216 protein-coding genes, 3 tRNA genes, 1 rRNA gene, 1 pseudogene and 3 riboswitches (1 of these 224 only partly in view) are annotated in these 228879 nt (G+C 76.2%); of the genes and pseudogenes, 110 read left to right on the plus strand and 111 right to left on the minus strand.

Annotation, left to right across the window (positions count from 1 at the left end; all coding sequences use genetic code 11):
- The 3 genes from CHC04_RS17815 to CHC04_RS17825 all read right to left on the minus strand — a co-directional run.
- Positions 1-256, minus strand: a 16S ribosomal RNA gene (locus tag CHC04_RS17815); the annotation flags it as partial.
- A 424-nt stretch (positions 257-680) separates the two neighbouring features.
- Complete coding sequence (locus CHC04_RS17820) at positions 681-1310, minus strand: alpha-ketoglutarate-dependent dioxygenase AlkB (RefSeq protein WP_089405309.1); 630 nt, start codon at positions 1308-1310, stop codon at positions 681-683.
- A gap of 40 nt (positions 1311-1350) precedes the next feature.
- A complete protein-coding gene (locus CHC04_RS17825) occupies positions 1351-3576 on the minus strand; it encodes a RecQ family ATP-dependent DNA helicase (RefSeq protein WP_089405310.1) in 2226 nt (741 codons plus the stop codon).
- Between the two features lie 78 nt (positions 3577-3654).
- Between CHC04_RS17825 and CHC04_RS17830 the strand changes: the two genes are divergently transcribed.
- A complete protein-coding gene (locus CHC04_RS17830; protein WP_089405504.1) occupies positions 3655-4473 on the plus strand; it encodes a PHP domain-containing protein in 819 nt (272 codons plus the stop codon).
- 38 nt (positions 4474-4511) lie between these two features.
- Here CHC04_RS17830 and CHC04_RS17835 read toward each other — a convergent pair whose 3' ends face one another.
- Positions 4512-4952, minus strand: coding sequence for an SRPBCC family protein (locus tag CHC04_RS17835; protein ID WP_141233848.1), 441 nt, complete (start codon positions 4950-4952; stop codon positions 4512-4514).
- Positions 4953-5073: 121 nt separating this feature from the next.
- Between CHC04_RS17835 and CHC04_RS17840 the strand changes: the two genes are divergently transcribed.
- The 3 genes from CHC04_RS17840 to CHC04_RS17850 all read left to right on the plus strand — a co-directional run bounded on the left by CHC04_RS17840 (position 5074) and on the right by CHC04_RS17850 (position 8426).
- The gene (locus tag CHC04_RS17840; RefSeq protein WP_217897435.1) at positions 5074-6027 is read left to right on the plus strand and encodes a carbamate kinase; all 954 of its coding nucleotides are present in this window, start codon (positions 5074-5076) and stop codon (positions 6025-6027) included.
- Positions 6028-6105: 78 nt separating this feature from the next.
- The gene (bar, locus tag CHC04_RS17845) at positions 6106-7209 is read left to right on the plus strand and encodes a barbiturase (protein ID WP_089405312.1); all 1104 of its coding nucleotides are present in this window, start codon (positions 6106-6108) and stop codon (positions 7207-7209) included.
- Between the two features lie 143 nt (positions 7210-7352).
- Positions 7353-8426 carry a PP2C family protein-serine/threonine phosphatase gene (locus CHC04_RS17850; protein ID WP_245817411.1) on the plus strand — a complete coding sequence of 358 codons (1074 nt, stop codon included), beginning with the start codon at positions 7353-7355 and terminating at the stop codon, positions 8424-8426.
- On the opposite strand, the gene CHC04_RS17855 is transcribed toward CHC04_RS17850, so the two are convergent.
- The gene (locus CHC04_RS17855; protein WP_089405506.1) at positions 8423-8983 is read right to left on the minus strand and encodes an RNA 2'-phosphotransferase; all 561 of its coding nucleotides are present in this window, start codon (positions 8981-8983) and stop codon (positions 8423-8425) included. The two genes, CHC04_RS17850 and CHC04_RS17855, sit on opposite strands and share 4 nt — an antisense overlap.
- Positions 8984-9057: 74 nt before the next feature.
- Between CHC04_RS17855 and CHC04_RS17860 the strand changes: the two genes are divergently transcribed.
- Entirely contained in the window at positions 9058-9726 is a 669-nt protein-coding gene (locus CHC04_RS17860) for a 3-oxoacid CoA-transferase subunit A (RefSeq protein WP_089405313.1), read from the plus strand.
- Positions 9723-10406, plus strand: coding sequence for a 3-oxoacid CoA-transferase subunit B (locus tag CHC04_RS17865; RefSeq protein ID WP_089405314.1), 684 nt, complete (start codon positions 9723-9725; stop codon positions 10404-10406). Before CHC04_RS17860 ends, CHC04_RS17865 begins: the two co-directional genes overlap by 4 nt.
- Positions 10407-10480: 74 nt before the next feature.
- Here CHC04_RS17865 and CHC04_RS24305 read toward each other — a convergent pair whose 3' ends face one another.
- The 3 genes from CHC04_RS24305 to CHC04_RS17880 all read right to left on the minus strand — a co-directional run bounded on the left by CHC04_RS24305 (position 10481) and on the right by CHC04_RS17880 (position 14111).
- Positions 10481-10639, minus strand: coding sequence for a hypothetical protein (locus CHC04_RS24305; RefSeq protein WP_176450080.1), 159 nt, complete (start codon positions 10637-10639; stop codon positions 10481-10483).
- Between the two features lie 560 nt (positions 10640-11199).
- A complete protein-coding gene (locus tag CHC04_RS17875) occupies positions 11200-12615 on the minus strand; it encodes a YlbE family protein (protein ID WP_089405316.1) in 1416 nt (471 codons plus the stop codon).
- Positions 12612-14111: an AllF/FdrA family protein gene (locus tag CHC04_RS17880; protein WP_217897436.1), complete on the minus strand. Its 1500-nt coding sequence runs from the start codon at positions 14109-14111 to the stop codon at positions 12612-12614. Before CHC04_RS17880 ends, CHC04_RS17875 begins: the two co-directional genes overlap by 4 nt.
- 181 nt (positions 14112-14292) lie before the next feature.
- Here CHC04_RS17880 and CHC04_RS17885 point away from each other — a divergent pair, with 181 nt between their 5' ends.
- The 5 genes from CHC04_RS17885 to CHC04_RS17905 are packed head-to-tail and all read left to right on the plus strand — an operon-like array spanning position 14293 to position 20344.
- Positions 14293-15798, plus strand: a complete 1506-nt coding sequence (locus tag CHC04_RS17885) for a uracil-xanthine permease family protein (RefSeq protein WP_089405317.1) — start codon at positions 14293-14295, stop codon at positions 15796-15798.
- Positions 15795-16682, plus strand: a complete 888-nt coding sequence (locus tag CHC04_RS17890; RefSeq protein ID WP_089405318.1) for an FAD binding domain-containing protein — start codon at positions 15795-15797, stop codon at positions 16680-16682. Before CHC04_RS17885 ends, CHC04_RS17890 begins: the two co-directional genes overlap by 4 nt.
- Positions 16679-17200 (plus strand): (2Fe-2S)-binding protein, encoded by a 522-nt coding sequence (locus CHC04_RS17895; RefSeq protein ID WP_089405319.1) that lies wholly within the window; start codon positions 16679-16681, stop codon positions 17198-17200. Before CHC04_RS17890 ends, CHC04_RS17895 begins: the two co-directional genes overlap by 4 nt.
- 40 nt (positions 17201-17240) lie before the next feature.
- Positions 17241-19664: an aerobic carbon-monoxide dehydrogenase large subunit gene (cutA, locus tag CHC04_RS17900; RefSeq protein WP_089405320.1), complete on the plus strand. Its 2424-nt coding sequence runs from the start codon at positions 17241-17243 to the stop codon at positions 19662-19664.
- Complete coding sequence (locus CHC04_RS17905) at positions 19661-20344, plus strand: SRPBCC family protein (protein ID WP_089405321.1); 684 nt, start codon at positions 19661-19663, stop codon at positions 20342-20344. The genes cutA and CHC04_RS17905 overlap by 4 nt, the downstream gene beginning before the upstream one ends.
- Positions 20345-20458: 114 nt before the next feature.
- Here the strand turns inward: CHC04_RS17905 and CHC04_RS17910 are convergent, their stop codons facing one another.
- On the minus strand, positions 20459-21814 hold the full coding sequence (locus CHC04_RS17910; protein WP_141233849.1) for a right-handed parallel beta-helix repeat-containing protein: 1356 nt from the start codon (positions 21812-21814) through the stop codon (positions 20459-20461).
- 309 nt (positions 21815-22123) lie between these two features.
- Between CHC04_RS17910 and CHC04_RS17915 the strand changes: the two genes are divergently transcribed.
- Positions 22124-23152 (plus strand): ABC transporter ATP-binding protein, encoded by a 1029-nt coding sequence (locus CHC04_RS17915; protein WP_089405323.1) that lies wholly within the window; start codon positions 22124-22126, stop codon positions 23150-23152.
- Positions 23149-24039 carry an ABC transporter permease gene (locus CHC04_RS17920; protein WP_245817413.1) on the plus strand — a complete coding sequence of 297 codons (891 nt, stop codon included), beginning with the start codon at positions 23149-23151 and terminating at the stop codon, positions 24037-24039. The genes CHC04_RS17915 and CHC04_RS17920 overlap by 4 nt, the downstream gene beginning before the upstream one ends.
- A 45-nt stretch (positions 24040-24084) precedes the next feature.
- On the opposite strand, the gene CHC04_RS17925 is transcribed toward CHC04_RS17920, so the two are convergent.
- Entirely contained in the window at positions 24085-24732 is a 648-nt protein-coding gene (locus CHC04_RS17925) for a response regulator transcription factor (RefSeq protein ID WP_245817415.1), read from the minus strand.
- Between the two features lie 383 nt (positions 24733-25115).
- Positions 25116-25772 carry a LuxR C-terminal-related transcriptional regulator gene (locus tag CHC04_RS17930; RefSeq protein WP_245817418.1) on the minus strand — a complete coding sequence of 219 codons (657 nt, stop codon included), beginning with the start codon at positions 25770-25772 and terminating at the stop codon, positions 25116-25118.
- 438 nt (positions 25773-26210) lie between these two features.
- Between CHC04_RS17930 and CHC04_RS17935 the strand changes: the two genes are divergently transcribed.
- The 12 genes from CHC04_RS17935 to CHC04_RS24310 all read left to right on the plus strand — a co-directional run bounded on the left by CHC04_RS17935 (position 26211) and on the right by CHC04_RS24310 (position 39978).
- Complete coding sequence (locus CHC04_RS17935) at positions 26211-26534, plus strand: TcmI family type II polyketide cyclase (protein WP_089405510.1); 324 nt, start codon at positions 26211-26213, stop codon at positions 26532-26534.
- Positions 26531-28288: an acetyl-CoA carboxylase carboxyl transferase subunit alpha gene (gene accA, locus CHC04_RS17940; protein ID WP_089405511.1), complete on the plus strand. Its 1758-nt coding sequence runs from the start codon at positions 26531-26533 to the stop codon at positions 28286-28288. The genes CHC04_RS17935 and accA overlap by 4 nt, the downstream gene beginning before the upstream one ends.
- Positions 28275-28826, plus strand: coding sequence for an acetyl-CoA carboxylase biotin carboxyl carrier protein (gene accB / locus CHC04_RS17945; protein ID WP_089405326.1), 552 nt, complete (start codon positions 28275-28277; stop codon positions 28824-28826). Before accA ends, accB begins: the two co-directional genes overlap by 14 nt.
- Complete coding sequence (locus CHC04_RS17950) at positions 28823-30562, plus strand: acetyl-CoA carboxylase biotin carboxylase subunit (protein ID WP_089405327.1); 1740 nt, start codon at positions 28823-28825, stop codon at positions 30560-30562. Before accB ends, CHC04_RS17950 begins: the two co-directional genes overlap by 4 nt.
- Before the next feature lie 45 nt (positions 30563-30607).
- Positions 30608-31099 (plus strand): SRPBCC family protein, encoded by a 492-nt coding sequence (locus CHC04_RS17955; RefSeq protein ID WP_089405328.1) that lies wholly within the window; start codon positions 30608-30610, stop codon positions 31097-31099.
- Between the two features lies 1 nt (position 31100).
- Positions 31101-32057, plus strand: coding sequence for an ACP S-malonyltransferase (locus CHC04_RS17960; protein WP_245817420.1), 957 nt, complete (start codon positions 31101-31103; stop codon positions 32055-32057).
- Between the two features lie 40 nt (positions 32058-32097).
- A complete protein-coding gene (locus tag CHC04_RS17965) occupies positions 32098-32523 on the plus strand; it encodes a cupin domain-containing protein (RefSeq protein ID WP_089405329.1) in 426 nt (141 codons plus the stop codon).
- On the plus strand, positions 32523-33815 hold the full coding sequence (locus CHC04_RS17970) for a beta-ketoacyl-[acyl-carrier-protein] synthase family protein (RefSeq protein ID WP_089405513.1): 1293 nt from the start codon (positions 32523-32525) through the stop codon (positions 33813-33815). The genes CHC04_RS17965 and CHC04_RS17970 overlap by 1 nt, the downstream gene beginning before the upstream one ends.
- Positions 33812-35050 carry a beta-ketoacyl synthase N-terminal-like domain-containing protein gene (locus CHC04_RS17975; protein WP_089405330.1) on the plus strand — a complete coding sequence of 413 codons (1239 nt, stop codon included), beginning with the start codon at positions 33812-33814 and terminating at the stop codon, positions 35048-35050. The genes CHC04_RS17970 and CHC04_RS17975 overlap by 4 nt, the downstream gene beginning before the upstream one ends.
- The gene (locus tag CHC04_RS17980; RefSeq protein WP_176450081.1) at positions 35047-37518 is read left to right on the plus strand and encodes an FAD-dependent oxidoreductase; all 2472 of its coding nucleotides are present in this window, start codon (positions 35047-35049) and stop codon (positions 37516-37518) included. The genes CHC04_RS17975 and CHC04_RS17980 overlap by 4 nt, the downstream gene beginning before the upstream one ends.
- Before the next feature lie 497 nt (positions 37519-38015).
- The gene (locus tag CHC04_RS17985) at positions 38016-38741 is read left to right on the plus strand and encodes a TcmI family type II polyketide cyclase (protein WP_245817422.1); all 726 of its coding nucleotides are present in this window, start codon (positions 38016-38018) and stop codon (positions 38739-38741) included.
- A gap of 219 nt (positions 38742-38960) precedes the next feature.
- Positions 38961-39115: riboswitch (cyclic di-AMP (ydaO/yuaA leader) on the plus strand.
- Between the two features lie 245 nt (positions 39116-39360).
- Positions 39361-39978, plus strand: a complete 618-nt coding sequence (locus CHC04_RS24310; RefSeq protein ID WP_176450082.1) for an aggregation-promoting factor C-terminal-like domain-containing protein — start codon at positions 39361-39363, stop codon at positions 39976-39978.
- A gap of 63 nt (positions 39979-40041) precedes the next feature.
- On the opposite strand, the gene CHC04_RS17995 is transcribed toward CHC04_RS24310, so the two are convergent.
- Complete coding sequence (locus tag CHC04_RS17995; RefSeq protein WP_089405332.1) at positions 40042-41118, minus strand: alkene reductase; 1077 nt, start codon at positions 41116-41118, stop codon at positions 40042-40044.
- 72 nt (positions 41119-41190) lie between these two features.
- Between CHC04_RS17995 and CHC04_RS18000 the strand changes: the two genes are divergently transcribed.
- The 3 genes from CHC04_RS18000 (at position 41191) to CHC04_RS18010 (ending at position 44770) form a co-directional block, all read left to right on the plus strand.
- Complete coding sequence (locus CHC04_RS18000; RefSeq protein WP_089405333.1) at positions 41191-42051, plus strand: HTD2 family dehydratase; 861 nt, start codon at positions 41191-41193, stop codon at positions 42049-42051.
- The gene (locus CHC04_RS18005; RefSeq protein WP_089405334.1) at positions 42048-43208 is read left to right on the plus strand and encodes an acyl-CoA dehydrogenase family protein; all 1161 of its coding nucleotides are present in this window, start codon (positions 42048-42050) and stop codon (positions 43206-43208) included. The genes CHC04_RS18000 and CHC04_RS18005 overlap by 4 nt, the downstream gene beginning before the upstream one ends.
- Positions 43209-43330: 122 nt before the next feature.
- The gene (locus CHC04_RS18010) at positions 43331-44770 is read left to right on the plus strand and encodes an HNH endonuclease signature motif containing protein (protein WP_089405335.1); all 1440 of its coding nucleotides are present in this window, start codon (positions 43331-43333) and stop codon (positions 44768-44770) included.
- Positions 44771-44892: 122 nt separating this feature from the next.
- Here CHC04_RS18010 and CHC04_RS18015 read toward each other — a convergent pair whose 3' ends face one another.
- Together CHC04_RS18015 and CHC04_RS18020 are read right to left on the minus strand one after the other, a co-directional pair.
- On the minus strand, positions 44893-45675 hold the full coding sequence (locus CHC04_RS18015; RefSeq protein ID WP_089405336.1) for a hypothetical protein: 783 nt from the start codon (positions 45673-45675) through the stop codon (positions 44893-44895).
- Positions 45676-45711: 36 nt separating this feature from the next.
- Positions 45712-46587: an ABC transporter ATP-binding protein gene (locus CHC04_RS18020; protein WP_089405337.1), complete on the minus strand. Its 876-nt coding sequence runs from the start codon at positions 46585-46587 to the stop codon at positions 45712-45714.
- A 193-nt stretch (positions 46588-46780) separates the two neighbouring features.
- On the opposite strand from CHC04_RS18020, the gene CHC04_RS18025 reads away from it, so the two are divergent.
- On the plus strand, positions 46781-47920 hold the full coding sequence (locus CHC04_RS18025; RefSeq protein ID WP_176450083.1) for a sensor histidine kinase: 1140 nt from the start codon (positions 46781-46783) through the stop codon (positions 47918-47920).
- Complete coding sequence (locus CHC04_RS18030; protein ID WP_217897437.1) at positions 47917-48597, plus strand: response regulator transcription factor; 681 nt, start codon at positions 47917-47919, stop codon at positions 48595-48597. Before CHC04_RS18025 ends, CHC04_RS18030 begins: the two co-directional genes overlap by 4 nt.
- Positions 48598-48606: 9 nt before the next feature.
- Here CHC04_RS18030 and CHC04_RS18035 read toward each other — a convergent pair whose 3' ends face one another.
- Both CHC04_RS18035 and CHC04_RS18040 read right to left on the minus strand, forming a co-directional pair.
- A complete protein-coding gene (locus tag CHC04_RS18035) occupies positions 48607-49317 on the minus strand; it encodes a thioesterase family protein (RefSeq protein WP_176450084.1) in 711 nt (236 codons plus the stop codon).
- Positions 49318-49450: 133 nt separating this feature from the next.
- Positions 49451-50074 carry a dihydrofolate reductase family protein gene (locus CHC04_RS18040; RefSeq protein WP_089405516.1) on the minus strand — a complete coding sequence of 208 codons (624 nt, stop codon included), beginning with the start codon at positions 50072-50074 and terminating at the stop codon, positions 49451-49453.
- A 153-nt stretch (positions 50075-50227) separates the two neighbouring features.
- Between CHC04_RS18040 and CHC04_RS18045 the strand changes: the two genes are divergently transcribed.
- The 3 genes from CHC04_RS18045 to CHC04_RS18055 all read left to right on the plus strand — a co-directional run bounded on the left by CHC04_RS18045 (position 50228) and on the right by CHC04_RS18055 (position 53085).
- Entirely contained in the window at positions 50228-51430 is a 1203-nt protein-coding gene (locus CHC04_RS18045; protein WP_089405340.1) for an EAL domain-containing protein, read from the plus strand.
- 40 nt (positions 51431-51470) lie between these two features.
- On the plus strand, positions 51471-52583 hold the full coding sequence (locus CHC04_RS18050) for a winged helix DNA-binding domain-containing protein (protein WP_089405341.1): 1113 nt from the start codon (positions 51471-51473) through the stop codon (positions 52581-52583).
- A gap of 73 nt (positions 52584-52656) precedes the next feature.
- Entirely contained in the window at positions 52657-53085 is a 429-nt protein-coding gene (locus CHC04_RS18055) for a DUF1707 SHOCT-like domain-containing protein (protein WP_176450085.1), read from the plus strand.
- Between the two features lie 70 nt (positions 53086-53155).
- Here the strand turns inward: CHC04_RS18055 and CHC04_RS18060 are convergent, their stop codons facing one another.
- Positions 53156-54016 carry a GGDEF domain-containing protein gene (locus CHC04_RS18060; RefSeq protein WP_089405343.1) on the minus strand — a complete coding sequence of 287 codons (861 nt, stop codon included), beginning with the start codon at positions 54014-54016 and terminating at the stop codon, positions 53156-53158.
- Positions 54017-54244: 228 nt separating this feature from the next.
- On the opposite strand from CHC04_RS18060, the gene CHC04_RS18065 reads away from it, so the two are divergent.
- A complete protein-coding gene (locus CHC04_RS18065) occupies positions 54245-56326 on the plus strand; it encodes a hydantoinase/oxoprolinase family protein (RefSeq protein WP_089405344.1) in 2082 nt (693 codons plus the stop codon).
- Entirely contained in the window at positions 56326-58206 is a 1881-nt protein-coding gene (locus tag CHC04_RS18070) for a hydantoinase B/oxoprolinase family protein (RefSeq protein ID WP_089405345.1), read from the plus strand. Before CHC04_RS18065 ends, CHC04_RS18070 begins: the two co-directional genes overlap by 1 nt.
- Positions 58207-58272: 66 nt before the next feature.
- On the opposite strand, the gene CHC04_RS18075 is transcribed toward CHC04_RS18070, so the two are convergent.
- Both CHC04_RS18075 and CHC04_RS18080 read right to left on the minus strand, forming a co-directional pair.
- Positions 58273-58470, minus strand: coding sequence for a hypothetical protein (locus CHC04_RS18075; RefSeq protein WP_089405346.1), 198 nt, complete (start codon positions 58468-58470; stop codon positions 58273-58275).
- 40 nt (positions 58471-58510) lie between these two features.
- The gene (locus CHC04_RS18080) at positions 58511-59323 is read right to left on the minus strand and encodes a helix-turn-helix domain-containing protein (RefSeq protein ID WP_089405347.1); all 813 of its coding nucleotides are present in this window, start codon (positions 59321-59323) and stop codon (positions 58511-58513) included.
- 87 nt (positions 59324-59410) lie between these two features.
- On the opposite strand from CHC04_RS18080, the gene CHC04_RS24315 reads away from it, so the two are divergent.
- Positions 59411-59848, plus strand: a complete 438-nt coding sequence (locus CHC04_RS24315; protein ID WP_089405348.1) for a hypothetical protein — start codon at positions 59411-59413, stop codon at positions 59846-59848.
- A gap of 15 nt (positions 59849-59863) precedes the next feature.
- The gene (locus CHC04_RS18090; RefSeq protein WP_089405349.1) at positions 59864-60232 is read left to right on the plus strand and encodes a nuclear transport factor 2 family protein; all 369 of its coding nucleotides are present in this window, start codon (positions 59864-59866) and stop codon (positions 60230-60232) included.
- Here CHC04_RS18090 and CHC04_RS18095 read toward each other — a convergent pair.
- Positions 60165-60719 carry a DnaJ family domain-containing protein gene (locus tag CHC04_RS18095; protein WP_217897438.1) on the minus strand — a complete coding sequence of 185 codons (555 nt, stop codon included), beginning with the start codon at positions 60717-60719 and terminating at the stop codon, positions 60165-60167. The genes CHC04_RS18090 and CHC04_RS18095 overlap by 68 nt on opposite strands.
- A 47-nt stretch (positions 60720-60766) precedes the next feature.
- On the opposite strand from CHC04_RS18095, the gene CHC04_RS18100 reads away from it, so the two are divergent.
- Positions 60767-61297: an NUDIX domain-containing protein gene (locus tag CHC04_RS18100; RefSeq protein WP_089405351.1), complete on the plus strand. Its 531-nt coding sequence runs from the start codon at positions 60767-60769 to the stop codon at positions 61295-61297.
- Positions 61298-61434: 137 nt separating this feature from the next.
- Here CHC04_RS18100 and CHC04_RS18105 read toward each other — a convergent pair whose 3' ends face one another.
- Positions 61435-62007, minus strand: a complete 573-nt coding sequence (locus CHC04_RS18105) for an NADPH-dependent FMN reductase (protein ID WP_089405352.1) — start codon at positions 62005-62007, stop codon at positions 61435-61437.
- 238 nt (positions 62008-62245) lie between these two features.
- Here CHC04_RS18105 and CHC04_RS18110 point away from each other — a divergent pair, with 238 nt between their 5' ends.
- Positions 62246-63259 carry an ATP-dependent DNA ligase gene (locus CHC04_RS18110; protein WP_089405353.1) on the plus strand — a complete coding sequence of 338 codons (1014 nt, stop codon included), beginning with the start codon at positions 62246-62248 and terminating at the stop codon, positions 63257-63259.
- Here CHC04_RS18110 and CHC04_RS18115 read toward each other — a convergent pair.
- From CHC04_RS18115 to aceB, 5 genes are all read right to left on the minus strand, one after another.
- Positions 63256-63747 (minus strand): MarR family winged helix-turn-helix transcriptional regulator, encoded by a 492-nt coding sequence (locus CHC04_RS18115; protein ID WP_245817424.1) that lies wholly within the window; start codon positions 63745-63747, stop codon positions 63256-63258. The two genes, CHC04_RS18110 and CHC04_RS18115, sit on opposite strands and share 4 nt — an antisense overlap.
- 44 nt (positions 63748-63791) lie before the next feature.
- The gene (locus CHC04_RS18120; RefSeq protein WP_176450086.1) at positions 63792-64775 is read right to left on the minus strand and encodes an anti-sigma factor RsbA family regulatory protein; all 984 of its coding nucleotides are present in this window, start codon (positions 64773-64775) and stop codon (positions 63792-63794) included.
- Between the two features lie 204 nt (positions 64776-64979).
- Positions 64980-70046, minus strand: a complete 5067-nt coding sequence (locus tag CHC04_RS18125; RefSeq protein ID WP_089405356.1) for a SpoIIE family protein phosphatase — start codon at positions 70044-70046, stop codon at positions 64980-64982.
- A gap of 20 nt (positions 70047-70066) precedes the next feature.
- On the minus strand, positions 70067-71311 hold the full coding sequence (locus tag CHC04_RS18130; protein ID WP_089405357.1) for a DUF6986 family protein: 1245 nt from the start codon (positions 71309-71311) through the stop codon (positions 70067-70069).
- Positions 71311-72867, minus strand: coding sequence for a malate synthase A (gene aceB, locus CHC04_RS18135; protein ID WP_245817426.1), 1557 nt, complete (start codon positions 72865-72867; stop codon positions 71311-71313). Before aceB ends, CHC04_RS18130 begins: the two co-directional genes overlap by 1 nt.
- A gap of 60 nt (positions 72868-72927) precedes the next feature.
- Here aceB and uraD point away from each other — a divergent pair, with 60 nt between their 5' ends.
- The 5 genes from uraD (at position 72928) to CHC04_RS18160 (ending at position 75979) form a co-directional block, all read left to right on the plus strand.
- Positions 72928-73425, plus strand: coding sequence for a 2-oxo-4-hydroxy-4-carboxy-5-ureidoimidazoline decarboxylase (uraD, locus tag CHC04_RS18140; RefSeq protein WP_089405359.1), 498 nt, complete (start codon positions 72928-72930; stop codon positions 73423-73425).
- A 73-nt stretch (positions 73426-73498) separates the two neighbouring features.
- Positions 73499-73816 (plus strand): hydroxyisourate hydrolase, encoded by a 318-nt coding sequence (gene uraH, locus CHC04_RS18145; protein WP_089405360.1) that lies wholly within the window; start codon positions 73499-73501, stop codon positions 73814-73816.
- A gap of 48 nt (positions 73817-73864) precedes the next feature.
- Positions 73865-74770: a factor-independent urate hydroxylase gene (gene pucL / locus CHC04_RS18150; protein ID WP_089405361.1), complete on the plus strand. Its 906-nt coding sequence runs from the start codon at positions 73865-73867 to the stop codon at positions 74768-74770.
- A 48-nt stretch (positions 74771-74818) separates the two neighbouring features.
- Positions 74819-75328, plus strand: coding sequence for an AbrB/MazE/SpoVT family DNA-binding domain-containing protein (locus tag CHC04_RS18155; protein ID WP_089405362.1), 510 nt, complete (start codon positions 74819-74821; stop codon positions 75326-75328).
- Between the two features lie 156 nt (positions 75329-75484).
- Positions 75485-75979 (plus strand): phosphoribosyltransferase, encoded by a 495-nt coding sequence (locus CHC04_RS18160; protein ID WP_089405363.1) that lies wholly within the window; start codon positions 75485-75487, stop codon positions 75977-75979.
- Between the two features lie 111 nt (positions 75980-76090).
- Here the strand turns inward: CHC04_RS18160 and CHC04_RS18165 are convergent, their stop codons facing one another.
- From CHC04_RS18165 to CHC04_RS18175, 3 genes are all read right to left on the minus strand, one after another.
- Positions 76091-77173: a class I SAM-dependent methyltransferase gene (locus CHC04_RS18165; RefSeq protein ID WP_089405364.1), complete on the minus strand. Its 1083-nt coding sequence runs from the start codon at positions 77171-77173 to the stop codon at positions 76091-76093.
- Between the two features lie 70 nt (positions 77174-77243).
- Positions 77244-78374: a class I SAM-dependent methyltransferase gene (locus CHC04_RS18170; protein ID WP_245817428.1), complete on the minus strand. Its 1131-nt coding sequence runs from the start codon at positions 78372-78374 to the stop codon at positions 77244-77246.
- A 26-nt stretch (positions 78375-78400) separates the two neighbouring features.
- On the minus strand, positions 78401-79315 hold the full coding sequence (locus CHC04_RS18175) for a haloalkane dehalogenase (protein WP_089405365.1): 915 nt from the start codon (positions 79313-79315) through the stop codon (positions 78401-78403).
- A gap of 151 nt (positions 79316-79466) precedes the next feature.
- Here CHC04_RS18175 and CHC04_RS18180 point away from each other — a divergent pair, with 151 nt between their 5' ends.
- The 5 genes from CHC04_RS18180 to CHC04_RS18200 are packed head-to-tail and all read left to right on the plus strand — an operon-like array spanning position 79467 to position 82172.
- Positions 79467-80486, plus strand: coding sequence for an NADP-dependent oxidoreductase (locus tag CHC04_RS18180; RefSeq protein WP_089405366.1), 1020 nt, complete (start codon positions 79467-79469; stop codon positions 80484-80486).
- A 40-nt stretch (positions 80487-80526) separates the two neighbouring features.
- On the plus strand, positions 80527-80733 hold the full coding sequence (locus CHC04_RS18185; RefSeq protein ID WP_089405367.1) for a hypothetical protein: 207 nt from the start codon (positions 80527-80529) through the stop codon (positions 80731-80733).
- A complete protein-coding gene (locus tag CHC04_RS18190) occupies positions 80730-81428 on the plus strand; it encodes an alpha/beta hydrolase (protein WP_089405368.1) in 699 nt (232 codons plus the stop codon). The genes CHC04_RS18185 and CHC04_RS18190 overlap by 4 nt, the downstream gene beginning before the upstream one ends.
- A 28-nt stretch (positions 81429-81456) precedes the next feature.
- A complete protein-coding gene (locus tag CHC04_RS18195) occupies positions 81457-81855 on the plus strand; it encodes a DUF1622 domain-containing protein (protein ID WP_089405369.1) in 399 nt (132 codons plus the stop codon).
- On the plus strand, positions 81852-82172 hold the full coding sequence (locus tag CHC04_RS18200) for a DUF1622 domain-containing protein (RefSeq protein ID WP_217897439.1): 321 nt from the start codon (positions 81852-81854) through the stop codon (positions 82170-82172). The genes CHC04_RS18195 and CHC04_RS18200 overlap by 4 nt, the downstream gene beginning before the upstream one ends.
- A gap of 22 nt (positions 82173-82194) precedes the next feature.
- Here the strand turns inward: CHC04_RS18200 and CHC04_RS18205 are convergent, their stop codons facing one another.
- Entirely contained in the window at positions 82195-83217 is a 1023-nt protein-coding gene (locus CHC04_RS18205; protein WP_089405370.1) for a 1-aminocyclopropane-1-carboxylate deaminase, read from the minus strand.
- A complete protein-coding gene (locus tag CHC04_RS18210) occupies positions 83201-83866 on the minus strand; it encodes a GntR family transcriptional regulator (RefSeq protein WP_425432460.1) in 666 nt (221 codons plus the stop codon). The genes CHC04_RS18205 and CHC04_RS18210 overlap by 17 nt, the downstream gene beginning before the upstream one ends.
- Positions 83867-83940: 74 nt before the next feature.
- On the opposite strand from CHC04_RS18210, the gene CHC04_RS18215 reads away from it, so the two are divergent.
- Positions 83941-84348 carry a rhodanese-like domain-containing protein gene (locus tag CHC04_RS18215; RefSeq protein ID WP_217897440.1) on the plus strand — a complete coding sequence of 136 codons (408 nt, stop codon included), beginning with the start codon at positions 83941-83943 and terminating at the stop codon, positions 84346-84348.
- Here CHC04_RS18215 and CHC04_RS18220 read toward each other — a convergent pair.
- Together CHC04_RS18220 and CHC04_RS18225 are read right to left on the minus strand one after the other, a co-directional pair.
- Positions 84332-84904: a GNAT family N-acetyltransferase gene (locus tag CHC04_RS18220; RefSeq protein WP_245817431.1), complete on the minus strand. Its 573-nt coding sequence runs from the start codon at positions 84902-84904 to the stop codon at positions 84332-84334. The two genes, CHC04_RS18215 and CHC04_RS18220, sit on opposite strands and share 17 nt — an antisense overlap.
- Before the next feature lie 26 nt (positions 84905-84930).
- Positions 84931-85737: an SDR family NAD(P)-dependent oxidoreductase gene (locus CHC04_RS18225; protein ID WP_089405372.1), complete on the minus strand. Its 807-nt coding sequence runs from the start codon at positions 85735-85737 to the stop codon at positions 84931-84933.
- Positions 85738-85972: 235 nt separating this feature from the next.
- Between CHC04_RS18225 and CHC04_RS18230 the strand changes: the two genes are divergently transcribed.
- From CHC04_RS18230 to CHC04_RS18240, 3 genes are all read left to right on the plus strand, one after another.
- Positions 85973-86926, plus strand: a complete 954-nt coding sequence (locus CHC04_RS18230) for a Mut7-C RNAse domain-containing protein (protein WP_089405373.1) — start codon at positions 85973-85975, stop codon at positions 86924-86926.
- Positions 86815-87444 (plus strand): superoxide dismutase, encoded by a 630-nt coding sequence (locus CHC04_RS18235; RefSeq protein WP_089405374.1) that lies wholly within the window; start codon positions 86815-86817, stop codon positions 87442-87444. The genes CHC04_RS18230 and CHC04_RS18235 overlap by 112 nt, the downstream gene beginning before the upstream one ends.
- Before the next feature lie 153 nt (positions 87445-87597).
- A complete protein-coding gene (locus CHC04_RS18240; RefSeq protein ID WP_089405375.1) occupies positions 87598-88896 on the plus strand; it encodes an Nramp family divalent metal transporter in 1299 nt (432 codons plus the stop codon).
- Positions 88897-88959: 63 nt separating this feature from the next.
- Here CHC04_RS18240 and CHC04_RS18245 read toward each other — a convergent pair whose 3' ends face one another.
- Positions 88960-89871 carry an alpha/beta fold hydrolase gene (locus tag CHC04_RS18245; protein ID WP_217897441.1) on the minus strand — a complete coding sequence of 304 codons (912 nt, stop codon included), beginning with the start codon at positions 89869-89871 and terminating at the stop codon, positions 88960-88962.
- 73 nt (positions 89872-89944) lie between these two features.
- On the opposite strand from CHC04_RS18245, the gene CHC04_RS18250 reads away from it, so the two are divergent.
- The 3 genes from CHC04_RS18250 to CHC04_RS24325 are packed head-to-tail and all read left to right on the plus strand — an operon-like array spanning position 89945 to position 91226.
- On the plus strand, positions 89945-90553 hold the full coding sequence (locus CHC04_RS18250; RefSeq protein WP_089405376.1) for a TetR/AcrR family transcriptional regulator: 609 nt from the start codon (positions 89945-89947) through the stop codon (positions 90551-90553).
- Between the two features lie 35 nt (positions 90554-90588).
- Positions 90589-90831, plus strand: a complete 243-nt coding sequence (locus tag CHC04_RS24320) for a type II toxin-antitoxin system Phd/YefM family antitoxin (RefSeq protein ID WP_217897442.1) — start codon at positions 90589-90591, stop codon at positions 90829-90831.
- Entirely contained in the window at positions 90828-91226 is a 399-nt protein-coding gene (locus CHC04_RS24325; protein ID WP_089405377.1) for a PIN domain-containing protein, read from the plus strand. Before CHC04_RS24320 ends, CHC04_RS24325 begins: the two co-directional genes overlap by 4 nt.
- Here CHC04_RS24325 and CHC04_RS18265 read toward each other — a convergent pair.
- Complete coding sequence (locus CHC04_RS18265; protein WP_089405378.1) at positions 91216-92244, minus strand: GNAT family N-acetyltransferase; 1029 nt, start codon at positions 92242-92244, stop codon at positions 91216-91218. The two genes, CHC04_RS24325 and CHC04_RS18265, sit on opposite strands and share 11 nt — an antisense overlap.
- A gap of 90 nt (positions 92245-92334) precedes the next feature.
- Here CHC04_RS18265 and CHC04_RS18270 point away from each other — a divergent pair, with 90 nt between their 5' ends.
- A complete protein-coding gene (locus CHC04_RS18270) occupies positions 92335-92988 on the plus strand; it encodes a phosphotransferase (RefSeq protein ID WP_089405379.1) in 654 nt (217 codons plus the stop codon).
- Between the two features lie 47 nt (positions 92989-93035).
- Here CHC04_RS18270 and thiD read toward each other — a convergent pair whose 3' ends face one another.
- The 5 genes from thiD to CHC04_RS18295 form a co-directional block, all read right to left on the minus strand.
- Positions 93036-93866: a bifunctional hydroxymethylpyrimidine kinase/phosphomethylpyrimidine kinase gene (thiD, locus tag CHC04_RS18275; RefSeq protein ID WP_245817433.1), complete on the minus strand. Its 831-nt coding sequence runs from the start codon at positions 93864-93866 to the stop codon at positions 93036-93038.
- Complete coding sequence (gene thiE / locus CHC04_RS18280; protein ID WP_089405380.1) at positions 93863-94501, minus strand: thiamine phosphate synthase; 639 nt, start codon at positions 94499-94501, stop codon at positions 93863-93865. The genes thiD and thiE overlap by 4 nt, the downstream gene beginning before the upstream one ends.
- Positions 94498-95283 carry a hydroxyethylthiazole kinase gene (thiM, locus tag CHC04_RS18285; protein WP_089405381.1) on the minus strand — a complete coding sequence of 262 codons (786 nt, stop codon included), beginning with the start codon at positions 95281-95283 and terminating at the stop codon, positions 94498-94500. The genes thiE and thiM overlap by 4 nt, the downstream gene beginning before the upstream one ends.
- Positions 95277-95375, minus strand: a riboswitch (TPP riboswitch). (Overlaps the previous gene by 7 nt.)
- Positions 95368-96021: a TenA family protein gene (locus CHC04_RS18290; RefSeq protein WP_089405382.1), complete on the minus strand. Its 654-nt coding sequence runs from the start codon at positions 96019-96021 to the stop codon at positions 95368-95370. (Overlaps the previous riboswitch by 8 nt.)
- Positions 96018-96602, minus strand: coding sequence for a TenA family protein (locus CHC04_RS18295; protein ID WP_089405383.1), 585 nt, complete (start codon positions 96600-96602; stop codon positions 96018-96020). Before CHC04_RS18295 ends, CHC04_RS18290 begins: the two co-directional genes overlap by 4 nt.
- Before the next feature lie 37 nt (positions 96603-96639).
- Positions 96640-96738: riboswitch (TPP riboswitch) on the plus strand.
- Between CHC04_RS18295 and CHC04_RS18300 the strand changes: the two genes are divergently transcribed.
- The 6 genes from CHC04_RS18300 (at position 96737) to CHC04_RS18325 (ending at position 101261) form a co-directional block, all read left to right on the plus strand.
- On the plus strand, positions 96737-98068 hold the full coding sequence (locus CHC04_RS18300; RefSeq protein WP_089405384.1) for a purine-cytosine permease family protein: 1332 nt from the start codon (positions 96737-96739) through the stop codon (positions 98066-98068). Its footprint overlaps the riboswitch before it by 2 nt.
- Positions 98065-99186: a glycine oxidase ThiO gene (gene thiO, locus CHC04_RS18305; RefSeq protein ID WP_089405385.1), complete on the plus strand. Its 1122-nt coding sequence runs from the start codon at positions 98065-98067 to the stop codon at positions 99184-99186. The genes CHC04_RS18300 and thiO overlap by 4 nt, the downstream gene beginning before the upstream one ends.
- Positions 99177-99377: a sulfur carrier protein ThiS gene (gene thiS, locus CHC04_RS18310; RefSeq protein ID WP_089405386.1), complete on the plus strand. Its 201-nt coding sequence runs from the start codon at positions 99177-99179 to the stop codon at positions 99375-99377. The genes thiO and thiS overlap by 10 nt, the downstream gene beginning before the upstream one ends.
- Before the next feature lie 2 nt (positions 99378-99379).
- Positions 99380-100150 carry a thiazole synthase gene (locus CHC04_RS18315; RefSeq protein ID WP_089405387.1) on the plus strand — a complete coding sequence of 257 codons (771 nt, stop codon included), beginning with the start codon at positions 99380-99382 and terminating at the stop codon, positions 100148-100150.
- The gene (locus CHC04_RS18320; protein ID WP_089405388.1) at positions 100147-100737 is read left to right on the plus strand and encodes a thiamine phosphate synthase; all 591 of its coding nucleotides are present in this window, start codon (positions 100147-100149) and stop codon (positions 100735-100737) included. Before CHC04_RS18315 ends, CHC04_RS18320 begins: the two co-directional genes overlap by 4 nt.
- A 98-nt stretch (positions 100738-100835) precedes the next feature.
- Positions 100836-101261 (plus strand): ATP-binding protein, encoded by a 426-nt coding sequence (locus CHC04_RS18325; RefSeq protein ID WP_089405389.1) that lies wholly within the window; start codon positions 100836-100838, stop codon positions 101259-101261.
- 80 nt (positions 101262-101341) lie between these two features.
- Here the strand turns inward: CHC04_RS18325 and CHC04_RS18330 are convergent, their stop codons facing one another.
- The 3 genes from CHC04_RS18330 to CHC04_RS18340 form a co-directional block, all read right to left on the minus strand.
- The gene (locus CHC04_RS18330) at positions 101342-103423 is read right to left on the minus strand and encodes a SpoIIE family protein phosphatase (protein WP_245817435.1); all 2082 of its coding nucleotides are present in this window, start codon (positions 103421-103423) and stop codon (positions 101342-101344) included.
- A gap of 159 nt (positions 103424-103582) precedes the next feature.
- A complete protein-coding gene (locus CHC04_RS18335; RefSeq protein WP_089405391.1) occupies positions 103583-104470 on the minus strand; it encodes a trypsin-like serine protease in 888 nt (295 codons plus the stop codon).
- 692 nt (positions 104471-105162) lie between these two features.
- Positions 105163-106053 (minus strand): hypothetical protein, encoded by an 891-nt coding sequence (locus CHC04_RS18340; RefSeq protein WP_089405392.1) that lies wholly within the window; start codon positions 106051-106053, stop codon positions 105163-105165.
- Between the two features lie 327 nt (positions 106054-106380).
- Between CHC04_RS18340 and CHC04_RS18345 the strand changes: the two genes are divergently transcribed.
- Positions 106381-107802, plus strand: a complete 1422-nt coding sequence (locus CHC04_RS18345) for an APC family permease (protein ID WP_089405393.1) — start codon at positions 106381-106383, stop codon at positions 107800-107802.
- Here CHC04_RS18345 and CHC04_RS18350 read toward each other — a convergent pair.
- On the minus strand, positions 107783-108658 hold the full coding sequence (locus tag CHC04_RS18350) for an ATP-grasp domain-containing protein (RefSeq protein ID WP_217897443.1): 876 nt from the start codon (positions 108656-108658) through the stop codon (positions 107783-107785). The two genes, CHC04_RS18345 and CHC04_RS18350, sit on opposite strands and share 20 nt — an antisense overlap.
- 40 nt (positions 108659-108698) lie before the next feature.
- Here CHC04_RS18350 and CHC04_RS18355 point away from each other — a divergent pair, with 40 nt between their 5' ends.
- Positions 108699-109658, plus strand: coding sequence for a nucleoside hydrolase (locus CHC04_RS18355; RefSeq protein WP_089405394.1), 960 nt, complete (start codon positions 108699-108701; stop codon positions 109656-109658).
- A gap of 9 nt (positions 109659-109667) precedes the next feature.
- Here CHC04_RS18355 and CHC04_RS18360 read toward each other — a convergent pair whose 3' ends face one another.
- Positions 109668-110363: a GAF and ANTAR domain-containing protein gene (locus tag CHC04_RS18360; protein ID WP_089405395.1), complete on the minus strand. Its 696-nt coding sequence runs from the start codon at positions 110361-110363 to the stop codon at positions 109668-109670.
- 162 nt (positions 110364-110525) lie between these two features.
- Here CHC04_RS18360 and CHC04_RS18365 point away from each other — a divergent pair, with 162 nt between their 5' ends.
- On the plus strand, positions 110526-111023 hold the full coding sequence (locus CHC04_RS18365; protein WP_089405522.1) for an ATP-binding protein: 498 nt from the start codon (positions 110526-110528) through the stop codon (positions 111021-111023).
- Between the two features lie 7 nt (positions 111024-111030).
- Here CHC04_RS18365 and CHC04_RS18370 read toward each other — a convergent pair whose 3' ends face one another.
- The 6 genes from CHC04_RS18370 to CHC04_RS18395 all read right to left on the minus strand — a co-directional run bounded on the left by CHC04_RS18370 (position 111031) and on the right by CHC04_RS18395 (position 117869).
- Positions 111031-111267 carry a hypothetical protein gene (locus CHC04_RS18370; RefSeq protein ID WP_089405396.1) on the minus strand — a complete coding sequence of 79 codons (237 nt, stop codon included), beginning with the start codon at positions 111265-111267 and terminating at the stop codon, positions 111031-111033.
- Positions 111268-111323: 56 nt separating this feature from the next.
- A complete protein-coding gene (locus CHC04_RS18375) occupies positions 111324-112028 on the minus strand; it encodes an NYN domain-containing protein (protein ID WP_245817437.1) in 705 nt (234 codons plus the stop codon).
- A 127-nt stretch (positions 112029-112155) separates the two neighbouring features.
- Complete coding sequence (locus CHC04_RS18380) at positions 112156-114258, minus strand: putative bifunctional diguanylate cyclase/phosphodiesterase (protein ID WP_089405523.1); 2103 nt, start codon at positions 114256-114258, stop codon at positions 112156-112158.
- Positions 114259-114422: 164 nt separating this feature from the next.
- Positions 114423-116051 (minus strand): acyl-CoA dehydrogenase family protein, encoded by a 1629-nt coding sequence (locus tag CHC04_RS18385; protein WP_089405524.1) that lies wholly within the window; start codon positions 116049-116051, stop codon positions 114423-114425.
- A complete protein-coding gene (locus CHC04_RS18390) occupies positions 116009-117211 on the minus strand; it encodes a DUF222 domain-containing protein (protein ID WP_245817438.1) in 1203 nt (400 codons plus the stop codon). The genes CHC04_RS18385 and CHC04_RS18390 overlap by 43 nt, the downstream gene beginning before the upstream one ends.
- Before the next feature lie 238 nt (positions 117212-117449).
- Positions 117450-117869, minus strand: coding sequence for an SRPBCC family protein (locus tag CHC04_RS18395; protein WP_089405398.1), 420 nt, complete (start codon positions 117867-117869; stop codon positions 117450-117452).
- An 87-nt stretch (positions 117870-117956) separates the two neighbouring features.
- Here CHC04_RS18395 and CHC04_RS18400 point away from each other — a divergent pair, with 87 nt between their 5' ends.
- Positions 117957-118250 (plus strand): S26 family signal peptidase, encoded by a 294-nt coding sequence (locus tag CHC04_RS18400; protein ID WP_141233851.1) that lies wholly within the window; start codon positions 117957-117959, stop codon positions 118248-118250.
- Here CHC04_RS18400 and CHC04_RS18405 read toward each other — a convergent pair.
- Together CHC04_RS18405 and CHC04_RS18410 are read right to left on the minus strand one after the other, a co-directional pair.
- Positions 118195-118599: a cupin domain-containing protein gene (locus CHC04_RS18405; protein ID WP_217897444.1), complete on the minus strand. Its 405-nt coding sequence runs from the start codon at positions 118597-118599 to the stop codon at positions 118195-118197. The genes CHC04_RS18400 and CHC04_RS18405 overlap by 56 nt on opposite strands.
- The gene (locus CHC04_RS18410) at positions 118596-119879 is read right to left on the minus strand and encodes a competence/damage-inducible protein A (protein ID WP_089405400.1); all 1284 of its coding nucleotides are present in this window, start codon (positions 119877-119879) and stop codon (positions 118596-118598) included. The genes CHC04_RS18405 and CHC04_RS18410 overlap by 4 nt, the downstream gene beginning before the upstream one ends.
- 293 nt (positions 119880-120172) lie before the next feature.
- On the opposite strand from CHC04_RS18410, the gene CHC04_RS18415 reads away from it, so the two are divergent.
- A complete protein-coding gene (locus tag CHC04_RS18415) occupies positions 120173-120937 on the plus strand; it encodes a hypothetical protein (RefSeq protein ID WP_089405401.1) in 765 nt (254 codons plus the stop codon).
- A 53-nt stretch (positions 120938-120990) separates the two neighbouring features.
- Here the strand turns inward: CHC04_RS18415 and CHC04_RS18420 are convergent, their stop codons facing one another.
- From CHC04_RS18420 to CHC04_RS18440, 5 genes are all read right to left on the minus strand, one after another.
- Complete coding sequence (locus tag CHC04_RS18420) at positions 120991-122646, minus strand: serine/threonine protein kinase (RefSeq protein ID WP_245817439.1); 1656 nt, start codon at positions 122644-122646, stop codon at positions 120991-120993.
- Between the two features lie 14 nt (positions 122647-122660).
- Positions 122661-124403 (minus strand): serine/threonine protein kinase, encoded by a 1743-nt coding sequence (locus tag CHC04_RS18425; protein ID WP_089405402.1) that lies wholly within the window; start codon positions 124401-124403, stop codon positions 122661-122663.
- Between the two features lie 255 nt (positions 124404-124658).
- Complete coding sequence (gene efeB, locus CHC04_RS18430; protein ID WP_089405403.1) at positions 124659-125975, minus strand: iron uptake transporter deferrochelatase/peroxidase subunit; 1317 nt, start codon at positions 125973-125975, stop codon at positions 124659-124661.
- Between the two features lie 82 nt (positions 125976-126057).
- Positions 126058-127212: an iron uptake system protein EfeO gene (efeO, locus tag CHC04_RS18435; protein ID WP_089405404.1), complete on the minus strand. Its 1155-nt coding sequence runs from the start codon at positions 127210-127212 to the stop codon at positions 126058-126060.
- Positions 127199-127390 (minus strand): hypothetical protein, encoded by a 192-nt coding sequence (locus CHC04_RS18440; RefSeq protein WP_089405405.1) that lies wholly within the window; start codon positions 127388-127390, stop codon positions 127199-127201. The genes efeO and CHC04_RS18440 overlap by 14 nt, the downstream gene beginning before the upstream one ends.
- Positions 127391-127526: 136 nt before the next feature.
- On the opposite strand from CHC04_RS18440, the gene CHC04_RS18445 reads away from it, so the two are divergent.
- Entirely contained in the window at positions 127527-128321 is a 795-nt protein-coding gene (locus tag CHC04_RS18445; RefSeq protein WP_089405406.1) for an enoyl-CoA hydratase-related protein, read from the plus strand.
- Between the two features lie 460 nt (positions 128322-128781).
- Here the strand turns inward: CHC04_RS18445 and CHC04_RS18450 are convergent, their stop codons facing one another.
- From CHC04_RS18450 to CHC04_RS24330, 3 genes are all read right to left on the minus strand, one after another.
- The gene (locus CHC04_RS18450) at positions 128782-130416 is read right to left on the minus strand and encodes a dynamin family protein (protein WP_089405407.1); all 1635 of its coding nucleotides are present in this window, start codon (positions 130414-130416) and stop codon (positions 128782-128784) included.
- Positions 130413-132197: a dynamin family protein gene (locus CHC04_RS18455; RefSeq protein ID WP_089405527.1), complete on the minus strand. Its 1785-nt coding sequence runs from the start codon at positions 132195-132197 to the stop codon at positions 130413-130415. The genes CHC04_RS18450 and CHC04_RS18455 overlap by 4 nt, the downstream gene beginning before the upstream one ends.
- Before the next feature lie 98 nt (positions 132198-132295).
- On the minus strand, positions 132296-133756 hold the full coding sequence (locus CHC04_RS24330; RefSeq protein WP_176450088.1) for an IniB N-terminal domain-containing protein: 1461 nt from the start codon (positions 133754-133756) through the stop codon (positions 132296-132298).
- Positions 133757-134048: 292 nt separating this feature from the next.
- Here CHC04_RS24330 and CHC04_RS18465 point away from each other — a divergent pair, with 292 nt between their 5' ends.
- Both CHC04_RS18465 and CHC04_RS25070 read left to right on the plus strand, forming a co-directional pair.
- A complete protein-coding gene (locus CHC04_RS18465) occupies positions 134049-136055 on the plus strand; it encodes an Hsp70 family protein (RefSeq protein ID WP_176450089.1) in 2007 nt (668 codons plus the stop codon).
- On the plus strand, positions 136052-138622 hold the full coding sequence (locus CHC04_RS25070; RefSeq protein WP_089405409.1) for a helix-turn-helix transcriptional regulator: 2571 nt from the start codon (positions 136052-136054) through the stop codon (positions 138620-138622). The genes CHC04_RS18465 and CHC04_RS25070 overlap by 4 nt, the downstream gene beginning before the upstream one ends.
- Here CHC04_RS25070 and CHC04_RS18475 read toward each other — a convergent pair.
- A complete protein-coding gene (locus CHC04_RS18475; protein ID WP_089405410.1) occupies positions 138619-138855 on the minus strand; it encodes a hypothetical protein in 237 nt (78 codons plus the stop codon). The genes CHC04_RS25070 and CHC04_RS18475 overlap by 4 nt on opposite strands.
- Before the next feature lie 105 nt (positions 138856-138960).
- On the opposite strand from CHC04_RS18475, the gene CHC04_RS18480 reads away from it, so the two are divergent.
- Complete coding sequence (locus CHC04_RS18480) at positions 138961-139599, plus strand: MBL fold metallo-hydrolase (RefSeq protein WP_089405411.1); 639 nt, start codon at positions 138961-138963, stop codon at positions 139597-139599.
- Positions 139600-139623: 24 nt separating this feature from the next.
- On the opposite strand, the gene CHC04_RS18485 is transcribed toward CHC04_RS18480, so the two are convergent.
- From CHC04_RS18485 to CHC04_RS18495, 3 genes are all read right to left on the minus strand, one after another.
- Complete coding sequence (locus CHC04_RS18485) at positions 139624-139887, minus strand: GlsB/YeaQ/YmgE family stress response membrane protein (protein ID WP_089405412.1); 264 nt, start codon at positions 139885-139887, stop codon at positions 139624-139626.
- Positions 139888-139993: 106 nt separating this feature from the next.
- Positions 139994-140455, minus strand: coding sequence for an SRPBCC family protein (locus CHC04_RS18490; RefSeq protein WP_089405413.1), 462 nt, complete (start codon positions 140453-140455; stop codon positions 139994-139996).
- Positions 140452-140919 carry a MarR family winged helix-turn-helix transcriptional regulator gene (locus CHC04_RS18495; RefSeq protein WP_089405414.1) on the minus strand — a complete coding sequence of 156 codons (468 nt, stop codon included), beginning with the start codon at positions 140917-140919 and terminating at the stop codon, positions 140452-140454. Before CHC04_RS18495 ends, CHC04_RS18490 begins: the two co-directional genes overlap by 4 nt.
- A gap of 60 nt (positions 140920-140979) precedes the next feature.
- Here CHC04_RS18495 and CHC04_RS18500 point away from each other — a divergent pair, with 60 nt between their 5' ends.
- Positions 140980-142146 carry a phosphotransferase gene (locus CHC04_RS18500; protein WP_089405415.1) on the plus strand — a complete coding sequence of 389 codons (1167 nt, stop codon included), beginning with the start codon at positions 140980-140982 and terminating at the stop codon, positions 142144-142146.
- On the opposite strand, the gene CHC04_RS18505 is transcribed toward CHC04_RS18500, so the two are convergent.
- The 3 genes from CHC04_RS18505 to CHC04_RS18515 form a co-directional block, all read right to left on the minus strand.
- The gene (locus CHC04_RS18505; protein ID WP_089405416.1) at positions 142133-142873 is read right to left on the minus strand and encodes a GntR family transcriptional regulator; all 741 of its coding nucleotides are present in this window, start codon (positions 142871-142873) and stop codon (positions 142133-142135) included. The genes CHC04_RS18500 and CHC04_RS18505 overlap by 14 nt on opposite strands.
- A 64-nt stretch (positions 142874-142937) precedes the next feature.
- Positions 142938-144260 (minus strand): metallophosphoesterase, encoded by a 1323-nt coding sequence (locus CHC04_RS18510; RefSeq protein WP_245817440.1) that lies wholly within the window; start codon positions 144258-144260, stop codon positions 142938-142940.
- Between the two features lie 68 nt (positions 144261-144328).
- Entirely contained in the window at positions 144329-145948 is a 1620-nt protein-coding gene (locus CHC04_RS18515; RefSeq protein ID WP_245817441.1) for a CYTH and CHAD domain-containing protein, read from the minus strand.
- 128 nt (positions 145949-146076) lie between these two features.
- Between CHC04_RS18515 and CHC04_RS18520 the strand changes: the two genes are divergently transcribed.
- The gene (locus tag CHC04_RS18520) at positions 146077-147153 is read left to right on the plus strand and encodes a DUF2382 domain-containing protein (RefSeq protein ID WP_089405418.1); all 1077 of its coding nucleotides are present in this window, start codon (positions 146077-146079) and stop codon (positions 147151-147153) included.
- A 21-nt stretch (positions 147154-147174) separates the two neighbouring features.
- On the opposite strand, the gene CHC04_RS18525 is transcribed toward CHC04_RS18520, so the two are convergent.
- Genes CHC04_RS18525 through CHC04_RS18550 form a run of 6 tightly spaced genes read right to left on the minus strand, consistent with a single transcriptional unit; the run spans position 147175 to position 152433 of the window.
- On the minus strand, positions 147175-147936 hold the full coding sequence (locus tag CHC04_RS18525) for a nitrilase-related carbon-nitrogen hydrolase (protein ID WP_089405419.1): 762 nt from the start codon (positions 147934-147936) through the stop codon (positions 147175-147177).
- Entirely contained in the window at positions 147933-149141 is a 1209-nt protein-coding gene (locus CHC04_RS18530) for a pyridoxal phosphate-dependent aminotransferase (protein ID WP_141233853.1), read from the minus strand. Before CHC04_RS18530 ends, CHC04_RS18525 begins: the two co-directional genes overlap by 4 nt.
- Positions 149138-150580, minus strand: coding sequence for an RNB domain-containing ribonuclease (locus CHC04_RS18535; protein ID WP_089405420.1), 1443 nt, complete (start codon positions 150578-150580; stop codon positions 149138-149140). The genes CHC04_RS18530 and CHC04_RS18535 overlap by 4 nt, the downstream gene beginning before the upstream one ends.
- Entirely contained in the window at positions 150577-150801 is a 225-nt protein-coding gene (locus CHC04_RS18540) for an RNA-binding S4 domain-containing protein (protein ID WP_089405421.1), read from the minus strand. The genes CHC04_RS18535 and CHC04_RS18540 overlap by 4 nt, the downstream gene beginning before the upstream one ends.
- Positions 150802-150803: 2 nt before the next feature.
- Positions 150804-151508, minus strand: coding sequence for an MOSC domain-containing protein (locus tag CHC04_RS18545; protein ID WP_089405422.1), 705 nt, complete (start codon positions 151506-151508; stop codon positions 150804-150806).
- Position 151509: 1 nt separating this feature from the next.
- The gene (locus tag CHC04_RS18550) at positions 151510-152433 is read right to left on the minus strand and encodes an aldose epimerase family protein (RefSeq protein ID WP_089405423.1); all 924 of its coding nucleotides are present in this window, start codon (positions 152431-152433) and stop codon (positions 151510-151512) included.
- A 148-nt stretch (positions 152434-152581) separates the two neighbouring features.
- On the opposite strand from CHC04_RS18550, the pseudogene CHC04_RS18555 reads away from it, so the two are divergent.
- Positions 152582-152761 (plus strand): annotated as a pseudogene (locus tag CHC04_RS18555) (endonuclease); the annotation flags it as partial.
- Positions 152762-152825: 64 nt separating this feature from the next.
- Here the strand turns inward: CHC04_RS18555 and CHC04_RS18560 are convergent.
- Both CHC04_RS18560 and CHC04_RS18565 read right to left on the minus strand, forming a co-directional pair.
- Positions 152826-153290 carry a GNAT family N-acetyltransferase gene (locus CHC04_RS18560; protein ID WP_089405425.1) on the minus strand — a complete coding sequence of 155 codons (465 nt, stop codon included), beginning with the start codon at positions 153288-153290 and terminating at the stop codon, positions 152826-152828.
- A complete protein-coding gene (locus CHC04_RS18565; protein WP_089405426.1) occupies positions 153287-153874 on the minus strand; it encodes a TetR/AcrR family transcriptional regulator in 588 nt (195 codons plus the stop codon). Before CHC04_RS18565 ends, CHC04_RS18560 begins: the two co-directional genes overlap by 4 nt.
- 97 nt (positions 153875-153971) lie before the next feature.
- On the opposite strand from CHC04_RS18565, the gene CHC04_RS18570 reads away from it, so the two are divergent.
- From CHC04_RS18570 to CHC04_RS23715, 3 genes are all read left to right on the plus strand, one after another.
- A complete protein-coding gene (locus CHC04_RS18570) occupies positions 153972-155135 on the plus strand; it encodes an acyl-CoA dehydrogenase family protein (RefSeq protein ID WP_089405427.1) in 1164 nt (387 codons plus the stop codon).
- 97 nt (positions 155136-155232) lie between these two features.
- Positions 155233-155679 carry a DUF1707 SHOCT-like domain-containing protein gene (locus CHC04_RS18575; protein WP_089405428.1) on the plus strand — a complete coding sequence of 149 codons (447 nt, stop codon included), beginning with the start codon at positions 155233-155235 and terminating at the stop codon, positions 155677-155679.
- A 119-nt stretch (positions 155680-155798) separates the two neighbouring features.
- Entirely contained in the window at positions 155799-156194 is a 396-nt protein-coding gene (locus CHC04_RS23715; protein WP_141233854.1) for a nuclear transport factor 2 family protein, read from the plus strand.
- Positions 156195-156201: 7 nt separating this feature from the next.
- On the opposite strand, the gene CHC04_RS18585 is transcribed toward CHC04_RS23715, so the two are convergent.
- Entirely contained in the window at positions 156202-157260 is a 1059-nt protein-coding gene (locus tag CHC04_RS18585) for a hypothetical protein (RefSeq protein ID WP_089405430.1), read from the minus strand.
- Positions 157257-157772, minus strand: a complete 516-nt coding sequence (locus tag CHC04_RS18590) for a SigE family RNA polymerase sigma factor (RefSeq protein ID WP_089405530.1) — start codon at positions 157770-157772, stop codon at positions 157257-157259. The genes CHC04_RS18585 and CHC04_RS18590 overlap by 4 nt, the downstream gene beginning before the upstream one ends.
- A 199-nt stretch (positions 157773-157971) precedes the next feature.
- Between CHC04_RS18590 and CHC04_RS18595 the strand changes: the two genes are divergently transcribed.
- From CHC04_RS18595 to CHC04_RS18605, 3 genes are read left to right on the plus strand one after another with little or no spacing between them, the layout of a single operon-like run.
- Positions 157972-158688, plus strand: a complete 717-nt coding sequence (locus CHC04_RS18595; protein WP_089405431.1) for a hypothetical protein — start codon at positions 157972-157974, stop codon at positions 158686-158688.
- A gap of 34 nt (positions 158689-158722) precedes the next feature.
- The gene (locus CHC04_RS18600; protein WP_089405432.1) at positions 158723-160651 is read left to right on the plus strand and encodes a sensor histidine kinase; all 1929 of its coding nucleotides are present in this window, start codon (positions 158723-158725) and stop codon (positions 160649-160651) included.
- A gap of 9 nt (positions 160652-160660) precedes the next feature.
- Entirely contained in the window at positions 160661-161299 is a 639-nt protein-coding gene (locus CHC04_RS18605) for a response regulator transcription factor (protein ID WP_089405433.1), read from the plus strand.
- A gap of 71 nt (positions 161300-161370) precedes the next feature.
- Here CHC04_RS18605 and CHC04_RS18610 read toward each other — a convergent pair.
- A tRNA-Leu gene (locus CHC04_RS18610) sits at positions 161371-161456 on the minus strand.
- A 188-nt stretch (positions 161457-161644) separates the two neighbouring features.
- Here CHC04_RS18610 and CHC04_RS18615 point away from each other — a divergent pair.
- From CHC04_RS18615 to pknB, 7 genes are all read left to right on the plus strand, one after another.
- Positions 161645-162466: a DUF3662 and FHA domain-containing protein gene (locus CHC04_RS18615; protein ID WP_089405434.1), complete on the plus strand. Its 822-nt coding sequence runs from the start codon at positions 161645-161647 to the stop codon at positions 162464-162466.
- A gap of 13 nt (positions 162467-162479) precedes the next feature.
- On the plus strand, positions 162480-162938 hold the full coding sequence (locus CHC04_RS18620) for an FHA domain-containing protein FhaB/FipA (RefSeq protein ID WP_089405435.1): 459 nt from the start codon (positions 162480-162482) through the stop codon (positions 162936-162938).
- 94 nt (positions 162939-163032) lie between these two features.
- The gene (locus CHC04_RS18625) at positions 163033-164487 is read left to right on the plus strand and encodes a PP2C family protein-serine/threonine phosphatase (protein ID WP_089405436.1); all 1455 of its coding nucleotides are present in this window, start codon (positions 163033-163035) and stop codon (positions 164485-164487) included.
- The gene (locus CHC04_RS18630) at positions 164487-165902 is read left to right on the plus strand and encodes an FtsW/RodA/SpoVE family cell cycle protein (RefSeq protein WP_089405437.1); all 1416 of its coding nucleotides are present in this window, start codon (positions 164487-164489) and stop codon (positions 165900-165902) included. Before CHC04_RS18625 ends, CHC04_RS18630 begins: the two co-directional genes overlap by 1 nt.
- Positions 165899-167347 (plus strand): peptidoglycan D,D-transpeptidase FtsI family protein, encoded by a 1449-nt coding sequence (locus CHC04_RS18635; RefSeq protein ID WP_089405438.1) that lies wholly within the window; start codon positions 165899-165901, stop codon positions 167345-167347. The genes CHC04_RS18630 and CHC04_RS18635 overlap by 4 nt, the downstream gene beginning before the upstream one ends.
- Entirely contained in the window at positions 167347-169320 is a 1974-nt protein-coding gene (locus tag CHC04_RS18640; RefSeq protein ID WP_089405439.1) for a protein kinase domain-containing protein, read from the plus strand. Before CHC04_RS18635 ends, CHC04_RS18640 begins: the two co-directional genes overlap by 1 nt.
- A gap of 136 nt (positions 169321-169456) precedes the next feature.
- Positions 169457-171400 carry a Stk1 family PASTA domain-containing Ser/Thr kinase gene (gene pknB / locus CHC04_RS18645; protein ID WP_089405440.1) on the plus strand — a complete coding sequence of 648 codons (1944 nt, stop codon included), beginning with the start codon at positions 169457-169459 and terminating at the stop codon, positions 171398-171400.
- A gap of 60 nt (positions 171401-171460) precedes the next feature.
- Here the strand turns inward: pknB and CHC04_RS18650 are convergent, their stop codons facing one another.
- Together CHC04_RS18650 and CHC04_RS18655 are read right to left on the minus strand one after the other, a co-directional pair.
- Entirely contained in the window at positions 171461-172111 is a 651-nt protein-coding gene (locus tag CHC04_RS18650) for an aminodeoxychorismate/anthranilate synthase component II (protein WP_089405441.1), read from the minus strand.
- Positions 172112-172136: 25 nt separating this feature from the next.
- Positions 172137-172910, minus strand: coding sequence for a DUF881 domain-containing protein (locus CHC04_RS18655; RefSeq protein ID WP_245817442.1), 774 nt, complete (start codon positions 172908-172910; stop codon positions 172137-172139).
- A 148-nt stretch (positions 172911-173058) separates the two neighbouring features.
- On the opposite strand from CHC04_RS18655, the gene crgA reads away from it, so the two are divergent.
- A complete protein-coding gene (crgA, locus tag CHC04_RS18660) occupies positions 173059-173331 on the plus strand; it encodes a cell division protein CrgA (protein WP_089405442.1) in 273 nt (90 codons plus the stop codon).
- 482 nt (positions 173332-173813) lie between these two features.
- The gene (locus tag CHC04_RS18665) at positions 173814-174230 is read left to right on the plus strand and encodes a PH domain-containing protein (RefSeq protein ID WP_245817443.1); all 417 of its coding nucleotides are present in this window, start codon (positions 173814-173816) and stop codon (positions 174228-174230) included.
- 19 nt (positions 174231-174249) lie between these two features.
- Here the strand turns inward: CHC04_RS18665 and CHC04_RS18670 are convergent, their stop codons facing one another.
- The 9 genes from CHC04_RS18670 to gyrB form a co-directional block, all read right to left on the minus strand.
- On the minus strand, positions 174250-175017 hold the full coding sequence (locus tag CHC04_RS18670) for a rhomboid family intramembrane serine protease (protein ID WP_089405443.1): 768 nt from the start codon (positions 175015-175017) through the stop codon (positions 174250-174252).
- 134 nt (positions 175018-175151) lie between these two features.
- Positions 175152-175688 (minus strand): peptidylprolyl isomerase, encoded by a 537-nt coding sequence (locus tag CHC04_RS18675; protein WP_089405444.1) that lies wholly within the window; start codon positions 175686-175688, stop codon positions 175152-175154.
- Between the two features lie 45 nt (positions 175689-175733).
- Positions 175734-176789, minus strand: coding sequence for a class I SAM-dependent methyltransferase (locus tag CHC04_RS18680; RefSeq protein ID WP_089405445.1), 1056 nt, complete (start codon positions 176787-176789; stop codon positions 175734-175736).
- A gap of 644 nt (positions 176790-177433) precedes the next feature.
- A tRNA-Ala gene (locus CHC04_RS18685) sits at positions 177434-177506 on the minus strand.
- A gap of 22 nt (positions 177507-177528) precedes the next feature.
- Positions 177529-177678 carry a DLW-39 family protein gene (locus CHC04_RS24335; RefSeq protein ID WP_176450090.1) on the minus strand — a complete coding sequence of 50 codons (150 nt, stop codon included), beginning with the start codon at positions 177676-177678 and terminating at the stop codon, positions 177529-177531.
- A gap of 75 nt (positions 177679-177753) precedes the next feature.
- Positions 177754-177827, minus strand: a tRNA-Ile gene (locus tag CHC04_RS18695).
- Positions 177828-177889: 62 nt separating this feature from the next.
- The gene (locus CHC04_RS18700) at positions 177890-178609 is read right to left on the minus strand and encodes a DUF3566 domain-containing protein (protein WP_245817445.1); all 720 of its coding nucleotides are present in this window, start codon (positions 178607-178609) and stop codon (positions 177890-177892) included.
- A 289-nt stretch (positions 178610-178898) separates the two neighbouring features.
- On the minus strand, positions 178899-181367 hold the full coding sequence (gene gyrA, locus CHC04_RS18705; RefSeq protein WP_089405448.1) for a DNA gyrase subunit A: 2469 nt from the start codon (positions 181365-181367) through the stop codon (positions 178899-178901).
- A gap of 104 nt (positions 181368-181471) precedes the next feature.
- Positions 181472-183508, minus strand: coding sequence for a DNA topoisomerase (ATP-hydrolyzing) subunit B (gene gyrB / locus CHC04_RS18710; RefSeq protein WP_217897446.1), 2037 nt, complete (start codon positions 183506-183508; stop codon positions 181472-181474).
- A gap of 290 nt (positions 183509-183798) precedes the next feature.
- On the opposite strand from gyrB, the gene CHC04_RS18715 reads away from it, so the two are divergent.
- Complete coding sequence (locus tag CHC04_RS18715; protein ID WP_217897447.1) at positions 183799-185310, plus strand: SDR family oxidoreductase; 1512 nt, start codon at positions 183799-183801, stop codon at positions 185308-185310.
- Positions 185311-185400: 90 nt separating this feature from the next.
- Here CHC04_RS18715 and CHC04_RS18720 read toward each other — a convergent pair whose 3' ends face one another.
- The 7 genes from CHC04_RS18720 to dnaA all read right to left on the minus strand — a co-directional run bounded on the left by CHC04_RS18720 (position 185401) and on the right by dnaA (position 194743).
- Positions 185401-187173 carry an ABC transporter ATP-binding protein gene (locus CHC04_RS18720; protein ID WP_217897448.1) on the minus strand — a complete coding sequence of 591 codons (1773 nt, stop codon included), beginning with the start codon at positions 187171-187173 and terminating at the stop codon, positions 185401-185403.
- Positions 187174-187181: 8 nt separating this feature from the next.
- Positions 187182-187967: a hypothetical protein gene (locus CHC04_RS18725; RefSeq protein ID WP_089405450.1), complete on the minus strand. Its 786-nt coding sequence runs from the start codon at positions 187965-187967 to the stop codon at positions 187182-187184.
- A 13-nt stretch (positions 187968-187980) separates the two neighbouring features.
- Positions 187981-188481 (minus strand): DciA family protein, encoded by a 501-nt coding sequence (locus CHC04_RS18730; RefSeq protein WP_089405451.1) that lies wholly within the window; start codon positions 188479-188481, stop codon positions 187981-187983.
- A complete protein-coding gene (gene recF / locus CHC04_RS18735; RefSeq protein ID WP_089405452.1) occupies positions 188482-189642 on the minus strand; it encodes a DNA replication/repair protein RecF in 1161 nt (386 codons plus the stop codon).
- 90 nt (positions 189643-189732) lie between these two features.
- Entirely contained in the window at positions 189733-190665 is a 933-nt protein-coding gene (gene gnd, locus CHC04_RS18740; protein ID WP_089405453.1) for a phosphogluconate dehydrogenase (NAD(+)-dependent, decarboxylating), read from the minus strand.
- 109 nt (positions 190666-190774) lie between these two features.
- Positions 190775-191959: a DNA polymerase III subunit beta gene (dnaN, locus tag CHC04_RS18745; protein ID WP_245817447.1), complete on the minus strand. Its 1185-nt coding sequence runs from the start codon at positions 191957-191959 to the stop codon at positions 190775-190777.
- A 900-nt stretch (positions 191960-192859) separates the two neighbouring features.
- Positions 192860-194743: a chromosomal replication initiator protein DnaA gene (gene dnaA, locus CHC04_RS18750; protein WP_089405455.1), complete on the minus strand. Its 1884-nt coding sequence runs from the start codon at positions 194741-194743 to the stop codon at positions 192860-192862.
- 680 nt (positions 194744-195423) lie between these two features.
- Here dnaA and rpmH point away from each other — a divergent pair.
- The 8 genes from rpmH (at position 195424) to CHC04_RS18790 (ending at position 201260) form a co-directional block, all read left to right on the plus strand.
- Positions 195424-195561: a 50S ribosomal protein L34 gene (gene rpmH / locus CHC04_RS18755; RefSeq protein WP_040338882.1), complete on the plus strand. Its 138-nt coding sequence runs from the start codon at positions 195424-195426 to the stop codon at positions 195559-195561.
- 1 nt (position 195562) lies between these two features.
- Positions 195563-195976, plus strand: a complete 414-nt coding sequence (gene rnpA, locus CHC04_RS18760; RefSeq protein ID WP_089405456.1) for a ribonuclease P protein component — start codon at positions 195563-195565, stop codon at positions 195974-195976.
- Positions 195973-196386 (plus strand): membrane protein insertion efficiency factor YidD, encoded by a 414-nt coding sequence (gene yidD / locus CHC04_RS25440; protein WP_089405457.1) that lies wholly within the window; start codon positions 195973-195975, stop codon positions 196384-196386. Before rnpA ends, yidD begins: the two co-directional genes overlap by 4 nt.
- Entirely contained in the window at positions 196379-197560 is a 1182-nt protein-coding gene (gene yidC, locus CHC04_RS18770) for a membrane protein insertase YidC (protein ID WP_176450091.1), read from the plus strand. Before yidD ends, yidC begins: the two co-directional genes overlap by 8 nt.
- Positions 197561-197686: 126 nt before the next feature.
- On the plus strand, positions 197687-198337 hold the full coding sequence (locus CHC04_RS18775) for a Jag family protein (protein WP_245817449.1): 651 nt from the start codon (positions 197687-197689) through the stop codon (positions 198335-198337).
- Positions 198334-198990, plus strand: coding sequence for a 16S rRNA (guanine(527)-N(7))-methyltransferase RsmG (gene rsmG / locus CHC04_RS18780; protein ID WP_089405459.1), 657 nt, complete (start codon positions 198334-198336; stop codon positions 198988-198990). The genes CHC04_RS18775 and rsmG overlap by 4 nt, the downstream gene beginning before the upstream one ends.
- A gap of 108 nt (positions 198991-199098) precedes the next feature.
- The gene (locus CHC04_RS18785; protein WP_089405460.1) at positions 199099-200208 is read left to right on the plus strand and encodes a ParA family protein; all 1110 of its coding nucleotides are present in this window, start codon (positions 199099-199101) and stop codon (positions 200206-200208) included.
- Positions 200205-201260, plus strand: a complete 1056-nt coding sequence (locus CHC04_RS18790) for a ParB/RepB/Spo0J family partition protein (protein ID WP_089405461.1) — start codon at positions 200205-200207, stop codon at positions 201258-201260. Before CHC04_RS18785 ends, CHC04_RS18790 begins: the two co-directional genes overlap by 4 nt.
- 71 nt (positions 201261-201331) lie before the next feature.
- On the opposite strand, the gene CHC04_RS18795 is transcribed toward CHC04_RS18790, so the two are convergent.
- The 9 genes from CHC04_RS18795 to CHC04_RS18835 all read right to left on the minus strand — a co-directional run bounded on the left by CHC04_RS18795 (position 201332) and on the right by CHC04_RS18835 (position 213321).
- Complete coding sequence (locus CHC04_RS18795; protein WP_089405462.1) at positions 201332-202327, minus strand: D-alanine--D-alanine ligase family protein; 996 nt, start codon at positions 202325-202327, stop codon at positions 201332-201334.
- On the minus strand, positions 202324-203745 hold the full coding sequence (locus tag CHC04_RS18800; RefSeq protein ID WP_089405463.1) for an aminotransferase-like domain-containing protein: 1422 nt from the start codon (positions 203743-203745) through the stop codon (positions 202324-202326). Before CHC04_RS18800 ends, CHC04_RS18795 begins: the two co-directional genes overlap by 4 nt.
- 91 nt (positions 203746-203836) lie before the next feature.
- Positions 203837-204988, minus strand: coding sequence for an N-acetylmuramoyl-L-alanine amidase (locus tag CHC04_RS18805; RefSeq protein WP_245817451.1), 1152 nt, complete (start codon positions 204986-204988; stop codon positions 203837-203839).
- Positions 204989-205161: 173 nt separating this feature from the next.
- On the minus strand, positions 205162-205491 hold the full coding sequence (gene trxA, locus CHC04_RS18810) for a thioredoxin (protein ID WP_089405465.1): 330 nt from the start codon (positions 205489-205491) through the stop codon (positions 205162-205164).
- An 83-nt stretch (positions 205492-205574) separates the two neighbouring features.
- A complete protein-coding gene (gene trxB / locus CHC04_RS18815; protein ID WP_245817453.1) occupies positions 205575-206585 on the minus strand; it encodes a thioredoxin-disulfide reductase in 1011 nt (336 codons plus the stop codon).
- Between the two features lie 65 nt (positions 206586-206650).
- Positions 206651-208318, minus strand: a complete 1668-nt coding sequence (locus CHC04_RS24340) for a protein kinase family protein (protein WP_089405466.1) — start codon at positions 208316-208318, stop codon at positions 206651-206653.
- Between the two features lie 83 nt (positions 208319-208401).
- Positions 208402-210465 carry a murein biosynthesis integral membrane protein MurJ gene (murJ, locus tag CHC04_RS18825; protein WP_245817455.1) on the minus strand — a complete coding sequence of 688 codons (2064 nt, stop codon included), beginning with the start codon at positions 210463-210465 and terminating at the stop codon, positions 208402-208404.
- Entirely contained in the window at positions 210462-212747 is a 2286-nt protein-coding gene (locus CHC04_RS18830) for a DUF6049 family protein (protein WP_089405467.1), read from the minus strand. Before CHC04_RS18830 ends, murJ begins: the two co-directional genes overlap by 4 nt.
- Before the next feature lie 97 nt (positions 212748-212844).
- A complete protein-coding gene (locus CHC04_RS18835; protein ID WP_089405468.1) occupies positions 212845-213321 on the minus strand; it encodes an NUDIX hydrolase in 477 nt (158 codons plus the stop codon).
- A gap of 42 nt (positions 213322-213363) precedes the next feature.
- On the opposite strand from CHC04_RS18835, the gene CHC04_RS18840 reads away from it, so the two are divergent.
- From CHC04_RS18840 to CHC04_RS18850, 3 genes are all read left to right on the plus strand, one after another.
- On the plus strand, positions 213364-214818 hold the full coding sequence (locus CHC04_RS18840; RefSeq protein ID WP_245817456.1) for a CCA tRNA nucleotidyltransferase: 1455 nt from the start codon (positions 213364-213366) through the stop codon (positions 214816-214818).
- Between the two features lie 99 nt (positions 214819-214917).
- Positions 214918-215703 carry a matrixin family metalloprotease gene (locus CHC04_RS18845; RefSeq protein ID WP_089405469.1) on the plus strand — a complete coding sequence of 262 codons (786 nt, stop codon included), beginning with the start codon at positions 214918-214920 and terminating at the stop codon, positions 215701-215703.
- Positions 215704-215806: 103 nt separating this feature from the next.
- Positions 215807-216742 (plus strand): matrixin family metalloprotease, encoded by a 936-nt coding sequence (locus CHC04_RS18850; protein ID WP_089405470.1) that lies wholly within the window; start codon positions 215807-215809, stop codon positions 216740-216742.
- Here CHC04_RS18850 and CHC04_RS18855 read toward each other — a convergent pair.
- Complete coding sequence (locus CHC04_RS18855) at positions 216739-218031, minus strand: MFS transporter (protein ID WP_089405539.1); 1293 nt, start codon at positions 218029-218031, stop codon at positions 216739-216741. The genes CHC04_RS18850 and CHC04_RS18855 overlap by 4 nt on opposite strands.
- Before the next feature lie 63 nt (positions 218032-218094).
- Between CHC04_RS18855 and CHC04_RS18860 the strand changes: the two genes are divergently transcribed.
- The gene (locus CHC04_RS18860) at positions 218095-218757 is read left to right on the plus strand and encodes a YqgE/AlgH family protein (protein ID WP_217897449.1); all 663 of its coding nucleotides are present in this window, start codon (positions 218095-218097) and stop codon (positions 218755-218757) included.
- Between the two features lie 199 nt (positions 218758-218956).
- Here CHC04_RS18860 and CHC04_RS18865 read toward each other — a convergent pair whose 3' ends face one another.
- The 3 genes from CHC04_RS18865 to CHC04_RS18875 form a co-directional block, all read right to left on the minus strand.
- Positions 218957-219718, minus strand: a complete 762-nt coding sequence (locus CHC04_RS18865; RefSeq protein ID WP_089405471.1) for a hypothetical protein — start codon at positions 219716-219718, stop codon at positions 218957-218959.
- A 116-nt stretch (positions 219719-219834) separates the two neighbouring features.
- Positions 219835-220914 (minus strand): inositol-3-phosphate synthase, encoded by a 1080-nt coding sequence (locus CHC04_RS18870; RefSeq protein WP_089405472.1) that lies wholly within the window; start codon positions 220912-220914, stop codon positions 219835-219837.
- Between the two features lie 157 nt (positions 220915-221071).
- Positions 221072-221677 carry a PadR family transcriptional regulator gene (locus CHC04_RS18875; RefSeq protein ID WP_245817458.1) on the minus strand — a complete coding sequence of 202 codons (606 nt, stop codon included), beginning with the start codon at positions 221675-221677 and terminating at the stop codon, positions 221072-221074.
- A gap of 156 nt (positions 221678-221833) precedes the next feature.
- On the opposite strand from CHC04_RS18875, the gene CHC04_RS18880 reads away from it, so the two are divergent.
- From CHC04_RS18880 to CHC04_RS18890, 3 genes are all read left to right on the plus strand, one after another.
- Positions 221834-222244: a DUF5318 family protein gene (locus CHC04_RS18880; RefSeq protein WP_217897450.1), complete on the plus strand. Its 411-nt coding sequence runs from the start codon at positions 221834-221836 to the stop codon at positions 222242-222244.
- Between the two features lie 159 nt (positions 222245-222403).
- Positions 222404-224830 (plus strand): transglycosylase domain-containing protein, encoded by a 2427-nt coding sequence (locus tag CHC04_RS18885; RefSeq protein ID WP_089405474.1) that lies wholly within the window; start codon positions 222404-222406, stop codon positions 224828-224830.
- A gap of 91 nt (positions 224831-224921) precedes the next feature.
- On the plus strand, positions 224922-226379 hold the full coding sequence (locus CHC04_RS18890) for a glycosyltransferase family 87 protein (protein WP_245817460.1): 1458 nt from the start codon (positions 224922-224924) through the stop codon (positions 226377-226379).
- A 78-nt stretch (positions 226380-226457) separates the two neighbouring features.
- Here CHC04_RS18890 and CHC04_RS18895 read toward each other — a convergent pair whose 3' ends face one another.
- Entirely contained in the window at positions 226458-227270 is an 813-nt protein-coding gene (locus tag CHC04_RS18895; protein ID WP_089405476.1) for a deoxyribonuclease IV, read from the minus strand.
- A 173-nt stretch (positions 227271-227443) separates the two neighbouring features.
- On the opposite strand from CHC04_RS18895, the gene rpsF reads away from it, so the two are divergent.
- The 4 genes from rpsF to rplI form a co-directional block, all read left to right on the plus strand.
- Entirely contained in the window at positions 227444-227731 is a 288-nt protein-coding gene (gene rpsF, locus CHC04_RS18900) for a 30S ribosomal protein S6 (protein ID WP_089405542.1), read from the plus strand.
- A 2-nt stretch (positions 227732-227733) separates the two neighbouring features.
- Positions 227734-228225 (plus strand): single-stranded DNA-binding protein, encoded by a 492-nt coding sequence (locus tag CHC04_RS18905; RefSeq protein WP_089405477.1) that lies wholly within the window; start codon positions 227734-227736, stop codon positions 228223-228225.
- Positions 228226-228322: 97 nt separating this feature from the next.
- Positions 228323-228559, plus strand: a complete 237-nt coding sequence (gene rpsR, locus CHC04_RS18910; protein WP_073422051.1) for a 30S ribosomal protein S18 — start codon at positions 228323-228325, stop codon at positions 228557-228559.
- A 2-nt stretch (positions 228560-228561) separates the two neighbouring features.
- Positions 228562-228879, plus strand: the 5' portion of a protein-coding gene (gene rplI / locus CHC04_RS18915) for a 50S ribosomal protein L9 (RefSeq protein WP_089405478.1). The gene runs 138 nt beyond the window's last position; only the first 318 of its 456 coding nucleotides appear in the window; the start codon lies at positions 228562-228564; its stop codon lies beyond the right edge, outside the window.

Below are 228879 nucleotides of genomic sequence, written 5' to 3' on the forward strand. Positions count from 1 at the left end.
CCCCACCAACAAGCTGATAGGCCGCGGGCCCATCCCCAGCCGGAAACCCTTTCCACCACCATCCATGCGGACAGCAGTGAACATCCGGTATTAGCCCCAATTTCTTGGAGTTATCCCAGAGCCGGGGGCAGGTTGCCCACGTGTTACTCACCCGTTCGCCACTAGGAACACCCCCGAAGAGGCGCCCTCGTTCGACTTGCATGTGTTAAGCACGCCGCCAGCGTTCGTCCTGAGCCAGGATCAAACTCTCCGTAGATGAACTTGATACCAGGCCGAGAACCGCGAGCTGACACTCGCGGAATCAATCAACCAAAGGAATCCCACCGCGCCACAGGCGCGGACGGGGTATTACTTGGCACTGACTTTCGGCACGCTGTTGAGTTCTCAAGGAGCGGACGCGCTCGTACTCCGGCCTTTCGGGCCTTCGTTCGAGGCGGTGTCCCCACTGTACACCGTGCTCCGCAGCAGTCGAACCTCAGGGGTTCTCCCGGCGGTTTCCCAGGCGCTCGGCCCGGTCTGTTCTCGCTCGGTGCAGGGACAACCATACACACCCTCGGAGGGGTCGTGCACGGGGGTCCGCGGGTCCGTGTCGAGCCCGGGGATCGGCGCCGGACACGGGGTGCAACGGCCACCACGGCCGGTCCATTCCCCACCCGCCCGGGCGCCGGCGTCGCCTGAGCTCAGGCGACGCCGGCGGGGCGGAACTGCACGCTCACCCGGGGGCCGACGGGCCGCGTCGTCTTCGGGATGCAGTGCTCCCACGTGCGCTGGCACGAACCACCCATCACCACGAGGTCGCCGTGCCCGAGGGAGAAGCGGAGGGACTCGCCACCGCCGACGGGGCGCAGGAGCAGCGGCCTCGGGGACCCGAAGGAGACGATCGCCACCATCGTGTCCTGCGTGCGGCTGCGGCCCAGCCGGTCCCCGTGCCAGGCGACGCTGTCCCGCCCGTCGCGGTACAGGCACATGCCGGCGGTGACGAAGGGCTCACCGAGCTCGGGCCCGTAGTGCGCGTCGAGCGCGGCGTGGGCCTCGGTGAGCAGCGGGTGCGGCAGCGCCTCGCCGCGCCCGTACCAGCGCAGCAACCGCGGGACGGCGACCTCGCGGTCGTACATCTGCCGCCGGTCGGCGCGCCAGCCGATGTCGCCGAGCAGGACCTCCAGGACGGCGTCCGACCCCCTCACCCAGCCCGGCAGGTGGTCGACCCACGCCCCGCCGTCGAGCACGTGCCGGCGGACCCGGCCCCGCAGAGGCGTGAGCGCGGCCTCCTCGGCGACGTCGAACATCGACGGCTGGTGCGCGAGCTCCATGCCCGGCAGGCTAGCGCCGATCGAACGCGTGTACGAGTCGTCAGGCGGTGAGGGCCAGGGCGAACGGCAGCACCCGCGACGCCCCGGCCAGCCGCAGCTCCCGGCCCGCCACGGTCATCGTCCAGCGGGAGTCGGCGAGGTCGTCGACGAGGAGCACGGGAACGGGCCCGAGCTCCGCGAGCCGCGACCGCAGCTCCGGGCCGACGACGATCCGCTGCCACACCCCGGCCAGCCGGAAGGCGCTGTTGCCCCCGGGACCGCCGGTGGGCCCACCGCTCGCGAGCGACAGCTCACCCAGGTAGGGCAGCCGCCCGAGCCGCGCCAGGCCCTGCGCCACCCCGGTGACCAGCTGCGGACGCCGCCGTGAGGGGACGGCCACCACCGCGGCCGGCCGCTCTGCCCAGTCCCAGGCGCCGAGCACGCGGGCGCAGGCACGCAGCAGGTCGTCGTCCGGGGGGACGTCGGACACCGACCGCTGCACGGGGACGTCGAAGGCGGCGTCGGGGTCCTCCTCGATGCCGGGCGCCTCGACGTCGAGGGTCACGGTGCCGCCCACGCCGTCGTCACCGAGCAGGGTGCGCAGCCGCTGGCCCCAGCCGAGGTCGGTGAGCCGGGCGACGGCCCGGCCCGGGTCCACCTGCTCGGCCGGCGCGATCTTCCCCTTGACCGTCACGCCGAGCCGGTCGGCACCGGTGGGCCACTGGGCCCTCGGGGCGAGCTCGACGCCGGGACGGTCGAGTGCCGCCGAGGCGGCCTGCGCCGCACCCTCGGGGACGTCGGTGGGGTACCAGGGGCCGGCGCAGACGTCGCAGCGGCCGCACGGGGCGGCGGTCGGGTCGTCGAGCGCCTCCTGGAGGAAGGCCATCCGGCACCGTGCCTCGTCGACCGGCCTCGCGTAGGCGATCATCGCGCGCTGCTCGGCCTCCCGGGTGCGGGCGACGCGGGCGTAGCGGTCGGCGTCGTAGACCCACGGCCGGCCGGTGGACCGCCAGCCGCCCTGCACCCGCTCGACCGCGCCGTCGACGGCGAGCACCTTGAGCAGCAGCTCCAGGCGGGAGCGGCGGACGTCGGCCACGGTCTCCAGCCGCGCCACCGACCACGGCTTCCCGTCGGCCATCGCGGACAGGACGGCGGTGGCGTGGTCCTCCCTCGGCATCGACGATGTGGCGAACCACTGCCAGATGGCGAGGTCCTCCGGGCCGGGCAGGAGCAGCACGTCGGCGTGGTCGACGGCGCGGCCGGCGCGGCCCACCTGCTGGTAGTAGCTGACCGGCGAGGACGGCGCCCCGAGGTGGACGACGAACCCGAGGTCGGGCTTGTCGAAGCCCATGCCCAGGGCCGAGGTGGCGATCAGCGCCTTGACCCGGTTCTCCCGCAGCGCCTCCTCGGCCTCCTTGCGGTCGGCGTCGTCGAGGCGGCCGGTGTAGGCGCGCACGTGGTGCCCGGCGTCGCGCAGCAGCGTCGCGGTCTCCTCCGCGGCGGCGACGGTGAGGGTGTAGACGATGCCGCTGCCCGGCAGGTCCCCCAGGTGGGCAGCGAGCCAGGCCAGCCGGGCGCGGTCGGTGGGCAGCCGGAGCACGCCCAGGCGCAGCGAGTCGCGCGCCAGCGGGCCGCGCACCGTGGTCACCCCCACGCCGCCGGCGCCGAGCTGCTCGGCGACGTCGGCCACCACGCGCTCGTTGGCCGTGGCCGTGGTGGCCAGGACCGGCGTGCCGGCCGGCAGCGTGCCGAGCAGGTCGCGGATGCGGCGGTAGTCGGGGCGGAAGTCGTGTCCCCAGTCGGAGACGCAGTGCGCCTCGTCGACGACGAGCAGGCCGCAGCGGGCGACCAGGCCGGGCAGCTGCTCCTCGCGGAAGCGCGGGTTGGTCAGCCGCTCCGGGGAGACGAGCAGGACGTCGACGTCGTCGGCGGCCAGCGCGGCGGCGACGTCGTCCCACTCGGTGGCGTTGGCGCTGGAGATCTCGACGGCGCGGATGCCGGCGCGGGCGGCGGCGGCGACCTGGTCGCGCATCAGGGCCAGCAGCGGGCTGACCAGCAGGGTGGGACCGGCGCCGCGGCGGCGCAGCAGCGCGGTGGAGACGAAGTACACCGCCGACTTGCCCCAGCCGGTGCGCTGCACGACCAGCGCCCGCTCGGAGCGCTCGACCAGCGCGGCGACGGCGGCGTCCTGCCCCTCGCGGAAGACCGCGTCCGGCCGGCCGGTGAGCTCCCGGAGGACCCCCAGGGCCTCGGTGGCGAGGTCGGCGGACGGCGCGGCGGTGGTCATGGCTCCCGACAGTAGGTGCGTCCCCCGACAGCAGGACCGTCCGTGCGGGACCTGGGGACGGCGGGCAGGATGGTGACGATGCGACCACCGGACAACCACGTGCACACCGGGTGGTCGTGGGACACCCCGAGCTCGGTGACCATGGCCCGCGCCTGCGAGCGGGCCGTCGCGCAGGGGCTGCCGGCGATCGCCTTCACCGAGCACCTCGACTTCACCGTGTGGGGCCCCGACGACCGGGCCACCACGCTGGGCCTGGTCGACCGGCACGCCTCCCGGCACGAGCCGATCGACACCGAGGGCTACTGGGCCGAGCTGGCCGAGGTCCGCGAGCGGTTCCCCGAGCTGCGCGTCTGGTCCGGCGTCGAGGCCGGCGAGCCGCACCTGTTCGCGTCGAGCGTCGCCGCGCACCTCGCCGACGCGCCGGTCGACCGGGTCCTCGGCTCGCTGCACTCCCTGCACGACGGCGACCGGCTCTACGGCGTCGGGCAGCTGCTCTACTCCGACGCCGACGGCACGATGCGCCGCTACCTCGCCGAGGTCGTCGACATGGTCGAGAGCAGCGACGTCTTCCAGGTGCTCGCCCACGTCGACTTCCCCCGGCGCTACTGGCCCGGCGGCTCCCACCGGTACGTGGAGAAGGACTACGAGGAGGAGTACCGGGCGGTGTTCCGCGCCCTGGCCGGCACCGGCCGCGCGCTGGAGGTCAACACCAGCAGCCCGCTGGCCTCGGCCGACCAGGTGCGCTGGTTCCGCGAGGAGGGCGGCGAGGCGGTCAGCTTCGGCAGCGACGCGCACCAGCCGTACGCGGTCGGTCAGCGCTTCGACCTCGCGGTCGACGTCGTGGAGGCGGCCGGCTTCCGCCCCGGGCGCGACCGGTTCGACTTCTGGCGCCGCTGAGACTCCTGGCGCCGCTGAGACTCCTGGCGCCGCTGAGCTCAGCCGGCCACCCGGTCGAGTGCGGCGCGCCACGTCCGGGGGAAGGCGACCGGCCCGAGCAGGCGCTGGAGCAGGAGCACCACCCGACCGCGCAGACCGCGGCCGCCGGAGTGGTGCACCGTCACGTCGAGGTGGCTGCCGCCGTCGGCGCGCGGCGTGATCCGGACGTCCCCGGTGCCGCGGTCGCAGTGGTCGCTGTCGAGCAACGTCCAGGTGACCCGGTCCGGGGTCGGCCACTCGTAGCGCAGCAGCACCCAGAAGGGCACGCCCGCGCTGCCCTCGCGGATCACGGCCCAGCCCTCGCCCTGCTCCCGGACCTCGTACTTCGCCGGGTCCAGGGTCTGCGACCACACCTCCAGCCGCCGGTCGCTGACGTCGGTGAACGCCTCGAGGACCTGCTGCGGGGTGGCGCGGGTGTCCAACCCGAAGTGGATGCGCACGGCCGTCTCCTCCCGGTCACCCCCGCTCCCCGGATCGTCCCGCGGTCGACCACCCCACGGTGCGCAGGACGTCCCCGTCGGGTACTTCACCGCTAAGAGAAACGCCGCTAGGGTCGCCGGGGTGACGTCCCGCCGCGTGGTGATCGCCCTGGGTGGCAACGCCATGACCGGAGCCGACGGCTCGGCCACCCCGCAGGCCCAGCGGGACGCGATCCGCGAGGCGGCCGGCCACGTCGCCGAGGTGGTCGCCGCCGGGGTCGAGGTGGTGCTCACCCACGGCAACGGCCCCCAGGTGGGCAACCTGCTGGTCAAGAACGAGCTCGCCGCGAAGGTCGTGCCCCCGGTGCCGCTGGACTGGAACGTCGCGCAGACGCAGGCCACCATCGCCTTCACCATCGCCGACGAGCTGGACGCGGCCCTGACCACCCGGGGGCTCCCCCAGCGCACCGCCGGGCTGGTCACGCGCACCCTGGTCGACACCGACGACCCGCACTTCCGCGAGCCGTCGAAGCCGGTGGGCCGCTTCGTGTCCCGCGAGGAGGCCGAACGGTTCGTCGCTCTCGGTCAGGTCTGGGAGGACCGGGGCCCGCGCGGCTGGCGGCGGGTGGTCGCCTCGCCCGAGCCGAGGTCGGTCGTCGACTCCCCCGCCGTCCACGCCCTCGCGGCGGCCGGCTTCGTCGTCGTCTGCGCCGGTGGCGGGGGCATCCCGGTGACCGACGACGGCGGGGACGGCGCCCCGCTGCGCGGCGTCGAGGCCGTCATCGACAAGGACCTCACCGCCGCCGTCCTGGCGCGCGACCTGGGGGCCGACACCCTGGTGATCGCCACCGACGTCGCGAACGTGATGGTGGACTTCGGCAAGCCGTCCCAGCGGCCACTCGGCCGGGTCACGGTGGCCGAGCTCCGCGCGCACGCCGCGGACGGCCAGTTCGCCCGGGGCTCCATGGGCCCCAAGGTCGAGGCCGTCCTCCGCTTCGTCGAGGCCGGCGGCGAGCGCGCCGTCGTCACCTCGCTCGAGAACATCGCCGGCGCCGTCACCGGGGACGCCGTCGGCACCGTGCTCACCACCGCATAGCGACAGGACCTCCTCCTCCCCGCCCCTCGCGAGCCCGGGGCGGGACCCGGGAGGGGGCCACAGAGAGAGGAAGCTGCCGTGCCCGCACCGATCGAGGTCCGCAAGGTCCCCCTGCACAGCGTCAGCGACGCCAGCGAGCTGGCGAAGCTCATCGACGACGGCGTCATGGAGGCCGACCGGGTCGTCGCCGTCATCGGCAAGACCGAGGGCAACGGCGGCGTCAACGACTACACGCGGATCATCGCCGACCGCGCCTTCCGCGAGGTGCTGCTGGAGAAGGGCACTCGCAGCAAGGAGGAGGTCGCCCAGATCCCGATCGTGTGGTCCGGCGGCACCGACGGCGTCATCAGCCCGCACGCGACCGTCTTCGCCACCCTGCCCGAGGACGCCGTCGAGAAGACCGACGAGCCGCGGCTGACCGTGGGCTACGCCATGAGCGACCGGATCCTGCCCGAGGACATCGGCCGGGTCGCCATGATCGAGAAGGTCGCCGAGGGCGTGCGCAAGGCCATGGCGGCGGCCGGCATCGACGACGCCGCCGACGTCCACTACGTCCAGACGAAGACGCCGCTGCTGACCATCGACACCATCCGCGACGCCAAGAGCCGCGGGAAGACCGTGTGGACCGAGCACACCCACGAGTCGATGGACCTGTCCAACGCCACGACGGCGCTGGGCATCGCCGTCGCCCTCGGTGAGATCGAGATGCCGGGCGACGAGGACGTCATGCACGACCTGTCGCTGTTCTCCTCGGTGGCCTCGTGCTCGTCGGGCGTCGAGCTCGACCGCGCGCAGATCGTCGTCGTCGGCAACGCCCGTGGCCACGGCGGGGCCTACCGGATCGGCCACTCGGTCATGCAGGACGCGCTCGACCAGGACGGCATCTGGGCGGCCATCCGCTCGGCCGGCCTGGAGCTGCCGGAGCGGCCGCACCACACCGACCTCGGCGACCGGCTGGTCAACGTCTTCCTCAAGTGCGAGGCCGACCCGAGCGGCATGGTCCGCGACCGCCGCAACGCGATGCTCGACGACTCCGACGTGCACTGGCACCGGCAGATCAAGGCCACCGTCGGCGGCGTCACCGCGGCGGTGACCGGCGACCCGGCGGTGTTCGTGTCGGTGGCCGCGGTGCACCAGGGCCCCTCCGGAGGCGGCCCGGTCGCGGCGATCGTCCGGGCCTGACCCCGGGCGCCGCGCCGGCCTCGCGGTCGGCGCGGCGCCCGCAGCCGTCCCGTGACGCGCACCGGTCCGCGGTGCACCGGGGCTCCTCTACGTTGGACGGCCGGGCGCGGCGGTCGGGGGGCCCGCGGGACGAGGGGGCGGGTGTGGGCAGACGCGTCCGGTCGCACCTGCCGCCCGCGGGGGTGCTGGCCTCGCTGGCCGTCCTCGACCTGGTCGCCGGGCGCGGGGAGGTGCTCATCGGCCTCGTCGCGGTGGCACCGCTCGTGGCCGCCGCCCTCACCGGGCGTCGAGCCACCGTCGTCTACGGCGTCCTGACCCTGCTCACCGCGGCCCTGCTGGGGTTCTACGACGAGCAGTACACGGGGCCGGCCCTCCCGGTGCAGGTCATCCGGCTGGTGGCGATCGCCGTCGTGGCCGTCGTGGCCCTCGGGATCTGCCAGGTGCGGCTGCGGCGCGAGGCGGAGCTGGCCCGGGTCAGCGCCGAGGCGGCGTCGGCACGGGCGTCGCTGGAGCTCGCGGAGAACCTGCAGCGTCACCTGCTCGGGCCCCCGCCGGTGGTCCCGTTCCTGGAGTCCGCGGTGCGCTACCTGCCGGCCGTGCGCGAGACCCGGGTCGGCGGGGACTGGTACGACGCCTTCCCCGCGGCCGACGGCGGCACGGTGCTGGTCATCGGGGACGTCGCCGGCCACGACCCCCAGGCGGCGGCCGCCATGGCCGAGGTCCGCGGGATGCTGCGGGCGGTGGCCGTGGACGCCTCGTCCCCGGCCGGGGTCCTCGAGGCGCTGGACCGCGTGATGGCGCACCCGGCGGTGCCCGCACTGGCCACCGTCGTCGTCGCCGTGGTCACCCCCACCGGCGAGGGCGTCGGGCTGCGGTGGTCGAACGCCGGACACCCGCCGCCGGTGCTCGTCGGCGCGGACGGGGCGGTGCGGCTGCTCGCCCGCGCCCCCGAGCCGCTGCTCGGCGTGGCGCCGGACACCGCCCGGACCGACGCCGAGCTGGTCCTGCGGCCGGGCGACACGCTGCTGCTCTACACCGACGGACTCGTCGAACGGCGGGACGGCACGCTGGACGAGGGCACCGCCTGGCTGGTCGGGGAGCTCGCCTCGCGCGCGCACGACCCCCTCGGAGAGCTCTGCGACCGGCTGCTGGCCGCCGTGGCCCGCGTCGCCCGCCACGACGACGTCGCCCTGCTCGCCGTGCGCGTGCCCGCCTAGCCGACGACGGTCAGGTACGCCGGCGGGACGGCGTCGACGAGCCAGACACCGTTGGCGGAGCGGGTGAACTCGGCGCCGGCCGCGGCCAGCCCCGCGGCGTCGACCCGCAGGACGGCGGCCCGGCCGCGGCGCTCCCCCACCGCACGGGCGGTCGGCTCGTCGGGGCTCAGGTGCACCGCGTGCCGCCCGCCCGGGCGCAGCCCCTCGGCGAGGATCGCGGGCAGGGTGCGCACCGGCGTGCCGTGGAAGAGCACGGCCGGCGGCGGCTCGGGGGTGTAGCCCAGCGCGACCGGCAGGCTGTGTCCCTGGCTGGCCCGGATCCGCGTGCCGGTGCCGTCGACGGCGAAGCGCTGCTTGTCGTTGCCCGCGACGACGCGGTCGAGCTCCTCGCGGGTCAGCGGCAGCCCGTGCGCGGCCAGGGCGGCGAGGAGCGCGTCGACGTCGACCCAGCCGGCGTCGTCGAGGGTCAGTCCGACGCTGTCGGGCCGGTGCCGCAGCACGTAGGACAGCCGCTTGCTGACCCGGACGACGTCGTCGCGCCCGGCGCTCCTGCCCACGCGGGCAGCCTGCGGGTCGGACCCGCGGACCGCCACCGGGTTAGCGTCGGCACCCGACCGGAGCGGAGGCACGGGTGATCGACAAGCGGGTCGCGACGGTGGCCGACGCCGTCGAGGGCATCGAGGACGGCGCCACCGTGCTCGTCGGCGGCTTCGGCGCGTCGGGGGTCCCGGTGCAGCTGGTGCACGCGCTCCTCGACCGGGGCAGCACCGACCTGACCGTGGTCACGAACAACGCCGGCTCCGGCGAGACCGACGTCGCCGCCCTGCTCCGCGAGCGCCGGGTGCGGAAGATCGTCTGCTCCTACCCGCGGTCGGCCGGGTCGGTCTGGTTCGAGGAGCGCTGGCGGGCCGGCGAGGTGGAGCTCGAGCTGGTGCCGCAGGGGACGCTCAGCGAGCGGATGCGCGCCGCGGCCGCCGGGCTCGGGGGCTTCTTCACCCCCACCGGCGCCGACACCCGGCTCGCCGAGGGCAAGGAGGTGCGGGTGATCGACGGCCGCCGGCACGTGTTCGAGGAACCGCTGCGCGGCGACGTCGCGCTGGTGAAGGCGGCGCGGGCCGACCGCTGGGGCAACCTGGTCTACCGCACCGCGGCGCGCAACTTCGGCCCGACCATGGTCGCGGCCGCCGCGCTGTCCGTCGTCGAGGTCGACGAGTTCGTCGAGCTCGGCGAGCTCGACCCGGAGACGATCGTGACGCCGGGGATCTTCGTCGACCGCGTCGTCCGGGTGGGCGCGGCATGAGGCCCGACCTGCGACTGAGCGTGCGCGACGTCGCCCGCCGGGTCGCCCGCGAGGTCCCCGACGGCGCCTACGTCAACCTCGGCATCGGCCTGCCCACGCTGGTCGCCGACTGCCTGGGCGACGACCGGGAGGTCGTCTTCCACTCGGAGAACGGCATCCTCGGCATGGGCCCGGCCCCGGCGCCCGGCGAGGAGGACCCGGAACTGGTCAACGCCGGCAAGCAGCCGGTGACCCTGCTGCCGGGCGGGGCGTTCTTCCACCACACCGACGCCTTCCTCATGATGCGCGGCGGCCACCTCGACCTCACCGTCCTCGGCGCCTTCCAGGTGTCGGAGACCGGGGACCTGGCCAACTGGGCCACCGGCGACGCCTCGCACCCGCCCGCGGTGGGCGGCGCGATGGACCTCGCCGTCGGCGCCCGGCGCGTGCTGGTCATGACGACGCACACCACCCGGGGCGGCGAGCCCAAGCTCCTGCCCCGCTGCACCTACCCGCTGACCGCCGCCGGCGTGGTCGACCGCGTCTACACCGACCTCGCCGTCCTCGACGTCACCGGCGAGGGCTTCCTCGTGCGCGAGATGGTCGCCGGGCTCACCCGCGACGACCTGCAGGGCGCCACCGCGGCCCGGCTGTCCTTCGCCGACGACGTCACCGAGCTCGTCCCCGGCGAGCGCGAGTAGCACTCCCCGACCAGCCGCTCCTCCCGGCAGGCCCGGTCGGCCGGCCGGATCTCGAGGGTGGGCCGGCGCAGCGGTCAGCGCCGGGCGAACCAGCTGTCCTCGGGGATCTCCGGCGCGGGACGCGGCCGGCCCGGGCCGCGCCGTCGGGGCGGCTCCCAGGGCCAGAGCTCCACCACGCCCTCGGCGGCCGCGCGGATCGCCGTCCCGTCGAGCACCACGCTGGTCTCCGGCACACCGAGCTCCGGGCACCGCACGACGACCGTCAGCGGCCCGGCCGGTGGGAACGGGGACAGCCACCAGGAGTGGTCGACGGAGTACTCGCTGCCCGAGCCACTCCCCTGGGTGAAGACGACCTCGCCACCCCACTCGGTCTCGCCGACGTTGTCGACCCGGGTGCCGTCGGCCAGCTCGAGCCCGAGGAGCAGCGGCGGAGCGCCGGGGCCGGGCTGCCAGAGGACCTCGTGCAGCTCGGTCCCGGACAGGCTCCCCGGCCGGACGCGGACGGCCAGGTCGAACGCCAGGCCCGTCGAGTGGACCGCATCCCCAGCAGCGCGATCACGGCGTCGTCGGTGCGCGCGAGCAGCACGCCCTGCGGCAGGGCCACCGGCAGCTCGTTGTCCGGTGCCCCCATGCGTCGCAGGGCGTCGCCGTCCGGCTCGCCGTCCGGCCAGCGGCTCCCCACGCGCCGCAGCCTGGCCGATTCCCTGCGGCCCGGCAAGCGGCGCCGAGATCACGCGATCTCGGCGCCCAGCGGCGCCTCCCCCGTCGAGATCACGCGATCTCGACGGGGGAGTCAGGCCGCGGTCGCGGGGCGGGCCTCCTGGGCGAGGGCGGCCAGCGCCTGCTCGAAGCACTCCCGCGGCGGCTGCACCAGCCCCGCGCCGACCTGACCGGTGCCGGCCACCCGCCCGGCCATGCCGGTGTTGATCTGCGGCAGCCAGCCGGTGCGGGCCACGGCGAGGACGTCGATGCCGGTCGGGGCGCCGCGGAAGCCGAGGATCGGGATCGCCATGGCCGGGTTCTCGGCGAGGGTGAGCTGGTACATCCGCTCGGTGGTGGCCAGCGCGTCGGGGACGGTGCCGCCGACGAACCGCACGATCGCCGGCGCCGCGGCCATCGAGAACCCGCCGACGCCGTAGGTCTCCATGATCGCGGAGTCGCCGATGTCGGGGTTGGCGTCCTCGGGGCCGTAGTCGCCGAGGAACAGGCCCACCGGCGTCTGCGCCGGGCCGGTGAACCAGCGGTCGCCGGTGCCCGCCGTCTGCACGCCGAACTCCGTGCCGTTGCGGGCCATCACCGTGACCATCGTCGAGCCGGGGACGTCGCGGGCGGCGTCCATGGCCAGCTTCGCCGCCGGCATGCCGAGGTTGAGGAAGAAGTGCTCGTTGCCGCCGATGAAGCGCAGCGCGGCGGCGACGTCGTCGGACGGCGCGTCGAGCGCCACCAGGGCCGGGGACAGCTCGCGCAGGGTCATCAGGGAGCCGGCGCGGTTGCGGTTGTGCCCCTCGTCGCCCATCTGCAGCATCTGCGCGAGCACGGCCTTGACGTCGAGCGGCTCGGCCATCGACCGCACCGCCCGCGCCAGCAGCGGGCCGAGGACGTCGCGCATCCAGGCCAGCCGGGTGAGGACCTCCTCGCCGAAGGCGCCCATCCGCAGCACCTTGCCCAGGCCCTCGTTGAGGTTGCAGTAGGCGCGGCCGCCGTTGACCGGGTCCTCCAGGCACCAGGCCCACATCGACGGCGACGTCACGCCGGCCATCGGGCCCACGGCGGAGTGGTGGTGGCAGGGGTCGAGGGTCACCCCGCCGGAGGCGAGCAGCGCCTCGGCCTCCTCGACCGTGGCCGCCCACCCCTCGAACAGGCAGGCGCCGAGGAGCGCCCCGCGCATCGGGCCCGACGCCGCCTCCCAGGTCAGCGGGGGACCGGAGTGCAGCAGCAGGCGGCCCTCGAGGCCGAGCACCTCGCCCGCGGGCCGCACGTCGGTCAGCACCGCCCCGGCCGCGAGCACCCGCTCGACCGCCGTCCGGTTGGCCGCCGCGCGGCGCGGGTCCAGGGCCAGGGCGGCGAGGTCGGCGGGGTCGCCGATCCCCGGCGGCCGCCAGTCGACGTCGGTCACCTCCGTCCCCTGCGCACGCAGCGCGCCGGAGAAGACGTCCACACCGGCGGCCACCACCGCCGGCGGGCCGTCGAGCAGGCCACCCAGGCTCATCGCGCGTCTCCCAGCAGGTCGAGGGCGTGCCGCGTGGCCGCGGCGTTGGAGGCGAAGACGGCGGCACCGGCCGCGGCGAGGGCGTCGGCCTGCCGGCTCCAGCCCTGCGGGTCGGCCTCGGTGCCGACCAGCGCGACGACCACCGGCAGCTGCGCCTTCTCCCGGGCGGCGGCCAGGGCCGGGGCGAGGCTCGCCGCCGGGTCGGCGTCGGCGCCGTACCCGAGGACGACGTCGAGCAGCAGCACCGCGGGCTCACCCGAGGCGGCCAGCCGCGCGATCGCCTCCAGCCGCAGCGTGGGGTCGATCATCGGGTGCGCCCGGCCGACGGTGAGCGCGTCGTCGCCGAAGTCGACGACCACGTGCCCGGGTGCGGACAGGTCCGTGCCCAGGTCGAGCTCGGGACGCAGCGGGGTGTTGGAGCGGACGTCGCCGAGCACCGGCGCGGCCAGCAGCATCGCCTCGTCGGCGAGCGTGCCGCCAGAGTAGAAGCCCTTGAGGACCGCGCCGGGCGGCGCGGCGCCGTCCGGCCCGGGCCGGGACGGCCACCGCGGCACCTCGCGGCCCAGGTCGGCCAGCAGCGCCTCGACGGCGGCGGTGAGGTCGGGCGTCTCCGGGCTCAGCGCCGCCGACCGCACCGGCGTGGCCAGCCCGCCGGCGGCCCGCGCGACGGCCTCGGCCACCGACGGCGCCGGCGGCTTGGAGACGACGAGCACCCGCTCGGTGCCGGGGTCGGCGTCGAGCGCGGCGAGGGCGTCGAGGGTGGCCAGCCCGCCGACGGCCTCGGACAGGTCGCGCCCGCCGACGCCGATGACGTGGGAGACGCCGACGCCGGCCGCGTCGAGCAGGCAGGACACCTGCTGCGCGCCGGTGCCCGAGGCCGCGACCACGCCGACCGGGCCGGGGCGGACGACGTTGGCGAAGCCGAGGGCGACGCCGGAGACGATCGCGGTGCCGCAGTCGGGGCCCATGACCAGGACGCCGGCCTCGTGCGCGGCGCGCTTGAGCGCGACCTCCTGCTCCACCGGGACGCCGTCGGAGAAGACCAGCACGCTGCGTCCCGCCGCGATCGCGTCGGCGGCCTCGAGCGCCGCGTACTGCCCGGGGACGCTGACGATCGCGAGGGCGGCGCCGTCGGGGGCGAGGCCGTCGAGGCCGGCGCCGATCGTGCGGGCCGGCTGCGCGTCGGCCGTCGCCCGGGAGCGCTCGCGCTCGGACAGGGCGGCGTCGACGGCGGTCACCGCGGCGGCCAGGGCGTCGTCGTCGACCGCGCGGACGGCGATGAGCAGCTGGTCGGGCGAGGCCGCGCCCTCGGGTGCCAGCCCCATCCCCTCGGCGAGCTCGACGTTGAGCGGCGTGGCCATGGCCACCAGGACGGCGGTGACGCCGTCGCGCGCGCCGACGTCACGGCTGACCTGCATCAACCGGACGGAGTCGGCGTAGACGCCGCTGCGCAGGGAGACGTGCGAGACGCCCTCTCCGGGGCCTGGTGCGCTCACCTCGCCGACCGTACCGGCCGGTCCCTCACCGGTGAGACACCCGCAGTGCAACGATCTTGTTGCACACCGGAGTTTTAGCGCTGAGGTACTTCCGCGCCTGTGAGACGCGTGACACTGTGACGGCCTCCCGGGGGTGGTGCACCTCCCGGCTGCGTCGGTTGGGCACGTCGAGGAGGTCCCCATGGCGTTCGGGTGGAAGCTGTACGGCGACGGGAAGACGCCACCGCTGGGCGAGGCGGTCGCCCCCGACGAGCGGCTGTCGTGGCCGCGCACCGTCGGCATCGGTGCGCAGCACGTCGTCGCGATGTTCGGGGCGACGTTCGTCTTCCCGATCGTCATGGGGCTCGACCCCAACCTCGCGATCATGATGAGCGGGATCGCGACGATCGTCTTCCTGCTCATCGTCAACAACCGGGTGCCCAGCTACCTGGGCACCAGCGCCTCCTTCGTCGGCGGCGTCGTCGCCGTCCGGGCCCAGGGCGGTGACTCCGGCGACGTCGTCGGCGCGATCCTGGTCTCCGGCGTCGTGCTGGCGCTCATCGGCGTGCTCATCCACTTCGCCGGCGTCCGGTTCCTGCACGCGATCCTGCCGCCGGCGGTGACCGGCGCGGTGGTGCTCCTCATCGGCTTCAACCTGGCCCCGGTGGTGGCCGGCATCTACTGGCCCCAGGACCAGTGGGTGGCCCTGGCCACGATGACCTTCGTCATCGTCGCCTCGCTGCTGCTGCGCGGCTTCTGGGCCCGCATCTCCATCCTGCTGGGCCTGGTCTTCGGCTACCTGCTGTCGGTCCTGCTCGACGCCACCGCCGGGCCCATCACCTCGGTCCTGGGCGGCGCCACGGAGGCCACCACCCACGACCGGATCGACTTCGCCACCGTCGGCCAGGCCGACTGGATCGGCCTGCCGGACTTCACCGCGCCCAGCTTCTCGCTGAACTTCAGCCTGCTGGTGCTGCCCGCCGTCATCGCGCTGGTCGCGGAGAACGCCGGTCACGTCAAGGCGGTCGCGGAGATGACCAAGCGCGACCTCGACCCCTACATGGGCCGGGCGATCATCGCCGACGGCGTCGCCACCGTCGTGGCCACCTCGGTCGGCGGCTCCCCCACCACCACCTACGCCGAGAACATCGGCGTCATGGCCGCCACCCGGGTCTACTCGACGGCGGCCTACTACGTGGCCGCGATCGTGGCGATCCTGCTGGGCCTGTGCCCGAAGTTCGGCGCGCTCATCAACATCATCCCGGGCGGTGTGCTCGGCGGGATCACCGTGGTCCTGTACGGGATGATCGGCCTGCTCGGCGCGAAGATCTGGAAGGAGAACCGCGTCGACTTCGCCAACCCGATCAACCTGGTGCCGCTGGCCGCGGGCATCATCATCGCCATCGGCAACGTGACCATGCAGATCACCGACAACTTCTCCCTCGGCGGCATCGCGCTGGGCACGATCGTGGCGGTCCTCGGCTGGCACGTCGCCCGCGTGCTGGCGCCGGCGGAGATGCGCGCCGCACTCGTCGCCGAGCGCGAGTACCTCGGCGGCACCGGCCCCGCACTGGGCCACACCGGCGCGCACGACCGGTCCCACACCGGGCGGCACGGCTACGACCCCGAGTACAGCCCCGACCCGTCCTCGGTCGACGAGGTCGGCCGGCCCGGCATCGACACCCGTAAGGGGACGCTCGACAGGTGAAACCCGCTCCCTTCCGCTACGCCGACCCCCGGTCCCTCGAGGAAGCACTCGACGTCCTCACCGCCGAGCACGGCGCCAAGGTCCTCGCCGGCGGGCAGTCCCTGATCCCGCTGCTGGCGATGCGGCTCGCGGCCCCGGCCACGCTGGTGGACATCAACCGGGTGCCCGGTCTCGACACCGTCGAGACCACCGGGGACGGCGTGCGGGTGGGAGCGCTGGTCCGGCACGACGGGCTGCTCCGCGACAGCCCCGACGCCACCGCCGCCGCCCGGGTCCAGCCGCTGCTGGCCCGGGCGACGGCGAACGTCGCCCACCCCGCCATCCGCAACCGCGGGACGACGGTCGGCTCGATCGCGCACGCCGACCCCTCCGGCGAGATGACCGCCGTGCTCGCGCTCACCGGCGGCTCGGTCACCGTGGCCACCCCGGAGGGCCGCTCGACGGTGGGCTGGCAGGACCTCTTCGTCGGCCCGCTGGAGACCTCGCTCGCCGGTCCCGCGGTCGTCGTCGACGCGTTCTTCCCGGCGCTCCCGGCCCGCTCCGGGACCGCCTTCGCCGAGATCTCCCGGCGCAAGGGCGACTACGCCGTCTGCGGCGCCGGCGTCGTCGTCACCCTCGACGAGGACCGCCGGGTCGCCGCCGTCCGGGCGTCCTACCTCTCGGTGGGGCTGGTGCCCGAGGTGCACGACCTCACCGAGGCCGTGGCCGGCAAGCCGGTCGACGGCGCCGACTGGGCCGCCGCCGGGGCGCTGGCCCGCACGCTGGTCGACCCCGACGGCGACATCCACGCCAGCGCCGACTACCGGCGGCTGCTCGTGGGTGTGCTGACCGAGCGGACACTGGCGGAGGCAGCAGCCGAGGCACTTGAGAGGACCGCCGCATGACCACGTCCGTCGACAGCGAGCGGACCGTCACCGTCACCGTCAACGGCGTCCTGCGCGAGGCCACCGTGCCCGTGCGCCGGGTGCTGTCGGACCTGCTGCGGGAGGACCTGCGGCTGACCGGCACGCACGTCGGCTGCGCCCACGGCGTGTGCGGGTCGTGCACGGTGCTCGTCGACGGCGTGCCGGTGCGGTCCTGCCTGGTGCTCGCCGTCCAGGTCGACGGCGCGGAGGTGACCACCGTCGAGGGGCTGGCCCGCGAGGACGACCGGGGCGGGCAGGTGCTGCACCCGGTGCAGGAGGCCTTCCGCGAGTGCCACGCCCTGCAGTGCGGGTTCTGCACCCCGGGGTTCCTGGTCACCATCGCCGCCGGGCTCGAGGCCCGCGACGCCACGGCGGAGATCACCGAGGAGGAGGTCGACGAGCTCGTCGGCGGCAACCTCTGCCGGTGCACCGGCTACGCCAACATCAAGAAGGCCGTCCGGCACGCCGCCGCGACCATGCGGGACGACGCCCGGTGAGTGCCTTTGTAGCGCTATTGGCACCTCGGGGGGCTGCCGCGTGACGACGAAGCTGTTCGGCGAGCCGGTGCGGCGGCGCGAGGACGCCCGCCTGATCACCGGGAAGGGCCGCTACCTCGACGACCTCGGCGCCGGCGCGCTGGCCGCAGCCTTCGTGCGCAGCCCGCACGCGCACGCCCGCGTCACCGACGTCGACGTCGAGGCCGCCCTCGACGTCGAGGGCCTGGTCGCCATCTACACCTACGAGGACCTCACCGGCCCGATGGCCGAGCCGATGCCGGTGCTCATCCCGCACCCGCAGCTGCACGCACCGCGGACCGGGTACGCGCTGGCCAACGGCGTCGTGCACCACGTCGGCGAGCCCGTCGTCATGGTGGTGGCCACCGACCGCTACGTCGCCGAGGACGCCGCCGACCGGATCGCGGTGAGCTACGAGGAGCTGCCGGTCGTCGTCGGGGTCGACGCCGCCCGGGAGGCCCGCGCGACCGTCCACGACGACGTCCCGGACAACGTCGCCGCCCGGCACCACCAGGAGACCGGCGACGTCGAGCCGGCGCTGGCCGCCGCACCGCACACGCTGTCGTTCACCCAGTACATCGAGCGCAGCGCCTGCATGCCGCTGGAGGGCAAGGGCGTGCACGCCCGCTGGGACGCCGACGACGGCAGCCTGCGGGTGCACTCCAGCACCCAGGCCTCGACGTCGGTGCGCGCCGCGATCGCGGCCAAGCTCGAGCTGTCGCTGGACCGCGTCGAGGTGATCGCGCCCGACGTCGGCGGCGGCTTCGGCGTCAAGATCGTGCACCCGTGGCCGGAGGAGCTGCTGGTGCCGATGGCGGCCATCCGGCTCGGCCGCGAGGTGAAGTGGGCCGAGGACCGGCGCGAGCACTTCATCTCCAGCGCGCACGAGCGCCAGCAGCGGCAGGAGATCACCGTCGGCTTCGACGACGACGGCCGGATCACCGCCCTCGACGTGCACGTCTGGCACGACAACGGCGCCTACACGCCCTACGGGATCATCGTGCCGATCATCACGGCCACCCAGCTGGTCGGGCCGTACGCGATCCCGGTGTACCGGGTCGTCGTCGAGAGCGTCTACACCAACACCGTCATCGTCACGCCCTACCGCGGGGCCGGGCGGCCGCAGGGCTGCTACGCGATGGAGCGCACGATGGACCGCATCGCCGACGCGCTCGGCCTCGACCGCGCCGAGGTGCGCCGCCGCAACCTCATCACGCCCGACCAGTTCCCCTACGACCACCGCCTGACGTTCCAGGACGGCCGGCCGGTCATCTACGACTCCGGCGACTACCCCGGCCTGCTCGACAAGCTCGTCGCGCTGGTCGGCTGGGACGAGGCCGGGGCGCTGCGCGCCGACGCGCAGGCCCGCGGGAAGCTGCTCGGGATCGGCATGGCGCTCTACGTCGAGGGCACCGGTCCCGGCCCCTACGAGGGCGGGCACGTGCAGGTGCTCGGCAGCGGCAAGGTGCTGGTCTCCACCGGCCTGACCTCGCAGGGCCAGGGGCACGAGACGGTCTTCGCCCAGATCGTCGCCTCCGAGCTGGGCGTGCCCATCGACGACGTCGAGGTGCACACCGGCGACACCCGCCGCTTCGGCTACGCCGTCGGCACCTTCGCCTCCCGCGCCGCGGTGATGAGCGGCAACGCCGTCGCGCTGGCCGCCCGCGGGGTCCGCGAGAAGGCCCTGCGGATCGCCGCCGACGTCCTGGAGGCCGACCCCGCCGACCTCGAGATCGACGAGGGGCAGGTGCAGGTCAAGGGGACGCCGGGGGCGTCGATCCCGCTGCGCACGGTGGCGGTGCTGTCCAACCCGCTGCGCTACGCCTTCGACCAGGCCGCCCAGCAGGCGACGCAGTTCGTCACCCACGACGACAGCAAGCCCCCGGTCGCCCCCGGGGACGCCCCGGGCCTCGAGCACCGCGACTACTACTCCCCCATCCGCTCGACGTTCGCCTCGGGCGCGCACGCGGCCGTGGTGGAGATCGACCCGCGGACGTGGGAGATCGACGTCGTCCGGTACGCCGTCGTGCACGACTGCGGCAACGTGGTCAACCCGATGATCGTCGAGGGGCAGGTGCAGGGCGGCGTCGCGCAGGGGGTGGGCGGGGCGCTGTACGAGCGGATGGCCTACGACGGCGACGGGCAGCTGCAGAACGCGTCGTTCATGGACTTCCTCATGCCCTACGCCTCCGAGGTGCCCGACATCGCGATCGACCACCAGGAGACGCCCTCGCCGCTCAACCCGCTGGGGATCAAGGGTGCCGGCGAGGCCGGTGTCATCCCCGGGACGGCGGCGATCGCCTCGGCGATCGAGGACGCGGTGGGCCGGCGGATCACCTCGATGCCGATCTCCCCCACCGAGCTGTACGACCTGATGAGAGACGAGACGGCGGAGCGCACGGCTGGGTCCCAGCAGGTGCCGCTCCAGACGGGAGTGCCTGCGTGAACCTCGACGGCTCGGCGGTGCTGCACGGCTCGCCCGAGGAGGTCTGGACGGTCATCACCGACCCCGCCGTCCTGGCGCGGACCATCCCCGGCTGCGAGTCGCTGGAGCGGACCGGCGAGGACGAGTACCGGATGGACGTCTCGGTGGGGGTCGGCGCGATCCGCGGGACCTACGCCGGGGAGGTGCGGCTGAGCGACCAGCAGCGGCCGTCGTCCTACGTGATGCACGCGTCCGGCGCCGGTGCGCCGGGCAACGTGCGTGCGACGGTGCGGATCGACCTCGAGCCCACCGACGAGGGGACGACGCTCACCTACTCCGCCGACGCCGTCGTGGGCGGGCCGGTGGCCGGGGTCGGGCAGCGGATGATGACCGGCGTCGCGAAGCGGATGGCCGGCCAGTTCTTCGCCGCCATCGACCGGGAGCTGACCTCCGGGGCGCCGGTGGAGACCGCGCCGGCGGCGGCCCGCGCCACCTCGACGGCGGTGAGCGCGACCGACGCCGTCGCCGCCGTCCCGTCGGGGACGCCGGCCGCGCCCGAGCCGCAGGTGTTCCGCGGCGCCAAGGCGCCGGCCGCCGCGCCGTCGTCGGACGTGCGGACCCTCGCGGCCGGCGCGCTCGGTGGCGCCGGGCTCACGCTGCTCGGCGTCCTCGTCGGCTGGCTGCTCGGCCGCCGCCGCTGACGACCGGCACCGAGGGCCCCCGACCACGGTCGGGGGCCCTCGGTGCGTCCGGGTGGGCACACGCGCCGAGGGCGGCCCCGGCGGGTGCCGGGACCGCCCTCGGACGGGTGGGTGTCAGCCGCCGCAGATGTCAGCCGGGAAGCTGGCGTCGCAGCGGTTGGCCCGGAACTCCAGACCCGGACCGGGGTCGACGATGAACGGGTTCGTCTCCGAGGCCTGGCCGACGAAGATGTCCATCTGGCCGGGCTGGAAGGTCGGCGGGACGAAGCCGCGGTTGTCGCCGAACCAGTTGGCGACGACCTTGACGTCGGTCACCAGACCGGGGATGTCGTCGTCCGGGTTCGGGTCGGAACCCGGCGGCTGCGCGAAGCTGAGCAGGACCAGCCCACCGGGCGGGAAGGTCAGCGGCGGCGGCGGCGGCGCACCCGGTGCCGGCGGGCCCGGGATGAACTCGGCCGGCGGGATCGTCGGGTTGTTGTCCTTGATGACGTTGGCGGTCAGCCGCACGTTGGCGGCGTTCACCACCGCCATGCCGACGCCGGAGATGCGCTGGTCACCGGCGCGTCCCTGCAGGCACCACCGGTTGTTGGCCTGCGACACGTTGCCGTTGATCTTCCAGTCGCCGGCCTCGACGTTCTCCGGGGCGCCGGGGGTCTCCGTGGTGGCGTCGTCGAAGGTGAGGATCCCGATGCAGTTGCCGCTGACGTGGTTGCCGTCGACCCGGCCGCCGCTGGCCTCCCGCAGGAAGACGCCGAGGTTGTAGTTGCGCACCCGGTTGCCGGCGACCAGGGCCCGCGAGTCCGCGGAGTCGCCGATCGAGATGCCCGCGGTGCCCGAGTTCGGCGCCTCGCCCGGGCCGGCCCGGTCGATGCCCTCCTCGACGTTCCCGACGATGTGGATGTTGTGCGAGTTGCCCGCGAAGATGCCGTACCGGTCGTGGCCGAGGCCCTTGGTACCGGTGACGGTGAACCCGTCCGCGCCCCAGGCGGAGATGCCGTTGGCCGGGTGGTTCTGGGTCTGCAGGTCCTTGACCACCACGCGGGAGTCCGGGTCGAGGAAGAACAGCCCGGAGAGGTTGTCGCGCAGGGTGGTGTCGTCGTCCTCGCCGTCGGCCTCGTTCTGCGCCGACCAGCACGCCTCACCCGGCTCGAGGTCGTAGGTGTCGTCGGGCGCCTCGATGATCGTCTGGTCGCTCCCGGCGCCCCGGATGGTCAGGCCCTTGCCGTCGATGCAGACGGCCTCGGTGTAGGTGCCCGCGGCGATCCGGATGGTGTCGCCCGAGCGCGCCTGGTCGACGGCGGCCTGGATGGACTCGCCCTCGTGGACGTCCCACATCCGCCCGCCGCCACCGTGCGCCGAGGCGACCCCGGGGAGGGCGCCGAGCACCATCGCGCCGGCGCCGGCCACCGCGAGCGTGCGCACCGCCCGGCCGCGGAACCTCGTTCCGGTCGTGTTCGTCGTTCGTTCCATCAGTGGCCTTCCTGGCGTCTGTGGAAGTCCCGGAGCGGCCGAGAGCGCCGGCTCGGAACCTGTGAAGTGCCTGGCAACGCGGCACACACTCCCTGGGGACCCGGCGCCGTCCAACGGGTCAGGGGTATGAACCTGCTTGCGCCTCAGGTCGTAGGACCGGCTGGGGAGGGGGGCTGTGCGACCGCCGGATCGGCTCCGGTTCCGCCACGGGGCGCACCGGTGGGTCCTAGGTCCCGCGACCCGGGTCGGAACTGCAGCGGGCTCCCGTGGCGGCTCGACATGCGGCACCGGCGCGGGCAGTCTCCCGCCATGCACACCGCCACGGGGACCGCCGGGCCGCGGCCTGCGCCGGGCTCGTCCTCCGCCCGGGCGGCCGGCCCCGGCCCGCACGACGACGGCGACCCGGTCGTCACCACCGACCGGCTGACGAAGCGCTACGGCTCGCGGACCGTCGTCGACGCGCTGTCGCTGCAGGTGCGCCGCGGGGAGGTGTTCGGCTTCCTCGGCCCCAACGGGGCGGGCAAGACGACGACGCTGCGCATGCTGCTCGGCCTGGTGCGCCCGACCAGCGGGTCGGCGACCGTGCTGGGGCGCCCGGCCGGCGCGTCGGTCGCGCAGGTCGGGGCGCTGGTCGAGGGGCCGGGGCTCTACCCCTACCTCTCCGGCCGGGACAACCTGCGCGTGCTCGCCCGCTACGCCGGCGTGGGGGCCGACCGGGTCGCGGCGGTGCTCGACACGGTCGCCCTCACCGACCGCGCCGGTGACCGCTTCGGCACCTACTCGCTCGGCATGAAGCAGCGGCTGGGCATCGCCGCGGCCCTGCTCAAGGACCCCGCGCTGGTCGTGCTCGACGAGCCCACCAACGGCCTGGACCCCGCGGGCATCACCGAGGTGCGCACGCTGCTGCGCCGGCTGGTGGCCGAGGGCCGCACCGTGGTGCTCTCCAGCCACCTGCTCGGGGAGGTCGAGCAGATCTGCGACCGCGTCGCGGTGGTGGCCTCGGGCCGGTTGCTGGTCGAGAGCAGCGTGGAGGAGCTGCGCGGGCTGGGCCGGCTGGTCGTCGACGCCCGGCCGCTGGACACCGCCGTCGCCGTCGCCGGGCGCCTGCTGGGGCCCGACCGGGTCTCGGTGGTCGACGGCGCGCTGCACCTGCAGGCCGCGCCGGAGGAGACCGCGGCGGTCAACCGCGCGCTGGTCACCGCCGACGTCGACGTCACGGGGCTGCGCCAGGAGGCGCGCACGCTGGAGGAGGTCTTCCTGCAGCTCACCGACGTCGACGAGGCGGGGCCACCGGAGCCCGCACCGCGCCCGCGGCGGCTGCGCCGGGGGACCCGGTGAGCGCCACCGCCGCGTCGCTGGCCCTGCCGGCCGGGCGGACCTCGGGGTCGCTGCCGGCCATCGTCGGCGCCGAGCTGCTCAAGCTGGCCCGCCGGCCGGCCACCTGGGTGCTGCTGGGGCTGTGGCCGGCGCTGCAGCTGGTGTTCAGCCTGGTCATCCCCTACGTCAGCTACTCGCGCGGGTCCTCCTACGAGGGCAGCCCGCCGGAGGCCCTGCTGGCGAGCACGCTGCCCGACCGGCTGGTCGCCAACGCGCTGTCGGGGCTGCCGCTGTTCGGCGGCGCGCTGCTGCTGACCCTCGGGGCGCTGCTGGCCGGCAGCGAGTACGGCTGGGGGACGCTCAAGACCCTGCTCGCCCAGGGGCCGCGGCGGACCACCGTGCTCGCCGGGCAGCTGCTCGCCCTGGTCACCGTGCTCGCCGGCACGGTCGCGGTCAGCCTGGCGCTCACCGCCGGGGTCAGCGCGCTGATCGCCGGCGCGGAGTCGGCGCCCGCCGACTGGCCCGGTGCGGCCGAGATCGCCCGCGGCTTCGGCGGCGGCCTGCTCGTGGCCACCACCTGGGGCGCTATGGGCGTGCTCCTCGGGACGGCGCTGCGCGGCACCGCGCTGGCGATCGGGCTGGGGCTGGTGTGGGTGCTCGCCGTCGAGAGCCTGGTCGTCAACGTCGCCGCACCGCTGCTCGACGTCTTCGAGACCGCGCAGCAGGCGCTGCCGGGGGTGAACGCCGGCTCGCTGGTGGCGGCGCTGGCCGGGTCGGACACCCCGGTCCGGACGCCCGGCGTGGTGGCGGTGGTCGACGGTGGCCAGGCCGCGTGGGTGCTGGGCGCCTTCCTCGCCGCGGCGGTCGCGCTGACCGCGCTGCTGCTGAACCGCCGCGACCTCACCTGAGGGCCCGGCGGACCGCTGCGGCACCCCCGTCGGGGGGCCCTCCCCTCACAGGGCCGGGGAGCGGTCCCGGTTGACCAGGATGGCCAGCTGGGTGCGGCTGCGGACCCCGAGCCGCCGCATCGAGGCGGTGAGGTGGCTCTTGACCGTGGCCAGGCTCAGGAACAGCCGGCGCGCGATCTCCTCGTTGCTCAGCCCCTGCGCCACCAACTCGGCGACGTCGCGCTGCCGGTCGGTGAGCCGGTCGAGGACGCGCTCGGGGACCTGCGCCGGCGCCGCGGGGTCGGCGAGGTAGCGGACGAGCTGGCTGGTGGCGGAGGAGTCGATGGCCGCCTCGTGGCGGGAGAGGGCGCGCACGGCCTCGACCAGCCGGGCGGCGCAGGACCGCCGAGGCAGGTAGCCCCGGACGCCGGCCCGCAGCACCTCGACCAGCTCGGCGCCGGGGTCCTCCCGGCGCTCGGCGAGCACCAGCACCGACGTCCCGCGGTGGCAGAGGTCGCGCAGCAGCGGCAGCGTGGCGCCCTCGACCAGGCCCTGACGGGCGACGACGACCTGCACCGGCACGTCCGCGGCGGCGCTGAGCGCCCCGGGCAGGTGCTCGGTCTCGGCGACGACGGCCATGTCCGGCTCGGCCTCGAGGACCACGCGCAGGCCCAGCCGGAACACCTCCTGGTCCTCGCACAGGAGGATGCGCACGAGGCTGGACGGCGGCCGGGCGAGCAGGGGGCGGACCGGCCGCGGCGCCGGACGGGCGCGCGGGGGACCCACGTGACCGGGCGCGGTCGTGCCCGGGCCGTGCGGACGGTGCAGCCGAGGCGCCACCCTGTTCGGGACGTCGTCGGAGTTCATCCTGTTCCCCCTGTCCGGTCGGTGACGGGGTGCGGAGGCCGGGTTCTCCATCCGCGAGCGGAACCCGTCCGTCTCACGAACGGGGCCGAACCGTAGCGCGCAATCAGTCTGTGCAGGCTGGAACTGTGCACGGGAGCCACAGCCCGCGTCCAGGCTCCTGTCAGGAAGTTCGGTGACACTCCGTGTCCGCCGGTCGGCCAGTACGGAGAGTGACTCTTCCCACACGGAGGTCACCCGTTGGCGGGACCAACCTGGCGGCCGTCACCCGGCCGGGTCACGCGGTTGACGTGGATGGCGAGCTGCGTGCGGTCACGCAGGCCCAGCCTCCGCAGCGCCACGGTGATGTGTCCCTTGACGGTGGCACGGCTGACCTGCAGCCGGGCGGCGATCTCCGCGTTCGTCAGCCCCTCGGCGACCAGTTCGGACACCGCCTGCTGGCGTGCGGTGAGCGGGTTGCGGTCGGCGGCCTCCCCGCCCGGCCGGCCACCGTCGAGGTGGTGCAGCAGTTCACCGGTGACGGTGGCGTCGAGCAGGGTCTCGCCGCGCAGCACGGCCCGCACCCCGTCGACCAGGCGCTCGGAGCTCACCGTGGTGTGCACGTAGCCGCGGGCGCCCGCGCGCAGCGCCTCGACCATGTCGCCGCCGCTGCCGGCCTCGCCCAGGAGCACGACGCGGGTGCCCGTGGCGGTCAGCGCCCGGACCAGCTCGGGGATCCCGGGGCCCTGGGTCCCCAGCCCCACCAGGGTGATCTCCGGCCGCAGCTCGGCGGCCAGCGTCAGGGCGGCGTCGGCGTCGGCGGCCTCGGCCACCACGACCAGGTCCGGCGCCCAGCGGAGCACCGCCCGCAGACCGGTCCGCAGGACCTCGTGGTCGTCGCAGATCAGCACCCTGGCCGGCGGGACGCCACCGCTCGGGGCATCTCTCGGTGGAGGGACTCGTCCCTCCAACTCGCCGCCCATGCGTCTGCTCCGCTCAGGTCCGGCGCCCCGCGCCCCCATACCTGAGACGGACCCTAGAGACGGGACGCGACCGTCCGCCACCGTGCGTGACCCCACAGTGCACAAACGGGGGACCGGTTCATACCCGAGTCGTGGTCCCCCGATCCCGGAGACGGGGCAGTTCCCCCTGCGGGCGCAGAACCGGGGGGTGCGCACCCCCTCCACCCGGTGTCCACCCCCGGTGACCAGCCCCTCCACCCCCGGGAGCCCTCGCAGGATCCGACCCCTGGCCGGTGTCCCGGGGAGGTCCGACGGCCCTAGCGTCCCCGGTCATCCGTCCCTGGCCCGCCGGCTCCCGGCCGGCCCCGCAGCGACGCTGGAGTGCCCGTGCACCAGACCATGATCATCGCCAGGATGGCGCCGGGCGACGCGGACCGCGTCGCCGACGTCTTCGCCCGCTCCGACGCCACGTCCATGCCGCACGAGATCGGTGTGACCCACCGGTCGCTGTTCACCTTCCACGAGCTCTACGTCCACCTCATCCAGTTCGACCGCCCGCCGGGTGAGGCCATGCAGGTGGCCCAGGCGCTGCCGTCGTTCCGGGCGGTGAGCGAGGAGCTGCGGCCCTACATCACCGCCTACGACCCCGGGTGGCGCTCGCCGCAGGACGCCATGGCCCGCCGCTTCTACGAGTGGTCGGCCGAGCGGTGACCGCGACGACACCGGCTCGCCGCCCGACGGCGGCGGCCGGCTCGGCCGACTGGGTCAGCTGCCCGAGCTGCGGCTGGCTGCTGTACCGCAAGCGCCTCGAGCGCAACCTGTCGGTCTGCCCCGAGTGCGACCACCACCTGCGGCTGGGCGCCCGCGACCGCATCCGGCTGCTCGCCGACCCGGGCACCTTCGACGAGCAGACCTGCCCGCCGGGACCGCCGGACCCCCTGTCGTTCAGCGACCTGCGGGACTACCACGACCGGCTGATCGAGGCCGCGGCCCGCTCCGGTGAGTCCGAGGCGGTCGTCGCCGGCACCGCCCGCATCGGCGGCACCGAGGTCGTCCTCGCCGCGATGGACTTCGGCTTCCTCGGCGGCAGCATGGGCATCGAGGTCGGACGCCGCGTCAGCGCCGCCGCCGACCTCGCCGTCGAGCGCCGGCTCCCCCTGGTCGTCGTCTGCGCCAGTGGCGGGGCGCGCATGCAGGAGGGCGTCTTCTCGCTGTTCCAGATGGCGCGGGTCAGCCAGGCCTTCGCGCAGCTGCGCGAGTCGGGACTGCTGTCGGTGTGCGTGCTCACCGACCCCACCTACGGCGGGGTGTCGGCCTCCTTCGCCACGCTGGCCGCCGTCCTGGTCGGCGAGCGCGGTGCGCACGTCGGGTTCGCCGGCCCGCGGGTCGTGCAGGAGACCATCCGCGCCGAGCTGCCCAGCGACTTCCAGACGTCGGAGTTCCTGCTGGCGCACGGGCTGGTCGACCGGGTGGAGAGCCGGGCCGAGCTGCGCCCGCTGCTGGCCCGCCTCCTCGACCTGCACGGCCGCCCGGTCATCCCCCGCTCCGGCACCGCCGCCGCCCGCACCGAGGTCGTTCCCGAGCCGGTGACCGCGGACGCCGGTGCCGTCCGCGACGCCGACGCCTGGGACGTCGTCCAGCGGGCCCGGGTCGCCGGCCGGCCGACCACGCTGGACTACCTGCACACCGCCTTCGACGACTTCGTCGAGCTGCACGGGGACCGCGCGTTCGCCGACGACCCGGCGATCGTCGGCGGCGTCGCCTCCCTCGACGGGCGCCCGGTGGTGGTCATCGGCCACGAGAAGGGCCACTCGGTCCGCGAGCGCGTGGCCCGCAACTTCGGCATGCCGCACCCCGAGGGCTACCGCAAGGCGATGCGGCTGATGGCGCACGCGGAGGCCTCGGGCCTGCCGGTGGTCACGCTCGTCGACACCCCCGGCGCCCACCCGGGCCCGGCGGCCGAGGAGCGCGGCCAGTCGCACGCCATCGCCGAGACGATCATGCGCAGCAGCCGGCTGCGGGTCCCGGTGGTCTCCGTGCTGACCGGTGAGGGCGGCAGCGGCGGGGCCCTGGCGCTGTGCACCTCCGACCGGCTGCTGGTCCTGGAGAACGCCTACCTGTCGGTCATCAGCCCGGAGGGCTGCGCGGCGATCCTGTGGCGGACGGCCTCGGCGGCCCCCACCGCCGCGCGCGCCATGCGGCTGGGCGCACCGCACCTGTGCGCCAGCGGCATCGCCACCTCCGTGGTGACCGAGCCCCCGGGCGGGGCGCACGCCGACCCCCTCGACGCGGCCCGCCGGGTCCGCGCGGCGCTCGTCGCCGACCTCGACGAGCTGTGCCGGCTCGACGTCGCCACGCTGCTGGCGCTGCGCACCCGGCGGCTCTCGCGGATCGGCGGGGACGAGGCACGACCACTGCGCGTCGTGCCGGTGTCGACGGGAGGGGACGACCGTGCGGCCGGCTGAGCTGCCCCCGCGCTCCGGAGCGGGCGGCGGGGAGGACCGCGACGACGCGACGCGGTCGCTGCAGGAGGAGATCGTCGACCTCGCCCGCGCGCTGCCGGGGCCGCTGCGCCGGCTCACGGTGCGCAGCGGCGACCGGTCGGTGGAGGTCGAGTGGGCCGCCGACGTCGTCGTCGCCCCGGCCGCCGCACCCGCCGCCGCCCCGGCGTCCGGCGCGCTGCAGGCGGTGACCCCCGCCGCGGCGACGGCCCCGGAGTCCCCGGCCGCCGCGCCGGAGGTCCCGGAGGGGACGGTCCCCGTCCGCGCGCCGCTGGTGGGCACCTTCTACACCGCCCCCTCCCCCGGCGCCGAGCCGTTCGTGCGGGTCGGTGACGAGGTGGAGGCCGGCCAGACGCTCGGGATCGTCGAGGCGATGAAGCTGATGAACCCGATCGTGGCCGACTCCGCGGGCGTGGTGACCGAGGTGCGGGTGGGCGACGCGGAGTCGGTCGAGTACGACCAGGTGCTGCTGCTGCTGCGGCCACCCGGGGGGTCGCGGTGATCGGCCGGCTGCTCATCGCCAACCGCGGTGAGATCGCCGTCCGCGTCGCCCGGGCCTGCCGGGAGCTCGGCATCGAGGTCGTCGCCGTGCACTCGACGGCCGACCGCGACTCGGCCGTGGTGGAGATGGCCGACGAGGCGGTGCACATCGGGCCGCCGGCGCCGCGGGCGAGCTACCTGCACGTGCCCAACCTCATCGAGGCGGCGCTGCGGACCGGCGCCGACGCCGTCCACCCCGGCTACGGCTTCCTCTCCGAGGACCCCGACTTCGCCGAGATCTGCGACAAGGAGGGGCTGACCTTCGTCGGCCCACCGCCCGAGGTCATGCAGCAGATGGGCAACAAGGCGACGGCGCGCAAGCTCATGGCCGCCGCCGGGCTGCCCCTCCTGCCCGGTGTGGTCGACCCGGTCCGCACCGCCGAGGAGGGGATGCGGATCGCCGCCGACATCGGCTACCCGGTGATCATCAAGGCGGCGGCCGGCGGCGGCGGGCGCGGGATGACCGTCGTCCGCGGGCCCGAGGACTTCGCCGAGGCCTTCACCACCACGCAGACGGTGGCCCGGGCCGTGTTCCGCGACCCGACCGTCTACGTCGAGCGCTACCTCTCCGGTGCCCGGCACGTGGAGGTGCAGGTCCTCTGCGACTCCCACGGGGCGGGCATCCACCTCGGCGAGCGGGACTGCTCGCTGCAGCGGCGGCACCAGAAGCTGCTGGAGGAGGGCCCGGCCGGGCACCTGTCCCCGGCGCAGCGGGCCGAGCTCGGCGTGATGGCCGTCCGCGGCGCCCTGTCGGTCGGCTACTCCGGCGCCGGCACCGTCGAGTTCCTCGTCGACGACGCCGGCCGCGCGTACTTCATGGAGATGAACGCGCGCATCCAGGTCGAGCACCCGGTCACCGAGCTGCTCACCGGCGTCGACCTGGTCCGCGAGCAGCTGCTGGTCGCCGGCGGCGAGCGGCTGCGGCTGCGGCAGGAGGACGTCGTCGTCCGCGGGGCGGCGATCGAGTGCCGGATCAACGCCGAGGACCCCGCCCGCGGGTTCGCCCCGGCGCCCGGCCGGCTCGACGTCCTGCGGGTGCCCGACGGCCCGTGGACGCGCTTCGACACCGGCTACCGCCAGGGCGACGAGGTCAGCCCGCACTACGACTCGCTGCTCGGCAAGCTCGTCGTCTGGGCGCCGGACCGCGAGCAGGCGCTGCGCCGGATGGACCGGGCGCTGGCCGAGCTGCGCGTCGAGGGACCCGGCGTGCACACGACCACCGCCCTGCACCGCGCCATGCTGCGCGACCCCGACGTGCGTGCCGACCGGCACGACGTCCAGTTCCTCGACCGCCGGCTGCCCGACCTGGTGGCCCGCGCCGAGCTCATCGCCGCGTGCCCGGAGCCGGCCCTGCCGGCGGCCCTGCGCGGCCCGCTGCACCTCGTCCCGGACGGCGACCCCGCCGTCCCCGCATCCCGTCCGCACCACCGTCCCGAGGAGGACACCGCCATGACCGCCTTCAGCCAGACCGACCTCATGCAGCTGCTCACCGAGAAGGCGGGCCTGCCGCAGGAGTCGCACACCACCGACCCCGACGCCCGCTTCGCCGACGTGGGCCTGGACTCCCTGGCCTTCCTGTCCCTGCAGACCGCCCTGCAGGACCGCTTCGGCACCGAGCTGCCCGACGACAGCGCCGACCGCTACACGTTCGGCGAGATCGTCGAGGCCGTCCGCGCCGCGCAGGCCCAGCCGGCCTGAGGAAGGACCCCGCTGCCCCCGTCCACCACCTGAGGAGCGTTCCGCATGACCAGCACCGACAGCCCCCAGACCGCGACCGTCGGCCACACCGACAACTCGATCCTCATCGACGCCGACATCGACCACGTGTGGGCGATGACCAACGACCTGGCGTCCTGGCCGGACCTGTTCACCGAGTACCGCTCGGTGGAGATCCTCGAGCAGACCGACACCTGGTTCCGCTTCCGGCTCACCATGCACCCCGACGAGTCCGGCCGGACCTGGAGCTGGGTCTCCGAGCGGACCCTCGACCCGGCCGCGCGCGAGGTCCGCGCCCGCCGCGTGGAGCCCGGGCCGTTCGAGTTCATGGACATCCACTGGAGCTACACGCCGGAGGGCAGCGGCACCCGGATGCGCTGGGTGCAGGACTTCCGGATGCGGCCGGAGGCACCCATCGACACCGAGGGCATGACCCGGCGGATCGACGCGAACAGCAAGGTGCAGATGTCGATCATCAAGGACAAGGTGGAGGCCGCCGCACCGGAGCAGGAGCGGTGAGGTGACCGGCGCGCGGGGTCCTGCCGTCCTCCTCCCCGGCGAGGAGGGCTCCCGGCCCGGGATGGTCGACCCGTGGCTGGCCGACCCGGTGGCGGCAGCCACCGTGACCGAGGTCGACGCCGTCGTCGGCCGCGACGTCGCCGCCTGGTGGCGGGACCCCGCGACCGCGCCCGATCCCGTCGCGACCCACCTCGAGGTGGTCGTGACCGGGGTCGCCGGCTTCCGCTCGCTGGCCGCCCGCGGCCTGCAGCCGGTGGTGGTGGCCGGCCACGGCGTCGGCGAGTACGCCGCCCTCGTGGCCGCCGGCGCGCTCCGGCTCGACCAGGTCGTCGAGCTGGTGCACTGGCGCGCCGAGCTGCTGGGCCTGGCCCCGCGGCCCTCCTGCGCGGGCCTGGCCGCGGTCCTCGGGCACGACGCCGAGGCCGTCGCCCGCTCCGCGATCGCGGTCGCCGGGGCCGACGGGCCGCTGTGCCTGGCGGCCGTCGACGGCCCCGAGCGGGCGGTGCTGGCCGGCAACCGCGCCGAGCTGGCGCACGCCGGCGAGCTGGTCCGCGCGGCCGGGCTGGAGCTGGTCCGGCTGCCCGGCCGGGCGCCCTGCGGCGGTCCGCTGGTGCAGAAGGTGGCCACCCACCTGGCCACCGCGCTGGGTGACCTGGACTGGTCGGTGCCCGCCGTGCCGGTGGTCCCCAACGCCGACGGCGAGCCGACCCGTGATCCCGACCGGCTGGCCGCGGCGCTGCGCCGCCACCTCACCGCCACCGTGCTCTGGGAGGCCACCTCCCGGGTCCTGGTGGACCTCGGCGCCACCTCGGCGGTCGAGGTCGGCGCCGAGCCGGTGCTCGGTCCGCTCGTCCGCCAGGTCCACCCGGGCCTGCCGGTCTCCCTGGCCTCCGGGCCCGGTGTCCCCGTCCCCATCGACGTCCCGGGTCCCGCGCTCGCGGGCTCCCTGCCCGCCTGACCCGGACCTATCCGAACCGCCTGACTCCCTGAGGAGAGAGATGACGACCATCCAGCACGCCCCGGCCGTCCCGACGCGCTGCGGCCCGACGGTCCACCGGGCCGACACCGCCCCCAACCGCCGCCGCGGCGGGGACATCCGGGTGCTGCTCTCCCCGGCCAGCGTCGGCTCGACCGCGGGCTTCATGGGCACCCTGACCCTCGAGCCCGGCGAGATCGTGACCGAGCACTGGCACCCGTACTCCGAGGAGTTCCTCTACTGCCAGGAGGGCGACGTCCTCGTCACCCTCGACGGCGAGGAGCGGCGGCTGGTCTCCGAGTCCGCCGTGCACATCCCGATCGGGGTGCGCCACCGCATCGTCAACGACACGGCGACGACGGCGACGTTCGTCTTCCTGTGCGGCCCGCTGGCGCCGCGGCCCGACCTCGGGCACGTGGACACCGAGCTCCCCCCGGGCGTGCGGTGATGCAGGACCGACGGCGGGTCGTCGTCACCGGCATCGGGGTGGTGGCGCCCGGCTCCATGGGCCGGGAGGGCTTCTGGGACATGATCACCGCCGGCCGGACGGCGACCCGGCGGATCACCTTCTTCGACCCGACCCGGTTCCGCTCCCAGGTCGCCGCGGAGGTGGACTTCGACGGCCGCAAGCTGGGCCTGTCCGCCCAGGAGGTCCACCGCAACGACCGCTTCGTGCAGATGGCGATGGTGGCCGCGGACGAGGCGGTCGCCGACAGCGGGCTGCGGTTCGGGGTCGGCGGCGCCGACGACGCCCCCGACCCCGACCGGGTCGGCGTCACCCTCGGCAGCGCCGTCGGCGCGACGATGCGGCTCGAGCAGGAGTACGTGTCGGTCAGCGACGCCGGCCGGCTGTGGGAGGTCGACCCGCGCTACGCCTCCCGGTACCTGATGCACGCGCTGGTGCCCAGCTGCGGTGCCACCGAGCTGGCCGTCCGCTTCGGCGCGCACGGCCCGGCGACGGTGGTCTCCACCGGCTGCACGTCGGGCATCGACTCCATCGGCTACGGCGCCCAGCTGGTGGAGGACGGCGACGCCGACGTCGTGCTGGCCGGTGCCAGCGACGCCCCGATCTCGCCGATCTCGATGGCCTGCTTCGACACCATCCGGGCCACCACCGACAGCAACGACGACCCGGAGCACGCCTCCAAGCCCTTCGACGCCCGCCGCAACGGGTTCGTCATGGGCGAGGGCGCGGCCGTGCTGGTGCTCGAGGAGCTCGAGCACGCCCGGGCGCGGGGCGCGGAGGTCTACTGCGAGGTCACCGGGTACGCCAGCCGGTGCAACGCCTTCCACATGACCGGTCTCAAGCCCGACGGGCTGGAGATGGCCGAGGCGATCACCGTCGCGCTCGGTCAGGGCCGGATCCACCCCGACGAGGTCGGCTACGTCAACGCCCACGGCTCGGGGACCAAGCAGAACGACCGGCACGAGACGGCGGCGGTCAAGCGCAGCCTGGGCCCGGCGGCCGGCCGGGTCGCGATGAGCTCGATCAAGTCGATGGTCGGTCACTCGCTGGGCGCCATCGGGTCGATCGAGGTCGCCGCCACCGCGCTCGCGGTCAGCCGCGGCGTGCTGCCGCCCACGGCCAACTACGAGGTGCCCGACCCCGAGTGCGACCTCGACTACGTGCCGAAGGTGGCGCGGGAGCAGAAGGTCGACGTCGCCATCTCCGTGGGCAGCGGCTTCGGCGGGTTCCAGTCGGCGATCGTGCTGGCCTCGCCCACCCGGAGGGAGTCGTGAGCAACCTGCTCGTCACCGGGATCGGCGTCGTCGCCCCCACCGGGGTCGGCGTCGAGGAGCACTGGGCCTCGCTCGTGCGCGGCGAGCCGGCGATCCGGCCGGTCGAGGGCTTCGACGCCGCCCGCTACGGGATCAGCCTCGCCGGGCAGGTGCGCGACTTCGTGCCCGCCGACCACGTGTCCCCGCAGCTGATGGTGCAGACCGACCGGTGGACCTGGATGTCCCTGGCGGCGGCGACGCTCGCCGCCGAGGACGCCGGCTACACCGCGCCGGAGGACGCCTACGCCACGTCGGTTTTCCTCGCCTCGGGCTCGGGCGGCAACGAGTTCAGCCAGCACGAGATCCAGGGCCTGTGGGCCAAGGGACCGCGGTCGGTGGGCGCCTACCAGTCGATCGCCTGGTTCTACGCGGCCAGCACCGGCCAGGTGTCCATCCGCGACGGGTTCAAGGGGCCCTCGGGCGTCGTCGTCACCGAGGGCGCCGGCGGGCTGGACAGCATCGGCTGGGCCCGCCGGGTGGTCCGGCGCGGCACCCCGGCGGTGCTGGTCGGCGGCACCGAGGCCGGGCTGTGCCCGTACGCGATGCTGTGCCAGGCCACCAGCGGGCGGCTGTCGACCGCGCAGCGGCCCGAGGACGCCTACAAGCCCTTCGACCGGCGTGCCAACGGCCACGTGGTCGGCGAGGGCGGGGCGATCCTGCTGCTGGAGGAGCCCGGGGCGGCCCGCGCCCGCGGCGTCCGCCGGGTGTGGGGCGAGGTGGCCGGCTACGCGGCCACCCACGACGCCCACCACCACGAGGACCCCGCGCCCGACGCCGTCCAGTACGCGCGGGCGATCCGGCTGTCGCTGGCCGACGCCGGTGTCACCCCCGACGAGGTCGACCTCGTGCTCGCCGACGGCGCCGGCGTGCCCGAGCTCGACCGGCTCGAGCTCGACGCGATCGCGGCGGTGTTCGGGGACCGCGCGACGCCGGTGCCGGTGACGGCGCCGTCGTCGTGGACCGGCCGGCTCATGGCCGGCGGCTCGGCGCTGGCCGTGGCCACCGCCCTGCTGGCGATGCGCGACGGGATCGTGCCGGGGACCGCCCACCTCGACGACCCGGTCGAGGCGCCCGGCGTCGACCTCGTCACCAGCAGCCGGGTGCAGGACCTGTCCACCGTGGTCGTCCTCGCCCGCGGCACCGGTGGCTTCAACAGCAGCCTGGTGCTGCGCCGACCCGAGGGAGCGACGGCATGACGACCCTGGAGGAGCGGCCCGCGACGGCGCACGACGGCGCGGTGCGCACGCTGCTGCGGATGCGGGTCCGCGAGGGCTGCGAGCAGGCCTTCGAGGACGCCTGGCGGGAGGCGGCGTCGCACATCGCCTCCGTTCCGGGCAACCTCCGCCAGGAGCTGATGCGCGACGCGTCGGACCCGCGGACCTTCCTGGTCGTCGCCGACTGGGCCGACAAGGAGGCGGTCGACGGGTTCGGCCGGTCGGCGGCCCGCGAGACGCTCACCGCGGCGCTGCGGGACCTGCGCGAGGACGCCGACCGCAGCACCTTCGAGGTGCTGTACGGCATCACCGGCGGGGAGCAGGCCTCGCACGTGCGCGTCGACATCAGCACCAAGGTGGCGCCGGGTGAGGAGGAGGCCTTCGAGCGCGCGTACGCGATCGTCACCGACCGGCTGCGCGGGACCAAGGGACTGATCCGGGAGGAGCTGCTCAAGGAGCCCGACTCCGACCTCTACCACATCTTCGCGGAGTGGGAGTCCGACCAGGACTTCCGCAACTGGGTGGAGGACCCCTCCCACCAGGACCAGAGCGGCCCGCTCATCCGCTGGCTGTCGGTGTTCTTCCAGCGCAAGCTCTACGAGATCCGGTACCGGCCGCAGGAGGCCGGCGTCCGGGGCGTCCGGGCGGCGCCCGCTCCGGCGGCACCCGCCGCGGCCGCTCCCGCCCCGGTCGCCCCGGCCCCGCGGGCGGAGGCCGTCCTCCCCACGCCCGCCCCGGTGCAGGAGACCCCCGTCCCGGTCGCCGCCGGTGACGACCGGCCCCCCGCGGCGGCGCGCACCCGGCCCGCCGCCGAGGTGCTCGTCGTCGGGGCCGGCCCGGCCGGCATGACCGCCGCCATCGAGCTGGCCCGCCGCGGGATCGCCGTGCGGGTGGTCGACAAGCGGCCGGAGGCCTCCACCCAGGCGGACAAGGCGATCGGCATCCACTGCCGGACGATGGAGATCTGGGAGGACCAGGGCATCGTCACCGAGGCGATGGACGCCGGCGCCTGGCTCTACGGCCAGACGGTGTTCGTCAACGGCGAGCAGACCCACCAGGTCGACTGGTCGGGCCTGGAGGAGCTGCCCTTCGCCCACCTCGGTCTCCCGCAGTACGAGACCGAGCGGATCCTCGGCGACCGGCTGCGCTCGCTGGGCGTCGAGGTGGAGCGCGGCGTGGAGCTCACCGGCTTCACCCAGGACGACGAGGGCGTCACCGCCACGCTGGTGCACCCCGGCGGCGAGGAGGAGCCGGCGCGGGCGGCCTACCTGGTCGGTGCCGACGGCGCCTCCAGCGCGGTGCGCGCCGGCCTCGGCCTGACCTTCGACGGCGGGCTGTCGATCTTCCCGCAGCTGTTCATGCTCGGCGACGTCGACGTCGACTGGGAGATGCCGCCCGGGCACCTGGTGCGCTGGGTCCGCATCGAGGACGACGGCGACTTCACCGGGATGCTGGTCTGCGTCCCGCTCAAGGGCCGCAACCGCTACCGGGTCGCGACGCTGGCGCCCAAGCGGCTGCAGGAGACGATCGGCAGCGGCGTCGTCCCCGCCGGGTTCTGGAAGGAGTACGACCCGCCGGGGCTGGCCGACATCCAGGCCGCGATCGACGACCTCGGCCCGGCCGGGACGACGGCGAGCAACCTGCGCTGGGCGTCGATCTTCCGGATCAAGCACGGCATCGTCGACCGGTACCGCGTGGGCCGGGTGTTCGTCGCCGGCGACGCCGCGCACCTGCACCCGCCGGCGGGCGGCCAGGGCATGAACACCGGCATCCAGGACGCGTGGAACCTGTCCTGGAAGCTCGCCCTCGCCGTCCGCGGGGAGGCCTCCCCCGACCTGCTCGACAGCTACGACGCCGAGCGGCGCCCGGCGGGCCGGGCGATCGTCGACCGGGCCGTGGCCATCGCGTTCACCGACGAGATGGACATGGAGGACGAGAAGGCGCAGTTCCTCCTCGAGATGCAGATGACGATGAACTACGCCGACAGCCCGCTGGTCGGCGAGGAGGCCGGCCGCCGCGGGTTCGACGGCGGGCCGCTGCCGGGTCACCGGGCGCCGGACGTCACGGGACTGCGCCGGTTCGGCGTCGCGCACGACCTGCGGCTGTTCGACCTGACCCGCGGCACGCACGCGACGCTGCTGATCTCGGTCGACTCCTCGGTCGGCGCGGAGGAGCTGCGGGAGTTCGAGGAGACGGCCGCGGCGATCCGGGCGGACACCCGCGGGCAGGTGCGCCCGTACCTGGTGGCCGGCCCCGGCGCCGTCGTCCCGCCGCTGGTCGACCTGCCGGTGCTCACCGATCCCGGCGACCGTCTCCGGACGGCGTACGGGATCGCCGGTCGGGGTGCGGCGGCCTACCTGGTGCGGCCCGACGGGCACGTCGGCTTCCGCACCCGGCCGGTCCGGGAGGACGCGCTGCGCGAGCACCTGGCCGGCGTCTACGCGGTCTGAGCCGCACCTGCACCACCCAGCACCACCCAGCACCACCCAGGGGGAACCCGTGACCCACACCGGGCGCACGGCAGCGACACCGCTCCACGACACCGGCCCCGTGCCCGGCGCGCACGTGTGCGCGCCGGGGACGGGGCCGGCTCGTGTCAGCGCCCGGCCGCCTGCTGACCCGCCGGTCGCGCGGATGCGGACACCGGTGACCGGCCCCCGGCTCCGGCGCCCACCGCCTCGGGCTCCGCCCCCGCGGCTCGACGTCCCCGTCGACGAGTCGGGGTGATCGCCGCCATCTCGGCTTCCCGGGGGCTGCTCCGCCTGCCCCTCCTCCCCACCCTGCACGCCGTGTCCGGAGGCACACGATGAACCACGCCCCTCCTCCCCAGCTGGCGTCGCCCGACGCCTCGACGACCCCCACGGCCGAGCCCTCGACGTCACCGACGGCTCCGACACCGACCGCTTCGCCACCGACGGCTCCGACGGCTCCGACGGCTCCGACGGCGATGTCCGCGACCATCCCCGCCGCCTGGGCCTCGGCCACGTGGCGCCCGTTCCGCAACGTGATCGTCTGCCGCCTCGTCCCGGGCAGTGAGGACCGGGTCGGCTCGGTGTTCGCCCACTACGACCGGATCACCCGGCCGCAGGACCTCGGCGTCGTCGGCCGGGTCATGCTCTCCCACCACGATCTCTACCTGCACGTGCTCGAGCGCAAGGAGGACCCCGCGGTCTCCGGGCAGCGCCGGGGCCTGCCGGCGTTCCAGGCGATCGCCGAGGCCATCGCCCCCTACGTGACCCCCTACCCCAGCTACTGGGAGAACCCGTCGCACTCGGTGGCGAGGCACTTCTACACGTGGGTGCCCGAGGGTGGGGTCACCGGAGAGCGTCAGCTGACCGTCATGGTCCAGCGGATGCGGCCGGGCAGCGAGGAGGACGTCGCCCGGGTGTATGCCGAGTCCGACGCCGGTCCGCTCTCGGCGGAGACGGGGATCACCGGCCGATGGCTGTACTCCATGGAGGACGTCGTCGTGCACCTCCTGGAGCAGGACCCGGTCAGAGCCGCGGCCGTGCGGCAGAACCACGAGTCGCTGCGGCCGGCCTTCGCCAAGGTCATGGCCGACCTCGCTCCGTACGTCAGCCCGTACCGCCCGGAGACGTGGCAGAACCCCCGTGACTCGGTGGCCCGGGTCTTCCACCGCTGGACGGCTCCGGACTGGCAGCCCGCGGACTGACGCCGCCGGTCCGGACACGCTGCGACCGCCGGGACCCGCCCTCCCGGCGGTCGCGGCGTGTCCGGGGGAGGGTGCTCGCGCGGAGTCACCGACCCTGTGCGGAGGGGACGGGGCGTCGGCCTGTCGCGCTGCCGTCCGGGCCTCCGATTGTCACGACCGGGTCACGTCCTTAGCGTTTCGGCGTCCGGCCGGTCGTCTCGTCCCCGTCCGGGGGACCCCTGCCGGATGCCGCCGAGTCGCGCCCACGCCGTGGGTGCGAGCCGGGGACCCACCTGTACCACCGGGGTGAGTCCCGCTCCCGGCCCCCGGGAGCGGGTAGGGCACTCCCAGCCCGAACCCGTCAGCTGACCTGGTAGGCGGCCAGGGGAGAACGGAGCACAACCGCGCCGGGGCCCTGCGCCCCCGCGCCCGCAGGTCCGGGACCGTCGCGCTCCCGCCTGCCACCAGCCTGCACACACCCAGCCGTCGTACGCGCCTGCAGCCGGACGCCCCGTCCGGCCGGTGCCGCACGCCCGGCTGACGATCCCTGCCCGACCCAGGCCCCGTGCCGCACCACATCCCGACCCAGCGCCGTCCGGTGACGGCGCCGGTCGACCGTGCCCTCCAGGAGGACGACCCGATGCACGCACACACCCACCTCGAGCCCACCCCCGCCACCGCGACGCGGCGCCGCCGCGCCCTGCACCTGCTGACCGCCACGGGGGCGATGACCCTCGCCCTCGCCTTCGGCGGTCAGGCGGTCGCCCAGGCGGACGAGCACTGGGGAGGGCGCGACTCCAGCTCGGGCTGGAGCGGTGACTGGCGCAGCGACCGGTGGGGCGGTGCTGCGCCGGCGGCCGAGGCGGCGCCCGCACCGGCCCCGGCCGAGGCTCCGGCTCCGGCGCCCGCCCCGGCTCCGGCACCCGCCCCGGCTCCCGCACCCGCGCCGGCCCCGGCCGCCACCGGCGAGCAGGCCTACAAGGACTACGCCCTCGTCCAGCTCGGCGGCGACACCACCCAGTTCGGCTGCCTGGAGCAGCTGTGGGAGCGGGAGAGCGGGTGGAACCCGAACGCGCAGAACCCCAGCAGCACCGCGTACGGCATCGCCCAGTTCCTCGACTCGACGTGGGCGGGCACCGGCATCGCGAAGACGTCGGACCCGTACCGGCAGATCGACGCCGGGCTGATCTACATCGAGAACCGCTACGGCAGCCCCTGCGCGGCCTGGGCGCACTTCCAGGCGAACAGCTGGTACTGATCCGCTGACCCCGGGAGCCCCCTCCGGACGTCCGGAGGGGGCTCCCGGGCCTGCCGCGGCGGCTCAGCCGGCGCGCAGCGCCGGGTAGTCGGTGTAGCCCTCGGCGCCCGCCGCGTAGAACAGGTGCGACCGGATCTCGTTCTCCGGGTGCTCCCCCGCCCAGCGCTCCACCAGGTCGGGGTTGGCGATGACGGCCCGGCCCACGGCGACGACGTCGGCGTGCGCGGCCTCGATGAGCGCCAGCGCCTCCTCGCGGGTGGTCACCGAGGCGAAGCCGCTGTTGGCCATGAGCGGGACGCCCGAGCGGCGGCGCAGCTCCTGCACGAGGTCGCCGGCGGGATCGCGGTGCAGCACGGAGAGGTAGGCCAGGCCGAGCGGCCGCAGCCGGTCGAGCAGCGAGCCGTAGGTGGCGAGCACGTCGGCGCGGTCGGGCTCGAGGGCGTCCTGGATGCCGTGCTCGGGGGAGATGCGCAGGCCCACGCGCCCCGCGCCGATCGCGTCGGCCACAGCGGTGACGACCTCGGCGACGAGGCGGGCACGGTTCTCCGGCGAGCCGCCGTACTCGTCGTCGCGGACGTTGGACGACGGCGCCAGGAACTCGTGCAGCAGGTAGCCGTTGGCGCCGTGGATCTCCACGCCGTCCAGTCCGGCCTCGACGGCACGCTCGGCGGCTCGGGCGAAGTCGCGCACGACGTCGCGGACCTCGCCGGTGGTCAGCGCGTGCGGCACCGGGTAGGGGTGCTTGCCGGTGCTGGTGCGCGCCTGCCCGTCGATGGCGATGGCGCTGGGGGCCACGACGCGGCGGCCGCCGTTGGTGTCGGGGTGGGTGACCCGCCCGCCGTGCATGACCTGCACGACGACCCGGCCGCCGCGCGCGTGCACCGCGTCGGCGACGCGGCGCCAGCCGGCCACCTGCTCGTCGGTGACGATCCCAGGCTGGCCGACGAAGGCCTGCGACTCGTGGTTGGGGTAGGTGCCCTCGGTGACGATCAGGCCGACGCCGGCGCGCTGCGCGTAGTGCTCGACGACGAGGTCACCGGGCACGCCGGAGGAGCCCGAGCGCATGCGGGTCAGCGGCGCCATGGCCACGCGGTTGGCGAGCTCGAGCTCGCCGAGGGTCACGGGGGAGAACAGGTCCACGCCGGTTCCGACACCCGTGCCGCCCGCGCCATTCCGGGGTGCGGGCGGGGTCACAGGCGGCACGATGACCCGGTGACCTCCCTGAGCGACGCCGTCGAGGGCTGGGCGCCGGGCCCGCTGACCGGCACCGAGGTGGTCGCGCCCGGGCCCGCGGCCGCCTTCGCCGCGCTGCTGGACCAGCCCGCTCCACCGCTCGGCGACGGCGACCCGCTGCCACCGGGCTGGCACGTGTTCACCTTCCTCGACCACCCGGCCACCGCCGACCTCGGCGAGGACGGCCACCCCCGCTCCGGGCACTTCCTCCCGCCGCTGCCCCACCGGCGCCGGATGATCGCCGGCGGGCGGCTGCAGGTCACCGGGCCGCTGCGGGTCGGGACGGTGGTCGAGCGGACGTCGTCACTGGCCCGCTGCGCGGTCAAGGCCGGTCGGAGCGGGGAGATGCTGCTGGTCACCGTGCGCAGCGAGTACCGCGAGGACGGCGCACTGCTGGTCACCGAGGAGCAGGACGTCGTCTACCGGTCGCAGGAGGCCGGTTCGTCACCGGCGCCGGCGGGGGCGGGCACGCCGGGCCTGCCCGACGGCCCGGGGGTGGCGGTCCTGCCCGACGCGGCGCTGCTCTTCCGGTTCAGCGCGCTCACCTACAACGCCCACCGCATCCACTACGACCACCCCTACGTGACGCAGGTGGAGGGCCACCCCGGCCTGGTCGTGCACGGGCCGCTGCTCGCGCTGCTGCTGCTCGAGGTCCCGCGCCGGCACGTGCCCGCCCGGTCCGTCACGTCCTTCGCGCACCGGCTGGTCCGCCCGGCGTACGCGGGGACGCCAGTGCGGGCGACCGGCCGGTTCGACGGGGACCGGGTCGAGCTGTCGGCCGCGGCGGCCGGCGCGCCGGCGTCGGCCACCGGCACCGCGGTGCTGGGGGCGGCGGCGTGACGGAGCTGAGCCGGGAGGAGCGCGACGTCGTCGCCACCGTGCGGACGTTCGTCGACCGCGAGGTGCGGCCGGTGGTGCGCGCGCTCGAGCACGCCGACACCTACCCCGAGGCGTTGGTCGAGCGGATGAAGCAGCTCGGCGTCTTCGGCCTGGCGGTCCCGGAGCCGTGGGGCGAGGCGCCGGTGTCGATGCCCTGCTACGCGCTGGTCACCGCCGAGCTCGCCCGTGGGTGGATGTCACTGGCGGGGGCGATGGGCGGGCACACCGTCGTCGCGAAGCTGCTGGTCGCCTTCGGCACCCGCGAGCAGCAGGACCGTTGGCTGCCGCGCATGGCGACCGGCGAGGTGCGGGCGACGATGGCGCTCACCGAGCCCGGTGGCGGGTCGGACCTGCAGGCGATGACCACCGTGGCCCGGCGGGACGGCGACGGGGACGGCTACGTCGTCGACGGCGCGAAGACGTGGATCACCAACTCCCGGCGGTCGCAGTTGATCGCGCTGCTGTGCAAGACCGACCCGGCGGCGCAGCCGCGGCACCGCGGGGTGTCGGTGCTGCTGGTGGAGCACGGGCCCGGGCTGACCGTCTCGCGGGACCTGCCCAAGCTCGGCTACAAGGGCGTGGAGAGCTGCGAGCTCGTCTTCGACGGGTACCGGGCGCCGGCCGACGCCGTCCTGGGCGGGGTCGAGGGGCGCGGGTTCGCGCAGATGATGACCGGGCTGGAGACCGGCCGCATCCAGGTGGCGGCGCGGGCGGTGGGCGTGGCCCAGGCGGCCTTCGACGACGCGCTGCGCTATGCCCAGCAGCGGGAGAGCTTCGGCCGGCCGATCTGGCAGCACCAGTCGGTGGGCAACCTGCTCGCGGACATGGCCACCTCGCTGACCGCCGCCCGCCAGCTCGTGCTGCACGCCGCCGAGCGGTACGAGAGCGGGCAGCGGTGCAACCTGGAGGCCGGCATGGCGAAGCTGTTCGCCTCGGAGACGGCGATGCGCATCGCGCTGGACGCCATCCGGGTGCACGGGGGGCACGGCTACTCGACCGAGTTCGACGTGGAGCGCTACTTCCGCGACGCCCCGCTGATGATCGTCGGTGAGGGCACCAACGAGATCCAGCGCGACGTCATCGCCCGCCAGCTGGTGGCCCGCGGCGGCCTCGACTGAGCCGACGCGGGTGGGCCGGCGCCGGTGAGCGGGGCGTTCCCGCGGGAACGCCCCGAGTCGCCGACCTGCGGTTCTGTCGGCAGCCTCGCCTAGCGTGTCGAACACACGTTCGAGGAGGTTGCATGGACCAGGACGCCGACCTATCGCTCGACGAGCTCGCCCGGCGCATCACCGGTACGGCCGTCCGGCTGGCCGCCGCAACGGCGGAGTGGCTCGGGCTCATCGCGGAGTTCGACCGCCGCGAGGGCTGGGGCGGCGCCGGCCTGCGCTCGTGCGCCCACTGGCTGGCCTGGCAGTGCGGGCTGTCCCCGGGCGCGGCCCGCGAGCACGTCCGCGTCGCCCGGGCGCTGACCGGCCTGCCCCGCATCCGGCAGTCCTTCGCGGCCGGCCGGCTCTCCTACTCGAAGGTGCGAGCGCTGACCCGCGTCGCCGAGCCCGACACCGAGGCCGTCCTGCTCGACCTCGCGCGGGAGGCCACCGCCGCCCAGGTCGAACGCGTGGTCCGCGCCTGGCGCCGGTCGGACGCCCCCGATGCCGGGACGGCGCGCGACAAGCGGCGGTTCGAGCACTGGTGGGACGACGACGGGATGCTGCACGTCCGCATGTGCCTCGACGCCGAGGAGGGCGCGGCCTTCCTCGCCGGCGTCGACTCCCTGGCCGAGCGCGACGCACGCCGCGAGCGGGCCGCCGCCCGGCGGGACGAGGGTGCCGGGACCGCACCCGACGGCCCGTCCGGCGGGGTCGACGAGGTGGCGCTCGCCCGGGAGCGGACCGCGGCGCGCCGGTGTGCCGCGGTCGCCCGGCTGGCCGCCGCCGCTCCCGAGGCCGACCGCCGGGCCGGGGGCCCTCCTCGCCGCGAGGTCGTCGTGCACGTCGACGCGGCTGTCGTCGCCGACGACGCCGCCGCCGGCCGGGCCCACCTGGAGGGCGGGCCGGCGCTGCACGGCAGCCAGGTGCGGCGGATGCTGTGCGAGGCCACGGTCGTCACCATGCTGTCGCGCGGCCGGGAGCCGCTCGCCGTGGGCCGGGCCCGGCGGCTGGCCACCCGGGCCCAGCGACGGGCCCTGTGGCGTCGCGACGGCGGGTGTGCGCGGCCCGGGTGCCCGGAGACGCGCGTCGAGCGGTTGCACGCGCACCACCTGCGGCACTGGGTGTTCGGCGGGGCCACCGACCTCGACAACCTGGTGCTGCTCTGCGACGCCGACCACGGCCTGGCGCACGACCTCGACCTGGCCATGACGCGGCGCGCGGGCGAACTGGTCGCCGTCACCCCCGACGGCCGGCGGGTGTGGGGGCCGGCCGACGCCGCGTTCACGGCCGGCTCCGCGGAGCGGAGAGCCGCCACCACACCGGCCGGGGCAGCGGGCAGTCCGGCGCCGGTCACCCGGTTGCCCCTCCTCGACGGGACACCCGACCTCGGGACGCCCGACCTGCCCGGCACCCTCGCCGTCGGCGGGGAGCGCATGGACCTCGGCTACGTCGTGAGCGTCCTGCTCCGCAACCGAGACCTGGAGCGCCGCGTCCGGGCCGAGAACGCCGGCGAGCCGGTCGCCGCCGCCTGAGCCCGGCGGTGCTGGGCCCGGCGGTGCTGGGCCCGGCGGTGCTGAGCCCGGTGGCGTTCCCGCGGGAACGCCACCGGGCCCTCCCGGCCGGGTGACCGGGAGGGCCCGCGCGGCGGGAGCGGTCAGGCGACCGCCCGCCGGGAGGTGACGACCGCACCGGCGACCAGGCTGACCACGACCCACCCGGTCAGCACCAGCACCTGGGTGGTGCCGCCGTGCCCGGCGGCGAGACCCAGGACGGCGTCGGCCGGGTCGAGCTTCTCGGCGATGCCCGGCTGGGCCAGCCGGAGGACCGGCATGACGCCCAGGACGGTCAGGTAGAGGCCGGTCAGCGCCGCGGGCGAGTTGGCGACGGCGGCACCCACGCCGGCTCCGATCACCGCGAAGGCCGCACCGGCCGCGACCACGACCCCGAGGGCCTGCGGGACGCCGTCCCAGCTCAGGTCCCCGACGGGGGCCACCGCCAGCACGCCGGCCGTCGCCGAGGCCGCGACGGCGGCCAGGACGGCACCGAGGAGGGCCACGGCGACCGCCTTGGCGGCCAGCACGCGCCCGCGCTGCGGGACCACGAGGAACGTCGTCTGCACGGTCCGGTGGGTCCACTCGCCGGCCGTCGACAGCACGCCCACGGCGAGCAGCACGAGCACGGTGACCAGGCCGAGGGCGCCGATCGGCCCCGCGGCCGAGCCGAGCTCGTCGTCGCTGGTGGCCGCCATGACGGCGGTGATGCCGGGAGCGAGCAGCGCCGAGGCCAGGGCCAACGTCTTCCCGGAGCGGGTGGACAGGGACTTGCGGATCTCCAGGGCGACCAGCGTGGCGGCCGACGCGCCCCGCTCGCGGGCGGCGGGACGGACGGCTGACGAGGCGGCCGATGCGGCCGCGGAGGGGGTGAGGGTGGTGCTCATGGCGGGCTCCAGGGAGGGAGGGAGGGAGGGAGGGAGTCAGGAGGCGGCGGTGAGCTGGAAGAAGACGTCCTCGATGCCGCGGCTGACCGGGCGCAGGTCGGTGAGCGCCAGCCCGGCCGCGGCGGCGACGGCCCCCACGGCGCCCGGCTCGGCGCCGGGCACGGTGAGCCGGCCGTCGGGACCGTGCTGCACGGAGAACCCGGCGGCCTCCAGCGCGCGGGTCAGCGCGGCCGGGTCGGCGGCGCGGACGGCGGTGCCCTCGTCGCCGAGCAGCTCGGCCACGGGGCCGTCGGCGACGATCCGGCCGGCGCCGATCACCAGCAGCCGGTCGACGGTGTGCTCGACCTCGCCCAGCAGGTGGGACGACAGCAGCACCGTCCCGCCGCGGGCGGCGTGCCCGCGCAGCAGGTCCCGCATCCAGCGGATGCCCTCGGGGTCCAGGCCGTTGGCCGGCTCGTCGAAGACCAGCACCGGCGGGTCGGCCAGCAGCGCCCCGGCGATGCCCAGCCGCTGCCGCATGCCCAGCGAGTAGCCGCCGATCCGCCGCCGCGCGGCCCCGGACAGGCCGACGGTCTCCAGGACCTCGTCGACCCGCGCCCCGGGCACCCCGATCGCGGCGGCGAGCAGCTGGAGGTGGACCCGGCCCGTCCGGCCCGGGTGTACGGCCGAGGCGTCGAGCAGCGTCCCGACGACGGCGCCGGGGTTGGGCAGCTCGGCATAGGGCCGGCCGTCGACCAGCGCGGTGCCCGAGGTCGCCGGCACCAGGCCGGTCATCATCCGCATCGTCGTGCTCTTGCCGGCCCCGTTGGGTCCGAGGAAGCCGGTCACCGTGCCCGGCTCGAGGACGAAGGACACGTCGTCGACGACGGTCCGGGAGCCGTACTGCTTGGTCAGTCCGCTGACCTCGATCATGGGGACCTCCTCGGTCGCCGACCGGCCCGTCCGGTCACGGCGACGAGACTGGCCGCGGAGGAGACAGCCCCGCGTCGGCCGGGGGACTCGACCTGGGACGCCGGGAGTCGCGCGCCGTGTCGTCCGAACGGTGACCCCGGCAGCGACCGACGGACGACCCGCCGGGGCGGCGCGGCGTCCTACGCTCCGCGCCATGGGGCTGCGCGCACGGCTGTGGCCGGGCCTCGGACCCCGCGGCGTCGGGCTCGAGGTGGCCCTCGCGCTGCTCGGCACCGTCGCCGTCGGGCTGTCCGCCGCCGCACCGGGCAGCGGGCCGCTGGCCGTCGTCGTCCCGGGGACCGTGCTCCTCGTCGTCACCCTCGCCCTGCTGCGCCGCCGCGCGCCCCTGGTCGCGTTCACGATCGGCGCCGTCCTGTCGGCCCTCTCCCCCGCGGTCACCGTCGCGAGCCTGCTCACCGCCTACGCCGTCGGCCGGTACGAGGCGCGCTGGCCGGTGCGCACGGCCGCGGCGGTCGTGGGTGCCGTCGCCGTCGCCCAGCCGTGGACGCTCACCTCGGCCAACGCGTGGGTCGGCGCCGTCGGCGGCGCCCTGGTGGTCGTCCTGCTGCCCGGCGCGCTGGGCGCCTGGGCCCGGACGCGGGCGGAGCTCGTCGCGGCGCTCACCGGCCGGGCGGAGCGGGCCGAGGCCGAGCGCGAGCTGCTGGCCCGCGAGGCGGTGCTCACCGAGCGCACGCGGATCGCCCGCGAGATGCACGACGCCGTCGGGCACCGGGTGAGCCTCATGGTGCTGCAGGCCGGGGCGATCGAGGTGGCCGCGCAGGACCCCGGACGGGTGGAGCAGCTGGCCGGCCAGGTGCAGGCGGCCGGACGGCAGGCACTGGAGGAGCTGCGGCAGATGGTCGGCGTGCTGCGCGCGGAGGAGGTCGACGAGTCCGCGCCGCTGGGTCCGCAGCCGGGGCTGACGGACCTGCCCCGCCTGGTCGAGGCGGCCCGCGCCGCCGGCATGACGGTGGCCTGGACCGGGCCCGCGGAGGGGAGCGCGCCGGTGGACCCCGCCGTCGGCCGGGCGGCCTACCGCATCGTGCAGGAGGCGCTGACCAACGCGGGCAAGCACGCCCCGGGCGCCCCGGTCGAGGTCGTCGTCGAGCGGGCGCCGGCCGAGCTGCGCGTCCGGGTGCGCAACGGGCCACCGGCCCGCGCCGCGCAGACGGTGCCCGGCGGCGGCTTCGGGCTGGTCGGCCTCGCCGAGCGGGTGCGCACGCTCGGCGGCCGGCTGCGGGCGGAGCCGCGCCTCGACGGCGGTTTCGGCGTCGAGGCGGTGCTCCCGGCGTGAGCGGGCAGCCGGGTCCGCGGCGCATCCGGGTGCTGCTGGTCGACGACGAGGAGCTGGTCCGCTTCGGCCTGCGCACCGTGCTGGAGGCGGCCGGTGACGTGGAGGTCGTCGGTGAGGCGGGCGACGGCGCCGCGGGGGTGGCCGCCGCGCGGGAGCTGCGCCCCGACGTCGTCCTCACCGACATCCGCATGCCGGGGATGGACGGGCTCGCCGCCACCCGGGCGATCCTCGCGCTGCCCGACCCGCCGCAGGTGGCGGTCCTGACCACCTTCCACGTGGACGAGTACGTCTACGCGGCGCTGGCCGCCGGCGCGGCCGGCTTCCTGCTCAAGGACACCCCGCCGCGGGAGATCGCCGCCGCCGTCCGCGCGGTGGCCGACGGGACGGCGACCCTCTCCCCCGCCGTCACCGCCACCCTCATCGCCTCCTACGTCGACCGGCGGGCCGCTCCCCGGCGGGCCGAGGCGCTGCGGCGGGTGGCCGCCCTCTCCGACCGCGAGCGCGAGGTGCTGACCCTCCTCGGCAGCGGGGAGTCCAACGCCGACCTCGCCCGGCGACTGTTCGTCAGCGAGGCGACGGTGAAGACCTACGTCTCGCGGCTGCTGACCAAGCTCGACCTGGCCAACCGCACCCAGGCGGCGATCCTCGCCCACGAGGCCGGTCTGCTCGAGGGCTGAGCGAGCGGCTCAGCGGGCCAGCAGGCGTCGCGTCTGCCGGGCCCGCGCGACCAGCGAGCCGTCCTCGGCGCGCAGCTCGGCGTCGTCGACGGCCACGTCGTCGTCGACCCAGGTGGTGACCTGGTCGACCAGCACCCACGCGCCGGCGGCCGGCGGCGGGCCGGCCAGGTGGGCGGTGAGCTCGACGGTCGGGACGGCGAGGGGTGTGGTGCGGACGGCGAACAGCGACGGCGGGAGAGCGTCGAGCAGCACGCCGAGCCGGACCAGCGGCTCGAGGTCACCGTCGACGCGCACCCACGCGGTCAGCCGCGGCTCGTCGCCGCCGCCCAGCGGCCGCGTCGCGCCCAGTGCGCGGACCGACAGGTGCTCGGCGAAGGGCACCAGGTCCCGCGGCAGCGCGAAGGGCACCCCGTCACCGACCGGGGGGACCGGGGCGGGCGGGGCCGGCCGCACCGGGCGGCCCAGGGTCAGCACCTGCGCGACGGCGGCGACCCGGCCGCCCTGCGCCAGCGTGGCCCGCACGCTGCCGGTGGTCCCGGTGCGGTCGGCGGCGGTCTCCACCCGGACCTCGGTCGAGGGCTCGACGCCGGCCAGCAGGTGGGCGCCGACCGCCCGCGGGGCGGCACCGGCCCGGTCGGCCGCCGCGGCCAGCAGGTGCCCGACCACCAGGCCGCCCTGCACGTGGGTGAACGACCGCCAGCTCGGGTCGACCGTCAGCACGCGCGCGGGCGCCGGACGGATAGCTGTGTCGGGAAGGGCGGCCAGGCTCACGGTTCCTCCGCTCGACCCGGCCGGACGGTCCGACCGGGGCCGGACGAGACCCTACGCCTCTCAGTACGAGAATCCAACCAACTCAGGCGTCGTTCAGGGCGAAGGAGCCGGTGGCGACCTCCCCGACGCGCCGGTGCGCGGTCATCACCGCGCCGGTCGAGGTGGTCGCCGAGGAGACCGTCTCCCAGGTGCGCGGAGCGGCCCCGCCCTCGAACAACCGCTTGCCCCGTCCCAGGACGACGGGGAAGACGATCGTGCGCAGCTCGTCGACGAGGTCCTCGGCCAGCAGGGTCTGCACCAGCCCGATCGAGCCGTGCACCTGCAGCTCCCCGCCGTCGGCCGCGGTGAGCTCCCGGACCGCGGCCGGGACGTCGTCACCGAGCAGGCGGGCGGTGGACCACTCCAGCGAGGGGAGGGTCCGCGAGGCCACGTGCTTGGTCTTCGTCTGCAGCGCCGCCGCGACCGGGTCGCCGGCCGGGTCCACGTGCGGCCAGTGCGCCGCGAAGATCTCGTAGGTCCGGCGGCCGAGCAGGAAGTCCTCCGCGCCGGCGAACCAGGCGTCCATCTGCTGCCCCATCGCCTCGTCGGCGTGCGGGACCAGCCAGCCGCCGAACGGGAAGCCGCCGGAGGGGTCCTCCTGCGGGCCACCCGGGGCCTGGGCGACCCCGTCGAGGGTCAGGAACGTGGTGACGACGAGCGGGCGCACGGTGCTCTCCTCCGAGCCGGGGGCGGTGTCGGGGTGCAGACGCCGGCCGCGGCCGCGACTCATCGGTCCGGGTGAGACCCGGGCGGGCCACTCCAGTCGCGCGCGACCGGTGTCGATGGGGAGGTGTCACCCCTCACGGACGAGGAGCACCCCATGGCCCGCAGGCGCACGGACGCCGAGCAGCAGGTCGCCGACCTGCTGCGGACGGCGAGGAAGTCGCTGCACATGAGCGTGGCCTTCCTCAGCCGGATGGACGGCACCACCCAGCACCTCGAGGTGGTCGACTCGCGGATCCCGATCCCCATGGTGGAGGGCGCGACCCGCCCGCAGGACACGACGTTCTGCCAGGCGATCCTCGACGGGGACCTGCCCGCCGTCATCGACGACGTCAGGAAGCACCCGCTGGCGATGGCGCTGCCGGCGGCGCGGATGCCCCGCATCCGCAGCTACGTCTCCACTCCGGTCACGCTGTCCGACGGCACCCTCTACGGCACCTTCTGCGCGTTCGGGTTCACCTCCGACAAGGAGCTCACCGCCCGCGACGAGTCGCTGATGAAGGTGCTGGCCTCGGCCGCCTCGGTGGTCATCGAGCCCGAGGTCCGCGAGCGGCAGCGCCGCGACGACATCGACGGCCGCCTCGGCCCGCTGGTGGCCGCCGGTGGCCCCACCGTCGTCCTGCAGCCGATCGTCGACCTGGCCACCGGCGAGCGCGTGGGCGCCGAGGCGCTCAGCCGCTTCCCGCGCGAGTGGGGCAAGGGCCCCGACGTCGTCTTCGAGGAGGCGCACAGCATCGGCCGCGGCCACGAGGTCGAGCTGCTGGCGCTCCGGGGCGCGGCCGCGCACCTGGACCGGGTCGGCGGCTACGTGGCCATGAACGTCTCCCCGCAGACCCTCCTGACGCCGGGGTTCACCGCGCTGCTGGGCGAGCTGCCCCTCGACCGCGTCCTGCTGGAGCTCTCCGAGCACGACCCGGTCGAGGACTACGACACGCTCACCCGCGTGCTGCTGCCCTTCCGGGCGGCCGGGATGCGGCTGGCCATCGACGACGTCGGCGCCGGCTTCTCCTCGCTGCGGCACATCGTGGTGACCGACCCCGACGTCATCAAGATGGACCGCAGCATCGTCAGCGGCCTGGACACCGACCCGGTGCTCGCCCGGCTGGTCGAGTCGCTGGTGACCTTCGGGCACGGCTGCGGGGTGGAGGTCGTCGCCGAGGGCATCGAGACCGCGGCGGAGGCCACCGCCCTGCGGGGGCTGGGCGTCGACCTCGGCCAGGGCTGGTACTTCGGTCGCCCCGGACCGCCGGAGGCACTCGCCCCCGTCGCGCCGGCGCTGGCCGAGCCCCAGCCGGCCTGAGACGCCGGGTGCCGTCGGTGCGCGGCGCTAGCGTGCGGCCGTGACCCGGACGGCGTCCCCCCGCGACGTGCTGGCGTACCGCGTCGCCGTGCAGCAGCTGGACCGCGACGCCGGCACCGTCGCCGACACCGCGGTGCTCGACCTCGGCGTCCAGGACACCGGCCCCGACGGCGCGCTCTGGGCGCTGGCGGTCCGCGGGGTCGACGTCGCGGCGGTGGACCCGGCCGAGCTGGCCCTCGCCTGGACGCTGCGCGGCGCGCCGCACCTGTACCGGCGCGCCGACCTGCCCGCCGTCGCCACCGCGACCGCGCCGTTCTCCGAGGCCGACGCGGCCAAGCGGGTCTTCGACGCGGCCAAGCCGCTCGCGGCGGCCGGCATCCCGGTGCTCACCGCGCTGGACACCATCGCCGCTCGGATGCGGGAGATCGTCACCGCGCCGGTGGTCAAGGGCGAGATGTCGCGCCGGCTCTCCGACGCACTCGCCGGCGCCGACGGGCCCGGCCCGTACAACCGGTGGTGCCGCCCGTGCGGCGCGGTCCACCTCTACGAGCAGCCCTTCCGCCTCGCGGCGCTGCGCGCCGGGCTGGAACTGCGGCCGGGCACCTCGCCGCCGGTGCTGCAGCCGGTGCCCGGCTTCACGCCGGCCGGCACCGTCCCCGACCGCCTCGACGTCGTCCGCGGGTACCTGCACCTGCTCGGCCCGGCCACCCGCCAGCACGTGGCCGGCTACCTCGACGCGGCGGTGAAGGACGTCACCGCGCACTGGCCCGGCGACGCCGTCGAGGTCGAGGTGGACGGGCAGCGGCGCTGGCTGCTCGCCGCCGACGCCGACCGGCTGGGCGCGGGACCGGCACGCGGCACCCGGCTGCTGGGCCCGTTCGACCTGTTCCTGCAGGGCCGCGACCGGGAGACCCTCGTCGCCGACCCCGCCCACCGCACGGCCCTGTGGCCGGTGCTCGGCCGCCCGGGCGCGGTGCTGGCCGACGGGGAGGTGGTGGGGCTGTGGCGGCCGCGCAAGGCCGGGTCGTCGCTGACCGTCGCCGTCGAGCCCTGGCGGCCGCTGACCCCCGCCGTCCGGGACGCCGTCGGCGAGCAGGCCGAGCGGCTGGCCGCCTCCCGCGGCGTCCGGCTGAAGGCGGTCGAGGTCTCCTGAGCGGGTCCGCCGCACCGGCCGTCCACCGGACGACGGACCCGCCGGCCGTCCCCGGACTGCCACGATGGGCGCCATGACGGAACCGGTCCGCACCGCAGACCTCCGGGTGTCCGACGTCGAGCGGCGAGCGGTGCAGGACCGGCTGCACCGGGCGGTCGGCGCCGGCCAGCTCGACCTGCACGAGTTCGACGAGCGGCTGCAGGCGGTGTGGGCGGCGCGCACCCGCGGCGAGTTGCAGCAGGTGACCCGGGACCTGCCCGAGCCCCCGCCCCCGCCGCCGCCGGCACCGCGGCACCGGGTCTTCTCCGGCACCCCCGGTGGCACCGCCATGCGGGCGTTGGCCACGGTGTGGGCCTGCGTGGTGGCGGTCAACGTCGTCGTCTGGCTGCTGGTGTCCCTCGGCAACGGCGGCCCGGCCTACCCCTGGTTCGTCTGGCTGGCGCCGTCGGGCGCGGTGCTCGCCGTCCTCTACGCCACCGGGATCGGCCGCCCCCGCCCGTAGGTGGTGGAACGGCCCCCTCGCAGGGACCCGCCGCGAGCCTGCGAGCGGAGGGGGGCGAGGGAGTCCTTCGTCAGCGCTCGGAGCGCCGGCGCCGCCGCGTCTTCGCCCCGTACATCGCCCGGTCGGCGCGGGCCACGACGTCGTCGGGGGTGTCCCCCGGTCGGCCGACCGCACCGCCGACGCTCATGCCGACGCGCAGCGGGCCGGCCACCGTGGGCACCGGAACGGCCACCTGCTCGGACACCAGCGCGGCGAGCTCGCCGACGTCGGTCTCGTCGCAGCGGGGGGAGAGCAGCACGAACTCGTCGCCCCCGAACCGGGCGACGACGTCGGCCGGCCCGGCCGCCGCCCGCAACCGGGCCGCGACCTCCACCAGCACCGTGTCGCCGACGCCGTGCCCGTGCACGTCGTTGACCCCCTTGAAGCCGTCGAGGTCGCAGAACAGCACGCCGCACGGGTCCGCCGACCCCGGGTCCAGCCGCCGGGTGAGCTCCTCGAAGAAGGTGTGCCGGTTCGCGATGCCGGTGAGCCGGTCGGTGCAGGCCCGCTGGGCGAGCTGCTCCTCCCGGCGCCGCTGCTCGGTGACGTCGACGCCGACGCAGGCCACCGCGAAGGGCCGGCCGTCGGGCCCGCGCAGCACGTTGTTGCGCATCGACACCAGCCGGCGGGTGCCCTCGCCGGTCAGCCAGTCACCCTCCTGCGGGTACGCCCGCCCGGTCGACACCGCCCGCTCGAGCGCGTCGCGGGCCAGCTCCCGGTGCTCGGGGGCCACCCACACGTCCCAGAACCGCCGGCCCAGCAGCCGGTCGGCGGAGCGGCCGGTGAACCGCTGCAGCGCCGGGTTGGCCAGCAGGATCCGCCCGTCGGCGCCCACGACGGTGACGAGGGCGTCGGTGCCCTCGACGAACGCCTGCGCCAGTCGGTCGTCCACTCAGCCCGGCACGCCGCGCTCACCGCCGCGTGCCCCGGCCCGGTCGCCGGCCCCCTCGTCGCCCACGTCGGCCCCTCCCCCGCCGTTCCTCCCCGACACCGCGATGAGATCACGGTCACAGTTCCACGTCGATCGTCGGCACCCGGTTCCCGCGCCCTCCGATCCGGCGGGGCGGCGTGCGGCGCGGCTCTTCCGGAGCCCGATGTCTCAGCACTAAGGTATCCGGGCATGGCAGCGGCGCGCCGGGTGCGGATCGGGATCGACACCGGGGGCACGTTCACCGACGTGGTCGCCGTCGACGAGGAGACCGGGGCGACGACGACGACGAAGACGCCGTCGACCCCGGCCGACCCCGCCGAGGGCTTCCTCACCGGGGTCCGCAAGGTCCTCGGCCTGCTGGGCCTCGACGGCAGCGCGGTGACCGCGGTCAGCCACGGCACGACCGTGGCCACCAACCAGCTGCTCGAGGGCCGGCTCGACCGGATCGGGTTCGTCACCACCGAGGGCTACGAGTCGGTGCTGGAGATCGCCCGGCAGTCGGTGCCCGACGGCTACGGCAACAGCTACTTCTGGGTCAAGCCGCCGCGGATCGTCCCCGCCGACCTGGTGCGCACCGTCCGCGGCCGGCTCGACCACACCGGCGCCGAGGTGCGCCCGTTCGACCGCGACGACGCCGTCGCCGCGGCCCGGTTCTTCCGCGACGCCGGCATCACCACGATCGGCGTCTGCTTCCTGCACGCCTACGCCGACGACGCCCACGAGCGGGCCATGCTGGAGGTGCTGCGCGAGGAGCACCCCGCCGCCGTCGTGTCGATCAGCTCGGAGGTGCTGCGCGAGTACCGCGAGTACGAGCGGTCGGTGACCACGCTGGTCGACGCCGCGGTCAAGCCGCGGGTCGGCGCCTACGTCACCAACATCCGCACCCGCCTGGACGAGATCGCCCAGGGCGTGCCCTTCTACGTGATGAAGAGCAACGGCGGCGTGCTGTCGGCGGCCGAGGTGGTGCACCAGCCGATCACCACGATGCTGTCGGGCCCGGCCGCCGGCGCGCTCGGGGCCGCGCTCATCGCCGGGACGGCGGGCTTCGACCGGGTGCTGACCTGCGACGGCGGCGGCACCTCCACCGACGTCACGGTCGTCGTCGACGGCGAGCCGGCGCTGACCACCGAGGGCTCGGTCGGCGACTACCCGTCGAAGATCCCGATGATCGACGTCGTCACCGTGGGCGCCGGCGGCGGCTCGATCGCGTGGCTGTCCCCCGAGGGCACCCTCAAGGTGGGCCCGAAGTCGGCCGGCGCCGACCCCGGCCCGATGTGCTACCCGGACGGCGGCGACCAGCCGACCGTCACCGACGCCCACGTCGTCCTCGGCCGGATCCCCCCGCACCTGCTCGGCGGGGAGATCCCGCTCTCGGTGGACGCCGCCCGCGCCGGGCTCGAGGAGCTCGGCGGGAAGCTGGGGCTGTCGCTGGAGCGCACGGCGCTCGGCATCCTGGAGATCTCGGCGTGGAACCAGGCCAACGCGCTGCGCCAGGTGACCGTGGCCCGGGGCCTCGACGTCCGCGACTTCACCCTCACCACCTTCGGCGGCTCGGGGTCGCTGCTGGCCTGCCGGCTCATGGACGTCCTCGGTCTGCCGCGCACGCTGGTGCCGCCGAACCCCGGCAACGTCAGCGCGTTCGGGCTGCTCACCGTCGACGTCCGCAACGACCACGTGCAGACGGCGATCAGCCGGCACGCCGACCTCGACCTCGACCGGGTCCGCGCGCTGTTCGCCGGGCTGGAGGACCGCGCCCGGGAGTCGCTGGACGGCGAGGGCTTCGGCCGCGGCGAGCAGCGGGTGCAGCGCACCGCCGACCTGCGCTACGTCGGCCAGGCCTTCGAGGTGCGGGTACCCGTCCCCGACGGCGACCTCGACGCCGCCGCGGCCGAGACGGTGGCGCAGGCCTTCCACGCCGCCCACCGGCAGCTCTACGGCTACGACTTCGCCGCCGACCCACGCCAGGCCGTCGAGTGGGTGAACCTGCGGGTCACCGGGATCGGCCCGATCCGCCGTCCCGACCTGCCCGGGCTCCCGGCCGCCGAGGGCGGCGTCGAGCGCGCCGTCACCGGCTCGCGGCCGGTCCTCTTCGGCGACGACGGGGCCGACGCCTGGGCCGACACCCCCACCTACGACCGCACGCGGCTGGCGCCGGGCGACGTCGTCGCCGGCCCGGCGGTGGTGGAGGAGTTCGGCTCCACCGTGCCGGTGCACCCCGGCTTCACCGCGACCGTCGACCGGTTCGGCAACCTGCTGCTGGAGAGGGCCTGATGGACAGCCTTTATCGCGACAACGGCACCTCCGCCGCCGACCCGGTGCTCGTGGAGATCGTCGCGGGCACCCTCGCGGCGATCGAGAAGGAGGTCGAGACGGCGATCGGCCGGACCTCCCGCTCGCCGATGATCCGCGACGCGCACGACTTCCGCGCCGGCATCCACGACCGGCAACTGCGCAAGCTCACCGGCCGCTCCTACTCGGCGCTGGTGCACCCGGTGGTGCGCGACTACCCGATCGAGACCATGCGCCCCGGCGACGTGTTCTTCCACAACGACGTCTACCTCTCCGAGGGAGGGATCGGGCACCTGCCCGACCTGTGCGTGACCGTGCCGGTGTTCGCCCACGCGGACGGTGAGGAGCGCGTCGTCGCCTTCGTGCAGGCCTTCGGCCACCACGACGACATCGGCGGGGCGGTGCCCGGGTCGATGCCGAGCGCGGCGACCAGCGTGTACGAGGAGGGCCTGATGGTCCCCCCGATCAAGCTGTGGGACCGCGGCGTGCCCAACGAGAGCGCGCTGAAGATCATGACCCGCAACTCGCGGATGCCCGACTCGCTCGCCGCCGACCTCGACGCGGAGTGCTCGGCCTGCCTGGCCGGCGCCCGGCGGCTCGGCGAGCTGTTCGACCGCTACGGGGTGGCCGCCGTCGAGGCCTGCTTCGACGCGATCCTGGCCAACTCCACCGAGGTCTACCGGCGGGAGATCCTGTCCCGGATCCCCGACGGCACCTACGTGTGGGAGGACTACGCCGAGCACGACGGCGTCGAGGAGCCCAAGCTGCACCGGCAGCGGATCACGCTCACCATGGACTCCTCCCGCGAGGTGCCGCTGGTCATCGACTTCACGGGCACCGGCCCGCAGGCCAAGGGCCCGATCAACCACTGCGGCGACTACGCCGACGGCAACTTCCTCAAGAAGTGGCTGGCGCCGATCCTGCGCAACCTCGCCGAGACGCCGGAGCGGATGGCCGAGCTCGACGTCAACGAGGGCGTCGTCCCACTCATCGAGATGCGGTTCCCCGAGAAGGGCACGCTGCTCACCCCGGTCTTCCCGGCGCCGACCAACGCCCGCACGTTCGTCATCCTGCGGCTGCTCGGCGTGCTGGCCGGCGTGCTGGCCAAGGCCACCGGCGGCCGCATGCCCGCCGACCAGGAGACGATCCGCTACACCGGCGTCTACGGCACCGACCTCGACGGCCGTCCCTACCTCATGCGCGAGGTGCTCGGCGGCGGGTCCGGCGGGCGGTACTACGCCGACGGCGAGGACACCATCCACGTCGTCCCCGACTCGCGGAACCTGCCCACGGAGTTCACCGAGTCGCGGTTCCCGCTGCGCGTGGAGCGCCTCGGGCTGGCGCTGGACTCCGGCGGACCGGGCCGCTACCGGGGCGGCTGCGGCTACGAGAAGCACATCCGGGTGCTGCGCGACGCGCACTTCATGTCCATCGCCGACCGCTCGATCCTGTCCTGCTGGGGCGTCAACGGCGGGAAGGCGGGACGGCCGTTCCAGGTCACCGTCGACCCCGGCGGCCCCGACGAGCGCGAGGTCGACGCCCTCGCCGACGCCGAGCCGCTGCCGGCCGGCACGGTCGTGCGCATCCGCACCACCGGCGGCGGCGGGTGGGGCGACCCCCTGGACCGCCCGGTGGAGGAGGTGCTGCGCGACGTCGCCTGGCGCAAGGTCTCGGTCACCGGCGCCCGCGAGGACTACGGCGTCGTCGTCCGGGACGACGGCACCGCCGACCTCGAGGCGACCGACGCCCTGCGCGCGCAGGTGCGCGCGGCCCGCACCGGGGACGAGCCGTTCTTCGACCGCGGCCCGGGCTACGCGCTGCTGTCGGGCGGGGCGACGTCCAACGAGTTCGACGTCCTGTGAGCACGGTCCCCTGAGCACGCTCGTGCTCTGCCCCGCCCCCGGGGGCAGAGCACGAGCGCCGGCGGGTCAGGTGTCGAGCTCGGTGCTGTGCGGCGGGGGCTTGACCTCCTCGCCGGTCTCCCCGTCGGTGCCGTGGTAGCTCGGGTGGTCGGTGGTGCGCGGGTCGTCGTCGCCGGCCGCCTCGACGTCCTCGGGGACGAGCGGGGTCTCGTGCAGCACGTTCTCCCGCGCCTGGTCGCGGTCGGTGCCCGGAACCTCGGTCATGGGTCCTCCTCGCGGATCGGGTGCAGCCTCCCCTACCCCGTCACCCGCCGGGCAGGCGCGGGTTCGCCACCGGTGAACGCGCGGCCCGCAACACCTCGGCGGTGCGCTCGTCGGCGGGCAGGAACGCCTCCACCGACAGCTCCGCGGCGGTGAGGTCGACGGCGGTGCCGAAGGTGGTCACCGTGCTGAGGAAGGACAGCACCTCCCCACCGGCACGCACCCGCAGCGGTACCGCGATCCCGTCGGGCGTCGAACGGTCCGTTCCGCCCGGCAGCGCCGACAGCTCGCGGTGCAGCGCGGCCAGCCCGGGGTCGCCGGTCAGGTGCGCCTCGCGGCCCAGGCGGTGCAGCACGTGCGCCCGCCACTGCGGCAGGTTCGCGATCCGCGGCGCGAGCCCCTCGGGGTGCAGGCTCAGCCGCAGCACGTTGGCCGGGGGCTCGAGCAGGTGCGGGGCGACGCCGTCGAGGAACAGCGCCACGCTCGAGTTCGCCGTGACCAGCTCCCAGGACCGGTCCACCACCAGCGCGGGGTACGGCTCGTACGCGGTCAGCACCAGGTCGAGGGCGCGGGTGACCGCGGCCATGTCCGGGGAGTCGAGGGCACGGCGGCCGTAGGCGGGGGCGAAGCCGGCGGCCAGCAGCAGCTCGTTGCGCTCCCGCAGCGGCACCTCGAGCCGCTCGGCCAGCCTCAGCAGCATCTCCCGGCTCGGCCGCGACCGGCCGGTCTCGAGGAAGCTCAGGTGCCGCGCGGAGACGCCGGCGTCGAGGGCCAGGTCCAGCTGGGAGAGCCGGCGGCGCTGCCGCCAGCCGCGCAGCAGCGCCCCGACGGACGGCGCGGTGACGGTGGCGGTCACGCCGCGGACGCTAGCGACGGCGGCGTCCGGCGTCGCCTACCTGACGGGTAATCGACGCCCTTCCCCGGCGGCGGCACGGTCGTCGCCATGACCACGACCGCCACCTCCACCTCCACCTCCACCGCCACCGCCACCGCCACCGCCACCCGCCGCCCCCGCGACCTGCTCCGGCCGGCGCTGCGCCTCGACGCCGTCGTCACCGGCGCCAACGGCGCCGCCTACCTCGCCGCCGCCCCGCTGCTGACCGGCCTGCTCGGCATCCCCCCGGGCGTGCTGCGCGGGCTCGGCGGCTTCCTGCTCGTCTTCGCCGCCGGCGTCGCGCTGGTCGGCGCCCGCCGTCCGGTGCCGCTGGGGGCCGTCGAGGCCGTCGTCGGCGCCAACGTGCTGTGGGTGGCCGGCAGCGTCGCCGCCGTCGCCACGGACCGCTTCGACCTCACGGCCGCCGGCACCGCCTGGGCCCTGCTCCAGGCCGCCGTCGTCGCCGGCTTCGCCGCCCTGCAGCTCACCGCCCTGCGCACCCGCTGACCGGAGGAGAGACCCATGACCGCCACGACCGACCTCGCCGACCGCTACCTGGCCGCCTGGAACGAGACCGACCCCGCCGCACGCCGGGCGCTGGTCGACGACCTGTTCACCGCGGACGTCCGCTACACCGACCCGCTGGCCGACGTCGAGGGGCGCGACGGCCTCGACGGCCTGATCGCCGCCGTCCAGGCGCAGTTCCCCGGGTTCGTCTTCCGCCTCGCCGGCCCCGCCGACGCCCACCACGGACAGCTGCGTTTCACGTGGCACCTCGGGCCCGCCGGCACCGAACCGCCGGTGACCGGGTTCGACGTCGCCGTCACCGACGACGACGGCCGCATCCGCACCGTGCTCGGCTTCCTCGACCGGGTGCCGTCACCGGCCTGACCGTCACACCCCGCCGCCACCACGGGCGGCGAGGCGGGGGCTCGACCCGGGCCTCCTCCACCCGCGGCGGCGGTGGGGGCGGGCGGTCCCGCCGCCAGCCCTCCACCAGCGCCTCGACGTCGGCCAGCCCCGGCACCGGCGACCAGCGGCTCTCCTGCGGCCGCCGCCAGAATGCCTCGACGCGGGCGTTGTAGTCCTCGGCGACGGCGCGGACGGCGGCCTCCGACGGCAGTGCCGCGACGCGGGCGGGCAGGTCGTCGCGCTCCCGGCGCAGCGCCAGCCCGGGCGGCAGCATCTCCGCCGGCGTGATGCCCTCGCGGCGGGCCTTGGCCACCGCCCAGTCGTAGACGGTCTCGTCGGGGTCGAAGGCCGGCAGCGGCCGCCCCGCGCCGCGCAGCCCGGTGAAGTCCCCGCGCTCCTGGGCCTGGCCGATCTGCCGCTCCACCCAGGTCTCGAACGAGACCCCGGCCGGCTTGCGCTCGGTCACCCGCTCACCTCCTGCCCCCATCGTCCGCCTCTGCCAGGCTCGGCTGCATGCGGACCACGGGCAGCCGGGAGATCTACCGCAACCCCTGGATCCGGCTGCGGGAGGACACCGTGGAGCGGGCCGACGGGTCGACCGGGGTCTACTCCGTCGTCGAGAAGCCGCACTTCGCGATCGTCCTGGCCGCCGAGCGGGACGGGTTCTGGCTGGTCGAGCAGTTCCGCCACCCGATCGGGCGCCGCGCATGGGAGTTCCCGCAGGGCACCTGGACCGCGGGCAGCGGGGGTACCCCCGAGGAGCTGGCCCGCGCGGAGCTCGCCGAGGAGACGGGGCTGCGGGCCGAGCGGCTCGAGCACCTGGGCCACCTCGACCTCGCCCCGGGACTGTCGACGCAGGAGTTCGACGTCTGGCTGGCCACCGGCCTGACGTCCGGCCCGACCGCCCGCGAGGCCACCGAGGCGGACATGGTGACGGCGTTCGTGCCGGCGACCGAGCTGCGGACGATGATCGCCGAGGGCCGGTTCACCGACGGCCCCTCCCTCGCCGCCTACGCCCTGCTCCTCCTGAGGGGGAGCCATTAGCGCGACAAAGGCACCCCGGGGGGCCATCAGCGCGACAAAGGCACCCTCGGGGGGCCATCAGCGCGACAAAGGCACCCTCGGGGGGCCATCAGCGCGACAGAGGCACCCTCGGGGGGCCATCAGCGCGACAGAGGCACCTACGCGGCGCGGAGGGAACGCAGGGCGGGGGTGACCCGCGCCAGCTCGTCGAGCATCGCCTTGCCGCCGGCCTCGAGCTCGGCGTTGGGCACGAACTCGCCGTCGGCGTCGAGGAACTGGGCGAAGAAGGGCACCGACACCGCCTCGGGCACCGTGTGCACCCGTAGCGCGCCGAGCACCGGCTTGAGCGCCACGGACGCGCGCAGGCCCGCGGAGACGCCGCCGTAGGTGACCAGCCCGGCCGGCTTGTCCGCCCACTCGAGGGCGAGGTAGTCCAGCGCGTTCTTCAGCGCGGCCGGGACGGAGTGGTTGTACTCCGGCGTCACGAAGACGAAGGCGTCGGCGCGGTCCACCGTCGCGCTCCAGTCCCGGGTGTGCTGGTGGGTGTAGTCCCGCAGCCGCGGGTGGTGCGGCTCGTCGAACACCGGCAGGCCCACCTCGGCGAGGTCGACGAGCTCCACGTCGAAGGCGCCGTGGGCCTCGGCCAGGCGCTGCACCCAGCGGGCGACGGCGATGCCGCGGCGGCCGGGGCGAGTGCTGGCGGCGACCACCTGCAGGACGGGACGGGACACGGTGCGCTCCTCGGGGGACGACGGCGGACTCGTCGACGCACAACGGTTGCCTGCACCAACCGCTTCCGGCACGGGGCGTGACGTCCGCCGCAGCCCCGTGACCCGATCGTGCCTGGACACCGCCGCACCGCTCCTGCCCGGCTCCCCGACCGTCGCGCAGCGTCGCGACGTGCCCTGAAGGGGTGAGCCGGCAGCTCAGGGGCCTGCGCCGGAGCCGGGGAGGCCCGACGCTGACCGGGTGCCGCTCTCCGTCCCCGGCCTGCCGGGCCTGCCGCCGGACCTGGCCGGGCCCGTGGCGGTGGAGCTGGCCAAGCCCGTCCGGGACCTGCCGACGGCGAACGCGCTGCCCGGCGGCTGCCGCTACGAGCCCAAGTGGGACGGCTACCGGCTGGTCGTCGTCCGCGACGCCACCGGCACGCGGCTGTGGTCCAAGCAGGGCCGCGACCTCACCGACCGCTTCCCCGACCTCGCCGCGGCCGCCCTCGCGCAGGTCCCCGCCGGCACGGTCCTCGACGGCGAGGTGGTCGTCTGGGGCGGCGAGCGGCTCGACTTCGGCCTGCTGCAGCGGCGGCTGGTCACCTCGCCGTCGCGGATGGCCGCGCTGGCTGCGGCGCACCCGGCCTCCTACGTCGCCTTCGACCTGCTCGCCGCCGGCGGGACCGACCAGCGCCGCCGCCCGCTGCGGGCCCGCCGTGCCGCGCTCGAGGAGCTGGCGCAGCGGTGGGCGCCGCCGATGCAGCTCTCGCCGGTCACCGCCGACCCCGCCGAGGCCCGCCGGTGGGCCGCCGACCTGCGCCCGCTGGGCATCGAGGGACTGGTCGCCAAGGGCGCGGCCACCCGCTACGCCGGGGGCCGCCGCGAGTGGCTCAAGGTGAAGTCGTGGGAGACCACGGAGGTCCTCGCCGGCGGCGTGATCGGCCCGCTGGAGCGCCCCTCGCAGCTCGTCGCCGGGCGCTACCGCGACGGCGGGCTCGTCGTCGTCGGCCGGACCGCCCCGCTCTCCCCCGCGCAGGCCGCCGAGCTCGCCGCCGTCCTCTCCCCCGCCGGCCCCGACCACCCGTGGCCCGACCGGATCGGCACCGGCCGCTTCGGCGGCGGGCGGCTGTCGGTCCCCGTCACCCGGGTCGACCCGGTCGCGGTCGTGGAGGTCAGCGCCGACGCCGCCCTCACCGCCGGGGTGTTCCGGCACCCCCTGCGCTTCGTGCGGGTGCGCTCGGACCTGCGCCCGGAGGACGTGCCGCCCGCCGGCTAGGGGCGCTGCGGCAGCCGTCCCAGCGTCACCAGGAAGCGGCGCAGCAGCCCGGCCAGCTCCGCGAGCTCGTCGTCGCTGAGCCCGGCCAGAAGGCGTCGCTCGGTGTCGAGGTGGTCGGGGAGCGCCGCGTCGAGCGCCCGCCGGCCCGCCGGGGTCAGCGTGACGACGACGGCCCGCCCGTCGGCCTCGCTGCGCGTGCGGGTGATCAGCCCGCGCTCCTCGAGGCGGTCCAGCCGCTGGGTGATGGCGCCGGAGGTCACCAGGGCGGTGCGCATGAGCGCGGTGGGCGTCAGCTGGTAGGGCTCCCCCGCCCGGCGCAGAGCCGCCAGCACGTCGAAGGACGGCGCGTCGAGGCCGTGCCGGGCGAAGGTGGCCCGCTGGGCGAGGTGCACCTCGCGCTGCAGCTGGGTGATCCGGCCGATGACCCCCATCGGCGAGCAGTCCAGGTCGGGTCGCTCGCGGGCCCACTGCTCGAGGATGAGGTCCACGGCATCCTCCACCCCGGTACCTCAGCAGTGAGAGATCGCGGGCGTCAAGCCGCGCCGCGCCCGGCCTCCGCGTGCCGCAGCGTGGTGGCCAGCCGCACGGTGAGGCCGCCGGTGGAGCCGGGGAGCAGGTCGACGGAGTCCCACAGCTTGCGGGCCAGCCACAGCCCCATGCCGCCCGCGCCGAGGTCGTCGCCGTGCGCGGGGACGAAGCCGGCTAGCGGGTCGTCGAAGCCGGCACCGGAGTCGGTGATCGTGCAGACCACCGAGGTGTCGTCGGCCCACACCCGCGCCGAGACCGGCGGCCGGCCGTGGCGGAAGGCGTTGGCGGCCACCTCGCTGGCGGCCAGGTGCAGGTCGGCGCACTGGTCGGGGTCGCGGACGACGGCGGCCAGCACCCGCCGCAGGTCACCGCGCAGCGCGGGCAGCGCCGGGACGCCGTCGACGGCGTACACCGGCTCGCCCGCCTCCACCGGCTCCCGGACGACGGCGAGCTCGCGCAGGCACCGGTCGGGCCGGCGGTACTCGGAGCTGGCCACCCGCAGGCCGCCCATGAGCAGCTCCGGGTGCGCCAGCCGGGCGGTCTCGAGGGCCTGGGCGGGCAGCCGCTGCCGGTCGTAGAGGCACAGCAGGGTCAGCGGGGCGGTGGCGGCCAGCGCGTTGACCGCCGCCTCGTAGCGGCGGACCTCGCGCCAGCGCCGGGGGTCGGCGTCGTACCGGGGCTCCGCGGCGACCCGCAGCCGCCCCGACCCGCTGCCCGCGGCGCGCTCGAGCAGGCGCCGGACAACGGCCACCGCGTCGGGCGCCCGGGCGCCGATCAGGCAGATGCGGGGGTCCTCCTCGACCACGGCGCGACCGTGGAGACCGAGGGCCCGGCGGACGGCGTCGGCGGTGTCGGGCGAGCCGGCGAACACCGGCAGGTCCCCGGCACGCAGCCCCTCCTCGAGGAACGCCGCGGCGACCTCGACGGCCTCACCGGCGGAGTGCACGAGGGCGGCGGTGTGGACCAGGCCGCCGGCGGCGGGCGCCACGGCGTGCCCTGCAGGCGTTCCGCGCCCAGGCTCCGCCCGCGTGACGGAGGTTCCTGCCCGTTGGTCCACTGGCCCCTCGACAGCCTCCGGCCCGGACTGCTCCCGGCCCATTCCCTCCGATTGTGGGCCACGCACCCCCGGCACCGCTCGGTGGGTGCCCGTGGCCTCCTCCCTCCGGGAGGGGTCGGCCCGCCGCGGAGACGCTCAGCCGGCCGGGTCGACGACCCCGCCGAGCGCCAGGACGCGCGCCGCGGCGCTGCCCTCGCGGGTGCGGACGTCGAGCACGGACCGACGGGCGGCGACCGCGTCGCGCAGCTCGAGCACCAGCCCGACACCGGCGCTGGCCAGGTAGGTGACCGGCCGCAGGTCCAGCACGACCCGCTGCCCGGCCGGGAGGTCCTCCAGCGCCCCCAGCGCCTGCGCCCGCAACGCGCCCGCGACGGCGAGGTCGACCTCACCGTGCACCTCGACCCGCAGCCCGTCGGGCTCCCGGTGCACGGCCAGCCGCGCGGGCTCGCCGGCGGTGGCGCCGGTCCGCGTGCGCACCGGCGGGCCGTCGGGTCCCGGTCCGGCGGGGACGAACCGGAAGCGCACCGTCGTCCCGGAGCCGGCGACGCCGTCGCCGTCGGGCGTGCGGGCCACCTCGACGTCGGTGGCCAGCGCCGAGATCAGCTCCAGGCCCCGGCCGCGGTGGCCCCGGTCGGCCGGCACCGGGCGCCAGACGCCCTCGTCGCGGACGCAGACGTCGACGCTGCCGTCGGGGGTCCGCTCCAGGCGGTACTCGCAGCGGCCCTCGCCGCCGCTGCCGGCGTAGGCGTGCTCGACGGCGTTGGCCAGCGCCTCGCCGAGGGCCAGCTGCAGGTCGTCGACGCTGTCCTCGGGCAGGCCCGCGTCGGCCGCCCACGCCGAGACGGCCCGCCGGACGCCGCGCAGCCGCGCCGGGTCGGCCGGCAGCCGCTCGTGCAGCGGCGGGGGCGTCACCCGGACGGCGATCACCGCGACGTCGTCGGGCAGCGCGTCGTCGTCGAGCACCTCGGCCAGCAGGTCGCGGGTCAGCCGGTCCGGAGCGGCCGAGGCCAGCCGCGCGGCGGCGCGGGCGACCCGCTGCAGGCCGGTGTCCAGCGGCTCGCCGCGGCGCTCGACCAGGCCGTCGGTGTAGAGCAGCAGCGTCGTGCCGGGCGCGATCTCGGTCCGGCTCTCGGTGTAGGCCGGCCGGCCGGGGACGCCGAGCACCGCGCCGGCGCCGTCGTCGAGGAAGGTGACGCCGTCCTCGCCGAGCAGCATCGGCGGCGGGTGCCCGGCCAGGGCGTAGTCCACGGTGCCTGCCCGCCAGTCGAGCACCAGGCAGGCCGCGGTCGAGGCCAGCGCGCCGGGCAGCCGCGTGGCGAACCGGTCCAGCAGCTCCAGCGCCTGCGCGGGCGGGCAGCCCTGCAGCAGCGCGGCCGACAGCGCGCTGCGCAGCTGCCCCATGACGGCGGCCGCGGAGGGCCCCTGGCCGACGACGTCGCCGACGGCGATCCCCACCCGGCCCTCGCCGAGCTCGACGACGTCGTACCAGTCACCCCCGGCGGAGGTGCCCGCGGCGCCGGGCAGGTACTGGGCGGCCAGGGCGAGCCGCTCCAGCTGCGGCAGGCGCTGGGGCAGCAGGCTCAGCTGCAGCGTCTGGGCGATGCCCTGCTCGGCGCGGTAGAGGCGCGCCCGGTCCAGGGCCTGGGCGCTCTGCTCGACGATCGCCAGGAGCATGCTGCGCTCGGCCGGCCCGAAGGCGCGCGGGTGCGGGAACCCGGCGCCGACGACGCCCACCACGCGGCCGGCCACCAGCAGCGGCAGCGCCACGGTGGAGGCCAGCCCGAACCGCGACAGCGTCTCGGCCTGCCCATCCTCGAGGCCGCCGGCGGAACCGGGCCAGTCCGCCAGCCGCTCGACCCACAGCGGCCGCCGCTCGACCACGGCGCGGGTCACCGCCAGCGGCGCCGACAGCGGCAGCTCCCCGAAGTGGCGGCGACCCTCGGGGTCGTCGCCGGTGAGCGCCAGCAGGCGCAGCCCGCGGCCGGTGTCGTCGAGTTCGTAGACGCCGGCCCGGCAGTCGTCGCCGACCAGGGTGACCAGGTGACCGGCGGTGGCGCGGGCCACCTCCTCGGGCGTGGTGGCCGCCGAGAGCTCGGCGGTGGCCCGCTGCAGCAGCCGCAGCCGCCGGGCGGTGGCGCGCTCGTCGGCCAGCAGCAGCGCGTTGTCCAGCGCCAGGGCGGCGCGGGCGGCGATGTCCTCGACGAGGGCGCGGTCGTCCTCGTGGAACGGCGGGGCGTCGTCGCCGCGGCCCAGCGCCAGCACCGCGCGGACCTGCCCGCGCACCGACAGCGGGACCAGCAGCGCCGAGCGCAGGTCGAGCCGGACGCCGCCGTCACCGGGGCGCGACAGGTGCGGGCGCAGCACCGACCTGCCGCTGGTGAGCACCGTCAGGCCCAGCCCGCCGTGGGCGTCGAGGCCGGCCAGCAGGTCGCGGTTGCCGCCGTCGACTCCCGCCCAGCCGGCGTAGCGCAGCCGGCCGTCCTCGCCGACCACCCGGACGGTGCAGGAGTCGGCCAGCCGCCGGTCGACCACCAGCCGGGCCAGCGCGACGAGCTGCGCGTCGGTGTCGGTCTCCCGGTCGAGCGCCGTGCCGACCTCGGCGAGCAGGGTCTGCCGCTCGGTCTCCTGGTAGCGGGCGTTGATGTCGGTGCAGCTGCCCACCCAGCCACCCGGACCGCCGCTGCCCCCGATCGGCACGGCCCGCTCGAGCAGCCAGTGGAAGGCGCCGTCGGCCCGGCGCAGCCGGAACTCGACCTCCCAGCCCTCACCGCGCGCGGTCGCCTCGGTGACGGCGGCGACGTAGCGCTCGCGGTCCTGCGGGTGCAGCCCCTCGCGCCAGCCGTCGCCGCGCTCGGCGGAGACCGGCCGGCCGGTGAAGTCGGTCCAGGCGGCGTTGAGGAACAGTCGCCGGCCCTCGGCGTCGGCGACCCAGATGAGCGCCGGGGCGAGGTCGGCCATGGCGGTGAACCGCTCCTCGGCCTCCCGGCGGGCGCGGCCCAGCTGCAGGTGGGCGTCGACGCGGGCCAGCAGCTCCTGCGCCGAGAACGGCTTGACCAGGTAGTCGTCGGCGCCGGCGGCCAGCCCCTCGACGGCGGCCTCCTGACCGGCCCGGGCCGACAGCAGCACGACGGGGACCCGGGAGGTGCGCGCGTCGGCCCGCAGCGCACCGAGCAGCTGCAGGCCGTCGAGGCCCGGCATCATCACGTCGCTGACGACGAGGTCCGGCGGGTCGGCCAGGGCCGCCTCGAGCGCCGCGCGGCCGTCGGAGACCGCCTGCACCTCGTGCGCCGGGGCCAGCAGGCGGCCGACGTAGTCGCGCATGTCGGCGTTGTCGTCGGCGACCAGGACCCGGCCGGCGCGGGCCCCTGCCGCCGGGGGTGGGGGCTGCTCGCCGGACCCCGGCAGCCAGCGCAGCGCCTCGGCGACGAACGGGGTCGCCGAGGCCGAGACCGCCGGGGCCTCCGGCGCCGGAGGGGCGAGCCGGTCGGCGGGCAGGTGCGCGGAGCCCAGCGGCAGGGCGACGGTGAAGGTGGTGCCGACGTCGGGGGCGCTGTCGACCTCGACGTCGCCGCCGTGCAGCCCGACCAGCTCGCGGACCATCGCCAGGCCGATGCCGCTGCCCTCGCCGGAACGGGCGCGGGCGCCGGAGACGCGGGTGAACCGCTCGAACAGCCGCGGCAGCTCGGCGGCGGGGATGCCGGTGCCGGTGTCGGCGACGGTGAGCACGGCGCGGCCGTCGGCCTCCCGCAGCCGGACGGTGATGCCGCCGGTGAAGGTGAACTTCAGCGCGTTGGACAGCAGGTTGAGGACGACCTTCTCCCACATGTCCCGGTCGATGTGCACCGGCTCGGGCAGCGGCGGGCAGTCGACGGTGAGCGTGAGGCCGGCGCGCTCGACCGCCGAGCGGAACACGCTGGCCAGCTCGCCGGTGACCGCGGACAGGTCGACCGGCTCGAACCGCGCGTCGATGCGCCCGGCCTGCAGGCGGGAGAAGTCGAGCAGGGTGTTGACCAGCTTCTGCAGCCGCAGGGCGTTGCGCTCGACCACCTCGAGCTCCTGCGCGACCCGGGGGTCGGTGGCGGCCGCCGTCGAGGACCGCAGCTCCGCGACCGGGCCCATGATCAGTGTCAGCGGGGTCCGGAACTCGTGGCTGACGTTGCTGAAGAAGTCGGTCTTGGCGCGGTCGAGCTCGGCGAGGGCCTCGGCGCGGCGCCGCTCGGCGAGGTAGGCCTGGGCGTCGCCGACGGCGGTCGAGACGTGCCCCGCGACGAGGTCGGTGAAGCCCCGGTAGTCGGCGTCGAACGCCCGGTAGGGGTTGACGCCCAGCACGAGGACGCCGGTGGGGACCTCGGCCGCAGCGGTGCTGATCGGGAGGACGACGGCCTGGTCGGGCCGGGCGTCGCCGACCGGCGAGGGCAGCAGCGTGCCCGCGGCGTGCGCCCGCAACCCCGTGACCACCTCGGCGGGGCCGCCGGCGGCCACCCGCTCGACGACCTCCCGGAGGGGCCCGCCCAGCAGGACGGCGGGGTCGCTCAGCCCGCACGCCCCGGCCGACTCGAGGGCGCCCTCGGCGGTGCGCAGGACGGCGAGGGCGACGGGCACCTCCGCGCGGTGCCGGGCGAGGACGTCGACGACGGCTCGGCAGGCGTCGGCCTCACTGCCCACGGACGCGGTGGACAGCTCGCCGAGGTCGTGCAGCGCGCGCAGGCGGCGGTCGGCGAGGACCCGCCGGGTGTTCTCGGTGACGACGCAGAGCATCCCGGCGGTGCGGCCGCCGTCGTCGGCGACCGGGCTGTAGGAGAAGGTGTGGTAGGTCTCCTCCGGGTAGCCGCTGCGCTCGAGGAACAACAGCAGGTCCTCGTCCCAGGTGGCCACGCCGGTCGCGAGCACCGACTCGATCCGCGGGCCGATGTCGTCCCAGATCTCCGACCACATCTCCCGGGCCGGCCGGCCCAGGGCCCACGGGTGCTTGCCCTGCAGCGTGTCGCGCTGGTAGGCGTCGTTGTAGAAGGCGGTCAGCTCCGGACCGTAGGCGGCCCACATGGAGAAGCGCGAGGTCAGGACGATCCGGACCAGGTTGCGCAGCGCGGCCGGCCACCGCTCCGGGGGGCCGACGGGTGTGCTGCCCCAGTCCCGGGCGGCCATCTCCCGGCCGACCTCACCGCCACCGGTGAAGAGGGAGCCGGGCGCGTCCCGTGTCACCGCGCCACCACGCCCGCAGCCTAGGCGCTCCCGGTGGAGGCCGCCCCGCTGCGCCCGGCGAGCGCGTCGAGGGTCACCCGGTCGAGTCCGGCCGCGGTGGTGACCTCGGCGTCGTCGAGCGCGCCGCAGTCCAGTCCGCGCAGCACCACGCCGGCCAGGGCACGCGCGGTGGCCGGCTCGTCGAGGACCCCGGCGTCGGCCCGCTCGACGTAGGCGGACAGCCGCGCCGCGGCCGCCGGGAAGGCGCCGCGGAAGAAGGCGTAGGTGGCCAGGTAGCGAGTGACCAGCTGCGCCGGGTGCAGGTCCCAGCCCTGGTAGAGGCCGCGCTCGAGCGCCCGGCGGACCAGTCCCGCGTGCACCCGCCAGCCGGCGTGCACCTGCTCGCGCAGGCCGACCGGGAGGACGTTGGTGGAGCCGTCGACCGCCCGGGCGCCGGTGCCCGCGACGGCCACCTGCATGAGCTGCTTGGCGAGGTCGAGCGCGGGGTGGTCGGAGGACTGGTGCGCCGCGGCGATGCCCAGGGCGGCGCTGTAGTCGTAGGTGCCGTGGTGCAGGCCGGTCAGCCGCGGGCCGGCCGCGTGCACCATGCGGGCCAGGGTCACCGCACCGTCGCCGCCGAGGACCGCCTGCGGGGTCTCCACCTGCAGCTCGAGGTCGAGCGCGACGCCGTGCGCGGCCTCCAGCGCGTCGAGCACGGGGAGGAAGGCGCGCACCTGCTCGACGGCGGTGACCTTGGGGAGGGTGACCGTGGCCCGGAGGGGTGCCTTTGTCGCGATATCGGCTCCCAGGGCACCGAGGAAGAGGTCGAGGGAGCGGACGCCGCGGCGGCGGGTGGGGCCCTCCAGCGACTTCGCCCGGATGCCCACGGACGGCGGGGCACTGCCGGCGCCGAGGTCGGCGGCCACCGCCTCCGCCGCGCGCACGACGTCGCCGTCCTCGGCGTCGGGCCGGCCGCGGTAGCCGTCCTCGGCGTCGACCCGCAGGTCCTCGACCGGCTCGGCGGCGAGCTTGGCGCGCACGCGCGGCAGCACCCCGTCGAGCAGGCCGGCGTCGTACCCGAGGTCGGGCAGGCCGTGCTGGTCGAGCGCGGCCAGCGCCGCCGCGCCCCAGGCGGCGGCCAGGTCCGGGACGACGGCGTCGGCCGGGACGTAGCAGGTGTGCACCGGCTGCCGGCCCGGCCGCTCGCCGGGGTAGGCGGCGGCCCGGGCCGCGTCGACCGGGGCGAGCCGCCGGTCGAGCTCGGCGTAGATCCCGTCGCCGAGCACTAGGAGATCAGCTCGTAGGCGGGCAGCGTGAGGAAGTCGGGGAAGTCCTCCGCCAGGGCGACCTGCTCGAACAGCCTCCGGGCGTCGTCGAGGCGCGGCAGCTCGCCGATGCCGGCGACCTCCTCGGCGACGACGCGGCGCACCAGCTCCTCCGTCACCGCCTCGCCGGTGTCGAGCACGACGCCGGCGTGCACCCACTGCCACACCTGCGAGCGGCTGATCTCGGCGGTGGCGGCGTCCTCCATGAGCCCGTGGATGCCGACGGCGCCGTTGCCGCCGAGCCACGCGGCCAGGTAGCGGATCGCCACCTCGACGTTGGCCCGCAGCCCGACGAGGGTCCGCCCGCCGGGGACGCCGGCGACGTCGAGCAGCTGCCCGGCGGTGACCGCCACCTCGGGGCGCTGCCGGTCGAGCTGGTTGGGCCGGTCCCCGAGGACGGCGTCGAAGGCCTCCCGGCAGACCGGCACCAGGTCGGGGTGGGCCACCCAGGACCCGTCGAACCCGTCCCCGGCCTCGCGGGTCTTGTCCTCGCGCACCTTCGCCAGTGCGCGCTCGTTGGCCCCGGCGTCCGTGCGGCTGGGGATGGCCGCGGCCATGCCGCCGATCGCCATGGCGCCGCGGCGGTGGCAGACGGCGACCAGCTGGTCGGTGTAGGCCCGCATCATCGGCGCGGTCATCGTCACCGCGGCGCGGTCGGGCAGCACGAACCCGGGGCCGGCCTCGCGGAAGACCTTGATGACGCTGAACAGGTAGTCCCAGCGCCCGGCGTTGAGGCCAGTGGCGTGGCTGCCCAGCGCGTGCAGCACCTCCTCCATCTCGAACGCCGCCGGGATGGTCTCGATCAGCACGGTGGCGCGGATCGACCCCTCGGGGATCCCGAGCGCCTGCTCCGCGGCGTCGAACACGAGCCGCCACAGCCCGGCCTCGAGGTGGCCCTCCAGCTTCGGCAGGTAGAGGTACGGGCCGCTGCCGCGGGACAGCTGCTCGGCGGCGTTGTGGAACAGGTACAGCCCGGCGTCGACCAGCGCGCCCACCGCGGGCTCGCCGTCGACGAGCAGGTGCCGCTCGGGCAGGTGCCAGCCGCGCGGGCGGGGGACGATCGTGGGCAGGTCGCCGTCCTCCCGGAGCCGGTACTCCCGGCCCTCGGGGGTGGTGGACGCCAGCTGCCGGCGGACGGCGTCGCGGAGCACGACCTGCCCGGTGAGGACGTTGCGCCAGTGCGGGGTGTTGGCGTCCTCGAGGTCGGCCAGCCACACGTCGGCACCGCAGTTGAGCGCGTTGACGGCCATCTTCGGCTCGGTCGGTCCGGTGATCTCCACCCGGCGGTCGACCAACCCGGGCGGGGGCGGGGGAACCTGCCAGTCGCCGTCGCGGATCCCGGCGGTCTCGGGGCGGAAGTCCAGCCACCGGGCGGCGGCGATCTCGGCGCGGCGGGTGGCACGGGCGGCGAGCAGGGCGTCGCGCTGCGGGCCGAAGCGCCGCTGCAGGTCGGCGACGAACTCCAGCGCCTCCGGGGTGAGCACCTCCGCGGACCGCTCGACGTCCGGGCCCTCCACGCGTACGTCCCTCACCGCTGGTCCCCTTCGCCGGCCCGGATGGGCTGCCATCCTGTCACCGTGTCCCGCCTCGACGAGTTCAACGACGAGCCCGCCGACGCCGCCGTGGAGGCGCTGCGCGGCTGCAACGCCGCGCCGCGCCTCGCCGCCGAGCTCGTGGCCGGCCGGCCCTTCCCCGACGTGGACACGCTGGTCCGCCGGGCCGGGGAGGTGGCCCGCGGGCTGCCGTGGGACGAGGTCGCGCTCGCGCTGGCCGCGCACCCGCGGATCGGCGACCGGGTGGAGGGCTCCTCGGCCGAGGCGCGGGCCTCCCGCCGCGAGCAGGGCTCGATGGGCGGGGCCGACGAGGACACCCGCGCCGCGATCGTCGAGGGCAACCGCGCCTACGAGGAGCGGTTCGGGCACGTCTACCTGGTCCGGGCCGCGGGCCGGTCCCCGCAGGAGATGCTCGCCGAGCTGCGCCGCCGGCTGGGCAACGACCCCGACGCCGAGCGCGCCGAGGTGGTCGAGCAGCTCGCGCAGATCACCGAGCTGCGGGTGCGGGAGCTGGTCTCGTGAGCGAGCTCGCGAGCTCACGCAGGGGCAGGGCAGCGCCGCGAACGCGACCGACGAGCGCCAGCGAGGAGGACGCGTGAGCGTCTCCACGCACGTGCTCGACGCCGTCGCCGGGCGGCCGGCCGCCGGCGTCGCCGTCCAGCTGCACGCGGGCGACGAGCTGCTCGCCGTCGGGATCACCGACGACGACGGCCGCTGCCGGCTCACCGAGGAGGCGACGGTGGCCGGTCCGCACCGGCTGGTGTTCGCCACGGGCCCGTGGTTCGAGGTCCGCGGCGTCGCGGCGTTCTGGCCGGAGGTGACGCTGACCTTCGCCGTCACCGAGCCCGCCGCCCACCACCACGTGCCACTGCTGCTCTCGCCGTTCGCCTACTCGACCTACCGCGGGTCCTGACCGCCCGACGTTCCACGTGCAACCGCGCCGGTGCGGCAGGCTGGCGGCATGGCGATCGTGCTCGGACCGAACCAGTACGGGAAGGCGGAGGTCCGCGTCGTCGCGGTCGACCGCAGCGGCCCCCGCCACGACCTGGTCGACCTGAACGTGAGCACCGCCCTGCGCGGGGACTTCACCGCCGCGCACACCGCCGGGGACAACGCGCACGTGCTGACCACCGACGCGCAGAAGAACACCGTCTTCGCCTTCGCCCGCGACGGCGTCGGCTCGCCGGAGGCGTTCGGCCTGCGGCTGGCCCGCCACCTGGCCGGCTCCTACGACTGGATCACCGGCGCCCGGGTGGCGGTGGAGTCCCACGGCTGGGAGCGGATCGCCGTCGGGGGGCAGCCGCACGGGCACGCCTTCCGCCGGCCCGGCGGCGAGGTGCGGACGGCGGTGGTCACGGTGGACGGCGCCGACGCGCACGTGCTGGCCGGGCTGTCCGACCTCGTCGTCCTCAAGACCACCGGCTCGGAGTTCTGGGGCTTCCCGCGCGACCGGTACACGACGCTGGCCGAGACCCGGGACCGCGTGCTGGCCACCGCGGTGACCGCCCGCTGGCGCTACACCGCGGCCGACCTGGACTGGGACGGGCTGTTCGCCGGGGTCCGCACCGTGCTGCTGGAGACCTTCGCGGCCACCCACTCCCTGGCGCTGCAGCAGACGCTCTACGCGATGGGCGAGGCGGTGCTGCAGCGGTTCCCCGACGTCGCCGAGGTCCGGATGTCGATGCCCAACCGGCACCACTTCCTCCAGGACCTGTCGGCCTACGGGCTGTCGAACACCCCTGGCGAGGACGACACGCTCGTCTACCACGCCGACGACCGTCCCTACGGGCTCATCGAGGGCACGGTGCTGCGCGACGACGTCCCGGCCGCCGAGGTCGCGTGGCTGGGGACGCCGGGCTTCTGCTGACGGGTACAGGACGTGACACGTCAGGATCGGTCGTGGCACGGCCCGGACGTGGATGCCACGGTGGTGCCCGGGCGGCGGGGACGTCTCGCGATCCCGGCCGAGGTGCGTGCCGCGCTCGGGCTCGTACCGGGGCAACGGCTGCGCCTGCGGACCGAGGGCGGCCGGCTGGTGCTCGAACGACCCGGGGACGCGGTCTCGGAGCTGCGCGGCCTGGCAGCCGGGGTGCCCCGTGACCGGTCGCTCGTCGAGGAGCTGCCGGCCGAGCGGCGGGCCGAGGCGCGCACGGAGTGGTCGTCCTCGACGCCGCGGCGGTCCTGGCCCTGCTCCACGACGAACCGGGGGCGGACGTGGTCGCCGAGGGCCTCGGCGGCGAGGTCCTGGGAACGGCCGACCTGGCGGGAGGTCGTCGGGAAGCTGGTCGACGCCGGTGCAGCGGTCTCGCGGCTGCGGCCTCTCCTGCTGTCGGCCGGTGTCACCACCGAGACCCTGAGCGCGGCGGACGCCGAGCTGGCCGGGGCGCTGCGGAGCACCCGGCGGACGGGCGCTGGCACCCGGTGACCGTTGCTGCCTCGCGCTGGTCCTGCGGTACGACGCGGCCGAGGTGCTGACCGCCGACCGCGCCTGGGCGGAGCTGGACCTCCCGCTGCGGGTCCGGCTGATCCGGTAGGTGGCCCGGGCGGGATCCGGGTCAGCGCTCCTGGCACGATCGGCGGCGTGCCCGACGAGCGCGAGGTCCTGACCTACGAGCAGTTCGGCACCGCCGCCCGGGACCTGGCCCGGCAGGTCGTCGACGGCGGCTTCGAGCCCGACCTGATCCTGTCCATCGCCCGCGGCGGGCTGTTCCTCGGCGGCGCGCTGGGCTACGCCCTCGACGTGAAGAACACGTTCGTGATGAACGTCGAGTTCTACACCGGCGTCGACGAGCGGCTGGACCTGCCGGTGGTGCTGCCGCCGACGCTGGACCAGGTCGACATCACCGGCGCCAACGTGCTCGTCGCCGACGACGTCGCCGACACCGGCAAGACCCTCGAGCTGGTCCGCGACTTCTGCGCCGGCTACGTCGCCGCGGTGCGGACGGCGGTCGTCTACGAGAAGCCCCGGTCGCTGGTGACGTGCGACTACGTCTGGCGCCGCACCGACGCCTGGATCGACTTCCCCTGGTCGTCGGAGCCGCCGGTGCGCAGGCGCAGCAACCGCCCCCCGCACTGAGGAAGGACCCCCTCGCCCCCCGCCGCTCGCAGGCTCGCGGCGGGCCCCTGCGAGGAGGCCGGGACCCGGGTCCTGTCGGCGGTCGCCGACTGTCCCGACGCCGCGCCCGCATCACTCCGGCCGGAGCCGGTAGAAGCGGAAGAAGTCGTGGTCCACGGGCAGCACGTCGACACCCGCGAAGCCGGCGTCCCGGGCGTAGCGGGCCAGCGTGTCCGGCCGCATGACCGTCCCGGTGCCGGCCGAGGGCCGCGTCGACAGCCCGTCGGGCAGGCAGCAGGTCAGGCTGTAGCCGTACATCAGCCGGTCGACGTCGGAGCCCGGCGCGGTGAAGGCCTCGGCGACCCGCTCGTCGGCCACCAGCACCGTGCCGCCGGGTGCGACCAGCCCGCGCACGGCCGAGAGCACCCCCACCGGGTCGGCCAGGTCGTGCACGCACTCGAACGCCGTGACCAGGTCGTAGCCGCCGGCCCGGTCCCGCAGCCCGGCGACGTCGGCGACCGTGAAGGACACCCGGTCGGCCACGCCGGCGTCGGCGGCGGCGGCGCGGGCCCGCTCCACCGACGGCGCGTCGACGTCGAAGCCGTCCACGCGCGCGGCCGGGTAGGCGGTCGCGATGCCGATGGAGGACCAGCCCAGCCCGCACCCGACGTCGGCGACGCGGCCGCCGCCCTGCAGCGCGGCGTGCACGTCGGGCAGCGCGGGCAGCACCTCCGCACCCAGCGGCCCGGCGAAGAACGGCCGGTTGGCCGCCGCCTGCGCCTCCCGGGCGTCGGGCCCCATCTCCGCCCAGCCCAGCCCCGAGCCCTCCCGGTAGACCTCCGCCAGCCGCGGCACGTTGCGGACGAAGGCCATCGCCGCCCAGGCCAGCGGGGCGGTGTACAGCGGGTCGAGCTCGTCGACCAGCACCGCCCGGTACCCCGGCGGCAGCGTGTAGCAGCGCTGCTCGGGCGCGGCGGCCGGGTCGTCGACGGTGAGGTAGCCCGCGACCGCCTGCTGCTCGAGCCACTCGCGCGCGTAGCGGGGGTCGGTGCCGGTGCGCTCGGCGAGCCGCGCGGCGGTCGCCGGCGCGCCGTCGAGCGCGCGGTACCAGCCCAGCCGGCGGCCGAGCTCGACCGCGGCCACCTCGAAGGTGCCGGTCACGGACGCGACGAGCCGCTCGGACAGCGCCTCGGGCCCGGGGAGGGACGTCGTCATGCCCCTGCACAGTGGCCCGGCCGGGCCGGCGAGGGAAGGGCCGTCCTCCCCGCCCGGCGGTCCGGGCCGGTCAGCGGCGGGTGGACACGCTCACGGTGAACCGGCGGTCGTGCGCGGCCGCCCGCGTGGGCCCGACCAGGCGCCGCAGCGCCGCCCGGTGCGGCAGCCGGTTGTTCCAGACCGCCCACAGCTCCCCGCCGGGGCGCAGCACCCGCGCGGCCGCGGCGAAGAGCCGGTCGGCCGCGGCGGTGACGACCGCGGCGCCGAGGTGGAACGGCGGGTTGCAGACGACGAGGTCGGCGCTCGCGTCGGGCAGGCCGGCGGCGGCGTCGTCGCGGGTGACCCGCACCCGGCCGAGCCCCGCGCGGTCCAGCGTCGCGCGGGCCGAGGCCACCGCGGCGGCGGACTGGTCGGTGGCGGTGACGGCGAGCTCCGGCCGGGACCGGGCGAGGACGGCGGCCAGCACGCCGGTGCCGCAGCCGAGGTCGACCGCCGCCCGCGCGCCGGGGGCGGCGCCGGCCAGCGCGGTCGCCAGCAGCCGGGTGCCGTCGTCGACGCGGGTGCCGGCGAAGGCGGCGCCGTGGGCGCACACGTCGAGGTCGAGCGCGTCGTCGCGCCGGCAGCGGGGGAAGCTCGGCGCGACCCCGGGACGGGGGTCGCGGGCGACGAGCACGCGGGACTTCTGCCGGGCCAGCGTCGCCGAGACGTCGGTGAACCCGGTGCGCAGCACGTCGTTCATGCCGAGCGTCATGTGCTTGACCCGGCCGCCGACGAGCACGACGACGTCGGGTGCGGCCGCGGCGGCGGCCAGCTCGGTGAGCTCGCGCAGCGCGTCGAGGGCCTTGGGCGCCTGGGCGAGGACCAGCGTCGCGCCGTCGAGGAGCTCCGCCGTCAGCGGCAGCGAGCGGTAGCGGCCGGTCAGGCCGGTGCGCTCGGCGTTGCGGGCCAGCGCCTGCTCACTGACCAGCAGGTCCTGGTGCACCCGGACGTCGGTGGCGCCGGACGCGAGCGCGCCCAGGGTGAGCGCCCCGTGGGAGTCGTCGACGACCACGACCCGGCCCGGGCCGGCCAGCGCCCCGGCCGCGGTGTCGAGCAGCAGCCGGTCGGTGGCGTCGACGGCGACCAGGTCGGGCGCCTCGACGTCGGGGTCGCGGCGCAGCCGGGCGAGGACCTCCTCGCGGTCCACCGGGGCGTGGCTCACCGGGGCGCGGTCCACCGGGGCGTGGCTCACCGGGGCGTGGCCGCGACGAAGGCGGCCACCACCCGGCCGAGCTCGCCGCCCACGTCCTCCTGCAGGAAGTGCCCACCGCCGGCCAGCGTGGTGTGCGCCCTCCCCCGCGCACCGGGCACGACCTGCTGGAACACCCGGTCGGCGCCGGCGGTGATGGGGTCGGAGTCGGAGAACGCGGTGAGGAAGGGCCGGTCGAAGCAGGCGAGGACCTCCCAGGCGGCCCGGTTGGCGGCCGCGGCGGGGTCGTCGGGCGTCGTCGGCACGAGGGCGGGGAAGGCCCGCGCGCCGGCCTTGGACTCCTCGTCGGGGAAGGGCGCGTCGTAGGCGGCGACGACCTCCGGCGGCAGGGCGGTGACCGTGCCGTTGGCGACGATGCGGCCGATCTGGAACTCCTGCGCCGTCGCGGCGAACCGCTGCCAGGCGAGGAACGCCTCGCTCATCGGGGTGTCCCCGGTGGGCAGGCCGGTGTTGGCGACGACGACCCGGGCGAACCGGTCGGGGTGCTCGGCGACCAGCCGCAGCCCGATCAGCCCGCCCCAGTCCTGCCCGACGAGCGTGACGTCGGTCAGCCCGAGGCCGTCGAACAGCGCCTGGCGCACCCACTCGACGTGCGCGGCGTAGCTGTAGGCGGCCGGGTCGGTGGGCTTGTCGGAGCGGCCGAAGCCGACCAGGTCGGGGGCGACCACGCGCAGCCCGGCGGCGGTGAGCTCGCCGATGACGTGCCGCCACAGGAACGACCAGGACGGCTCACCGTGCAGCAGCACGACGACCTCGCCGTCGGCCGGCCCGGTGTCGACCACCGCGACCCGCAGCGACGTGCCGTCGCCGGCGTCGACCGGGACGTACGCGGGCGGGTACGGGAAGCCGGGCAGCGCGGCGAAGCGCTCCTCGGGCGTGCGGACGACGTCCATGCGGCCCCTCCAGGCATAGGAAGCTCTGCGCACGTCCAGCGGCGCGAGACGTGCGTAGAGCTTCCTATGCCCGACCCCCGGGGGGCTGCGCGCGGGACGGCGGCGGGAGGATCGCCGCGGACCCCGTCCCGACGACGCAGGGAGCGCCCCCGTGCCGATCCACGCCCGCGAGTGGCACCTGGCCGCCCGCCCCCACGGCGAGCCGACCCCGGAGGACTTCCGGCTGGTGGAGGTCGAGCACCCCGACCCCGCCGAGGGGCAGGTGGTCGTGCGGATGGTCGCGATGTCGGTCGACCCCTACATGCGCGGCCGGATGCGGCTGGGCCCCTCCTACGCCGCGCCCTGGGAGGTCGGCGAGGTGATGAAGGGCGGCGCGGTCGGCCGCGTCGTCGAGTCCCGCTCCCCCGACGTCCCCGAGGGCGCGCTGGTGCTCACCGACGCCGCCTGGCGCGACGTCGCCGTCCTCGACGCCCGGCACGTCCGGCAGCTGCCGGCCACCGGCCTGCCGCTGACCTGGTCGCTGGGCGTCCTCGGCATGCCGGGGCTGACCGCCTACGCCGGGCTGTTCCGGGTGGGCGCCTTCCGCGAGGGCGACGCCGTGTTCGTCTCCGGCGCGGCCGGGGCGGTGGGCAGCGCGGTCGGCCAGTTCGCCCGCCTGCGTGGCGCCTCCGCGGTGGTGGGCAGCGCCGGCAGCCCGGAGAAGGTCGCCTGGCTGCGGGAGATCGGCTTCACCGCCGCCTTCGACTACCACGACGGGCGGGTCCGGGACCTGCTCGCGCAGGCCGCCCCCGACGGCGTCGACGTCTTCTTCGACAACGTCGGCGGCGAGCACCTCGACGCCGCGCTCGGCGCGCTGCACGTGCACGGCCGGGCGGTCATCTGCGGCTCGATCTCGAACTACAACGCCACCGAGACGGTGCCCGGGCCGAGGAACTTCAGCTCGCTCATGATCTCCAAGCGGCTCGCGGTCACCGGCCTGCTCGTCAGCGACCACACCGACCTGCACCGCGAGTTCACCGAGACGGTGTCGGGCTGGATCCGCTCCGGCGACCTCGTCGTCCGCGAGACCGTGTACGAGGGCCTCGACAACGCCGTGCCCGCCTTCCTCGACCTCCTGAAGGGGGCCAACACCGGGAAGATGGTGGTCCGGCTCGCACCGGACCCCGACTGACCGGCGGTTGCGGGCCCACGGGCGCGGGAAGGGCGCAGGCATGTGGCTGTTCCTCACCCGCCGGCTGCGGGTCTGGCTGATCGTGACCGTGCTCGTGCCGCTGGCCACCGGGCTGCTGCGCCGGGCCGGCCGGGCGCTGGAGCGGCGCGGGGGCCCGACCCGGGTCAGCCGCGCGCTGCTGCAGGCCGGTGACCTCGGCGACCGGGCCCGCACCCGGCTGCGCGGAGGCGGCCGACGGCGCCGGTGACCACCGCCGAACGGGTCCCCGCCCTCGACCACACCCCCGCGACCGCGCCCACCCGCGCGGTCGCCGTCTTCGCGCACGGCGGCACCGTGGCCAGCGTCGAGCCGCCGCGGGAGCGGGCGCTGTCGCTGGTGCGCATGCGGGCGATCCAGGAGTCGGTGGTGGCGGCCGCGGCCGGCCGCGGGGTGGAGACCTACCTGGTCCGCTACCGCGTGGCCGGGTGGAACGGGCCGGCCGCCGACGCCCACGCCGACGTCCGGTGGGCGCTGGACCGGGTCCGCGAGCGGCACGGCGACGTCCCGGTGGTGCTGGTCGGGCACTCGATGGGCGGCCGGGCGGTGCTGCGCGCCGGGGACGACCGCTCGGTGGCCGCCGTCTGCGGCCTGGCGCCGTGGACGCCGCCGGGTGAGCCGGTCGGCCACCTGCGCGGGCGCACCGTCGTCCTCGCCCACGGCCGCGGCGACCGCTGGGTGCCCGCCCGGCTGTCGGAGGACTTCGCGGGGCGCGCGCACCGCGCCGGCGCGCGGGTCGCCCGGTTCACGCTGCCCGGCGGCCACGGCATGCTGCGCCGGGTCGGCGCCTGGCACGGGCTGGTCCGCGACGTCGTGCTCGCCGGGTCCGGCCTCGCACCCTGGCGCGCGGACGTGCTGGCGGCGCTCGACGCCCCGCCGCCCGGGGGCCTGGCCGTCCCGTTGTGAGACGCCGCCGTCCGGGTAGGGGCGGCGCGTGGAGGAGCTGCTCGCCGAGGTGGTCGGCGTCCTGGTCACCGTCGTCGAGGCCTGCGGTGCCGTGGTCATCGTCGTCGGCGCGGTCTGGGCCTTCGTCCGGTTCGTGGCAGTGGGGCTGCGCCGCGGTGGGACGTCGGCCTTCGTCCCGGTCCGGCTCACCCTCGGCCGGTTCCTCGCGCTCGGGCTGGAGTTCCAGCTGGCCAGCGACGTGCTGCGGACGGCGGTCGCGCCCAGCTTCCGCGAGCTCGGCCAGCTCGCCGCCGTGGCCGCCATCCGGACGGCGCTGAACTACTTCCTGTCCCGGGAGATCGCCGAGGAGCGGCGGCAGGTGGCCGAGGGGACCGGCGCGCCCGCACCGGACCCGGCCTCCGCCGAGCACCGCGGACGGGGCGTGTGACCTCGCTCGGGCCGCTGCCCGGGTTGCTCGCCGTCGGCGTCGGCGGGCTGGCGCTGGTCGCCGGGGCGGTGACCCTGGCGAGCACGCGGCGCCCGGCGCTGGCCCTCGGCGTCTTCCTCGACCTGCTGCTCGCGGCGGGGCTGCTGCGGCTGGCCGCCGAGCCGACCTGGACGTCCCTGGGCACCGCGGCGGCGGTGGTGCTGCTGCGGCGGCTGATCGGGGTGGGGCTGCGGGCCGGCGGCCGGTCGCTGTCCCCGCCGGTCCTCGCCCCCGCACCTGGCGGCCGACGGCGGGGAGCCGACGAGGAGCCTCTGTAGCGCTGTCGGCTCCTCTGTCCGCTCAGGAGAACAGGGCGCTGTAGCCGTTGAGCGCGGGCTGGCCGCCGAGGTGGGCGTAGAGCACCGTGGACGACGGGTCGATCTCGCGGCGGCCGACCAGGTCGATCGTCGCGGCCATCGACTTCCCCTCGTACACCGGGTCGGTGACCATGCCCTCGGTGCGGGCGGCGGTCTCCATCGCGCGGATCGTCGTCGCGTCGGGGATGCCGTAGACGCCGGCGTGGTAGCGCTCGTCGAGCTCGACGTCGTCGAGGGTGAGCTCGCGCCGCACGCCGATCGCCCGCGCCGTCCGCTGGGCGATGCGCAGCACCTGGTCGCGGGTCTCGGCGGGCTCGGCGCTGGCGTCGATCCCGAGCACCCGCCGGGGCCGGCCGCCCTGCTCCTCGAGCAGCGCGAAGCCGGCGACCATGCCGGCCTGCGTGGACCCGGTGACCGAGCAGACGACGACGGTGTCGAAGAAGACGCCCAGCTCGGCCTCCTGCTGCGCCACCTCCAGCGCCCAGGTGGCAAAGCCGTGCCCGCCCAGCGGGTGGTCGCTGGCCCCGGCCGGGATGGCGTAGGGCTTGCCCCCACGGGCCTCGATCTCGGCGAGCGCGGTCTCCCAGCTCTCCTTGAAGCCGATGCCGAAGCCGGCCTTCACCAGCCGCACGTCCGCACCGGCCAGCCGGCTGACCAGGATGTTGCCGACCTTGTCGTAGACGGCGTCGGGCCAGTCCACCCAGCTCTCCTGCACCAGCACGCACGACAGCCCGACGTGCGCGGCGACCGCGGCCACCTGCCGGGTGTGGTTGCTCTGCACGCCGCCGATGGAGACGAGGGTGTCGCAGCCCTGCGCCAGGGCGTCGGCGACGAGGTACTCGAGCTTGCGGGTCTTGTTGCCGCCGTAGGCGATGCCGGAGTTGCAGTCCTCCCGCTTGGCCCAGACCGCGGCGCCGCCGAGGTGCGCGGTCAACCGGTCGAGCCGGTGCACCGGCGAGGGGCCGAACAGCAGCGGGGTGCGGGGGAAGTCAGCCAGGGTCGACATCGGTCTCCTCCAGTTCGGACAGCAGCGCCGTCCAGATCTCGGTGGTGGTGGCGACGGCGACGTCGACGTCGTCGTGCGCGCAGGCGGTGACCAGGCGGTCGTGCAGGTCGACGGACTCCCGGCCGTGCGCCGCGGCGAACCGGGCCCGCTCGAGCCGGCGGATGGCGGGGGTGAACCGTTCGACGGTGGCCGTCAGCGCGGTGTTGCCGGCGCGGTCGAGCAGCACGGCGTGCAGGTCGTCGTCGGCGGCCAGTGCGGCGTCGACGTCGCCGGCCCGGACCGCCGCGGCGAACCGCTCGTTGGCCGCGCGCATCGCGGCGACGTCGTCCCCGGTCACCCGGCCGGCCGCCTCCCGGACGGCCAGCTCGTGCATCGCCCGGACGACGACGGCGGCGTCGCGGACCTGCCGCGGCCGCAGCGGCGTGACGCGGGTGTGGCTCTGCGGCTTGGCCTCGACCAGCCCCTCGTCGACCAGCCGGGCCAGCGCGGCGCGGACGGGGGCGACCGACAGGCCCAGGCGGGCGGCGAGGTCGGCGTCCTTCACCACCGCGCCGGGGGCGAGGTCGCCGCTGACGATGGCCGTCCGGATGCGGTCCAGCGCCTGGTCGCGCAGCAGCACCCGGCCGACGGGGGCGAGCGGTGCGGTCACACCTGACATCTCAGATGTCAATAGTGCTCCCGTCAAGTGCCGAGAGGGCTGCAAGGGCACCTTCGTTGCGGTCGGTGGCAGGACGGGACCTCCTGGGCCGGCCGGAGGCGCCGCACGATCGACGCCGGGGACTGAGCACCGACCCCGCCGACGCCGCCGCCCACTTCGCGCGCCGGCTCGCCGTCGGGACCGACGTCAGCGACGTGTGGAAGCCGCGGCGCACCTGCCGGGGCGGGAGGTCGCCGTCCGCGCCGCCGCGGAGCTGGACCGGTCCGTCCCGGTGGTCACCTTCTGCTGGGGACCGGGCTGCAACGGCGCCCACGCGGGCCGCGCTCGCGCTGGCGCTGCTCGGCTTCCGGGTGCGGGAGACGATCGGCGGCCTTGAGTACTGGGCGCGCGAGGGCCTGCCGGTGGCGACCGCGGCCGGCCTCACCCGTCCGGCCGCCGACCCGCTGACCGCGCCGGTCAGCTGCGGGTGCTGAGGTCGGGCACGCCGTCGTCGGACAGCCGGGCCCACAGCAGCTCGTCGCGCCGGACGCCGTCGGAGTAGCGGTGGGAGCGGCGCAGCCGGCCCTCGAGGGTGAAGCCCGCCTTCTCCGCCACCCGGCCGGAGGCGGGGTTCTCCGCCGCGTGCACCAGCTCGACCCGGTCGACCGACAGGGTGGCGAAGGCCCACCGGACGGCGGCGTCGACGGCACGGGGCGCCACCCCGCGCCCCCGGGCGGCGGGCACGGTCCAGTAGCCGACCGCCGCGTCGCCCTGCACGGGGTCGACGGCGTGCAGGGCGACCGACCCGACCAGCTCGCCGGTGGCGGCGTCGACCACGGCCCAGGCGGCCGTCGTCGCGCTGCGGCCGGCCCGCCGGGCCACCCACTCGGCGGCGTCCTCGTCGGTCGCGACCCGGCCGGGGTTGGAGAACAGGTCGGTGGCGGGGTCGGTGAGCGCGACCCGGACGGCGGGCGCGTCGCCGGGCCGCCACGGGCGGAGCAGCACCGGCCCGGCGGGGACCTCGGGTGGAGCGGGGAGGGCGTCGGGCACGACCGGCATCGTGCCCGACGCGCCGTTCACTCCTGCGGAGCCGACCCCGGCTCGGCCATCTTCCGGTTGAGCTTGGCGGCCACGTTGCCCGGCGTCACCGCCGACAGCCGGCCCATCGCCTTGCTGGCCAGCGACCCGCCGAAGACCGACGCCTCGCCCTTCATCAACCCCTCGTAGCCCTGACGGGCCACCTGGGCCGGGTCGTCCTTGGCGTCGGTGGCGCCCATGCGGGTGTCGGTGAGGTCGGCACGGTCGAAGAACTCGGTGTCGGTGGGCCCGGGCAGCAGCGCGGTGACGCTGACGCCGTGGTCGGACAGCTCCTCGCGCAGGGCCAGCGCCAGGTGCTGCACGAACGCCTTGCTCGCGCCGTAGACCGCCTGGAACGGCTGCGGCGCCTGCGAGGCCACCGACGAGGTGAACAGGATGCGGCCCTCGCCGCGGGCGGCCATGTCCTGCGCCACCCGCTTGGCGATGTGCACCGTGGAGCCGCAGTTGAGCGCGACGATGCCCAGCTCGGCGTCGAGGTCGGTGTCGGTGAACGCGCCGCCGACCCCCACACCGGCGTTGATGGCCGCGGCGTCCAGCGGGCGGCCGGCCCCGCGGACGGCGGCCACGAGCAGCTCGCGGTCCTCGTAGCGGGTCAGGTCGCCGCGGACCGGGGAGACGTGCGCGCCCATCCCGCGCAGCGTCTGGGCGGCGGCGTCGAGCTCGTCGTCCTCGGCGGCGACGACCAGGTCGTAGCCGTGCTCGGCGAACTGCTTGGCCAGCTCCAGGCCGATGCCGCTGGAGGCACCGGTGACGAGCGCGAGGGGACGGGCGGAGGGGACGGTCACGGGGACTCCCGGGGTGGGTCGCGGGTGCGGTCGCCTCCGTCATGCCCGGTCCGGCCGGGTCCGACCCCTGCGCGCGGGTCCGGGAGGAGCCGTGCACTTCCGCGGACGTGCACGGCGGTGGGCCCGCCTCCCGAGGAGGCGGGCACTTCCGCGGAAGTCCACACGTCCTGTGCACGGACGGCGGACCCGGACGCCGGCGCAGGTGAGCCGGCCACGGTCCGGGTAGGGCGGTCCGGTGGAGCGGTCGGTCACCGTCGCCGTCGACGACGACCTGCGGCCGCTGCTGCCGGCCCGCGACCGCGCGGCCGGCCGGCGGGTGCTCGCCGCCGATCCCGACGCGACCGTCGGTCACCTGGTGCAGGCCGCCGGCGTCCCGCTGACCGAGGTGGGCGAGCTGCTCGTCGGCGGCGTCCCCGTGTCCCGGGAGGACCGCCCGCCGGCGGGCGCGAGGGTCGTCGTCCGTCCCGTCCGGCGGCCGCAGCCGGTGCCGGCGGGCGGGTTCCTCCTCGACGTCGGCCTGGGCGCGCTGGCCCGGCGGATGCGGCTGCTCGGCCTGGACGCCGCCTGGTCACCCGAGGCCCGCGCGCCCGACGCCGACGACGCCGAGCTGGTGGCGGCCGCCGTCGCCGGGGACCGGGTGCTGCTCACCCAGGACCGCGGCCTGCTCATGCGCCGGGCGCTGCCGGCCGGGGCGTGGGTGCGCGGCGCGACCCCGGACGACCAGCTCGCCGACGTGCTCGACCGCTTCCGCCCCCCGCTGGCACCGCGCACCCGCTGCCCCGCCTGCAACGGCGTGCCGGCGCCGGTGCCGGCCGCCGAGGTGGCCGCCCTCGTGGAACCGGGCACGCGGCGCACCGCCACGGAGTTCACCCGCTGCCCGGACTGCAGGCGGGTCTACTGGCGCGGCGCGCACGCCCGGCGCATCGACGAGCTGGTCGAGCGCGCGCGGCGGCTCACCGACAGCCATCAGCGCTACAAAGGCGAACTCCTGGCCCGCGGGGGCCACGGGTCGGCCCCGGTGTGTCAGCCGGGGCGGGCAGGACGAGGGGGTCCGCCCGGCCCGACGGAGGGAACCCCATGCCCGAGTACGTGCTCCCCGACCTGCCCTACGACTACGGGGCACTGGAGCCGCACATCTCCGGCGAGATCATGCAGCTGCACCACGACAAGCACCACCAGACCTACGTGACCGGGGCGAACACCGCCCTGGAGAAGCTCGCCGAGGCGCGCGAGAACGACGGGCTGGGGACGGCGAACCTGCACGAGAAGAACCTGGCGTTCAACCTCGCCGGGCACGTCAACCACTCGGTGTTCTGGCCGAACATGAGTCCCGACGGCGGCGACCGGCCCGACGGCGAGCTCGCCGCGGCGATCGACGAGCACTTCGGCTCCTTCGACGGGTTCCGGGCGCACTTCACCGCCGTCGCCGGCGGGGTGCAGGGCTCGGGCTGGTCGATCCTCGCGTGGGACTCGGTGGGCCAGAAGCTGCTGATCTGCCAGCTCTACGACCACCAGGGGAACCTCGCCGTCGGGCTGGTCCCGCTGCTGATGCTCGACATGTGGGAGCACGCCTTCTACCTGCAGTACCGCAACGTGAAGACCGACTACATCGGCGCGTGGTGGAACGTCGTCAACTGGGCCGACGTGACACAGCGGTTCACCGCGGCGCGCACCGCCACCGCCGGGCTCGTCGTCCCGGCGGCCTGAGCGGGTGCGGGGGCCGCGGCACGCCCGCGGCCCCCGCACCGCCTCAGGGAAGCCTCACCTCGGCCCGCGCGGGCCACGTCCTGGCCCGACCGTGACACCCCCGGCGGGCACCCCGGCACCGAGAACGCCCGACCAGCCCCCTGTGAGGCCCCCGTGTACCTGTCGAAGACCGAGGCCGCCGTCCTGCCGACGACGCTGGTCGGCACCCCCCGGACGCCACCGCCGCCGGCGACCGGCCGGCGCCGGCTGTGGCCGCTGCTCGGGCCGGCCTTCGTCGCCGCCGTCGCCTACGTCGACCCCGGCAACTTCGCCACCAACTTCTCCGGCGGCGCCTCCTTCGGCTACACGCTGCTGTGGGTGATCGTGGCGGCCAACCTCATGGCGATGCTCATCCAGAGCCTCACCGCCAAGCTCGGCCTGGCGACCGGGCGCGACCTGGCCACGAACTGCCGGGAGCAGCTCCCCCGCCCGGTCACCTGGGGACTGTGGGTGCAGGCCGAGGCGGTCGCCATCGCCACCGACCTGGCCGAGATCGTCGGCGGGGCGGTCGCGCTGTACCTGCTGTTCGGGGTGCCGCTGCCGGTCGGCGGGGTCATCACCGCCGTCGTGGCGTTCGTGCTGCTGGCCGCGCAGTCACGCGGGCACCGGCCCTTCGAGCGGGTCATCACCGGGCTGCTGCTGGTCATCGGCGCCGGCTTCGGCTACACGCTCATCGGCTCCGGCGTCGACCTCGGCGGGCTGGCCGGCGGCCTGGTGCCCACCTTCGCCGGCCCCGACAGCCTGGTGCTGGCCGCCGGCATCCTCGGCGCGACGGTGATGCCGCACGTCATCTACGTGCACTCCGCGCTGACGCCGGGCCGCTACGGCGACGTCGTCACCGCCGGCCGCACGCAGGAGGGACGGCGCCGGCTGCTGCGGGCCCAGCGCATCGACGTCCTGCTGGCCATGGGCCTGGCCGGGCTGGTCAACGCCTCGATGCTCGTCATCGCCGCGCAGCTGTTCACCGGCGACGCCGGCCAGGCCACCTCGCTGGAGGGCGTGCACGCCGGGCTCGGCGAGCAGCTCGGCGCCGGCGCCTCCCTGGCCTTCGCCCTCGCGCTGCTGGCCAGCGGGTTCGCCTCGTCGTCGGTGGGCACGCACGCCGGGCAGGTGGTCATGGCCGGGTTCCTGCGCCGGCACGTCCCGGTGCTCGCCCGCCGGCTGATCACCCTCGCCCCGGCGCTGCTGGTGCTCGTCCTCGGCGGTGACCCGACCACCGCGCTGGTCTGGTCGCAGGTGGTGCTCAGCTTCGGCATCCCGTTCGCGCTGGTGCCGCTGCTGTGGCTGACCAGCCGCCGCGACCTGATGGGCGGCTGGGTGAACCGGCGGGTCACGACCGTCGCGGGCGCCGTCGTGGCCGCGTTGATCATCGGCCTCAACGGCCACCTGCTGCTGGGCTTCGTGCTCGGGTAGCCCGCCCCCACCCCCGCCGAGATCACGTGATCTCGACCGCTCCGGGCCCCGGACGCGCCGAGATCACGTGATCTCGGCGCTGCGGGCGAGGTCGGCGGTGGCCCGGACGTCGTCGGCGATCACCGGCCACAGCGCCCGCGGCAGCTCGTGGCCCATCCCCGGGTGGACGACGAGGCGGGCGCCGGGGACCGCCGCCGCCGTCGCCTCACCGCCCTCGGGCCGGATCACCACGTCGCTGTCGCCGTGGACGACGAGCGTCGGCACCCGGACGGCGGCCAGCTCCGGGCGCAGGTCGCGGGCGATCCGCTCGGCCGCCTGCTGCCGCTTCGCGCCCGGGCCGGTCAGGCCGGAGGCGTCGCGGGCCATGGCCACCCGCAGCATCTCGAGGTGGTCCTCGCGGGACGCCGGGTGACCGGGCGAGCCGGTGACCTCCTGCATCGCCAGCAGGAAGTCGGCCATCGCCTCGGGCGTCGTCGGCCGGCCGTGCTCCTTCGCGAGCGCCCGGGCCTTCCGCACCAGCGCCAGAGTGGTGCGCGCCCGCATCCGGCCGATCCGCGGCGCGGGCGTCGACATGATGGAGGTCAGGGACAGCACGCGGTCGGGGTGCTCGACGGCGAGCAGCTGGGCGATCATCCCGCCGAGCGAGGCGCCGACGACGTGCGCGGCCGGCCAGCCGACGGCGTCCAGCACCGCCACCGCGTCGCCGGCCATGTCCGAGAGCGTGTAGGCCGCCGGGACCCGCGACCAGGCGCGCCGGGGCACGGGGCCGTCGAGGTGGGTCGAGAGCCCGACGTCGCGGTTGTCGAACCGGACGACGCGGAACCCGCGCGCCGTCAGCTCCGCGCAGAACCCGTCGGGCCAGCCGACCATCTGGGCGCCGAGGCCCATCACCAGCAGCAGGGGCTCACCGTCGTCGGGACCGAGGACCTCGTAGGCGATGTCGATCTCGCCGGAGCGGGCGGTGCGGACGGTCACGGCTGCCTCCTCGAGGGATCGGGATACAGTCGTACCACAGGAATGGGTACAGCTGTACCCCGAAGGAGGAGCCGTGCCCCGGCGGGTGGACCACGACGAACGGCGGCGCCACCTCACCGCCGCACTGCTGCGCATCGCCAGCACGCGGGGGCTGCAGGCGGTGTCCATGCGGGAGGTGGCCGCGGAGGCCGGCGTCTCGCTGCGGGTGGTGCAGTACTACTTCACCGACAAGCGGACGCTCATGGAGTCGGGCATCGCCGAGCTCGCCGCCCGGCTGGACCGGCGGGTGCGCGAGCGGGCGGGCGCCCTCGGCACCGGCCTGCCCCCGCGGACGGTGCTCGAGGTCGTGCTCGGCGCCATCCTGCCCACCGACGAGGACAGCCGCGCCGACCAGCTGGCCTGGACCGCCTACTACGCCGCCGGGCTCACCGCCCCGGCCGAGGCCGTCGACGGCCGCTACGCGCCCGACGCGCTGGAGCGCTGGCTGACCGGCGTGCTCGCCCGGGCGGTCGAGGCGGGGGACGTCCCGGCCGACATCGACCCGCGCATCGAGGTGGTGGGCCTCCTGGCTCTCACCAACGGCCTGGTCAGCAGCGTGCTGGGCCGGCAGCGCGACGTCGACGACGCCCTGCGGGTGGTGCGCTACCGCCTCGACCGGCTCTTCGGGCCGACTGCGGACTGACCCACCCGTACACCGTCGGTGCTACGCTGTCGCACATGGACGTCGGGGTCAGGGACCTCCGCAACCACACCGCGCGCATCATCGACGCCGTGCGCGCAGGCGAACGCGTCACGCTGACCGTGCGCGGGGAGCCGATCGCGGACATCGTGCCCCACGGCGCCCGCACCCGGTGGCTGTCCGGAGCGGCTCTGCGGGAGCAGCTCGAGCAGCGGTCCGCCGACCCCGGCCTGCGCGAGGACCTCGACGTGCTCGCGGGCCAGACCCTGGCCGACCTGTGACGACGGGGCTCCTCGACACGTCGGTGTTCATCGCCCGGGAGACGGCGCGGCCGCTCGGGCACCTGCCGGACCGAGTGGCGGTGTCCGTCGTGACGATCGGGGAGCTGGAGCTGGGCGTCCTCGCCGCCGAGGAGGAGACGATCCTGGCCCGGCGGGCCGACACCCTCGCGCTGGCACGGGAGTCCGACCCGATCCCCGTCAGCGAGGCCGTCATGAGCGCCTGGGCACGGCTGGTCGTCGACTGCCGCCGCGCGGGCGTCCACCGCACGGTCAAGCTCACCGACGCGCTCATCGCGGCCACCGCGGTCGTGCACGGGCTGCCCGTCGTGACGCAGGACGAGGACTTCGACCGGATCGCGGCCGCCCACTCCCCGCTCCGCGTCCTCAGGGTCTGACGACGGCCCGACGGCGTCCCGGTCGGATGCGGGTCGACCAGGTCGACAGTCCGCCCGCGCGGCGGAAGCCGAGAGCCTCGTTGACCGCGACCATCGGCCGGTTGGTGTCGGAGTTGTAGGTGCTGATCCGCCGGACCGCCGGGAGCGTCGCGGCGAGCTCGCGCAGGACGGCGGTCTTCACGCGGGCGCCGAGGCGGTGCCCGCGGTGCTCGCCCAGCACCAGCGTGCCGCCCTGGTTCGCGCGTTCGGGCTGAGCCAGCGACACGTGCAGGTCGGTGAAGGCCACCAGCCGGCCGTTCCGCAGCGCGCCGGCCGAGAGCACCGTGCGGCCGCGGGCCCGGTCGACGTCCTCCTGCTCGCGCACCCGGGCGGCGTCCCAGTCCTCCTCGGCCACCGGCACGTCCCCGCTCGGCGCGTCGGTCGACATCCGGCGGCTGAGCAGCGCCCGGTCCGCCAGGAGGGCCTCGGGTGTGCGGTCCCGCCAGGTGACCACCTCGTAGCCGGCGCTCGCGGCGGCCGCCTCGGCCTCCAGGGCCGACAGCCGCTCCTCGTCCACCGGGAGCAGCAGGTCACGGCGGGTCTCCTGCAGGTCGCACGTCCAGCCGCGGGCCAGGGCGAAGGCGCGCCCGGCGGTGCCCGGCCCGGGCTCGTCCACCTCGGCGACCAGCGACGAGCGCCCGGCCGCCGCGGCCAGCCGCACCCCCTCCTCGAGCAGGGCGGTGCCGACACCGCGGCGGCGGGCGGCGGGGTGCACGGCCACGTCGAGGAAGGCGACGGAGGCATTGTCCCGCACCGGCAGCAGCATGCGCAGCGCGCCCACCACCTCGCCGTCGACGACCGCGACCCGGTGGGTGCCGGTGCGCGAGCCGCCGGGGGTGGTCAGCCGCCGGGCCAGGGCGACGTGGTCGCTCGCCGGTCGCGGCGCCTCGCCGGGACGCGCGGCGCGCTGGCTCGCCGCCCACACCGCGCACCAGGCGGCGAACCGCTCGTCGTCCGGGCCGGTCTCCACGATCTCCACCCGGTCGTCCTACCCGGCGGCGCAACGCGTTCCCGCCGGGTGGAGCCGCACCCCGGCCACGGGGCGGAGACACGGCCTAGCGTCGCCGTCGTGGACACCGGCCCTCTGCTCGCGTCGGGTCGCGACGCGGACGTCTTCGAGTACGGGCCGGGGCGGGTGCTGCGGCGCTACCGCCGCGGCGGCGACACCGCGCACGAGGCCGACGTGATGCGTCACGTCGCGGCGCACGGCTTCCCCGTGCCGACCGTGGTCGCCGCCGGCGGGCCGGACCTCGTCCTGGAGCGGCTGGACGGGCCGACGGCGTGGCACGCGCTGCGCGACGGCCTGGTGGAGCCCGAGTCGGTCGGAGCCCAGCTGGCGGACCTGCACCGGCGGCTGCACGCCGTCCCGGCGCGGACCTCGCCCACGCCGGGACGTGTCGTGGTGCACCTCGACCTGCACCCGGACAACGTCCTGCTGACCACGCGCGGGCCGGTCGTCGTGGACTGGCGGAACGCGGACGACGGCTCGGCCGACGTCGACGTCGCGCTGAGCGCGCTGATCCTCGCCCAGGTCGCCCTCGACACGCGCCACCCGCTGGCACCGTCGGTGCGCCCCTGCCTGACGGCCTTCCTGGAGCGGACCGGGCAGCCGCCCGCGAGCGCGCTGACCGCGGCCGCCGCCTTCCGGGCCGCCGACCCGGCGGTCACCCCGGACGAGCGCGCCAGGATCGACCGGGCCACCGACCTCGTCGCCGGCTCCTGACGCCACCGAGCCACTCCCGCGGGGGAGCGCCGGACGACCTGGGCGGCTCAGGCGGGCCAGATGCCGGCGAAGTGGTGCACCGGGCCGGAGCCCGAGCCGATGCCCAGCGACCGGCCGCCCTCCAGCATGCGCTGGAGGTGGTCGCGGGCCTGCTCCACCGCCGGCTCCCAGCGCGCCGGGCCGCCGACGCCCCGGGCCACCAGCGCGGCGATCGCCGAGGACAGCGTGCAGCCGGTGCCGTGGGTGGCGGGGGTGTCGATCCGCGGCCGCACGGTCGGGACGACGCCGTCGGCGGTGGCCAGCACGTCGACGCTCTCGTCCCCGCCGAGGTGGCCGCCCTTGAGCAGCACCGCGCCGGGGCCGAGCTCGAGCAGCGCCTCGGCCTGGCCGGGCAGCTCGTCGACCGACCGGGCCGGGGCGGCGCCGAGCAGGGCGGCGGCCTCGGGCACGTTCGGTGTCACCAGGTCGGCCACCGGCAGCAGCACGTCGCGCACGGCGGTGATCGCGTCGTCGTCGACGAGCCGGTCGCCGCTGGTGGCCACCATGACCGGGTCGACGACGACCGGCCCGGCCACCCGCCCGGCCAGCGCGGCCGCCACCGCGCGGACGACGTCGGCGGTGCCGAGCATCCCGGTCTTGGTGGCGTGCACGGTCACGTCGTCGAGCAGCGTGGCGATCTGCTCGGCCACGAACGCCGCGGGCACCGGGTGCACGCCGGTGACGCCGCGGGTGTTCTGCGCGGTGAGCGCGGTGAGCACGGCGGTGCCGTAGGCCCCGAGCGCGCTGAAGGTCTTGAGGTCGGCCTGGATGCCCGCGCCGCCGCTGGGGTCGCTGCCGGCGACCGTCAGCGCCACCGGGGTCACCGCCTCGGGGGTCACCGCCGCGCCTCCCGCAGGGCGCGCGCGGCCGCGGTGGGGTCGGGCGCGGCGCAGATCGCCGAGACGACGCAGACGCCGTCGACGCCGGTCACCAGCGGTGCGCGGTCGACGTCGATGCCGCCGATCGCCACCGACCGCAGCCCACCGGCGGCCGCCTTCGCCGCCAGCGCCGACACGCCCCCGGGCCCGAGCCCGGTGCCGGCGTCGGGCTTGGTGGGGGTGGTCCACACCGGCCCGATGCCGACGACGTCGACCGTGCCCGGCGGCAGGGCCAGCGCGACGGCGAGCTCGTCGTCGGACCCGGCCGACAGCCCGAGCAGCCGGTCGGGGCCGATCCGCGCGCGGACCTCGGCCGCCGGGGTGTCGTCCTGGCCCACGTGCACGCCGTCGGCACCGGCCTGCAGCGCGACGTCGACGTCGTCGTTGACGAACAGCGCCACCCCCGTCCCGGCGAGGACCTGCTTCACCGACAGCGCCAGGGCGTACAGCTGCCGGCACGACGCCGTCTTGTCGCGCACCTGCACCGCGGTCACCCCGCCGGCCACCGCCGCGCGGACGACGTCGGGCACGCCCCCGGCGCCGGCCAGCGCGGTGTCGGTGACCAGGTACAGCGTCGGGTCGAACGCCGGCCTCACGCGGTCACCTGCGCCGGGGACAGGTCGGTCACCGCGTCGAGCGCGTCGAGCCAGAGCGGTGCGAAGGTGCCCGGCCCGGCGGCCAGGGCGGCCGCGGCCTCGGCGGCCAGCGCCACGTGCGCGTGCGCGGCCACCGCGCCGGTGAGCGGGTCGCCGGCGACGGCGACGTAGGCCGCGACCAGGGCGCCGAGCGCGCAGCCGGCGCCGGTGGTGCGGGTGAGCAGCGGCGACCCGCCGCCGACGCGCACGGTGCGGGACCCGTCCGTCACGACGTCGACCTCCCCGCTCACGGCCACCACGCCGCCGGTGCGCCCGGCCAGCGCCACGGCGGCGTCGAGCGCGTCGTCGGCCTTCGCGGTGGAGTCGACCCCGCGGCCGCCCTCACCGGCGCCGGTCAGCGCCATCACCTCGCTGGCGTTGCCGCGGACCACCACCGGCCGCGAGCCCAGCAGCTCGGCGGCGAGCTCCGTGCGGAACGCCAGCCCGCCGACGGCGACCGGGTCGAGCACCCACGGCGTGCCGGCACCCGCGGCCGACCGGGCCGCCAGCCGCATCGCCTCCGCGGTGCGCCGGTTCACGGTGCCGACGTTCACCAGCACCGCGGACGCGACGGCGGCGAAGCCCTCCGCCTCGGCCGGCTCGTCGACCATCGCCGGCGCCGCGCCGACGGCCAGCAGCGCGTTGGCGGTGAGCGTCTGCACGACGGTGTTGGTCAGGCAGTGCACGAGCGGGGCGGCGCCGGGCAGCGCCGTCCGGGCAGCGGTCAGAGCGGTGGCGTCCATCGCCGTGACATCCCTTCGCCAGCATGACCTGGACAGGTTCGGCGGGTGTGTTCTCAGCCCGCTCGCCAGAGCGGACACCCCGAGTCACTCGGCGGCGACGGTACCCCTCCCGCGCGGTGCCGCGCCGGGGTCCCAGGCGGCGTCGAAGAAGCCGAGCTCCAGCTCCATCGCGCGCCGGTAGGCCCGCCGCACGGCCGGGGTGTCGGCGGCCAGGCGGTCCAGCAGCGCCTCCAGCGTCGCGGCGAGCTCCTCGAAGCCGGCGTCGGCGTAGGTGTCGACCCACTCGCGGTAGGGCCCGGTCGCCGGGCCGGCCAGCGCCTGCCCGAGGTGCGCGTAGAGCCGCATGCACGGCGTCATCGCCGCCGCCACCTCCCCGAGGTCGCCGAGGGCGGCGGTGGCCAGCAGGAACTCGGTGTAGGCGAGCGTGGCCGGCGCCGGCTCGACGGCGGCCAGGTCGACGCCCCACCGGGCCGCGTAGCCGTCGTGCAGCCGCAGCTCGTCGCGGACGCCGGCGAGCAGGTCGGCGAAGGCATCCAGCGTCGCGCGGTCGCGGCTGTGCGCCACCCCGAGCGCGTAGGCGCGGGCGAAGGCCTCCAGGAAGAACGCGTCCTGGGCGACGTAGCCGGCGAACCGCTCGCGCGGCAGCGTCCCGTCGCCGATGCCGGTGACGAACGGGTGGCCGACGGCGGCCGCGGCGAGGTCGGCGCTGCCGGCCCACAGCTCGGCGGAGAGCGTCACCGGGCCATCCCCCAGAACGCCTCCTCCGCGGCGGCCACCTCGAGGAACACCGGCTCGTCGGCCGGGCCGGCGTCGTCGGCGGCGGCCTGCAGCCCCGCGACGTAGGAGGCGAACCCGGGCGCGGTCCAGTGCTCGACGAACGCGCGGTACCGCTCCGCGCCCGGCCGCGCCGACCACCAGGCGTCGAGGTAGGCCCGCTCCACCGCCCACAGCGCGGTCAGCGCGGTGCCGACGTCGGCGGCGTCGAGCCGGTACAGCAGGTCCCCGTAGGCGATGGTCGCCGGCAGCCGCGGCGCGGCGAGGTCCAGGTCGCGCTCCTCGGCGACCCGGGCGAACCAGTCGAGCTCCTCCACCAGCGCGACGCACCCGGCGGCCAGCACCGCCTGCGCCGGGCGGGGGGCGCGCGCCAGCAGCCGCGCCTGGAAGCGCAGCAGGTCGGCGAGGAACCAGGCGTCCTGCACCAGCCAGGTGTCGAAGGCGGCCGGCGGCAGCGTGCCGTCGCGGACGGCGTCGAGGAAGGGGGCACGGGTGGCTCGGCCCCACGCGTCGGCGTGGCGGACGAGCAGGTCGGCGACCGGCACGGCGGCCGACCCTACGGGGTGGCTATGGTGGCCGCGCCACGTGCGGGAGCTCGGGTCGACCGGGCTGAGAGGGCGGCTGGACGCGCCGCCGACCGCTGGAACCTGACCGGGTAATGCCGGCGTAGGGAGCGAGCATGAGCGCGGCGGATCCCGTCCGTACCGGCGTCGTCGGCACCGCCGAGGCGCCCCTGACCCTCGACGGCGCGCCACCGCGCACCCTCGGCCTCGCCGACACCCTGGGCCTGTGGGCCAACCTCGGCGTCAGCCTGCTGCTGCCGGTGGCGGCGGTGTTCGTCGTCCTGCCGGGGCGGCCGCTGTCGGTCACCGTCGCCGCGGTCGTCGTCGGCGCGGTGGTCGGCTCGGCGCTGCTGGGGGCAGTCGCCGCGGCCGGCGCGCGGGAGAGCGTGCCGGGGATGGTGCTGCTGCGCGGGCTGCTCGGCCGCCGCACGTCCTGGCTGCCGACGGCGTTCAACCTGGTGCAGTGCGTCGGCTGGGCGACGTTCGAGATCGTCGTGATCGCCGAGGCCGCCTCCCGGGTGCTCGGCGCGCCGCGCTGGCCGTTCGTCGTCGCCGCGGGCGTGCTGGCCACCGCGATGGCGCTGCGGCCCCTCGGCGTCGTCCGGGTGCTGGCGCGGTACGCGGTGTGGACGGCGCTGGCCGCCGTCGCCTACCTGTTCGTGCAGGTGCTCGCCGAGCCGCTGCCGCCGGTCGGAGGCGGCGGGGCGACGTCGTTCTGGACGGCGGCCGACGTCGTGATCGCGCTGCCGGTCTCCTGGGTGCCGCTGGCCGCCGACTACACCCGGCACGTGCGCAGCGCCCGCGCGGCGGGCGTCGGGTCGGCGGTCGGCTACGGGCTGGCCACCGTGGTGATGTTCGTGCTGGGCGTGCTGGCGCTGGCCGCCTACGGCAGCGCCGGGCTCGACGTCGTCGACGCGCTGCTGGCCGTCCCGCTGGGCGCGCTGGCGGTGCTCGTGCTGGTCGCCGTGGAGCTCGACGAGGCCTTCGCCAACCTCTACTCCACGGCGGTGTCGGCGCAGAACGTCGTCGCGCGGCTGGACCGGCGGGTGCTCGCGGGAGCCGTGGGCACCGTGGCCACGCTGCTCGCCCTCACCCTCGACGTCGCCGCCTACGAGCCGTTCCTCTTCCTCATCGGCGCGGTGTTCGTCCCGCTGGCCGGCGTGCTGATCGTCGCCTACTGGACCACCCCGCGCGGGCGCTGGGACACCTCCGACACCGCCCCGGCCCGGCCGCTGTACCTGCTGCCGTGGCTGGCCGGGTTCGTCGCCTACCAGCTCACGCTGCCCACGTACTTCCCCGGCCCGGGCGCCGGCTGGACGGCGTGGTGGACCGCGCGGCAGGCCGACCTGGGCATCGACCCGGCCAACGGCTGGTCGGCGTCGCTGGTGGGGCTCGCCGTCGCCGTCGTGCTCACCGTGCCGGTGACGCTGGCGACCCGCCGCCGGTGACCGACGTCGCCGTCGCCGGCGGCGGGCTGATCGGGCTCGCGGTGGCCTGGCGGGCCGCCCGGCGCGGGCTGTCGGTGACCGTCGCCGACGACGCCCCGGGCAGCGGCGCCTCGGCCGCCGCGGCCGGGATGCTCGCGCCGGTCGCCGAGGTCGGGTACCGCGAGGAGCCGCTGCTGCGGCTGGGCCTGGCCTCCCTGGAGCGCTGGCCGGACTTCGCCGCCGAGCTGGCGGCCGCGTCGGGGCGGCCGGTGGAGCTTCGCACCGCGGGCACGCTCGTGGTCGGCCTCGGCGAGGACGACGTCGGCGAGCTCGACGCCCTGCACGCCTTCCAGCGCGAGCTCGGCCTGGCCGCGCGGCGGCTGACCCCGCGGGAGGCCCGCCGCCGGGAGCCGGCGCTCGGCACCCGGGTGCGCGGCGGGCTGCTGGTCGAGGGCGACCACTCCGTCGACGGCCGTGCGGTGCACGCCGCGCTGCTGGCGGCGTGCGCGGCCGCCGGGGTCGGGCTGGTGCGGGAGCGGGTGGCCGGGGTCGTGGTCGACGGCGGCCGGGCCGCGGGACTGCGGCTGGCCTCCGGGGGCGTGGTCGCGGCCGGGGCGACCGTGCTCGCGCTCGGCGCGCACAGCGGCGCCCTGCCCGGGGTGCCGCCGCTGCCGGTGCGCCCGGTGAAGGGGCAGGTGCTGCGCCTGGCCGGCGCCGGCGGCCTGCTCGCGGGCACCGTCCGGGCGCTGGTGCGCGGCCGGCCCGTCTACCTCGTCCCGTACGGCGGGGACCGGCTGGTCGTCGGGGCCACCGTGGAGGACCGCGGCTTCGACGCGCGGGTGACCGCCGGCGCCGTGCACGACCTGCTGCACGACGCCGTCGAGGTCGTCCCGGAGGTCGAGGAGCTGGAGCTGACCGAGACGCTGGCCCGCTTCCGGCCGGGCACGCCGGACAACGCCCCGCTGCTCGGGCCCTCGTCGCTGCCCGGGCTGGTGCTGGCCACCGGTCACCACCGCAACGGCGTGCTGCTCACCCCGGTGACCGCCGAGGCCACCGCCGACCTGCTGGCCACCGGCGCCCTGCCGCAGCCGGCCGCCCCGTTCACCGCCGACCGCTTCGGAGGACCCGAGTGCAGCTGACCGTCAACGGCGACCCGGCCGAGCTGGCCGACGGCGCCACCGTGGCCGACCTCGTCGCCGCCCGGGCCGCCGGGCACGACCGGGTGGCCGTGGCCCGCAACGGCGACGTCGTCCCCCGCAGCAGCTGGGCGGCGACCCCGCTCGCACCCGGCGACGCCGTCGAGGTGCTCGCCCCGACCGCAGGAGGCTGACGATGACCGACCCCTTCGAGCTCGGCGGGGTGGCGTTCACCTCGCGGCTGCTGCTGGGCACCGGCGGGGTGCCCAGCCTCGAGGCGCTGGAGGCCGCCGTCCACGCCTCCGGCACGGAGCTGGTGACCGTGGCGCTGCGCCGGGTGGAGGCGTCGGCGGGCGGCTCGATGGTGCGGGTGCTCGACCGGGCCGGCGTCCGGCTGCTGCCGAACACGGCCGGCTGCCGCACCGCCCGGGAGGCGGTGCGCACCGCCCGCCTGGCACGCGAGGCGTTCGGCACCGACTGGGTCAAGCTGGAGGTGATCGGCGACGACGTCACGCTGCTCCCCGACGCCGTCGAGCTGCTCGACGCCGCCGAGCAGCTGGTGGCCGAGGGGTTCACCGTGCTCGCCTACACCACCGACGACCCGGTGCTCGGCCGCCGGCTGGCCGACGCCGGGTGCGCCGCGGTGATGCCGCTGGGCTCGCCGATCGGCAGCGGCCTGGGCATCCGCAACCCGCACGCGATCGCGCTGCTGCGCGAGGCCGTCGACGTCCCGCTCGTCCTCGACGCCGGCATCGGCACCGCCTCCGACGCCGCGCTGGCGATGGAGCTGGGCTGCGACGCGGTGCTGCTGGCCTCGGCGGTGACCCGCGCGCGCGACCCCGAGCGGATGGCGCTGGCCATGCGCTCGGCGGTGGAGGCCGGCCGGCTGGCGCGGCTGGCCGGCCGGATCCCGCGGCGCCTGTACGCGGAGGCCTCGACATCGCCCGTGGGCCTGCCGGCGCTGTGAGCGCACCGCGCCTGCTCGTCGTCACCGACCGGACGCAGGCGCGCCGCCCGCTGCCCGACGTGGTCGCGGCCGCGGTGGCGGCCGGCGCCCGGGCGGTCTGGCTGCGGGACCGGGACCTGCCGGGGCCGGAGCGGGCCGCGCTGGCCGCCGACCTGCGCGCGGTGCTCGACCCGGTCGATGGCCTGCTGGTGTGGGGCGGGGCGGACGGCGCCCCGGCCGGCACCGCCGTGCACCTGTCGGCGGCCGACCCGTTCCCCGCGGTCCGGCCCCCGCTGGTCGGCCGCTCCTGCCACTCGGCCGCCGAGCTGGCCCGCGCCGCGGCGGAGGGCTGCGACTGGGGAACGCTGTCCCCGTTCGCGCCCACCGCGTCCAAGCCCGGCTACGGCCCGGCGCTCGGCACCGCGGGCCTGGCGGCGCTGGCGCCGGCCGCTCCCCCGGTGCTGGCGCTGGGCGGCGTCCTCCCCGGTGACGTGGCGGGCTGCCTGTCCGCGGGGGCGTCCGGCGTGGCCGTGATGGGGCCGGTGATGCGCGATCCCGCCGTGGTCGCCGACTACGTCGCCGCGCTGGCCCGGGCCCAGCGGGTGTGACCTCCGTCCCTCCGTGTTTGACGGCGGCCGTCGCGAGCCATACGCAGGTGTTCGACATCGGTGCCCAGCAGGGGGCGGGACGCGCGAGGAGCTGACGGGTGAGACGCGGACCAGCCGTGCCCGGCTGGCCTCCGGCACCCCCGCCGCCCGCGTGGGACGGGCTGTCCTGGCAGCTCTCCGACGTGTCCCAGCTGCCGGAGGTGCGCGACGAGCTGCGCCGGTCGGGCGAGGTCGACGGCCCGGCCGACCTGCGCGACCGGCTGCTGCTGGTCCTCGACGAGATGGCCTCCAACGCGCTGCGCCACGGCGGGGGGCACGTCGAGGCCGCGGTCCGCCGCACCGGCGACGCCTTCCTGGTCGCCGTGTCCGACGGCGCCGCCGGCTCCCCGCCCACGCCCGCCGTCGACCGCGACCCCGGCCAGGGCGGGCTGGGGCTCTACCTGATCGCCGAGCTGTCCACCGCGCACGGCTGGTACGTCGACGGCGACGCCAAGACCGTCTGGGCGGTGCTGCCCCCCGGGTGAGCCCCATGGCGAGGTGCTGGAACGGCCTCCCTGCAGGGGCCCGCGCCGAGCCCGCGAGGCGTGGGGGCAGGGAGGTCCTCCTACTGGGGGTGGAGGCGGATGGCCACGAGGGCGACGTCGTCCTGGAGGCCCTCGGGCTGCAGCCGGGTGACCAGCGCGTCGCACAGCCGCTCCAGCGGCAGGTCGGCGAGCTGGGCCAGCGCGGCGCAGAGCCGGTCGGTGCCCTCGTCGAGCAGCAGGTCGCGGCCCTCGACCAGGCCGTCGGTGTAGAGCAGCAGCGTCGAGCCGCGGCGGACCTCCACCTGCTGGGAGGTGCGCTGCGCGCTCGGGTCGACGCCGAGCATCAGCTGCCCCCGGGCGCCGCCGAGCCGGTGCACCTCGCCCTCGGGGGTGAGCAGCAGCGGCACCGGGTGGCCGGCGTTGGACCAGCGCAGCGTCGTCGTCCCGGCGGCGCGCTGCTCCGGCGTCTGCTCCACCCGGGCGACCACCGCGGTGGCCATGGTGTGCAGCCCGAGGGCGTCCATGGCGTCGTCGAGCTCGGCGAGGACGGCGTCGGGCGGGGTGTCGCCGCGGTGGGCGACGCCCCGCAGCATCCCGCGCAGCTGTCCCATCGCCGCGGCGGCCTCGGTGTCGTGCCCGACGACGTCGCCGATGACGAGCACCGTCGCGCCGTCGCGCTGCAGGAACGCGTCGTACCAGTCGCCGCCGACCTGGGCGACCTGCACGGCCGGCTGGTAGCGGACGACGATCTCGGCGTCGTCGGGCTGCGGCGGCGCGGTCAGCAGGCTGCGCTGCAGCGCCTCGGCCAGCCGCCGCTGCTGGTCGAACAGCCGCGCGTTGTCCAGCGCGAGCGCGACGCGGTCGGCCACCTCGCGGGCGGCGGCGACGTCCTCGGCGGTGGCGGCGGGCCGGTCGGCGCCGCGGTAGACGCTGAGCGCCCCGAGGGTGCGGCCGCGGGCCAGCAGCGGCAGCGTGACCGCCGTCCGCGGGGCGAGCGCGTCGAAGACCTCGCGCACCTCGCCCTCGGGCAGCGTCGGGCGGACCACCGCCGGGACGTCGGCCACGGTGAGCAGCCGGCCCGACCCCAGCGCCTGCAGCACCGGGGCGTCGGGGGCGATGGAGGCCAGCCGCAGGCCGGCGTAGGCGGCGGTCGCCGGCCGCATCGCGGGGTCGGCGTGCCAGCTGGCGACGTCGTGCATGCGGCCGTCGGTGCCGTCGGCCAGGGTGAGGATCGCCCAGTCCCCCAGGACCGGGACGACGACCTCGGCCACCCGCTGCAGCGCCGCCCGCTCCGCCGCGGCGGAACCCAGCGCCGTCGACATCAGCGCGCTGACCTCGGCGAGGAGCGCGAGCCGGGCGGCGCCGGCCCGCGCGCGCTCCTCGGCGGCGCGGCGCTCGGTGACGTCGAGGAAGTACACCGACAGGCCGTCGGGCCCGGGCCAGGCGCGGACCTCGTACCAGGCGTCCAGCGGCGGCGGGTAGTAGGCGTCGAAGACCCGCTCCTCGCCCCGCTCCATCACCGCCCGGTAGTTGACCTCGAAGTCGCTGCCCACGGCGGCGGGGAACAGCTCCCAGAGGTCGCCGCCGAGCAGCTCCTCGCGGCTGCGGTGCAACACCCGCTCGGCCTCGGCGTTGACGTAGGTGAACCGCCACGAGCGGTCGAGGGCGAAGAACGCCGACCGCATGGTCTCCAGCACCCGCGAGACGCGCGAGTCGCCCTCGCGCAGCCGGGTGGTGTCGAGGGCGGCACCCAGCAGCCGCACCGGCCGGCCGCGGGAGTCGGCCAGCGCCCGGCCGCGGCCCTGCACCCAGCGGGTGTCGCCGGAGGGCAGCACCACGCGGAACTCGGCCTCGTAGGTGCCGACCGTCTCGACGGCCTCCTGCAGCGCCTGCAGGGTGCGATCGCGGTCGTCGGGGTGCAGCCGCTCGGCGAAGGCGTCGATCGTCTCGCCGAAGCCGCCGTCCCGGTAGCCGAACAGGGACAGCAGCTGCTCGTCCCAGGTGAGCCGGCCGGTGAGCAGGTCCCAGTCGAAGCTGCCGATCCCCGCGGCGTCGATGGCGAGCTCGATGCGGAGCCGGCTGACCTCCGCGTCGTCGGGGAGGAGGGACAGCGGCCGGAGCGCCCCACCCGGCGACCCCGGACGCTGCTCGGGGACGGTCACGGGGAGGGGGAGGTCCATTCGTGCGGGGGAGAGCGGCGGTCCGCCGTCCTTTCTCCCATGCCGGGGCAGGGGGAGACAACCGGTGTGCTGGAGTCGACACCCCCCGGGGCGTGCAGGAGCCCCGGTCCGCGGCCGGCGGACCGGGGCTCCGTCGAGGGCTCAGGCGGCCGGGGTGACCCCGAACTGCGCGAGCCAGTCCTGCACGACCGGGATGTCGACGCGCTGCAGGCCGTCGAGGTACCGGCAGTTGCCCGTGTAGCCGTAGCTGGTCACCGTGACGACGGTGCCCGACGGGCCGAAGGTCGGGCCCCCGGAGTCGCCGAAGCAGGTGCCGCCGCCGCCGCGGACGTCGTGCTCGTTGCCGTTGACCTGCAGGATCTGCGCGGTCAGCTTCTGCCCGACGACGTCGGTGTAGCGGCGCACGATCGGGTAGCTCATCGGCGTCGGCTTCTGCGGGCCGGAGTCGGCCTGCCGCACCTCGGTGCCGTAGCCGACGGCGCGGAACGTCGTGGAGTTCAGCCGCGGCTGGGCGTACCGGTCGAGCTCGTTCGGGGCGGCCAGCTGCGCCGGCTCGATGCCGGCGACCGGCTCGTCGAGGACGATGACCCCGACGTCGTTCCAGTTCCGCTGGTCGGTGAAGTCCGAGTAGCCCGGGTGGGTCTGCGCGGTGCCGGAGTACCAGTCGGAGCCGTCGGTCTCCTCGCTCCCGGTGTACCCGGCCGCGGGGTCGGCGGCGACGGGCAGCGCGGAGGGCTCGCCCGGTGCGGGCTGGGTGCGCGCGACCTCCCAGTCGAAGGTCACCAGGGTCTTGCCGTCGGTTCCGTCGGTGCAGTGCGCGGCGGTGAGGACGACGGTCGGGCTGACCAGCGTGCCGGAGCAGCGGTACCGGCCGCCGTCGCTGTAGAAGGCCAGCATCCCCACGTTGCTGTAGGTGTTGCCGGTGTCCTCGATGCCCCCGGTGACCGCGCCGGCCGGGGCGGGTGCCACCAGTCCGGCGGTGAGCAGGGCGGCGGCTCCGGCGAGCACCGCCTTCGTGCGTGCGTGCATCCTCGTCCTCTCCGTCGTCGGGCCGCCGGACGGCGACCCCACGGAGGGCAACGAACCCTGCACCGACCGGATCCGCAACTCGAGGGCCCCGGAAGTGCCGGACGGGCGCCCCGGGAGCGGGCCGGCCGGCTGCCGGTCCGACGCTCCTGGGGCGCCCGTCGAGGCCGTGGTCCCCTCACCCCGGGCTCCCGGGACGGCGTCCTGCGGTCCGTCTCGTCGCGGCGCCGGGCCGGGACCGCGTCCCGGTCCGGCGAGCGTCTCCCTCGGGCGGCCGGTGGGCCGTCCCGGTCCGCCGGCGCCGTCCTGGCCAGGTCGTGCCGGTCAGAGACCCGGGGACGACGGGGCGGGTCGTCCTGCGCCGGGCACCGGCAGGGCCTGGGTCCTCGCCCGCGGGCGCTGCCGGGGTCGCCGTCCCGCGTCGCGTCCGGGCCTCCCGGGAGGGTCCGCGCGCTGCACCCGGGGCGGGTCAGTCGGCGGGAGGTCGAGGCCGGATCGTCGTGCGGTGCGGTCTGCCGGCGGCGGAGAGGTGCCGCGGGAGGGCCAGGGGCGGCCGTGGAGGCCGGGAGGGGACTGCTCGCGGAGCGGGCCGTCGGTCCGGCCACCCACGGGGGGAAGGGGGTGGCCGGGCCCGTCGAGCTCGGTCGACGAGGAGAGCGGACGCGCGACGTCCTGGGAGGAGGAGGCGCGGGGGCTCAGTCGGGAGCCGGTGGGGGCCGGGGCGAGCCCCGGGCCCGGTGCACGGCCGGGTCGCCCCGGGTCCGCACCGCGCCGGCGAGGGACACCGGCGGGTCGGGCGCCCGCGCCCGGGAGGAGCCGGGCGCGGGGCGCACCGGCCAGCCCGCGGGGACCAGCGCCGGCGCCGCCCGGCGGGGAGCGGGGACCGGCCCGGCGGCGCCGGCCGGAGGAGACGCCGCGGTGGGGGAAGGCACCGCGGGCCTGACCGTGGGGGTGCTCGGCAGCTCGGTGAGCACCACGGGCCCGTTCGCGACCGGAGCGGGGGCCGGCTGCCGGGGAGCGCCCCAGGCGAGGTGCGCACCGCCGGGACCGGCGCCCCAGAGCGCCAGGCGGCGTACCAGGCCCGGACCGGCCGGCGGGACGACGACCGGCGGGGTCGGCCACGCGGCGTGGGCGCCGTCGGGACCGGCGCCCCACAGGGCCAGGCGGCGGACGGCCGCGCGCAGGCGCGCCCGCAGCCGCGAGCCGGGAGCGGGCCGGGCCGCCGCGGGCGCCGGGGCCGGGGGCGGGGCCGGGAGCACGGTGGGCGCCGCGGGCGACGCCGCGGCCGCCGGGGGCCGCGGCCGCGGCGTCGGCACCGGGCGGGCCACCGGCAGCGGGCGCAGCGCCCGCCGGGCGACCGGGTGCCGCGGGACGGCGGCCCGGACCGGACGGCGACGGCGCGGCGGCACGTCGGCGCGCCCGAGCAGGTCGAGGAGGCCGGTCACCGCCAGGTCGTCCGGCGACACGGCCGGCGCCGGAGCCACAGCCGGAGCCGACGACGCGGCCGGCGCCACCGGCTCCGACACCGGCTCCGACACCGGCGGCAGTGGGGCCGACCACAGCACTGCTGCGCGGTCGATCGCCATGCCGGCCTCCTCGGGGGTCTGTGTCCGCGGCCGGGGAAGGTGCCGCGGACGAGGAGAACGGTAGGGACCGCGGGCCTCGCGGACGGCTCGTCGGGACACGTCCTGGAGGCCCCGTGACGCAACCGTTGTGCCGCCCTGACCTGCGCGTTGGTGACCGTGTGCTGACGGCGAGCACTTGTCGACAGGTCGGTGGCCGCCGAGCGTGGAACCGCCCTGCCGGACCCGCGGTCACCCCGGGACACGCCCCGGCGCGCCCGGCGTGTCGGCCCCGTCCCGGAACCGGCCGGTCCGGTTGCTGCCGCCAACGGGCCTGCCCGGACTCGATCGGTGACCGGGCCGTTCCCCGCCCCGTCCGCCACCGGGTCCGCCGCCGGATCCACTGCCGGGTCCACCGCCACGGCCCCGGCCGGCACCGACGGGTCCGGGACGAAGCTGCGCCGCGCCGTCACCGGCCCGCTGCTCTACCTGTTCGTCCTCGGCGACGTGCTGGGGGCCGGCGTCCACGCCCTGGTCGGCACGGTGGCCGCGGAGGTGGGCGGCGCCATCTGGGTGCCGCTGCTCGTGGCGCTGCTGCTGGCACTCCTCACCGCCGCCTCCTACGCCGAGCTGGTCACCAAGTACCCGCGGGCGGGCGGGTCGGCGGTCTTCGCCGAGCGCGCCTTCCGCTCCCCCGTCGTGGCGTTCCTCGTCGGCTTCTGCATGCTCGCCGCCGGCGTCACCAGCGCCGCGGGGCTCGCCCTGGCCTTCGCCGGCGACTACCTCGGCGTCTTCCTCGACGTGCCCGCCGCCCCCGCCGCGCTGGTGTTCCTGCTCGCCGTGGCGCTGCTCAACGCGCGCGGCATCCAGGAGTCGCTGCGCGCCAACCTGGTGATGACGCTGGTGGAGACCTCCGGGCTGGTGCTCGTCGTCGTCCTCGGCGCGGTGGTGCTCTTCGGCGGCGACGGCGAGCCGGCCCGGGCGCTGGAGTTCCCACCTGGGGTGTCCGCGGCGACGGCGGTGCTCTCGGCGGCGCTGCTGGCCTACTACTCCTTCGTCGGCTTCGAGACGTCGGCCAACCTCGCCGAGGAGGTCCGCGACGTGCGGCGGGTCTACCCGCGGGCCCTGTTCGGTGCGCTGCTGACCGCCGGGCTGGTCTACGTGCTGGTCGGGATCGCCGCCGCCGTGGTGCTGCCGCCGGAGGAGCTGGCCGGGTCCAGCGGGCCGCTGCTGGAGGTGGTCCGCGCCGCCGACGCGGGCATCCCCGACCGGCTGTTCAGCCTGGTCGCGCTGGTCGCCGTCGCCGACGGCGCGCTGCTCACCATGATCATGGCCAGCCGGATGGCGTACAGGCCGGCCGAGCAGCAGCTGCTGCCCGCCGTCCTCGGCCGGGTGCTGCCCCGGCGGCGGACGCCCTGGGTGGCGATCGTGGTGACCACCGCCGTCGCGATGGGGCTCAGCGTCGCCGGCGACCTCGCCACGCTGGCCAGCACCGTGGTGCTCCTGCTGCTGTTCGTCTTCCTCAGCACCAACACCGCGGTGCTGGTGCTGCGGCGCGACCGGGTCGAGGCGCCGCACTTCCGGACGCCGCTGGTGCTGCCGGTGCTCGGCACCGCCTCCTGCCTGCTGCTGCTCTGGCGGCAGGAGGCCCGCACCTGGGCCTTCGCCGGGGTGCTGCCGGCCCTCGGGCTGCTGCTCTACGCGGTGACGGCGGCGCCGCGGCGGCGGGCCGAGGCGCACGAGGCGGCGGCGGTCAGCCGATCCGGCGCCTGATCGCCGCCGCGAGCCGGTCGGCGGCGCCGCCGTCGGTGGTGAGGAAGAGGCTGGGCTCGGTGAGCTCGACCTCGATCACCTGCGGGTCGCCGTCGTCGCCGGGGACCAGGTCGACGCGGGCGTAGAGCGGCGTGCGCCCCGTCCGCTCGGCCACCCAGGCCAGCACCCGGTCGCCGATCGCCCGCTGGGCCGGCGTCGCGGTGCGGGAGGTGATCTCCTCCTCGGCGTAGAGCCCCTCGCCGAGCGGCCCGCCGGCCAGCAGCGCGCCCTTGCCGAAGGCGTGGCTGTACGCGCCGTCGACGTACACCAGCCCGGTCTCCCCCTCGGCATCGAGCCGGTCGAGGTAGGGCTGCACCATCACCGCCCGACCGCCGGCGAGGATCCCCTCCGCGGCGGCGCGCGCCTGCTCCCGCTCGGCCGGGGAGAAGCGGGCGGTGTCGCGGGCACCGGCCGACACCACCGGCTTGACCACGACGTCGCCGGGCCAGCGCTCCAGCGCGGTGGCCACGTCGTCCGGGGCCTCGGCCCAGGCGGTGGGGACGACGGGCACCCCGGCGGCGGCCAGCTCGCGCAGGTAGCGCTTGTCGGTGTTCCAGGTCAGGACGTCGGCGGGGTTGGCCAGCCGGGTCACGGCCTCCACGCGGCGCGCCCAGGCGAGGAACTCCTCGCGCCGCGGCGCGTAGTCCCAGGTGGAGCGGACGACGACGGCGCTCGCAGCGCCCCAGTCCACGCCGTCGTCGGCCCAGTCGGCGGGAGCGGCGGACACGCCTTCGGCGGCCAGGGCGGCGAGCAGCAGCGGCTCGTCCTCGTCCTTCCCGGTGGCGGCGGCACAGCTGGCGAGGAGCACGTCGGGCACGGGCTCGATCCTGCCCGACGGGGTCTGCTGGGATGACCGGGTGGCTGCTCGCCGACCGCGACCCCTGGTGATCGACACCGACCCCGGCATCGACGACGCGCTGGCGATCCTGCTCGCCCTCGCCAGCCCCGAGGTCGACCTGCGCCTGGTGACGACGACGCACGGCAACGTCGAGCTGGCGCAGACCACCGACAACGCGCTGCGGGTGCTGCACCTGGCCGGGCGCTCCGACGTCCCCGTCGCCGCCGGTGCCGCCGAGTCGCTGGTCTACCCGCAGCCGGAGCGGGCCGGGCACGTGCACGGGCAGACCGGCCTCGGCGGGGCGCAGCTGGCGCCGTCGCCGGCCGCCGTCGACCCGCGGCCGGCCGTCGTCGCGCTCGCCGAGCTGCTGCTGGCCAGCGAGGAGCCGGTGACCGTGGCCGCCATCGGGCCGTGGACGAACGTCGCGCTGCTGCTGGCCACCTACCCGCAGGCCGCGGCGCGGATCGACCGGCTGGTGCTCATGGGCGGCTCGGCCTCGCGCGGCGGCAACGTCACCGCCGCCGCCGAGTTCAACGTGTGGGCCGACCCGGAGGCCGCGGCGCGCGTCCTCGGCTCGGCGGTGCCCACCGTGCTCGTCGGGCTCGACGTCACCGTGCCCACGGTGCTCGGCGAGGACGGCATCGCCCGCTTCGCCGCGGCCGGGCCGGTGGGGGCGACGGCGGCGGCGATCCTGCAGCAGTACGTCGACCACGCGCGCAGCTCGTACGGCACCACCGGCGTCGTCGTCCACGACGCGCTGGCGCTCACCGAGGCCATCGTGCCGGGGACGCTGGGCACCGTCCGCCGCGACGTGGTCGTGGACACCACCCGGGGCGCCGGCCGCGGGCAGACGCTGGTCGACCGCCGCGCGGTGTCGGACTCCCCCACCGCGGTCGACGTCGCCGAGACCGTGGACAGCGCCGCCGCCGTGGAGTTCCTCGTCAGCCGGCTGGCCGGTCTCGCCGCACGGGCGCGCTGAGCCCGGCGCTCAGGCGCGCGGCGCGCCCTGGGTGGAGGCGACGATGCCCGCGGCGATGTCGCGCAGCTTGCGGTTGTAGCGCTGCGAGGCCGCGCGCAGCATGTCGAAGGCGCCCTCGGCGTCGACCCCCCGCTGGGCCATGAGCACGCCCTTGGCCTGCTCGATCACCGCCCGCGACTGCATCGCCAGCTCCATGTTGCGGGCGTGGTCGCCGAGCTTGGCGTGCGCGTCGGCGTTGGCGACGGCGACCGCCACGGCCTCGGCCACCTCCCGGGCCGCCTCGGCCGAGGCCTCGGCGGCGAAGGCGTCCGGTTGCGTGGAGTAGATGTTCAGCGCGCCGATCGACGTGCCCTGGTAGGGCAGCGGCGTGGACAGCGAGCTGAGGACGCCGACGTCGACCACCCGGGCGCTGTAGTCGGGCCAGCGGGTCTCGGTGCGCATGTCGTCGATGCGCAGCTGCACGCCGGCGCGGCCGGCGTCGAGGCAGGGGCCGTGCCCGCGCTCGTACTGCATCTCGTCGGCCACCAGCGCCATGTCGCCGTGGTGCGCCGCGGTGACCGGGGTGTCGCCGCGGACGAGGGTGATCGACGTCGACTCGGCCCCGGGCACGTGCTCGGCGGCCAGCCGGGTCACCTCACCGAGGACGTCGGACAGCTCCCGGTCGACCAGCTGCAGCCTGCTCAGTGCCCGCCAGAGGTCCTCCACGGGCGCCATCCTGCCCGGCGCGGCGGCCCACCGGGGAGGCCGCGGCCCACGGAGCGCTCCCGGCCGCGGTCCCTCCACCAGGGGCCGCCGCTGCAGCCGTCGGCGGTTTCGGTCAGGATGGACGCCGGTGAGGCGCCGGAGGACGGGACACGAGGGGTGACGATGGCCCAGGAGGCGTGGCCGTTGGCGCCGGTGCCCTCGGTGGCGGGGGACGTCTGGCACTGGCAGCTGGAGGCCATGCACGTGGTCTCCCGCGTCCGCGCCGACCTGCGGGCCCGCATCGCGCACCCGTCGGTGAGCTCGTCGTCGACCGAGGACGCCCGCGACGGCCTGCTGCTGGTCTTCGAGGAGCTGGCCTCCAACGCGCTGCGCCACGGCGGCGGCGACGTGCGCGCCCTCGTCGTCGCCGGCCCCTCCGGCTGGTTGCTCGACCTCAGCGACGAGGCGCCCGAACGCCCGCCGGTGCCGGCCGTCGACCGCGACCCCTCCCTCGGCGGGATGGGGCTGCACCTGGTGGCGCAGCTGTCGGTCGACTACGGCTGGGAGCGCCGGCCCGGCCGCAAGCACGTCTGGGCGCGGCTGCCCTCGGGCCTGGCCCCGCTCGAGGGCATCGGCGACCGGGTCCCCGAGCCGCGCAGCCCCGAGATCCCGCGCGACTGACCGCCGCTCAGGCGGAGTCGGCGACCGCCGCGTCGCGGTGCTCGGCGCGGGCGCAGTGGGCGCAGCAGTAGAACTGCCCCTCGACGACGACGCCGTGGCCGATCACCTTCACGCCGCAGTGCTCGCAGATCGGGGCCATGCGGTGGATGGCGCACTCGAAGCTGTCGAAGGTGTGCCGCGCGCCCTGCGCCACCACCTCGAAGCTCATGTCGTAGTCGTTGCCGCAGACCTCGCAGACCGCCATGGGGCTGTCGTTCCCCGGCGGGTCGCCGCGGACACCGCCGTGCGGCGCCGGGCGTGTCAGCCGCTGCGGCGGGCGGTCCAGGAGGACACGAAGTCGCGCAGGCTCCGGGTGGGTCGCAGCCAGGCGCCGTCGGGCGGCAGGGCGTCGAGGCGGACGCGGTCCAGCGGCGCGGAGAAGGCGCCGGGCACGTCCTCGATGTCGATGAACTCCAGCAGGTCCGAGCCGATGGCGTAGCCGGCGACCTCGCTGAAGGCCACGACGACGACCTGGGTGCCGGCGCGCGCGAGCTCCTCCAGCGGCTCGGCGAAGTTGCGCCCGTCGCCGGAGAAGACGACCAGGCGGCGCAGCCGGTGGCTGTGCCGGCGGACGTCGATGTGGTCGAGCATCGCCTGGTCGATGTCGTCGTCGGGCTGGGCCTTGGGCCGGGCGAACACCGCGTAGCCGAACCCGCGCAGCGCCTCGACCCAGCGCTGCAGCGACCCGACGACGGGCGGGATGTTGGCGAAGACGCAGGCCTCGACCTCGGGCGCGTCCGGGGCCGCCGGGTCGCCGGCCCCGTCGACGAACCACGCGGCGATCGCGTCGAAGCGCGGACGGGAGGCCGCGGTGGGCCGGGCGCCGATGACCGTGGACAGGGTCATGTCGATGTTCGGCGCGTCCCAGATGAGCAGGTCCAGCGCCGGTCGTCCGCGGCCCTGCTCGTCGTCGGGCGAGGCGGGCACCGCCGCGACGGGCTCCTCGGCCAGGCTGGTCTCGGTCACGGGGGCAGTCTGCCCGGCGGCCTCCGGCACCCGGACGGGCGGCCCGGCCGGTGAGGTCGCCCGGCGGACGGCGCGACGGCGCACCGGCCTCCTCACCCGGCCCGTCCGGTCACGGCGCTGCCGCGGCTCAGCCGAGCCGGCCGGCGAGGGCCATCGCGCAGGAGTCGCCGCCGCCGTCGCGGACCCGGTACGCCCAGCGCTCGACGTCGGCGGCCGCCATCGGGCGGGCCAGCAGGTAGCCCTGGGCGGAGTCGCAGCCGGCCTCGCGGACCATGCGGAGGTGCTCGGCGGTCTCCACGCCCTCGGCGACCGAGCGGATGCCCAGGGTGTGCGCCAGCTCGACGATGGCGCCGAGCACCGCACCGGTGCCCCCGGAGGCCAGGCGCTCGGCGGCGGCGATGAGCGAGCGGTCGATCTTCAGCGTGCCGATGGGCAGGGCCATGAGCTGGGCCAGCGAGGACCAGCCGGTGCCGAAGTCGTCGATGGCGACCCGGACGCCGAAGCCGCGCAGCACGGCGAGCTGGTCCTCGGCGCGGGTCGGGTCCTCGGCGACGGAGGTCTCGGTCAGCTCGAGCATGAGCTGCTCGGGGTCCAGGCCGGAGTCCCTGAGCGCGGTGCGGACGTCGCGGACGAGGGTCTCGGCGGAGAAGTGCCGGGCGCTGATGTTGACCGCCATGCGCAGGGCCAGGCCCTGCCGCGCCCACTCGGCGGCCTGCCGGGTCGTCTCGCGCAGCAGCCAGCGGGTGATGGGGATCAGCTGCCCGGTCTCCTCGGCGACGGAGAGGAAGGCGTCGGGGGCGAGCAGCCCGCGCTCGGGGTGCTGCCAGCGCAGCAGCGCCTCGACGCCCTCGACCGCGCCGGTGTCGAGCCGCACGACGGGCTGGTAGTGGACGACGAACTGGTCCATGGCGCCGTCGCGCAGGCGCGTGGCGACGTCCATCCGCCAGCGGGCGGCGTCGCGCAGGTCGGGGGAGAACAGCCGCACCCGGTCCCGGCCGGCCGCCTTGGCGGCGTAGCCGGCGGCGTCGGCGTCGCTGAGCAGGTGGTGGGCGCGCCGCTGGCCGGGCTGGGCGACGGCCACGCCGATGCTCGCCGACACCGGCACGCTCAGCCCGGCGGCGCTGAACGGCCGGGTGAAGGAGCGCTGCAGGCGGAAGGCGAGCGCGGCCGCCTCCGGGGTGTCGCAGGACCGGGCGAGGACGACGAACTGGTCACCGCCCAGCCGGGCGACGGCGTCGTCGGGACGGACCTGGCCGACCAGCCGGCCGCCCACCTGGCGCAGCAGCTCGTCGCCCACCTCGTGGCCGAGCGAGTCGTTGATCGTCTTGAAGCCGTCGAGGTCGAGGAACAGCAGGGCGGTCCGCGACGACTCGTCGGCCAGCGCCTCCTCGATGAGCTCGAGGACGCGGGCCCGGTTGGGCAGGCCGGTGAGGTCGTCGTGGGAGGCCTGCCAGGCCAGCCGCCGCTCGCCGCGGGCGCGCTCGCTGACGTCGGTGTGGGTGACGACGACCTGCCCGGTCTCGTCCACGCGCGCGGCCTGCAGCCGCCACCAGGTGGTGTCCTCGCCCAGGTCGTGGCAGTAGTCGTGGGCGAAGGTGCGCGGGACGACGTCGGCCGGCCCGGTGCGCAGCAGCCGCAGCCCGTCGTCTATCCGCTCGGCATCGGCCCGGGAGAGGCCCTGCCGGATCCGGGCCACGTAGTCGTCGCCGACGTCGGCCGGCTCCCAGCCGCTGGCGCGCACCAGGTGGGCGTTGCCCGCCCAGACCCGGTTGACCATGAGGATCCGGCCGTCGCCGTCGAGCAGGACCGTCGGCGAGGGCAGCGCGTCCAGGACGCCGGCCATCTGCTCCAGCCGGCGCGCCTGCGCGGCCTGCTGGCGGTACCGGGTGTCGACGTCGCGGAGGAAGACCACGGCCCCGCCGTGGGCGTCCGGGGAGACGCGCACCTCGAACCACCGGTCGTGCGGCTCGTAGAGGTACTCGAAGGCCCGCGGCCGGCCCTCCTCGACGGCGGCGTGCACGTGCGCCTGCAGCTCCGAGCCGAGGACGTCGGGGACGCAGTCGCGCACCGGGCGGCCCAGCAGGCGCCCCGGCGGCCGCTGCAGGAGCTCGGCGAGGGCGGCGTTCACCCAGGTGAAGCGCCACTCGGCGTCCAGGCGGCAGACGGCGTCCGGGACGCTGGCGAGCAGGTCCGGGGGTGCGGTGGTGACTGCACGGTCGGATTGCTGCACGCGCTCTCTCTCCCCCTGCCGCACTCCGGGTGTCGCCCAGCGGGCCGCCTCCGGGAACGGACCGGGACGGGATGGGAAGTCGGTCCGTGCGCGACGCCTGTCCGAGAGTAGTGGAGTGGCGGAGGGTCGGGCACGGGACGGCCCCAGCCGCCCCTCCCGTTCCGTCACGACGGCGCGACGACGGACCGCTCGACCAGGCGGGACACCGGGACGCCGGCCGGGAGGGTGCCCAGCACCGTGCCCCAGTCGCCGCCGAGGCGGGTGGCGCAGAAGGCGTCGGCGACCTCCGGCGGGCTGTACCGCAGCAGCAGCGACGCCTGCAGGCACAGGGCGAGCAGTCCGGCGACGCGGCGGGCGCGCAGCGGCAGGGCGTCGGGGTCGCCGAGCTCGGCGGCGAGCCGCTTGACGGCGTCGTCGAAGCGGGGATCGGTGCCGCGGGCGAGCTCGAGCTCGGCGGTGACCGCGGCGAGGGACTCCCCCGACCGGCCCAGCGCCCGCAGGACGTCGAGGGCGATGACGTTGCCCGAGCCCTCCCAGATGCCGTTGAGCGGCGCCTGCCGGTACAGCCGCGGCAGACCGGACTCCTCGACGTAGCCGTTGCCGCCGAGGACCTCCATCGCCTCGCCGACGACGGCCGGCGTGCGCTTGCAGACGAGGAACTTGGCCGCGGCACCGGCCAGCCGGAGGAACGCCGTCTCGCCGCCGTCGACCGCGGCAGCCAGCCGGATCGCCAGCGCCGTCGCGGCCTCGCTCTCGACGGCGAGGTCGGCGAGCACGTTCTGCATCAGCGGCTGGTCGGCGAGCAGGGCGCCGAAGGCGCGGCGGTGACGGGCGTGGTGCAGCGCCTGGGTGAGCGCGGCACGGACGGTCGCCGCCGAGCCGACGACGCAGTCGAGGCGGGTGGCGTTGACCATCTCGATGATCGTCGGGACGCCGCGGCCGGGGTCGCCGACCAGCCACGCGGTGGTGCCGTCGAACTCGACCTCGCTGGAGGCGTTGGCGCGGTCGCCGAGCTTGTCCTTGAGCCGCTGCAGGCGGAAGACGTTGCGGCTGCCGTCGGGGAGCACCCGCGGGACGAGGAAGCAGGACAGACCCTCGGGCAACTGGGCGAGGACGAGGAACAGGTCGCTCATCGGGGCGCTGGTGAACCACTTGTGCCCGGTGAGCGCGTGGGTCCCGTCGGCGGCCGGCACCGCGCGGGTGGTGTTGGTGCGGACGTCGGAGCCGCCCTGCTTCTCGGTCATGCCCATGCCGGCGACGAGGCCGGGCTTGGCCGCGGGGTCGGTGAGCCCGGGGGCGTAGCCGGTGCCGGTGAGGCCGGGCTCGTAGCGGGCGGCCAGTGCGGGTGCGGCGCGCAGCGCGGGGACGGCGGCGTAGGTCATCGTCACGGGGCAGCCGTGGCCGGCCTCGACCTGCGTCCAGGCGAGGTAGCCGACGGCCCGGCGGACGTGGGCGTGCCGGTCGCCGGCGTCGGCCGCGGCCCAGGCGGTGCCGGCGAGGCCGTGCGCGAACGCCGTCCGCATCAGCTCGTGCCAGGCGGGGTGGAACTCGACCTCGTCGACCCGGTGGCCGTAGCGGTCGTGGCTGCGCAGGACGGGCCGGTTCTCGTCGGCCAGCCGGCCCCACTCGCGCGCCTGCTCGCTCCCGGCCACCCGCCCGAGGTCGGCCAGCGAGGCGAGGGTGGCCGGGTCCGCGTGCCGGACGCAGGCCTCCGCCAGCACCGCGTCCCCGGCGATCGGGTCGTACCCCGTCAGCGGCGGGACCTGGTTGGTGACCTCGTGCGTGGCGCCCACGGCCGGCACCGTACGGCCTGCCCCGCCGCCCGGCCCTCGCCGCGCGCGCCCGTCGTCGTCCACGCACGCCGCCCCGCCGTTCCACGTGGAACGGCGGGCGGGCTGGGTCCTGTGCGGGGTCGGGGTGGCGCCAGGCGGCGGGGACGAGTGGTGTCGGGGCGAGGGGTGCCGGGACGGTGATCTCGCTGCCGTCGGGTCGCCAGGTGCGCCAGCGGCCGTCGGGTTGGCGTTCGACGCGGAAGCCGTGGTGGTCGGCCCTCGCGTAGGGGCCCGCCGCGAGCTGGCGAGTGGCGGGGGTCCTTCCACCAGTGCACCAGGTGGTGCACGTCCGCCCGGTGACTCGGCGCATCACAGCCGGCGAACACGCAGCCGCCGTCACGCAGCTCCACCGCGCGGCGCAGCTGCCGGCCGACCAGCCGCCGGGACCGGCCGAGGTCGAGCGGAACCCCGTCGGGGCCGGACACCACCCGGGAGATCGCGCCGTCGCAGGCCAGCCACCGGGCCCGGGCGGCGGAGATCACCGCACCGAAACCCATGCTCCCCGCGCCCGCTCCGGTGGCGGGGTCGGCCAGGTCGTCGAGGTCCACCCGAACGGCGACGTGCGGCTTGACCGTCCGCAGCGTCGGCAGGTTGCCGGCGGCGAGCGCGGTGTCGGCGAGCTGCACCAGGGCATCGCCCTGCCGCTGCGCGCGGGTGCGCTCGTCGCCGGCGGGGCGGTCGGCCTGCACGAACGGCTCCAGCGCCGCCTGCAGCTTCTCCCCACCCACCGCGTCCAGGTGCCCGCGGAAGGACAGCGACCCGTCGGCGTGCCGGGACAGCGTCAGCGACCGGCCCTCGGGGGGATCCGGTTCCGGGCCGTCGGGATCGAGCGCGTCGCAGTAGTGCTTCACGACCAGCACCAGGTCGGCGTGCTCGCCGTCGACGGCGACCTGGGTGAGTGCCGCGTCGATGGCGGCCAGGTCCACCCCCTGCGTGGCGGCCGCCGCCCGCCGCGTGGGGGTGACCACCCGGGCGGCCTCGGCCACCTGCTCGGCGCTCACCCAGCCGGCCTCGTGGGCCTCGGCGAGGACGGGCAGGTGCTCCAGCGCGCGACCGACGGTCACCAGCCGGGCGGCAGCCGCAGACGACAGCCGGCAGTGCCCGGCCAGCCACGACACCATGCTCGTCAACCCGTCCCGCTCCGGGGGCCGGCGCCAGCTCCGCCGCGCGCACCCCGCGGGCCAGCAACGCGTCGATCCGGGGGCGCTAGGCCACCAGCGCGGCGACGTCGTCGAGGACGTCGTCACCGGCCTGCCACCCACTCGAACACATGATCGAAGGATACCGGTAAGCGGCCCCCGCTGCGACCTGTGTCCGCAGGTCAGGAGCCCGTGCACAGATCCGAGGGACGTGTTGACATCACTCGCGAGAGGCCGCGTGACCTCGGTCGAGCGGGCGCACCAGCCGGTTGATCGCCAGCTGCGCCAGCGGGACGTAGCCCACCACGACGGGCAGCGGTCCGGAGACGCGCAGGCCGGTGGTGCTGCCGGCGTCGGGCCCCTGGGAGACCCAGTGCAGCAGGTGCACGCGCACCGGGCCGGCCGTGACCGTCCACGACCACCGCCGCGCGGCCTCGTCCACCGACTCGACGACGAACGGCAGCGTCACCCCGGCCGGCCCGCGCACCCGCCCGGTCACGCCGGCCGCCAGCCGGCCGACCGGCACCTGGACACCGGTGATCTGCGGCGCCCACGTGGGCCACCGCGCGGGCTCGGCGTAGCGCTCCCACACCTCCTCCGGCGGCAGTGGCCCGGTGGCGTGCAGCGTCACGGTGGTCACCAGGCGGTCCTGCCCGCGACCGACCCGCCGCACGCACCCCGGCACGATGGCGGCGTGCGGGGACCACGGCTGGCGAGCCAGCGGACCATGGCCGCTGTCGCACGGTGCCTGCGGGCCGGTGCCGCGGTGGACTGGTTCACGGCGATCGGCACGTCGATGCGTCCGGCCGTGGGAGCCGTCCAGCGGGTCCGGCTGCGCCCTCCCGCCCCCGGCGAGGGGCTGCTGCGCCAGGTCGTCCTGGCCCGGGTCGGGGGCCGGTGGTGGCTGCACCGTGTCGTCGACGAGGCCGACGGCCGGGTCCTGATCGCGGGGGACAACGGCATGGTCAACGGCTGGACCGACCGCGCCGACGTGGCCGGCGTCCTCCTCGGCCGGGACTGACCGGGCCCGGTCGGTCGACCGGCGGGACGCGGCACTGCACGACGACGGCGAGCAGGCCGCCGTCGGTCCCGGAGGCGTGCTCCTCCCCCGGCTCCCACAGGGCCGCCTCCCCGGCCCCGACGACGCGCCGGACGTCGTCCGCCCCCGACACCCAGCCGCCGCCCTCGACGACGAGGAAGAGCTGCCACAGCGGGGTCGGGTGCCGCCCGATCGACCCGCCGGGCGCCAGCCGGACGACGTCGACGGCGAAGCCGTCCTGCGGCTCGAGCACCCGCGCCGCCGGCACCAGCGACGCACCGGTGCTGCCGTACGACGCCAGCGGGCGCACGGGCAGGACCAGCACCCTCACGCGGGCGGGCCACCCAGCAGCAGGTGCCGCAGCAGGTGCAGCGCGCGCACGACCGACCGCTCGCGCACCGCCGTCCGGGAGCCCGGCAGCCGCACCGACCGCGCCTCGGTCCCCGACGGCCCGACGACGCACAGGTGCACGGTGCCCACGGGCTTGTCCGGCGTCCCGCCGCCCGGCCCGGCGATGCCGGTGACGCCGACGCCGACGTCGGCACCGAACCGCGCCCGCGCCCCCTCCGCCAGCGCCTGCGCCACCTGCGGGCTCACCGCGCCGAACTCGGCCAGCATCTCCCCGGGCACGCCCACGAGGTGCTCCTTCGCCGAGTTGGCGTAGGAGGTGATGCCGCCGAGCACCCACGCCGAGGACCCCGCCCGCTCGATCAGCCGCGCCACCAGCAGGCCGCCGGTGCACGACTCGGCGGTGGCGATGGTGAGTCCCTGGTCGCGCAGCGCGTCGGCGACCAGGTCGTCGAGCGTGGGGCCGGTGGAGAACAGCGTCGCCGGGTACTCCTCGGCCAGCACCGCGCCCAGCCGGTCGTAGGCCGGCTGCGCCTCGGGCGCGAACCGGGTGACGATCTCCAGCTCGCCCTCGCGCAGGCACGTGGTGATCTCCAGCCCGGCCAGCTCGGCCTCGTGCTCGCGCAGCGTGGCCGCGAGCTGGGCCTCCAGCGTCCCCCACAGCCGCACGGTCTCCTGCCGCACCTCACCGGCCCCGGCCAGCGCCGCCCGCACCGGCCCGGCGGCCAGCGCGGCCGGCCACATGCCCTGCAGCTCCGACGGCGGACCGGGCAGCACGACGACGACCGGCCCGCCGCGCCCGTCGGCCGGCGGGACGACGAACCCTGGTGCGGTGCCGACCGGTTCCAGCACCGCCGCGCCGGCGGGGACCATCGCCTGCTTGCGGACGCCGGCCGCGGTCGCCTCGGCGTCGGCCCGCCAGCCACGGCGGGCCATGAGCCGTTCGACGATCGCCGCGACCCGTTGCTCGAGCTCGGTGTCGACGGCGAGGGGGCGCCCCTGGAACTCGCCGACGACGGCGGCGGTCAGGTCGTCGGCGGTGGGGCCGAGCCCGCCGGTGGTGACCACGAGGTCGACCCCGGCGGAGGAGAAGTAGGTCAGCGCGCCGCGCACGTCGTCGGGCCGGTCCCCGACCACCAGCACGGCCCCGACGTCGACGCCGGCCTGCCGCAGCTCCTCGGCCAGCCACGGGCCGTTGCGGTCGGAGACCCGGCCGGTCAGGACCTCGGTGCCGGTGACGACGATGCCCGCGCGCGTGCCCACCCGCCCGACCCTAGGAGCAGAAGGGCCCCCGTGCCCCCCGCCGCTCGCAGCGGGTGATCCGGTGCCGAGTGAGCAGTCGTGGCCGCCCGGCATGGCGTGTCGGCGCGTGTCGGCGACCACAGGTGCTCACTCGGGTCGCGATCAGGCGGCGCAGGCCGGCAGCCCGGACGGGCCGTTCCGTCCCTCCCGATCCCGGACCCGCCGACCCGCCTCCGGGATCCCGCTGCGCGCCCCGGATAGCGTGCCGGGGAGGGCCCGACCCGGTCCACCGCCGACCGCCTGGAGGAACGACCGTGACCGCCTCGCCGCCACCGGCCGGCCCGCGCACGCAGGAGATCGCCGTCCCGCCGGTGGGATCGGCTCCCGCCGACCCCGCCGCGCACGGGGCCACCGCCGTCGGCACCGCGCCCGAGCACCCGCCGCACGCGGCCCCCGCTCCGCTGCCGCCGCCGGCCTACCCGCACACCGCTCCGCAGCCCGCCCACGCGGAGGCGGCCACTGCCGTGGTGTCGCCGGCCGGGACCGGGGCCGCCGCACCCCCGCAGCCCACCGGCCCGCTGGACTCCTTCTTCGGCTCGCCGCCCCCTCCCCCGCCGCCCGCTGCGCCGGCCGAGGTCACCACCGCCGCGGCACCGGCGGCCGAGGCGCCCTCCCGGCGCACCGCGGCCCGCACGCCCCGCGCCCCGCGCACCCCGCGCGACCGGGCGGTGCTGATCACCACGGGGCTCGGCGTCGTGGGCCTGGTGCTGCTCGAGCTCGGGCTGACGCTGCGCCTGGGCGGCCAGGTCCTCTGGTCGGACCTGCCGCTGTGGTCGGCGTTCGCGACGCTGGCCGCCCTGACCGGCGTCGTCGGCCTGGCCGCGAGCCTGCTGCCCGGCGGGAAGCTGCGCCCGGCCGTGGCCGAGCGGCTCGCGGTCGGCGGGCTCGCCGGCCTGGCGGTGTTCTGGGTGCTCATCGCCCTGCCGCGGGTCGACTCCGACCGCGGCTTCCTGCTCACCGCGGCCCTGGGAGCGCTCGCCGTGGCCGTCTGGCTGGCGCCGGCCCGCCGCCGGGGCTGAGCCGCCGGGCCGAGGAGCCGCAGCCCGATCCGCCGGAGGACCGACGGCGGGGGTCAGCCGTCGCGGCCGCGGCCGTCGCCCCCGCCGTTGCCGTTCCCGGGACCGTTCCCGGGACCGTTGCCGTTGCCCCCGGCGTTGCCGTTGCCCTGACCCGCGCCGTTGCCCGGTCCGGCGTCCTCACCGGCGTCGGAGTCGTCCTCGTCGGAGTCGTCCTCGGCGACCTCGTCGGGAGCGGGGACGGCGGGAGCGACCGGTGCGGGGACGGCGGCCTCGGGGACGGCGGCCTCGGGGGCGGCCGGCGCCGAGGTGGCCGGCGCGGGGACGGCGGCGGTGGAGCCCGTGTCGCCCGCCGGGTACCGGCTGCCGTCCCGCGTCGACCAGGTCCGGGACCAGGGCACCTCCTCCTCCGCCGGTGCCCGCTCGGTCTGCTCGGTCCGCGGTGAGGAGGACGGCGCCGCGGGAGGCGGTACGGCGGCGACGGTCAGCGTGACCAGGTCGCCGAGGGACAGCCGCCCGACCGGGGTCACCGCGAGCACCGTCCCCGCCGCCGCGCCGGCGCTCTGCTCGGTCACCCGGGTCACCCGCAGCCCGGCGGCCACCAGCTGGTCCTCGACCTCGTCGGCCCCGCGGCCCACCACCTCGGCGCGGCGGACGTCGACGCCGGTGGGAGCGGCGTCGGCGACGGCGGCCGGGGGCGTGCCCGACCCGGTGCCGGCCAGCTGCAGCACCCCCACCCCCAGGACGGCGCCCGCGGCGAGCGTGCCGGCCGCCGCCAGCGCCCGCGCCACGTACCGCCGGCGCGGCGGTCTCCCGGCGCGGGGCGGGGCGGGGAGCAGCAGCGGCGCGGTCACCGGTGCCGGCGCCGGCGGCAGCGGGCTGCCCGAGCGGACCGCGTCGACGACGGCGAGCAGCGCCGCACCGTCGGCGGGACGGCCGGCGGGGTCCTTGACCAGCATCCGCGCCACCAGCTCGCGCACCGGCGCGGGCACGCCGTCCGGCAGCGGCTCGGGCTCCTCGCGGATCTGCATCAGGGCGATCTGGACGGGGTTCTCGCCGTCGAACGCCCGCCGCCCGGTCAGGCACTCCCAGGCCACCATGCCGAGCGCGTAGACGTCGCTGGCCGGGCCGGCCTTGCCGCCGGCGGCCTGCTCGGGCGAGAGGTAGTGCGCGGTGCCGACGACCTGGCCGGTGCGGGTCAGCGGCATGCTGCCGGCCGACCAGGCGATGCCGAAGTCGGTGATCCGGACGACGCCGTCGCGGCCGACGAGCAGGTTGCCCGGCTTGACGTCGCGGTGCACCACCCCGGCGGCGTGCGCCGCGGCCAGGCCCGCGGCCGTCTGGCCGACCAGGTCCAGCACCCGGTCGGGCGGCAGCGGCCCCTCGCGGGCGAGCAGGGCCGACAGCGGCTCGCCGTCGACCAGCTCCATGACCAGGTGGGCGCAGACCACGCCGTCCCCGTCGACCTGCTCGCCGTAGTCGAACAGCGCGGCGATGTTGCGGTGCGTGAGGCGGCCGGCGAGCTGGGCCTCGGTGCGGAAGCGGGTGCGCACGGTGTCGTCGCCGCTGTACTCCGCGCGCAGCAGCTTGACCGCGACCGGGCGGTCGAGCAGCGTGTCCCGCCCCCGCCAGACCTGCCCCATCCCGCCGGTGGCGATGAGGCCCTCGAGCGCGTAGCGGCCTCCGATCACCCGCACCGCGCTCCCGCTCACCGCCACCCCCTCGATCAGGCCTGCGGGGATCCTGCCCCAGCCGGCGAGGTGCCGCTCGCCGTGGAGGACCCGCCGGGCTCGGAACCCGGGACGCCGGTCGAGGGCGTCGTGGCCGGGCCGCTCGGCGGCGTCCGGGTCGTGGTCGGGGCCGTCGTCGGCGACCCGGTGGGCGTCCCCGCGGTCAGCGACCCGACCGCGGTGGTCGGCGCCGGCGTCCCCTCGGCCGGGCCGCTCGGCGTCGTCGTCGCGGCCGCCGTGGCGGAGGACGGGGTCGGCGACGCGGTCGCCTCCGGTGCCGGGGCGGAGGTCCCGCCGGTCGTGCCGGTCGGCTGCGCGACGGGCTGCTCCACCTGGCCGGGGACGGCGGCGCCGGACACCGGCGACCAGTCGCCCCGGTCGGTGTCGCCGTCCCACCACCCGTTGTCGGCCGCCGGCGCGACGGCGTAGGTGACGACGACGTCGTCGCCGGGCCCCAGGACGACGCCGGTGGGCGAGACGGCGGTGACGACGCCCGGCACGGTGCGGTCGGTGACCTGCTCGCGGCGCTCGACGGTGAGCCCGAGCGCCGACAGCTGGGTGGCGACGTCCTCGACCGGCCGGCCGACGAAGTCGTCCTCCTGGACCAGCACGCCCTGCTCGTCCTCCTGCGTCTGCGCGGCGGCGACGGTCGGCGGGGTGCGGTCGGTCAGCGCGGAGAACACCGCCGCGGCCAGCCCCGCGCCGAGCAGGAGGGCCAGCAGCGGCACCAGGACGGCGGCCGCCCGGCGGCGAGGCCGCGACGGCGGGCTGCGGCGCGGCCGGACGGCCGGGGCGCCCGGCGGCGGAGGCGCGACCTCGGTGGCCGGACCCGCGTCACCCGCGAGCGGCCCGGACACGGCCGGCCCGGAGACCACCGGGACGGGAGGCGGCGGGTCCGGCAGCCGGCCGGCCCGGGCGTCCTCGACCGCGGCGGCGAAGGCGGCGCCGTCGGGCATCCGCGCCGCCGGGTCCTTCGACAGGGCACGGCCGATGAGGGTGCGGACCCCGCCGGGCAGGTCGTCGGGCAGCGGCTCGGGGTGCGACCGCAGCTGCTTGAGCGCGATGGTGACCGCGTTGTCGCCGTCGAAGGCGGGGTGCCCGGTGAGGCACTCGTAGCCGACCAGGCCGAGGGCGTAGACGTCGCTGGCGGGGGTGGCCAGGTGCCCCTCGGCCTGCTCGGGCGAGAGGTACTGCGGCGTGCCGATGACCTGGCCGGTGCGGGTCAGCGGCACGCTGCCGGCCGACCAGGCGATGCCGAAGTCGGTGATCTTCACGCTGCCGTCGGGCCGGACCAGGATGTTGCCGGGCTTGACGTCGCGGTGGACCAGCCCCGCCCGGTGGGCCTCGGCGAGGGCGGCGGCGGTCTGGCCGAGGACCGACAGCGTGGTGGCGGTGTCCAGCCGGCCCTCCTGGCGCAGCAGCGACGACAGCGGCTGCCCCTCGACCAGCTCCATGACGAGGTAGGCCAGCTGCTCGCCGGTGTCGCCGGCCTCGGTCTCGCCGTAGTCGTAGACCGCGGCGATGTTGGGGTGGCTCAGCGCCGCCGCGTGCTGGGCCTCGGCGCGGAAGCGGGCCAGGAACGTCGGGTCGCCGGTGTACTCGCTGCGCAGCACCTTGACCGCGACCGGGCGGTGCAGCAACAGGTCGGTCGCCCGCCACACCTGACCCATGCCACCGGCGGCGATGAGCGCGACGAGCTCGTAGCGGTCACCGACCATCCGGCGACCCGGTTCCACCACGGGAGCTCTCCCATCCCTGTCGGCCCTGCTGCCGACGCCGTCCACCCGGGGACGTCGCACCCTCCGCCGGAGTGCCCGCACCCTCCGGGACCACACATGTTCCCAGCAGCACCACCCGTCCGGGGAGTCTCCTGCGTCACGGCTGCGCATCGACACGGCGACGCGCCGACGACACCCCGGTCACCGGCTGGAACCGGCCCCGGTGCAGGGGCCCGCCCCGAGCGTGCGAGGGGTGGGGGGCAGCGGGGTCCTTCGTCAGCCGCTGAGGAGCGCCCGTCCCCACCAGTCGGCGGGGTCGCGCACGCCCGGCGGGCAGGCGAAGACCGCCGAGGAGGTGTGCCGGACGTACTCGTTGAGCGCGTCCCTCCGCAGGTTGCGCTGCACCTGCACGAACCCGGTCCCGGGGTCGCGCTGGAAGGCGATGAAGAACAGCCCGGCGTCGAGCCGGCCGAGGCCGTCGGAGCCGTCGACGAAGCTGTAGCCGCGCCGCAGGATCGCCGTCCCCGCGTTGGTCGGGTGGGCGAGGAAGACGTGGCTGGTCTCCGGGATCGCGAACTCGCCGTCGACCCGCGTCGTGAAGTCGACCGGGTCGAACTCCGCGCGCTGGCCGAGCGGCGCGCCGGTGCCCTTGGTGCGGCCGATGGTGCGCTGCTGCTCGTCGAGCGAGGAGCTGTCCCACGGCTCGATCAGCATCCGGATCCGCCGGGTGACCAGGTAGGAGCCGCCGCGCAGCCAGTCCGCGTCGTCGTCCCCGACCCACACGAACCGGTCGAGCGTGCTGCCGTTCTCGGCCTTGAGGTTGGCGGTGCCGTCCTTGAACCCGAACAGGTTGCGCGGGGTGGCCTGGCCGTTGCTGGTCGACGACGTCCGGCCGAAGCCCAGCTGCGACCAGCGCACGCTGACCACGCCGGCACCGATGCGCACCAGGTTGCGGACGGCGTGGACGGCGACCTGCGGGTCGTTGGCGCAGGCCTGGATGCACAGGTCGCCGCCGCTGATCGCGGGGTCGATCTGGTCACCGGGGAAGGACGGCAGCTCGACCAGCGGCGCGGGCCGGCGGACGGCGAGGCCGAAGCGGTCGCGGCCGTCGGCGGTGGTGAACAGCGTGGGCCCGAAGCCGACGGTGAGGGTCAGCCCGGACGGCGGCAGGCCGATCGCCTCGCCGGTGTCGTCCGGGGGCGCGTACCGGTCGCCGTCGACGGCGCCGACCTCGCCGGCGTCCTGCCCGGCGGTCATCCGGCGGGCGGCGGCGGTCCAGTCCTGCAGCAGCGCGACGAGGTCCTCGCGGCTGTCGGTGGTGACGTCGAGGGCGACGAAGTGCAGCCGGTCCTGGGCGGGCGTGACGATCCCGGCCTGGTGCTCGCCGTGGAAGGGCACCGCGTCGGTCGGCGCCGCCCCGGACGCGTGGGCACCGCCCGCCGGGCCGTCGGCGGTCGCCCGTCCGACGACCCCGCCGGCCGTGCCCGCGGCGAGGACGCCGGCGGTACCGGCGCCGAGGGCCCCGAACAGGCGGCGGCGGGACAGGCCCGGCCGCTGTGGCGCGGCCGGCTGGTCGGCGGTGGGCTCCGTCATGGCTTCCTCGGCAGGGCGGTCGTCCGGCCCCTCTGCAGGGGCCCGGCGCGAGCGTGCGAGCGGTGGGGGGCAGGGGGGTCCTTCACTCGTGCGCGACGGCCGCCGCGACCTGGCTGACCGACTCCGACAGCGCGGTGACGCTGTCGGAGAGGCCGCGCAGCTGGTCCTCGGTGAGCTGGTCGTGCAGCGTCCAGCCGCCCTCGGTGCGGTACTGCCCGAGCTCGGCCTCGGTGGCGGCGAACCGCTCGTCGATCTCGGCGACCAGGTCGGGGTCGGTCTCCTCGAGGTGGGGGCGCAGCGCCTGGACGGCGGCCTCGGAGCCCTCGAGGTTGGCGGCGAAGTCCCACAGGTCGGTGTGCGAGTAGCGGTCCTCCTCGCCGGTGATCTTGCCGGTGGCGATCTCGTCGAGGAGGGCCTTGGCGCCGTTGGCCAGCTGCAGCGGGTCCAGCGTCGTGTCGTCGGCGAGCTCGACGATCTGCTGCACGTCCGTGAGCAGCTGGTCGGCGTAGGGGGTCATCCCCTCGGTCGTGCCGCCGACCCACAGCGCCTGCTCGATGCGGTGGAAGCCGGTGAGGTCCTCGCCCTCGGCCTGGTCGCCCTCGCGGCCGTCGATGAGCGGGTCGAGGTCGCCGAAGACCTCGGCCACCGGCTCGATCCGCTCCCAGTAGGTGCGCGCGACCGGGTACAGCGCCTTGGCGCCCTCGACGTCGCCCGCCTCGACCGCGTCGACGAAGGCGGTGGTCTGCTCGAGCAGCGCGCCGGTCTGGCTCTGCACGTAGCGCTGGTACTCCGCACTCGCCCGGGCGAGGGTCTCGTCCTCCGACAGCGACCGGGCCTCGCCGGTGACGGTGAGGTCGCCGCGGATGCCGTCGCCGTCCATGCCCGGCTTGCAGGCGGTCTGGTAGCTGCCGGCGGGCAGCTCGACGAGCAGCTCGCGGGTCAGGCCAGGGGCGATGTTCTCCACCTCGCCCATCACCCGGTCGCCCTCGGCGTAGACGTAGAACTCGGTCACCTGGTCGCCGGAGTTGGTCACCGCGAAGCTGTGCGTCCCGGCCGGCAGCTCGCTGCTGGCGACGTCGCAGGCGTCGTCGGTGGCGGCGACGGCGACGGTGTCGGCCGACTCCCCGCCGCCGGACGCGGCGCCGGAGCCGGCGTCGGCCGACGAGCAGGCGGCGGTGGTCAGCGCGGCCAGCAGGCCGGCGGTGAGCAGGGGGAGGCGGCGGTCACGCACGGACATGCTGGGGGGTCTCCGACGGCGAGGGGGCGGGGGTCCGGGCCGGGGCGGCGCCGGAGGGCTTCGGGGCGGCCGGCGTGCGGGCCGGCCAGAGGAAGGTGACGAGGATGCTGACCACCGGGGTGGCCTCGAGGCCCTCGCGGAGGCCGATGAGGTAGCTGGCGGCGAACGCCTGGCCCACGGCCGACCCCCTGTCGTCGACGGAACCCCGTCGTCCGACTGAGGCAAGGCACACCTTACTGAGGAGTCCTCCGTCGGCCCTTCGCCCCCGGCCGGGAGGACTCGGCGCCGGTCCGGGCGCGTGGCAGGGTGGCGGCATGTCCGAGACGACGGTGACCCCGACCACGGTGACCCGGGAGGACGCCGGCGGCGTCGCGACGGTGACCCTCCAGCGGCCGGGGCTCGGCCGCGCGATGCGCCGGGAGCTGCTCGCGGTGGTGCAGGGCATCGCCGCCGACGAGTCGGTGCGCGCGGTCCTCCTGACCGGCGCCGGCCGGGCGTTCTGCGTCGGCCAGGACCTCGGCGAGCACGTCGAGGCGCTGCGCGGCGACGCGGCCACCTCGCTGTCGGTGGTCGAGGAGGAGTACAACCCGCTGGTGCTGGCGCTGGCCGCGCTGCGGGTGCCCGTCGTCGTCGGGATCAACGGGGCGTGCGCCGGGGCGGGGCTCGGCATCGCCATGGCCGGCGACCTGCGGGTCGCCGCGGCCGGCGCCAAGTTCACCACCGCGTTCACCGGCATCGGCCTGTCCAGCGACTCGGGGCTGGCCTCCCGGCTGGTGCACAGCGTGGGCCTGGGCCGGGCCACCGAGCTGCTGCTCCTGCCCGACCCGTTCCCCGCGGAGAGCGCGCTGCAGTGGGGCCTGGTGCACCGGGTCGTCGCGCCCGAGCAGGTGGCCGGTGAGGCGCGGGCGCTCGCCGAGCGGCTGGCCGGCGGGCCGACGGCGGCCTACCGCGCGGTGAAGACGGTGCTGGCCGGCGCGGCCACCGACCGGCTGGAGGACACGCTGGCGCTCGAGGCGCGGCTGCAGACCCAGCTGGGGCGGACCGCCGACCACGCCGAGGCGGTCGAGGCCTTCCTCGCCAAGCGCCAGCCGCGCTTCACCGGGCACTGAGTCGGTGACGCAGGCGGGGACGCCGCGGGACGGCGGCGTGCCGCCCGGCGCCGGGGAGCAGCCGCTGCCCGCCCGGCCGCTGGCGGGCGGGCGGGCCGGCCGGCGGCCGCCGCCCCGGCCGGCGACGACGAGTGCCGTGGCGCTGCCGCTGACCCCGCCGGAGGCGCGGCGCCCCGGCGCCGTGCGGCTGGCGGCGGTGCTGTGGTGGGCCGGCTGCCTGGCGGCGACCGTCGGGCTCGTCGCGATGCTGCTGGACCGGGCGGCGCTCGACGCGCGGCTGACGGCCACCGCCACCGCCGAGGACCCCACGGCCTCCGCCGCGCTGGTCGCCGACGGGGTGCGCACCCTGGTCGCCGGCATCGCGGGCGCGGTGGGGCTGCTCGTCCTGGTCTCGCTGGTCTGGGTGGCGCTGGTGCTGCGGCGCCGGTCGTGGGCGCGGTGGGCGCTGCTGGTGACCCTGCTACCGCTGCTGCTGGCCCTCGACGTCGCGCAGAGCGTGGCGGCCGGGGACGCCGACCTCGACCGGGTCGCCCTCGTCGCCGCGGCCGGCCTGTTCGTCGTCGCCGTCGTCCCGCTGTTCCTGCGCTCGGCCCGGGCCTGGTCCCGGGCCCGCTGACCACCCGTCCAGGGCGGCGAGCAACGCCTCGCACGAGCGGACGACGACGTCGGCGGCGTCGGCCGCCGCGCGGTCGGCCAGCGGGTCGGCCGCGGCCGCGCGCCAGCGCCCCAGCGCGGCCACCGCCGCCGTCCGCAGCGCCGCCGGGGGCGTGTCCGCCGGCAGGCCGAGCCGGGCGGCCGGGCCGGTGCCCTCGCCGCCGAGCAGCCGCCGTCCCTCCGCCTCCGCCCCGGCGGGCAGCGGCGAGCCCGGTCCCCGGGAGCGGGTCAGCAGCTCGAGCTCGTCGAGCTCGGGGAGGGCCAGCCGGATGCGCTCGAGCTCCGCGCCGAGCGCGGCCGAGCGGGGTCCCGGGTGCGTGGTCAGCACCGTGTCGAGCAGCCGCAGCGCGGCCCCGGCGCGCACCAGCGCCCCGCGCTCGGTGACCTGGACCCGGACCAGCCGCTGCAGCTCCACCAGCCCGCTGCGGCGCAGCAGCTCCTCGGCGAGCGCGGCGGCGTCGGGGACGCCGGCCCGCACCAGCGTGACCGACAGCCGGGTCCCGTAGAGGCCCAGCCGGTCGAGCAGGCCCGCGCGGACCTCCCGCGGCGGCGCCCCGGGCACCTCGGCGCGGACGAACCGGTCGGCGGTGAGCAGCATCCCGGCGACCTGGGCGGGGTCGGCGCCGGCCAGCGCGCGCAGCGCGGTGAAGTCGCCCTGCCGCAGGGTGCGGCCGGCCAGCGCCAGCAACCCGGTCACCGGCACCACCGGGGAGCCGACCGCCTGCAGCGCCGGGTCGCCGGACAGCCGCCGGGCCACCGACGCGGCCGCCTCCAGGGCGTCGAGCCGCCCGGCCCCGACCTCGTCGGCCCGGGACAGCACGGTGATGGTGGCGGCCCGCCCGCCGGTGGCCTCCTGGAAGGCCGAGAGGACGGCGAGGTCGGCCGGCTGGGGCTGCCGGGTGAGGAAGACGACGGCGTCGGCGCCGGACAGGCCCTCGTCGGCGGCGAGGAAGGCGTGGGTGCGCGCGCTGGTGTCGGCCGACAGCGAGGCGGTGCCGGGGGTGTCGACCACGGTGGCGGGGAGCAGGTCGGCCGAGGGCCAGTCCACCTCGAGCGAGGCGACCTCCTCCGGCGGGGTGCCGCCGAGGTCGAGCTGCAGCCCGCCCCCGGCCCGGCGCACCGGCAGGTGACGGGACCCCCCGTCGGTGCCGTGCAGCACGACCCGTGGGGTCGCCCCGTGCCGGTAGAGGGTCACCACCCGGGTGCACTCGCCGGCGTCGGTGGGCGCGATCCGGGCGCCCACCAGCGCGTTGAGCAGCGTCGACTTGCCCGACTTGACCCGGCCGACCAGCGCCAGCCGCAGCGGCTCGTCCAGCCGCCGCCGCGCCTCGGCCAGCCGCGCGGCGACGTCGGGCTCGTCGCGGTGCGCCTCGACGGCGTCGTCGAGGAGGACGCGCAGCGCGGCCGTCGCCGGGGGGTCGTCCGGGCGACCGTGCCTCACGGGACTGGCACCGGCGCGCCGCCGAGGCGGGCGACGTCGGCGGCCAGCCGGTCGAGCTCCTCGCGCCGCCGGCGCAGCACGCGGGCGCGGGCGTCGCGGTCGGCGGCGGCGACCTGCGCGGAGCGCTGCGCGGCCGCGACGGCGTCGGCCAGGGACCGGGACACCTCGTCGGCGGTGTCGGTGATCAGGTCGCGCAGCGTCCGCTGCACCGTCCGCAGCCGGTCCTTGAGGTGCTTGCCGACCTGGAAGACCACCTCGTCGAGGTGCCGCCGCACCACCGTGCGGGCCTCGCTGCGCCGCTTCTGCAGGCGCTGCTTCTGGTCGTCGGTGTAGGCCTTGCGACCCATGAGCACACCGGCGGCCAGCGAGATCGGGTTGATGATCGCCAGGCCGGCGAGGCTGGTGACCAGGCCGGTCATGAGCACGCCGGTGTAGGAGCCGCGCAGCCCGACCAGCGTCCGCTCCCGCAGGGTCATGGCGCCGTCGTCGACCGCGGGGACGTCGACGAGGTCCGCCAGGGCGTCGTCCGGGTCCCCCACCGACAGCGCCGGCACGGTGCCCCCGCCGTCGCGCTCGAACTGCTCGACCACCTGCTCGGCCAGCCACTGCGACCGCTGCTCGGCCCACACGAAGCTGTCGGCCACGGCCGCGGCGACGCGCTCGTCGAGCCAGGCGGAGATCTCCGGCCAGGCCGACCCAGGGTCGCGGGCGGCGATGACCTCCTCGGCCTCCCGGACCACCACCCGCGACCGGTCGCGCAGGTCGTGGTCGATGTCGGCCAGGAGGTCGGTGACGCCGTCGGCGAGCACCTGCTGCCAGCGCGAGGAGCGGCGCCGCTGGTCGTCGGCGGCCGCCTTGGCCGCCTCCAGCCCGCGCAGCAGCTCCTCGCGGCCGGCGGGGTCCTCGAGGACGGCGAGCTCGCTGCGCACCGCCAGGGCGAGCTGCCCGGTGACGCTGGCGAGGTCGTGCACCAGCGACCGGCGGGCCAGCGTCTCCGCCCGGTCGACGACCTCGCGGCGCAGGTGGTCGACCAGCGCGGCGATCCCCGACTCGGTGTGCAGCGAGCGGTCCCGGTGCTGCACCGCCAGCAGGGCCAGCGCCGAGGACACCGCGAACAGCGGCGCGTCGAGACCGCGGTCGGCCAGGTGGCGGCGGTCGATCTCCTCGACGGTCCGCCAGTCGGTGCAGACGTCGGTCTTGGTGAGCACGCAGACGACGGTGGGGCAGAGGGCGGCCGCCTGGTCGAGCAGCGCCATCTCCGGCGCGGTGAACTCCTGGCTGGCGTCGGAGACGAAGACGACGGCGTCGGCCGTGGGCAGCAGGTCGAGGGTGGCCAGGGAGTGGGCGATCCCGATGCCCCCGACGCCGGCGGTGTCCACGAGCTCCAGGCCGCCCTCGAGCAGCCGGCGGGGGAGCTCCACCTCGGCGCGCACCAGCCCGCGGGCGGCCTCGCCGGTGACCGCCGCCGCGACCGTCTCCACCGGCACCGTCTCGGGCTCGGCGCCGTCGGCGCGCACGAGGGTCGCGCGGGGCTCGGCGCCGGCCCGGACCACGGTGGGGACGACGGTGGCGACGTCGTCGGCGACCGGGCACACCGGCACGCCGACCAGGGCGTTGACCAGGGAGCTCTTGCCCTGCTTGGGCTCGCCGACCACCAGCACCCGCACGCCGGGGGTGCGCGAGCGCTCCGCGGCCAGCGTGAGCCGGCGGTGCAGCTCCGAGCGCTCGCAGGCCTCCGCCAGCACGAGCGCCCGGTCGACGAGCTGTTCGGGTGTGACCACGCCCACCTCCAGGACCTCCCCCCGTCCTACCACCCGGGTGGACGGCGCCCGGCCCCGGCGTCCGCGGGGGACACCGGGGCCGGGGCCGGCCGGGTGGGTCAGTGCACGGCGGTCACGTCGGTGGACAGGTCGTTGTGGTTGAGGGAGTCGTCCACGTCGACCAGGTCGTCGTCGGACAGGTCGTTGTCGTCGAAGGAGTCGTCCACGTCGACCCCGTCGTCGTCGGACAGGTCGTTGCCGTTGAGCGAGTCGTCGACGTCGAGCCCGTCGTTGTCCTGGGACAGGTCGTTGCCGTTGAGCGACCCGTTGAGCGAGTCGTCCACGCCGTCGTTGTCCTGCGACAGGTCGTTGCCGTTGAACGAGTCGTCGACGTCGAGCCCGTCGTTGTCCTGGGACAGGTCGTTGCCGTTGAACGAGTCGTTCACGGAGTTGTCGACCGAGTTGTCGGTGGTCGAGTTGTCGACGGAGTTGTCGGAGTTGTCCACCGAGTTGTCGGAGTTGTCCGACAGGTCGTTGCCGTTGAACGAGTCCTGGACGTCGACGTCGACCCCGTCGTCGTCGGAGAGGTCGTTGCCGTTGAACGAGTCGGTCACCGAGTTGTCGGTGGTCGAGTTGTCCTGGCCGGAGTTGTCCTGGTTGCCGTTGAAGGAGCCGTTGAACGAGTCGTCGACGCCGTCGTTGTCCTGGTTGTAGGAGTCGGTGACCGTCGTGGAGTTGTCGGTGGTGTTGCCGTTGCCGACGACGTTGCCGTCGCCCTGCTGCACGTTGCCGGAGTTGACGACCTCGACGTCCACGTCGACGGAGTTGTCCTCGCTGTTGTCGACGACCACGCCCTTGACGTCGTCGCCGGCCGCGACGCCGTCCCCGCCCACGACCACGTTGTCGTCGCCGAAGATGGCCTGCGCGTCGCCGCTGACCCAGATGCTGTGCGAGGCGTCGATCTCGACGTCGATGTCGGTGTAGCTGTAGTTGATCGTCTGCAGGTGGGTGATCACCACCGGCTCCGCGGGCGCCGGCGCGTGGCCGCCACCGCCACCACCGCCGCCGCCGTGGCCACCGCCGTACCCGCCACCGGAGTGGTCGTCGTCGTCGTCGCAGTCGTGCTCGCCGGCCGGCGGGGCGGGGGTGTGGCTCACGCCCTCGTCGTCGTCGCAGGCGTCCTTGCCGCCGTGCCAGCCGCCGTGGCCACCGCCGTGCCCGCCACCGGAGGAGTCCTCGTCGCGCCCGCCGTGCCAGCCGCCGTGCCCGCCACCGGCGTAGTCGTCGTCGCGGTCGTAGCCACCGTGCCCGCCACCGTGCCCGCCGTCGTGGCCACCGTGCCCGCCGTCGTGGCCACCGTGCCCGCCCTGGGCGCCGTGCCCGCCCTGGGCGCCGCCGGCCCAGCTGACCGGTGCGTAGCTGGCCACCATCGGCACGAGGTCGTCGACCTCGGCCGGGGTGGCGTCGAGGCCGGCGGCGGCCAGCGTGCCCTGGGGGTCCTCGGCGTAGGCCGCGGCGGCCTCGGGGTCGCGCAGCAACCCGAGGATGAAGTCGATCAGCGAGCCGGCGAGCGATGTCATGGCGTCCTCCGTCGTGTGGGCCGCCCGTCATCGGGCGGCCGGCGAGCTGCCTGGCCGCAGTCCAACCGCGGCGGAGGGTCACCGGCATCGGGGGACCGCCCCCTGTCTCGACCACCCGTTTGGGGGGTGCCGCTGACTCCCCGTTAGGGGATAGCGGGGTGTCGCCCCCTTCTCGGCGCGGAACCGGCTCCGGTGCCCGCCGGGGCCGAGACAGGCGTGACGCGTGGGACATACGGTCCGGACGACTCTCCGGTCCAGCGACGGGCCGGTCGGGGAGACGCCTGGGGGTCTTGTGCGCAACCGCGAGTACGGACTGGGGATCGACGTCGGCGACCACGGGGTCGCCGCCGCGGTCTGCAGGGACGACGCGACGGGACCCGAGCCGCTGCCGCTGCCGCCCGCCGGGGACGGCGCGCTCCGCGGCCTGGTCGCCCGCACCGGCACCTCGACGCCGGTGTACGCCGGGGACCGCCCGGTCGCGGCGGCCGACCTGCTGGCCGCGCAGGTGCAGCGGGTCCGGGACGCCGCGGCCGGCGCCGAGGGGTGTCCCGACGGCTGGACCGTCGTCACCGTGCCGCCGTCCTGGGGCGGGCACCGCCGCTCCGAGCTCGCCCGCGCGCTGCAGCGCGCCGGGGTCCCGCGCTTCAGCCTGCTCTCCGGCGCGGTGGCCGCCGTCGCACACCACGTGGCCGCCGGCCGGCTGCCGGCCCGGTCGACCGTGGCCGTCTACGACCTGGGGGCGAGCACGCTGGACCTCGCGGTGGTCGGCCCCGCCCCCGGCGGCCCCGCGGGCCTCGACCACCTGGTTCCCCCTCCCCCGCCCGCGCCCTGGGGCGGCCGCGACGTCGACGACGCCGTCCTCGCCCTCGTCCGCCAGGGTCTGACCAGCCCGGTCGCCGCACCCGCGGAGCTCCGCGCCGCCTGCGTCGCGGCGAAGGAGGAGCTGTCCTCCTCCACCGCCACCTGCGTCGACACGGCGGACGGACCGGTCCGGCTCACCCGCGAGGAGCTCGACGAGCTGCTGCTGGACCGGGTGCAGGAGTCGGCGGCCGCGGTGGCGGCCGCCGCCGGCGCCGCGGGCCGGGCGGTCACCGACCTCGACGCCGTCGTGCTGGCCGGCGGCGGCGCTCGGGTGCCGCTGGTGGCCGAGGTGCTCTCCGGCGAGCTGGACCGGCCGCTGGTGGTCGGCCCCGACCCGGCGGGAACGGCCGCCCTGGGGGCCGCGGCACTCGCCGCGGAGGCCCTGCGGGCGGCGGACGCGGCAGCAGCGGGGACCGCGGCGGCGCAGGACGCCGCGCCCGTCGGCACGCCCCCGCGCCGGAGACGTCCCCCGGGTCCCCGCTCGGGCCGGCCGCCCGTCGGTCCTCCCCCGCACCTGGCCGGGAGCGCCGGGCGCACCGCCGCGGCCCACCGGCTGCACCGGTACGTCGTCGTGGCGGCCCTGTTCCTGCTGCTGGCGGTCGGGCCGGCGGCGCTGGCCGCGGTCCTGGGGGGCACCGACACCGCGGTCGCGCCCGGCGCCGGGGTCGCCTCGGCCCGGGAGGCGACGGCCGGCACCGGCGCCCCGGCGTCCACGGCCCCCGAGGGGACCGCTGGCGGCACCGGGGACGGCGCACCGGCGGCCGGTGACGGCTCCGGCCCGGCCGGCCGGACGGCCGCCGACCCCGACCGCGGGACGGCCTCCGGGTCCGGGACCCCCGCACCGGGGACGCCCGCGGCGGGCGCTCCCGGGGCCACCCCGCCCGGCAGCGACCCGGCCGGCACCCCGGCGGCCGGGACGACGGCGGCGGGCTCCTCCGCGCCCGGCTCCGCGGCCGCCGGGACCCCCACCGGCACGGCGACGGGCAACCCGTCGACCGCTGCCCCCACGACCGGCAGCCCCACGACCGGCAGCCCCACGACCGGCAGCCCAACGACCGGCAGTTCCACGACCGCGGGGCCGACCACCGGCAGCTCCGCACCCCCGCCCTCCGGCGGCGGCACGGCGCCGCCGACCGCCGCGGCCGGAACGCCGCCCACCGGGTCCTCCGCACCCGGGCCGGCACCGGACCCCACACCCGACCCGACGCCGGACCCCACACCCGACCCGACGCCCACCCCTGAGCCCACGGTCGGGCCGACACCCGACCCCCCGTCGACGGCGGGGCCCGGCCCGGCCACGGAGACCACCGCCGGGGACGCGACGTCCGGCGGCACGGACGGCGGCACCGACGGCGGCACCGACGGCGGCACCGACGGCGGCACGGCACCCGGTGGGACCGCGTCCGGGGACGCCGGCACCCCGGTGGAGGCCCCGTGACCGCCGCACCGTGCGCTCCCGGCACCGCGACCGCCGGTCCGGGGCACGGCCGGGTCCGCGACCTCGCCACCGGCACCGGCCCCCTGCTCGTGCGCGGCGCCGGCGGCACCGGCAAGACCCGCCTGCTCGCCGAGCTGGCGGCCGTCTGGGCACGCGCCGGCGTGCCGGTCCTCGACGGGCGCACCGACGACCTGACCCTCCCCCCGGGGGAGTTCGCCGTCGTCGTCGACGACGCCCACCGGCTGCCCCCGGAGCTGGCCGAGCGGCTCGTCCCGCTGCTGCGGCACCCGCGCGGCCACGTGGTCCTCGCCTTCCGCCCGTGGCCACGCCCGGCGCCCCTCGGGGCGCTCCTGGCCGAGGTGGGCGCCGACCGGCGGTCGGTGCTGCTCGGTCCCGCCGACCGCGCGCAGGTGGCCGAGTGGGCCCGCGAGCGGCTCGGCGCCGCCCCGGCCCCCGAGCTCGTCGACGCCGTCGCCGCCCAGACCGGCGGCCTGCCCGGGCTCGCACACGCCCTGCTGACCGCGCTCGCCGCCCGGGGGCGGGGCCGCGACGCGACCCGGCCCGCCGCGGGACGACCGGTGCCCGAGGAGGTGGCCGCGCGGGTGCGGGCCGAGCTCGACGCCGTCGACGACGACACCCGCGGACTGCTGCACGCCGTCGCCGCCGGCGCCCCGCTCGACGACGACGTGCTCGGCGGGGTCCTCGGCGTCCCCGCCGACGAGGTGGCCGAGCTGCTCGCCGCCGCCCGGGCCACCGGGCTGCTGCAGGCCGGCGGCGCCGTCGTCCCGCTGGTGGCGTCGGTGCTGCTCGGGTCGGTGCCGCCCGACGTCACCCGACGCACCCGGCGCCGCGTGCTGGGCCTGCTCGTCGACCGCGGCGAGGAGCCGGTGGCGCTGGCCCGCCGGCTGGCCGCCGACCGCGTCCGCGACCCGCAGGCGGCCGCGCTGCTCGAGCGGCAGGGCGACGCCGTGCTGGCCACCGACCCGGCCCTGGCCGGCGAGCTGTGGTCCGAGGCGGTCGCCGCCGGCGCCGCCGCACCGGCGCTGGCCACCCGCCGCGCCCAGGCCGCCGCGCTCACCGGGGACCTGGACGGCGCCCTGCAGTGGGCCGACGTCGCGCTGGCCGACCCGGCCGCCGCCGACCGTCCCCGCGCCGCCGCGGTGACGGCGACCGTGCTGGCGCAGCGGGGGCTGCTGGCCCGTGCCGCCGAGCTCTACCTCCTGGCCGGGCGGGAGCGCGCCGGGTCGGCGGCCCTGGCCCTGCTGGCCACCGGCGCGGCCGACGAGGCGGCCACCGTGCTGGAGGGCCCGCGTGCCGGCCTGGGGCTGGCGAGCGTGCTGTCGGTGGGCGAGGATCTCATGGCCCAGGGCGTGGTGCAGTCGCTGCGCACCGGGGCGGAGGCCGCCGACGGCATCACCGCGGCGCTGTCGACGCTCACCCGGTCGGCGGCGCTGCTCGAGCCGGTCGGCCGCACCGCCCTGCTGCCCGACACCCCCGCCGCCCTGGCCGCGCTGGTCGGGCTGCACAGCGGTGAGCTGCCGGTGGCCGAGTCGGTGCTGCAGCGCGCCGTCGCCGCCGACCTCGGCGGGCCCTCGAGCCGGCCGCGCCACCTGCTGCTGCAGGCGTGGATCGCGATGCTGGCCGGGCGGATGACCCGCGCCCGGGAGCTGATGACACAGGCCGGCGCGGTCGCCTGCGGCCCGCTGGAGCCGCGCGACGACGTCTTCCTGCAGGCGATGGAGGTGGGCCTGGCCCGGCGCAGCGGGGACGCCGCCGCCCTCGTCACGGCGTGGGTGCGGGCGCGGGAGGCCGTCGTCCGGCACCCGGTCGACCTGTTCACCCTGCTGCCGCTGGGCGAGCTGGTGGTGGCCGCGGCCCGGCTGCGCGACGGCGAGCGGCTGCGCTCGCAGCTGGCGCAGGCGCAGGACCTGCTCGCCCGCCTCGGCGACCCGCAGCTGTGGGCGGTGCCGCTGCACTGGAGCGGCGCGCAGGCCGCGATCATCACCGACGACCGCGACGGGTTGCGGCCGCACGCGGCGGCACTGGTCGCCGCCGCCCGGACCAGCCCCTACGCGGCCACGCTGGCGCGCGCCGGGCGGACCTGGCTGCAGGTGCTCAGCGACGAGATCGACCCGTCCGCCGTCGTGGCCACCGCCGAGGAGCTCACCGCGGTGGGGCTGGGCTGGGACGGCTCCCGGCTGGCCGGCCAGGCCGCGGCCCGGGCCACCGACCTGCGGGCCCGCGCGGCGCTGCTGGCCTGCGCCCGCTCGGTCGCCGACGGCGCCGGCTGCGAGTCCGCGGCACCGGCGGCCGGCCCGGCGGCGGAGGACCCCGAGGGCGGCCCCGCTCCGGGTGTCCCCGCGCCGCGAGGGCAGCTCAGCGAGCGGGAGCGCGAGGTGGCGCGGCTGGTCGTGGCCGGGCAGACCTACCGGGAGATCGGCGGGCAGCTCTACATCTCCGCCAAGACCGTGGAGCACCACGTCTCGCGGATGCGCCAGCGGCTGGGCGCCGGCACCCGCTCGGACCTGCTGGCGCGGCTGCGCGCCGAGCTGGCCCAGGGGGCCTAGCGGTCGACGCCGGCGAGGGTGGCGCAGGCGCGGCAGACCTCGCGCGACGACGACGGCCACGCCTCGTCGACGGCGACCCGCGCGAGCGTGCCGCACAGCGTCAGCTCGCAGGCGCCGTCGACCTCGCCCGCGGGCCGGTGCAGCTCGACGGCGTGCCACAGGGCGGTCGTGGGGCCGTGCGCCCGGCTGCGGGCGGCGGCGAAGGCGGTGGCGGCGAAGGCGGTGGGGGCCATGCCGGGGAGGTCGGCAGCGCGGCGCCGGAGGGCCAGCCGGGCCGCTCGCGGCTCCCCCGTCCGGGTGAGGCGGCACGCCCGGCGGGCCGGCGGCAGGATGCCCCCATGGAGCTCACGAAGCACGGTCACGCCTGCGTAGTGGTCAGCGACGGCGACCGGCGGCTGGTGATCGACCCCGGGGCGTGGACGGAGCCCGCGGCGCTGGACGGGGCGACGGCGGTGCTGGTGACCCACGAGCACGTCGACCACTTCGCCGGCGACCGGCTGCGCGCGGCGCTGGACGACGACCCGGCGCTGGAGGTGTGGACCAACCCGTCGGTCGCCGGGCAGCTCGAGGGGCTGGGGAGCCGGGTGCACGCGGTCGGCGACGGCGACGCGCTGACGGTCGCGGGCTTCGACGTGACGGTGCACGGGGAGTGGCACGCGGTGGTGCACCCGGAGATCCCCCGCGTGCACAACGTCGGTTTCCTGGTGGAGGGGCGGCTGTTCCACCCGGGCGACGCGTTCACCGTGCCCGGGGCGCCGGTGGCCACGCTGCTGCTGCCGGTGCACGCGCCCTGGTCGAAGGTGCTCGAGGTGATCGACTACGTGCGGGCCGTCGGCGCCGACCAGGCCTACGCGGTCCACGACGGCCTGCTCAACGACACCGGGCTGGGCCTGGTGGGCGGGCTGCTCGGGGAGCGGGGGCCGGGGACCCCCACCCCCTACGCCCGGCTGACGCCGGGGGAGTCGGTGGACCTGTAGCCCGGCCGCTCCCCCGGCGACGGCTCAGCGGACGGCGCGGCGGTTGCGGCCGGCGATGCTCTCGGCGACGCCGATGAGCAGCACCGCCGCGATGACGGCGCAGACGAAGCCGAGGACGTTGAGCTCCCAGATGTCCCCGGTGCCGAAGAACTGCGCGATCAGCCCGCCGATGAGCGAGCCGACCAGGCCGAGGGCGAGCGTGGCGAGGATGCCGAGGTGCTGCTTGCCCGGGACGATGAGACGGGCGAGGGCGCCGATGACGAGCCCGGCGACGAGGAAACCGATCACGGTGGGACCTCCGTGGGGACGCGGCGCCCGGCCGGTCGCCGGGCGCTCCTGCCGCTCCCCTACCCTCGTGCGCCCGGCCGACGCGTGTCCACCCTCACGGGGGACGTCAGCCGGCGGCGACCTGCCCGACGTGCGCCGGCAGCTTGTCGAGCTCGCCGTCGACGGTGTCGCGCACCATGCGCTGCAGGGCCGAGCGGGTGAACCGGTCGGCCAGCCGCACGCGGCGCGGCTCGTGGGTGAGGGTGATGGTGACCCGCGTGGCGCCGGGGCCGGCGTCGGCCAGCTCGATGCGCGTCGTCCAGGTCTCGGGCGTGAGCTCCAGCCGGGTGGTGACCACCCGCTCGGGCTCCCACTCGACGATCTCCCCCCGCGGGGCACCCGAGCGGGGGGTGGCGCCGTCGGCGAGCCGGCCCGGCACGCAGACGAACCGCGCGCCCTTCCCGGCAGCGTCGCCGTCCACCACGTAGGAGACGTCGCACACCGCACAGTAGGGCTCCAGCACGGCCAGCGCCCGCCACACCCTGCTGCGCGGGGCCGCCACCTCCCGGGTCCCGCTCGCCGTGGTCACCCCTCGACGGTAACCGGGCAACCGCCCGCGCCCGGCCGGGACGCGAGGTCGGCCAGCACGCCCCGGGCGACGGCGTAGCGCTCGGGGCCCACCCGCTGCGCCCAGTCCTGCTCCACCGCGGCCAGCCGGTCGCGGGCGGCGTCGTTGACCTCCCGCCCGCGGTCGGTCAGCCGGACCAGCCGCGCCCGCCGGTCACCGGGGTCGGGCACCACCTCGACGTACCCGCCGGCCTCCAGGGGCGCGAGCGCCTGGGCCAGCGCCTGCTTGGTCAGGCCGCTGTCGACGGTCATCCGGCTCAGCCGCTCCCCCTCGGGGGGCAGCAGGGACAGCAGCCGGTAGTGGCGCATCCGCAGCCCCGGGAAGCGCGCCTCACTGAGCGCGTACAGGTCGTCGCGGACCCGGCTCATCGCCGTCTCGAGCAGGGCGGTGACGAGGGGCGGAAACCCGTTGACGGGATCGGACAAGTTGCTTCACCATCACCCTCGTCAGACAAGCGGCTTGACCATTCTCCCACGGAGCCCGCGATGACGACCTCCCCCCGGCGCGCGACGACGGGAGGCGAGCTGCCCGGCGGGGCCGGCGTCGCCGACCTGCTGCCCGGACTGCGCCGCTGGACCGCCGACCCCGGGCTCGAGGTGGACGCGGTCACCTGCCGGCCCCTCCCCCACGACATCAGCGCACCCACGACCCGCGGCCTCACGCGGGTGCGGGTCGAGGGTCGCGACGGGGCGGGGCGGCCGGTGGTGCTGCGCCTGGTGGCCAAGGAGCTGCAGTCGGCCCGGTACGGCCTGCCGCCGCAGGTGCCCGACGACGCGCGGGCGCACCTGGACGCGACCATCCCGTGGCGTCTGGAGGCCGACGTCCTCGCCGCCGGCGTCGCCGAGTGCGCGCCGCCGGGCCTGCGGCCCCCGACCGTGGTCGCGGTGCACGAGCAGCCCGGTGACCGGCTGACGCTGTGGTTCGAGGACGCCGACCCCGTCGACGCCCCGTGGACGGCGGAGGACACCGTGCGCGCCGCCGAGGCGCTCGGCCGGCTGGCCGCCCGCCGCCGGGGACACCCGTGGCCGCCCATGCCGGGCGGGGACTTCCTCACCGTCTACCGCGACGAGCAGCTCGGCAGCTGGGCGGTCCCCTGGCTGCTCGACGACGGCACCTGGACCTCACCGGTCATGCAGGTCCCCGAGGTCGCGGCCCTGCGCGCGGAGGTTTGCGCGCTGACCGCCCGCGTGACCGGCCTGCACGCCCGGCTGGCGCCCCTGCCGGTGCTGCCGAGCCACGGGGACGCGACCCCCATGAACCTGCTGCGCCCCTCGGCCGCGCCGGACACGTTCGTGCTCGTCGACTGGGCGATGGCCGGGCCGGCACCGGCCGGCTTCGACCTCGTGCCGCTGCTCTTCGGCCGGGCCGAGTGCGGGGGCGGGCCGGCCGACGAGGTGCCGGGCCTGCTCGGCCCCGCCGTCGCCGCCTACGTGCGGGGACTGGCCGCCGAGGGGGTGGCCGTCCCCGCCGAGGAGGTGGAGACCGGCGTGCTGCTGGCGGCACTGCTGCGCTACCCCTGCACCGGCATGCCCCTGCACGTGCTGTTCGAGCCGGTCACCGACGAGCTGCTCGGCTACGCCGCCCGGCGCGCCGGCTTCGTCCGGATGGTCCTCGACCTCGAGCCCCGCCTGACCGCGCTCAGCGGCCGGTGACGGAGACCTCGAACTCGACCTGGCTCACGTCGGGGCGCAGCCGCGAGAAGCTGTGCACCAGGGGGCGCCCGTCGCTGTCGCGCACGGTGGTGCGGACGACCAGCAGCGGCGAGCCGGCGGCGACCTGCAGCAGCTCGGCCTCGTCCGGGGCGGCGGTGCCGACGTCGACGACGATCCGCGCGTGGGCGAGGTCGGCGCCGTACTCGCGGCGCAGGAACTCGTAGAGCGAGCCCTCGCTGAAGTCCTCGACGGCGGCCTCGGGGTAGCGGTCGGCGGGCAGGAAGCTGTGCGCCACGTGGTTGGGGGCGCCGTCGACGCTGCGCAGCCGCTCGAGCTCGACGACGTCCTGGGCGACGTCGAGGGCGAGCTCGGCGGCGACCGGCGGCGGCGCGGGGACCACCCGCTGCCGGAGCACCGTGGTGCCCACCTGCGCGCCCTGCTCGGCCATCACCGAGCTCCACCCGGCGATGCGGTGCACGAAGCTCTCGCGGTACTCGTGCCGGATGGCCGGCCGGGTGACGTAGGTGCCGCGGCCCTGCTCGCGCACCAGGTGCCCGTCGGTGACCAGCCCGTCGACGGCGCGGCGCAGCGTGATCCGGCTGACCCCGTACTCGGCGCACAGCACCGGCTCGGGGGGCAGCAGCGCCCCCTCGGGCAGCGCGGCCACCCGGCGCCGCAGGTGCTCCCGGACCGAGAGGTACTTCGGTCCCGCCGTCGCTGCCGTCACGCCCGCCAGCGTAGGCGGGGGAAGACGTCTGCGGACGTCATGTCGTATGAGACGTCTCTCCCGTTCACCCTCGCGGGGCGCGGAGCTCGATCACGGTGACCTCCGGCCGGGCGCCGACCCGCATCTGCGGGCCCCAGTTGCCCGCCCCGGCCGTCACGTAGAGCTGGGTGTCGCCGTGGCGGGACAGCCCCTCGACGGCGGGCTGGTCCAGCCGGATGGCGTAGTCGAAGGGCCACAGCTGACCGCCGTGGGTGTGGCCGGACAGCTGCAGGTCGACCCCGGCGGCCCGGGCCTGCTCCACCTGCACCGGCTGGTGGGCGAGCAGCACGACGGGGGTGGCGTCGTCCCGGCCGTCGAGGGCGGCCTCGACGTCGGCGCCGTGGCCCGGCAGGCCCGAGGACGCCGCCGTGCGGTCGTCGATGCCGGCCAGGTCGAGGCTCGCCCCGCCCCGGCGGATGGCCACCCGCTCGTTGCGCAGCACGTCGATGCCGAGGGTGGGCAGGTGCCGCAACCAGGCCTCGGTGTCGACGAAGTACTCGTGGTTGCCGGTGACGAAGAAGACGCCCTGCGCGCTGACCAGGTCGGCCAACGGCGCCGCCTCCCCGCGCAGCTCGTCGACCTCGCCGTCGACCAGGTCGCCGACGATGGCCACGACGTCGGGCCGCTGGGCGTTGACGGTCTCGACCACCCGCTCGAAGCGCCGGCCGCCGTAGGTCGCCGACAGGTGCCCGTCGGAGAAGGTGACGATGCGCAGCCCGTCCAGCGCCGGGTCCAGCCGCGGCAGGGTGACCGGCACCCGGCGCACGACCGGCGCGGAGTTGGCGAGGTAGGCGCCGGTGCCGGCCGTGCCCAGCGCCACCGCGCCGGCCGTGACGGCGAGGCCGCGGGCGAGGAACAGCCGCCGGGAGGGCAGAAGGACCCCGTCCTCCTCACCGCTCGCAGGCTCGCGGCGAGCCTCTGGACGGGGCCGACCCGGCTCGGCGGCCGCGGCCGGGCCGCCGGCGGGGACGGGGTCCGGGACCGGGTCCGGAGCGGCGGCGGGCGCGCGCCGGCGGTCGCGCAGGCGCAGCAGCAGCCGCACGGGCTCGAGGGCCAGCAGCGCGAGGAACAGGTAGAAGGCGATCCCCAGCCAACTGTAGCCGGCCCAGGCCACGACCGCCTCGGCATCCGACGGCAGCGCGCGCCGCAGCAGCACGGCGCCGGCCGGCAGCAGCGCGAGGACGACGGTGAGCAGCGTCAGCCGCCGGCGCAGCCGCCCGGGCACGGTGGTGCCGCGGACCAGCCGCCACCACAGGTAGGCGTGCAGCAGGAGCATCGCCACGAGGACGACCGTGCCGAAGCCGAGCAGCGCGATCAGGGACAGTTGAAGGACCTCCTCGCCCCCCACCACTCGCAGGCTCGCGGCGGGACCCTGCGAGCAGGCCGCCCGGGAGGGCAGGTCGGACAGCCGACAGGTTACGCGCGGACGGCGGCCTTCACGGCGGCGCGCAGGGTCGGCTCCAGCGCCCAGAACGCGCGGTCGGCCCGCTCGGCGCGGGCCTCCTCGAGGGCGTGCAGCCGGCCGTAGGTGAAGGTGTCCTCCCCCGCGCCGGAGGCCGCGGCGGCCAGCCGGGTGCACCACTGGCGGGTGACCACGGTGTCCTGCGCCTCGCCGAGCACGTCCTGGACCTGCTTCATGCAGGTGACCAGCGCCTCGGCGGGCGCGCCGAGCACCGGTGCGGCGACCTCGGCGGTGTAGCGGACCCGCTTGGCCGCCTTGCGCGCCTCGTGCAGGGCGTGCTCGGCGTCGTCGTCGTGGACCTCCTCCTGGGCCCCGCGGGCGCGCGCCTCGTCGATGCGGGCGGACAGGCGCCGGCCGGTGCGCCGGACCGCGTCTGTGAGCACCGCCCGCGCCGGCTCGCCGGCGGCCGCGGCCAGCGGCGGGTCGGCCAGCAGCGCGTCGAGGGAGTCCAGCAGCGCCAGGTGGCGCTTGTCCGACAGCGCCCGGACGGCCGCCTTGCGCCCCCGCTCGACGTCGGCCACCTCGGTGGAGCGCAGCCGCGCGGACACCGGCCCGCGGACCAGGTCGACCGGCTGGGTGGCCACGACCGCCCGCAGGTGCTCGAGGGCCACCTCGCCGTCACGGGCGCCGGAGAGCGCGGCGCCGATCCACCGCAGCTCGTCACGCACGGGGTCGGTGGCGGTGCGGTCGAGGACGGGCCGGAAGGCGGCGAGGATGCTGCGCAGCCGCCGGCAGGCCACCCGCAGGTCGTGGACGCCCTCGGGGTCGCCGGTGCGCACGCCGATGTCGGCGACCTGCAGCGCCTGGACCTGGGCGCGCAGGGCGCCCAGGACGACGTCGGCCGCGGTCGGGCCGGGGCCGCCGTCGTCCCGCCTCTTCCCCTTCTTCTTCCGGCCCTTGGCGGGCTCCGGCGCCGGGGGTGCGGCGGGGACGGCCGGGGCGGGGGTGAGCGCGGCGAGCCGGCCGGCCAGGACCCGGGACAGCTTGGACGGCGAGTCCGAGGGCCGGATGCCCGCCGCGGCCAGGGCCTCGGTGACGGCGTCGAGCAGCGCCTCGTCGCCGTCGACGAGCTCCACCTCCAGCTCGCGCCAGGTGGTGACCTCGGCCGGGGAGGCCGGGTCGGGCGCCAGCGCGGTCCCGGTGACGGTGTCGGCGGCGACCTGGGCCAGCACGCGGCCCTCGCCGTCGCGCAGGTCGGTCACCAGCCGCGTCGTCTGGAGGGTGGCGACCGGCTCGGGGCGCGCCCCCCGCAGGACGGCGGTGACCGGCTCGGTCACCGCCTTGGGCACGACCGTGCGCCGCACCCCGAGCGGGGCGTGCACCTCCCGCCGCGAGCCCGCGACGGCGGTGGGCAGCTTGAGGTGCCAGCCGGCGTCGGTGCCGCCGGTGCGCCGGCGCAGGGTGATCCGCGCGCGGGCCAGCCGCAGGTCGGGCGTGTCGAAGTAGGTCGCGTCGAGCTCCTGCGTCCCCGCGTCCTCGGTGGTGACCACGCCGCCGACCCCGGTCAGGTCGGGCAGGACGGCGTCCGGCCCGGCCTCGAACTTGCGCTCGACCTCGAGTTGCACGCCGCCCACGTCGTCCTCCTCCACCGGGTCTGCTCCCGTGTCGACCGTAGGCGTGAGCGGGGTGTCGCGGCACGCCGGACCGGGCATGCCCTCGCCGGTGGACCGCCAGAGCAGGCGATCCGGAGGAGGCGAGCACCGTGTTGAGCGAGCGAGACCTGTCCGCGGCGATCGGGAGCACGGCACACGGGCCGGACGGCGAGAAGATCGGGACGGTCGAGAGCTTCTTCGTCGACGACCGCACGGGCGCCCCGACCTGGGTGGCCGTCAGCACGGGGCTGTTCGGCACGCGCCACTCCATCGTCCCGGCGACCGAGGCCACCTTCACCGACGGCGTGCTGCAGGTGCCCGTGAGCAAGGACGCCGTCAAGCACGCCCCGGCCATCGGCGGGGACCACCTGAGCCCGGAGGAGGAGGCCGAGCTGCGCCGGCACTACGGCGTGGGTGCGGGCGTCGGTACGGGCGTCGGCACGGACGGGCCGGCCGCGGCCGGCGGCCCGGTCCCGCCCGTCCCCGGCGCGCAGCCGGACGGCGGGACGTACGCCGCCCCGGGGACCGCGGCCGCCGGCACGGCCGTGACCGACCCCGGCACCCGGCCGGTGCCGCCGCCGGCGACCGACGTCCGCACCGGCACCGAGCAGGCCGCGCCGCCCCCGGCCACCCACCACACCCCGCAGCACGCCTCGCAGCACGGGATGACCGACGGCGCGATGACCCGCAGCGAGGAGCAGCTGCGGGTGGGCACCCAGCAGGTCGCCGCCACCCGCGTCCGGGTGGTCAAGTACGTGGTCACCGAGGAGGTGCAGGTGACCGTCCCGATCCGGCGCGAGGAGATCCGCGTGGAGGAGGTGCCCCTCGACGCCCCCGACCCCGGCCCCGGCGAGTCGCTCGTCCCGGCCGGTGCGGCCGGCGGGGTCCCCGGCGGACCGGCCGGTGGGACGGCGGGCGTGGTCGCCGGCGGCATGCCCGAGGAGATCGTGCTGCACGCCGAGCGCCCGGTGGTGAACGTCGAGGTCGTGCCGGTCGAGCGGGTGCGGCTGCGCACCGAGCTGGTCCCGGGCCAGGAGCGGATCACCGACCAGGTGCAGCGCGAGCAGATCGTCGTCGACCAGACCGGCTCGCCGCGTGCGACCTCGCCCCAGGGCTCCCCGCAGACGGCGCCGCAGCAGGAGTACCCGCCGCAGCAGTACCCGCAGACGTCGCCCCGGGTGTCCTGAGCCGCCGCGCCGGCCGCCGGGTCAGGGACGGCGGTCGGCGAGGAAGGCGAACCGCTTGCGGGTGGCGGCCACCTCGGCGGCGTCGACGTCGGCGAGCACGAGCGTCTCGCCGCCCGCGGCGCTGGCCAGCAGCTCCCCCATCGGGCTGACCACCTGGCTGTCGCCGGCGTGCTCGAGGCCGTCGCCCCCGGTGCCCACGCGGTTGCAGGCGACCACGTAGGCCTGGTTCTCGATGGCGCGGGCGCGCAGCAGCGTCGTCCAGTGGTGCCGGCGGGGGGCCGGCCAGTTCGCCGTCACCAGGTAGACGTCGGTGTCCTCGGCCGCCGCCCAGAAGACGTTCGCGAAGCGCAGGTCGTAGCAGACGAACGGCGTGATCCGCAGTCCCCCGATCGTCACGGTGACCGGCGCCTCGCCGGCGCGGAACCGCTCGGCCTCGCCGCCGTGGGTGAACGGGTGCAGCTTGCGGTAGCGGTGCGTGGTGCCGTCGGGCCCGGCCAGGACGAGGGAGTTGAACGGCAGGTCCGAGCCGGGCGCGATCTCCGGGCAGCTGCCGGCCACCCACACGCCGTGCTCGGCGGCCCGGGCGCGCAGGAACTCCGCCGAGGGGCCGTCCTCGGGCTCGCCGATGCCGGGCGTCATGGAGAAGCCGGTGGAGAACGTCTCGCTGAGCAGGACGAACTCCGCGCCGGCCGCGGCCGCGCGGGCCACCTGCGGGGCCAGCCGGGCGTAGTTGGCCTCCCGGTCCTCCCAGACGATGTCGTGCTGCACGACCCCGAACCTCATGGGGACATCCTGCCCAGCCGGGCGACGGCATCGGTGAGCACCTCGTCGCGCTTGCAGAAGGCGAACCGGACCAGGTGCCGGCCCAGGTCGGCGTGCTCCGCGGTCCAGAACACCCCGGCGGGGACGGCGACCACCCCGGCCCGCTCGGGCAGCGCGCGGCAGAACGCCAGCCCGTCGCCGCCGGGGGCCACCCCGCGGACGTCGACCGTCGCGAAGTAGGTGGCCTCCGGGGCGATGGTGGGCAGCCCGGCGCCGCGCAGCCCCGCCACCAGCACGTCGCGGCGGCGCCCGAGGTCGGCGGCGATGCCGGTGAAGTAGGCGTCGGGCAGGCCGAGGCCGGCGGCGATGGCCGGCTGGAACGGCCCGGCGTTGACGTAGGTGAGGAACTGCTTGGCGGTGCGGACGGCGGCCACCAGGGGCGCCGGGCCGCACGTCCACCCGACCTTCCAGCCGGTGGTGCTGAACGTCTTGCCCCCGCTGCTCACCACCAGCGTGCGCTCGCGCAGGCCCGGCAGCGTGGCCGGGGAGACGTGCGCCGCGCCGGTGAAGACCAGGTGCTCGTAGACCTCGTCGGTGACCAGCAGCAGGCCGGCGGTCAGCACGACCTCGGCCACCGCGTCGAGCTCGGCGCGGCTGAACACCTTGCCGGTCGGGTTGTGCGGGGTGTTGAGCAGCAGCAGCCGCGTGCGGTCGGTGACGGCGGCGCGCAGGTCGGCGGGGTCGAAGGTCCAGACGGCGCCGTCGGTGTCGGCGGGCGGCGGGGTCAGCGGCACCGGGCGCAGCACGCCGCCGGCCATCGCGACCGCGGCGGCGTAGCTGTCGTAGACCGGCTCGAAGAGCACCACCTCGTCGCCGGGCTCGACCAGCGCCAGCATGGCCGCGGTGAGCGCCTCGGTGGCCCCGGCGGTGACCAGCACCTCGGTGTCGGGGTCGTAGGCCAGGCCGCGGAAGCGCTCGACGTGCGCGGCGATCGCGGCGCGCAGCTCCGGGGTGCCCGGGCCGGGTGGGTACTGGTCGTGCGCGGTGCCGATGGCGGCGCGGGCGACGTCGAGGACCTCGGCCGGCCCGGGGGTGTCGGGGAAGCCCTGACCGAGGTTGATCGACCCGGTGGCGACGGCGAGCGCGCTCATCTCGGCGAACACCGTCGTCCCGAAGCCCTGCAGCCGGTCGGTGAGATACGGCGCACGGGTCGCGCTCCCGGTCACGCGCCCACCGCCGCGAAGCGCACCGACCGCCGGGCGACGTCGGCCTCCTCCAGCCGCACCCGCACCCGCGAGCCGGGCTCCAGGCCGGCGCCGGCGCAGCGCGCCCGCACGGCCGGCTCGTCGAGGACGACGGTGCCACGACCGCCGTCGGCGTCCACCACCACCGCGTCGAACTCCTCTCCTTCTCGGCCGGCGAGCAGCCAGGCCTCTGTGGCGTCGACGACGGCCCGCTCCACGGCGCGGGTGCGCCGGTCGGAGGCGGCCATGAGCGCCGGCAGCTCCGGCAGCGCGGCCCGCAGCGTGGGGTCGGGCTCCCGGCCGGCGGCCAGCGCCAGGCAGACCTCGGTGCCGAACCGGTCGACCAGCCGCCGCAGCGGCGCGGTCACGTGCGCGTAGGGGGCGCCGACGCCGGCGTGGCCGGGGTCCTCCGGCGGGTCGCCGTCGACGGGGGTGTAGGCGGCGCCGCGCAGCAGGGCGGCGGCCTCCTCGAGGAAGGCGAGGTGCCGCGGGTCGGTCAGGTCGAGCCCGGCCAGCACCCGGCCGGGTGCCGCGCCCGCGGGCCAGGCGACGCCGAGCAGGGGGGCCAGGCGGCGCAGCCGGGCGACGTCCTCGGGGCGCGCCCGGGGCAGCGTGCGCAGCAGGCCGACACCGCCGTCGAGCATGAGCCGCGCGGCCACCCGGCCGGTGAGCAGCGAGATCTGCGCGTTCCAGCCCTCGACCGGCAGCGGCGCGCGGGTGACCAGCGTCCAGCCGCCGCCGTCGGCGCTGACCACCTCCTGGTCGGGCGAGCCGAGCTCGATGGCGCCGCGGTCGGCGGCCTGCTCCTGCAGCAGCCGGCCGACCTCGGGCAGCAGCGCGACGGCGTCGGGGAGGGTGCCGGCGTCGGCCTGCGCCTGGACGTCGGGGTAGGCGAGCCGGGCGTGGCTGCGGACGCGCGCGCGGCGGAGGTCGACCGACCGGACACCGGCGCCGGCGTCGAGGCGGACGGTCCACAGCGCCGCGCCGCGGACCTCGCCGGGCAGCAGGCTGGCCGCGCCCTCGCTCAGCACCTCCGGGTGCAGCGGCGTGCGCCGGTCCGGGGCGTAGAGGGTCTGCCCGCGGCGCCGCGCCTCGGCGTCGAGCGCGCTGCCGGGCGGGACGGCCGAGCCGACGTCGGCGATCGCGTAGCTGACGCGGTAGCCGCCGCCGTCGCGGGCCAGGTGCACGGCCTGGTCGAGGTCGCGGCTGCCCGGCGGGTCGACGGTGACCAGCGGCAGGTCGGTGGCGTCGAGGTCGGGCAGCGGCGGGCCGGCGGCGATCCGCGCGGCCTCGGCCAGCACCGCGGCCGGGAACTCCTCCGGGACGTCGAACTCGGCCCGGATGGCGTCGACGTCGGGGCCGGCCCGCTCCGGCCAGCGCGGGACGACGGGGTTCCACGTGGAACGCGCCCCGGCGCTCACGCGACGCGCACGTCCTCGCCGCCCTCGATCGAGACGACGTCGCCGCGGCGGACCTGCCGGCCACGGCGGTCCTCGGGCTCGCCGTTGACCCGGACCGAGCCGGTGACCAGCACGTCCTTCACCTGGGCGCCGGTGGGCACGGCGTCGACGAGCTTGAGCAGCTGACCGAGGCGGATGGAGTCCTCACCGGGACGGAGCTCGACGGTGCGCACGGTCCCCATCCTCACGCGGGGACGAGCTCGTCGCCGACCGCCACCCGGCCGGGCACCGGCACCAGCGCGCCGACGGCGAGCGTGCTGCCGCGCTCGCGGTGGATCGTCTTGAGCACGGTGGTGTCGCGGCCGATCCCGCCCGGTTGCGGCCGGGTGACCATGACGCAGCGGCTGACCGGCTTGAGGACGTCGAGCACCGCGGTGCCCAGCCGCACCGTGCTGCCCACCAGGGCGTCCTCGCCGGCGCCGTCGAGGAGCACGTTCGAGCGGAACCGGCGGCGGTCCCAGGTGCCCAGCGTGCCGGTGGAGACCAGCGAGACCCGGATGCGGGAGCTGTCGTGGAACGCGCCGGACGCGCCCTCGAAGGCGTCCCACACGTCCTCGTCGTCGTCGGGGGCCTCGTAGTGCCGCGGCCCGCGCTCCACCTCCGCGGCGCGCAGGGTCACCGGCCGGCCGAGCCAGTCGGACAGGACGCCGTCGTCGGTGGTGACGGTGCCGTCGGGCAGCACCACCTCGACGCCGCCGTCGTCCCGGAGCCGCGCTGCGGCGAAGAGCAGGTCGGGCACCCGGCGGGCGGTGAGGCCGAAGCCGGTGGAGCGGTCGAACAGCGCCCACTGCCGGTCGCCGGTCAGCCCCTGCGGGCCGACGTCGACGGCGCCGAGCCGCTCCCCCTGCAGGGACTTGACCGGGTAGCGCCACAGCTCGAGCACGCGCACGTCAGGCCGCCGTCCAGCCGAGGGTCCACGTCCCCGCCCAGCTCTCGCCGGGGTCGAGGACGACGAGGTCGACGCCGTCGGCGAGCGCGTTGGGCGGGCAGGTCATCGGCTCGACGGCGAGGCTGCGGCGGCGCTGGCCCTCGGGCAGGGTGTCGCCGCTGTAGACCTGCAGCCACGGCCACGCGGGGTCGACGGCGAGCTCGAGCGCGCCGGCCGGGCCGCGCAGGGCGACGCGGGCCCAGCCGTCGTCGTCGCGGGTGAGGTCGGTGAGGGCGTCGTCGAGAGGGCGGTCGCCGATCCGGCCGACGGCGCCGTCGAAGGGCCGGCGGGTGCCGGTGGGCAGGCCGCCGTCGAGGTCGAGGGCCGTGCGGGCGGGGACGGTCAGCTCGGCGTCGCCGATGCCGCCGTCGGCCGTGGCGCCGACCGACAGGTAGGGGTGCATGCCGGCACCGAAGGGAGCCGGGCGCTCCCCGGCGTTGCGGACCCGCACGGTGACGGTGAGCCGGTCCTCGCCGAGGAGGTGGTCGACGGCGGCCGCGAGGCGGAACGGATAGCCCGGCCGGGCCTCGACGAGGGTGCCGACGGTCACCGCGTCGGAGTGCCGGGCCAGCACCTCCCACCGCTGCCAGCCGACCAGCCCGTGCGCGGCCGGTTTGCCGGGGCCGGCGGTGTCGAGCTGGAGCTGCTGTCCCTCCCACGTCCACTGCCCGTCGCGCAGGCGGTTGGGCCAGGGCAGCAGCACGCCGCCGCGCCGCCCGGCGGGCACGGTGCCGGCCGGGTAGCCGTCGAGGACGTCCCAGCCGCCGACGGTCAGCGCGCGGAGGTTGCCGCCGCGGAGGTCGACGGCGAGCCGCGCGTCCCCGCTGACCAGCTCCACCTCCGCCGGCTCGGTCGTCGGCCAGGCGGTCATCGGCGGGACGCTCATGCCCGGCAGCCCACCACACCCGGCGCCCCATCCGCCCACCCCCGTCGGTGCCATTGTCGCGACAATGGCACCGACGGGCCCCTGACCTGGGGTTCGGTCCTGGTCTTCGGCTGAGCGCCGGCTCGTGCCCCGTCCCGCGCGGGCGACGGTGCACCGGATCGACGGCGGCGACACCAGCCTGGAGAACTCGGCGCTGCTGTGCGAGCGGCACCACACCGAGGTCCACCACGGCTTCCGCGTCGAACGCCGACCCGACGGGCGATGGCGCACCTGGCGACCCGACGGATCGGAGATCACCATCCCCACCCCACTGGCACCCGCCGCCTGACACGACCCACGCACGCCGGCCGACCGCCCGCTCTGAGCGGACGGCTGTGCCGGCGTGCCCGCGGTCAGGCCCCGTCGAGCACCCGCTCGTAGTACAGCGAGCAGCCGGCGTCGGGAGCGTCGACGTACGCGCCGAACGCCGGGATCGGCCGGTAGCCGGCGCCCTCGTACAGCGCGATCGCCTCCGGCTGGCGCGGGCCGGTCTCCAGCCGCAGCGTCGTCCAGCCGCGGTCGCGTGCCGCGTCCTCCAGCCCGGCGAGCAGCAGCTTCGACACGCCCCGGCCGCGCGCGGCGGGGACGACGAACATGCGCTTGACCTCGGCCACGCCGTCGCCCAGCGCCCGCAGCGCACCGCAGCCGACCGCGGTGCCGTCGGCGTCCCGGGCGACCAGCACCACGCTGACGTCGGCGGCCGACGGCGGCGTCCCCGGTTCGGCCCCGCCGTCGTAGCGCGCCCGCAGCTCGGCCTGCTGCGCGCCGGTCAGCCGCCGCACGTCCGCGTCGTCCCAGGCGGCCGGGATGAGCCTCACCGGCTGATCCCGTGCAGCAGCAGCCCGGCCAGCTCCCGGTACGCCGCGGCGTCGTCGAGGCCGGTGGCGCGGGCGGTGTCCCCGCGGCCGATGCGCAGCATCAGCGTGGTGACGGTGTCGGCCACCAGCGCCGGGTGCACCTGCCGGAAGCGCCCCGCGGCCACGCCCTCGGCGATGAGCGCGCTCACCCGCTCCGCGGCCACGGCGGTGTTGTGCTCGTACACCGCGCGCCCCGGCGGGAAGGCCTCCAGGTCGCGGTGGAAGGCCCGCGACGCCGGGGTCAACGCGCGCGCCACCGCCTGCAGGTAGGTGGTCACCCGCGCGGCGGGGTCGGTCTCACCGGCGGTGCGGGCCTCGACGTCGGCGGTCGCCCGGCGGAAGAAGTGCCGCACCACGCGGACGGCCAGCTGCTCCTTGCTGTCGGCCAGCGCGTACAGCGTCGTCTTCGAGCAGTGCAGCCGGACGGCGAGGTCCTCGAGGGTGAAGCCGGCGAAGCCCTCGGCGAGGAAGAGCTCCTCGAGCTGGTCGAGCAGCTGTGCCTGGCGCGCGGTCAACCGCCGCTCGCGCTGCGCCGTCGTGGTCACCGCGCCTCCCGCCTCGATCTGGACGCTGAACAGTACCGCGGTACCGTCTGCAGTACTGCCGTCCGCGTCCGTGCCGTCCGTACCGAGGGGGATCCCCGTGGCCGTCGACCGTGAGCTGCCCACCCAGGAGGCCGCCGACCTGATCGCGCTCACCCGCGAGCTGGCCGACGCCGAACTGGCGCCCCGCGCCGCGGAGTACGAGCGCGAGGAGCGCTTCCCCCGGGAGGTGTTCGCCAAGCTCGGCGAGGTGGGCCTGCTCGGCCTGCCCTTCGGCGAGGACGTCGGCGGCGGCGACCAGCCCTACGCGGTCTACCTGCAGGTCGTCGAGGAGCTGGCCATGCGCTGGGCCACCGTCGCCCTCGGCATCAGCGTGCACACGCTCGCCTGCGGGCCGGTCGACCGCTTCGGCACCCCGGAGCAGCGCGAGCGGTGGCTGCCGGAGATGGTCGGCGGCCGCCTGCTCGGCGCCTACTGCCTGTCGGAGGCCCACGCCGGCTCCGACCCCGCCGCCATGCGCGCGCGCGCCGTCCGCGACGGCGAGGGCTGGGTGGCCTCCGGGGAGAAGGCCTGGGTCACCCACGGCGGGCACGCCGACTTCTACTCCACCTTCCTGCGCACCCCCGACGACGGCGAGCGGTCGATCTCCTGCTTCCACCTCACGCCCGACCTCGCCGGGTTCACCGCCGCCCCGCCGGAGCAGAAGATGGGCCTGACCGGCTCGACGACGGCGGCCATGCGGCTCGACGGCGTCGCCGTCCCGGCCGGGCGCATGGTCGGCGAGCCCGGCCGCGGCCTGTCCATCGCCCTGTCCGCGCTCGACTCCGGCCGGCTCGGGGTCAGCGCCGTCGCGGTCGGGCTGGCGCAGTCCGCCCTCGACGTCGCCGTCGCCTACGCCTGCGAGCGGGAGGCCTTCGGCCGGCGCATCGTCGACCACCAGGGCCTGGCGTTCCTGCTCGCCGACATGGCCGCCGCCGTCGAGTCCGCCCGCGCCACCTACCTCGTCGCCGCGCGCCGCAAGGACGCCGGGCTGCCCTACTCCCGGCAGGCGAGCATCGCCAAGCTCGTGGCCACCGACGCCGCCATGAAGGTCACCACCGACGCCGTCCAGGTGCTCGGCGGCGCCGGCTACACCCGCGACCACCCGGCCGAGCGGTACATGCGCGAGGCGAAGGTCATGCAGATCTTCGAGGGCACCAACCAGATCCAGCGCATGGTCATCGGCAAGCACCTGGCCGAGGAGGTCACCCCGGCCAACGGCTGACCGTGCAGGACGCACGGGGGATCGGTGACGTCTGTCAATGGGCACGCGCCCGGGCGGCGGGAAGACTCGGGGCACACCGCCTGACGAGGAGCCCGAGATGCCCCAGCCGCACCTGCGCGCCGCCGACGCCGACCGCGCCGCCGTGGTCACCCGCCTCGACCAGGGCCTGGCCGACGGCCGACTGACCCTGGCCGAGTACGAGGACCGCTCGGCCCGCGCCCACGCCGCCCGCACCTACGGCGAGCTCGACGGGCTCACCGCCGACCTGCCCTCCCCCGCACCGCGCCCGGCCCCCGTGGCGCAGGCGGTGTACGGCGGCCCGTGGCACGGCACGTGGGGACACGACCTGCGGACCGCCTGGACCCAGTGGGCCGTCACCGCGGTCGTCGTCGTCGGCATCTGGCTGGTCTCGATGCTGGCCACCACCGACCTGCAGTACCCCTGGCCGGTGTGGGTCGTCGGCCCGTGGGGTGCGGTGCTGCTCGCCCGCACCCTGGGCGAGCGGCACACCCTCGGCCGGCGCCGGCCGGGGCTGCCCGTCTGATCCGGGCGGGTGCCGTCCGGGCCGCCCGGGTAGGGGCTCCCCGACCCCAGCAGACCCGACCCCAGCAGACCCGACCCCAGCAGACCCGACCCCAGCCGTCCCGAGCCCCGGAGGACGCCGTGCACACCCTGACCGAGCGCTTCACCGCCGCCCTGCACCACCTCGACGCCGAGCGCGACGCGCAGCCGATGGTCGAGCTGACCGGTGAGGACGCCGTGCTCATGAAGCTCAACGAGGACCACGAGGCCCGCGGGCCGGAGGGTGCCAAGCGGTTCTGGGAGGACTACCGCAACGTCTTCGGCGACCTGGAGACGACGTTCACCTCCAGCACCGTCGGGGAGAAGACCGCGGCCCTGGAGTGGGAGTCGCGCGGCACGCTGCGCAGCGGCAAGCCCTTCACCTACAAGGGCGTCACCGTGATCGAGAGCGACGGCTCCCACGACGGCCCGCTCACCGGCGTCCGCACCTACTACGACTCCGCCGCGTTCGTGCAGGAGAGCGCGGGCACCGCCTGAGCGGGGCTCACCCGCCGGCCAGCGCCCGGGCGGCGCAGTCGTCGACGACGGCGTCCCAGCCGGCCCGCGCGTGCACCAGCTCGACGTCACTGCGCCGCGCCGCCGGCGTCGGGTAGACGACGGTCAGGGCGCCGTCGGCCCCGAAGCGGACGACGAAGCCCTGCGGCAACAGGCAGCCGACGAAGCGCTGCTCGACGGCCGGGTCGGCGGTCAGCGACGGATCGGCGGTGGACGCGATCGACCACGCCACCGGGACGGGGGTCCCCGCCGTCCGCGAGACGTAGCGCAGGCTGGTGCGCGACCCGTCCCGGAGCAGGTCGACGACCTCCGAGCCGGGGTGGACCGGCGCGGGCACCTCGGCGACCAGGACGCCGTCGTCGCCGGGCAGCTCCGTCCACACCCGGCCGATCGAGCCGTCGCCGAGGCGCACCGTGCCGGGTGAGTAGCGGGCGCCGTCGAAGGGCCGGGTGACGACGACCAGGACCGGCTGCGCGCCGGTGGTGTCGAGCACCGCGACCGTCGCGCCGCGCCCGCTGCGCTCGGGCGGCGCGATGAGCGCCAGCTCGTCCGGCGCGGCACCGGCCGGGCCGCCGAACCACGCGTGCAGCAGCTGCCCCTCGTCCTCCCCCGTGACCAGCGCCCAGCGCCGGCCGTCGGGCAGCTCGCCGGCGAAGGCCACGTGGCGGCTGGACTCCGGCGGGCGGAGCACGGCCCCGTCGCGACCGAGCGGCCCCGACCAGTCGATGGCGGCCACCCCGGCGACGAAGTCCTCGTCGCCGGCCAGGGACCCCCGGGTGGGCAGGTCGGGGAGCGCGGGTGCGGCCTGCTGCGTGTGCTGCCCGCCGGCGGTCTCCCCCGGCACGGGGCCGGCGTCGGGCAGCACGGCGGGGGCGGCGGCACCGAGCAGGGCGACCGCGAGCGCCCCGGCCGCCCAGGCGGCACGGGTGCGCCGCTGCCGGCGGGCCAGCGTGACGGCGGCGTCGGCGGCGTCGGCACCCCGCGGCGGGCCGGCCTCGGCAGCCAGCCGGTCCAGGGCCTCGCGGACGTCGAGGTCGGTGTCGGTCACGCCGGGCTCCCGTCGGTCGTGGCGGCGGTCTCGGGCCGCAGCACCCGGCGGACGGCGGCCAGGCCGCGGGCGGTGTGGGTGCGCACGGTGCTGGTCGAGCAGCCGAGCAGGGCGGCGGTCTCGGTCTCGGTGAGGTCCTCGTAGAAGCGCAGGACGAGCACCGCGCGGGCCCGCGGGGAGAGCTCGTCGAGAGCCCGGTGCAGCTCGTCGCCCAGGGCGTAGGCGTCCTGCCAGTCCCCGGCAGCACGGTCCGGCAGCGCCTCGACCACCTGCTCGCCGTGCCACAGCCGGCGCCGCCAGCTGAGGTGGCAGTTGAGCAGCAGCCGCCGCACGTAGGCGATCGGGACGTCGGCCTGGCGCACCCGGCCCCAGTGCCGGTAGGCCCGGGCCAGCGCGGTCTGCACCAGGTCCTCGGCGTGGCCGCGGTCGCCGGTCAGCAGGTAGGCGGTGCGCAGCAGGGCGGCCTCGTGCGCCACGACGAACGCCGTGAACTCGTCCCGGTCGGCGCCCATGTCCACCCGCTCTCGTGGTGTCCCTGATCAGTTGACCCGACGGGACGGCGCGATCGGTGACACCGGGAGGTCACGAAACGGTCACGGTGATCCCGGCGACGTCGGGACCCCGCTCCCGTGTGCCCGGGACACGTCCGAGCAGACGGTGGGTGCACACCGGCGGGAACGACCCGCCGCACCGGACCCGGAGGTCCCTCCCGTGCACACCACCGCCCCCGCCACCGCCCCGGCCGCACCGGCGCCCACCCGTCCCCTCGGCCCCGTGGGCCGCCGGCTGGCCGTCACCGGCCTGGTCGTCGGCAGCGTCCTCAACACCGCCGAGGCCGCCCTGCTGCAGTTCCTCCCCGCGCGCCCCGAGGCCCTCGCCGACCAGCTCGCGCTGGTCGGGGAGCACACCACCCTGTTCACCACCCGCCTGGTCACCGGCACGCTGGCCGTCCCGTTCATGGCGATCGCCTTCCTCGCCGCCGCCGGCCTGCTCGCTGCCCGCATGCGCAGGACCGCGTACGCCGCCGGCGCCCTGCTGCTGGCCGGCATGTGGGGCTTCGTGGGCATCCACCTCATGGGCTACCTGCAGCTGCCGGCGTCGCAGTCCGGGGACCTGGACGGCGCGGCCGCGCTGCTGTCGGCCGCCGAGGCGCACCCGGTGTTCCTGGCGCTGTTCCTCGCGCCGTTCCTGCTCGGCACGACGCTGGGCATGGTCACGCTGACGGTCGGCATGCTGCGCTCGGGCGTCGTCGCCCGCTGGATCCCGGCGGCCTGGCTGGCGTTCATCGTGCTGGACTTCTCCGTCGGCGCAGTCGGCCCGGTCGACCCGCACTGGCTGTGGCTGGCCGGCGCCCTGGGGCTGGCGGTGCACGTCGCCCGCGCCGGTGGCATCGCCCGTGCGGGCGAGCGGCGCGGCGTCGCCTCCTGACCGGGACGCCGACGGCCCCCTACGGTCCCCCGACGTGTACCGGAACCGGCGCGGCAGCCGGGTCGCCCTCCCGGCGGCCCGGCTGCTCGCCGTCTGCGCGGTGGCGGCCACCGCCGCCGCGCTGGCCCTGCCGGTCGCGGCCGGCGGGGACTGGCTGCCGCGGCTGTTCCGCACGCCCGAGCCGGTCGCCGGGCCCTCCTTCGCCGTCGCCGGTGCGCTGCTCGCCGGCCTGCCGCAGGCCCGGCGGCTGGGCTGGCTGCTGCTGGCCGTGGGCTGCTCGGCCTCGGCCTACGTCCTCGCGACGTCGTGGTGGGCCGCGGCCGGGCAGGCCGGGCCGGCCGGCTGGGTGCGCAGCTGGGTGTGGGTGCCGGCGCTGCTGCTGGTCACCACCGTCCTGCCGCAGGTGGTCCCCTCCGGCCGGCCGCTGCCCGGCTGGTGGCGGGTGCCGCACGCGGCCGCGCTGGCCCTGACCGCGCTCACCACCGCCGCGCTGGCCCTCCCCCTCGGGATCGGCGACCCCTTCGGCGTCCCCGCCTTCCCGGTGCTGCTCGGCGCGCTGGTGGCCGCCGGGGTCGCCTCCCTGGTGGTCCGGGTGCGCCGGGCCGACGGCGTCCAGCGGCGCCAGCTCGCCTGGGCCGGCTACGGCGTGGTCGCCGCCACCGCCGCCACCTTCCTCGCGCCGTGGTGGGGGGTCTCGCTGGCGGTGCTCCTCGTGCCGGCCGGGCTGGCCGTCGCCGCGTTCCGCTACCGGCTCTACGACATCGACGTCCTGGTCAACCGCACCGTCGTCGGCGGTGTGCTGCTCGGCCTGACCGCGCTGGTGTACGCCGCGGTGGTCGGCTGGGCGGGCGCGCTGCTCGGTGACCGCCGCGGCTGGGCGCCCTTCCTCGCCGCCTTCGCCGTGGCGCTGGCCTTCTCCCCCGCCCGGCTGCGCGTCCAGCGGCTGGTCGACCGGCTGCTGTACGGCGACCGCGGGGACCCCTACACGCTGCTCACCCGGGTCGACGCCGCGCTCGGCGCCGCCGCCTCCCCCCGGCAGGCCCTGCGCGACGGCGCCGCCGCGGTGGCGAGCGGGTTGCGGCTGCGCGGGGCGGCGGTCGAGGTGCCGCTGCCGGGCGGCGCCGTCGTCCGGGAGGAGGCCGGGCGGGTGCCCGCCGACGCCCGCCGGGTGCCGCTGGCGCTGCACGGCGAGCCCGTCGGCGAGCTGCTGGTGGCGCCGCGGGCCGCCGCGGCCGGCCTCGAGCCCGCCGACGACCGGGTGCTCGCCGACCTCGCCGGCCGGCTGGCGGCCGCCGCATACGCGGTGCGGCTCAGCGGCGACCTCGCCGAGTCCCGGGAGCGGCTGGTCACCGCCCGCGAGGAGGAGCGCCGGCGGCTGCGGCGGGACCTGCACGACGGCCTCGGCCCGCAGCTGTCGGCGGTGGTGATGACCCTGGACACTGCCGGGTCGGCGCTGCGCCGCGACGACCCCGCGCGAGCCGCCGCGCTGGTGGCCGCGGCCGGCACCCAGGCCGCCGACGCCGTCGCCGACGTGCGGCGGCTGGTCCACGGCCTGCGCCCCCCGACGCTCGACGACCTCGGGCTGCTCGGCGCGCTGCGCGCCGGCGCGGCACCGCTGGCCGAGCGCGGGCCGCGGGTGACGGTGACCGGCGAGGGGGACCTCACCGGGCTGCCGGCCGCCGTCGAGGTCGCCGCCCTGCGCATCGCCCAGGAGGCGCTGCACAACGCCGTCCGCCACGCCGGCGCGCGAGCCGTCGCCATCGGCGTCACGGCCGGCGCCGACACCGTCGAGGTCGAGGTCAGCGACGACGGCCGCGGTCTGCCCGGGCGGCCGGTCCCCGGCGTCGGGCTGTCCTCGATGCGGGAGCGCGCCGCGGAGCTGGGCGGTTCCTGCACCGTCGGCCCCGGCGACCCCACGGGCACCCGCGTGCACGCCGTCCTGCCGCGCCACCCGCACGACTGAGGAGCCCCCATGCGCGCCGTCGTCGCCGACGACCACCCCGTGTTCCGCCAGGGCCTGCGGGTCCTGCTGGAGGACCTCGGCGTCGAGGTCGTCGCCGAGGCCCCCGACGGGACCGGCGCGGTCGAGGCGGCCCTGCGCGAGCGACCCGACGTGGTGCTGATGGACGTGCAGATGCCCGGCCTGTCGGGGATCGAGGCCACCCGGCAGCTGGTCGAGCGGTGGCCGGAGGCGCGCGTGCTGGTGCTCACGATGGTCGCCGACGACGAGGCGGTGTTCGCCGCCGTGCAGGCCGGCGCGCTCGGGTACGTGCTCAAGGGCGCCGGTCAGGCCGAGATCGGGCGGGCGCTGGAGTCGGTCGCCGCCGGGCAGGGCGTCTACGGGGCCGAGGTCGCCCGGCGGCTGCGGGCGTTCTTCACCGCGGGGTCCGGGGTGGTCGCCAGGCCCTTCCCCGAGCTGTCCGACCGCGAGCGCGAGGTCCTCGACCTGATCGCCGCCGGGCTGCCGAACACCGCCATCGCCTCCCGGCTGTTCCTGTCGGAGAAGACCATCCGCAACAACGTGACGTCGATCTTCGCCAAGCTGGGGGTGCGCGACCGCGCCGAGGCCGTGGTGCGCGCCCGCGAGGCGGGGCTCGGCCGCGACCGGTAGCGCCGGGGCCCGGACGCACGAGGACCCGCCCGGTCGACCGGGCGGGTCCTCGACGTGCTGGGGTGCGGTACTGGTGGGCAAGGGGGGAGTTGAACCCCCACGTCCTTCCGGACACACGGACCTGAACCGTGCGCGTCTGCCATTCCGCCACTTGCCCTGGCGAGGAACGACCTTAGCAGCCGCCCGGCGGCACCCGGCGGAGGGGGCCGCAGGAGCGCGGCCGGTGGGCCCGGCGTGGCGGCAGTGGCCCGCGTGGCGACGAGCGTTGCTGGCCGGTCACCACCCGGGGGCACGGCTAGGATCGTCGGGAGGACCGTCGGTACCGGGTGAGGTGGAGGAGCGACTGTGGGCGTGCTGCAGCGCTTCGAGCGACGCCTCGAGGGGATGGTCGGCGTCGCCTTCGCCCGCCTGTTCAAGGGCAAGGTCCACCCCGCCGAGATCGCCAAGGCGCTGCAGCGGGAGGCCGACGAGCAGCGCTCCGTGATGGGCGAGGGCCGCGTGCTCGCGCCCAACGTCTACGACGTCCGGCTCGGTCCCACCGACTACACCAACCTCGCCGAGTGGTCCGAGCAGCTCGCCGCCCAACTCGCCGACATGGTGACCGAGCACATCGAGGACGAGGGCTGGCAGACCTTCGGCGCGGTCCAGGTCCGCCTCGAGCGCGTCGACGACCTGCCCACCGGGGTGTTCGAGGTCAGCTCGCACGTCGCCGACCCCGCGCGCCCGGCGTCGCGGGCCGACGGCGCCGCCGTCCCGCCGCCCCCGCCGATGACCGGCTCCGGCGCGGTCCCACCGCTGCCGCCGCTGCAGGGGCGGGTGGCCACCGACACCGGCCGCCAGCACCCCTCGGTGGTCGGCCGCGCCGGCGCGCGGCCGGGCGTCACGCACGTGCTCGTCGTCGACGGGCCCGGCACCCGCCACGAGCTGAGCACCGGCCGCAACGTCATCGGTCGCGGCACCGACGCCGACATCCGGCTGCCCGACACCGGCGTCAGCCGCAAGCACGTCGACGTCGTCCTCGAGGGCGGCACCGCCGTCGCCGAGGACCTCGGCTCCACCAACGGCACGCTGGTCAACGGCCGGCGCATCAGCCGGCAGGCGCTCTCCGACGGCGACGTCATCCGGATCGGCCACTCCGTGCTGGTGTACCGGCAGGACGGCTCGTGAGCGGGGGCCGCTCGTGACCGCCGAGATCGTCCTGCAGGTCTTCCGCTTCGGGTTCCTGCTGCTGCTGTGGCTGTTCATCTTCGCCGCGTTCCGCGTGGTGCGCGCCGACCTCTTCGGCGGCCGGGCCGGGCGGGTGGCCTCGGTGCCCCCGCGCGCCGCCGCCCCCGGTCGCAAGCGCGGCCGGGGCCCGCGCACGCTGGTGGTGACCGCCGGACCGCTGACCGGCACCAAGATCACCCTCGGGGAGCAGCCGATCCTCATCGGCCGCGCCGACGACTCCACGCTCGTGCTCACCGACGACTTCGCCAGCTCCCGGCACGCGCGGCTGACCAACCGTGGGGGACAGTGGTACGTCGAGGACCTCGGCTCCACGAACGGGACCTACCTCGACCAGCAGCGGGTGCAGGGGCCGCTGCTGGTGGCTCCGGGCCAGCCAATCCGCATCGGCCAGACCGCCCTGGAGCTGCGCTGATGACCGAGCCGACACCGACCCAGCCGACACCGACCGCGGCGACGACCACCGTGCCGACCATGGGGAGCGACCGAGCAGACGTGAGCAGGGTCCGATGAGTCTCGCGCTGCGCTACGCCGCCCGCTCCGACCGCGGTCTGGTCCGCGGCAACAACCAGGACTCGGTCTACGCCGGGCCCCGGCTGCTCGCCGTGGCCGACGGCATGGGCGGTCACGCGGCCGGCGACGTCGCCAGCAAGGTCGTCATCGCGGCCCTGGAGCACCTCGACGACGACGCCCCCAGCGGCGACATGCTGCAGGCGCTGCGCGAGGCGGTCTTCGACGGCAGCGAGCACCTGCGCGAGGTCATCCGCGAGTCGCCGCAGCTGGAGGGCATGGGCACCACGCTCACCGCCGTCCTGTTCGCCGGCGGCCGGATCGCCCTGTGCCACGTCGGGGACTCCCGCGCCTACCTGCTGCGCGACGGCGTCCTCACCCAGATCACCCACGACGACACGTTCGTGCAGACCCTCATCGACGACGGCCGGATCACGCCCGAGGAGGCCAACCACCACCCGCAGCGCTCGCTGCTGCTGCGGGCCCTCAACGGCCAGGACGTCGACCCCGACCTGTCGATGCGCGAGGCCCGCGCCGGCGACCGCTACCTGCTGTGCTCCGACGGCCTGTCCGGGGTGGTCAGCGAGGAGACCCTCGCCCACGCCCTCGAGGACCCCGACCCGCAGTCGACCGCCGACCGGCTCGTGGAGCTCGCGCTGCGCAGCGGCGGGCCGGACAACATCACCGTGATCGTCGCCGACGTCGTCGAGGACAACGGCTCGGGCACCATGGACCCCGTCGTCGACGGCGCCGCCGGGAACAACCGCGGCCAGCGCGAGGTCGACCCCCGCTCGGCCGCCGGGCGGGCGGCGCTGGCCGACCCGCCACCGACCCCCCCGCCCCCCGCGCCGACCGCACCCACGGCCGCTGCTCCCCCCGACCGTCGCCGCTCGCGGCGGCGGTTGTTCGTCGCTGGGGGTGCGGTGCTCCTCCTCGTGGGCGCCGGCATCGCCACCTGGCTGTGGGTGCTCACGCACTGGTTCGTCGGCTCGGCGGCCGCCGCCGACGGCAGCGACCGGGTGGCGGTCTTCCGCGGCTTCAACACCGACCTGCTCGGCCTGGACCTCTACCGCGTCGACGAGGTCACCGACATCCCGCTCGAGGACCTCACCTCCTACGACCGCAACAGCGTCCGGCAGGGCATCGAGGCCAGCGGCGCCGACGACGCCCAGCGGATCGTCGACGACCTGCACGAGGCCGCGATCCCGGTGTGCGAGACCGACCCGGCCTCCTCCAGCGCCCCGGCCTCCAGCGCCCCGGCCTCCAGCGCCCCGGCCTCCAGCGCCGCGCCGTCGGACGGCGCCCTGCCCTCGGACCTGCCCCCGCTGCCGACCGAGGGCCTGCCGGCGCCCGGCGCCTCGGACTCCCCCACGTCGGCCGGCCCCTCCACGATCTCCACCACCCCCTCCAGCACGGGGCCCGAGCCGGGGGTGGACTGCCGGGAGGCGGAGTGATGGGCAGCCCCTCCACCGACCCCCGGGCCGCGCTCCCGGGCACGGTCGTCCCGAAGCGGCGCAACACGGAGCTGGCGATGCTCGGCTTCGCGGTACTGATCACCCTCGCGGCGCAGTGCATCGTCGACCTCACCGTCACCGGGTCGCTGCGCCCGGAGCTGGCCACCTTCGGCGGCTGGTTCGCCGCGCTGTGGGTGGTGGTCCACCTCGTCGTCCGCCGGTTCGCGCCCTACGCCGACCCGCTGCTGCTGCCCGCCGTCGCGGTGCTCTCCGGCCTGGGCCTGACGATGATCCACCGGCTCGACCTCGCCGCGCTGCAGGCCGACGCCGAGGCCGGCCGCGAGGACGCCCCGGTGCAGCTGCTGTGGGCGACCGTCGGCGTCGCCCTGTTCGTCGCCATCCTCGTCGTGCTCCGCGACCACCGGCTGCTGTCGCGCTTCGCCTACACCCTCGGCCTGGTCGGCCTGGTGCTGCTGGCCATCCCCGCGGTGCTGCCCGCCTCGGTCTCGGAGGTCTACGGCGCCAAGATCTGGATCCGCGTCGCCGGCTTCAGCATCCAGCCCGGCGAGTTCGCCAAGATCTGCCTGATCGTCTTCTTCGCCGCCTACCTGGTCGACAAGCGCGACGTCCTCGCGCTCGCCAGCCGCCGCGTCGCCGGGCTGGAGCTGCCGCGCGGCCGCGACCTGGGCCCGGTGCTCGCCGTCTGGGTGGTGTCCATCCTCGTGCTCGTCTTCGAGCGCGACCTGGGCAGCTCGCTGCTGCTGTTCGGCATCTTCGTGGTGATGCTCTACATCGCCACCGAGCGGGCCAGCTGGCTGCTCATCGGCCTGGGCCTGTTCGCCGCCGGGGCGTTCCTCGCCTACCAGCTGTTCGGGCACGTGCGGGTGCGCGTCGACACCTGGCTCGACCCGTTCGCCTACCGCGACGAGGGCGGCTACCAGCTGGTCCAGTCGCTGTTCGGCCTGGGCACCGGCGGGCTGTTCGGTGCCGGGCTCGGCGGGGGCCGCCCCGACCAGGTGCCGGTGGCCAAGAGCGACTTCATCGCCGCCGCGATCGGCGAGGAGCTGGGCCTGTTCGGCCTGGTCGCCGTCATCGTCATCTACCTGGTCCTGGTCGAGCGCGGCCTGCGGACGTCGCTGGTCGTGCGCGACGCCTTCGGCAAGCTGCTCGCCGGCGGCCTGGCCTTCGCCGTCGCGTGGCAGCTGTTCGTCGTCCTCGGCGGCGTCACCGGCCTGCTGCCGCTGACCGGCCTGACGACGCCGTTCGTCGCCTACGGCGGGTCCTCGTTGGTGGCCAACTTCGGCCTGGTGGCCGTCCTGGTGCGCATCAGCGACGCTGCCCGCCGCCCGGCCACCCCGCCCCCTCCGCCCAAGCAGGCGCTGGGCGAGGCACCCACCGAGGTCGTGAGCTCGTGAACGCCCCGCTGCGGCGCGTGGCGATCAGCGTGCTGGTGCTGTTCACCCTGCTGATCCTCAACGTCAACTACATCCAGGTCGTGCGCTCCGACGAGCTGCGCGAGGACGCGGGCAACACCCGGGTGCTCACCGAGGAGTACTCGCGCGAGCGCGGGTCGATCGTCGTCGACGGCACCGAGGTCGCCCTGTCGGTGCCCACCCAGGACACGCTCGAGTACCTGCGCCAGTACCCGCAGGGGCCGACGTACGCCGCGGTCACCGGCTACTACTCGCTGATCTACGGCGCCTGGCAGATGGAGGACGCCGAGAACGACATCCTCGCCGGGTCCGCCGACCGGCTCGCGCTGCGCCGGCTGGCCGACCTGTTCACCGGCCGCGACCCGGCCGGCGGCGACGTCGTGCTCACCCTCGACCCCGCCGTCCAGGAGGCCGCCATGGCCGGGCTGGACGGCGTGACCGGCGCCGTCGTGGCGCTCGACCCGTCCACCGGCGCGGTGCTCGGCATGGCCAGCACCCCCACCTACGACCCGGCGCAGCTGTCCAGCCACGACCCCGCCGCCATCCGCGCCTACGCCGACGAGCTCGGCGCGATGGAGGCCGACCCGCGGCTGAACCGGGCGATCCAGGACAACTACCCGCCCGGTTCGGTGTTCAAGGTGATCGTGTCGGCCGCGGCGCTGTCGAGCGGGGAGTACACCCCCGACACCGTCATCCCGGCGCCGGACACGCTGACCCTGCCGGGCACCTCGACGACGCTGGAGAACTTCAACGGGTCCTCCTGCAGCAGCAGCCAGGAGCAGTCGCTCATCGACGCGCTGACCATCTCCTGCAACACCGCCTTCGCCCAGCTGGGCATCGACCTCGGTGAGGACCGCGTGCGGGAGATGGCCGAGGCGTTCGGCATGACGGGGGACGGCATGGAGATCCCGCTGGAGGTCGCCGGCAGCAGCGTCGGCGACATCGAGAGCGAGGCGGCGCTCGGGCAGAGCTCGATCGGCCAGCGCGACGTGCGGATGACCCCGCTGCAGGCGGCCATGGTCGCCGCCGCGGTGGGCAACGACGGGACCCTGATGACCCCCTACCTCGTCGACCAGGTGCGCGCCCCCGACCGGACGGTGATCGACCGGGCCGACCCCGAGGAGTTCTCCACGCCGGTCACCCCCGAGGTCGCCGACCAGCTGCAGGAGATGATGGAGAGCGTCGTGGCCAACGGCAGCGGGCGGGCCGCCCGCATCCCGGGCGTGGCGGTCGCCGGCAAGACCGGCACCGCCCAGGTCGCCGAGGACGTGCCCGACCACAACTGGTTCATCGGCTTCGCCCCGGCCGACGACCCGCAGATCGCCGTCGCGGTGTTCGTCGCCAACGGCGGGGGTACCGGCGGGGACGTCTCCGCACCGATCGCCGGTGACGTCATGCAGGCCTACCTCGAGGGTCAGGGGGGCTGATGGCCCTGTCCACCGGCACCATCCTGGCCGGCCGCTACGAGATCACCGAGCCCATCGCCACCGGCGGCATGGGCGAGGTGTGGCGTGCCCGCGACCGGGTGCTGGACCGGATCGTGGCCGCCAAGGTGCTGCGCAGCGAGTTCACCGGCGACCCGAGCTTCGTCGCCCGGTTCCGCAACGAGGCCCGGCACACCGCGGCCCTGTCGCACCCCAACATCGCCTCGGTCTACGACTACGGCGAGAGCACCGACGAGCGCGGCCACCAGCTGGCGTTCCTCGTCATGGAGCTCGTCGAGGGCAAGCCGCTGGTGACGATCCTCCACGAGGAGGGCCGGCTGCCGGTCGACTGGACGCTGCACGTGCTCAGCCAGGCCGCCGACGGGCTGTCCGCGGCGCACGCCGCCGGGGTGGTGCACCGCGACATCAAGCCGGGCAACCTCATCGTGCGGCCCGACGGCGTGGTCAAGCTGACCGACTTCGGCATCGCCCGCACCCGTGACGCGACGCCGCTGACCCGCACCGGCATGGTCGTGGGCACCGCGCAGTACCTCTCGCCCGAGCAGGCGCAGGGCATGGAGGTCACCGCCGCCTCCGACGTCTACTCCCTGGGCGTCGTCGGCTACGAGTGCCTCACCGGGGGGCGGCCCTTCGACGGCACCTCGCAGGTCGCCATCGCGCTGGCCCACATCAACCGGCAGCCGCCGCCGCTGCCGGCCGAGATCCCGCCGCAGGTCCGGCTGCTGATCGACCGGGCGCTGGCGAAGGACCCGCACGACCGCTTCCCCGACGGCGCCGCGTTCGCCACCGCGATCCGCTCGGTCGCCAACGGCCACGGGCTGGCCCCGGCCACCGGGGGCCTCGCCACCGGCACCGCGGGCGCGGTCACCGAGGTCATCCCCGAGGTCGACGGCGACGGCACCCGCGTGCTCGGCGGCCCGGTCACCGGCGCCGACACGGGGGTCGCGACCGGGGTCGTCGGGGCCGCGGCGGCCGGCCCGCGCACCGGGGGCCGGCACGCGGCCGGCGCCCGGCCGATGCCGCCGCTGCAGGGCCCGCCGGTCGACGGCGACGACGACCGCGACCGCCGCCCGGCGGCCGCGCCCCGGGGCGGCAGCCGCCGCTGGGCGCTGGTGCTGGCCTCCCTCGCGCTGGTCGCCGTCCTGGTCGCCGGCGCCTGGTTCCTGCTCTCCGGCAACGGCGAGGGCGACGCCGGCACCACCGCCGACCCGACCGCCACGAGCAGCGCGCCGACCAGCGGCTCGGCGGGCCCGACGCAGGACCTGGTCACCATCCCCGCCGCCGCGCAGTACCTCGGCGAGGACGCCGACGACGTCGAGGCCGAGCTGCGCGAGGCCGGTCTCGACGTCGCCCGGGTCGACGCCGGCGACGACGACCTCGCCGCCGCCGGGATCGAGCTGCAGGCCGGCGACGTCGCGGCCATCGACCCGTCGGGCATCCCCGTCCCCCGCGGCACCACGGTCACCCTGTCGGTGGCCCGGCAGGACTTCTCCCCCGAGGTGGAGAGCGAGGCGCCGCAGGACTCCGGCGGCGGGGACGACGACCAGGGCGGCGGGGACACCGGCGACCAGGGCAACGGCAACGGCAACACCGGCAACCAGGGCAACGGCAATGGGGGCGGGGGCAACGACGACGACGACGGCGGGCAGACCGAGACGCCCACCCAGACGCAGGCCCCGTCCCCCTCGCAGGGCGGCGGTTCCAGCCCGTCCGGCTCGCCGACGCCGTCGCCGAGCGGTCCGCCGGCGACCCAGGGTGGCACCACGGCTCCGCCGCCCTCCACGGCGAACCCGACGACCGGGGACGGCGGGGCGGCCGACGGGACCGGCACCGACCCCGGGACCGGTGGCGGCGGTGGGGGCGCCGGCACCGGCGCTGGCACCGGCGCGTGGGCGCCCGGGGTGCCCGGTCCCGACGCCTCTGGGGCTGCCGTGGCCGACGGTGCACCGGCGTGACACCCGCCCCCCGCGGTGCCGGGGTGGCGGGCGCTCCCGCCGTTAGGCTGCCCGCCGGGACCGGGGCCGCACCCGGTCCTCCCCCGTGTCCGGGTCCGCCCGAGCCGCACCACCGCACCGCCCGAGAGGACCCCCGATGACCACCCCCCAGGTTCTCGGCGAGCGCTACGAGATCGGCGGGGTCCTCGGCCGCGGCGGCATGGCGGAGGTGCACCGCGGCCGCGACCTCCGGCTGGGCCGCGAGGTGGCGGTCAAGGTGCTGCGCAGCGACCTGGCCCGCGACCCCTCCTTCCAGGTGCGCTTCCGCCGGGAGGCGCAGGCGGCCGCCTCGCTCAACCACCCGGCGATCGTCGCGGTCTACGACACCGGTGAGGACCGCACCAGCACCGGCGCGACGCCGTACATCGTCATGGAGTACGTCGAGGGCGAGACCCTGCGCGACGTGCTGCGCCGCGAGGGTGTGCTGGCGCCGGACCGGGCGATGAGCCTGACCGCCGACATCTGCGCCGCCCTCGACTTCAGCCACCGCAACGGCATCGTGCACCGCGACGTGAAGCCCGGGAACGTCATGCTGACGCCCGACGGCTCGGTCAAGGTCATGGACTTCGGCATCGCCCGCGCGGTGTCGGACTCCGCCGCCACGATGACCTCCACGGCCGCCGTCATCGGCACCGCGCAGTACCTCTCCCCCGAGCAGGCCCGCGGCGAGGCCGTCGACGCCCGCTCCGACGTCTACTCGGTCGGCTGCCTGCTCTTCGAGCTGGTCACCGGTGCGCCGCCGTTCACCGGTGACTCACCGGTGTCGGTGGCCTACCAGCACGTGCGCGAGGACCCGCGGCTGCCCTCGTCGGTCAACCCCCGGGTGCCGCCGGAGCTCGACGCGATCGCCCTCAAGGCGCTGAGCAAGAACCCGGCCAACCGCTACCAGTCGGCCGCCGAGATGCGCAACGACCTGCTCCGCGCGCTGGCCGGGCAGCGGGTCGAGGCCACCCCGGTCATGGGCGACGAGGAGAAGACCACCATCCTCGGCGCGACGCCGGCCGGCTACGGCGCCGACGGCGGCTGGGACGACGACGCGGCCGCCGACCGGCGCCGGCGCAACCGCGTGATCGCCGCCGTCGTCGGGGCGCTGGTGCTCATCGGCGCCGTCGTCGGCGTCGCGCTGCTGGTGAACTCCGGCGGGGACGACGACGCCGGGGGGACGCCGCAGGCGGCCGCGCAGGTCACCGTGCCGGCGCTGGTCGGGCAGCTGCGGGCCGACGCCGAGGCCGCGTTGCAGGGTGCCGGCCTGACCGTCGGTGAGGTCACCCCGCGGGTCACCCCGGACGAGGACGCCGTCGGCACCGTGCTGGAGAGCACCCCGGCCAGCGGCGCTCAGGTCGACGAGGGCACCGCGGTGGCCCTCACCGTCGGCGTGGCACCCGACACGGCGACGATGCCGCAGGTGGTCGGCCTCGACGAGGAGCGCGCCCGGACGGCGCTGGAGAACGCCGGCCTGACCGGCAACGTCAACAGCGACCAGACCGACTCCCTCGAGCCGGAGGGCCAGGTCGTCGCGGTGGACCCCGAGGAGGGCACCCAGGTCGACCCGGCCACCACCGTGACGCTGTCGGTCTCCGACGGCACCGCGGAGATCCCCGACGTCACCGGTCAGGAGCAGGCGGCCGCCACCCAGGCGCTGCGCACGGCGGGCTTCACCGCCGTCACGACCGAGGAGGTCGACTCCGACCAGCCCGCGGGCACCGTCGTCGCCAGCGACCCGGCCGCCGGCCAACAGGCGGCCGCCGACGACCAGATCACGCTGCAGGTGTCGGGCGGGACCGCCGAGATCACCGTCCCGCCGTCGATCGTCGGCCAGACCGAGGCCGCCGCCCGTCAGGCGCTGGCCGCCGCGGGCTTCACCGGGACGATCACGGCCCAGCCGACCGAGGGCGAGGCCGGGCAGGCGCCGGGCACGGTCGCCGGGAGCGACCCCCAGCCGGGGCAGACGGTGGAAGCCGACGGCGAGATCACGCTGCTGGTCGTCACGCAGCAGTCGCAGCCGACCGCGACGCCGACGACGGTCAGTCCGCCCGGCTGACCCCTGAAGCAGAGAGGGCCCCTCCCGATCCGGGAGGGGCCCTCGTGCGTTGCGGGGTCGCTAGGACACGGCCGCCGACAGCCGGCGCACACCCGCCGCGGCGGCCTCGACGACGGCCGGGTCGGGGGCCAGGCCGCAGCCGGCCAGCCAGGTGGCCAGCATCCGGTGACCGCCCTCGGTGAGCACCGACTCGGGGTGGAACTGCACGCCCTCGACCGGCAGCTCACGGTGCCGCAGCGCCATGACGATCCCCGACGGCGTGCTGCCGGTGACCTCGAGCTCGGCCGGCACGGTGTCGCGGTCGACGGCGAGGGAGTGGTAGCGGGTGGCGGTGAACGGCGAGGGCAGCCCGGCCAGCACGCCGACGCCGTCGTGGACGACCTCGCTGGTCTTGCCGTGCAGCAGTTCGGGGGCGCGCACCACCTCGGCGCCGAACGCCTCGGCGATGGCCTGGTGGCCCAGGCACACGCCCAGGACGGGGGTGCCGGCCTCGGCGGCGGCGCGGACCATGGGCACGGTCACGCCGGCGCCCGCGGGCGTCCCGGGGCCGGGGGACAGCAGCACCCCGGCGACGTCGAGGTCGGCGAGCTCGTCGACGGTGACCGCGTCGTTGCGGCGGACCACGCACTGCACGCCGAGCTGGCCGAGGTACTGGACCAGGTTGTAGACGAAGCTGTCGAAGTTGTCGACGACGAGGACCGGACGGCTCACGGGCCCTGTCTACACGCGGGAGGGCCTAGCCGTCAGCGGGTGTGGCGTAGGCCATGTCCAGCGGGGCGTCGTAGGCCGGCAGGACGACCTCCGGTCGGTCCCGGACGGCGAAGGTGAGGCCGAAGTCCTCGACCGCCTGCCGGAACACCGCGACCTGCGGTGAGGCGTCGAGCTGGGCGCGGATGGCGGCCGGGTCGCCCACGGCGGTGACGACGAACGGCGGGGACCAGGTGCGGCCGTGCAGCAGCAGCACGTTGCCCACGCACCGGACGGCGCTGGTGGCGACCAGCCGCTGGTCCATGATCGCGACGCCGTCGGCACCGGCGGCCCACACGGCGTTGACCACGCCCTGCACGTCGGACTGGTGGATGACGACGTCGTCGGGGCGCGCGCCGGCCGGCAGGCTGCCGTCGGGCCGCCGCGGGGCGTCGTCGAGGGTGATCTCCACACCCCGCCCGCGCAGCGCCACCACGCCCGCGGAGACCGCGCCCCGGTCGCCGGCGGCCTGGGCGGCGGCGACCGCGCCGTCGCGGCTCGCGGCCTGGTCGGTGAGCGTCTGGGCCTGCCGCTGCAGCTCGGTCAGCTGCGCCTCCTGGTCGGCGATGACCTCGTTGCGCTCGGCGATGAGCGCCGACAGCTCGGTGACGTCGCCGGCGCGCAGGTCCGACCCCTGCGCCGTCTGGCCGGACGTGGCGAACAGCAGCCCCGCGGCCACGGCGACCACCGGCACCAGCGCGCCCCAGGCGGTCCGCCGGCGCCGGGCGGGCGCCGGCGCAGCCATGGGCTCGGACGGCGTCACGGGGGCTCCTGGGGGGACGGGAGGGACGGCGCGGGCCCGGCGGGGCCGTCGGCGCGACCGGTGTGGTCGTCCCGGAGCTTAGGCTGGGGGGCGATCGTGCCGGTCGCGACGACCGGCACCCCGAGCGAGTCAGCAGGAGTCGGTCCCGGTGCCCAAGTCCAAGGTGCGCAAGAAGTCGGTCTACACGCCGCCGGAGGGCGTCCTGCAGGCGCGGTCGGCCGCCGCCCGCGCGGTGCAGCCCAGTCCCCGCTGGTACGCGCCGCTCATGGTCACGCTCATGCTGCTGGGCCTGCTGTGGATCGTCGTCTACTACGTGGCCGGCGACCAGATCCCGTTCATGGTCTCGCTGTCGGCGTGGAACTTCGCCATCGGCTTCGGGGCCATGGTGATCGGCCTGGTCATGTCGATGCGCTGGCGCTGAACGAGCACCGGCCCCACCCGGTCGCGAGGCCCCCGTCCCCCCGGGACGGGGGCCTCGCGCGTTCCCGGGGCACTACACCAGCCCGGATCCGCGCTGTCCCCGGGGTGTGGACCGTCGTGCACAGGCCGCCGGTGGATCCACAGGTCGACATGACGATCCGCCCCCAGGGTTGTCCACCACGTGTGGAGAACGCGTGTTCGAGCGCACCGCGCTGACCAGCGCGGACACCACGGGTGGGACTCGTGGTGCGCGGAGGACGGCCGCGTAACTACAGGTCTGTGCTTTGTCCCCAGCTGTGTACCCACCTGTGGACGAGTCGACAAGACCGCCCGGGGGCGACCGTCACCCACCGCGATGACGCGGCCACCGTCGAGTCGTCGACACGCGCGCTGAGCAGGGCACATCCCCCGCCCGGCTCGTCGTCCCCAGGCCCGGATGCCTGTGGACAACCGACCGGGCGACGTGTCCACCGCCCTGGGAGGGTGGGGACCGTGCAGTGGTCGGCGCGGACGGCGGAGACGGTCGTGCTGGGGACCGGCGGCGTGCTGCTGGCACTGGCCGCGCTGACCCTCGACACCGCCGGCCGGGTGCTGGTCGGCGCCGCCGGGGCACTGCTGCTGGCGCTGGCGCTGCGCGACGTCCTCCTGCGGCCCCGGCTGTCGGCCGACCCCGGCGGCGTCGTCGTCCGGACGCTGTCCGGCCGCACGCGGCTGCCCTGGCCGGGCCTGCGGGTGCGGCTGCGGAGCACCCGCCGGCTGGGGGTGCGGTCGCGGCTGCTGGAGCTCGACACCGCCGCGGGGCCCGACGACGACGGCACGCTGGTGCTGCTGGGCCGTCGCGACCTCGGCACCGACCCGGCCGCCGTCGCGCAGGCCCTGGAGGCGATGCGCCCTGGTTGAGGCGCTGGAGCGGCCCCGCTCAGAGACCGAGGACGGTCACCGGCACGGGCATCGCGAGCACCAGGACGACCAGCACCGCGGCGAGGAGGGCCAGCCCGGCGGCCTGCACCGCGACGCGGCGGCGGGCGAGGACGAGCAGCGTGGTGGCGAGCAGGCCCGCGACGAGGCCGCCGAGGTGCCCGAGCAGGGACACGTTGGGCAGGAAGCTGATGACGACGTTGATCGCCAGCAGGGTGAGCAGGCCCCGCAGGTCCTGCCGGGCGGCGACCAGCAGCACGCCCAGGGCGCCCAGCAGGCCGTAGATGGCCGCCGAGGCTCCGGCCACGGGCCGGCCGGGGTCGCCGAACAGCTGGATGGCCACGGCGCCGCCCAGCGCCGAGAGCAGGTAGACCGACAGGTAACGCCACCAGCCCAGCCGCGCCTCGATCTCGGGCCCGAACAGCAGCAGGCTGAGCATGTTGAGCAGCAGGTGGGTGAACCCGATGTGCAGGAACGCGCTGGTGATCAGCCGCCAGTCCTGCCCGTAGACGTCGACGAGGACGGGGACGAGCGAGAAGTCGGCGAAGACCGGCGAGCGGTAGTTGTCCAGCGGGCTCTCGCCGACCGAGACCGCCGAGACGGCGGTGACCACGAAGACCACGACGTTGACCGCGACCAGCGTGGTGGTGACGGGTCCGAAGCGGCGCCGGGCGGCGCCCCAGCGCGAGACCGGCCGCGGCCGGCGCACCCCGGCGGTGCCGGCGCGGACGTCGTCGGGGCACTGGAAGCCGACCGACGCCGGCGTCATGCACTCCGGGCAGATGGGCCGGTCACAGCGCGTGCACCGGATTCCGGTGGGCCGGTCGGGGTGCCGGTAGCAGGTGACCGGCGGGGGCACCGGCGGCGGGACGGCGCCGGTGCCCCCGTCGGGCGGTGAGCTGGTCAGCTGCGCTGCACCTCGACCGACTCGATGACGACGTCGTCGACCGGCTTGTCGTTGCGGCCGGTGCGCACGGCGGCGATGCGGTCGACGACCTCGCGGCTGGCCTGGTCGGCCACCTCACCGAAGATCGTGTGCTTGCGGTTGAGGTGCGGCGTGGGGCCGACGGTGATGAAGAACTGCGAGCCGTTGGTGCCGGGTCCGGCGTTGGCCATGGCGAGCAGGTACGGGCGGTCGAAGCTGAGCTCGGGGTGGAACTCGTCGCCGAACTGGTAGCCGGGGCCGCCGAAGCCCTGACCGAGCGGGTCGCCGCCCTGGATCATGAAGCCGCTGATGACGCGGTGGAAGATCGTCCCGTCGTAGAGCGGGTCGGTGGTCTTCGCGCGGGTGGCCGGGTGCGTCCACTCACGGCGGCCCTCGGCCAGGTCCGCGAAGTTCGCGACCGTCTTCGGCGCGTGGTCGGGGAACAGCTCGACGGTGATGTCGCCGTGGTTGGTGTGCAGCACCGCGCGACGGGCGGGCGAGGTCGATTCGGTCACGGCCCCACTCTCCCATCCCCCCGCCGGACGGGCCGGGGCCGCCGGTCACGGCCGCGCCTCCAGGACCAGGTTGAACGGCGTCTGTGTGGCCCGCCGCACGCGGGTGAAGCCGGCGTCGTGGAGCAGGTCGGTCAGGCGCGCCTCGCCGGCCTGGGCCCCCAGGGCCGTGCCGGGGTCCCCGGTCTTCGAGTGCGCCACGCAGATGGCCGTCGACGCCGCGTAGTAGAGCCGGCCCACCGGGTTGAGGTTGTCCTCGAGCCGGTCCTCGGCGTAGGGCTCCACGAGCATGAACACCCCGTCGGGAGCGAGCACCTCGCGGATGTGGCGCGCCGCCCCCCGCGGGTCGGGCATGTCGTGCAGCGCGTCGAAGACGGTGACCAGGTCGTAGTCGGAGCCGGGGAAGTCGGTCGCCGAGGCCACCTCGAAGGTGGCGCGGTGGGTCAGCCCCGCGTCGCCGGCCCGCTTGCCGGCCTGCTCGATGCTGGCCCGGTGGTAGTCGAACCCGGTGACGGAGGCCGCCGGGTACGCCTGGGCCATCAGCAGGGTCGAGGCGCCGTGGCCGCAGCCGACGTCGGCCACCTTCCCGCCCGCCCGCAGCCGGTCCTCCAGCCCCTCGATCGCGGGGATCCACGAGGAGACGAGGTTGGCGGCGTAGCCCGGCCGGAAGAAGCGCTCGGTCCCCTCGAAGAGAGCCGTGTCGTGCTGGTGCCACGCGAACCCGCTGCCGCTGCGCACGGCGTCGGTGAGTGCCTGGACGTTCATCGCCAGCGCGACCGGGAGGTGGAAGGCCGCGGCGGCCTGCATGCCGTCGGGCGCCGCGAGCACGAACGCCTGCTCCTCGGTGAGCGAGAAGCGCTCGGTGGCCGGGTCGTAGGTGACGTAGCCGCCGGCCGCCTGGCCGGACAACCACTCGCGGACGTGCCGCTCGTCCGCGCCGGCGTGCCGGGCGACCTCCTCCGGCGTCGCCGGCATGACGGCGGCCAGCGCCTGGTAGAGACCGAGCCGGTCCCCGATGACGGCGTTGACGGCGTGGAACCCGGCCCCGAGGTCGGTGACGAAGCGGCCCAGCAGGGCGTCGAGCTGGTGCTGGTCGATGGCCATGCCATCCCCCTGGTGGTGCTGGTGCGGTGGTGCAGGGCTCGTGCGGAGGACGAGCGGGGAGGCGCGGGGGGCCGGGCACGGCCCCGGCGCCGGTCGGGGCGGTCGCGAAGCGGCCGTCCGGGGTGGCCTGTCGCTGAGCGGGCAGCCGGGACTCTCGTGCGGGGCCTCCACGGGGTCAACAGAGACGGGCGCGCCTCGCGCGGCGGTGCCTCGCCCCGCCGCGTGTCGGGCGCCGGCTCCACCTCACCCTGCGGGCCCGGGCGGTGAGGCCCCGGTGCGCCGGTCGACTGGTGGACCTTCGCCGCCGCGCCGGCGGACGCCCCCAGGGTCTCCACCGCCGGGGTCTCCGGCGCCGCCGACGCCACCACCCAGGCGCTGAGCCAGACGCGGGTCGCCGTCGACGAGCTCTCCCGGATGGGCGCCGACCTGCGCACCGGCGTCGCCCGCTTCACCTACGAGGAGGACCCCCCTGCCCGGCGCCGCTCGCACGCTCGCGTCGGGCCCCTCCAGGGAGGCCAACCCCGGGCGGGGCGTGCCCCGGGCCACCGCACGAGTGGCCCGTGCTCCCCGACGAGGGAGGGCCGGGGCTCCGGAGGAGACCTCTCGGAGCAGGGAGGGTCAGGCCGGGACGGGAGTCCTGGGAGTGGAGACGAGGGGAATCGAACCCCTAACCCCCGCCTTGCAAAGGCGGTGCTCTGCCAATTGAGCTACGTCCCCGGTGGCCCCTGAGGGGCCGGGGTCAGCGGGCGGTGGGGCGGCTGACGGCCTGGGGGCCGCTCGTGGCCTCGTGCCAGAGGTCGGCCTCGGCCTTGCCGGTACCCGCGGAGCGGCGACGGACGGCGGCGGCGACGCCGGCCGCTGCGGCGACGAGGGCCAACTGCTTGAGCACGCGGTACCTCCTGGTGACGACCGCGGCCACGGACGGGGCCGCCTTGCCGCGGTGCCGTGGGCACCGGTACACGGGTGGGCCTGGGAGGACTTGAACCTCCGGCCTCATCCTTATCAGGGATGCGCTCTAACCGCCTGAGCTACAGGCCCGTGGACCTCGACCAGCGTACAAGGGTGTCCGGGGGCCCCGGCGAGCGGGGCCCCCGGCACCGTCAGTCGCGCTCGGCGAGGGTGACCTCCAGGCCGCCCACGAGGTCGGCGCAGAGGTTGTAGATGAACGCCGCGACGGTGGCCAGCGCGGTCATGAGCACGATGTTGATCGCGCCGATGACGGCCGCCCCGCCGAAGACGATGCCCGGCGTGATGACGTCACTGCCGCCGTCGCCGCCCGAGGACGTGCCGAGTTGGCCGAACAGGTCGTTGAGGGTGTCGAAGACGCCCAGGCCGGACAGGACGCCGTAGAGGATCCCGATCGCGACCATCCAGACGAAGAAGAGCGCGATCGACAGCACCAGCGAGATCTTCAGCGCCGACCAGGTGTCGATGTGCCGCAGCTGCAGGCGGGCCCGGCGGGGACCGCGGTTGCTCCGGCCCTTCGCCGGCCGGCCGGCCGGCGGCGCCGCCTGCTGCGGAGCCTGCTGGGGTGCCGACTGCTGGGCGGCCGTCACCTGCTGGGGTGCCTGCTGCGGAGGAGCGGCCTGCTGGGGCGAGCGTGCGGCGGCCGGCGCGGCGGCTCCCGCGGGCGGGGCCACCTGGGTGGCCCCGGTCGGCGGGGGCATCGTCGCGTCGGCGGGCCGCTGCACCTGCCGGGTCTGCTGCCCCTGCGGAGCCTGCTGCGGAGCCTGCTGCGGACCCTGCGGCGCGGGCATCGCGCCGGTGACCGGCTTGGTCAGCGACGGGGCCCCGCCGGCCGGGGTCGCCCCCGACGGCACGGCCCCGGACGGGGGTCCGGACGCGACGGGCTGCTGACCGGTGCTGGGCACCGAGCCCGTCGCCGGGGCTCCGTCCGCTCCGGCTGCGCCTTCCGGGCGGACCCCGGTGCGCACCGCCTGCGGCCGGTCGCTCATGCCGTTCTCCCGTTCGCCTGCGGCCCTCGCCGCGCTCTCGCGCCCGGGAGTTCCGGCGGTGCCGGAGGCGCCCGGGCGCCGGTCGTGTCCGTCGAGGGGAGCCGGGGGCGAGGCGTGACCCGCGGCCACGCCCCGCCGTGCTCCCGGTCTCACCCTAGGCGGCGGGCTCGTCGTTGTCCGTCGTCCGGGCGATCGCCACGATCGTCACGTCCTCGGGCAAGTTCATGAGCTTGACACCCATGGTGGCCCGGTCCTTGTTGTGGCGCACGCCGTTGACCGGCGTCCGGATGACCCCGCCGCCCGAGGTGATCGCGTACAGCTCGTCACCGAGGCTCACCGACAGCGCGCCGACCAGCGCCCCCTTGCGGGCCTTGGGGTCGGCGGTGAGCACGCCCTTGCCGCCGCGGCCCTGCGGCGGGTAGTTCTCGATGCCGGTCCGCTTGGCGAAGCCGCGCTCGGTGGCGACCAGGACGTCGACGCCCTCCTCGACCACGATCATCGACAGCAGCCGGTCGCCAGGGGCCAGCGAGATGCCACGGACCCCCTCGGTGGCCCGGCCCATGGGCCGCAGCGTCGCGTCGTCGGCCTTGAACCGGATCGACATCGCCGCGCGGGTGACCAGCAGCAGGTCCTTCTCGGGGTAGATGAGCGCCGCGCCCACCAGCTCGTCGCTCTCGCGCAGGTTGATCGCGATGACGCCGCCGCTGCGCGGGCTGTCGAAGTCCGACAGCCGGGTCTTCTTCACCTGCCCGTTGGCGGTGGCCAGCACCAGGTACGGGGCGACCGAGTAGTCCTTGATCTGCATGACCTGGGCGATCCGCTCGTCGGGCTGGAACGCCAGGATGTTGGCCACGTGCGCGCCGCGGGCGGTGCGGTTGGCCTCGGGCAGCTCGTAGGCCTTGGCCCGGTAGACCCGTCCCTTGTTGGTGAAGAACAGGATCCAGTCGTGGGTGGAGCCCACGAAGAAGTGGTCGACCAGGTCGTCCTGCTTGAGGGCCGCCCCCATCACGCCCTTGCCGCCGCGGCGCTGCGACCGGTAGAGGTCGCTCTTCGTCCGCTTGGCGTAGCCGGTGCGGGTGATGGTGACGACGACCTCCTCCTCGGCGATGAGGTCCTCGACGGAGACGTCGCCCTCGTTGGCGACGAACTGCGAGCGCCGGTCGTCGCCGTACTTCTCGACGATCTCTGCCAGCTCGTCGCGGACGATCTGCCGCTGTCGGTCGGGGGAGTCCAGGATCGCCTGCAGGTCGGCGATGCGGGCCTCGATCTCGGCCAGCTCGTCCATGATCCGCTGCCGCTCGAGAGCGGCCAGCCGGCGCAGCTGCAGGTCGAGGATCGCCGTCGCCTGGACCTCGTCGACCTCGAGCAGCTCCATGAGGCCGGTGCGGGCGGTGTCGGCCGAGGGGCTGTTGCGGATGAGCGCGATGACGGCGTCGAGCTGGTCGAGGGCCTTGGCGTAGCCGCGCAGGATGTGCGCGCGCTCCTCGGCCTTGCGCAGCCGGTACCGGGTGCGCCGCTGGATGACCTCGATCTGGTGGGAGACCCACAGCCGCACCAGCTCGTCGAGCCGCAGCGTCCGCGGGACGCCGTCGACGATCGAGAGCATGTTGCAGCCGAACGACGTCTGCAGCTGGGTGTGCTTGTAGAGGTTGTTCAGCACCACCTTGGCCACGGCGTCGCGGCGCAGGGTGATGACCAGCCGCCGGCCGACACGGTCGCTGGACTCGTCGGCGATCTCGCTGATCCCCTGCAGCCGGCCCTCCTTGACCGCCTCGGCGATCGACTCGGCCAGGTTGTCCGGGTTGACCTGGTAGGGCAGCTCGGTGACGACGAGCTGCACCCGGCCCCGGGAGTCCTCCTCCACCGTGACGACGGCGCGCATCTTCACCGAGCCGCGGCCGGTGCGGTAGGCGTCCTCGATGCCGTCGCGGCCGACGATGAGGCCGTAGGTCGGGAAGTCGGGGCCCTTGATGCGCTCCATGCACGCGGTGAGCGCTTCCTCGGGCTCGGCGTCGGGGTGGTCGAGCACCCAGTAGACCGCCTCGGCGACCTCGCGCAGGTTGTGCGGCGGCATGTTGGTGGCCATGCCGACCGCGATGCCGGCCGAGCCGTTGATCAGCAGGTTGGGGATGCGCGACGGCAGGACCAGCGGCTCCTGGGTGCGGCCGTCGTAGTTGGCCTGGAAGTCGACGGTCTCCTCGTCGATCCCGGCCAGCATCTCCATGGCCAGCGGGGTCAGCCGGCACTCGGTATAGCGCATGGCGGCCGGCGGGTCGTTGCCCGGCGAGCCGAAGTTGCCCTGGCCGTCGATGAGCGGGTAGCGCATCGACCAGGGCTGGGCCAGCCGCACGAGGGCGTCGTAGATCGCCGAGTCACCGTGCGGGTGGTAGTTGCCCATGACCTCCGCGACCGGGCGGGCGCACTTGACGTAGCCGCGGTCGGGGCGGAAGCCCTGGTCGTACATGGCGAACAGCACGCGTCGGTGCACCGGCTTGAGGCCGTCGCGGACCTCCGGCAGGGCGCGGCCGACGATCACGCTCATCGCGTAGTCGATGTAGCTGCGCTGCATCTCCTGCTGGAGGTCGACCGGCTCGACGCGGTCGCGGGCGGGTGTCTCGGTCACTCTTCGGTCTCTCCGGTTCGTGCTGAGGACGTGGCCGTCAGGTGGCCCCCTCGCAGGGACCCGCGCCGAGCGGAGCGAGGCGTGGGGGGCGAGGGGGTCCTTGCTCAGACGTCGAGGAAGCGGACGTCCTTGGCGTTGCGGGTGATGAAGCTGCGGCGGGCCTCGACGTCCTCGCCCATGAGGATGCTGAACAGCTCGTCGGCGGTGGCCGCGTCGTCGAGGGTGACCTGCAGCAGCAGGCGGGTCTCGGGGTTCATGGTGGTCTCCCACAGCTCGCTGGCGTTCATCTCACCGAGCCCCTTGAACCGCTGGATCATCTCCTCGCGGACCTTGCGGCCCTCCTTCTTGCCGGCGGCCAGCAGCGCGTCGCGCTCGCGGTCGGAGTAGGCGTACTGGTCGCCCCACTTGCCGCCCCACTTGATCTTGTACAGCGGCGGCTGCGCCAGGTAGACGTGGCCGGCCTCGACCAGCGGCCGCATGAAGCGGAACAGCAGGGTGAGCAGCAGCGTGCGGATGTGCTGGCCGTCGACGTCGGCGTCGGCCATCAGGACGATCTTGTGGTACCGCAGCTTCGACAGGTCGAACTCGTCGTGGATGCCGGTGCCGAAGGCGGTGATCATCGACTGGACCTCGGTGTTCTTGAGCACCCGGTCGATGCGCGCCTTCTCGACGTTGATGATCTTGCCGCGGATGGGCAGGATCGCCTGGAACATCGAGTCGCGGCCGGACTTCGCCGAACCGCCGGCGGAGTCGCCCTCGACGATGTAGACCTCGGAGTTGCGGGGGTCGGTCGACCGGCAGTCGGCCAGCTTGCCCGGCAGCGAGTTGTTGCTCAGCAGGTTCTTGCGGGCCAGCTTGCGGGCGTCCTGCGCGGCGCGCCGCGCCCGCGCGGCCGAGGCGGCCTTGGTGATGATCGTCTTGGCCTCGGCCGGGTTGGCCTCGAACCAGTGCGAGATCTGCTCGTTGCAGATGCGCTGCACGAAGCCCTTGACCTCGGTGTTGCCGAGCTTGGTCTTCGTCTGGCCCTCGAACTGCGGGTCGCCGATCTTGACCGAGACGATCGCGGCCAGGCCCTCGCGGATGTCCTCGCCGGTGAGCTTGTCCTCCGGCTTGTCCTTGAGGATCTTCTTCTCGACGGCGTACCGGTTGACGATCGAGGTCAGCGCGGTGCGGAAGCCCTCCTCGTGGGTGCCGCCCTCGTGCGTGTTGATCGTGTTGGCGAAGGAGTAGACCGACTCCGAGTAGGCGTCGGACCACTGCATCGCCACCTCGACGCTCATCCGCATGTCGTTCTTGCCGACGCCCTCGGCGCCGAAGCCGACGATCGAGCGGTGGATCGGGGTCTTCTTCGCGTTGATGTGGCGGACGTAGTCCTCGAGGCCGCCGTCGTAGCGGTAGGTGACCTCGGTGGGCTCGAAGGCGGCGTCCTCGGTGCCCGGGGCCGTGGCCTCGACCGACACCGACTTCTCGTCACCCAGGCCGGTCTCGGCCTTGCCGTGCCCGGGGCGCTCGTCGCGCAGGACGATGGTCAGGCCCTTGTTGAGGAAGGCCATCTCCTGCAGCCGACGGCTGATGGTGTCGAACGAGTAGCTCGTCGTCTCGAAGATGTCGCCGTCGGCCCAGAAGGTGATCTGGGTGCCACGCTTGGTGGTCGGGCCGACCTCCTCCAGCGGACCGGGCTTGGCCAGGGCGTAGGACTGGTGCCACTCCCGGCCGTCGCGCCAGATGCGCACGTCGAGGGCGGTGGACAGCGCGTTGACGACGGTGACGCCGACGCCGTGCAGACCGCCGGAGACGGCGTAGCTCTTGCCGTCGAACTTGCCGCCGGCGTGCAGCACGGTCATGACGACCTCGACGGTCGGCCGCTTCTCGCGCGGGTGCAGGTCGACCGGGATGCCACGGCCGTTGTCCTCGACCCGGACGCCGCCGTCGGCGAGCAGGGTGACGCGGACGGTGTCGCAGAAGCCGGCCAGCGCCTCGTCGACGGAGTTGTCGACGACCTCCCACACCATGTGGTGCAGGCCGCGCTCACCGGTGGAGCCGATGTACATGCCGGGCCGCTTGCGGACCGCCTCGAGCCCCTCGAGGACGGTGATGGAGCTGCCGGAGTAGCTGTTCTCAGTCTGGGTCCGAGCGACCACGTGGGGCCCTTCTGTCGCGCAGCCGGCGCGCGGGCACCTCCGCACGGGAGGGCTCCGAGGGCGCACAGCGCCACTCAGCCGGATGCTGGGGATTCCTGCCGTCCATGTTACCGGGTCCACCGACAGGAACGGCGCCACGCACGCCCTGACGTCCCGTCTGCGCCACTCGCGGCGCCGCTCGCACCACCGGTGTTGCCCCCGAGGCCGACACGCCCGCCCAGGGGCGCTGGACGGCCGGAACCGATCCGGCCGTCGGGCACCGGTCCGCGGTGACTCGCAGACTCGTCGACGTGCAGCCCGCCCCGCGTGACCTGACCTGTCTGGTCACGGGCGCCACCGGCTACGTCGGCGGCCGCCTCGTGCCCGAGCTCCTCGCCGCCGGCCACCGCGTGCGGGTGCTGACCCGCTCGCCGGGCAAGCTCCGGGACCGGCCCTGGATCCGGGACGTCGAGGTCGTCGAGGGCGACGCCGCCGACGACGACGCGGTGGTCCGCGCGTGCACCGGCGCCGACGTCGTCTACTACCTGGTCCACTCCCTCGCCGTCGGCCGCGCGTTCGAGGAGCGTGACCGGCGGACCGCCGAGGTGGTGGCCCGCGCCGTCCGCGGGGCCGGCGTCGGCCGGCTGGTGTACCTCGGCGGTCTCGAGCCGCCGGACGAGGAGCTCTCCCCGCACCTGCGCTCCCGCGCCGAGATGGCCCGCGTGCTGCTCGGCTCGGGCGTGCCCACGGTGGTGCTGCGCGCGGCGATCGTGCTGGGCTCGGGCTCGGCGTCGTTCGAGATGCTGCGACACCTCACCGAGCGGCTGCCGGTCATGGTCACCCCGCGGTGGGTGCACAGCCGCATCCAGCCCATCGCCATCCGCGACGTGCTGCGCTACCTGGTCGGCTGCGCCACGCTGCCGCCGGACGTGCACCGCTGCTTCGACATCGGCGGGCCCGACGTCATGGACTACGCGCAGATGATGCAGCGCTACGCCGAGGTCACCGGGCTGCCGCGGCGGCGGATCCTGCCGGTGCCGGCCCTCACGCCGTCGCTGTCGAGCCACTGGGTCGGCCTCATCACGCCGGTGCCGGCGTCGATCGCCCGGCCGCTGGTGGAGTCGCTGCGCAACACCGTCGTCGCCTCCGAGCACGACATCGCGCGGTACGTGCCCGACCCGCCCGAGGGCCTGCTGGGCTTCGACGACGCGGTGCGGCTGGCCGTGCAGCGGGTGCGCGACCACGCCGTCGTCACCCGGTGGACCGGCGCCTCGGTGCCCGGGGCGCCGTCGGACCCGCTGCCCAGCGACCCCGACTGGGCCGGCGGCAGCCTCCACCTCGACGAGCGGACCCGGGACACCGACGCCCCGCCCGGGGCGCTGTGGCGGGTGGTCGAGGGCATCGGCGGGGAGACCGGCTGGTACAGCTTCCCGCTGGCCTGGGAGGTGCGCGGCTGGCTGGACCGGGCGGTGGGCGGCGTGGGCCTGCGCCGCGGGCGCCGCCACCCCAGCGACCTCGACGTCGGCGACGCGCTGGACTGGTGGCGGGTGGAGGAGCTGGAGGAGGGCCGGCTGCTGCGGCTGCGCGCCGAGATGCGCCTGCCGGGCCTGGCCTGGCTGGAGTTCCACGTGGAACGTGCCGAGGACGGGCGCACCCGGCTGCGGCAGAAGGCGACCTTCCACCCCCACGGCCTGCTCGGCCACCTCTACTGGTGGAGCATCTCGCCGTTCCACGGCATCGTGTTCGGGAGCATGGTCCGCAACCTGTGCAGGGCCGCGGAGGCCCTCGACGAGCCCGGGGCGACGACGACCCGGGCCGCCTGACCCCGTCCAGGCTCACCGGGACGCGTCCTGGCTCACCGCCGACCGCGAGCCAGGACGCAGCACGATCAGCTCACCTGGTCCTGCACGGACTCACACCAGGAGCTGGGCGGAGGCGAGCTCGCGGTAGAGCGGGCTGGTCTCCACCAGCTCGTCGTGGGTGCCGCGCGCGACGACGCGGCCGCCGTCGAGCACCACGATCTGGTCGCTGTCGAGCACGGTCGACAGCCGGTGGGCCACGACCAGCAGCGCCCGGTCGGCGGCCGCGGCCGAGAGCGTCTCGCGCAGCAGCCCCTCGTTGCGCGCGTCGAGGCTGGCGGTCGGCTCGTCGAGCAGCAGCAGCGCCGGGCGGGCCAGCAGCGACCGGGCGATGGCCAGCCGCTGCCGCTCGCCGCCGGACAGCAGCACGCCCTCGTCGCCGACCGGCACGTCCAGCCCGCGCGGGGAGCGCTGCACCACGCCCGTCAGGCCGACGTCGGCGAGCACCGCCCACAGCTCGTCGTCGGCGGCACCGGGCGCGGCCAGCAGCAGGTTCTCCCGCACCGTGCCGGCCAGCACCGGCGCCTCCTGCTCGACGTAGCCCAGCTGCGCGCGCAGTGCCGCCCGCGGCAGCTCCCTGACGTCGGTGCCGGCCCACCGGATGGTGCCGCCGGTCAGCGGGTAGAAGCCCTCCACCAGCGCCAGCACCGTCGACTTACCGGCACCCGAGGGACCGACCAGCGCCACCCGGCTGCCCGCCGGCACGGTGAGGGAGACCCCGTCGAGCACCCGCGTGCCGTCGGGGTAGGTGAACGAGACGCCGTCGAGCTCGAGCAGCGGGACCCCGGCCGCCGGCACCCGGGGCGCCGTCGTCACCGCGCCGCCGGCCTCGGGGACGTCGTCGCGCTCGGGCTCGAGGACGAGCACCTCCTGGATGCGGGCCAGCGCCCCCAGCCCGGTCTGCAGCTGCGTCCACGCCGAGACCGCCTGACCCAGCGGCATGACCAGCAGGAACAGGTAGAGGATGAACGCCACCAGGTCGGCGACGGCGATCGAGCCGGTGGCCACCCGGTAGCCGCCCAGCCCCAGCACGGCGAGGAACGCGCCCTGGACGGCGATCGAGCCCGCCGGCTGTACCAGCGCCTCCACCCGGGCCACCGCCACGCCGGCGCGGTAGGCCCGCCGCGCGCTGACCCCGACGGCGTCGACCTCCCGCGCGGTCGCACCGCTGGCGCGGATGGTGCGCACCGCCGACAGCGCGCGCTCCACGGCCGCCGTCATCGCGCCCACCTCGTCCTGCGCCCGGCGCGACAGCGTGCGCACCCGCCGGCTGCTGGCCACCACGACGGTCATGCCGACGGCGACGGCGGTGACGGTCACCAGCAGCAGCCAGACGTCGACCAGCGCCATCGCCACCAGCGCGCCGACGGCGACCACCGCGGAACCGGCCACCTCGATGACACCGGAGGTGACCGTGGCGCGCAGCAGCGTGGTGTCGGCCCCGACCCGGGACATCAGGTCGCCGGTGCGGCGGCGGTCGTACTCGGCCACCGGCAGCCGCAGCAGCCGGTCGGCGACCGTCCGGCGGGTGGAGAGGACGACGCCCTCCCCGGTGCGCTGCAGCAGGTAGGACTGGAACGCGTTGAGCACCGCGCCGGCGACGAGCACCAGCAGGAGCAGCGAGACGGCGGGCAGCAGCGGCTCGCCCGCGCCGACGGCGGCGATCACCCGGCCGGTGAGGGCGGGCTGGGCCAGCGCCGCCGCCGCGCCCAGCAGGGACAACCCCGCGGCCAGCAGCAGCGGCCGGCGGTGCGGGCGGACCAGCGGCAGCAGCTCGCGCAGCCCCGCGGCCGGCGCCTGCTCGGCGGTGGTCCCGGGAGCGGTCACGACAGGCGTCAGAACACGCCGGCGAGCGCGGCCACCATCGCGCCCAGCAGCCGGGCGTGGTGCTCGATCAGCTCGGGACGGTGGCCGTCGGGGCGGACGGCGGCGAGGTGGCCGGCCGCGGTCCAGAACTCGTCACCGTCGTCGCTGCCCATCAGCAGGCCGCGCACCGTGGCGTCCTCCACCAGCCGGCGCACCCCCGGACCGTCCTCCGCGGCCAGCAGCACCCACCGGGCGTCGAACTCGGGGTCGCCGCTGGGCACGTGCAGCAGGCCGCCGGTGCGGTGCCGCCAGAAGCGGGCCGGCGACAGGCGCAGCGGGGGCAGCGGCAGCAGCACCGGCGCCGCGGTGACCGCGTACTCGGGCACCGTCGACCGCTTGTCGACGAAGACGACGTCGAACGCGACGAGCTCGAGGGTGCCGGCGCGGCCGCGCACCACCCCGGCCGGCCGGTGGTCCTTGGTCGCCCGCACCGGGGCGGTGGCCACGAGCTCGGCGAGGACGGCGTCCTGCGGAGCGGTGCCGTCGGAGATCTCCCAGCCCTGCTGCAGCGCCCAGCCCTGCACGCCGACGGGGTCGCCCTGGTAGCGGAACACCTGCTCGACGACGCCGGGGGTGCGCGGGCGGCGCGCGGGCAGGGCCCAGGTGACCGGTCCGGGGCCGGCGCCGGCCGGCTCCCGCCCGCGGTCGCCCTCCTGGCCGTCGCGGTCGCCGTCACCGAGGTGGGCCGGCTCCTGCCAGCCGTCGCGGTCGCGGGGGTCGTCGTCGTGCGGCCGGTCGTCGCGCGGGCTGCTCATCGGGGCACCGTCCTCATCCGTACGTGTCGCGGGGGCCCCGTCCGCGGACCGACCGCGGGCCCTTCTTCCAGCTCGGGGCCGTCGGTCCGACAACGCGCAACCGGGTCACCACGTCCCCGCCGACCGAGGCGCGCAGCCGGGCCAGGATCGTGGGGGCGAGCAGCCGCAGCTGGGTGGCCCACGCCGTGGACTCGGCGACGACGAGCAGCTCGCCCTCGGTGAGGGTCTCGGGCCGGCAGTGCGCCGCGATGTCGGGGCCGACCAGCGCCGACCAGCGGCCGAACACCGCGCCGACGCGGGTGTTCTCGGTCCAGTCCTGGGCGCTGACCAGCGAGTCGACCAGCCGGGCCAGCGGCTGCGGGTCGTCGTCGCCCGGGCGCGGGCCGGTCCAGTTCCGCCGCGGGCCGGCCACCCGGCGGCGGGTGGGTGCCGGCCGGGCCGCCGAGGCCGCGCGGGCCGCCTCCAGCGCGGCGCGGGCGATGTCGCTGGGCCGGGCGGGCCGCTCGTCGCTCACTCAGGTCCCCTCCTCGTCGGCCACCAGGACGGCCGTGCCCGCGCCGACCTCCACCCGCGCGTCGCGCAGCTCCTCGGGCACGTCGTCGAGGACGGCGGCGGTGATGAGGGTCTGCTCGGCGGAGCGGGCGACGTCGGCCAGGGCCGCCCGCCGGCCGGCGTCGAGGGTGGCGAAGACGTCGTCGAGGACGAGCACCGGCTCCTCGCCGTCGGCGCGCAGCAGCGCGAAGCAGCCGAGCTTGAGGGCCAGCGCCAGCGACCACGACTCGCCGTGGCTGGCGAACCCCTTGGCCGGCGCGGGCCCCAGGTGCAGCACGAGGTCGTCGCGGTGGGGGCCGACCAGCGTCATGCCCCGGTCGACCTCCTCGCGGCGCCGCTCGGCGATCCGCTCGCGCAGCGCCGCCGACAGCTCGGCCGCCCGCGCCGTCGGCTCCCCGGCGACCAGCGGGGCGCCGTCCCCGGCCAGCGGCACGGTGCTCGCGTAGCCGAGGCCGGCGGCCGCGGCACCGGGCCCGGCGACGGCGGCGTAGGACCGGGCGACGTGCGGGGCCAGGTCGGCGACCAGCGCCAGGCGGGCGGCCAGCAGCTGCCCGCCGAGCTCGACGAGGTGGGTGTCCCAGACGTCGAGCGTGGCCAGGGCGTCGCCGCGCGCCAGCCGCGCGGTCTTGAGCAGGGCGTTGCGCTGCCGCAGCACCCGGTCGTAGTCGCTGCGCACCCCGGCCAGCCGGGGCGTGCGGCTGACCAGCAGGTCGTCGAGGAACCGCCGCCGCTCGGCCGGGTCGCCGCGGACCAGCGCGAGGTCCTCGGGCGCGAACAGCACGCTCTTCACCAGGCCGAGCAGCTCGCGCGGCCGCGGCAGCGCGGAGCGGTTGACCCGGACGCGGTTGGCCCGGCCCGGGTTGACCTCGACCTCCACCAGCAGTTCCCGGTCCTCGCGGCGCAGCGCCGCCCGGACCACCGCCTGGGCCGCGCCGTGCCGCACCAGGGGCGCGTCGCCGGACACCCGGTGGCTGCCCAGGGTCGCGAGGTACCCGACCGCCTCGACGAGGTTGGTCTTGCCCTCGCCGTTGCGGCCGACGAACACGGTGGGACCGGGCCGCAGGGCGAGGTCGACCTTCTCCCAGCTGCGGAAGTCGACGAGCTGGAGGTGCCGGACGTACACCTCAGCCCCCCGGTGGTGAGGTCCTGGAACGGCCGCCCTCCAGGGGCCCGCGCCGAGCGTGCGAGGCGTGGGGGGGAGGGTGGTCCTTCGTCACGCCGGGCGCTCGACCTCCTGCGCCTGCACCGCGTGGACGGCGTGCCCGCCGAACTGCTGGCGCAGCGCGGCGACGGCCTTCATGGTCGGCGAGTCCTCCTGGCGGGAGACGAACCGCGCGAACAGCGACGCGGCGATCGTCGGCATGGGGACGGCGTGGTCGATGGCCTCCTGCACCGTCCAGCGGCCCTCGCCGGAGTCGTCGGCGTAGCCACGGATCTTCTCCAGGGACGGGTCCTCCTGCAGCGCGCGCACCAGCAGGTCCAGCAGCCAGGAGCGGATCACGGTGCCCTGCGTCCACGAGGCGACGACGCCGGGGACGTCCTCGATCAGGTCGACGGCGGCCAGCAGCTCGTAGCCCTCGCCGTAGGCCTGCATGAGCGCGTACTCGATGCCGTTGTGGACCATCTTCGCGTAGTGGCCGGCGCCCACCGGGCCGGCGTGCACGAAGCCCGCGCCGGGCATGGCCTGGCCCGACTCGTCGGTCGGCTCCGGCGGCCGCAGCGCGTCGAAGACGGGCTGGACCTTCGCGACGTCGTCCTTCGCACCGCCGACCATCAGCGCGTAGCCGTTCTCCAGGCCCCACACCCCGCCGGAGACGCCGCAGTCGAGGTAGCCGACGCCCTTCTCGCCGAGCATCTGGGCGTGCACCTTGTCGTCGGTGAACTTCGAGTTCCCGCCGTCGACGACGACGTCACCGGGCTCGAGCAGCTCACCGAGCTGGCGCACCGTCTCCCGGGTCGGCTCGCCCGCCGGCACCATGACCCACACCACCCGCGGGGCCGACAGCGCGCCGACGAGCGCCTCGAGGCTGTCGACGTCGCGCTTCTCCGGGTGGTGGTCGAAGCCGACCACCTCGTGACCCGCGCGGCGCAGCCGCGTGGCCATGTTGCCGCCCATCTTGCCCAGCCCGATCAGCCCCAGCTGCACGGCTCCGTCCTTCCCTCGCAGGTCGTCATGGCGCGGGCGCACGCGACGGTGCGGTGCCCGCGGGGTGTGCGGTGCCCTCGTCGGCTGCCGGGGACACCTCCCGCCGCCGTCACCCGGGCAGGCGCACCGGCATGATCAGGTAGCGGTAGCTGCCGGGCCGCTCGGCCGGGCGGCCGCCGTCGGCGTCGTCGGCGGCCGGCTCCTCCACACCCGAGAGCACGGCCGGCTTGAGCGGGCTGGTGAAGTCCATCCGCGCCCGGCCGGTGTGCACGGCGGCCAGACCGTCGAGCAGGAACGTCGGGTTGAAGCCGATGGTCAGCGGGTCGCCGTCGAACTCGACGTCGCAGCGCTCCTCGGCCTGCCCCTCGTCGTCGCTGCCGCCGGCGCGCAGGGTGACCTGGCCCGGGGTGAACTCGCAACGCAGGGGCGTGCCCCGCTCGGCGACCAGCGCCACGCGCTTGGCGGCGTCGGTGAACTGCACGACCGGCAGGGTCGCGCTCGCGCTGGACTCCGACGGCATGATCGCGCGGTACTTGACGAACTCGGCGTCGAGCAGCCGGGTGGTGGTCTGCCGGTCCTTGCCCGACAGGCCCAGGATGCCCTCGCCCGAGCCCCCCGACGACAGCGAGACGGTGATCTCCGGGCCGCTGGTCAGCGTGCGCGCGGCGTCGGCCAGCGTGCGCGCCGGCACCAGCACCGCGGCCGAGATCCCCGGCGTCTCCGGCCGCCAGGCGAACTCGCGCACCGCCAGCCGGTAGCGGTCGGTGGCCGCCAGCGTCACCCGGTCGTCCTCGATCTCCAGCCGCACACCGGTGAGCATGGGCAGGGTGTCGTCGCGCCCGGCGGCGACGGCGACCTGGCCGACCGCCTCGGCGAAGACGTCGCTGTCGACGACGCCGGCCGACGACGGCATGGCCGGCAGCGACGGGTAGTCCTCCACCGGCAGCGTCGGCAGGCTGAACCGCGCGTTGCCGCAGGTGATCGACAGCCGGGGGCCCTCGGCGCGGATGTCGACCGGGTGCGGCGGCAGCGCCCGGGTGATCTCGGCCAGCAGCCGGCCCGGGACGAGCACCCGCCCGCTCTCGGCGGCCTGCACGTCGACCTCCGCACGGGCGGAGACCTCGTAGTCGAAGCCGGACACCGACAGCTGGCTGCCGTCGACCTCGAGCAGGATGCCGGCCAGCACCGGCACGGACGGGCGCGGCGGCAGGCTGCGCGCCGTCCACGCGACGGCATCGGCGAGCACCTCGCGTGTCACCCGGAACTCCATGACCGACCCACCCCAGCTCTGCACGGCCCACTGCTGTCGTCTGCGCACCCGCGGTCCCCGGCGTCCGTGCGGACCGGGGGTGGTGCTCTCTCGCCTGTTGCGGAGCTCATCGTGCCCGTCGGGGACGACAGGGGGGAAGCCGGGACCCGATCAGGCGTTCCCTCCCGTCCCTCCAGCCTGCTCCTCTCCCGTGCCGTCGTCGTCCCCGCTGCTGGTCTCCCGGGCCCCCGGGCCGGAGCGTCCCCAGCCCTACTGGGGTTCAAGGACTCCCCGAGATACATCCCTCATCTCCGTCATCACTGGTGTGGAAGCTGGGGATCGACGCCCTTCGTGCAGGTCAGCGCCCGAGTCGACATGTTGGCCCGGTGTGGGCAACCGGCGTCCCGCTGTTGTCGACACGTGGACATCTCGACGGCCGTGCACAGCGACCCCCCGTCGTCCACGGGCTGTCCCCGGTCCTCCCCCGGGATGTCCCCAGTCCGTGCCCACCTCACGTCGGGTGGCCGCTCCCGGCCGCCGCCGGGCGTGCCCGGCACCCCGCCCGGGGGTGGGGACGACGGCGCCGCGAGGGCGCGGACGCGCAGGTCGGCGCCGTGTCCCGGCTGGGTTCACACGCTGGGGAGTGACCTGGGGACGACGCGGCGTGAGGCCGCCCGACCGGCACCCGCGGTCACACCCCGATCACGATCTCCCCAGGGTGTGCACATCCCTGGGGACAACTCCTCGACGTGTCGACAGCCGCGACGCCGGTGACCGGCCGGGAAACCGCGCTGTGCCGCGGCACGGGGACCCGTCCACACCGCTGTCGGCTTGTGGACAGCCGACGGCCGCCGTCCACCGCTGGGCACGCGGGGGACGACGGCCGGGGGACGACGGCCGGGGACGACGGCGGGGCGGGTGCGGGGCGGGTGCGGGGCGCCGTCGCTACTGGCGGGCGCGGCTCTTGATGCGGGCGGTGAGCTCGGTGACCTGGGTGTACGTCGCCCGGCGCTCGCTCATCAGGTTGGTGATCTTCTTGACGGCGTGCATGACCGTGGTGTGGTCCTTGCCGCCGAAGGAGGCACCGATGCGCGGCAGCGACAGCTCGGTCAGCTCCCGGCACAGGTACATCGCGATCTGGCGGGCGTTGACCAGCGTGCGGCTGCGGTTGGAGCCCTGCAGCTCCTCCATCGTCACGGAGAAGTACTCCGCGGTCGCCGCCATGATGATCGCCGCGGTGATCTGCGGGCCCTGCTCGTCGCTGATGAGGTCCTTGAGCACGAGCTCGGCCAGCGGCAGGTCGACCTGCTGCTTGTTGAGGCTGGCGAAGGCGGTCACCCGGATGAGGGCGCCCTCGAGCTCGCGGATGTTGGTCTGCACCTTGCTGGCGATGAACTCCAGCACCGGGTCGGGCACCTGCAGCCGCTCGCCGTAGGCCTTCTTGCGGAGGATCGCGATGCGGGTCTCCAGGTCCGGGGCCTGGACGTCGGTGATCAGCCCCCACTCGAACCGCGTGCGCAGCCGGTCCTCCAGCGTCGTCAGCTTCTTCGGCGCCCGGTCGGAGGTGATGACGATCTGCTTGCTGGCGTTGTGGAGCGTGTTGAACGTGTGGAAGAACTCCTCCTGCGTCCGCTCGGCGCGCTCCAGGAACTGGATGTCGTCGATGAGCAGGAAGTCGATGTCCCGGTAGCGGCGGCGGAAGTCCTCGGCCCGCCCGGAGTGCACCAGGTTGATGAACTCGTTGGTGAACTCCTCGGTGCTGACGTAGCGCACCCGCACGTTGGGGAACATCCGCGCCGCGTAGTGGCCGATGGCGTGCAGCAGGTGGGTCTTGCCCAGCCCGGAGTCGCCGTAGACGAACAGCGGGTTGTAGGCCCGCGCCGGGGCCTCGGCGACGGCCACCGCCGCGGCGTGGGCGAACCGGTTGCTGTTGCCGATGACGAAACTGTCGAAGACGTACTTGGGGTTGAGCCCCGGGTCCTGACCGACCGGCGGGCGGCGGTCACCGAACAGCGGCACCGCCCCGCCGCCGCGGGTCCCCGGGCGCCGCGGGGCCGCATCCGCCTCGTCGGGTGCGGTGTCCGCGCCGTCGTCGCCGAGGTCGAAGGGCAGCACCTCGGCACCCTCGCCGGGGCGCACGCCCCGGCGCCGGCCGGAGCCGCGCGGGCGGACCGCCGGGCTCCAGTCGCTGCCACCCCACTCCCCCGCGCCGTCGGCCGGCTCCCCGCCGGGTGCGGCGACCGGCGGGTACGGCTCGAAGGGCGCCTCGGTCGGGGGACGGCCGTCGGCCCGCGCCGGCTCGTAGCGGCCGCCGTAGGGGTCCCCGGCCCGGGGGGCGCCGTAGGGCTCGTCGCCGTACCGGTCGCCGTCGCGCCCGCCGCGCGGGGCGTCGGCGGGGTCGAAGGCGGCGCCGTCGAACGGGGAGCGGTCCAGCGGGCGGGCGTCGCTGCGCACCCCGAAGGCGCTGCGGCCGTCGTCCTCGCGCTCGCGGTCCTCGTCGGTGAGCTCGTCGGCCGGCGGCGTCCACGGCCGGCGGGTGGGGACCGGCGGCTCCTGGCCGGCGTCGGCCGGGCTGTCCTCCAGCTGGATCGCGACGCCGATGTCGCGGCCGAGCTGCTCGGACAGCGCCTCGGCCAGCACCCGGCGCATGCGGGACTCGAGCACGGTCTGGGTGAACTCGTTGGGGGCGGCGAGCACCGCGGTGCCCCCCACCAGGCCCACCGGCCGGGTGAGGTTGAGCATCGCGTTCTGCTGCCGGGTCAGGCTGGTCGACAGCCGTCCGCGGACCGAGTCCCAGACCTCCGCCAGGTCCACCGTGGCATCGGCCATGACCGTGTCCTCCCCAAGCTGTTCTCGTCCCCGGCACCGACCTCCGCGTGCCCCCGGGTCCCGGCGCCGCGGCTGCCCGGTTGTGGACATCCGGACACACGGGTTCCACACGAGTGTCCACAGGCTGTGCACGACCGGCGACACGGCGCCTTGTCGACTCGCTGGTGCGGGTCGGTCCCGGCGTCGTCGCTGGTCGGGAGGGAGGTCGGGAGACGGCTCGGGGTGGACGGCGGGCGGTCGACCGGATGGTCGGCTCGCGGACCGGACAGGGCTGCCCGGTCCAGAGCGGGGGCGACGCTAACAGCCCCGTCCACAGCCCGGCAACGACGCCGGGGTGCCCGTGGGGCGCGCGGTGCGCGTGTCGTTCGGCGTGTCGTCCCCCGACCGTCGGCGCGCCGACACCATCCGTCCGCCCGGCCGGTGCAGCCTGGCGGGTCGGCCCGGCCGGGGTGGCCCCACCCGGTGCCCGTCGGGGACCGGGGCCGCGCCGGCGACGGGATCGGCCCGGCCCCTGGTTATGATGGGCGGAGTCCGTGCACCCGTCCTCCCGTGGAGGGCGGAGCTGCGCGGAGCCCGCCACCGGGGCCCGGCACGCGGCTCACGCCGATCCGGCCGTGCCCCGCCGCGTGCCTGCCCCCCGGCGGGCCCGCACCGCCGACGTCCTGCCGTAGGAGTACCCCGTGAGCAAGCGCACCTTCCAGCCGAACAACCGCCGCCGGTCGAAGACCCACGGCTTCCGGCTGCGGATGCGCACCCGCGCGGGCCGCGCGATCCTCGCCGGCCGTCGCCGCAAGGGTCGCGAGAAGCTCTCCGCCTGAGGTGCTGCCCGCGCAGGCCCGCCTGCGCCGGCGTCCGGAGTTCACCGCGGTCGTCCGGTCGGGCCGGCGTGCCGGTCGGCCGACCATGGTGCTCCACTACCTCCCCGTCCGACCCCCGGTCCCCCCGGCCGGGGGTCTCGACGTGTCCGGGGACGCCGCCGCACCGGGCGGGACAGCCGCACCCGGGCCCCGCGCCGGTTTCGTGGTCGGCCGGGCGGTCGGCAACTCCGTGGTGCGCCACCGGGTGACCCGGCGGCTGCGCGCGGCCGTCCGCGAGGAGCTGCCCCGGCTGCCGGCCACCGCCGACCTGGTGGTCCGGGCCCGGCCCGAGGCCGGCACGGCCACGTCGGAGACGCTGCGCCGCGACCTCGCCGCGGGCCTGGACCGGCTGCTCGCCGAGCGGACCCGGTCGTGAGCGCCCTCCCGCCGGGGGTGCCCGTGCGCCGCGGCCCGCTCGCCCGCGCGCTGCTGGCCTCGATCGGCTTCTACTCCCGGGCGATCAGCCCGGCCCTGCCACCGCGCTGCCGCTTCGCACCCACCTGCAGCGCCTACGCCGCCGAGGCGGTCGCCGCGCACGGCGCCGGTCGCGGGTCCTGGCTGGCGCTGCGGCGGCTGCTGAAGTGCGCGCCCTGGCACCCCGGCGGCTTCGACCCCGTCCCCGCGCCCCGACCCGGGCGCACCACCCCCGGAACCGGCGGCGACGACCGCACGTCGATGACAGCGGCACCCTCCTCGGGAGCCGCCGCCGACGTCGCGCGTCGTCCCGCCCCCGAGACCCCGCCGGCTCACCGCCGGTCCCCGCAGCAGGAGGCTGGCGTTGCTTGACTGGCTGTACACCGCGATCGCCTTCGTCATGAAGACGTGGCACTCGGTGTTCTCGACGTTCCTCGACCCCGGCAGCGGCATCACCTGGGCGCTGTCGATCGTGTTCCTCGTCGTCACCGTGCGCCTGATCCTGTTCCCGCTGTTCGTCAAGCAGATCAAGAGCCAGCGGGCGATGCAGGAGATCCAGCCGGAGATCCAGAAGCTGCGCAAGCAGTACGGGGCCGACCGGCAGGGCTTCAGCCAGGCGATGATGCAGCTGCAGAAGGAGCGCGGGGTCAACCCGCTGGCCGGCTGCCTGCCGATCCTGCCGCAGATCCCGGTCTTCCTCTCGCTGTTCCACGTGCTGCGCCGGCTGCGGCCCGGCGCCCCGGGGCTCTACAGCTGGGACGACACGCTCACCGACCAGGCCGCGCGGGCCAAGCTGTTCGGGGCGCCGATCTCCTCGTCGTTCAACATGACCGGGCAGAAGGCCGCCGACATCCTGGCGCTGCCCGGGGTCACGCAGGGCGGCATCCGCGCCGTCGCGCTGACCCTCATGGTGATCATGTGCGTGACCACCTACGTCACGCAGAAGCAGATCATGAAGCGCTCCGGCCCGGTCGAGGGCCAGGCCGCGATGGTGCAGAAGCTGCTGCTCTACGGCATGCCGGTCAGCCTCTTCATCACCGGCTTCTTCTTCCCGATCGGCGTCCTGCTCTACTGGATGACCAACAACCTGTGGACCCTCGGTCAGCAGTTCTTCATCCTGCGCAAGATGCCCCCGCCCGGCTCCCCCGCCGCGCTCGCCAAGGCCGCGGCCGAGAAGCCCGTCGTCGACCCGAAGACGCTCGCTCCCAAGCCGGGCGCCAAGCCGGTCCGCACTCCCAAGGGTGCTCGCCCGGCGACCCCGGGGGTCGCCCTCACCAAGGGCGGGGACGGCACCGCGGCCGTGGACGGCGCCGCCGGGAACGGCGCGGACGCTGCCGGCGTGGAGCCGACCACCGCGGGACCGGCCGAGGCCGCCCCGGGCGGCGGTACCCCTGACGGCGGCTCTCCCGGTGGCGGTGCGACCGCCGCGGGCAGCACCGCGGCCGGTGCCAAGGGCGCACGCGGTGGCGGCAAGAGCCCGCGCCCGGCTCCCCGCGCGCCGCACGGCCGCCCCGCCGGCACCGGCGGGAAGCGCAAGCGCCGCTGAGCCCGCGTCCGGTGGACCGCTCCCCGGACGCCCCTGCCGGCCCGTGCCCGCCGTCCCGCGACGGCGCCGGCCGGCTCCCCGACCACCGGGTCCGCCCGGCTGCCCCCACCGACTGGAGGTCTCTCCGTGAGCGTTCCGCACTCCCCCGCCACCGACACCGCCGCGACCGCCGAGGCCACCTCCGGCGCGGTCCTGACCCCCGCGACCGGCGTGCCGGACGGGCCTGCCGACCTCCCCGACACCGACGAGGCCGGCGCTGACTCGACGCTCGAGCCGGCCGACGAGGTGGTCGTCGCCGGCGGCCGCAGCGGCGGCACCGAGCTGCTGGTCCGCGAGGGCGACGTGGCCGGCGACTACCTCGAGCGGCTGCTCGACATCCTCGACGTCGACGGCGACATCGACCTCGACGTGGAGGGCGACCGGGCCTCGGTGGCGATCGTCGGCGGCGAGCTCGACGACCTCGTGGGCTCCGACGGCGCGGTGCTCGAGGCGCTGCAGGAGCTCACCCGGCTGGCCGTGGCGCAGTCCACCGGCGTCCGCAGCCGGCTGATGCTCGACATCGGCGGCTACCGCGCCCGCCGCCGTGCCTCCCTCACCGCCATGGCCGCCGAGGCCGCCGAGCGGGTGGCCGGCAGCCGGCAGGCAGAGCGGCTGGCGCCGATGAACCCGTTCGAGCGCAAGGTCGTCCACGACGTCATCGCCGGGGTCGCCGGCGTGCGCAGCGAGTCGGAGGGCGAGGAGCCCAACCGGCGCGTCGTGGTCCTGCCGGAGCGGTGAGCGGCACACCCGCCCCGCCCGCCCCACCGGCACCGCAGGTCGCGGCCTCGGTGTTCGGTGCGGCCCTGCCGGACGCCGAGCGCTACGTCGCCCGCCTGGCCTCCGACGGCGTCACCCGCGGGCTCATCGGCCCGCGGGAGGTGCCGCGGCTGTGGGACCGGCACGTGCTCAACAGCGCGGCGGTGGCCGAGGCGGTCCCGCCGGACGCCCGGGTGGTCGACGTCGGCAGCGGCGCCGGCCTGCCCGGGATCCCGCTCGCGCTGGCCCGGCCCGACCTGCGGCTGACGCTGGTGGAGCCGATGGCACGTCGCGTGGAGTTCCTCGAGGAGGTCGTGGCCGAGCTCGGTGCCGGCTGGCGGGTCGTGCGCGGCCGCGCCGAGGAGCGCTCGGTCGTCACCGCCGTCGGGCCGGTCGACGTCGTCACGGCGCGGGCGGTGGCCGCCCTCCCCCGGCTGGTCGGCTGGTGCCGGGGCCTGCTGCGGCCCGGTACCCGGCTGGTCGCCCTGGTCGGTGCCCGCGCCGTCGAGGAGCTGCCCGCGATGGTCCCGGAGTTGCACGCCGCGGGGATGCGGGACGTACACGCCCGGGCTGTCGGCGCCGACCTCGGGGAGGCTGCCACTACCGTGGTGGTGATGACGCGTGGCCCGCGCTGAGGCTGCGGAGCAGGCGGGACCCGTTCCACGGCACGTCGTTCCACGTGGAACCCGAGCACAGACACCCGACCCGTTCCACGTGAAACGGGACGGCAGGGAGGACCTGCGATGACCGACCCGGGCCAGCGGCTGCGCAGCAGCCTCGCCGCCGACTCGGCCGCCGGCGCCGCTCCGGAGTTCGACAGTCCCATCGCCATGGAGGCGCTGCGGGCCACCCGGGTGTTGCACGCCGCCGACCAGGAACCCTTCCCCGCGCCCGGCCGGATCCGGGTCATCACCGTCGCCAACCAGAAGGGCGGCGTCGGCAAGACCACCTCGACGGTCAACCTCGGCGTGGCGCTGGCCCTCTACGGCCTGCGGGCGCTGGTCATCGACCTGGACCCGCAGGGCAACACGAGCACCGCCCTCGGCGTCGAGCACACCGTCGGGACGCCGTCGATCTACGACGCCCTCGTCGGCGACAGCTCCCTGGCCGACGTCGTCCACCCGACGACGGCGAGCCCGAACCTGCGGTGCGTCCCGGCGACGATCGACCTGGCCGGCGCCGAGATCGAGCTGGTGTCCGTGGTCGCCCGCGAGTACCGGCTGCGCCGCGCGATCGAGGGCTACGTCCACGCGCTGCCCGAGGAGCAGCGGCCGCACTACGTCCTCATCGACTGCCCGCCGTCGCTGGGCCTGCTCACCCTCAACGCGCTGGTGGCCGGCGACGAGGTGCTCATCCCGATCCAGTGCGAGTACTACGCGCTGGAGGGGCTGGGGCAGCTGCTCAACAACATCGAGCTCGTGCGGGCGCACCTCAACCCGGGGATCGCCGTCCGCACCATCCTGCTGACGATGTACGACGCCCGGACCAAGCTGGCCGACCAGGTCGCCGAGGAGGTCCGCAGCCACTTCGGTGACCTGGTGCTCGGCACGGTCATCCCGCGCAACGTCCGGGTGTCGGAGGCGCCGGGGTACGGCCAGTCCGTGCTCACCTACGACCCCGGCTCGCGGGGCTCGACCAGCTACGTGGAGGCCGCCCGGGAGCTCGCCGAGCGGGGCGTGCACCTGGTGCCGGAGTCCGATCCGCGGCCGATGGGGGCGCCACCTCCCCCGCCGCCGGCGACCGCGCCGATGCCGGCGGTCCGGCCGGCCACCGGGCCGGTGCCGCGGGCCGTCCCCGGGTCCGACGCCGCCGTCGCGCCCGTTCCCACCTCCGTCGACGAGGAGACCCGATGAGCAAGCGTGGCGGCCTCGGCCGGGGCCTGGCTGCGCTCATCCCCACCAGCGCCCCGCCGGTGGAGCAGCCACCCCTGCCCGAGACCGACGCACCGGCCGCCCCGCCCGAGACGGCCGAGGCCGGTGGGACCGGTGGGACGCCTGCTCCGGTGACCCTGCTGCCCCCGGCGGCCCAGGCGGCCGCCAGCATCGCCGCGCAGGCCGTGTCGTCGGCAGGCATGGCGGCCGTCGGTGTCCCCGGGGCCCAGCTGCGCGAGGTCGCGGTGGGCGACGTCGTCCCCAACCCCCGCCAGCCCCGGCAGGTGTTCGACGACGAGGCGCTCGAGGAGCTCACCCACTCGGTGCGCGAGTTCGGGCTCCTGCAGCCGGTCGTCGTCCGCGAGGGCGGGGAGGGCCGCTACGAGCTCATCATGGGCGAGCGGCGGCTGCGGGCGGCCCGGGCCGCGGGGCTGGAGACCGTGCCGGCCATCGTCCGCGAGACCGAGGACGACGCCCTGCTGCGCGACGCGCTGCTGGAGAACATCCACCGGGTCCAGCTGAACCCGCTGGAGGAGGCCGCGGCGTACCAGCAGCTGCTCGAGGAGTTCGGCGCCACCCACGAGGAGCTGGCGCAGCGGATCGGCCGCAGCCGCTCGCAGGTCACCAACACGATCCGGCTGCTCAAGCTGCCGGTGAAGGTGCAGACGCGGGTGGCCGCCGGGGTCATCTCCGCCGGTCACGCCCGGGCGCTGCTGGGGCTCGACGACGCCGAGGCCCAGGAGGCGCTCGCCACCCGGATCGTCGCCGAGGGGCTGTCGGTCCGGGCCACCGAGGAGGCCGTCGCGCTCGCCGCGGCCGAGCAGCCGGCCTCCCGCCGCCGCGCCCGCCGGATCAGCGCGCCGGGCGTCGAGGACCTCGCCGGCCGGCTCTCCGACGTCTTCGAGACCAAGGTCAAGATCCAGATCGGCCGGGCCAAGGGGCGCATCGTGGTCGAGTTCGGCTCGGTCGACGACCTGCAGCGCATCATCGGCCAGATGGCCCCCGACGTGGCCGGACGCCGCGAGGAGTCCTGACCCGCCACGGTCGGCAGACACGACAGAGGCCCGGTTTCCGTCACGGCGGAAACCGGGCCTCTGTCGTCGCGTCAGCGCGGGGTGCCGGCCCGCCGGGTGAGCAGCTCGGAGAGCACCTCGCCGAGGTCGTGCCCGGCGGCCTCGACGGCCATGGGGAACATCGACGTCTCGGTCAGCCCCGGGGAGACGTTCACCTCCAGGAAGTGCACCTCACCGTCGGGGGCGACGATCGCGTCGGTGCGGGAGAGGTCGGCCAGGCCCAGCGCCTCGTGCACCCGCACCGCGAGGTCGGCCGCGCGGGCGGCCACGTCGTCGGCCAGCCGGGCCGGCGCGTGGTACTCGGTGAGCCCGGGGGTGTAGCGGGCGGTGTAGTCGAAGACGCCGGACTCCGGCTCGATCTCCACCGCCGGCAGCGCCCGGGGACCCTCCCCCAGGTCGACGACCGACAGCGCCACCTCGACGCCGTCGACGAACCGCTCCACGAGCACCGTGTCGCCGTAGGCGAAGCAGCTGACCATCGCGGCGGGCAGGTCCTCGACCCGGGTCACCTTCTGCGCGCCGAGCGCCGAACCGCCGGAGGCCGGCTTGACCATCAGCGGCAGCCCCAGGCGGGCCACGATGAGGTCGAGCACCGCGCCGGCGCCGAGCTCGCGGAAGGTGCTGTGCGGCAGCGCCACCCAGTCCGGCGTCGGCAGGCCGGCGCCGCGCACGACCGACTTGGCGGCCGGCTTGTCCCAGGCCAGCCGGCAGGCCGCGGCGGGGGAGCCGACGTAGGGGACGCCGGCCAGGTCGAGGACCGCGCGCAGGGCGCCGTCCTCCCCGGTGGCGCCGTGCAGGGCGATGAAGACGGCGTCGGCCGGGGCGGCGGCCAGGCCCGGCAGCAGCTCGGCGTCGGCGTCGCGCAGCTCGGCCTCCACCCCGACGCGGGCCAGCTCCTCGACCACCTGGGTGCCCGAGGACAGGCTGACCTCGCGCTCGAAGGTCAGGCCACCGGCCAGGACGACGGCGCGCAACGGGGTCTCCTCGGAGGTCGCGGTCGGGACCGCGGGAGCGGCAGGGTCGGTCACGGGTGGGTGTCCTCGATCCGGTCGCTGCTGGCGGGCCCGACGATCGTGCCGGGAGCGGTCCCGGGCCGGCCGACGGCGCGGAAGGTGCCGGTGTCGACGGCGTCGAAGGTGGAGTGCAGGTCCAGCTCGACCTCGATGACCCGGGCCAGCCGCCGCACGCCCTCGCGGATCTGGTCGGGCTCGGGGTAGCAGTAGGACAGCCGCATGTACTCCCGGCCCGAGCCGTCGGCGTAGAAGCCGATGCCGGGCACGTAGGCGACGTGCGCGCCCACCGCCCGCGGCTGCATGAGCTTGCTGTCCAGGCCGTGGGGCAGCTTCAGCCACACGTAGAAGCCGCCGTCGGGGCGGGTCCAGGTCGTGCCCGGGGGCATGAGCGCGTCCAGCGACTCCAGGGTGGCGTCGCGGCGCTCGCGGTAGAGCTCGGTGAACAGCTTGATCTGCTCGCGCCAGGGCTGGGTGTCGAGGTAGCGGGCGACGGCGTACTGCGTCAGCGACGGCGGGCAGAGCACCTGCGCCTCGGTGGCCAGCACCAGCTTCTCGCGGACGGCGAGCGGCGCGAGGACCCAGCCGACCCGCAGGCCCGGCGAGAAGGTCTTGGAGAACGAGCCGAGGTAGACGACCCGCTGGGCGTTGCGGGCCCGCAGCGCGCGGTGCGGCTCGTGGTCGAAGCCGAGCAGGCCGTAGGGGTTGTCCTCGATGACCAGCAGGTCGTAGCGGTCGGCGATGTCGACGATCGCCTGGCGCCGCGGCTCGGACAGCGTGACGCCGGCCGGGTTGTGGTAGTTGGGCACCGTGTAGAGGAACTTCACCCGGTCGCCGTTGGCGCGGCACTCCAGCAGCACCTGCTCCAGCGCCTCGGGGATCAGCCCGTCGTCGTCCATGGGCACGTGCCGCACCCGGGCCTCGGCGGCCTGGAAGACGCCGAGCGCGCCGACGTAGGACGGGCCCTCGGCGAGGACGACGTCGCCGGGGTCGACGAACACGCGGGTGACCAGGTCCAGGCCCTGCTGGGAGCCGACGGTCACCACGACGTCGCTGGGCGAGGCGTCGGTGATGCCCTCGAGCGCCATGACGTCGCAGATCCGCTCCCGCAGCCGGGGGTCGCCCTGGCCGGAGCCGTACTGCAGGGTCTGCGCGCCCATGCCGCTGACCAGCTCGCCGATCATCGAGCCGACGGCGTCGAGCGGGAGCGCGGTGACCGCGGGCATGCCGCCGGCCAGCGAGACGACCTCGGGTCGGCTGACGACGGAGAACAGGGCGCGGATCTCCGAGCTCTTCATGCCGTGGGTGCGGGCTGCGTACCGGTCGGCCAGCGGGTCCAGCCGCGGGTGGCGGGGCACGGGGTGGACGTGCGGGTGCCCGTGCTGCTGCGGCGGCGTGCGGTGCGGCTGGCCGTGCGACGGCGGGGTGGAGGCCACGGACCGAGTGTAGGGAGGCGCCCGGCCGGGCCCCGCCGACACGGCCGGTGAGACGGACCGGTCACACCTGGGGCGCCAGGCGCCCCACCCGTCACACCCGCTGGGGCAGCACGAACGTGCCGGTCGGCGGGTCGGCGTCGGCGGGCAGGAAGAGCCGCTGGACGGCGGCCAGGACGGCGGAGGCCACCGTGCCGCGCAGCCGGGCGTCGAGCAGCAGCAGCCGGTCGACCGGGTGGGACAGGTAGCCGCAGTCGAGCCGGACGGCGGGCATGCGGGTCCAGCGCAGCAGGTCCCAGGTCTTGGGGTGCCCGCCGAGGTCGAGCATGCCGGTGCGGGCCACGACCTCCCGGCGGGCGAGGTCGGCGAACCGCTCCCCCACCGTCGACGACGTCCCCGAGCCGGTGCCGTAGTAGTAGCTGGCCACCCCGCGGGCGTGCTCGGAGCCGTGCGCGTCCATGTGCAGCGAGATGAACAGGTCGGCGCGGGCGTCGTTGGCGAACGCGGTCCGCTGCTCGGGCGTGGGGTCCTGGTCGCGGCCGCGGGTGAGGTAGACCGTGGCGCCGGCGGCGGCCAGCCGGCCCTCGATCCGGCGGGCCAGGTCGAGGACCAGGTCGGCCTCGGTGGTCTCCCCGGCGGTGAAGCCGGGGTCGGTGCCGCCGTGGCCGGGGTCGACGACGATCCGCCGGCCGATCAGGTGCGGGCCGCTGTCGACCAGGCTCGCGCTCTGCCGCAGCAGCTGGGGGCGGCCGCCGGTGACCTTGCGGCCGAGCTGGCGCAGCGCCCGCAGGGTCGCCGGGCCGCAGGTGCCGTCGGCGGCCAGCCCGTAGTCGCGCTGGAACGCCCGCAGCCCGTCCTCGGTCTCGCGGCCGAAGATGCCGTCGGCGCGGCCGGCGTCGTAGCCGAGCTCGAGGAGGCGCTCCTGCAGGCTCGTGACGTCGTCGCCGCGCACCGGCCGCTCGGGGTCGTGGTGCAGCAGCCGGTCGCCCAGCGACCAGCGCGCCTCCGACAGCGCGCGGTAGGTCTCCTCGCCGACCCGGCCGTCGACCGACAGCCCGCGGACCTGCTGGAAGTGGCGGACGGCGAGCTCGGTGGCCTGGTCGTAGACCTCGGGGCCGACCGACGCGCCGGCACCCGCACCGCCGGGCTCCAGCAGACCGAGACTGCGCAGCGCGGCCTGGACGTCGGACACCGCCGGCCCGCTGCTGCCCGGACCCAGCGGCTGCATGCTGCTCTCGCTACCCATCGTGCGCACGATTGTCCCGTGCGCGACACCGTCCGGCCCGGCGGGGTCCCCCCGCGCGTGCCGCACGACGACGAGGGCCCGCTCGTCCGACGGACGAGCGGGCCCTCGATGCCCTGTGGCCCCCTTGCAGGGTCCCGCCGCGAGCGTGCGAGCGGTGGGGGGCAGGGGGGTCCTTACCGGATGTAGTCGGCGAGGTCGGAGAGGATCGCGCCCTTGGGCTTGGCGCCGATGATGCTCTTGACCGGCTTGCCGCCCTGGAAGACGGTCATCGTCGGGATCGACATGACCTGGTAGTCACGGGCGATCTGCGGGTTCTCGTCGATGTTGAGCTTGGCGATCGTCAGCTTCTCGCCGTGCTCCTTGGCGATCTCCTCCAGCACGGGGGCGACCATCTTGCACGGTCCGCACCACTCCGCCCAGAAGTCGACGAGGACGGGCTTGTCGCTGCCCAGCACCTCGTTGGCGAAGGTCGCGTCGGTGACCGTCACGGTGTTGCCTGCCATGGTCGTTCTCCCTCTCGGTCTGTCGAGGTCTGGGGTGGGCCTCCGGGGTGGAGAACCCCGGAGTGCCGTGGGGTATGCCCGGTTCAGCGCTCGTCGAAGGTCTCGGCCAGCCAGCGCTCGGCGTCGATGGCCGCCGCGGCGCCGGTGCCGGCCGAGGTGATCGCCTGCCGGTACACGTGGTCGACCACGTCACCGCAGGCGAAGACGCCGTCGATGTTGGTGCGGGTGGTGGGGTGCTCGACCTGGATGTAGCCCTCGTCGTCGAGCTTGAGCTGGCCGACGAACAGCTCGCTGCGCGGGTCGTGGCCGATGGCCACGAACACGCCGGACACCGGCACCTCCTCGGTGGCACCGGTGGCCACGTCGGTGAGCTGCACGCCCGAGACGGTCTGCTCGCCCAGGACGTCGGTGACCTGCTTGCCGAGCTGCCACTGGATCTTGTCGTTGTCCTGCGCGCGCTTCTGCATGATCTTCGAGGCGCGCAGCTCCTGGCGGCGGTGCACGACGGTCACCGACCGGGCGAAGCGGGTGAGGAAGGTGGCCTCCTCCATCGCCGAGTCACCGCCGCCGACGACGACGATGTCCTGGTCGCGGAAGAAGAAGCCGTCACAGGTGGCACAGGCGGAGACGCCACGGCCGAGCAGGCGCTGCTCGTTGTCCAGGCCCAGGTACCGGTACTTCGACCCGGTGGCCACGATGACCGCGTGCGCGCGGTGCACCTCGTCGCCGACCTTGACGGTCTTCGGCGTGGCGGTGAGGTCGACCTCGGTGACGTCGCGGGCCACCAGCTCGGCGCCGAAGCGCTCGGCCTGGGTGCGCATGTCGTCCATCAGCTGCGGGCCCTGGATGCCCTCGGGGAAACCCGGGAAGTTCTCGACCTCGGTGGTCGTCATCAGGGCGCCGCCGAACTGGGAGCCCTCGAAGACCAGCGGGTGCAGGTTGGCCCGCGCGGCGTACACGGCCGCGGTGTAACCGGCCGGGCCCGAGCCGATGATGATCAGGTCACGGACGCCGTCGTGCTCCGCCGGCGGGATCACCGGCGCGGTGATCTCGGTGGTGGTGGCGGGGCCGGGGGTCGGCTGGGGATCGGTCACGCGCGGCACAACGCCCGATCCTAGGGCCGCATTCCCGGATCAGGGCTGGTGAGGCGCCCGACACGTCATCCCGCGGGGGTGACGGCGACCTCCGCGACCGCCCCGGCGAAGCCGTCCTCGGCGGGCACCAGCCCGGTCACCCACACCAGCACGTACTGCGTGGTGACCGGCTCCTCGAGGGCGAACTCGGCGGTGCCGTCGACGGTGCCGGCGGCGGCGACGGGGAAGGAGTCGAGGTCGCCGTCGGCGGACTCGCCGGTGCGGACCTCCACGGTGATGCCGGGGGTGGTCGTGGTCACGGTGACCCCGCCGACCGGCTGCGCCGAGCCGAGGTCGAGGACCAGCCCGACACCGGGCTTGAGGTTGCCGAAGTCCGGCGAGCTCCGGTAGCTCAGCGTCGACCACGCGGTGGCCGGGTCCCCGTCGGTGGCCAGCGGCACGTCGTCGTCGTTCTCGGGCTCGCCGTCGCCGAAGGGGTCGAACACCCGGCTGGAGGCGACGGCCAGCGGGGCACCGGGGTCGGCCGCGGGCGCGGCGCTGTCCTCGGCGGGGGCGCTGCTGGACGCCGACGGCCGGGGAGCGGGCGCCCGGTCGACCGAGTCGGCCACCGAGAGCAGGTTGGTACCCACCCACCAGGCCAGCAGCACCACGACGGCCAGCGCGACCAGCGGCAGGACGACCACGAGCAGCCGGCGGGAGCGCGCGGGGCGGTCGTCGGCGTCGTCGTCGGCCGTGCCGGCGAAGACCGCGTCGTCGTCGGCGCCGAGCACCCCGCCGTCGTCGGCCGACGTCGCCGACGCGCCGCGGCCGGGGGGCACGGGCGGGAGGACGGCGGGGTCGAGACGGTGCGGCCGCTCCTCGGCACCGGGCGCGGGGGAGGCCGACGGCGGGACGAGCGTGCGGTCCGCGGCGGGGGTCTCGCCCTCGGCCTCCCCACCGGCGTCGCGGTGCTCGCGCAGCCGGCGCAGCCAGCCGCTGTCACTCTCGTCGCGGTCGCGGACGGGCACGGAGGCGTGCCCGCCGCCGCGCGGCCGCTCGGCCAGCAGGGCGGCCATCGCCGCGGCGCTGGCCAGCCCGGCGCCCGGCTCGGTGGACCGGGCGCGCCGCACGAGGGCGGCCAGGTCCGGCTGGGGGATGACCGGGGGCGGCGACGGCACGCCGTCGGGTCCGGTGACACCGGTGCGGCGGCCGGTCAGGCAGTACTCGAGCAGGGCGCCGAGCGCCGCGATGTCCTCCTGGACGCTGCCCGTGGCGGCCGGCACGGCGCGCAGCCCGACCAGCCCGTTGGGACGCAGCACGACCGTCTCCGGGCCCAGCCCGCCGACGGCGAGCCCGACCCGGTGCGCCTCGGCGACCCCCTCGGCGAGCCGGCGCAGCACGGTGCGCGCCTGCCGCTCGTCCATCGGCCCGTCGGCCAGCCGCTCGGCGAGGGTCTGCCCCTCGATCCACTCGTTGACGACGTAGGCGACGCCGCCCTCGCCGCCGCTGCCCTCGGAGGCGTCGTAGACCATCGCCAGGGCGGGCGTGGCCAGGCCGCCGGCGGTCAGCGCCCGGGCGATCCAGGCCCGTGCGGCCGGCCCGCCGGGGACGTGCACGCGGATGGCGACGTCGCGGTTGAGGACGCGGTCGCGGGCCCGCCAGCAGTGGATGACACCGGTGTCGGTGGACTCCTCGACGCCGACCTGGTCCAGCGGCCGGTAGCGGTCGGGGAGTCCGGTGATCGTGGCGGTCACGGACGCTTCCGTCCCCCTGTCCCTCTCCGGCCGGTGGCGCGCTGCCCCGGGGCCGGTGTCCCCGGGTACCGGCCGGTCGGTGCTCATCCGCGCCCCAGCCGGCCGCGGACGGCGGCGAGGGGACCCCGGAGCTCCGGGACACGGGCGAGCACGAACCCGGCCAGAGCCGTGACACCGACGACCACGGTACCGATCACGAGGGTGGCGAGCGAGCCTCCCGTCGACGACCCGAACGCGTCGTCGGTCACCCCGGTCACCAGCCAGCCGAGCAGGCCGGCCGCGACGGCGGCCAGGACCATCCGCAGCAGCGGCCCGAGGGTCTCGCGGGTGCGCAGGCCCCCGAGGGTGCGCTGCAGCGCGACGTGCCCGAACACCCAGCCGGCGACGTAGGTGACGCTGGTGACCAGCATGAGCCCGGCGACGACGTGCTCGGGCCCGACGACCGCGGGCACGAGCAGCAGCAGCGGCACCCGGACCGCGACCATGCCCACCTGGATGAGGGTGGGCGTGCGGGCGTCCTTCATGGCGTAGAAGACCCGCAGCTGCAGCAGCGTGACCGCCATCGGCAGCAGCCCGAAGGCGCCGACGGCCAGCGCCGCGCCGATGCCCTGCGCCTCCGCCACCGAGGTGTTGCCGCGGGCGAACGCGACGGTGGCCAGCGCCGGGCCCAGCACGGTCAGCGCCGCGGCCACCGGCAGCAGCCCCAGCGCCGACAGCCGGGTGCCGAGGGAGAGGTCCTGCACGACGCCGGGCACGTCGGAGCGGGCGGCGGCGCGGCTCATCCGCGGCACCAGGGCGGTCAGCAGCGCGACGCCGATGATCCCGTAGGGCATCTGGAACAGCAGGCTGGCGATGGCCAGCGCGCTGGACCCCAGCCCGCCCTCCCGGGTGGCGGCGTTGGCGATGCGGGTGGCCACCACGACACCGATCTGGCTGACGGCGACGTAGCCGAGCACCCACAGGCCCAGGTTGCCGACCTCGCGCAGGCCGATGCCCCGCAGGTTCCACCGGGGGCGCAGCGGCACGCCGGCGCGGTGCAGCAGCGGCACGAGCACCAGCGCCTGCACCGCGATCCCGAGCAGCGTCCCGCCGCCGAGCAGCCAGACCTGGCCGGGGGTGATGGTCCGGGGGGTCAGCTCGCCGGGGCCGCCGGCCATCACGAACAGCACGCCGGTGGCGATGACGACGACGTTGTTGAGCACCGGCGCCCACGCCGGGGGCCCGAAGACGCCGCGGCTGTTGAGGATGGCCTGGGCCAGCGCGCCGACGCCGTAGAAGACGATCTCGACGAGCAGGATCCGCGCCAGCCAGTTGGCCAGCCGCACCTGCTCGGGGTCGCCCTGGATGCCGTAGAGCGCCGTCAGCAGCGGGGCCACGGCGACGGCGAGGGCGGTGACCACGACGAGCCCGGCGACGGCGACCGTGGACAGCCGCTGGGCGTAGGAGACGCCGCCGTCGCGGTCGCGCTCCTGGGCGTGCACCAGCAGCGGGACGATCACCGAGGTGAGCACGCCGCCGAGCAGCAGCTCGTAGACGATGTTGGGCAGCGTGTTGGCGGTGTTGTAGGCGTCGTTGACCAGGCCCACGCCCAGCGCCGCGGCCAGCACGATGGTGCGCAGCAGCCCGGTGACGCGGGAGACCAGCGTGGCCACCGCCATCGTGCCCGCGGCCCGCAGGATGCCCCGGCTGGCGCCGGGGGCGCCCTCGCGCTCGCGGGCCTCCTCCTCGGTCTCCCCCTCCGGCGGCCGCGGCACCGGCGGCAGCACCAGCATCGGGAGGACCTGGGTCTCCTCGGCCGGCAGGAAGCGGTGCCGCACCGGCGGCGGCACCGGCGGCAGCGGCCGGGGGGCGCGGCGCACCTCCCCGTTCGGCGCCGGGCCCGGCTGCGGCGGCCCGGCCACTGGCCGGTCGGGCGCGGTGCGCTCCGGCGCGGCCCCGGGGCGCGGGCGGACCGGCGGCGGGACGGGCGGCACCGGCCGGCGCGCCGGCGGGGACGGCAGCCGCGACTCCGGCGGCGGCGCGACCGGGTACGGCGGCGGGGGCAGCGGAGGCCGGCCGGAGCGCTCGCGTGCCGCGGACGCCGGCGGCACCGGCGGCAGCGGCCGCTGCGCGGGAGCCTCCTCCTCGCTGCGGGGCCGGCCGGTCACACCGGGCTCCGGCTGGGCGGGTACGCCGTCCCGGCCGCGTCGGCGGCGTCGTGCTCGCCCCGGCTGCGGCGGCGCAGGAAGAGCACCCCTCGGCGGAGGAACAGCAGGCCGAGCAGCGCTGCCGCGCCGATGGTGATCGACAGCGAGATGGTCCCGTAGGCGGTGCTGCGCACCAGGATCTCGACGTCGTCGCCCAGCGGCCGGCCGCCGGGGGTGGTGAGGGTCGCGGTGACGGCGAACCGGCCGGACTGCGTCACCTGGGTGGGCACCTCCAGCAGCGCCCGCTCCCCGGGCGCCACCTCCTGCGGGCGGACGTCGCCGACGGTCAGGCCCACGTTGCCGCGGGTGCGGACCACGGGGAGCACGCGGACGGCGAAGGGCAGGTCGTTCTGCACGGTGAGGGCCAGCGGGGCGTCGCTGGAGGCCAGGCTGTAGGTGCCGTCGGCCGGCGCGAGCAGCGTGACCTCCTGGCGCAGGTCGTCGATCGTGGCGCGCAGGTCGGCCGCGGCGGCCCGGAAGGCGGCCGGCTCGTCGCGCCAGGACGCCGAGGCGGTGCGGGACAGGGCGGCGTCGTAGGGGGCGAGCTCGGTGGCCGGGTCCCCGGAGACGGCACCGGAGAGGTCGTCGCGCAGCCGGGCCGCGGCGACGACGTCGGTCAGGCCCTCGGGGTCGAGCACCGCGGCGTCGGCGGGCTCCAGGGGCGTGCCGGCGTCGACGGCCGGGCCGGCGGCGAGGTCGGTCAGCGCGGCGGGGCGCAGGCCCGGCAGCGCGGTGTCGGCGACCATCGCCGCGGCGGTCTCGGGGTGGGGGTCGACGTCGCGCGGCGGCGCGACGAGCACCGTCTGCCCGGCCGGGTCGGCCACCGGCTGGGAGGAGAGCAGCACCAGCTCGGCCAGGTACCGCTGCTCGGCCACCCGTGGCCCACCCGCGGTGCTCCGCGTGGCGCCGGCCAGGGCGGACAGGGCGCTGTCGGCCACCAGCGCCTCCACCGGCCCGTCGGCACCGGGGACGGTGGTGCGGGCGGCGGCGCCGCCGCCGGTGACGCCGAGGGCGGCCTCGCCGGCCGACAGCGCGCTGGAGGCGACGACGACCCGCTCGACGCCGCCGGCGCGCAGCGTCCCGAGGGTCTCCGGGCGCAGCGAGCCGCCGACCGCCCAGGCCAGGTCGGTGCGCGGGGGAACGCCGAGGACGTCCTCCAGCAGCGCCGCGCCGGCCGGGCCCGGCGACTCGGCGGAGACCGTGCCGTCGTCCGTGCCGTCGTCCGTGCCGTCGGTGCCGTTCCCGGGGGTCCCGGCGGGCGTGGCCGCCGCGGGGAGGCTGCGGGTGAGCGCGGCCGGCAGGCCGGCCGCCTGCAGCGCGTCGGCGTCGACGTCGCCGTAGGACAGCGCGACGACGGGGTGCTCGGCGGCCACCGCGCGCAGCCGCTCGAGCCAGGCCGCCGCGGCCTCGGTGCCGGTGCCCGCGTCCTCCTCGCCCGCGACGTCGTAGGACCCCTCGGCCATGACCGACAGCTCCTCGACGAGCGCCGGGTCGACGGCCACGGTGACCGGGGCGACGGGGACGGCCTCGAGCGCACCGGGGCCGAGGACGGTCGGCAGCCGCTCGAGCACCTGCAGCGCACGGTCGAGGCGGCCGCCGTCGGAGACCACCGCGGTGAGGTCGTCGTCGACGAAGTCGCCGGAGGCGTCGCGGTGGGTGCGCTCGACCAGCGGCCACAGCCAGGCCACCGCCGTCGCCGCCGGCGGCGCGGCGCTCTGCTGGATCACCGAGGTGGTCACCTCGCCGACCCGCCGCTGGGTGCGGTCCTCGCCGGTGGCGTTGACGTTGAGCAGCACCGGGTAGACGCCGTCCCGGTCGATGGCCAGGTCGGCGGTGGGGACGGTGTAGCTGAACTCCAGCGAGGCGCCGGGCCCCAGCTCGCCGGGCACCGGCACGAAGGGCGTGGAGGCGGCCGACAGCGCGTCGGGGTCGGCGTCGGTGGCGAGCAGCCCGGCCCGGGTGGTGACGACCTCGCCGCGCTGCAGGCGGACGCCGAGGTCGGTGAGCGTCTCCCCGCCGGCGTTGGTGAGCGTGCCGGCCAGCGTCACCGTGCCGCCGGGCGCGACCGTGCGCGGGTCGAGGCGGGTCAGCTCCACCGTCACCGGGCGCTCGGGGTCGACCGCCGGGGGTGGCGCCGGGGCCGGGGTGGCCGGCGCCGCGGGGAGCGGGAGGGGCGTCGCGGCGGAGGCCGCCGGTCCGGGGCCGGTGAGCAGCGGGACGGCCAGCAGGGCCGTGGTCAGCACCCGGCGGACGGAGGCGCCGGGGCGCGTCCGGGCCCTCCCGCGCCGGCCGGCCCCGGGTGCGGGGGTGCTGTGCCTGGGACGGACCTCGCGCGCGCGGTCACGCACTGTCGGCGAGCAGCGCCGGCGCGCGCTCGACCAGCGCACGCTCGTCGGCGTAGGCGAGCCGGCCGCTCAGCTCGTCGAGGGGCACCCAGGCGACCTCGGTCACCTCGACGTCGGCGTCGGACAGGGCGCCTCCGATGGCGCGCAGCAGGAAGTGGTGCACCGTCTTGTGGACGCGCCGGCCCTCGGCGACGAACCAGAAGTCGATGATCCCGAGCGGGGCGAGGACCTCACCGATGATCCCGGTCTCCTCGGCGACCTCCCGCACGGCGGTGTCCTCCGGGGTCTCCCCCTCCTCGATGTGGCCCTTGGGCAGCGACCACAGCAGCCGGCCGCGGCGGTCGGTGCGACCGATGAGCGCGGCACGGGGACCGGAGACGCCGTCGTCGGCGACCACCAGGCCCCCGGCGGAGGTCTCGTCGACCCGGCGCAGTCGGCGGCCGGGGCGGCCTCGTCCACCGGTCCCTCCCATGCCAGGAGGGTAGCGCGAGACACCGCACTACCCTGGCTCGTCGTGTCCGGTGTGCCCCCGGCGGTCCAGCAGACCGTGCGCGACCTCGTCGACGTCTCCCCCGTCCTGGGAGAGCTGGGCGAGCGGTTCGCCGCGGCGGGCTTCGAGGCCCACCTCGTGGGCGGCTCGGTGCGCGACGCGCTGCTCGCCGCGGGGAGCGGGGCGGCGGTGCCGCCCGGCGATCTCGACGTCACCACCGACGCCCGGCCGGAGCAGGTGCTGCGGCTGCTGCGCGGCTGGGCGGGTTCCACGTGGAACCAGGGCATCGCCTTCGGCACCGTGGGCGCCGAGATCCGCGGCACCCGGGTGGAGATCACCACCTTCCGCGCCGACCGCTACGACCGGGAGTCCCGCAACCCGGAGGTGGCCTGGGGGACGTCGCTGGTCGACGACCTCGCCCGCCGCGACTTCACGGTCAACGCCATGGCCGTCTCGCTGGGCCCCGACCGCACGGTGACCGACCCCTTCGGCGGTCTCGGCGACCTGCTGGCCCGCCGGCTGCGCACACCGGGGGCGGCGTCGGACTCCTTCGCCGACGACCCACTGCGGATGCTGCGCGCGGTCCGCTTCGTCGCCCAGCTCGGCCTCACCCCGGTCGACGAGGTGCAAGAGGCGCTCACCGCGATGTCCGGGGAGCTGGCCCGGATCACCCCGGAGCGGGTGCAGGCCGAGCTGAGCAGGACGCTGCTGCAGGACGCTCCCCGCGCGGCGCTGGAGCTGTTCGTCTCCACCGGCCTGGCCGACGTCGTCCTGCCGGAGCTGCCCGCGCTGCGGATGGAGATCGACGAGCACCACCAGCACAAGGACGTCTACAGCCACTCGCTGACCGTCCTGGACCGGGCGATCGCGCTGGAGAAGGCCGACCCCGAGGCGCCGTCGCCGGACCTGGTGCTGCGGCTGGCGGCGCTGCTGCACGACGTCGGCAAGCCCGCCACCCGCCGGCACGAGCCCCGCGGCCGGGTCTCCTTCCACCACCACGAGGTGGTCGGCGCCAAGCTGGTGCGCAAGCGGCTGACCGCGCTGCGCTACCCGAAGGACGTCGTCGAGGCGGTGGCCCGGCTGACCTTCCTGCACCTGCGCTTCCACGGCTACGGCCGCGGCGAGTGGACCGACTCCGCGGTGCGCCGCTACGTCACCGACGCCGGTGACCTGCTGCCGCGGCTGCACAAGCTGGTCCGCTCGGACTGCACCACCCGCAACCGGCGCCGGGCCGCGGCGCTGTCGGCCACCTACGACTCCCTGGAGCGGCGGATCGCGGAGCTGTCGGAGGCCGAGGACCTCGCCCGCGTGCGGCCCGACCTCGACGGCAACGCGATCATGGAGATCCTCGGCCTCCCGCCGGGCCGCGAGGTCGGCGAGGCGTGGCGCTTCCTCAAGGACCTCCGCCTCGAGCGGGGGCCGCTGGACCCTGACGAGGCGGAGGCGGAGCTGCGCGCCTGGTGGGCCGCCCGCTCCTGACGTTCTCACCCGCCGGGGTGACACCTCCCCCGCGCGGCCTCCCCCACCCCGCCCCGGGCCGGTAGGACCGACGGCCGGACCGGGAGGACGGGGGCGCGGGTGCACGGGCGACCGCACGGCCTCGTGCTCCCCCCGGCACGACGCCGCGCCGCCGCCGCCGTCGCCTGCCTGGTCCTCGCCCTGCTGTCGTGGCCGGCCCAGGACCCTCCGGCCGCTTCCCGGCCGGAGGCCGGCCGGTACGGCGTCGCGCTGCCCGGGGGTGCCTCCGCCCGGCCCGCGGCCGGGTCCGGCAGCTGGGCCTTCCTGCACCACCAGGACGACGGCGTCACGCCGGTCGCCTACGACCCCTGCCGCGCCGTCCACTACGTGCTGCGGGCCGACGACGCCCCACCGGGCGCCGAGGACCTGCTCGCCGGCGCCGTCGGGGAGATCGCCGCGGCGACCGGCCTGCGGTTCGCCTACGACGGCCGCACCGACGAGCGGGTCACCCGCGACCGCCGCGCCCACCAGCCGGCCCGCTACGGCGACGGGTGGGCGCCGGTGCTGGTCTCCTTCGAGTCCCCGGTGGACAACCCCGACGTGGGTCGCGGCATCGCCGCCCGCGGCGGCAGCGACGTCGCCTCCGCGGGCGGTCCGGCGGTCTACGTCACCGGCACCGTGCTGGTCGACGCCGACTGGGCCGCCGCCGCGGTGACGTCGGCGCCGGGCCGTGCCGCGCTGCGCGCCGTCCTGGTGCACGAGCTCGGCCACGTCGTCGGCCTCGCCCACGTCGACGATGCCGGCGAGCTGATGCACTCGGTCAACGACGGCCAGCTCGACCTGGGTCCCGGCGACCTCGCCGGCCTGGCCCGGCTCGGCCGGGGCCCCTGCGAGCCGCGGCTGTAGGGCCTGCTCCCCCTCTCGGAGGTGGCCGCCCGCCGGGGGACTCCACCCACGCGGGCGGGAGGCCGAGGAGATCCCGACCGGACCGCGGAGAGGAGCGCGCAGCGTGAACGAGGGACTGCAGGACCGTCCCGTCGGGGTGCCCACCTCGCCCACCGGCCGGGTCCCGCAGTGGGTGCTGGACGAGCTGACCGGCCGGACGGCCGACCCGCCCGGCTGGCGCGCGTCGACGCCGCCGCACCCGCCCCGCCGGCGCTCGCCCGCGCTGCGTGGGCTGCTGGCGCTCCTCGTCGTCGTGGCGCTGGGACTGGCCGCCGGGGTGCTCCTCGACGAGCCGCCGTGGCCGGGGCCGGTGTCCGGCGGAGCTGGTGGCGGGGACCGCCCGACGCCAGGTCGGGAGGCCGCCGCGGAGCCGCTCGGGCAGCCGGGTGCGGCCCCCGCGACCGGCAGCCACGCGTTCACCGCGGTGCAGGACGACGGCGTCACCCCGGTCGCCTACGACCCGTGCCGGCCGCTGCACCACGTCCTCGCGCCGGCCGGTGCGCCCGCGGGCGCCGAGGTGCTCGTCGCGGAGGCCGTCGCCCGGCTGTCCGCGGCGACGGGCCTGCGGTTCGTCGACGACGGGACGACCGACGAGGCCTGGTCGGACCAGCGGCCGGCGTACCAGCCCGACCGCTACGGGGACCGCTGGGCGCCGGTCCTGGTCAGCTGGGCGACGCCGGAGCAGGTCCCCGCGCTCGGCGGCACCGTCGCCGGGATCGGCGGCAGCCGGGCCGTGTCCGCGGGCGGGCCGCTGGTGTACGTCACCGGAGCGGTCACCGTCGACGCCGGGTGGACCACCGCGGTCCTCGGCTCCCCCGGCGGCCGCGACGCCGTCCTGGCAGTGCTCGTGCACGAGCTCGGGCACGTGCTCGGCCTCGCCCACGTGGACGACCCCGCCGAGCTGATGTCGGCGACGAACGAGGGGCAGGTCGACCTCGGTCCCGGCGACCTCGCCGGCCTGGCCCGGCTCGGCCGGGGCCCCTGCGAGCCGCGCCTCTAGCTCCGGTCGGAGGCGTGCGCCCGGGTGACGGAGGCGTAGCCGACGGCGGTGAGGGCGTAGACCGCGGCGACGACGAGCAACCCGGTCACCGACCGCCCCGACTCGGGCAGCAGCAGCGCGCCGGCCACCAGCGCCGCCACGTAGGCGACGTTGACGAGGGTGTCGTAGACGGAGAACACCCGGCCACGGAAGTCGTCGTCGACCGAGCGCTGCAGCGTGGCGTCGACGCAGATCTTCACGCCCTGCGCGACGACGCCGAGCACCAGCCCGGCGGCCACCCACCCGGGCGTCGCGAAGGAGAGGCCGAGCGCGAGCTGGAGGACGCCGCCGCCGGCCAGCAGCGCGACCACCCACCCGCGGGTGCCCAGCCGCCGCACCGCCGGCGGGGTGGCCACGGCCGCGACCAGGGTGCCGGCCGACCCGGCCGCGAGCACCACGCCCAGGCCGGCCAGCCCGCCCGGGAACAGCGGGCCGGTGCCCTCCGTCAGCGTGTTCCGGAACAGCAGCAGGGTCATCAGCGTGAGCAGGCCGTAGCAGACCCGGTGTGCCCCGATGGCCAGCAGCGCCGCGGCGGCCGGCGGGTGCTCGGCCACGTGCCGGGCCCCGGCGACCATCCCCCGCAGCACCGCCCGCGCCGGCAGGCGGGCCGAGCGGACGCCCGAGTCGGGACCCAGGTAGCGGCGGTCGAACCCCGCCGCGACGGCGGCCGACGCCAGGTGGGGCACCGTCGCCGACAGCGCCACGGCGGCGTAGGCGGCGTCCCCGGCCGTCCCGAGCTGCAGCAGGCCCAGGGCGAGGACGCCGCCGGTCACCGTGGCCACCGCCCCCGACGTGGTCGACAGCGCGTTGGCCGGCACCAGCGAGGCCGCGTCGGTGGTGTGCGGCAGCGCCGCGGACAGCGCCGCCAGCAGGAACCGGGTGACGGCGAAGACCGCGAGCCCGGCGGCGTAGAACGGCGCGCCCGCCTGGCCGGCGAGCACGAGCGCGGCGAGGACGGCGACCAGCCCCGCGCGCAGCACGTTGGCGCGCACGAGCACCTGGCGGCGGCTCCACCGGTCCAGCCACACCCCGGCGAACGGCCCGACGACCGAGTACGGCAGCAGCAGCACGGCGAAGGCGGCGGCGACGTCGACCGGGTCGGCGGCGCGCTGCGGGTTGAACAGCACGGTCCCGGCGAGGGCGGCCTGCAGCACGCCGTCGCCGGACTGGGCGAGCAGGCGGGCGACCAGCAGACGACGGAAGTCCCCCCGGGCCAGCAGGTGCCGGACGCTGGTGTCGGCCTGCTGCACCCGATCACCGTACGGCGCGGCCTCGTCCACCCTCGGCCGCCGGACTGTTGCACACTGGATCCGATGTCCTCGGTGCCCGCGTCACCCGACCCCGACTCCGGCCGACCCGCTCGGGCGGCCCGGGGGCGACGTCGCCCGGCGGTCCCCGCGCTGTCGACCGGCACGCTCGACGACGTCGGCCCGGGATCCCTGCTCGTCGCGATGCCCGCGCTGAGCGACCCCAACTTCGCCGGCACCGTCGTCTACGTGCTCGACCACAACGACAGCGGCACCCTCGGCGTCGTGCTGGGCCGGCCCAGCCAGGTCGAGATCCGCGACGTGCTGCCCGGCTGGTGCGACCTCGCCGTCGAGCCGGGCGTCTTCCACGTCGGCGGGCCCTGCGAGACCGACACCGCGCTGTGCCTGGCCACCTGCCCCGGCCAGGGCGAGGAGCCGGCCGGCCTGCGCCGGGTGGCCGGCGACGTCTACCTCGTCGACCTCGACGCCGACCCCGACGCGCTCGACGCCGGGGTCGCGGGCCTGCGGGTGTTCGCCGGGTACGCGGGCTGGTCCCCCGGCCAGCTCGCCGCCGAGATCGCCGAGGGCGCGTGGGCCTGCGTGCCGGGCACGGCGGGCGACGTCCTCAGCGGGCTGTCCGGCCCCGAGCTGTGGCGCGCGGTGCTGGCCCGCCAGACCGGCCGGCTGGCCGTGCTGTCGACGGCGCCGGCCGACCCGTCCGCGAACTGACCCACCCGCCCGGGGGAGTCCGGCGCCGCCGGACACGCCGTGGTGCTGCGCGCGGCCGCGGGGTCTGGTAGGAAAGAGCCCGGAGGGGGCGGTCTGGGGAAGAGGCCGCCCCCTCCCCCCATGTCCGGTGACGGCAGGGAACGGCCCCGGCAGGGTCCCGCCGCGAGCCTGCGAGCGGTGGGGGCACGGGGGTCCTCCATCAGAGGCCCAGCGCGGCGGCCACCTGCGGGTGCGCGAGCGCGTCGAGGGTCTGCCCCTCCTCCGGCAGCGCGATCGTCCGCGGCCCGTGGTCGGCCAGGGTCACGGTCACCCCGGTCCCCTGCCCGGGCAGCTCCGCCTCGAACTGCAGCAGCAGGTCGCTGGTGTCGTCGACGGCCACCGACCAGCCCGCCTCGGACGCGTAGACCGACGCCAGCCGGCTGTCGATCGAGCGCTGCCCCTCCCACGTCGCCGTCCCGCCGAGGAACGCGGCCGCGTCGTCGGGCTCCTCGGCGCCGAGGTTGAGCACCACCTGCACCAGGACGTCGGTCAGCGGCACCGCGTCGGGCCCCGTGGCGAGCGGCCGGCGCACGAACGGCACGTCGGGCAGGCCGGCGGCGGCCAGCGCCTCGGTCAGACCGGGCACGTCGCCGAACCAGACCTGCTCGCGGGTGAAGAACAGCGTGCGGACGTCGTCGGGCCGCCCGTCCCCGTAGGTGGTCACCACCCGGGCGCGGCCGGCGCCCGCGGCCAGGTCGACCTCGCCGGTGAGGGTGAGCAGGCCCTCCTCGCCGAAGGGCGCGGTGGCGACGACGTCGGCGCCGCCGCCCTCCTCGACGCCACGCGCGAGGAGCCCGGCCAGCACCTCGGCCTCCGCGGCGGTCACCGGGTCACCCGGCTGCCGGTCGGCCTCGTCGCCCGAGCAGCCGGCCAACCCGACGCCGAGCAGGACCAGCGCGGACGCGAGGAGGCGGCGCGGCATGGCGGCCAGCGTAGGCAGCGCGGCGGCCCGGTGCGGTCCCCGACAGGCCCGGAACGCACCGGGGCCCGCCCTCCGCGGTGCGGAGGGCGGGCCCTGGTGGCGTCGGTGCGGCGCGACTAGCGCTCGACGTCGCCCCGGATGAAGGCCTCGACGGCGTCGCGCGCCTCGCTGTCGTCGTACTGCACCGGCGGGCTCTTCATGAAGTACGACGACGCCGACAGGATCGGGCCGCCGATGCCGCGGTCCTTGGCGATCTTCGCGGCGCGGACGGCGTCGATGATGATGCCGGCCGAGTTCGGGGAGTCCCAGACCTCGAGCTTGTACTCCAGGTTCAGCGGGACGTCACCGAAGGCGCGACCCTCGAGCCGGACGTAGGCCCACTTGCGGTCCGACAGCCACGGCACGTGGTCCGACGGGCCGATGTGCACGTTGTCGGTGCCCATGTCGCGGTCGACCTGGCTGGTCACGGCCTGGGTCTTGGAGATCTTCTTGGACTCCAGGCGCTCGCGCTCGAGCATGTTCTTGAAGTCCATGTTGCCGCCGACGTTGAGCTGCATCGTGCGGTCGAGCTGCACGCCGCGGTCCTCGAACAGCTTGGCCAGCACCCGGTGGGTGATGGTGGCGCCGACCTGGCTCTTGATGTCGTCGCCGACGATCGGGACGCCGGCGGCGGTGAACCGGTCCGCCCACTCCTTCGTCCCGGCGATGAACACCGGCAGCGCGTTGACGAACGCGACGCCGGCGTCCAGAGCGGCCTGCGCGTAGAACTCGGCGGCCTGCTGCGAGCCGACCGGCAGGTAGCAGACGAGGACGTCGGCCTGCGACTCGCGCAGGGCGGCGACGACGTCGACCGGCTGCTCGTCGGACTCCTCGATCGTGGCCCGGTAGTACTTGCCCAGGCCGTCGAGGGTGGTGCCGCGCTGCACCGTCACGCCCAGCGGGGGCACGTCACAGATCTTGATCGTGTTGTTCTCGCTGGCGACGATGGCCTCGGAGAGGTCGCGGCCGACCTTCTTGGCGTCGACGTCGAAGGCGGCGACGAACTGCACGTCGGAGACGTGGTAGTCACCGAAGCGGACGTGCATGAGACCCGGCACCGAGGTGGTCTCGTCGGCGTCCCGGTAGTAGTGCACGCCCTGCACCAGCGAGGCGGCGCAGTTGCCGACGCCCACGATGGCGACCTTGACAGCTCCCATGGTCTTCCCTTCTCCCTGGACCGGGTGGTCCGTGTCGCGGGACCGTTCCGGTCCTGGCGGTGGCTGCCGGTGGGCTGGACAGCCGTCGTGCCTGCAGTGCGGTGTCGCTGGAGTGCGGTGTCGCTGGAGTGCGGTGTCGCTGGGTGGGGTGTGGTGGTCACTCCCCGCCGGGCGGCGGGCGCTCCCCGGGTCCCGGTCCGGGCTGGCGTCGCTCGCTGTCGATGAGCTCCGACAGCCAGCGCACCTCCCGGTCGACCGAGTCCAGGCCGTGGCGCTGCAGCTCCAGCGTGTAGCGGTCGAGTCGTTCCCGGGTCCGCGCCAGTGAGGACCGCAGGCCGTCCCGCTGCCGTTCGACCGTGCGGCGGCGCCCCTCGAGGATGCGCAGCCGCACGTCGGCGGCGGTGTGCCGGAAGAAGGCGAGGTGGACGCCGAACAACCTGCCGTCGTCGTACGCCTCGGGGCCGGCCTGGCTGACCAGCTCCGCGAAGCGCTCCTTGCCCTCGGCGGTGATCGTGTAGACCACCTTCCCGCGCCGGCCGGTCAACGGCGGTGCGTCGGCCGGCAGCGGCGCCCGCCGGTCGGGCTCGTCGGTGGTGACGAGACCGGCGGCGTGCAACCGCTTGAGCGCGGGGTACAGCGAGCCGTAGGAGATGCTGCGCAGCCCGCCGAGGACCTCCGCGAGCCGCTTGCGCAGCTCGTAGCCGTGCATCGGGGACTGCTGCAGCAACCCGAGGATGGCGAACTCGAGCACCTCGCCCCCCATCGGTCCCTGCCGGTCGATGTATCGGGACGATACATCGGGAGGGAAACGGGACGGCAACCGGAGGGAGGTCGCCCGATCGGGGACGGGGTGGCCGGAGGCCCGCGGGACGCCGCCGGAGAGGCCCTCCGGACTGGTGCACCTGCGTACATTGGCGCCGTGCCCGGACGTCGCTCCGTCGTGGACTACTCGCTGCACCGGCGATCGGTGCTGCGCGACGTCCAGGCCGGGCGCACCGGGCTCTCGGAGGTCTGTGACGCCAGCCCGTACCTGACCCGTGCGGCGCGCTACCACGGTCGGCAGACCGACCTCCCCTGCCCGGTCTGCCGCCGCGAGCGCCTCTCCCTGGTCAACTACGTCTACGGTGAAGGGCTGGGCCACGTGTCCGGCCAGGCGAAGACCGAGGCGGAGCTCGTCCGCATGGACGCCGCTCAGGAGGAGTTCTCCGTGTACACCGTCGAGGTGTGCCGCGGGTGCGGGTGGAACCACCTGGACTGCTCCTTCGTCCTCGGGGCCGAGCCCGACCCGGGCCGGCAGCCGCGCCGTCGTCGTCGCGCTGCCACGGACTAACTCCGCCGGTCCGGCGGTTGCCACACCGGCGGACCCGTCCGTCACACCCGCCCCGGGGGTGCGGCGCGCCTCGCGCGTCCTCCCCGGCGCACACAGCCGAGAACGCCACGCTGGGCCGGATCCCGTCCTGCCCACCGACTACCGAGGAGGGGCTCCCTGGTGCCTCCCCACGACGAGACCTCGCCGGTCGGCCCGTCCGGCGTGCCGCCCCGTCGCCCGCCGGCCGCCCGCGCGACCGGCGGAGCGGGCAGTGGCCGGAGCCGCCCGACCGCGGGGCGGCCCGGGGGGTCGCGCCCGGGCGGCTCCCGGCCCACCGGCTCCCGCCCGGCCGGCGGCAAGCCCGGCGGCAAGAAGGCGCGGACGAAGAAGCAGCGCCGCCGTCGCCGGCTGAAGATCGCCCTGGCGACCCTGGCCGGGCTGTTCGTGCTGCTCGGCGTCTTCGTCGGCGTCGTCTACGCCACCACCGAGGTGCCCGACCCCGACTCGGTGCAGAACGCGCAGACGACGGTCGTGTACTACGCCGACGGCACCACCGAGATGGGCCGCCTCGGCGACACCAACCGCACCAACGTCGCGCTCGGCGAGGTCTCCGAGGGCGCCCGCCACGCCATCCTCGCCGCGGAGAACCGGGAGTTCTACTCCGACCCGGGCATCTCCCTGACCGGCATCGTCCGGGCCGCGTGGAACAACCTCACCGGCGGCTCGACGCAGGGCGGCTCGACGATCACCCAGCAGTACGTCAAGAACGCCTTCCTCACCCACGAGCAGACCTTCAGCCGCAAGTTCCAGGAGCTGTTCCTGGCGGTCAAGCTCGACAACCAGTACTCGAAGGACGAGATCCTCGAGAACTACCTGAACACCATCTACTTCGGCCGCGGCGCCTACGGCATCGAGGCCGCGGCGAACACCTTCTTCGGCGTGCCCGCCGCGCAGCTGACCCCGCAGCAGGGCGCCGTCCTCGCCGTCCTCGTCCGCAGCCCCAGCTCCTACGACCCCGAGGCCAACCCGGAGGGCGCGCAGGACCGCTGGGGCCTGGTCCTCGACGCCATGGTCGAGGAGGGCTGGATCACGCAGGACGAGCGCGACGCCTCGGTCTACCCGCCGGTGCTGCCGCGGCCGGAGTCCTCGTCGCTGGGCATCCCCACCGGTCCCGAGGGCCTGGTGGTCTCGCAGGCGATCGCCGAGCTCGAGGCGCGCGGCTACTCCGAGGAGCAGATCCGCGCCGGTGGCCTGCGCATCACCACGACCGTGGACAAGGCCGCCCAGGACGCCGCGGTCGCCGCCGTCAACGACGTGATGGACGGCGAGCCGGAGCCGCTGCGGGAGGCGCTGGTCGCCGTCGACCCCAGGACCGGTGCGGTGCGCGCCTACTACGGCGGTCCGGTCGGTTCCGGCGACGGTGCGATCGACTACGCCCAGGCGCGCCGGCAGCCCGGCTCGTCGGTGAAGCCCTACGTGCTGGCCACCGCGCTGGAGGAGGGCATCGGCGTCAACTCCCGCCGCGACGGCAGCTCGCCGCAGGAGTTCCCCGACCGCCCGGGCCTGCCGGTGCGCAACTCGGGCAACGCCCAGTGCGGCGCCTGCACCCTGGTCGAGGCCATGACGCGGTCGCTGAACACCACGTACTACGGCCTGGCCTACGAGGTCGGCCCGGACGACGTCCGCGACACCATCCTCCGCGCCACGGGCCTGCCCGAGACGTGGCCGGCCGTCACCGGCGGCACCCTCGACGACGCCCGGACGCTGTCGGACCCCGAGACCGGGGCCACCGGCGGGTCGATCGGCATCGGCCAGTACGAGATGCGCCCGATCGACCAGGCCGTCGGCTTCGCCACCCTCGCCAACGGCGGCGTCCACCACCCGGCGCACTTCGTCGGCCGGGTCACCGACTCCGAGGGCACCGTCCTGCTGGAGAGCGGCGAGGGCCCGGGCGAGCAGGTCATCGACCCCGACGTCGCCAACGACACCACCTTCGCCCTGGAGGGCGTCGCGCAGTACTCCCGCCGGGCGCTCGACGGCGGCCGCGAGGTGGCCAGCAAGACCGGTACGCAGGGCCTCAACGGCTCGGAGAACTCCGACGCCTGGATGGTCGGCTACACGCCGTCGCTGTCGGCGGCGGTGTGGATCGGCAACGACTCGCCCACCGTGCCGATCGAGAACGCCGCCGGCCAGATCATCTACGGCGCCGGACTGCCCGGGGCCATCTGGCAGCAGTTCATGGACACCGTCCTGGCCGGCACGCCGGAGGAGGACCTGCCCGACTCGCCGAAGATCCGCGGGGACACCGGCGAGGGCGTCGCGGCGCCGACGACGCAGGCCCCGCGGTCGACGGAGGCGCAGCCGACCGAGCCGTCCGCGCCCGCGACGACCGAGGCGCCCGCGCCGACCACGGCACCGGCACCCACCACGACGACGGCCCCGGAGCCCAGCACCGACGCGCCGACGCCGTCCCCGACGCCAGGCAACGGCCAGGTGGGTACCGGCACGCTCGGCGGTGAGGACGGCACCGGCGGCGACAGCTGGGCCAACGGCCAGCCCGCGCCCGCCGCCCCGACGACGCAGCCGGAACCGCAACCGACCGGCTGACCGCCCCGGGCACACTGGCCCGGTGAGCTCCTCCCCCACGGGCCCGTCCGCTCCGGCACCCCAGCCGGCGGACGGGCCCGCGGCGTCTGCGGTGGCGCCCGCGCGCGGCGCCGGCCGCCGTCCCGACCGGGTGGTGCCCACGTGGTCGGACCGGGTGGCCGCGCAGGCGAGCGAGGCCGTCGGCGGCCCGTGGGGCCGGCACGCGGTCACCGGCCGCGCCCTGTTCTGGACGCCGCTGCGGGTCTGCCTGCTCTACGCCACCGTCGTGCTGGCCGCCGCGTGGCTCAAGCAGGCGCCGTGCTCCGACGGCAACTGGGCGGGGTCGGTGCAGTACACGCACCTGTGCTACTCCGACACCGTCCCGCTGTTCGGCATCCACGGCCTCGGCGAGGGCGCGCTCCCCTACCTGGACGCGGCCGTGGAGTACCCGGTGCTCACCGGGGCGCTCATGGCGCTCGCGGCGGTCCTCGGCCGCGGCTACGAGGACCTGGCCGGCGCGGCCGGCCTGCTCCCCCAGGTGCCGCCGGTGCAGGCCTACTACGCGGCCACCTGCCTGCTGCTGAGCCTGTGCGCGCTGGTCACCGTCCGGGCGGTGCTGGGCGCCTCCGGCCGCCGGCCCTGGGACGCGGCGATGATCGGGCTCTCACCGCTGCTGCTCGTGCACGCGTTCACCAACTGGGACCTGCTCGCCGTCGCCCTGGCCGCCTGCGGGCTGTGGGCGTGGGCGCGCGAGCGGCCGGTGCTGGCCGGCGTGCTGCTGGGTCTGGGCACCGCGGCCAAGCTGTTCCCCGCCCTGCTGCTCGGCGCGCTGTTCCTGCTCTGCCTGCGCGCCGGGCGGCTGCGGGTGTGGCTGCGCGCGGCGCTGGCGGCCGCCGTCGCCTGGTTGGTCGTCGACGTCCCGGTCGCGCTGCTGGCGCCGGAGAACTGGTCGCTGTTCTTCCGGCTCAACAGCACCCGGCCGGCCGATCCGGACACGCTGTGGAACATCGCGATCACCGCGGCCGGGGGCGACCTCCTCGACGGGCCGCTCGCCGAGGGCGAGACGCCGGTGGTGCTCAACGCGCTGGTGGCGCTCTGCGTGCTGCTGGTGGTCGCTGCCGTCGGCTGGCTGACCCTCGCCGCGCCGGTGCGCCCGCGGGTGGCGCAGGTGGCCTTCCTGCTGGTGGCCGGGTTCCTGCTGGTCACCAAGGTGTGGAGCCCGCAGTACTCGCTGTGGCTGCTGCCGCTGGCGGTGCTGGCCCGGCCGCGGTGGCGGTCGCTGCTGCTGTGGCAGGCCACCGAGGCGGTGCTGTGGGTGGTGCGGATGCTCTGGTACCTCGGCACCGACGAGCGCGGCGTGGGCACCGAGTGGTTCTTCCTCGCGGTGACCGCCCGCGACGTCGCCGTCCTCGTGCTCGTGGGGCTGGTCGTGCGGGACGTGTGGCGTCCCGACGGCGACGTCGTGCGCACCTCCTGGCCGGCCGTCGACGACCCCGCCGGCGGTCCGCTGGACGGCGCGGAGGACCGCGTGGTGCTGCGCGGCCGGCGGCGCTGGGACCAGGTGACCTGATCGTGGGCGTCCTCCCGCACGTCCGGCCACGAGGGAGGACGCCGCGGGGTGAGGGAGGACGGCCGTCCGGGCGGCCGGCTACCCGAGCGCCTCGCGCACGAGGGCGACCTCCTCGGCGTGCGACGCGGCGTCGCCGGGGGTCTCCAGGACGACGGGGCAGTCGGCGGCGCGGGCGAGGCCGAGCAGCAGGTCCAGCGGGATCTCGCCCGCGGTGAGCGGCGCGTGGCGGTCCCGGCCCGAGCCCTGCGGGTCGCGGCTGTTGTTGAGGTGCACCAGGTCGACCCGGCCGGTGATCGCCCGGACGTCGTCGACGGCGGTGGCGAGGTCCCAGCCGGCCGCCCAGGCGTGGCAGGTGTCGAGCACGAAGCCCGCGCCGAACTCGCCGACGGCGTCCCACAGCCGCGCCACCGCACCCAGCTCGCGCGCCATCGCGTTCTCGCCGCCGGCGGTGTTCTCGATGAGCAGCGGCAGCGGGAAGCCACCGTCCTCGGCCTGCCGCGCGAACGTCTTGCGCCAGTTGTCGAACCCGGCCGCCGGGTCGTCCTTGGCCAGCACGTGCCCGCCGTGCACGACCATCCCGCGGGCGCCGACCGCCGCCGAGGCCCGCGCGTGCACCGCCAGGTTCTTGCGGCTCGGGATGCGGATGCGGTTGTTGGTCGAGGCCACGTTGAGCACGTAGGGCGCGTGGACGAACACCGCGACGTCGCCGGCGAGCAGCGCCTCGGCGTCCGGGCGCGGCGGCGGGCTCTTCCAGCCCTGCGGGTCGCCGAGGAACACCTGCACGGCGTCGGCGTCCATCTCCGCCGCCCGGGCCAGCGGACCCCCGGCGTCGAGCTCGTTGTCCTCGGTCAGTCCGGGTCCGACGTGGACGCCGATCGGGTGCCTGCTCACCCCGGCGACGGTAGTCAGGTCCGGTGACGGTGGCCGGGGCTCCCGGCCGCGCTGGTAGCCTGGAGGAGCGCGTCCGTCCGCCGTCCCCGGCGGAACCGGGCGCGCGACGCGTGTACGACCCTCCTGCTGCAGACCGACTGCAGCCGCCCAGACCAGAGGAGGTGGGGTTCTCCGTGCGTCACTACGAACTGATGGTCATCCTCGACCCCGACCTGGAGGAGCGCACGATCGCTCCCTCCCTCGACCGGTTCCTGACCGTCGTCACCAACTCCGGTGGCACCGTCAAGACCGAGATCTGGGGCCGGCGCCGCCTGGCCTACGAGATCAAGAAGCACATCGAGGGCATCTACGCGATCGTCGACATCCAGGCCGAGCCGGCCGCGGTCGCCGAGCTCGACCGCCAGCTCAACCTCAACGAGTCGGTGCTGCGCACCAAGCTGATGCGGCCCGAGGTCCACTGAGCATGGCCGGCGAGACCGTCATCACCGTCATCGGCAACCTGACCTCCGACCCGGAGCTGCGGTTCACGCCGTCGGGTGCCGCGGTGGCCAACTTCACGGTCGCCTCGACGCCGCGCACCTTCGACCGGCAGTCGCAGGAGTGGAAGGACGGCGAGGCGCTGTTCCTCCGCTGCAACGTCTGGCGGCAGGCGGCCGAGAACGTGGCCGAGTCCCTCACCCGCGGCTCGCGGGTCATCGTCTCGGGGCGCCTCAAGCAGCGCTCGTTCGAGACCAAGGAGGGCGAGAAGCGCACCGTCATCGAGCTCGAGGTCGACGAGATCGGCCCCTCGCTGCGCTACGCCACCGCGAAGGTCACCCGCGCCTCCCGCGGTGAGGGCGGCGGCGGTGGTGGCGGCTTCGGTGGCGGTGGTGGCGGCGGCTTCGGCGGTGGTGGCGGCGGCGCGAGCGACCCGTGGTCGACGCCCGCCGGCCCGTCCGACGAGCCGCCCTTCTAGAAGGACCCCCTCGCCCCCCACGCCTCGCTCCGCTCGCCGCGGGGCCCTGCGAGGGGGCCACACCCCTAGTCGTACCTAGCCGTACCTGGAGAACCCAGTGCCCAAGCCCCCCGTGCGCAAGCCCAAGAAGAAGGTCTGCCAGTTCTGCAAGGACAAGGCGACCTACATCGACTACAAGGACACGACCCTGCTGCGGAAGTTCATCTCCGACCGCGGCAAGATCCGTGCCCGCCGCGTGAGCGGCAACTGCAGCCAGCACCAGCGGGACGTCGCCACGGCCGTCAAGAACAGCCGTGAGATGGCCCTGCTGCCCTACACCTCGACGGCGCGCTGACCATGAGCACCCAGAAGCTGATCCTGACGCAGGAGGTCACCGGTCTCGGGTCCTCCGGTGACACCGTGGAGGTCAAGGGCGGGTACGCCCGCAACTACCTCTTGCCCCGCGGCCTGGCCATCGTCGCCACCCGCGGTGCCGAGAAGCAGGTCGAGTCGCTGCGCCGGGCGCGTGCCGCCCGCGAGGTGCGCTCGCTCGACGAGGCCCAGTCGGTGGCCGGGCGCCTGTCCGGCCTGACCGTCCGGGTGCCCGCCCGTGCCGGTGCCGGAGGCCGCCTCTTCGGCCGGGTCACCACCGCCGACGTCGCCGCGGCCGTCACC

The organism is Geodermatophilus saharensis (genome assembly GCF_900188205.1).
Taxonomy (GTDB): domain Bacteria; phylum Actinomycetota; class Actinomycetes; order Mycobacteriales; family Geodermatophilaceae; genus Geodermatophilus; species Geodermatophilus saharensis.

Bases quoted from the DNA above. Each gene is read 5' to 3' on its own strand.
- efeB (WP_089405403.1), bottom strand. From the start codon at position 125,975: ATGACGGAGCCCACCGCCGACCAGCCGGCCGCGCCACAGCGGCCGGGC.
- efeO (WP_089405404.1), bottom strand. From the start codon at position 127,212: ATGTCCGTGCGTGACCGCCGCCTCCCCCTGCTCACCGCCGGCCTGCTG.
- CHC04_RS17825 (WP_089405310.1), bottom strand. From the start codon at position 3,576: ATGACCACCGCCGCGCCGTCCGCCGACCTCGCCACCGAGGCCCTGGGG.
- CHC04_RS18500 (WP_089405415.1), top strand. From the start codon at position 140,980: ATGACGACCTCCCCCCGGCGCGCGACGACGGGAGGCGAGCTGCCCGGC.
- CHC04_RS18335 (WP_089405391.1), bottom strand. From the start codon at position 104,470: ATGCACGCACGCACGAAGGCGGTGCTCGCCGGAGCCGCCGCCCTGCTC.
- CHC04_RS18235 (WP_089405374.1), top strand. From the start codon at position 86,815: ATGCCCGAGTACGTGCTCCCCGACCTGCCCTACGACTACGGGGCACTG.
- CHC04_RS18175 (WP_089405365.1), bottom strand. From the start codon at position 79,315: ATGGACGTCGTCCGCACGCCCGAGGAGCGCTTCGCCGCGCTGCCCGGC.
- CHC04_RS18860 (WP_217897449.1), top strand. From the start codon at position 218,095: ATGTCCTCGGTGCCCGCGTCACCCGACCCCGACTCCGGCCGACCCGCT.
- CHC04_RS18165 (WP_089405364.1), bottom strand. From the start codon at position 77,173: ATGACGACGTCCCTCCCCGGGCCCGAGGCGCTGTCCGAGCGGCTCGTC.
- CHC04_RS17885 (WP_089405317.1), top strand. From the start codon at position 14,293: ATGGCGTTCGGGTGGAAGCTGTACGGCGACGGGAAGACGCCACCGCTG.
- CHC04_RS18370 (WP_089405396.1), bottom strand. From the start codon at position 111,267: ATGGCGGTCTGCGAGGTCTGCGGCAACGACTACGACATGAGCTTCGAG.
- CHC04_RS18625 (WP_089405436.1), top strand. From the start codon at position 163,033: ATGAGTCTCGCGCTGCGCTACGCCGCCCGCTCCGACCGCGGTCTGGTC.
- CHC04_RS18670 (WP_089405443.1), bottom strand. From the start codon at position 175,017: ATGACGCCGGCGTCGGTCGGCTTCCAGTGCCCCGACGACGTCCGCGCC.
- CHC04_RS18100 (WP_089405351.1), top strand. From the start codon at position 60,767: ATGCGGACCACGGGCAGCCGGGAGATCTACCGCAACCCCTGGATCCGG.
- CHC04_RS18010 (WP_089405335.1), top strand. From the start codon at position 43,331: ATGGACCAGGACGCCGACCTATCGCTCGACGAGCTCGCCCGGCGCATC.
- CHC04_RS18065 (WP_089405344.1), top strand. From the start codon at position 54,245: ATGGCAGCGGCGCGCCGGGTGCGGATCGGGATCGACACCGGGGGCACG.
- CHC04_RS18805 (WP_245817451.1), bottom strand. From the start codon at position 204,988: ATGGGTAGCGAGAGCAGCATGCAGCCGCTGGGTCCGGGCAGCAGCGGG.
- thiM (WP_089405381.1), bottom strand. From the start codon at position 95,283: ATGGACGCCACCGCTCTGACCGCTGCCCGGACGGCGCTGCCCGGCGCC.
- CHC04_RS17965 (WP_089405329.1), top strand. From the start codon at position 32,098: ATGACGACCATCCAGCACGCCCCGGCCGTCCCGACGCGCTGCGGCCCG.
- CHC04_RS17875 (WP_089405316.1), bottom strand. From the start codon at position 12,615: ATGAGCCTGGGTGGCCTGCTCGACGGCCCGCCGGCGGTGGTGGCCGCC.
- CHC04_RS18590 (WP_089405530.1), bottom strand. From the start codon at position 157,772: ATGGGCGCCGACCGGGACGAGTTCACGGCGTTCGTCGTGGCGCACGAG.
- CHC04_RS18875 (WP_245817458.1), bottom strand. From the start codon at position 221,677: ATGGGGGGCGAGGTGCTCGAGTTCGCCATCCTCGGGTTGCTGCAGCAG.
- CHC04_RS18480 (WP_089405411.1), top strand. From the start codon at position 138,961: ATGGAGCTCACGAAGCACGGTCACGCCTGCGTAGTGGTCAGCGACGGC.
- CHC04_RS18365 (WP_089405522.1), top strand. From the start codon at position 110,526: ATGGCCCAGGAGGCGTGGCCGTTGGCGCCGGTGCCCTCGGTGGCGGGG.
- CHC04_RS18045 (WP_089405340.1), top strand. From the start codon at position 50,228: ATGGCCCGCAGGCGCACGGACGCCGAGCAGCAGGTCGCCGACCTGCTG.
- CHC04_RS17910 (WP_141233849.1), bottom strand. From the start codon at position 21,814: ATGGAACGAACGACGAACACGACCGGAACGAGGTTCCGCGGCCGGGCG.
- CHC04_RS18015 (WP_089405336.1), bottom strand. From the start codon at position 45,675: ATGAGCACCACCCTCACCCCCTCCGCGGCCGCATCGGCCGCCTCGTCA.
- CHC04_RS18835 (WP_089405468.1), bottom strand. From the start codon at position 213,321: ATGGGAGGGACCGGTGGACGAGGCCGCCCCGGCCGCCGACTGCGCCGG.
- CHC04_RS18185 (WP_089405367.1), top strand. From the start codon at position 80,527: ATGTGGCTGTTCCTCACCCGCCGGCTGCGGGTCTGGCTGATCGTGACC.
- CHC04_RS18605 (WP_089405433.1), top strand. From the start codon at position 160,661: ATGCGCGCCGTCGTCGCCGACGACCACCCCGTGTTCCGCCAGGGCCTG.
- CHC04_RS18870 (WP_089405472.1), bottom strand. From the start codon at position 220,914: ATGGGAGCTGTCAAGGTCGCCATCGTGGGCGTCGGCAACTGCGCCGCC.
- CHC04_RS17985 (WP_245817422.1), top strand. From the start codon at position 38,016: ATGTCCGCGACCATCCCCGCCGCCTGGGCCTCGGCCACGTGGCGCCCG.
- CHC04_RS18020 (WP_089405337.1), bottom strand. From the start codon at position 46,587: ATGATCGAGGTCAGCGGACTGACCAAGCAGTACGGCTCCCGGACCGTC.
- CHC04_RS18640 (WP_089405439.1), top strand. From the start codon at position 167,347: ATGGCCCTGTCCACCGGCACCATCCTGGCCGGCCGCTACGAGATCACC.
- CHC04_RS17895 (WP_089405319.1), top strand. From the start codon at position 16,679: ATGACCACGTCCGTCGACAGCGAGCGGACCGTCACCGTCACCGTCAAC.
- CHC04_RS24310 (WP_176450082.1), top strand. From the start codon at position 39,361: ATGCACGCACACACCCACCTCGAGCCCACCCCCGCCACCGCGACGCGG.
- CHC04_RS17970 (WP_089405513.1), top strand. From the start codon at position 32,523: ATGCAGGACCGACGGCGGGTCGTCGTCACCGGCATCGGGGTGGTGGCG.
- CHC04_RS18630 (WP_089405437.1), top strand. From the start codon at position 164,487: ATGGGCAGCCCCTCCACCGACCCCCGGGCCGCGCTCCCGGGCACGGTC.
- CHC04_RS24330 (WP_176450088.1), bottom strand. From the start codon at position 133,756: ATGACATCGCTCGCCGGCTCGCTGATCGACTTCATCCTCGGGTTGCTG.
- CHC04_RS18725 (WP_089405450.1), bottom strand. From the start codon at position 187,967: ATGAGCAGCCCGCGCGACGACCGGCCGCACGACGACGACCCCCGCGAC.
- CHC04_RS18075 (WP_089405346.1), bottom strand. From the start codon at position 58,470: ATGACCGAGGTTCCGGGCACCGACCGCGACCAGGCGCGGGAGAACGTG.
- CHC04_RS18550 (WP_089405423.1), bottom strand. From the start codon at position 152,433: ATGAGCGTCCCGCCGATGACCGCCTGGCCGACGACCGAGCCGGCGGAG.
- dnaA (WP_089405455.1), bottom strand. From the start codon at position 194,743: ATGGCCGATGCCACGGTGGACCTGGCGGAGGTCTGGGACTCGGTCCGC.
- CHC04_RS18400 (WP_141233851.1), top strand. From the start codon at position 117,957: ATGGCCGCTGTCGCACGGTGCCTGCGGGCCGGTGCCGCGGTGGACTGG.
- CHC04_RS24315 (WP_089405348.1), top strand. From the start codon at position 59,411: ATGACCACGACCGCCACCTCCACCTCCACCTCCACCGCCACCGCCACC.
- pknB (WP_089405440.1), top strand. From the start codon at position 169,457: ATGACCACCCCCCAGGTTCTCGGCGAGCGCTACGAGATCGGCGGGGTC.
- pucL (WP_089405361.1), top strand. From the start codon at position 73,865: ATGGCGATCGTGCTCGGACCGAACCAGTACGGGAAGGCGGAGGTCCGC.
- CHC04_RS17980 (WP_176450081.1), top strand. From the start codon at position 35,047: ATGACGACCCTGGAGGAGCGGCCCGCGACGGCGCACGACGGCGCGGTG.
- CHC04_RS18205 (WP_089405370.1), bottom strand. From the start codon at position 83,217: ATGTCGACCCTGGCTGACTTCCCCCGCACCCCGCTGCTGTTCGGCCCC.
- CHC04_RS18070 (WP_089405345.1), top strand. From the start codon at position 56,326: ATGGACAGCCTTTATCGCGACAACGGCACCTCCGCCGCCGACCCGGTG.
- CHC04_RS18390 (WP_245817438.1), bottom strand. From the start codon at position 117,211: ATGGTGTCGTGGCTGGCCGGGCACTGCCGGCTGTCGTCTGCGGCTGCC.
- CHC04_RS18680 (WP_089405445.1), bottom strand. From the start codon at position 176,789: ATGGCCATCGACCAGCACCAGCTCGACGCCCTGCTGGGCCGCTTCGTC.
- CHC04_RS17915 (WP_089405323.1), top strand. From the start codon at position 22,124: ATGCACACCGCCACGGGGACCGCCGGGCCGCGGCCTGCGCCGGGCTCG.
- CHC04_RS17830 (WP_089405504.1), top strand. From the start codon at position 3,655: ATGCGACCACCGGACAACCACGTGCACACCGGGTGGTCGTGGGACACC.
- CHC04_RS17865 (WP_089405314.1), top strand. From the start codon at position 9,723: ATGAGGCCCGACCTGCGACTGAGCGTGCGCGACGTCGCCCGCCGGGTC.
- CHC04_RS18445 (WP_089405406.1), top strand. From the start codon at position 127,527: ATGTCCGAGACGACGGTGACCCCGACCACGGTGACCCGGGAGGACGCC.
- trxA (WP_089405465.1), bottom strand. From the start codon at position 205,491: ATGGCAGGCAACACCGTGACGGTCACCGACGCGACCTTCGCCAACGAG.
- CHC04_RS17820 (WP_089405309.1), bottom strand. From the start codon at position 1,310: ATGGAGCTCGCGCACCAGCCGTCGATGTTCGACGTCGCCGAGGAGGCC.
- CHC04_RS18090 (WP_089405349.1), top strand. From the start codon at position 59,864: ATGACCGCCACGACCGACCTCGCCGACCGCTACCTGGCCGCCTGGAAC.
- CHC04_RS18055 (WP_176450085.1), top strand. From the start codon at position 52,657: ATGACGGAACCGGTCCGCACCGCAGACCTCCGGGTGTCCGACGTCGAG.
- CHC04_RS24320 (WP_217897442.1), top strand. From the start codon at position 90,589: ATGGACGTCGGGGTCAGGGACCTCCGCAACCACACCGCGCGCATCATC.
- CHC04_RS18025 (WP_176450083.1), top strand. From the start codon at position 46,781: ATGGGGCTGCGCGCACGGCTGTGGCCGGGCCTCGGACCCCGCGGCGTC.
- CHC04_RS18790 (WP_089405461.1), top strand. From the start codon at position 200,205: ATGAGCAAGCGTGGCGGCCTCGGCCGGGGCCTGGCTGCGCTCATCCCC.
- CHC04_RS18540 (WP_089405421.1), bottom strand. From the start codon at position 150,801: ATGGGGACCGTGCGCACCGTCGAGCTCCGTCCCGGTGAGGACTCCATC.
- CHC04_RS18785 (WP_089405460.1), top strand. From the start codon at position 199,099: ATGACCGACCCGGGCCAGCGGCTGCGCAGCAGCCTCGCCGCCGACTCG.
- CHC04_RS18525 (WP_089405419.1), bottom strand. From the start codon at position 147,936: ATGAGGTTCGGGGTCGTGCAGCACGACATCGTCTGGGAGGACCGGGAG.
- CHC04_RS18315 (WP_089405387.1), top strand. From the start codon at position 99,380: ATGACCGACCCCTTCGAGCTCGGCGGGGTGGCGTTCACCTCGCGGCTG.
- CHC04_RS18475 (WP_089405410.1), bottom strand. From the start codon at position 138,855: ATGGCCCCCACCGCCTTCGCCGCCACCGCCTTCGCCGCCGCCCGCAGC.
- CHC04_RS18905 (WP_089405477.1), top strand. From the start codon at position 227,734: ATGGCCGGCGAGACCGTCATCACCGTCATCGGCAACCTGACCTCCGAC.
- CHC04_RS18300 (WP_089405384.1), top strand. From the start codon at position 96,737: ATGAGCGCGGCGGATCCCGTCCGTACCGGCGTCGTCGGCACCGCCGAG.
- CHC04_RS17955 (WP_089405328.1), top strand. From the start codon at position 30,608: ATGACCAGCACCGACAGCCCCCAGACCGCGACCGTCGGCCACACCGAC.
- CHC04_RS18865 (WP_089405471.1), bottom strand. From the start codon at position 219,718: ATGCCGCGCCGCCTCCTCGCGTCCGCGCTGGTCCTGCTCGGCGTCGGG.
- CHC04_RS18340 (WP_089405392.1), bottom strand. From the start codon at position 106,053: ATGGCGATCGACCGCGCAGCAGTGCTGTGGTCGGCCCCACTGCCGCCG.
- CHC04_RS18575 (WP_089405428.1), top strand. From the start codon at position 155,233: ATGCCCCAGCCGCACCTGCGCGCCGCCGACGCCGACCGCGCCGCCGTG.